The 202,871-nt window shown below is 59.7% G+C and carries 166 protein-coding genes, 1 tRNA gene and 16 pseudogenes; 66 read left to right on the forward strand and 117 right to left on the reverse strand.

Annotation, left to right across the window (positions count from 1 at the left end; all coding sequences use genetic code 11):
* Together XH87_RS10570 and XH87_RS10575 are read right to left on the reverse strand one after the other, a co-directional pair.
* Nucleotides 1–512 (reverse strand): annotated as a pseudogene (locus XH87_RS10570) (transposase); the annotation flags it as partial.
* Nucleotides 513–810: 298 nt separating this feature from the next.
* Nucleotides 811–1,431 carry an ATP-binding protein gene (locus XH87_RS10575; RefSeq protein ID WP_333909180.1) on the reverse strand — a complete coding sequence of 207 codons (621 nt, stop codon included), beginning with the start codon at nt 1,429–1,431 and terminating at the stop codon, nt 811–813.
* 94 nt (nt 1,432–1,525) lie between these two features.
* Between XH87_RS10575 and XH87_RS10580 the strand changes: the two are divergent.
* Nucleotides 1,526–2,072, forward strand: a pseudogene (locus XH87_RS10580) (DDE-type integrase/transposase/recombinase); the annotation flags it as partial.
* A 2,031-nt stretch (nt 2,073–4,103) separates the two neighbouring features.
* On the opposite strand, the pseudogene XH87_RS10585 reads toward XH87_RS10580, so the two are convergent.
* The 16 genes and pseudogenes from XH87_RS10585 to XH87_RS10660 all read right to left on the reverse strand — a co-directional run.
* Nucleotides 4,104–4,468: pseudogene (locus XH87_RS10585) on the reverse strand (IS5/IS1182 family transposase); the annotation flags it as partial.
* A gap of 2,348 nt (nt 4,469–6,816) precedes the next feature.
* Complete coding sequence (locus tag XH87_RS10590) at nt 6,817–7,041, reverse strand: alpha/beta hydrolase (protein ID WP_271587220.1); 225 nt, start codon at nt 7,039–7,041, stop codon at nt 6,817–6,819.
* A 1,021-nt stretch (nt 7,042–8,062) separates the two neighbouring features.
* The gene (locus XH87_RS10595) at nt 8,063–8,650 is read right to left on the reverse strand and encodes a GNAT family N-acetyltransferase (RefSeq protein ID WP_271587221.1); all 588 of its coding nucleotides are present in this window, start codon (nt 8,648–8,650) and stop codon (nt 8,063–8,065) included.
* A 1,783-nt stretch (nt 8,651–10,433) separates the two neighbouring features.
* Nucleotides 10,434–11,966, reverse strand: a complete 1,533-nt coding sequence (locus XH87_RS10600) for a S10 family peptidase (RefSeq protein WP_271587222.1) — start codon at nt 11,964–11,966, stop codon at nt 10,434–10,436.
* 460 nt (nt 11,967–12,426) lie between these two features.
* On the reverse strand, nt 12,427–12,735 hold the full coding sequence (locus tag XH87_RS10605; protein WP_271587223.1) for a thioesterase domain-containing protein: 309 nt from the start codon (nt 12,733–12,735) through the stop codon (nt 12,427–12,429).
* A gap of 40 nt (nt 12,736–12,775) precedes the next feature.
* A complete protein-coding gene (locus XH87_RS10610; RefSeq protein ID WP_271587224.1) occupies nt 12,776–13,813 on the reverse strand; it encodes an EscU/YscU/HrcU family type III secretion system export apparatus switch protein in 1,038 nt (345 codons plus the stop codon).
* Nucleotides 13,810–14,631: a type III secretion system export apparatus subunit SctT gene (sctT, locus tag XH87_RS10615; protein ID WP_271587225.1), complete on the reverse strand. Its 822-nt coding sequence runs from the start codon at nt 14,629–14,631 to the stop codon at nt 13,810–13,812. The genes XH87_RS10610 and sctT overlap by 4 nt, the downstream gene beginning before the upstream one ends.
* Before the next feature lie 10 nt (nt 14,632–14,641).
* Nucleotides 14,642–14,917 (reverse strand): EscS/YscS/HrcS family type III secretion system export apparatus protein, encoded by a 276-nt coding sequence (locus XH87_RS10620; RefSeq protein ID WP_271587226.1) that lies wholly within the window; start codon nt 14,915–14,917, stop codon nt 14,642–14,644.
* A gap of 2 nt (nt 14,918–14,919) precedes the next feature.
* A complete protein-coding gene (gene sctR / locus XH87_RS10625) occupies nt 14,920–15,585 on the reverse strand; it encodes a type III secretion system export apparatus subunit SctR (protein WP_271587227.1) in 666 nt (221 codons plus the stop codon).
* Nucleotides 15,578–16,606 carry a type III secretion system cytoplasmic ring protein SctQ gene (gene sctQ / locus XH87_RS10630; RefSeq protein ID WP_271587228.1) on the reverse strand — a complete coding sequence of 343 codons (1,029 nt, stop codon included), beginning with the start codon at nt 16,604–16,606 and terminating at the stop codon, nt 15,578–15,580. Before sctQ ends, sctR begins: the two co-directional genes overlap by 8 nt.
* Nucleotides 16,607–16,692: 86 nt before the next feature.
* On the reverse strand, nt 16,693–17,229 hold the full coding sequence (locus XH87_RS10635; protein ID WP_271587229.1) for a hypothetical protein: 537 nt from the start codon (nt 17,227–17,229) through the stop codon (nt 16,693–16,695).
* A complete protein-coding gene (sctN, locus tag XH87_RS10640; protein ID WP_271587230.1) occupies nt 17,205–18,560 on the reverse strand; it encodes a type III secretion system ATPase SctN in 1,356 nt (451 codons plus the stop codon). Before sctN ends, XH87_RS10635 begins: the two co-directional genes overlap by 25 nt.
* On the reverse strand, nt 18,557–19,177 hold the full coding sequence (gene sctL, locus XH87_RS10645) for a type III secretion system stator protein SctL (RefSeq protein ID WP_271587231.1): 621 nt from the start codon (nt 19,175–19,177) through the stop codon (nt 18,557–18,559). The genes sctN and sctL overlap by 4 nt, the downstream gene beginning before the upstream one ends.
* Nucleotides 19,174–19,806 carry a nodulation protein NolU gene (locus XH87_RS10650; RefSeq protein ID WP_271587232.1) on the reverse strand — a complete coding sequence of 211 codons (633 nt, stop codon included), beginning with the start codon at nt 19,804–19,806 and terminating at the stop codon, nt 19,174–19,176. Before XH87_RS10650 ends, sctL begins: the two co-directional genes overlap by 4 nt.
* An 11-nt stretch (nt 19,807–19,817) precedes the next feature.
* On the reverse strand, nt 19,818–20,684 hold the full coding sequence (sctJ, locus tag XH87_RS10655) for a type III secretion system inner membrane ring lipoprotein SctJ (RefSeq protein WP_271587233.1): 867 nt from the start codon (nt 20,682–20,684) through the stop codon (nt 19,818–19,820).
* 8 nt (nt 20,685–20,692) lie between these two features.
* A complete protein-coding gene (locus XH87_RS10660; protein ID WP_271587234.1) occupies nt 20,693–21,205 on the reverse strand; it encodes a nodulation protein NolB in 513 nt (170 codons plus the stop codon).
* Nucleotides 21,206–21,379: 174 nt separating this feature from the next.
* On the opposite strand from XH87_RS10660, the gene XH87_RS10665 reads away from it, so the two are divergent.
* The 10 genes from XH87_RS10665 to XH87_RS10710 all read left to right on the forward strand — a co-directional run bounded on the left by XH87_RS10665 (nt 21,380) and on the right by XH87_RS10710 (nt 33,087).
* Nucleotides 21,380–22,075 (forward strand): secretin N-terminal domain-containing protein, encoded by a 696-nt coding sequence (locus XH87_RS10665; protein ID WP_271587235.1) that lies wholly within the window; start codon nt 21,380–21,382, stop codon nt 22,073–22,075.
* Nucleotides 22,076–22,377: 302 nt separating this feature from the next.
* Complete coding sequence (locus tag XH87_RS10670; protein WP_271587236.1) at nt 22,378–23,247, forward strand: hypothetical protein; 870 nt, start codon at nt 22,378–22,380, stop codon at nt 23,245–23,247.
* A gap of 1,099 nt (nt 23,248–24,346) precedes the next feature.
* Complete coding sequence (locus XH87_RS10675; RefSeq protein WP_442868254.1) at nt 24,347–26,134, forward strand: HrpF/NolX family T3SS translocon protein; 1,788 nt, start codon at nt 24,347–24,349, stop codon at nt 26,132–26,134.
* A 1,249-nt stretch (nt 26,135–27,383) separates the two neighbouring features.
* Complete coding sequence (locus XH87_RS10680) at nt 27,384–27,614, forward strand: hypothetical protein (protein WP_271587237.1); 231 nt, start codon at nt 27,384–27,386, stop codon at nt 27,612–27,614.
* Between the two features lie 116 nt (nt 27,615–27,730).
* Nucleotides 27,731–28,621 (forward strand): SctD/MshK family protein, encoded by an 891-nt coding sequence (locus XH87_RS10685; RefSeq protein ID WP_271587238.1) that lies wholly within the window; start codon nt 27,731–27,733, stop codon nt 28,619–28,621.
* Between the two features lie 32 nt (nt 28,622–28,653).
* A complete protein-coding gene (locus XH87_RS10690; RefSeq protein WP_271587239.1) occupies nt 28,654–29,190 on the forward strand; it encodes a hypothetical protein in 537 nt (178 codons plus the stop codon).
* A gap of 2 nt (nt 29,191–29,192) precedes the next feature.
* Nucleotides 29,193–29,618: a histidine kinase gene (locus XH87_RS10695; RefSeq protein WP_271587240.1), complete on the forward strand. Its 426-nt coding sequence runs from the start codon at nt 29,193–29,195 to the stop codon at nt 29,616–29,618.
* A gap of 8 nt (nt 29,619–29,626) precedes the next feature.
* Nucleotides 29,627–31,738, forward strand: coding sequence for a type III secretion system export apparatus subunit SctV (gene sctV / locus XH87_RS10700; protein WP_271587241.1), 2,112 nt, complete (start codon nt 29,627–29,629; stop codon nt 31,736–31,738).
* Between the two features lie 208 nt (nt 31,739–31,946).
* Nucleotides 31,947–32,351 carry a tetratricopeptide repeat protein gene (locus XH87_RS10705; protein ID WP_271587242.1) on the forward strand — a complete coding sequence of 135 codons (405 nt, stop codon included), beginning with the start codon at nt 31,947–31,949 and terminating at the stop codon, nt 32,349–32,351.
* 214 nt (nt 32,352–32,565) lie between these two features.
* The gene (locus tag XH87_RS10710) at nt 32,566–33,087 is read left to right on the forward strand and encodes a hypothetical protein (protein WP_271587243.1); all 522 of its coding nucleotides are present in this window, start codon (nt 32,566–32,568) and stop codon (nt 33,085–33,087) included.
* A 595-nt stretch (nt 33,088–33,682) separates the two neighbouring features.
* Here the strand turns inward: XH87_RS10710 and XH87_RS10715 are convergent.
* On the reverse strand, nt 33,683–33,868 hold the full coding sequence (locus XH87_RS10715; protein ID WP_271587244.1) for a hypothetical protein: 186 nt from the start codon (nt 33,866–33,868) through the stop codon (nt 33,683–33,685).
* 798 nt (nt 33,869–34,666) lie between these two features.
* On the opposite strand from XH87_RS10715, the gene XH87_RS10720 reads away from it, so the two are divergent.
* The 3 genes and pseudogenes from XH87_RS10720 to XH87_RS10730 form a co-directional block, all read left to right on the forward strand.
* Nucleotides 34,667–35,377, forward strand: coding sequence for a hypothetical protein (locus XH87_RS10720; protein ID WP_271587245.1), 711 nt, complete (start codon nt 34,667–34,669; stop codon nt 35,375–35,377).
* A 430-nt stretch (nt 35,378–35,807) separates the two neighbouring features.
* Complete coding sequence (locus XH87_RS10725; RefSeq protein ID WP_271587354.1) at nt 35,808–37,268, forward strand: M16 family metallopeptidase; 1,461 nt, start codon at nt 35,808–35,810, stop codon at nt 37,266–37,268.
* Nucleotides 37,184–37,671: pseudogene (locus XH87_RS10730) on the forward strand (M16 family metallopeptidase); the annotation flags it as partial. The gene XH87_RS10725 and the pseudogene XH87_RS10730, both read left to right, overlap by 85 nt.
* Before the next feature lies 1 nt (nt 37,672).
* Here XH87_RS10730 and XH87_RS10735 read toward each other — a convergent pair.
* A pseudogene (locus XH87_RS10735) lies at nt 37,673–37,858 on the reverse strand (transposase); the annotation flags it as partial.
* Between the two features lie 424 nt (nt 37,859–38,282).
* A pseudogene (locus XH87_RS10740) lies at nt 38,283–38,564 on the reverse strand (IS5/IS1182 family transposase); the annotation flags it as partial.
* 898 nt (nt 38,565–39,462) lie between these two features.
* Here XH87_RS10740 and XH87_RS10745 point away from each other — a divergent pair.
* A complete protein-coding gene (locus XH87_RS10745; RefSeq protein WP_271587246.1) occupies nt 39,463–40,212 on the forward strand; it encodes a hypothetical protein in 750 nt (249 codons plus the stop codon).
* 59 nt (nt 40,213–40,271) lie between these two features.
* Entirely contained in the window at nt 40,272–40,991 is a 720-nt protein-coding gene (locus XH87_RS10750) for a hypothetical protein (RefSeq protein WP_271587247.1), read from the forward strand.
* Nucleotides 40,992–41,266: 275 nt separating this feature from the next.
* Here the strand turns inward: XH87_RS10750 and XH87_RS36735 are convergent.
* Both XH87_RS36735 and XH87_RS10765 read right to left on the reverse strand, forming a co-directional pair.
* Nucleotides 41,267–43,015: pseudogene (locus XH87_RS36735) on the reverse strand (NEL-type E3 ubiquitin ligase domain-containing protein).
* Between the two features lie 824 nt (nt 43,016–43,839).
* The gene (locus XH87_RS10765) at nt 43,840–44,085 is read right to left on the reverse strand and encodes a hypothetical protein (RefSeq protein ID WP_271587250.1); all 246 of its coding nucleotides are present in this window, start codon (nt 44,083–44,085) and stop codon (nt 43,840–43,842) included.
* An 893-nt stretch (nt 44,086–44,978) separates the two neighbouring features.
* Between XH87_RS10765 and XH87_RS10770 the strand changes: the two genes are divergently transcribed.
* The 6 genes and pseudogenes from XH87_RS10770 to XH87_RS36605 all read left to right on the forward strand — a co-directional run bounded on the left by XH87_RS10770 (nt 44,979) and on the right by XH87_RS36605 (nt 52,437).
* The gene (locus tag XH87_RS10770) at nt 44,979–45,155 is read left to right on the forward strand and encodes a hypothetical protein (protein WP_271587251.1); all 177 of its coding nucleotides are present in this window, start codon (nt 44,979–44,981) and stop codon (nt 45,153–45,155) included.
* Between the two features lie 2,817 nt (nt 45,156–47,972).
* Nucleotides 47,973–49,044, forward strand: a pseudogene (locus XH87_RS10775) (cytochrome-c peroxidase).
* 654 nt (nt 49,045–49,698) lie between these two features.
* Entirely contained in the window at nt 49,699–50,058 is a 360-nt protein-coding gene (locus XH87_RS10780; protein ID WP_271587252.1) for a hypothetical protein, read from the forward strand.
* A gap of 131 nt (nt 50,059–50,189) precedes the next feature.
* A complete protein-coding gene (gene modC, locus XH87_RS10785; protein WP_271587253.1) occupies nt 50,190–51,314 on the forward strand; it encodes a molybdenum ABC transporter ATP-binding protein in 1,125 nt (374 codons plus the stop codon).
* 54 nt (nt 51,315–51,368) lie between these two features.
* A complete protein-coding gene (locus tag XH87_RS10790) occupies nt 51,369–51,812 on the forward strand; it encodes a DUF2478 domain-containing protein (protein ID WP_333909176.1) in 444 nt (147 codons plus the stop codon).
* Nucleotides 51,751–52,437, forward strand: a complete 687-nt coding sequence (locus tag XH87_RS36605; protein WP_333909177.1) for a DUF2478 domain-containing protein — start codon at nt 51,751–51,753, stop codon at nt 52,435–52,437. Before XH87_RS10790 ends, XH87_RS36605 begins: the two co-directional genes overlap by 62 nt.
* A gap of 110 nt (nt 52,438–52,547) precedes the next feature.
* Here the strand turns inward: XH87_RS36605 and XH87_RS10795 are convergent, their stop codons facing one another.
* Both XH87_RS10795 and XH87_RS10800 read right to left on the reverse strand, forming a co-directional pair.
* Nucleotides 52,548–52,970, reverse strand: a complete 423-nt coding sequence (locus tag XH87_RS10795; protein WP_271587254.1) for a hypothetical protein — start codon at nt 52,968–52,970, stop codon at nt 52,548–52,550.
* 404 nt (nt 52,971–53,374) lie between these two features.
* Nucleotides 53,375–54,535, reverse strand: a complete 1,161-nt coding sequence (locus XH87_RS10800; RefSeq protein WP_271587255.1) for a DUF418 domain-containing protein — start codon at nt 54,533–54,535, stop codon at nt 53,375–53,377.
* A 1,652-nt stretch (nt 54,536–56,187) separates the two neighbouring features.
* On the opposite strand from XH87_RS10800, the gene XH87_RS10805 reads away from it, so the two are divergent.
* Nucleotides 56,188–56,742, forward strand: coding sequence for a peroxiredoxin (locus XH87_RS10805; RefSeq protein WP_271587355.1), 555 nt, complete (start codon nt 56,188–56,190; stop codon nt 56,740–56,742).
* Nucleotides 56,743–56,748: 6 nt separating this feature from the next.
* Nucleotides 56,749–57,297: a carboxymuconolactone decarboxylase family protein gene (locus tag XH87_RS10810; RefSeq protein WP_271587256.1), complete on the forward strand. Its 549-nt coding sequence runs from the start codon at nt 56,749–56,751 to the stop codon at nt 57,295–57,297.
* A 229-nt stretch (nt 57,298–57,526) separates the two neighbouring features.
* On the opposite strand, the gene XH87_RS10815 is transcribed toward XH87_RS10810, so the two are convergent.
* The 8 genes from XH87_RS10815 to XH87_RS10850 all read right to left on the reverse strand — a co-directional run bounded on the left by XH87_RS10815 (nt 57,527) and on the right by XH87_RS10850 (nt 65,990).
* Nucleotides 57,527–57,823: a ferredoxin family protein gene (locus XH87_RS10815; protein ID WP_018319592.1), complete on the reverse strand. Its 297-nt coding sequence runs from the start codon at nt 57,821–57,823 to the stop codon at nt 57,527–57,529.
* A 38-nt stretch (nt 57,824–57,861) separates the two neighbouring features.
* The gene (locus tag XH87_RS10820; protein ID WP_271587257.1) at nt 57,862–59,169 is read right to left on the reverse strand and encodes an FAD-dependent oxidoreductase; all 1,308 of its coding nucleotides are present in this window, start codon (nt 59,167–59,169) and stop codon (nt 57,862–57,864) included.
* A gap of 11 nt (nt 59,170–59,180) precedes the next feature.
* Nucleotides 59,181–60,290 carry an electron transfer flavoprotein subunit alpha/FixB family protein gene (locus XH87_RS10825; RefSeq protein WP_271587258.1) on the reverse strand — a complete coding sequence of 370 codons (1,110 nt, stop codon included), beginning with the start codon at nt 60,288–60,290 and terminating at the stop codon, nt 59,181–59,183.
* 991 nt (nt 60,291–61,281) lie between these two features.
* A complete protein-coding gene (nifW, locus tag XH87_RS10830; protein WP_271587259.1) occupies nt 61,282–61,623 on the reverse strand; it encodes a nitrogenase stabilizing/protective protein NifW in 342 nt (113 codons plus the stop codon).
* A gap of 476 nt (nt 61,624–62,099) precedes the next feature.
* The gene (nifV, locus tag XH87_RS10835) at nt 62,100–63,290 is read right to left on the reverse strand and encodes a homocitrate synthase (protein WP_442868255.1); all 1,191 of its coding nucleotides are present in this window, start codon (nt 63,288–63,290) and stop codon (nt 62,100–62,102) included.
* 294 nt (nt 63,291–63,584) lie between these two features.
* Entirely contained in the window at nt 63,585–64,376 is a 792-nt protein-coding gene (locus XH87_RS10840) for a nitrogen fixation protein NifQ (RefSeq protein WP_271587260.1), read from the reverse strand.
* 147 nt (nt 64,377–64,523) lie between these two features.
* Nucleotides 64,524–65,408, reverse strand: coding sequence for a nitrogenase iron protein (nifH, locus tag XH87_RS10845; protein ID WP_027571409.1), 885 nt, complete (start codon nt 65,406–65,408; stop codon nt 64,524–64,526).
* 135 nt (nt 65,409–65,543) lie between these two features.
* The gene (locus XH87_RS10850) at nt 65,544–65,990 is read right to left on the reverse strand and encodes a hypothetical protein (RefSeq protein ID WP_271587261.1); all 447 of its coding nucleotides are present in this window, start codon (nt 65,988–65,990) and stop codon (nt 65,544–65,546) included.
* Between XH87_RS10850 and XH87_RS10855 the strand changes: the two genes are divergently transcribed.
* The gene (locus tag XH87_RS10855; protein WP_271587262.1) at nt 65,977–66,390 is read left to right on the forward strand and encodes an ArsC/Spx/MgsR family protein; all 414 of its coding nucleotides are present in this window, start codon (nt 65,977–65,979) and stop codon (nt 66,388–66,390) included. The two genes, XH87_RS10850 and XH87_RS10855, sit on opposite strands and share 14 nt — an antisense overlap.
* Before the next feature lie 440 nt (nt 66,391–66,830).
* Nucleotides 66,831–67,574, forward strand: coding sequence for an OmpW/AlkL family protein (locus XH87_RS10860; protein ID WP_442868256.1), 744 nt, complete (start codon nt 66,831–66,833; stop codon nt 67,572–67,574).
* Between the two features lie 404 nt (nt 67,575–67,978).
* Here the strand turns inward: XH87_RS10860 and XH87_RS10865 are convergent, their stop codons facing one another.
* The 16 genes and pseudogenes from XH87_RS10865 to XH87_RS10945 form a co-directional block, all read right to left on the reverse strand.
* Nucleotides 67,979–68,326, reverse strand: coding sequence for a (2Fe-2S) ferredoxin domain-containing protein (locus XH87_RS10865; protein WP_271587264.1), 348 nt, complete (start codon nt 68,324–68,326; stop codon nt 67,979–67,981).
* Nucleotides 68,327–69,073: 747 nt separating this feature from the next.
* Nucleotides 69,074–69,421 carry a Rieske (2Fe-2S) protein gene (locus tag XH87_RS10870; protein WP_271587265.1) on the reverse strand — a complete coding sequence of 116 codons (348 nt, stop codon included), beginning with the start codon at nt 69,419–69,421 and terminating at the stop codon, nt 69,074–69,076.
* 148 nt (nt 69,422–69,569) lie between these two features.
* Nucleotides 69,570–69,872, reverse strand: coding sequence for a hypothetical protein (locus XH87_RS10875; RefSeq protein ID WP_333909178.1), 303 nt, complete (start codon nt 69,870–69,872; stop codon nt 69,570–69,572).
* Nucleotides 69,873–70,155: 283 nt separating this feature from the next.
* On the reverse strand, nt 70,156–71,310 hold the full coding sequence (locus XH87_RS10880) for a DegT/DnrJ/EryC1/StrS family aminotransferase (protein ID WP_271587358.1): 1,155 nt from the start codon (nt 71,308–71,310) through the stop codon (nt 70,156–70,158).
* A 41-nt stretch (nt 71,311–71,351) separates the two neighbouring features.
* On the reverse strand, nt 71,352–71,621 hold the full coding sequence (locus XH87_RS10885) for a hypothetical protein (RefSeq protein WP_271587266.1): 270 nt from the start codon (nt 71,619–71,621) through the stop codon (nt 71,352–71,354).
* A 34-nt stretch (nt 71,622–71,655) separates the two neighbouring features.
* The gene (locus XH87_RS10890; RefSeq protein WP_271587267.1) at nt 71,656–72,015 is read right to left on the reverse strand and encodes a DUF3024 domain-containing protein; all 360 of its coding nucleotides are present in this window, start codon (nt 72,013–72,015) and stop codon (nt 71,656–71,658) included.
* Between the two features lie 14 nt (nt 72,016–72,029).
* Nucleotides 72,030–72,269: a nitrogen fixation protein NifZ gene (locus XH87_RS10895; protein WP_128943600.1), complete on the reverse strand. Its 240-nt coding sequence runs from the start codon at nt 72,267–72,269 to the stop codon at nt 72,030–72,032.
* Nucleotides 72,266–72,580: a nitrogen fixation protein NifZ gene (locus XH87_RS10900; RefSeq protein ID WP_271587268.1), complete on the reverse strand. Its 315-nt coding sequence runs from the start codon at nt 72,578–72,580 to the stop codon at nt 72,266–72,268. Before XH87_RS10900 ends, XH87_RS10895 begins: the two co-directional genes overlap by 4 nt.
* Before the next feature lie 79 nt (nt 72,581–72,659).
* Complete coding sequence (locus tag XH87_RS10905; RefSeq protein ID WP_271587269.1) at nt 72,660–72,800, reverse strand: hypothetical protein; 141 nt, start codon at nt 72,798–72,800, stop codon at nt 72,660–72,662.
* A 140-nt stretch (nt 72,801–72,940) separates the two neighbouring features.
* Nucleotides 72,941–73,165 (reverse strand): 4Fe-4S binding protein, encoded by a 225-nt coding sequence (locus XH87_RS10910; protein WP_271587270.1) that lies wholly within the window; start codon nt 73,163–73,165, stop codon nt 72,941–72,943.
* A 10-nt stretch (nt 73,166–73,175) separates the two neighbouring features.
* Complete coding sequence (gene nifB / locus XH87_RS10915) at nt 73,176–74,675, reverse strand: nitrogenase cofactor biosynthesis protein NifB (protein WP_442868258.1); 1,500 nt, start codon at nt 74,673–74,675, stop codon at nt 73,176–73,178.
* A 401-nt stretch (nt 74,676–75,076) separates the two neighbouring features.
* A pseudogene (locus XH87_RS36740) lies at nt 75,077–75,938 on the reverse strand (SIR2 family NAD-dependent protein deacylase).
* Nucleotides 75,935–76,159: a putative nitrogen fixation protein NifT gene (gene nifT, locus XH87_RS10930; protein WP_018319613.1), complete on the reverse strand. Its 225-nt coding sequence runs from the start codon at nt 76,157–76,159 to the stop codon at nt 75,935–75,937. Before nifT ends, XH87_RS36740 begins: the two are co-directional and overlap by 4 nt.
* A 4-nt stretch (nt 76,160–76,163) precedes the next feature.
* Nucleotides 76,164–77,339, reverse strand: coding sequence for an aminotransferase class V-fold PLP-dependent enzyme (locus XH87_RS10935; RefSeq protein ID WP_271587274.1), 1,176 nt, complete (start codon nt 77,337–77,339; stop codon nt 76,164–76,166).
* The gene (locus tag XH87_RS10940) at nt 77,336–77,623 is read right to left on the reverse strand and encodes a NifU family protein (protein WP_271587275.1); all 288 of its coding nucleotides are present in this window, start codon (nt 77,621–77,623) and stop codon (nt 77,336–77,338) included. Before XH87_RS10940 ends, XH87_RS10935 begins: the two co-directional genes overlap by 4 nt.
* 36 nt (nt 77,624–77,659) lie before the next feature.
* Nucleotides 77,660–77,980, reverse strand: a complete 321-nt coding sequence (locus XH87_RS10945; protein ID WP_271587276.1) for a HesB/IscA family protein — start codon at nt 77,978–77,980, stop codon at nt 77,660–77,662.
* A gap of 275 nt (nt 77,981–78,255) precedes the next feature.
* On the opposite strand from XH87_RS10945, the gene XH87_RS10950 reads away from it, so the two are divergent.
* On the forward strand, nt 78,256–78,846 hold the full coding sequence (locus XH87_RS10950) for a hypothetical protein (protein WP_271587277.1): 591 nt from the start codon (nt 78,256–78,258) through the stop codon (nt 78,844–78,846).
* 7 nt (nt 78,847–78,853) lie between these two features.
* Here XH87_RS10950 and XH87_RS10955 read toward each other — a convergent pair whose 3' ends face one another.
* The 32 genes and pseudogenes from XH87_RS10955 to XH87_RS11110 form a co-directional block, all read right to left on the reverse strand.
* Entirely contained in the window at nt 78,854–79,249 is a 396-nt protein-coding gene (locus XH87_RS10955) for a Rieske (2Fe-2S) protein (protein WP_271587278.1), read from the reverse strand.
* A gap of 495 nt (nt 79,250–79,744) precedes the next feature.
* A complete protein-coding gene (locus tag XH87_RS10960) occupies nt 79,745–80,614 on the reverse strand; it encodes a host specificity protein (protein WP_271587279.1) in 870 nt (289 codons plus the stop codon).
* A 972-nt stretch (nt 80,615–81,586) separates the two neighbouring features.
* Nucleotides 81,587–81,865: pseudogene (fdxB, locus tag XH87_RS10965) on the reverse strand (ferredoxin III, nif-specific); the annotation flags it as partial.
* A gap of 14 nt (nt 81,866–81,879) precedes the next feature.
* Nucleotides 81,880–82,080, reverse strand: a complete 201-nt coding sequence (locus XH87_RS10970; RefSeq protein ID WP_271587280.1) for a CCE_0567 family metalloprotein — start codon at nt 82,078–82,080, stop codon at nt 81,880–81,882.
* Complete coding sequence (locus XH87_RS10975) at nt 82,077–82,553, reverse strand: NifX-associated nitrogen fixation protein (protein WP_271587281.1); 477 nt, start codon at nt 82,551–82,553, stop codon at nt 82,077–82,079. Before XH87_RS10975 ends, XH87_RS10970 begins: the two co-directional genes overlap by 4 nt.
* Nucleotides 82,554–82,559: 6 nt before the next feature.
* The gene (gene nifX / locus XH87_RS10980) at nt 82,560–82,955 is read right to left on the reverse strand and encodes a nitrogen fixation protein NifX (protein ID WP_097669291.1); all 396 of its coding nucleotides are present in this window, start codon (nt 82,953–82,955) and stop codon (nt 82,560–82,562) included.
* A complete protein-coding gene (nifN, locus tag XH87_RS10985; RefSeq protein WP_271587282.1) occupies nt 82,952–84,361 on the reverse strand; it encodes a nitrogenase iron-molybdenum cofactor biosynthesis protein NifN in 1,410 nt (469 codons plus the stop codon). The genes nifX and nifN overlap by 4 nt, the downstream gene beginning before the upstream one ends.
* A gap of 9 nt (nt 84,362–84,370) precedes the next feature.
* Nucleotides 84,371–86,017: a nitrogenase iron-molybdenum cofactor biosynthesis protein NifE gene (nifE, locus tag XH87_RS10990; protein WP_271587283.1), complete on the reverse strand. Its 1,647-nt coding sequence runs from the start codon at nt 86,015–86,017 to the stop codon at nt 84,371–84,373.
* Nucleotides 86,018–86,116: 99 nt separating this feature from the next.
* Nucleotides 86,117–87,673, reverse strand: coding sequence for a nitrogenase molybdenum-iron protein subunit beta (nifK, locus tag XH87_RS10995; RefSeq protein ID WP_271587284.1), 1,557 nt, complete (start codon nt 87,671–87,673; stop codon nt 86,117–86,119).
* Between the two features lie 66 nt (nt 87,674–87,739).
* Entirely contained in the window at nt 87,740–89,242 is a 1,503-nt protein-coding gene (gene nifD / locus XH87_RS11000) for a nitrogenase molybdenum-iron protein alpha chain (RefSeq protein WP_271587359.1), read from the reverse strand.
* A gap of 462 nt (nt 89,243–89,704) precedes the next feature.
* Complete coding sequence (locus XH87_RS11005; RefSeq protein ID WP_271587285.1) at nt 89,705–90,952, reverse strand: cysteine desulfurase; 1,248 nt, start codon at nt 90,950–90,952, stop codon at nt 89,705–89,707.
* Complete coding sequence (gene sufD, locus XH87_RS11010) at nt 90,949–92,271, reverse strand: Fe-S cluster assembly protein SufD (protein ID WP_271587286.1); 1,323 nt, start codon at nt 92,269–92,271, stop codon at nt 90,949–90,951. The genes XH87_RS11005 and sufD overlap by 4 nt, the downstream gene beginning before the upstream one ends.
* Before the next feature lie 19 nt (nt 92,272–92,290).
* Nucleotides 92,291–93,043: a Fe-S cluster assembly ATPase SufC gene (gene sufC / locus XH87_RS11015; protein WP_271587287.1), complete on the reverse strand. Its 753-nt coding sequence runs from the start codon at nt 93,041–93,043 to the stop codon at nt 92,291–92,293.
* A 66-nt stretch (nt 93,044–93,109) separates the two neighbouring features.
* A complete protein-coding gene (gene sufB / locus XH87_RS11020; protein ID WP_271587288.1) occupies nt 93,110–94,606 on the reverse strand; it encodes a Fe-S cluster assembly protein SufB in 1,497 nt (498 codons plus the stop codon).
* Nucleotides 94,607–94,799: 193 nt separating this feature from the next.
* Nucleotides 94,800–94,994 (reverse strand): 4Fe-4S binding protein, encoded by a 195-nt coding sequence (locus tag XH87_RS11025; RefSeq protein ID WP_035730311.1) that lies wholly within the window; start codon nt 94,992–94,994, stop codon nt 94,800–94,802.
* Between the two features lie 756 nt (nt 94,995–95,750).
* On the reverse strand, nt 95,751–96,863 hold the full coding sequence (ald, locus tag XH87_RS11030; RefSeq protein WP_271587289.1) for an alanine dehydrogenase: 1,113 nt from the start codon (nt 96,861–96,863) through the stop codon (nt 95,751–95,753).
* 377 nt (nt 96,864–97,240) lie between these two features.
* A complete protein-coding gene (gene hypE, locus XH87_RS11035; RefSeq protein ID WP_271587290.1) occupies nt 97,241–98,287 on the reverse strand; it encodes a hydrogenase expression/formation protein HypE in 1,047 nt (348 codons plus the stop codon).
* Nucleotides 98,284–99,426, reverse strand: a complete 1,143-nt coding sequence (gene hypD, locus XH87_RS11040; protein ID WP_271587291.1) for a hydrogenase formation protein HypD — start codon at nt 99,424–99,426, stop codon at nt 98,284–98,286. Before hypD ends, hypE begins: the two co-directional genes overlap by 4 nt.
* A complete protein-coding gene (locus XH87_RS11045; RefSeq protein ID WP_333909179.1) occupies nt 99,423–99,602 on the reverse strand; it encodes a HypC/HybG/HupF family hydrogenase formation chaperone in 180 nt (59 codons plus the stop codon). The genes hypD and XH87_RS11045 overlap by 4 nt, the downstream gene beginning before the upstream one ends.
* Nucleotides 99,603–99,657: 55 nt before the next feature.
* The gene (hypF, locus tag XH87_RS11050) at nt 99,658–101,913 is read right to left on the reverse strand and encodes a carbamoyltransferase HypF (RefSeq protein ID WP_271587292.1); all 2,256 of its coding nucleotides are present in this window, start codon (nt 101,911–101,913) and stop codon (nt 99,658–99,660) included.
* Nucleotides 101,910–102,869: a hydrogenase nickel incorporation protein HypB gene (gene hypB, locus XH87_RS11055; RefSeq protein WP_271587293.1), complete on the reverse strand. Its 960-nt coding sequence runs from the start codon at nt 102,867–102,869 to the stop codon at nt 101,910–101,912. The genes hypF and hypB overlap by 4 nt, the downstream gene beginning before the upstream one ends.
* The gene (hypA, locus tag XH87_RS11060; protein ID WP_271587294.1) at nt 102,869–103,210 is read right to left on the reverse strand and encodes a hydrogenase maturation nickel metallochaperone HypA; all 342 of its coding nucleotides are present in this window, start codon (nt 103,208–103,210) and stop codon (nt 102,869–102,871) included. Before hypA ends, hypB begins: the two co-directional genes overlap by 1 nt.
* Nucleotides 103,203–104,297 carry a hypothetical protein gene (locus tag XH87_RS11065; RefSeq protein ID WP_271587295.1) on the reverse strand — a complete coding sequence of 365 codons (1,095 nt, stop codon included), beginning with the start codon at nt 104,295–104,297 and terminating at the stop codon, nt 103,203–103,205. Before XH87_RS11065 ends, hypA begins: the two co-directional genes overlap by 8 nt.
* A 100-nt stretch (nt 104,298–104,397) precedes the next feature.
* Complete coding sequence (locus tag XH87_RS11070) at nt 104,398–105,255, reverse strand: hydrogenase expression/formation protein (protein WP_271587296.1); 858 nt, start codon at nt 105,253–105,255, stop codon at nt 104,398–104,400.
* On the reverse strand, nt 105,252–105,698 hold the full coding sequence (locus tag XH87_RS11075; protein ID WP_271587297.1) for a hypothetical protein: 447 nt from the start codon (nt 105,696–105,698) through the stop codon (nt 105,252–105,254). The genes XH87_RS11070 and XH87_RS11075 overlap by 4 nt, the downstream gene beginning before the upstream one ends.
* A 185-nt stretch (nt 105,699–105,883) precedes the next feature.
* A complete protein-coding gene (locus XH87_RS11080; protein ID WP_271587298.1) occupies nt 105,884–106,174 on the reverse strand; it encodes a HypC/HybG/HupF family hydrogenase formation chaperone in 291 nt (96 codons plus the stop codon).
* Nucleotides 106,175–106,190: 16 nt separating this feature from the next.
* Nucleotides 106,191–106,775, reverse strand: coding sequence for a HyaD/HybD family hydrogenase maturation endopeptidase (locus tag XH87_RS11085; protein ID WP_271587361.1), 585 nt, complete (start codon nt 106,773–106,775; stop codon nt 106,191–106,193).
* Between the two features lie 24 nt (nt 106,776–106,799).
* Nucleotides 106,800–107,497, reverse strand: a pseudogene (gene cybH / locus XH87_RS11090) (Ni/Fe-hydrogenase, b-type cytochrome subunit); the annotation flags it as partial.
* A gap of 4 nt (nt 107,498–107,501) precedes the next feature.
* Complete coding sequence (locus tag XH87_RS11095) at nt 107,502–109,292, reverse strand: nickel-dependent hydrogenase large subunit (RefSeq protein ID WP_271587299.1); 1,791 nt, start codon at nt 109,290–109,292, stop codon at nt 107,502–107,504.
* 13 nt (nt 109,293–109,305) lie between these two features.
* Entirely contained in the window at nt 109,306–110,406 is a 1,101-nt protein-coding gene (locus XH87_RS11100) for a hydrogenase small subunit (RefSeq protein ID WP_271587362.1), read from the reverse strand.
* 822 nt (nt 110,407–111,228) lie between these two features.
* Nucleotides 111,229–112,482: pseudogene (locus XH87_RS11105) on the reverse strand (serine hydrolase domain-containing protein).
* Between the two features lie 78 nt (nt 112,483–112,560).
* The gene (locus XH87_RS11110; RefSeq protein WP_271587363.1) at nt 112,561–113,277 is read right to left on the reverse strand and encodes a molybdate ABC transporter permease subunit; all 717 of its coding nucleotides are present in this window, start codon (nt 113,275–113,277) and stop codon (nt 112,561–112,563) included.
* Between the two features lie 1,152 nt (nt 113,278–114,429).
* Here XH87_RS11110 and dctA point away from each other — a divergent pair.
* The 4 genes from dctA (at nt 114,430) to XH87_RS11130 (ending at nt 120,635) form a co-directional block, all read left to right on the forward strand.
* Entirely contained in the window at nt 114,430–115,728 is a 1,299-nt protein-coding gene (gene dctA / locus XH87_RS11115) for a C4-dicarboxylate transporter DctA (protein ID WP_271587300.1), read from the forward strand.
* A 1,079-nt stretch (nt 115,729–116,807) separates the two neighbouring features.
* Entirely contained in the window at nt 116,808–119,483 is a 2,676-nt protein-coding gene (locus tag XH87_RS11120) for a PAS domain S-box protein (RefSeq protein WP_271587301.1), read from the forward strand.
* A complete protein-coding gene (locus tag XH87_RS11125) occupies nt 119,480–120,163 on the forward strand; it encodes a response regulator transcription factor (protein ID WP_271587302.1) in 684 nt (227 codons plus the stop codon). Before XH87_RS11120 ends, XH87_RS11125 begins: the two co-directional genes overlap by 4 nt.
* A gap of 46 nt (nt 120,164–120,209) precedes the next feature.
* Nucleotides 120,210–120,635, forward strand: a complete 426-nt coding sequence (locus tag XH87_RS11130; RefSeq protein WP_442868257.1) for a response regulator transcription factor — start codon at nt 120,210–120,212, stop codon at nt 120,633–120,635.
* 909 nt (nt 120,636–121,544) lie between these two features.
* Here XH87_RS11130 and XH87_RS11135 read toward each other — a convergent pair.
* From XH87_RS11135 to glmS, 8 genes and pseudogenes are all read right to left on the reverse strand, one after another.
* The gene (locus XH87_RS11135; RefSeq protein WP_271587304.1) at nt 121,545–122,372 is read right to left on the reverse strand and encodes an Effector protein NopP; all 828 of its coding nucleotides are present in this window, start codon (nt 122,370–122,372) and stop codon (nt 121,545–121,547) included.
* An 848-nt stretch (nt 122,373–123,220) separates the two neighbouring features.
* A pseudogene (locus XH87_RS36745) lies at nt 123,221–123,461 on the reverse strand (hypothetical protein); the annotation flags it as partial.
* A gap of 625 nt (nt 123,462–124,086) precedes the next feature.
* Nucleotides 124,087–124,296 carry a transposase gene (locus XH87_RS36750; protein WP_442868259.1) on the reverse strand — a complete coding sequence of 70 codons (210 nt, stop codon included), beginning with the start codon at nt 124,294–124,296 and terminating at the stop codon, nt 124,087–124,089.
* A gap of 298 nt (nt 124,297–124,594) precedes the next feature.
* Nucleotides 124,595–126,970, reverse strand: a complete 2,376-nt coding sequence (locus XH87_RS11155) for a S9 family peptidase (RefSeq protein ID WP_271587305.1) — start codon at nt 126,968–126,970, stop codon at nt 124,595–124,597.
* 758 nt (nt 126,971–127,728) lie between these two features.
* Nucleotides 127,729–128,307 carry a TlpA disulfide reductase family protein gene (locus tag XH87_RS11160; protein ID WP_271587306.1) on the reverse strand — a complete coding sequence of 193 codons (579 nt, stop codon included), beginning with the start codon at nt 128,305–128,307 and terminating at the stop codon, nt 127,729–127,731.
* Between the two features lie 522 nt (nt 128,308–128,829).
* Nucleotides 128,830–129,222, reverse strand: coding sequence for a hypothetical protein (locus XH87_RS11165; RefSeq protein ID WP_271587307.1), 393 nt, complete (start codon nt 129,220–129,222; stop codon nt 128,830–128,832).
* On the reverse strand, nt 129,212–131,176 hold the full coding sequence (locus XH87_RS11170) for a glycoside hydrolase family 127 protein (RefSeq protein WP_271587308.1): 1,965 nt from the start codon (nt 131,174–131,176) through the stop codon (nt 129,212–129,214). Before XH87_RS11170 ends, XH87_RS11165 begins: the two co-directional genes overlap by 11 nt.
* A 917-nt stretch (nt 131,177–132,093) precedes the next feature.
* The gene (gene glmS / locus XH87_RS11175; protein ID WP_271587309.1) at nt 132,094–133,920 is read right to left on the reverse strand and encodes a glutamine--fructose-6-phosphate transaminase (isomerizing); all 1,827 of its coding nucleotides are present in this window, start codon (nt 133,918–133,920) and stop codon (nt 132,094–132,096) included.
* Between the two features lie 1,491 nt (nt 133,921–135,411).
* On the opposite strand from glmS, the gene gmd reads away from it, so the two are divergent.
* Together gmd and XH87_RS11185 are read left to right on the forward strand one after the other, a co-directional pair.
* Nucleotides 135,412–136,497, forward strand: coding sequence for a GDP-mannose 4,6-dehydratase (gmd, locus tag XH87_RS11180; RefSeq protein WP_271587310.1), 1,086 nt, complete (start codon nt 135,412–135,414; stop codon nt 136,495–136,497).
* The gene (locus tag XH87_RS11185; protein ID WP_271587311.1) at nt 136,478–137,485 is read left to right on the forward strand and encodes a GDP-L-fucose synthase family protein; all 1,008 of its coding nucleotides are present in this window, start codon (nt 136,478–136,480) and stop codon (nt 137,483–137,485) included. The genes gmd and XH87_RS11185 overlap by 20 nt, the downstream gene beginning before the upstream one ends.
* A 1,066-nt stretch (nt 137,486–138,551) precedes the next feature.
* On the opposite strand, the gene XH87_RS11190 is transcribed toward XH87_RS11185, so the two are convergent.
* Nucleotides 138,552–138,875, reverse strand: coding sequence for a hypothetical protein (locus tag XH87_RS11190; RefSeq protein WP_271587369.1), 324 nt, complete (start codon nt 138,873–138,875; stop codon nt 138,552–138,554).
* Here XH87_RS11190 and XH87_RS11195 point away from each other — a divergent pair.
* The 4 genes and pseudogenes from XH87_RS11195 to XH87_RS11215 form a co-directional block, all read left to right on the forward strand.
* Nucleotides 138,870–139,581: pseudogene (locus XH87_RS11195) on the forward strand (site-specific integrase); the annotation flags it as partial. The gene XH87_RS11190 and the pseudogene XH87_RS11195 overlap by 6 nt on opposite strands.
* A 1,363-nt stretch (nt 139,582–140,944) precedes the next feature.
* Nucleotides 140,945–143,674, forward strand: a complete 2,730-nt coding sequence (locus tag XH87_RS11205) for a DUF5695 domain-containing protein (protein ID WP_271587312.1) — start codon at nt 140,945–140,947, stop codon at nt 143,672–143,674.
* Between the two features lie 20 nt (nt 143,675–143,694).
* A pseudogene (locus tag XH87_RS11210) lies at nt 143,695–144,080 on the forward strand (hypothetical protein); the annotation flags it as partial.
* Nucleotides 144,081–144,834: 754 nt separating this feature from the next.
* A complete protein-coding gene (locus XH87_RS11215; RefSeq protein ID WP_271587313.1) occupies nt 144,835–145,185 on the forward strand; it encodes a hypothetical protein in 351 nt (116 codons plus the stop codon).
* Between the two features lie 336 nt (nt 145,186–145,521).
* Here XH87_RS11215 and XH87_RS11220 read toward each other — a convergent pair whose 3' ends face one another.
* From XH87_RS11220 to bioB, 9 genes are all read right to left on the reverse strand, one after another.
* Entirely contained in the window at nt 145,522–146,412 is an 891-nt protein-coding gene (locus tag XH87_RS11220; protein WP_271587314.1) for a sulfite exporter TauE/SafE family protein, read from the reverse strand.
* Nucleotides 146,413–147,112: 700 nt separating this feature from the next.
* Complete coding sequence (locus XH87_RS11225) at nt 147,113–150,217, reverse strand: efflux RND transporter permease subunit (RefSeq protein ID WP_271587364.1); 3,105 nt, start codon at nt 150,215–150,217, stop codon at nt 147,113–147,115.
* Nucleotides 150,218–150,924: 707 nt separating this feature from the next.
* The gene (gene panC / locus XH87_RS11230) at nt 150,925–151,776 is read right to left on the reverse strand and encodes a pantoate--beta-alanine ligase (RefSeq protein ID WP_271587315.1); all 852 of its coding nucleotides are present in this window, start codon (nt 151,774–151,776) and stop codon (nt 150,925–150,927) included.
* Between the two features lie 13 nt (nt 151,777–151,789).
* Nucleotides 151,790–152,662 carry a 3-methyl-2-oxobutanoate hydroxymethyltransferase gene (panB, locus tag XH87_RS11235; RefSeq protein ID WP_271587316.1) on the reverse strand — a complete coding sequence of 291 codons (873 nt, stop codon included), beginning with the start codon at nt 152,660–152,662 and terminating at the stop codon, nt 151,790–151,792.
* Nucleotides 152,663–152,686: 24 nt separating this feature from the next.
* On the reverse strand, nt 152,687–153,127 hold the full coding sequence (locus XH87_RS11240) for an aspartate 1-decarboxylase (protein WP_271587317.1): 441 nt from the start codon (nt 153,125–153,127) through the stop codon (nt 152,687–152,689).
* A 246-nt stretch (nt 153,128–153,373) separates the two neighbouring features.
* Complete coding sequence (locus XH87_RS11245) at nt 153,374–154,636, reverse strand: adenosylmethionine--8-amino-7-oxononanoate transaminase (RefSeq protein WP_271587318.1); 1,263 nt, start codon at nt 154,634–154,636, stop codon at nt 153,374–153,376.
* Entirely contained in the window at nt 154,636–155,268 is a 633-nt protein-coding gene (bioD, locus tag XH87_RS11250; RefSeq protein WP_271587319.1) for a dethiobiotin synthase, read from the reverse strand. The genes XH87_RS11245 and bioD overlap by 1 nt, the downstream gene beginning before the upstream one ends.
* The gene (locus tag XH87_RS11255; RefSeq protein ID WP_271587320.1) at nt 155,250–156,419 is read right to left on the reverse strand and encodes an 8-amino-7-oxononanoate synthase; all 1,170 of its coding nucleotides are present in this window, start codon (nt 156,417–156,419) and stop codon (nt 155,250–155,252) included. The genes bioD and XH87_RS11255 overlap by 19 nt, the downstream gene beginning before the upstream one ends.
* Before the next feature lie 38 nt (nt 156,420–156,457).
* On the reverse strand, nt 156,458–157,597 hold the full coding sequence (gene bioB / locus XH87_RS11260; RefSeq protein WP_271587365.1) for a biotin synthase BioB: 1,140 nt from the start codon (nt 157,595–157,597) through the stop codon (nt 156,458–156,460).
* Between the two features lie 121 nt (nt 157,598–157,718).
* Here bioB and XH87_RS11265 point away from each other — a divergent pair, with 121 nt between their 5' ends.
* From XH87_RS11265 to XH87_RS11275, 3 genes are all read left to right on the forward strand, one after another.
* Nucleotides 157,719–158,360 (forward strand): GntR family transcriptional regulator, encoded by a 642-nt coding sequence (locus XH87_RS11265; protein WP_271587321.1) that lies wholly within the window; start codon nt 157,719–157,721, stop codon nt 158,358–158,360.
* A 101-nt stretch (nt 158,361–158,461) separates the two neighbouring features.
* The gene (locus XH87_RS11270; protein ID WP_271587322.1) at nt 158,462–158,635 is read left to right on the forward strand and encodes a hypothetical protein; all 174 of its coding nucleotides are present in this window, start codon (nt 158,462–158,464) and stop codon (nt 158,633–158,635) included.
* Nucleotides 158,636–158,750: 115 nt separating this feature from the next.
* Nucleotides 158,751–158,936, forward strand: coding sequence for a hypothetical protein (locus XH87_RS11275; RefSeq protein WP_271587323.1), 186 nt, complete (start codon nt 158,751–158,753; stop codon nt 158,934–158,936).
* Nucleotides 158,937–161,295: 2,359 nt separating this feature from the next.
* On the opposite strand, the gene XH87_RS11285 is transcribed toward XH87_RS11275, so the two are convergent.
* Together XH87_RS11285 and XH87_RS11290 are read right to left on the reverse strand one after the other, a co-directional pair.
* Nucleotides 161,296–161,538: a DNA -binding domain-containing protein gene (locus tag XH87_RS11285; RefSeq protein ID WP_271587366.1), complete on the reverse strand. Its 243-nt coding sequence runs from the start codon at nt 161,536–161,538 to the stop codon at nt 161,296–161,298.
* A gap of 262 nt (nt 161,539–161,800) precedes the next feature.
* Complete coding sequence (locus XH87_RS11290) at nt 161,801–163,489, reverse strand: outer membrane protein (protein WP_271587325.1); 1,689 nt, start codon at nt 163,487–163,489, stop codon at nt 161,801–161,803.
* A 791-nt stretch (nt 163,490–164,280) separates the two neighbouring features.
* On the opposite strand from XH87_RS11290, the gene XH87_RS11295 reads away from it, so the two are divergent.
* Entirely contained in the window at nt 164,281–165,939 is a 1,659-nt protein-coding gene (locus XH87_RS11295; protein ID WP_271587367.1) for a recombinase family protein, read from the forward strand.
* Here XH87_RS11295 and XH87_RS11300 read toward each other — a convergent pair.
* The 4 genes from XH87_RS11300 to mnmA form a co-directional block, all read right to left on the reverse strand.
* Nucleotides 165,896–165,972, reverse strand: a tRNA-Met gene (locus XH87_RS11300). The genes XH87_RS11295 and XH87_RS11300 overlap by 44 nt on opposite strands.
* 307 nt (nt 165,973–166,279) lie before the next feature.
* Nucleotides 166,280–166,636, reverse strand: coding sequence for a hypothetical protein (locus XH87_RS11305; RefSeq protein ID WP_271587326.1), 357 nt, complete (start codon nt 166,634–166,636; stop codon nt 166,280–166,282).
* 44 nt (nt 166,637–166,680) lie between these two features.
* Nucleotides 166,681–167,319, reverse strand: coding sequence for a class I SAM-dependent methyltransferase (locus XH87_RS11310; RefSeq protein WP_271587327.1), 639 nt, complete (start codon nt 167,317–167,319; stop codon nt 166,681–166,683).
* 146 nt (nt 167,320–167,465) lie between these two features.
* Nucleotides 167,466–168,647 (reverse strand): tRNA 2-thiouridine(34) synthase MnmA, encoded by a 1,182-nt coding sequence (mnmA, locus tag XH87_RS11315; protein WP_271587328.1) that lies wholly within the window; start codon nt 168,645–168,647, stop codon nt 167,466–167,468.
* 349 nt (nt 168,648–168,996) lie between these two features.
* Between mnmA and XH87_RS11320 the strand changes: the two genes are divergently transcribed.
* The 9 genes from XH87_RS11320 to XH87_RS11360 all read left to right on the forward strand — a co-directional run bounded on the left by XH87_RS11320 (nt 168,997) and on the right by XH87_RS11360 (nt 178,528).
* Nucleotides 168,997–170,619, forward strand: a complete 1,623-nt coding sequence (locus XH87_RS11320; RefSeq protein ID WP_271587329.1) for a flagellar hook-length control protein FliK — start codon at nt 168,997–168,999, stop codon at nt 170,617–170,619.
* Nucleotides 170,620–170,632: 13 nt separating this feature from the next.
* On the forward strand, nt 170,633–171,340 hold the full coding sequence (locus XH87_RS11325; RefSeq protein WP_271587330.1) for a flagellar hook assembly protein FlgD: 708 nt from the start codon (nt 170,633–170,635) through the stop codon (nt 171,338–171,340).
* Nucleotides 171,341–171,618: 278 nt separating this feature from the next.
* Nucleotides 171,619–171,894, forward strand: coding sequence for a CtrA inhibitor SciP (gene sciP, locus XH87_RS11330; RefSeq protein WP_002714638.1), 276 nt, complete (start codon nt 171,619–171,621; stop codon nt 171,892–171,894).
* Between the two features lie 181 nt (nt 171,895–172,075).
* The gene (gene fliF, locus XH87_RS11335) at nt 172,076–173,689 is read left to right on the forward strand and encodes a flagellar basal-body MS-ring/collar protein FliF (RefSeq protein ID WP_271587331.1); all 1,614 of its coding nucleotides are present in this window, start codon (nt 172,076–172,078) and stop codon (nt 173,687–173,689) included.
* A gap of 36 nt (nt 173,690–173,725) precedes the next feature.
* Nucleotides 173,726–174,820, forward strand: a complete 1,095-nt coding sequence (fliG, locus tag XH87_RS11340; protein WP_035704881.1) for a flagellar motor switch protein FliG — start codon at nt 173,726–173,728, stop codon at nt 174,818–174,820.
* A complete protein-coding gene (locus tag XH87_RS11345) occupies nt 174,820–175,443 on the forward strand; it encodes a FliH/SctL family protein (protein WP_271587332.1) in 624 nt (207 codons plus the stop codon). The genes fliG and XH87_RS11345 overlap by 1 nt, the downstream gene beginning before the upstream one ends.
* A 3-nt stretch (nt 175,444–175,446) precedes the next feature.
* Entirely contained in the window at nt 175,447–175,797 is a 351-nt protein-coding gene (fliN, locus tag XH87_RS11350; protein ID WP_057027996.1) for a flagellar motor switch protein FliN, read from the forward strand.
* Between the two features lie 49 nt (nt 175,798–175,846).
* A complete protein-coding gene (gene flbD / locus XH87_RS11355; protein WP_035704872.1) occupies nt 175,847–177,232 on the forward strand; it encodes a sigma-54-dependent transcriptional regulator FlbD in 1,386 nt (461 codons plus the stop codon).
* 147 nt (nt 177,233–177,379) lie between these two features.
* Nucleotides 177,380–178,528 carry a M20 family metallopeptidase gene (locus XH87_RS11360; RefSeq protein ID WP_271587333.1) on the forward strand — a complete coding sequence of 383 codons (1,149 nt, stop codon included), beginning with the start codon at nt 177,380–177,382 and terminating at the stop codon, nt 178,526–178,528.
* A 115-nt stretch (nt 178,529–178,643) separates the two neighbouring features.
* On the opposite strand, the gene XH87_RS11365 is transcribed toward XH87_RS11360, so the two are convergent.
* The 4 genes from XH87_RS11365 to XH87_RS11380 form a co-directional block, all read right to left on the reverse strand.
* Nucleotides 178,644–178,802 carry a hypothetical protein gene (locus XH87_RS11365; protein ID WP_035704866.1) on the reverse strand — a complete coding sequence of 53 codons (159 nt, stop codon included), beginning with the start codon at nt 178,800–178,802 and terminating at the stop codon, nt 178,644–178,646.
* 95 nt (nt 178,803–178,897) lie between these two features.
* The gene (locus tag XH87_RS11370; RefSeq protein WP_271587334.1) at nt 178,898–179,479 is read right to left on the reverse strand and encodes a flavin reductase family protein; all 582 of its coding nucleotides are present in this window, start codon (nt 179,477–179,479) and stop codon (nt 178,898–178,900) included.
* Between the two features lie 399 nt (nt 179,480–179,878).
* Nucleotides 179,879–181,045: a cytochrome P450 gene (locus tag XH87_RS11375; protein WP_271587335.1), complete on the reverse strand. Its 1,167-nt coding sequence runs from the start codon at nt 181,043–181,045 to the stop codon at nt 179,879–179,881.
* Nucleotides 181,046–181,379: 334 nt separating this feature from the next.
* On the reverse strand, nt 181,380–183,695 hold the full coding sequence (locus tag XH87_RS11380; protein ID WP_271587336.1) for an autotransporter family protein: 2,316 nt from the start codon (nt 183,693–183,695) through the stop codon (nt 181,380–181,382).
* Between XH87_RS11380 and XH87_RS11385 the strand changes: the two genes are divergently transcribed.
* Nucleotides 183,694–183,978 (forward strand): hypothetical protein, encoded by a 285-nt coding sequence (locus tag XH87_RS11385; RefSeq protein WP_271587337.1) that lies wholly within the window; start codon nt 183,694–183,696, stop codon nt 183,976–183,978. The two genes, XH87_RS11380 and XH87_RS11385, sit on opposite strands and share 2 nt — an antisense overlap.
* 479 nt (nt 183,979–184,457) lie before the next feature.
* Here XH87_RS11385 and XH87_RS11390 read toward each other — a convergent pair whose 3' ends face one another.
* Nucleotides 184,458–185,318: a L,D-transpeptidase gene (locus XH87_RS11390; RefSeq protein WP_271587338.1), complete on the reverse strand. Its 861-nt coding sequence runs from the start codon at nt 185,316–185,318 to the stop codon at nt 184,458–184,460.
* Nucleotides 185,319–185,711: 393 nt separating this feature from the next.
* Entirely contained in the window at nt 185,712–185,978 is a 267-nt protein-coding gene (locus XH87_RS11395; RefSeq protein WP_271587339.1) for a hypothetical protein, read from the reverse strand.
* A gap of 214 nt (nt 185,979–186,192) precedes the next feature.
* On the opposite strand from XH87_RS11395, the gene XH87_RS11400 reads away from it, so the two are divergent.
* A complete protein-coding gene (locus tag XH87_RS11400) occupies nt 186,193–187,143 on the forward strand; it encodes a DUF4118 domain-containing protein (RefSeq protein ID WP_271587340.1) in 951 nt (316 codons plus the stop codon).
* Nucleotides 187,144–187,193: 50 nt separating this feature from the next.
* On the opposite strand, the pseudogene XH87_RS11405 reads toward XH87_RS11400, so the two are convergent.
* From XH87_RS11405 to XH87_RS11415, 3 genes and pseudogenes are all read right to left on the reverse strand, one after another.
* A pseudogene (locus XH87_RS11405) lies at nt 187,194–187,975 on the reverse strand (helix-turn-helix transcriptional regulator).
* A gap of 135 nt (nt 187,976–188,110) precedes the next feature.
* The gene (locus XH87_RS11410; RefSeq protein ID WP_199763077.1) at nt 188,111–188,605 is read right to left on the reverse strand and encodes a septal ring lytic transglycosylase RlpA family protein; all 495 of its coding nucleotides are present in this window, start codon (nt 188,603–188,605) and stop codon (nt 188,111–188,113) included.
* A gap of 216 nt (nt 188,606–188,821) precedes the next feature.
* On the reverse strand, nt 188,822–190,027 hold the full coding sequence (locus XH87_RS11415) for an LLM class flavin-dependent oxidoreductase (protein ID WP_271587341.1): 1,206 nt from the start codon (nt 190,025–190,027) through the stop codon (nt 188,822–188,824).
* A gap of 266 nt (nt 190,028–190,293) precedes the next feature.
* On the opposite strand from XH87_RS11415, the gene napE reads away from it, so the two are divergent.
* From napE to XH87_RS11470, 11 genes are all read left to right on the forward strand, one after another.
* A complete protein-coding gene (gene napE / locus XH87_RS11420) occupies nt 190,294–190,479 on the forward strand; it encodes a periplasmic nitrate reductase, NapE protein (protein ID WP_094893482.1) in 186 nt (61 codons plus the stop codon).
* Nucleotides 190,480–190,505: 26 nt separating this feature from the next.
* Nucleotides 190,506–190,820, forward strand: coding sequence for a chaperone NapD (locus XH87_RS11425; RefSeq protein WP_271587342.1), 315 nt, complete (start codon nt 190,506–190,508; stop codon nt 190,818–190,820).
* 16 nt (nt 190,821–190,836) lie between these two features.
* Complete coding sequence (gene napA / locus XH87_RS11430) at nt 190,837–193,350, forward strand: nitrate reductase catalytic subunit NapA (protein ID WP_271587343.1); 2,514 nt, start codon at nt 190,837–190,839, stop codon at nt 193,348–193,350.
* Nucleotides 193,347–193,817 (forward strand): nitrate reductase cytochrome c-type subunit, encoded by a 471-nt coding sequence (locus XH87_RS11435; RefSeq protein ID WP_035704848.1) that lies wholly within the window; start codon nt 193,347–193,349, stop codon nt 193,815–193,817. The genes napA and XH87_RS11435 overlap by 4 nt, the downstream gene beginning before the upstream one ends.
* A complete protein-coding gene (locus XH87_RS11440) occupies nt 193,814–194,467 on the forward strand; it encodes a NapC/NirT family cytochrome c (RefSeq protein WP_271587344.1) in 654 nt (217 codons plus the stop codon). The genes XH87_RS11435 and XH87_RS11440 overlap by 4 nt, the downstream gene beginning before the upstream one ends.
* An 88-nt stretch (nt 194,468–194,555) precedes the next feature.
* Nucleotides 194,556–195,671, forward strand: coding sequence for an ATP-dependent DNA helicase (locus XH87_RS11445; protein WP_035704898.1), 1,116 nt, complete (start codon nt 194,556–194,558; stop codon nt 195,669–195,671).
* 109 nt (nt 195,672–195,780) lie between these two features.
* Nucleotides 195,781–197,163: a twin-arginine translocation signal domain-containing protein gene (locus XH87_RS11450; protein WP_271587345.1), complete on the forward strand. Its 1,383-nt coding sequence runs from the start codon at nt 195,781–195,783 to the stop codon at nt 197,161–197,163.
* 152 nt (nt 197,164–197,315) lie between these two features.
* Nucleotides 197,316–198,020: a peptide-methionine (S)-S-oxide reductase MsrA gene (gene msrA / locus XH87_RS11455; protein ID WP_271587346.1), complete on the forward strand. Its 705-nt coding sequence runs from the start codon at nt 197,316–197,318 to the stop codon at nt 198,018–198,020.
* 30 nt (nt 198,021–198,050) lie between these two features.
* Complete coding sequence (gene msrB, locus XH87_RS11460; RefSeq protein ID WP_271587347.1) at nt 198,051–198,470, forward strand: peptide-methionine (R)-S-oxide reductase MsrB; 420 nt, start codon at nt 198,051–198,053, stop codon at nt 198,468–198,470.
* A 108-nt stretch (nt 198,471–198,578) separates the two neighbouring features.
* On the forward strand, nt 198,579–198,743 hold the full coding sequence (locus tag XH87_RS11465; RefSeq protein ID WP_035704895.1) for a DUF3309 family protein: 165 nt from the start codon (nt 198,579–198,581) through the stop codon (nt 198,741–198,743).
* A 212-nt stretch (nt 198,744–198,955) separates the two neighbouring features.
* Nucleotides 198,956–199,249 carry a hypothetical protein gene (locus tag XH87_RS11470; protein ID WP_014492502.1) on the forward strand — a complete coding sequence of 98 codons (294 nt, stop codon included), beginning with the start codon at nt 198,956–198,958 and terminating at the stop codon, nt 199,247–199,249.
* Between the two features lie 245 nt (nt 199,250–199,494).
* Here XH87_RS11470 and XH87_RS11475 read toward each other — a convergent pair whose 3' ends face one another.
* Both XH87_RS11475 and XH87_RS11480 read right to left on the reverse strand, forming a co-directional pair.
* Entirely contained in the window at nt 199,495–200,037 is a 543-nt protein-coding gene (locus XH87_RS11475) for a DUF4112 domain-containing protein (RefSeq protein WP_271587368.1), read from the reverse strand.
* A 58-nt stretch (nt 200,038–200,095) separates the two neighbouring features.
* A complete protein-coding gene (locus XH87_RS11480; RefSeq protein WP_035704836.1) occupies nt 200,096–200,521 on the reverse strand; it encodes a DUF5413 family protein in 426 nt (141 codons plus the stop codon).
* A gap of 144 nt (nt 200,522–200,665) precedes the next feature.
* On the opposite strand from XH87_RS11480, the gene XH87_RS11485 reads away from it, so the two are divergent.
* The 3 genes from XH87_RS11485 to XH87_RS11495 all read left to right on the forward strand — a co-directional run bounded on the left by XH87_RS11485 (nt 200,666) and on the right by XH87_RS11495 (nt 201,701).
* A complete protein-coding gene (locus XH87_RS11485) occupies nt 200,666–200,908 on the forward strand; it encodes a hypothetical protein (RefSeq protein WP_271587348.1) in 243 nt (80 codons plus the stop codon).
* Between the two features lie 38 nt (nt 200,909–200,946).
* The gene (locus XH87_RS11490; RefSeq protein WP_271587349.1) at nt 200,947–201,177 is read left to right on the forward strand and encodes a hypothetical protein; all 231 of its coding nucleotides are present in this window, start codon (nt 200,947–200,949) and stop codon (nt 201,175–201,177) included.
* 248 nt (nt 201,178–201,425) lie between these two features.
* Nucleotides 201,426–201,701: a hypothetical protein gene (locus XH87_RS11495; RefSeq protein ID WP_271587350.1), complete on the forward strand. Its 276-nt coding sequence runs from the start codon at nt 201,426–201,428 to the stop codon at nt 201,699–201,701.
* A gap of 118 nt (nt 201,702–201,819) precedes the next feature.
* Here XH87_RS11495 and XH87_RS11500 read toward each other — a convergent pair.
* Nucleotides 201,820–202,871: hypothetical protein (locus XH87_RS11500; RefSeq protein WP_271587351.1), on the reverse strand; the 1,052-nt coding region annotated here is incomplete at its 5' end.

Consider the following 202,871-nt stretch of genomic DNA (forward strand, 5'->3'; position numbering starts at 1 on the left):
GTAGATCCGGTTGATCCCCGAGGGCTCGCCCTCCCGCCGCAGCAGGACGAACAACCGGCGATAGCCGAAACGCCGCCGCTCGTTGGCGAGATCGCGCAATCGGCCACGCAGAACTGCGTCCGGCGGGCGGCTGGAGCGATAGCGGATCATCTTCCGATCCGCCTCCACGATCGAGCAGGCCCGCCGTTCCGACAGGCTCATGACGGCCTGCAGATGCGCGACCGCAGCGCGCTTGGCGGCGGGCCCTACCATTTTTTTGAAAGGAGCTCGCGAAGTGCGGCCGCATCGAGCATCTGCTCGGCCAGAAGCTTCTTCAGCTTCGCGTTCTCCTCTTCCAAGGCCCTCAGCCGCTTCGCTTCGGAAACGTCCATGCCGCCGAATTTGGCCTTCCAATTGTAGATCGTCGCCTCGGAAACACCGTGCTTGCGAGCCAGGTCGGCTGTCTTCGCCCCAGCCTCATGCTCCTTCAATACCGCGATAATCTGCTCTTCCGTGAACCTTGCTCGCTTCATCCGTCCGTCCTTCTTCGGGCCGGACTCTAACTCCTTCTGGAGGAAATTCGCAGTGGCAGGTCATACCGATATGAAGTCGCCCGGGGATTCCGAGACGATGTCGCCCACCTTTCCGATTTGATCTCGCCCGGGGGCGAGGCGTTCTGGCTGCCTAGGTTCTCTGGCACTGGGCGATCCGCGCGGTCAACTGGAATCGCGGCTTGAACCTGTTGTGTTTTCTGTTGCGGTTGCTGTGGGCATGTGGGCAACGCCTTGGCGTTGTCCAAGCGAAGCGGCATGTCCACACAGCGTCACGGGCTCAGGCCTTTCGGGCGGATTGCCGGGTTCGGCGCAGGCTCTCGCCGGTGAGGTCGAGCCGATGGGCATTGTGGACGAGGCGATCGAGCACGGCGTTTGGCATAGGTGGGATCTCCAATGAGCACATGCGACTGGTCCAGGGGGAGCTGGCTGGTGACGATCGTGGAACGATGACGTAGCGATCTTCGAGGATTTCCAGGAGATCGTGACGGGCACCGGCGTCGAGCGGCTCAAGCCGCCAGTCATCGAGGATCAGCAGATCGACACGGCCGAGCCCGCGCAATAGGCGCGGATGGCGGCCGTCGCCGCGCGCGAGAGCGAGGTCATCGAACAGCCGCGGAACACGTTGATAGAGCACGGAGCGATTGTCACGGCAGGCCTTGTGGCCGAGCGCCGAGGCGAGCCAGCTCTTGCCGACGCCGACCGGGTCGCAGATCAGAAGGTTGGCATGGTCGTCAATCCAGCGGCCCTCGACAAGCTTGGCGAACAGCGGGCGATCGGGTCCGCGCGGGGTGCGGTAGTCGATGTCCTCGACGCACGCTTGCTGGCGCAGCTTGGCGTAGCGCAGGCGGGTGGCGAGCCGCTTGTCGTGGCGCAGCGAGGCTTCACGTTCGAGCAGCAGCGCGAGCCATTCGGCGTGACCGAGGCCAGGCTTGCCCCCACTCCCGCGTAGCGGGTTCGTTCAATCCTGGGCGACATCGAGCGGAATCCGCAGTCCTGGCGGTGGCAACAGACCGAGCGAGCCCGGGGTGGATGTGAAAACGCTGCACGCCAAGATCGGGGAGCTCAGGCTGGAGAACGCGAAGGCGCGCTCAGCAAAGCCGGCCTGCTGAGCGCAAAGCGATGATCGACCGTAAGCACGACCTGCCGATCACGAAACAGGCGAAAGTTTTGAAGATCAGCCGTGGCAGTGTCTATTATCTGCCACGTCCTGTGCCTTCCGCCGACCTCGCGATCATGCGATCGGCTCGACCGGCTGAACCTGGACACAAGATCCATCCGTATCTGCTGCGCGGGATGGAGTTCACACGCCCGAACCAGGTCTTGGCGATGGACATCACCTACATCCCGATGGCGCGCGGCTTCGTGTACCTGGCTGTTGTCCTCGACTGGGCGACCCTCCGGGTGCTGTCGTGGCGCGTCTCGATCACGATGGAAGCTGCATTGTGCGTCGAGAAACTGGAAGACGCTCTCGCTCGCCACGGCAAGCCGGACATCTTCAACACCGACCAGGGCTCGCAGTTCACCGGCGCGGTGTTCTCGCGCGCATTTCTGTGCGAGCGCAGCCAGCACCTTATCCGTGTTGGGCGTCCGCGGTCCGTCATCGAACGAGAGGACGACTTCATGGTCCGCCAGAGGAAGCGTCTCGGGAAAGTTCTTCAGCCCCACCCGCGGGAAGAGTGCGGCATTTACAGCGAGCACCCGCGCCGTGCCGAGCGCATCGCGCCGATTGCAGCTAAAAGCGTTTGTCACGGCAATACCTGCGAGCAACGCCAGCCCAGCGCAGCCGAGGCGAAAAGCCAATCTATGCAGGCGCAACTCTGTCATTGCGCGTTAGTGCGACCTTGATTGTTGGTGAGCCCCGTGGTGCTCAGCAGACTATCTGATCGGTCGCGGGATTTCGGCGCATCGAGCGTGTGTCTCGCGCAAAACGGTCGTCGAACGTCCGTTATCCGCTCGAACCGCTCCAGCTGCCTGACTTGCTTGAGCTGGGGGTAGGCGGCTTAGCTCGGACGATCGCTGCTGTTCGTCTTTCGCAAGATCAGTGTCTTGGCGCGCATCCGGCACGAGTGCGCAGGATGCGAAAGGCACATCGCGGACGTCCGCAGCGTCCGTTGGAGGTTCGAGGGTCAATTTTCAGGGCGGCTCCGCCGATCCTGCGCCGCGACGCGCGTGAGGAGCTTGCTTGCGAGCGGATCGCGACGGACCTGTGGCGCGCCGCCGGTTCAAGACAACGGTCGCTTCAGACTGGCGAGATATGCTTGAAGTTCTCCGTGCACGAAGATGGAGCCATTCCCGACCCTCATCATGAAATTGAGTGCTTCCGCACTCCCTCAACAGCGGTCGTAGCCGGAGAGGCAGTATTCCGGCGAATTTCAGAAGCAACCTCAAAATCAGGCTCTTGTTGCAAGCTTAGTGAATCCCGCAGGTGATGGCTGTGGCTTGAGGTGATCCAATATTTTCGAGGCCGCGCTGAACGACCTCGACCAGAATTTCTCCAGAAAGTCCAGGTGACACCTCAACAGCTCCGCGGGAGTTTTGGAGTCCGCAAGGCGACCATCGCGGCACTGGAGAGTGACACCGTCCGTTACAATGGCAGCCTGTGTTGCCTATCCTATGACGTCAGCATAGAGGCGCGCCGCGCCGGCACCGCCAGCAATCCGAGACTGGTCGCCAAGTCACCGCTACCTGTCCTAGAACAGACGCTGTCACTGCCGAGCCCGCGAAAGTGCTGTCCCTGCCACGCGCGGCTGGCTCCCGCAGAGCCAGCCTCAAATCAGCGGAAGAAGCTGACCCGGAGGTCATAGCTGGCAGAACGGGCATAACTACTAGAACGGGGATCAGCCCGTAACTTGGAAGCAGTGCGGGCGCGGTCCGGACCTTACCGGCCGGGGGGCTGAGTTGAAGGCAAGGTTCTTGCCGCATCCGCACTGCTGATGAGGGGCTGGCGAGGAACATGACTCGGCGCCGACCGTTCTGGTAAGATAGCACTGTCCCTGCCACATCCCGCCAACCTCAACGGCTCTGTATCCGGGCGAGCTTACTGAAAGCTGACAGACCTGCGCGGCAATTCACAAATGGAAGCGGCCCCAGGGCAGCTTGCCACTAGGCGTTCAGGCCCAGACAAAAGCCGTTCGGCGCGCTTACGATCAGCGGCAGCTACAGCGCACGACGGACCGGAGGGCGGTCAGCTAGTCCACTGCACGCTTTATGACTGATCGTCGTTACGACATCCGGCTTCGTGCGAGTCTTCGAGGAGGAGAGTTTACCATCTGGATGCATCAGACCGCTTACACAGTAGCGGTTTAGGTGGCAGGCATTCCTCGTGAACATAATCATATTGCCGAGCCGTCTCTCGATCCAAGAGCGTGTTATTATCCGCAAAATATTAGACAGAGCAGTTCTCTTGCAAAGTGGCCGGACAGTATTTGCTTGTGTATGGCGGTGAGTATTGCTGCTCCCGCCGTGCGTTTCCTCCCCGCAGGCTGATGAGATATCTCATATCGCTTTGAGGTTGGCCTCTTCGCCATGGCGACATTGCGAACTTGACTCGGGACATTTAAGTCGAGACACCCCCCTAACAGCAGAGCTGTGGCCGCTGGTATTCTGCGCAATATGCGGCGTCACGTTCATCGAGCGAAGTTCGCTCACTAACCTTTTTGGGGGGCGTAGCCATTGTCGGCGCCAAGCGTGATCGCTGTCGGTCGGCACGCGACGCGATCATGTGCAGCGCGACCACCGGTTCGTCATGCCCACCGGCCAACGTCAGGCAGGCGTCGACCATTAGGCATTAGCGGTTTCTCCATCAGACCGTGCCCGATGAAGCACCCTTTCGTCGCCTTGCCTTTTCCCTTGCAGTACAGCCTCGCGTTTGGATCGGCGGTCAGCGCCGGTCTTGACTTGATCCATTTGCGCGACTCGGCTGCGCTGTTCTCGCCCTGGCTTCTGCTTGTCGCCGCAAAATGCGAATGCCCGATTCTTCAATATGCTCTCTAAGTATCAGCATATCATGCTAACGAATTGATGTAGCCCCTCGAGCTGCGCGCCAGAGTGTTTGTGAGTGAGGCTGAGACATGAACCGCGTCAAGACCTGATGGCCTTCGTGCGCCCACCGGAGACTTCGCCTCCCTGACGTGGGAGGGCGAATCTTCAAGAGCGATGATGTAACCAAGCCGCTCGATTTGCCGGGTTCGCCTCCGTTCAAGATCGCGGGATACGTGCAAAAGGTTTTGACGTCAGAACACGTGCAGCGCTTCCAGCGATCAGAGTCTCGACGGCCCCAAGGACATTGGCAGTGGTAGCTAGGCATGGTCCAGCGGCTCGGAATCGGGACATGATCAGGCGGTGGTCGCGCCACGAACGCATTCTCATCAGTGCGCGCAACATTGCCTACCCACCCGAGACCTACATAAAGCTGTGCTCTACATGATGGGACGGAAGGCAATGATACCCCGCAAACCTCGGGGTGATCGAGCGCGCTTTACCAAACCGCGAGCGGGGCAAGCCATGAGGCGTTCCACGTCGCTTCATGGGCCAATTCCTACAGTAAACCCCTCTTCAATGTCTTTGCCAGATCAAAAGCAAGAGCGGCTGCCGAGGATATGGTCGTCAGCTTCTCGTCAGCTAGCCCAGCTATGCCATTGCTGCCCGAAGTGCACAGACATCCTGCGGGTAGCGGATGTCGTTCCAAGTGAGCACTTTGCGGAACGCACACGGCGCGTGTACCCAATATCCTGGCGAGAGCCACGCGCCGTGTGCCTCTGTCTTCAGCTCACCTTCGCCCCGAATTACGGCCCCCCTCTTGACCCCTCCTGTGCGTGCGTTCGAACGGATCACTTGCAGGTAGCTGTCCCGCAATCAGCTCGTAAGCGCCGGCCCGGGCAGCTGGAGGCGCTAGCTAGCCTTGGCGCTCAATCCGATCAGCGGCCGCTCGGGCCACACTAATAGGCTGGGCGACTCCCGGTCTCGTGATCGGCAGGGCAGTCTGCCTCCTTTGCTGGTACTACTATGCTGCTTGTTAGTTTCGCTGAATGGGTATCAGCGAATCCCGAATCATTGCTAGCATCGATGGCGCTTGCCGCAGCGCCTTCGTTTTCACGGTTCTGCTGGCAATAACAGCATCCGCAGGGCGGCAGCATCGGTTGCGCGATGGCGTTGGGAATCGCCATAGCATTCCAATGGCGCGGTGCACGATTTTTCGGATTTCAGATCACCAGATGCAGGATACACCAGCCAGAGCGCGGCCAAGGGGCTCGTCGCGTAAGCAACCAGCCCGGCTCCAAAAGAGGTAGCGGGGTCAGCTGATAGCAAGAGGCCCGCCGTTTGCAAAATCGTCAAGCCTGAATTGACGAAGGTCGGAGTCGCGGGCCAAGCATGCAAACAAGCCAAGGTGGGCAAAGAATTCAGTTAGAAATCGGCTACAGAGATTCGATCGAAGCGGCGAGAAGGTCGTGTGGTCACCTGCCGAGTGTCAAGTCCCTCCTTCCTGCAGTTGAACAAGTGGGCGGCATCATCTTAAACCGACTGCACAAGATCAATCTCAGGTTGTGCTCGAATGATAAGGGTCTCTTGTCCGGATCATTTCGCTGCTCTGCGGCCGGCTCAACTTGTCGCCGTCCATGGTCGTTCGTTCGAGTGGCTGGACATCCGCACGAACAAGATCGCCCAGTTACGCGATCCGGTAACGCACGAACGAGTGTGGGTCCCACTGGCTGCCATTACTGTTCCAATGAGGCCGCAATGGGCTCCGACGCATCCTGCGGTCAGAGATGCTGCTCGCCCACTTTGCACTTATTTCCGGCGCTTTGTTAGTCGAAAGAATGTTCGTGCCAAAGTGGACCATGGCGAATCAGCATGATTGCGGTCTGGTGACGGAGGACGCCTTCGGCCTGAAGGCTCCTCCTTGCAAAGAGGTTTTGAAGAAACGGTCAACATGGACCCTCCATGGGAAACCGGCCAAGCTCTAAAAGTAGCCTTCGATCGGTAAACGCGGTGAGAGAGCAAAGCGGTGTTGTGCGCCAGCCGATCCGAACGACATCGTCGCGCGGCAGGCCAGTCGCTGGCGCTTTGCAGAGCCTCCCACGAGCAGCAACGGCGTGCAATTTCGCGATGGCCAGCGCTGTAGCTCGTCGGCTAGCACCCTCATCAAGCTTCTACGTCATCGGCTTGATGGGCTCGGCCAAGTCAGTTCTTGATGCTTGTTCATTCCTCCAAGCATCTACTGATACGAAGCACGAACGGACGCTTCAAACGGCACCACTCGTTTGCGGACTTCGAAGACCAGCACTCACGCCTTCAGATGGATCTTCGTGAACGACGCCGCTTCGCTAATAGAGGCCATGCCTTCCTCGAGCATCGGCGCGAACAATTGCCAAGAATGGCACATCCCTTCCCAGACCTTGAGCGCAGCGATAGATCCGGCTCGGCGCAGCTTCTGGGCAATTTGTATGCTGTCATCCCGGGGCAGCTCCCACGAGCCGACATGAACGAAAGTCGGCGGCAATCCGGACAAGTCGCTTTCGAACGGGTCACCGGCGGTGATGCCGGATCCCCATTGCCGATATAGGCGTCGATGAACAACGCCATCATTTGCGGCGTCAGCAAGGGCGCATCAGCGATGCGTGCGCATACGATTCGCCTTGTCCGATGAAGTCAAGCGCCGGCGACATCGCGGTGGCAATGGCCCCACTTAGTGGATTTGACTCCACACAGCTCTCAGCATCAGACGTGCCAACTTTGGCGAAGAAACGGTTCCGTATGCTTTGCGCAGATCGGGCGAGCCGCCTCAATGTCTGCCCGCGGACATAAGCCGTCCTCATCGAACGCAGTCATGTCAGGTTATTGCCAACTAGACCTAACCGGAGGAGGCGAAGGTATGAGCGCTACAACCAACTCGTCGTGTGAGCTCAACGCCGAAACCAGTCGAGCCAGATGGTGCTGCGGGTCACTGTTGGCACCATGCCCAATCGACCGCACCTCTTCGATCTCAGCTCCTGATGGCGGTTCCGATGAATATCGACCAGGTCGTTTGAGCAGGCGCAGGTGGCGCCGAGCAATACATTCCTGGACCGTTACTGCTTTTTTGCTGGCGAGTTCGAAAACGGCTACTCACTCCGCCTATCGGACGTGCCGGTCTGCTTTTGGAGGTATGCACTCGTTGTGTGGATGGCGGCCACGTTCACTCACATCGATCTCGTGGCGCGCTAAGATCGGCTGCTTGCGAAAGGCCTGGCCACCAGCTCACCAACTGCCGATTGAGCCTGCGGAGCCATGAGCCAACAAGCGGAACGAGTTCTCCCAGATCAGGGCTTGCTTATGGTGATTACGGTCTGAATAGAGCAAACGCCGTGCCGATTGAGGACTGGAGCTCCCTCACGCTGGAATGCCTTAGAGGGCATAATAGAAAACAGCCGCAAAGCTGGCAGGCCGGCCTTTGTTTGCGGAATCTGCGCTTAATTAGACATCAGTTCCGGGTCCGTGCAAGAATAGCTCCGGCAAACTTTAAAGCGTGCGAAGCATCCCCATCTTGCCGGTCAACAAGCCGTACGGAACATTGGCGTGAGCGGCGGCGAGGAACCGTGTTGTATCTCACCAACGACCTTGAAGCCATGACGTTGGTAAAAGGGAATATTTTCAGGGTTCGAGCTTTCGAGGTAGGCAGCTATGCCCTGCTCATCGCATTGTTGAAGGGCGTATCTCATCAACAATGTGCCAACCCCTTTTCCGACCCAGTTCGGATCTACAGCAATGAATGGCAGATACCAATGTGGCTCGCGAGGATGATGCTCGGCCATTCTCCTCCGCAAGTGTGCCATATCTTCAGTGATCTCCGGGCGCAAGGATAGCGCCATAATTCCATCCAAAGCCTCCTCATCTTGCTGCACGTCGGGAGGCAGCCACAGGGCCGCGCCAAGAACCTCTCCCGCGACGTAGGCTGTGCCATGTGCAAATGCTCGTCCGGCACAGGCATCAATGAACTGAGGCATGCTCCTAAGGTATTGCCTTGGGTCAGGCCAACTCCAACGCATCAACGGATCGGCGGCAAAGCCGAGCACAATTGTGCAGATAGTGCTTGCACGAACGTTTGCGTTCGCAAAACTGATATCCAATTCTTCTGTCATGATGTCGTTTCGGGTCTCTGTTTGGCCTCGGCATTGCAAGGGCGAGCACGGCATCGACGGCCTCTGATGGGAGCAGGATCGTCGGCCCGAGCTCTCTGCCTGTCTCAAACGGCTGATCTTGACGGTCACTTCGGACCAAGGCTCCTTGGTAGGCTATGCTTGGATCTAGATCTTCCTGGCCGGCTTCTGCCGTTGCAGGCCAGAAGAGGCATCTGCAAGCCGCCCCGCCTGTCCTAGAGGAAGCTTCGACGTTCTTACCGTCGACAAGCTTCGTCAGCCTGCAACCACTCAGAGAAATGACACGAGGACGCTTGTGAAATTGCACGCCCGAAGAAGTCACCGCATGCGCTCGACACGAACATCGGGCGATGGCTGCCTTTGAACCGGGTTCCGGCACGACGAGCAGCTTAGCGAGGGTCGCGCGTCGAGCTCAGACCAGGCAGCGACTCATCACCTCGTCTCCCATTGAGCGGTCCTGCATAGGCTTCCTTCAAAACACGTGTTGGGTGAGAAACCACCATTCCAGTTATCGCATGTTCTTAGCGCTCATTGATGTTCTTGTGTCCTCACGGCTCTCGGCGCACCACTGCAGCAATTGGCCATTGTCGGGATAGGGCAACGCGACTGGACGCCGCGATGCTGCGCCCCGTCGACCTACGGAAAATCGAAGCTTGGGGATCGCGCGAGAGCTTTCGTGCATCGTCATGCGCGTCGATGGGTCGAAGCTCCAGTCAATCGAGCGAGAACGTTCCTATCGAGCCGTCGTCAAACTTAAACGCCCAGGTCAAGTGTATCCGCCGCCGCTCTTGCCATTGTGGGAAGGAATGCAGGTCCGAGTCGCTTAGTTGCACGAGTAATTCTCGTAAGGATTTCTTTAGCCGCTGGCGTTGAGAAGCCCCTGATCGGAACGGTTTGTAAGTTTCTTGGCGCTGTTAATGCTTGCCATGCCAGGTCCGAGATCCACGCGTTGAGTCATGTTTGTTTCGCTCTGTCTTGGAAAACTATGGTCACCGGAGCAGCATATCCGAAGAAACTGTAGCGAAGACCTCCCCAAAATGGGTGGGGATCTATCCGCGGTTGATGCTGTAAGTTGGCCGGGTTTAACCTTGAGCATGGTCGCGAGAAGCCCAAATTGAGCATTGCCTAAAGTGGAACTCTTTCCTCAAAGTGGAAAGTGGCGGCCTTTAGCTCCATTTGGAACGGGCGATCCGAAGGCGGAATGGAGCCGGGTGAAAGGGGAGGAGATCGCGCTTAGCCTCGGGGTCTCGGTAGGCGCAAGCTGGCCGCGACCTGGACGTTCATGACGATGTTCTGTGGAGTTGATGAAGGAGTTCGGCACCGACGCGGCAAAAGCCTTTTCTGGCCACGATGGATGCAGCCAAGGCTGCAGGAGATCTAGCGGTTGTGCCGCCGTGAGCTCCCTAAGTTGAAGGCACCGAGATACTCAAAAAGCTGCCCAGGCGCGTGGCGCGCCTGGGTTGTATCATGTATAGCCGGAAGCTAAATGGACTGCGCACTGCAGCGCACATCCGGCAACGAAGCTGCCGCTACAGTATCAGCTCGCCACAGGTGGCTCATTGCGGATTGCTGGTGTTTTCCACGAGGCGGCCATGTTGCGCAACTGCCGCCGCGCGCCTGCATCTCCCCAGAAGCAGACGATTTCGGTGTCATAGCACGAGCTGCGCCGGCGCTCGGCGCATCGAACCCATTATCGGACACAAGGCCGAAAGGCGCATTGGCCGGTTCTCACCTAGCACCGGACCTTACGCGCAATCCATCGCCGTTACTTCATCATCGCTTCGACCTCTGCACGAAAAGCTTGGCGCGAGGTGTCTCGTGAATAGAACATGTGGCCGCCCGGATAGACTATAAGTTTGACGCGGGGTGCCGAGGCAAATGGCGGCAATTGATCGAGCACGATCTGTGATCCGAGATAAGGCGTGACGAGGTCAAACAGGCCGTGCCCGACCAACAGCTTCAACTTTCGGTCCGTTGCAAAGATCTGGCGCAGCTGCGAAACCGACTCCGGAGGGCTGCGGCCGAAATCCCAAGCCTGCCCGACCGAACGGTTGACCAGCTCATAGGAGCCGTCCGGCCGCCAGTTAAGCTTGCGCGTAAGGAGATCGACAGTGGCGCTAGTCAGAGGCGCTAGCAGCGTATCGCTCGAGGCATCGCCGGAAAGGTGGAAACCGGAGTCCGGATACGGATCGAGGCCACGCACCGAGGCATCATAATTGCCGATTAGCTTGCCGTTCTTACGATCGAACTCACGGCGGAACTCGGCGAGTTCGACGCGGCCCGCAAGCCTACGACTGACCGCTTGGTCGATGCCGGTCAGCGCCGCGACCTTGTCGGCCAGACGCGTGGTCGCTTCCTTGTCCTGCTGGCCTTTCATAAGATCGACCAGAAACTCGCCGCGTGCATAAGCCTCCACGTCAGCGAGATCGGCTCGCTTGACCGGCCCCTTAGCTTCACGGAAGGTCGCGGCATAGCTTGGCAGCGCCGCGACGTATCGCAACAGACCCGCGCGGACGCTGGAGTCGAACGCTGGCGAGATCATGATGAGACCCTTAACGCCTATGCCCTGCCGCATCTGCAACTGATGGACAATCTTTGGGCCGCGAATGCCACCATAGCTTTCGCCCGCGATGTACTTGGGCGACAATAGTCGGTCATGCTTTTCGAGCCAGCGGCGGATCACCAGTGCGAGCGCATTGGCGTCGCCGTCAACGGAATAGAGCCGCTTGCGTACATCATCGCCGTTACCCACGAATCGGCTATAGCCGGTACCTACGGGGTCGAGAAACACTAGATCAGTGAAATCGAGCCAAGTTTCCGCGTTTGGACTCGCCTCCGGAAAGGTCGATGGCGTGACCTCGTCCGCATTGATCGGTAACCGCCACGGTCCGGCATTGCCGAGCTGCAGCCAGGCCGATGATGAGCCCGGTCCGCCGTTGAAGAAGAATGTTACCGGGCGGGTGCCGCGATCGGTGCCGTCAAGCTGATAGGACGTATAGACGATGTCAGCCTGCGGTTCGCCCTTGTCGTCGAACAGACGGATCGAGCCGGCCGTCGCGAGGAAAGAGAGCGTCCTGCCAGGAAGCTCAAGCGTTTGTCTGGTGCTGGAGTCCGGCGGCAGCCGATGCTGCTCGGCGGCCGACGGCATATTAGGAGTTTGGCCGGCGCCGGCCTTCTGGCCGGCCGGCGTCATGACTTGGATGGGCAGCGGCGAATCGTCGGCCCCCGCGCTGCCAACTCCCCCACAGGCAAACAGGATCGCTGCAATAAAGGTACGGCGCAGCGCGGTCAAGCGCATGAGCTTCTCCTGTCGCGGCGCGCACCCTGTGCGCGAGGCCCATCTGTCAAAGCCACTAGCTCAGGGCGGGGAGACAACAAACCCACCAACTCCAGTAGCCGTTACCATCGCCGGATGCCCTGCGGACGGTTGCGCGAAGGCGTCATCCAGCCAATGACAGGGTGCCTCGATAGCTACAGCAAACGCTCCTACTGAGGCCGCAATGCTATTAAGTCTAAATCGTAGCCGCTTCCCAACTTGGAAACCGAGCCGCTTGCTGTGTTGTGGCATATTTGGGGTTCGAGACTAACCTTCGAACCCTGAGGCTGCGGAGAAAGGTTGGGTCTACTCAAGAGTCCCGATTAAGGCCATTGAAATGGCTCGAGCCAGTACTCGGCGGTTTTCTGGATGGCTCACCATTGCGCGGCCCTTTGATACATCGAAACGTCACTGTAAAGATCGTGATCTGGAGCTAACGCTTCTATTTGCTGCGCCTTTTCAAGCAACTCAGAGACGGACCATTGTTCGGTGTCGCTTCCACAACCTCGCGACATTCATACCGCAAGATTCCACAACGATCCAAAACAATTTTTCGCGCCAAACTCTTCAGTGATGCATTTGAAGAAGCCGCAAGTAGACTAACATCGATGAACGCCATGAATGACACAAGTTCATCAATACTCAGTAACGGCTCGGCAATTGCATAAGCCAGGATTGCACCTGATGAGTATCTAGCAAAGCGGTATGGGCCACGCGGCTGGATCTGTTTAATCGCAAGAATCACCTCCATCGAGCGCACGTTGCGGATCGCAGCGTCAGGACAGGATGATCTAGACCAGCCCAGCGGCATAGAGTGCCTTTGCGACCGACTCGAAATATTGCGAGGGAACCGGGTTGCCGAGCCTCGCTTTCCCGAGCAGCTGACGTGCCAGGACATCGTCATCCACAATGCTGAGGCGCAGCGCGCGCGCCTCACCAAGCAGCTGTGAAGCAGCTTCGCCCTCGCCGCGGCAGACCACGACCGGCACGCCGGTCTCGCCGCGAACATAGCGCAGCCCAATCAACGTTGTCGATCCCCGCAAGATCAAGGTGGCCCGACTGATGCCGAGCGGAGCCTCGTTGGCCGACTCTTGCCGCAGACGCCGGTGTTCACGCTTCACCTGCGGATTGCCTTGCTGTTCCTTGTTCTCCCGCTTGGCCTCCGTTTCCGTCATGCGCATGTCCTGCATAAATAACCAGCGCTGGATTAGTAAGTCAGCCAATCCGGCGACCAGAAAAGCTCCAGCGGCAATCCCGGTCAGCAGTTCAACCTCGGTGAAGACGAAGCCAAAACAGCCCATGCCGCAGACCGGCAGGTACACGAGCGCTTTCCAGCTAGCGGCCACGATGAGAAAGAAGGTCGCACCAAGCAAAACCACTTTAGCCAGCGTCTTGCCAAGCTCGATGGCCGAACGTTTAGAGGCGATGCGTTTCAAGCCGTTGATGGGATCCAGTTTCTCAAGCTTCGGCTTGAGTGGATCCGAAGCAAACATGAAACCGCCATTGACCAGGATATTGGCCAGAAGGGCTGCCACCACGGCGGCGGCGAGCAAGGGCGCGACAGTTGCAATCGAAAGTTCCAGTAAGCCGCTGAGCGCTTGTGGCACCGCGCTCGTGAACGGCTGTTCCTGCAATTTGTCGACCAGTCGGACCGTTTCCTGCCACTTGTCTTCAATCGCACCTGCTCGCCACCAAAGGCAGCCGAAACCCGCACAGGCGCTGACGCCGCTCACTAGATCGGAGCTGCGCGCGCTTTGTCCCTTCTTGCGCGCATCGCGCAGCTTCTTGGGCGTCGGAGGAAGCTTTTTCTCCTCACTCGTGCCGCTCATTTTAACAGCTTCTTCAGATACTCGAGCATGTTGTTCGAGGTCAGGATTTCAGCTCCGGCGTACTCAAGCAGATAGACGGCGTAGCTCACCATGATGACCCCGAATGCAACATTCTTGATCATTGGGGAGAGATCGTTCAGCTTGAGCTGAGATGCAAAACGGCCGAGCATCATGACCGAGATATCGACCAGCAGCAGCAGGGCCAGCACCGGGCCGGCGACTAACAAGGTCGTCATCATGATACGATCGAGAAGGGCCAGACATTCCATTGCCCCTTGCGCTGTCACGGCAGGCAGAAACTGATAGACAGGCCACACTATGTAGCTGCGATAAAGGCCGCTCACCATGGTCTGCAGCCCGCCGACCAAAACGAAGATCGTAACTGCTGTAACACCGAGAAAAAGCCCGGTTCCGGACGCTTGGCTGTGCGTCGCGGGATCCTCCCCCGCAACTTGGCTAGAAATTCCTCGTTGGGTATCGATGATGTCGCCGACTGCCTGTATGCTCCATAACGGAATACTGAGCAGGATGCCGAGCACAAGACCGACGAACACCTCCTTCAGGCCAATCATGGTCACGCTGACCAGGCGCGTGTTCGGGTCTAGGGCCTGCAGGCCGAGCTTGATGTGAGCGAGGCACGGCAGGCCGATCGCAATCGTCAGGCTTCCCCGAACTAGGCCGCTGATACGCGGTCGGGTGAAGACGGGAAGCACCAGCATGATGCCGAGGGCGCGGGCCGCACTCAGGCCGGTTGCGACGACGAGCTCGATCGTGCCCTGAACAACAGCTTGCGCCTCTGCGGGTGACAGGCCAGCCATCCAAGCTCTGCTAATATCTTGCGGTGAGTGCAGGAAATTCGCTGAAGATGCGCTCGGCTTGTTCGATGAGTGGAGCGCTTAGCACGGGAGAAAACCCGGCGAGCACGGCGACGACGACCAGAAGCTTGACCGTTAGTGGCAGGGTTTGATCCTGGAGCTGAGTTGCCGCCTGGATGAGGCCAATGATCAGTCCGGAGATGAGAGCTGCGAGCAGCGGCGGCAGAACCCAGATCATGAAGAGCACGAGCGATTGACTCAGGTGCGTAAGGACGCTGGCTTCGTTCATGGTCAACCTCCTGGCGTCGTGTAGCTTAATACCAGCCCGTGCATGAGACGTGACCAGCCGTCGATAGTGACGAACAAAAAGAGCTTGAAGGGGACGGATATCACCGTCGGGGACACCATCGACATGCCCATGGCCATCAAAATCGTCGTGACGATCAGATCGATCGTGATAAAGGGAAGGTAGAGAAGAAAGCCGATTTCGAAGCCGCGCTTGAGCTCTGAAATCAGGAACGACGGCACAAGAATCGCGAAATCATCTGCCGTTGCGCTGCCGCGCATCTCCTCCGACCAGACATGTTCGGTCGATGATAGGAAGAAGCGGCGCTGCTCTTCATTGGTGAACTTCTTCAGATGGGCGCGCAGCGGCTCCTGTCCCTCCTTGGCGGCTGTCACCCAGTCATCGAAACTTTGGTAGCTGAGTTGCGGATCGGTAAGTCGGTTATAGGTCTGCTCGAAGACCGGAGCGCTGATGAAGACGGTCAGGATCAGTGCCGCTCCGTAAAGGACGATGTTCGGCGGTATCGATTGAGTCCCCAACGCGTTACGCACTAGGAAGAGAACAACCGAGACCTTGATAAAGGCGGTCATTGTGACGACGGCGAAGGCCAGCAGGCCAAGGCCGACGGTGATCGCAAGAAGCGCGAGGATGCTCGGTTGAATCTCAGTCATTGACCGCCAACCTGCCGCGTAATCTAACGGCCAGTTCCTCGCCGATCCGTACGATGTCGCCGCGGCCGATACGTTTACCGTTGGCAAGGATATCGACCGTCCCCTCCAGCGGCCGGCCAAGCTCGAACACATGGCCTTCGTTGATGGTTCGCAAGGTTCCCAGCGGCATGGGCCAGCGGCCGCATTCGAAGACAAGCGTGATCTCGAGACTGTCGATATCGGCCTCAGAGGGGAGCTGCTGCGCTTGGGGTTGTGTCGTCATATGTTCACTTTTCAGGGGGTTGGCTTGCAGTCGGAACGGCCCGCGCAGGACCAGTCGGTCGCCGGCAATCTCTGCAGGGGCCCACAATCGGTCCGCAGCGAGGATGACCTGGCCGCGAGCCAAGGGAATCGAGTCCGGCAGCAGTGCGTCGCCTTCTCGTGCCTGACGAACAAGGCCGATCGTGACCCGAAGCGAACCGATCTGGCCCGCAACGATGACCGGAAGCTCGGGAAACTGCCTGAGCGCCTGTCGCGGCGATCGGCCAAGAAGCTCGCCGAGGGCGCGGAAGGCCGGCGGAACCAGACCGTCAAGAGACGAGAACAGAAGCAAGCGAGCCTTGCTGGTAAGCGGACCATAGGCGACGTCGAATTCAAGATAAGGTCCCGCACCCAGCGCTTCACCGGAGCGAACGAGCTTCAGATTGCGCTGCATCAGTTGCTCAATTGGAGCAAGCAGGGGTTCAAGCGCAAGTTCCAGGATCAGCGAACGCGTCGGCTCGGAAGGTATGGTCAGGCCATTCTGCACGGTCTCAATCAGTGCTTCCGCAAGCGGACCGGGCAAGGACAGGATGAAGGTTTCACCCGCCGTTTCAAAGATGCAGTCAAGCATCGACGTCGTAGCCGGCTCCGCCTGCCAGACGGTTCGGCTCACGCGCACAGATAGCGGCTTCTCGCCGAGGCGGCCTTGCAGAGGCGCACGCAACGCTGCGATCTCGTTGAGCCACGAGGCCACGGTGTGCGAGAGGGTCAGCGTCGGCATAAAGACTGCGGGCTCAGCCGGCCCATATGTCACCGGTGCGGCTTCCGCGTCGCAGGCCCCTGGCTCGCGCGAAAGAGGATCTGCAATCACGTCGGCTCACCTCCCGTCCGCCCTGATGGGCCTCTCCGGTAGCGGAGCAAGACATCATCATCGGCTTCGATTTCGCCGGCGGCATCGAAATGAGCATTCGTGATGCGTTGAACGTCGCCGTCGATCTCACGCCACTTCTGGCTCGCCGCTGAACGCTTGGTCCAAACGGCCCGCGCATCAAGAACCGCAGCCTCAGCTTGCTCTTGGGCAGCACGGGCCTTGTCAAGAACTCGCTGCGCCGCTGCGATCTCGTCTGTGAGCCGAACGATGATGAGATGATAGCGTCGCTGCAGTTCGCAGACCGATATCGCATCGGCCGCTAGCATCTCCCGATAGAGCTCCGCCTCGACCTTTGCGCGGCGCCCCTCGGCATTTGCAAGATGCTCGCAAGCTTGTTGGACAGCTTGAATCGCGAGGTGGCGCTTGGCTTCCATGTTGGACAATTCACGAAGGGCGCTTCGCTCCCGCATGTCCTTGACGAGCCGCAGCTTCGAGGCGTGAACGGGATTTAAGCGGTCAGACGCGATATCCATGCGACCGTCTCCTCAAAGCTGCACGCCTCGCCCTGCCCCTGCCGCAAAAAGGCCCGCAGCTCCTCTATCGAGGCGATCGCCCGATCGGTCAGCGGATCAGAGCCTTGCTTGTATTCACCGACCTTGATCAAGAACTCGGCCTCAGCGTAGCGCGAGAGCAGATCACGGAAGAAGGATGCCGCCTTGCGATGCGGCACGGACACGATCGCATCCATGACGCGGCTGCGGCTCGACAGCACATCGATAGCCGGAAAATGCTCTCGCGAGGCCAACGCGCGCGAGAGAATAATGTGGCCGTCAAGGATGCCGCGTGATTCTTCCGCTATTGGATCACCCGTGCCATCACCTTCGACAAGCACGGTGTAGAAGGCCGTGATGGAGCCATGCTCGCCCATGCCGGCGCGCTCTAACAAGCCCGGCAACAGCGCAAAAACGGAGGGCGGAAAACCGCGCCGGGTCGGCGGCTCTCCTGCGGCAAGGCCGATTTCACGCATGGCGCGGCTAAAGCGCGTCAAAGAATCCATCATCAGAACGACGCGAAGGCCCTGATCACGAAAATATTCGGCCAGCGCCGTCGCCATGTGGGCGCATTGGGCCCGCTCCATCGCCGAACGGTCGGAGGTCTCCACCACAACGACGGAACGGCGAAGGGCCTCGCCAAGATGACGTTCGATGAATTCACGTACCTCTCGACCACGTTCGCCGATCAGCGCAACGATGGTGACGTCGGCCGCAGCGCCTCTTACGATTTGCGACATCAGCGTCGACTTGCCGCAACCCGCATCACCATAGATTCCGATCCGCTGACCTTCTCCACACGTCAGAAGACCATCCAGGACACGGACGCCGAGCGGAAAGGGCTGTTCAATCCCGCGCCGTTTCATTGGATTGGGTGCCCTGCCGCGCAGCGGGCGGGTTTCGCCGGCTTTTATCGGGCCCTTGCCATCGAGCGGACGGCCAAAACTGTCGATGACGCGGCCGAGCAAATCGGGGCCGACAGCCACTTCCTGCATTCGCCCGGTCGTCACCACCTCCGCACGATTGGATAAGCCCACCATGTCCCCAATCGGCGTGAGTAACACCCCGTCCGGCAACAGACCGATCACCTCGGCCTCGAGCGACCATCCACTGCGAGGATCCTGCAATAGGCATAGTTCTCCGACCCGCGCCTCCGGCAAGACGGCGTGCAGCAGCGTGCCGACTGCCCGCGTGATCCGGCCGCGGACGGCGCGTGTATCGATGTGCTTGGCGGAAGATCTCAAGGATGAGAGTGCGGCCTTGACAGTTCCTTCTGCGGCCGCGGCATCATGGGTTGGTCGTTGCACGGTCACGATTCACCCTCCTGCGACAAACCGAACCCGAGACGCAGCGCGCGCAGCTGCGCGGCAAGCCCGAGATCGACATTGCCAAACTCGCTCCACAAGACACATTGGTCCGCGCTCAGCGCCGGATCCGCCTCAATCCTGACCTTCGGCCGGCCCTCCAGTCCGTCATAGTCCTTGAACTCACTGGCCAGCAGGTCGGCTTTCAGTGGGGATACGTGAAGGCAAACTTCCGTGTTCTTATATCTTTGCTCGATGGCATGACGAACGCCGCGCACCAGTATCTCGCCCGGATCAAACGCGCCAAGCAGATCGCTAAGGATCTCAAAGACCAGCTGCGGCAATTCCCGCTCCAGAACCGCCTTCCGCTGCGCCAGTTCACAAGTAGCCTGCGCAATCAGCCGCGCCATTTCCTCTGCGCCCGCCTTTGCACCCTCGGCGCGGCCCCGCGCCCGTTCCCGCTCATAAGCCTGGCGTGCCCAACCGCGTACCCGCTGCAGATGCCGCTCGGCAGCGGCCCGCGCCCGTACGGCATCGTGCCAGATCTCGAGCTGCGCAGATGGGATCAGCGGTCCAAGAGGCCGAATCTGCGGGGCCGCGGGCGATGCTGGGGCATCGGCCGTCATGCCCTGGCAGCCTCTGTGCTCAAATGGGCCATGACTTGGGAAAGTACCGGGCCTGCTGCGCTACGGTGTTCAGCAGCTGGATTCTCCGCGGCCGTCCCAATGGGCAAGCGTAAAAGCACGCGGATACGATCAAGCGATGAAGCCTCTTCGAGCCAGGCGCCGAGACAAGCATGCCCGTCATATTCGATCTGTCGCGACAATTGCTCTGGATCGACGATCGGGGTCGTTGCGACGGCACTGGATAAATGTCGGACTGCAAAAGCATGCGCTTCGGCCCCGATCATTTCGACAAATACTGACAGATCGTGCCTGGAAATCAGCTTGAGGATGGAGCGGGCATGCCAGATGCTGCCCGCGAGCAGCGCAACCCGGCGCGGATCATGCCCGAGGAGAGGATCCTCGTTCCAGTCGGCGCTGCCCACCTTCACCTCGCTGCCCAGCAGCAGTTCCGCCAGTCTTGGCTGGAGCCTTGCACTCTGCTGTAGCCGAGCCAATGTGGCAGGCGAAAGCAGCGGGTCAAGACGCCCAGCAAAACGACTGGGATGGACCGACGCAGCAACCTCGCGCAGCCGATCGGCGGCGAGCGTGAACGAACGATTGAGTTCGGTGGATGACATCGATGCCGACATGAGCGTCCCGACTATGTCGCATCAGCAATCATCTTTTTGCCAGCCGCTTGCTCAGCAGGCACACTCGAGCGTCTACCGAACATGCTCAGCTTGCGCGATGATTGTCCAACCTGACGCATGCGCGGGCCCAGCAATACGTAAGATACGATGCCGAATACCGCTCCGGCGCCTCCCACAGCAAGCGCAAGTAACGGCATTGAACCGGTTCTGGCTGACTGAGGCGCAGCGGCTGCCGGCGCGGCCGACTGCTCGAGCGGAGCGCGCTCGACCGGCACGAAGACGACCGCGACCTTGTCGTAAGACAGCCCTTCAATGCTGTTTGCGACGAGCATCTTGATCTGCGGCAACAGGGCCGAGAGTTTCGCGTTAGAGCCATGGCGAATGAAAACCGAGGCCGAGGACGGGGTCGTATCTTGCCGCAACAAGTCGTTCTTCGGCAGAACGACGTGGACACGTGCTGAAAGGACGCCATCTATATCGCTGATCGTGCGCGACAATTCTTCGCTTAGAGCATAAACGTAACGTGCCCGCTCCTCGATCGGCGAGGCAACGAGGCCCGATCCTTTGAACACCTCGCCGAGATTCTTGAAGGATTGGCGCGGCAGCCCCTCAACATTTAGCAGGTCGATCGAATAGGCGAGCTGCTTTTCCTCGACCTGGATTGTGCTGGTTCCGTCCTTGGCGACAACACGGACAGCATCAACGCCCTTGCCAAGGAGAAGCGCGAGCATCTCATTGGCCTCGCGCTCCTGAATTTTGGTGTAGAGATCAGCCTTACAGCCGATCAGCGGGAGGAGAAGGGGCAGAGCAAGACACATGCGAAACCGCCGCCACGATTGACGGCCGCCGCAGCTACTCCTTTTCATCACGCCAGTCATCGACTCACTCAGCCTGCCGACAGCAGCTTATTTAGCGACGAGCTGACGGCGCTGGTGCCCTTGGAGACGAGGGAAACCTGAATGACGTCTCTGTATACGTCTCGCAGATTCGTCATCATCGAATCGAAGTCGGCTCCAACCGGTTTAACAGTCGCATGTGCACCGATGTTGTCCGTCTGCAAAAGCGGCTGCGTAGCCGGTCCAGGCTGCACGCTAGTCACGGTAGCTGGCGCAATCGCCGGAGGAATGGCACGGCCGTGGTACATGCTCGAAAGGGTTTGGAGGATTCGGTCACCCGGCGGATTTGCCAGCACATTCGTGCGCTGAACCTCCAATATCGGCGGAGCCGCTGCGGGCCGATCCGCGAGCGGGGAAGCAGATGCCTGATTGGAAGCTACTTGCACCAGGGACTGCTCAAAGCGCGCCTGCTCGCCAAGAGCTGCCGGCGAGCAGGCATTGGAAAGACAGTCGGCTGAATTGGGAGAGATCGGCGTTGCGCCTAACAACATGGAATGAGTCATTGTGCTCGTGCGATGGGACCTAGGCGTTTTGACCGATGAACCGACGAAATTCATAAGCTGGCGAGCTGACGAAAACCTGACGAAGATCGGGCTGACTGCGTCATCTAAAGATCACGTTTGGCTTCCAAGCTGGAATGAAATTCCAACTTCATGATGAGCGAAAGGCGTCCGGGAATGCTCGCGCGATCCACAATCGTACAAATTTTGAAAAAGATTCTTTGTGTCGGCGTTTTCGTCTATCTCGGAATGATGCGCTCGTTTGGCGCATCCCTTTCACTGCCGTCCGCCCCATATAGCTACACCGTTCTCGATCAGGATCTTTCTGCGGCGCTACAGGAGTTCGGAAACAATCTCAATATCAGGGTCAACGTCAGCGCCGAGGTGCGGGGCCGGATTCGCGGACGAATGCCGGACCTGCCGCCACGAGAATTCCTTGACCGTTTGACCGCCCTCTACAATCTTCAGTGGTATTACGACGGGCTGGTCCTTTACATCTCCGCTGCCCACGAGGCGCAAAGCCGGTTGATTGTGTTGAACCCGATCAGCTTCGATGCGTTCAAGTCCGCGCTCGACGCGCTCAACATCTCGGATGAGCGCTATATCGTGAAACCGGCTCCGGGAGAGGGCCTCATCCTTGCTTCTGGCCCACCCCGATTTGTTGCGCTGGTGGACCAGACCCTTAAGGGCCTTGTGGCGGAGGTGCAGGCCCGGCACAATCCCGTCGCGGCCGAAAAGCCGCAGCGTGAGTCGGTTTTGATGTTGTTTCGCGGCTCCTCGAGCACGGTCTTTCGGGACGGGCGGTTGGGGGGTTCTTCCGATACGCCGCACCAGGAGGGCATTTTGCGCGAAGCCGGTCCAGACCAGAAGTGATACTTGAAGATGCGAGACCGCTCCGAGCGAAGTCGGTCGATCGGCATCAGCCTAAATCCATCCGATCGTCAGCTTCTCGAAAGCTAAGGTCCGCAAGCATGAGCCTGCGAGGTCGGGACGGCTGCCTTGTCGTGGTAGCCCCGGATATATGGATCAGGTACTGGATGCTCGACGGAAAGGTGGTTAACGCCATCTTTGAACGTGGCGCGAGGCATTAAAGATCAATGCGAGCGAACGCGTGCTTCTGAGCTAGCTGAGGCTTCGCACAGCTCGATGCGCTCCATCAGTTGAAAGGAGGAAGGGTGGATTTCAATGCAGTCGCCCCGGCGAATACGAGCCCGGAGCCCGACACACCGCGGACGGCTACAGGTACAACCGAGTTCGAGCGGCAGCTCAGCGGTACACAGGCTGGCGCTTCGCCGCATGGTGTCGCCCCTCCAGTGCTGCAGGGCGAAGCTTATTCACCATACCGGGACGCTGGCCATTCCTACTCTCCATACTTGGGTGGTGGGCACCTCTATCCGCCATACCTGGATTTAGCGCATCCCTATTCGCCCGATTTGGGTTGGCAGGATGATCTGTATGCGCTCGGTTCGGTCGACGCCGAGCCAGCGCCGGAACACTCCCCGCAACACCTCTCACAGCAGACCATCGCTCAGGCGATCGAGGAACATCCTTTCTTCGATCAAGATTTGATATGGCAGAATCTGGATGTCGGCCCGTCGCATGCCGAGCCACCATACGCTGGGCCATCACAAGCGGGGCCGTCGCATGCTGGACCGTCGCGCACCGCCCCTTTGCAGGCTGAGCCGTCGCACGCCGGCCCCTCCCATGCCCGGCCATTGCAAGCGGGATCGCCTCAAGCTGGGTCTTCCGCAGCTGGACCTCCGGAGCTTTCCGAGTTCCGTATGCTGGGCGGAGATCTCGCCAAGGATTACTGGGTCTTCACTGGTCAAACAGCCACAGGCGCTCAGATCGACATGCTGGAGCGCAGCGGAGTGAAGCCGAGCAAGGACCACCCGACAGTTTTCACGATTCTCGGGGTGCCTCATACGGCCGAATGGAGAGAAGAGGACTTCATTCGTCTCACACCGTCGCTAGACCCGACCTTTTGGCCTGAGGACTCGGAGGAAGACCAACCTGCAGACCCGGAAGATTCGCCCATCCGCTAACGGCTGCAAATAAGCAGACATGCGCGGTCAATCCAAGGAACTTTGAGCAGGAACTGACGGGACCGCATGAAGCGGACGAATCTAACTAACTAGCATCTGATTTGGCCGAAGCCGGGAGCCGCGCCGTCACGTGCCGAGGCATCATTGGATGGCGGCGAGCGGTCCAGTTCCCGGACGTGCCGCCAAGGACCACTGGTCTTTACTCGCCAAAGCCGCCACATTCCTTAGATCGACATGCTGAGAAATTGCAGTGTGATGTCAGGCAGGCACCTCCGGACAACAACTTTCGCCATCGCGGGTGTGCCTCGCACGGCCGAATGGCGAGGAGAAGACTTATTCGTCTCACAAGTCGCTAAACCTGCTCTTGGGGCCAGTTTGCGTCCGCCCTTCGTAACCGCGTGATCCAACTGTTATCTCGTACCGATCCCGCGACGTGGAATCGATGCAGGGTCGAAGAGCGCGGCGGCCAAGGACGAATAGAAGGACAAAGGCCGGGGCGTCCGAGCTTTGATGTTTGTCAGTGCAACCTGGGTCCGCTCAACGCGTCTGACGATGGAGTTTTTCGAGGACTAGTCGACGACCGGTATCTGAGCCGACCATGCTGGATGCGCAGCGGGCGCCAGCATTTTTTTGGCGCAGGCGCGGGGGTGGCTACTGCGAAATCAGCGCCCATCTCAAGATGTTCCGGAGCTCTTGCGAGATTGTTGGACCAAATCAACGAATGCTCCGGATAGGCAGACGTAAAGCTTTAACTCGCTGACATGGCACCACGCCAGGCGAACGCAAACCAAACGAAGCTGGCACCGGCATTAAAATACGTGCAGGCCCCTTGCTGGCAAGACTATTTCATCAATCACCTTGAAATCGTCTGAGCGCCGTCAGCTTCTCGAAAGCTTGTCCGTCTTACCATACGGCGTGAATATCTAGACGGCGGTGTTCCCATGGATAGTCGCGGAACTGAGCGCTGAAGGCGCACTGAGCAACAGGATGCAAGTGGTAGGACCTGTTGAACTCTGCCGATCAACACTCCTTGTTCGTCACGATCTCGGGCCGCGCCAGTGACCGTCTTGTGGTGCACTCTTATATCGGAGGACGTGTAATGTCAGTCGACCTATCGCCAACCGCCAACTCAACTGTGGCTTTCTCCGGAATGCCCGCCCCGCCCTCTTCGGCGCAGGACTTTTCCAGCTTTCAGGCGATGCTGGCCAGCCTCTCGTCGAAAGACACGACCAGCGATCATTCAGCACCGCAGGAGCCGGCCCCCACAGAATCAACCAAGCAACTGACGGAGGAACTCACGCAGGAGGCGCGGAATATCCTGCCACCAGAGATAAGGGCAGCATTAGATGCATATCAGGATGACCCACAGCCGTCCGGTGCTGCGAGCAGCCCAATCATTGCGGAAGCACCCGTACAAAGCTCAAGGATCACCTGGAACGGTGGCACGCTGACTAATGCGGAACTGCAGATTGTCTCTGTGCTGAACCGCCACAAGGACAAATGCCCGCTTGATTGGAAGTCTCTGGGAGATTTGGTCGACGATTCCTCGACACCGCCGGATCTAAAGGCGGCGATCGAGGCACTGCAACAGGACCCGGAGCTCTTCTATGCGATCGGTTCGCAAGGCGACGGCCGCTGTGGCGGCAGGATCAAAGCGGGCGATCTCTGCGGCTTTTCCGACCATCACCCTCAAGTTGCCGCGTTCCAGGAGCAGCGGGCGCGGACCTACGAGCAGAACTACATGCCATCCGACGGTACCGGGAACGGTGAGCCATCGGTCATGACCCTGACCGATGCCTTGCGCGAACTCTACCGCTATTCCGATAACCTGCCCAAGAACTTGAGCCTTGCGGATTTCAGGCACATCGTGGACGGCAACGCCGACATTGGCAAATGCCCCCCACAGGTTCTCGCGGCGGCTCAATATTTTATCGACCACCCGAATCAATGGAAGCAGTTGTACGGCGGCTCAATAGATCGGGTCCACAAAGAGGACTTCCTGCAAGTTGCTTCGTCATCGATGAGTCTCACTCGACCCGAGCTTGGCACACTAAACACGATCAACAAGAACCAGGACGCTTTCTTTGGAAATGGCGTTCTGACCCGGGAAAAGCTCGTGAGTATGGTGGACGACAAGAGCCTTTCCCCCGAGGTGCGAAGCGCGGCTTCCCAGTTGCTCTCAGATCCTGTGCTGTTCGGGTTGATGAACAACGCGATTACTGGCTACAAAACCCACCACAAGTTTTTCGACTTCGGCGGCGGCCATACGGTTGATTCCGGAAACATCAGCAGAAACGATTTCAACCAGTTCTTCAACAACATGTCTGGTGCGAACCGCGCCGCACCGCAATTGAAGACGCATGCCGCTCAAACGCCGGCCGAACAGGAGGCCACCGCGGACATGATGATTGGCGTGGCAGACCAGCCCGACATCAAGTCTCCCAAGAAGAACGGTGGCGCCCTCATGCACGCACTTAATGACGTGCTTAAGGTAGGCTCGAAGGTGCTCGACTGGACAGCGACGGCCGTTGGTGTACTCGGCTTCATTCCAGGGCTGGGCGAACTGGCCGATCTTGCTTCAATGGTGATCGAGGCCGAGGCGCAAGCTGCAAATCTTCTGCACACCGCGATCAGCGGCGGCGACATAAAGAAGGCGCTGGAGGAAGCCGGGCTCAGTCTTGCGGCGCAGGCCGTGGGCTGCATCGCCGGCCCCGAGATCAAGATAGCGATTCGAGAAGGCTTGGTGAAGCAGGCAATTCAAGAAGCGGCGACGGCCGGCATCAACCTGCCGGTGTCGATGGCCCAGTCCTACGCGGAGGATTATCTGAATAACCTCAAGACACGGATTGAAGCCGAGCGCACGCAAGCTGCAGGTGCCTACGCCTAGTCGTGGCGGCGGTATCGACACAGGATAAAGCTGGACGAAAGGCTAACTTGCGAGGCCACCACGCGGTAGGGTCGCCCCCCGCCGCGCAGGTTGCGCAAGCATATTCGATGCTTACACCAACGAGCGTGTTTGCCGCTAGCTAAGCCAGCGCATTTGTCGGCTGCACGCGAGCGCCCGACCGACGTTCTCACATCGCGTGGGCCACCGCGAAGATTTCGCCGGGCCGATTGCGCCACCCGTCGCGGACGGTGAACTTGTCGATGCCTTCACCCCGCGACGGAACCGGACGGAGCGGCAAACCTGACCGGTTTACGTCGTCGAATCGAGAGCACATTATTGGACGTGACGCTCAAGGTCCTTGTCTCCAGCGCCTCCTGATCGCTGTCCACGAAAGTGGTCCATTTTTATGGGTCTGCTACGAGCGGGAATGGAGGATCGCTCTTCGTTGCTGACTCGCATGAGCAACTTTAACCTGCAGCCCCGCCCGGGCAGGATCGAGACAAATCGCTGCCTGGTTCGAGGCAACTAAATTGCCGAACGAGCTGCGAAGGCTCCCGGCCGGGCGGGCCCCGAGATTGGGCCACGTCAAAGCTTAAGCCCATTTTATCCGTCCGGCGCTTACATTCCGCTTATCAAGGCTCCGCTTTGATGAACAACGGCTTGCCTGATCAAGTGCCACATAGGCGAGGTCTTGTACCAACGCTCTGATCTGCAGCTTTCGCCGGAACACAGCCGAAATATGAGGCGGCCTGTGCAGAGGCAACATCAAAGAGATCGGCTCATTGTATTTCTGGGGTTCGTCAGCTTGTCGAAAGCTAATGCTTCCATAATGGACGTAATGGAGACTGCCTCCTCCGCACGAACGAAGTTTTGAAGTAGGAGAACCCGATGCGCATTTCCGGCTCTAGCGCCGCTGGGCACCTTGATTCTGACCTCCACGCGACCGGCGGCGGCAAAAAGGGATCTCGGGCGCCTGGCGAGCACGATGATCATGGCCAATCGCATGGTGCAGGAGCTCCCGTAAATGGCGGCGCGTCTGGTCCAGACGCTGACTCGCAAGCCGCTGCTATGCAGCAAGCGTTCAACGTCGCTCTCGGCGCCGTCGCTATCCAGTTTGTAAGTAGTGCAATGGGTCGTTTCGACGAGGCCATGGCCGAGACAGAGGAGGATTCCTGACCTCGCATGTTGCGGCGTCGGGAAAATCGGAGCCGCAAGGCGCGGCATTCTTCAAATAAACAGGAGAAACAATATGGCTAAGGTTGGTGCTTCTCATACCTCGACGGCGGGTGGCGCAGCTGGTACTGCCACTGCAGCCGCGGGTTCCGCCGCTGCTGAAGCTGCGGGAGAAGCGGCATTCAACAGGCAGCTCGCCGCCCTGACTGCCAGCAGCACGAAGGCTGCTGAAAGGGATGTAGAACTTCGAGTCGTCTCGACAGAGCTCTCGACCGTCAAGAAGGTGGCCGATGAGCGGGTGCAGTAACGGATGAAGCGGGACGAAATTATATCCTCCCGCTTTTGCCGGCCGCATGATCTATGAAGTAGCAACAGACCGTACGGCTTTGCCGTACGGTCTCGTTCTTCATTCAGGAGACGATCGTGAATGAACCAGCTTCCCCGCTATTCGAAGTGTTGTCGGGGTGTTATTCCGGGCTGACCGGCAAAGCGGGGAGCGGCTCCTGCTTGATTGGCAGCAGCCTCGATGCTGATTTGGTCTTCATCGAGCAAGGCCTCGAACCGCACCATCTTCGCGTCAGCTGGCATGTCAGCTCGATCGAGATCGAGGCCCTTGCCGCGGACGTCGCGATCGAGGGCCGCGGCCCTATTTCGCCAAATGAGACCGTTGTTGTCCCTCTTCCTGCCGTCATCCATATGGGCGCGATGTCTATTCGCTGCTCGATCGAAGGCACTCAGCAAGGCGGCTCTACCGGGCGCTGGCATGTACCGATTATCCCGCTCGCCTTGGTCCTCATCAGCTCTGCCGCAGTTGGCACCCTTTCAACGAGACTTGTTCAGTTCGACAGCGTCGCAGCGCTGAGCACCTCGTCCCCCGCCACGGACATTGGCCCCAAAATCGCGCTCGCGGCCCCTGATGTTCCGGCCACCGACGCAGCGGCTCAACGGCTGCAAGGGGAAGTTGACGCAGCGGGCCTACTCGGTATCAAAGTCGGTTCTGGGCCGGGCGTTGTGACCGCCGATGGCACCATTACGCCTGCCTCGCTCGCTAAATGGCGGGAAGTCCAGCAGCGGTTCGATGTCCAAAGCAATGGTGCTTATACGCTCGTCAGCGCGGTCGCCATCAAGGAGGAGAAGGCGCCCCCCGCAATTGCCGTCCAGGCAGTTTGGCGCGGAAACGACCCTTATCTGGTCATTGCTGGTCAAAAGTACTTCGCGGGTGCACTCTTGAGCAATGGATGGACCGTAAAGGAGATCGAGGACGGACGTGTGTTGCTGACACGCAATGGCCAGCTTGCGGCTTTGTCTTATTAGAGTTTTAGCCCGCGCCAACGAAGGAACGTTTCATGACTAGGCTGCCGCAGCGGTCCGTAGAGCCTGGCATCGCCTTTCAGGGAATTAACAACGAGCATCATGCACCTGTCATCGCCCCGGCCACACCTGAGGCCAGCAGCATCGGCATCGACAAGGTCCATGGAAACGGCAAGGGTCACACGTCAGTTGTCCAACAGCGCGAAGCGCAGGAGCGGTTGGCTGCCAGCACGATCGATAACGCGCTCGAACTCAAGTCAATCGATCCAATCTCGCGGATCAATCCCACTGATGCCACCGAGCACGCAGGTAAGATCGAAACGAGTTCGGCACTTGCCTGGCTGAAGGGCCCCAATCTCGCGCATAGCCTGCTCTCCTTCGTCACGCCCCGCCTGCGTCATTCGCATGTTGTACGTCCAGAGCAACACGGCCTTCTCCTCGAGAGTCTGGTCGATGCGCTGTCAGCCGCGCCAGAGGGCTCGGTGGCAGGCGAAGGGGCCGCGCTTCTGCGGCTGGAGCTGCAGCGGTTAATCCTGCTCCGGCAGAATCACAACAGCTTGATCCAAGGCTAGCAATGCCAGATCCGCACGAAGTGCAGCACTTCACACCTACCCAGTCGTCGAATGTTTCCGAAACCGATCGGGTAGTTCCGATCTCTGGGCCCGAGCGCGATTTGCTCTGCGCGCTTTCCTATGTCCACCTCGCGTGCGGGCAGAGCGCACACGGTCTGGCTCTCTTGCGGCTCGTCGTTCACGAACATTCTCAAGACGTCGAGCTGCTTCGCATCCTCACCTATGCTCTCATCTCAGAGCGCCTCGGCGAGGAAGCGCTATCGGTATTGGACAGGCTGGACATGCTTGATGATCAGCCATCGTCGCGTCTGCCATTGCTGCTGCTGCGCAGCCATGCTCTGCGTCAGGCTGGCCGCATGGCCGAGGCGCAGGCCACCTTCAAGCGCTATGTTTCCTTGCGGGGCAGCCTGGCTCCGGTCAAACAATAAGGCTTTGCATGGCCAGGCACCTACGAAATCTCGTCGCCCGCGCACCGGCCCATCCGGATATCATGGTCGCACTGATGCTGCTTCTCGCGATCGGCATGATGATCATGCCGATCCCGATCATCGTGATTGACATGCTTATCAGCTTCAACCTTGGCTTTGCCATATTGCTGCTGATGGTTGCCCTCTATCTCAGCACGCCGCTTGATTTTTCGTCGCTGCCGGGCGTCATTCTGATTTCGACGGTTTTTCGTCTGGCGCTGACCATCGCAACAACGCGCCTGATTCTTGCGGAGGGCGACGCCGGCAGCATCATCCACACCTTTGGCGACTTCGTCATTTCGGGGAATATCGCTGTCGGAATCGTCATATTCCTGATCGTGACCATGGTGCAGTTCATGGTCCTTGCCAAAGGCGCCGAGCGCGTCGCAGAGGTGTCAGCGCGCTTCACGCTCGATGCACTTCCGGGCAAGCAGATGGCAATCGATGCGGAGCTGCGCAACAACCATATCGATCAACACGAAGCACGTCGCCGGCGCGCGGCACTTGAGCAAGAAAGCCAACTTCATGGTGCAATGGATGGCGCCATGAAATTCGTGAAAGGCGACGCGCTCGCCGGGTTGATCGTCATCTGCATCAATATGCTGGGCGGAATCAGCATCGGCCTGCTCTCCAAGGGTATGTCGCTCGATGCCGCGATGCATCACTATACGCTGCTGACGATAGGTGATGCGCTCATTTCACAGATTCCGGCACTGTTGCTGTCGATTACGGCCGCGACCATCGTCACACGGGTCAACGGGCCTTCCAAGCTCAAGCTTGGGGCCGATATTGTCAGCCAACTTACGGCGAGCACACAAGCGCTTCGGCTGGCGGCCTGCGTCTTGTTGTTAATGGGACTCGTTCCTGGCTTCCCCTTGCCCCCGTTCGTCATCTTGGCCGTGCTTTTCGCTGCCGCAAGCTATGTCAAGGTCGGCGCGAAAGGCGACAAGCCTGCCGCGAAGACAGGCGCAAATGTCACCGCGTCGGCACCGGCTCCAGCACAGGCACAGAAGCAAGCCGCTCATGCGGAAGCACTTCCGATTGCGTTATTCCTTGCGCCGAACCTGACACATTCAATCGACAAAGACGAGTTGGAACAAAGCATCGCGCGCGTTTCAACGTCGGTGTCGGCAGACCTTGGAATCACGGTTCCGCGTATCCCGGCCCAGATTGACCAGAACCTGTCCAAGTCGCAGTTCAGGATAGATGTCGATAGCGTGCCGGTTGAACGGGATGTGATCGATCCGACGCAACTCGCGCTCAACGATGATATTGCGAACATTGAACTAAGCGGCATCCCATTTAGGCAAGATCCGGAGACGGCTAGCGTATGGATCGAAGAACGCCATGCAGCTGCGCTCAAAGCCGCCGGGATCGGACACCACCGTCCGGTCGAAATTCTTGCTTTACGTCTCCATTCCACATTGACACGCTACGCACAGCGCCTGGTAGGCATTCAAGAGACCCGTCAACTGCTTGCCCGAATGGAGCAGGAGTACGCCGATCTGGTGAAGGAAGTGCTTCGTACGGCCACCATTCCTCGGATCGCAGAGGTCCTGCGCCGCCTGCTCGATGAGGGGATACCCATTCGCAACACTCGCCTCCTCCTGGAGGCCCTTGCAGAATGGAGTGAACGCGAGCAAAACGCCGTCCTGCTCACTGAATATGTTCGTGCCACGCTGAAGCGGCAGATCAGCTTTCGCTATGCCAATGCCCACCGCGTTGTGGCCGCCTTTATCATTGAGCGTGAGACTGAAGAGATAGTGCGCGGTTCGGTGCGCGAAACCGCTGTCGGACCATATCTCGTTCTGGACGATTGGCAGAGCGAGAAGCTGCTTTCACAATTCCGTCAGATCCATTCGACCATCGCACAGAGCCAAAGCCAGCCCGTCATTCTCGGCTCGATGGATGTCCGGCGCTTCGTACGCGGCTTTCTCACCCGCAACGGGCTCGACCTGCCCGTTCTGTCTTATCAGGATCTCGCCTCGGATTTCACGGTCCAACCGATTGGATCCATCAGGCTTCCAGCTTCCAAGGACAAGGCGCCTTCCCCGGGCGGGCTCCTAACCGCCTCGAGTTAAGGCTGCGCAGCAGCTCGTCGTGAGTAGCCCTATGAATCCAAATGATATCCGGTTCCGGCGGTACTTGCGGTTCGTTAGTCCCGGTTCCTGGCCAGCTCTGCTAGCGATGCTCGCTATCGTGCCACTCGCCGGTTGTGCGACCACGGACATGTCTGGTGTTTCGCCGCGGCAATCCTCCACATTAGAGGCAGCAGCCGTTGATCCCGCCATGCGCGAGCGCATCTCGCACGCCCTCGGCCGGGATGCTGATGAGCAGCAACTGCGCGATGCGTTGAAGCAACAACCGGACAACGTCGGTGCGGCGATTCCTCTTGCGCGGACCTTGTTGGCCCGCAGATCTCCGGATGAGGCTCTTGAGGTACTCGATAGCGTCTTGCTGGCAGCCCCCGGCAACCTGCGTGCATTGAATGCCAAGGGCGTTGTGCTCGATCAACAGGGCCACCATCGGGAAGCGCAAGCGCTATACCGCCAAGGTCTCGCGATCGAACCCGCAAATCCGATGTTGCGCAACAATCTCAAACTGTCGCTCGTCCTCGAAGGCAAGACGCAGACTGAGAACGCCAACCCACCAGCAGTGGTTGACCGCCGGAACGCCTTGGTCCGATCGAGATAGCCTAGCGAGAAGAGCGAATCGCAAATGCTCGAGGCACAGCCACCAGCTTGCCCATGGCCGATAATCACTATGAGCGCGGGATCTGGAAGGGCGTCCACCGAAGTGACGCCCTCTATAGGGAACAACGATCTGACACGTTTCAGCTAATCATTGATCTATCCATGCGCCAACGCGCGTCCGAGCTCGATGAAATGGGACAGCGGGCGAGCAATGGGTGAATTCGGCGCCTTCGAATTCCACCCCTGGCCGATCGTCGACGGCAACCCGGCCGTACTCCCTCATTTCCGAGCCGCCGGTTGTTGAGATCACAAGGTCTTTATTCGAGAACAAGCTCGCGGAGTATTATGGCGACGACATAGAGCATATTGCGGCGAATCCGCAGAAGTACTCGCATCCGGTGTCCCAAAAGGCTCAACCCACAGATATCCTGCTGGAATATCAGCTCAGGCTCGACGGCGATGAACCGCTCGTCCTCTCTCACTCATTCAATCCTGAAGCGAAGGCTCGCGCAGCAGCGTTGGGTTTTGTTGAGGTCAGTGGCTCGATGATGGTGCTTGATCGCTTGATCCCGCCAAGCACGAAGACAAATGGAAGAAGAACAAAGACGGAAGATGGCAGCGAGCAGGCAAACCTCCCTTATATCTTGCCGCAGTCGATAGCAGTAGCGACAACGCCAAGCATCCGCAGTGTGCGGCGGACCTCGGGAAGGATTCGCACGAGGACGAATACCATGTAGCGCGCACGGGACCACACGAAGACGACCGAAGTGACTGGCCAGATCGACCTTAGCGATGGCTGCGACAGCGACTCATACTCTTGGACATGCACGACCTTGATTGAGGACGTACGAGAGGGATTGCGCTGTACAAATAGGGGATCCGCGCTTTACTTCCGTGCGCGACGTCGCAGCCGTTGGCTGGCAAGCGCGCCCTCGAAGTCCATCACGCTTTATCGGACGCGATCCGAGCCACCTCAGCTTGGTACATCTGCTCGAGGCGGCTCTTCGCCGGTCGACTGGAGGGTTGAATATTGCGCTTCTCTGATTGTGAGGCAGTGGTCCTTGCTGACGGATACGCGCTGCGAGCGATGCAACTGCGACCCTGGCATGGCCGGCCGCTGGTCCTGGTCACTATCGACGGCGCTGGAGGCATTGCGCAGAACTGATCACCATCTTGCGGTCGGGCGAGAGCCCAGGCCGCTCGATCGTCGGGCTGGTGTACACGACCGCTACGCTGCCCATGATTTCATGCGAGAGTTGGATCGAGCAACCGGGTCATCCTCTTGAACTTCACCTATTGTTAGACGGTGGATCTGTGGATCGTCCGGTATTATCAAGGAAGACATGCAGGCGAACAGTTAAAATATCTTTCGAGCTCCGCAACCGCGCGCTCCTCCCACTCTACAGCTTGCGCCAGCAATGAGCTGCCTTGACTTGGCCGAAATGCGGCAGCCTGCCGGCACAGAGACGCTATCGCGCGATAGCGGCGCACGTTTTCCATAACGGCCAGTCCGGTCATGTGCGGATACGTCCCCTGCTGTCCCAGGCGAGAACTTGCTGCATAACAGTTTTCTATCCGTTAGCAGCACGAGCGAACGGCTTGAATGGTTGGCAGACTCTTGCCGGCCTGACAGCCGATGAACTTTTTCGCAAGTGGAGGCCTTCCATCATACGCGGTCATGCCAGTTAAAAGGCGCTGCTGCTCCGCGTTTGCTGAGGTCTACGAATTCAGCCAGGAAAGCGCATCGATGAAGAACAGGAGCGAGGGCACACCTCGGCTTGCACATCAATCATGTGACCTGTGATGCTGCTTGGCTTCCAAGTGTGATGTGACAAGCGGAGGCCAGCCCTTGTCAACCTTTCCGCGAAGCCGAGGTTTGGGATCTACTCGGACGCAGATCAACATCCCTTGGAGCCTAGCTTACGCCCGAACCTCGGTCCCCTGCCACATGACACGGCCAATTCTGCGCGGTCCAGACTGACCGATCGGTAGGCCGAACCAACGGCGTCGCTGGATCCTGCTGACACTAAGCGCTCCTCACAGTTGACAGCCCTGCCGTGGCGGCACTCTCGGAGTCAGGCGCGTCATCTTCGGCCACCGGTTGAGAGTAGTGCTTTGGACTTGCGGCGCTCGGCCACAAGGACTTTCTGCCCCATTCCAGGTGACACTTCAGTTCAGGTCGAACGTCTCTGGCTTAGAATCGACCTCCCAAAGCGAATAGGCGACGGCGCGGCTTTGTCTGTCGTAATTTGCCTTCAGATCGTTTGGTTAATAATGCCGCGCCAGAGCGCTCGCACCACGATTAGGGGCACTCAGATGATCACGCCGGTCCGGCGGAAGTGGAATGCAAGAGAGCTATTCAATGCTCTTACGCCAGCGATGTTCGCCGCCGAGCCGCCGATTGTACGCGCGCGTTGGGACAAATTGTGGCCTGATCTGTACACGGAATATGACGCGCGGTACTTGAAACAAGAATTAGTGGCGAGAAATCTTATTGCTTCCGATGAAGCTGCGGCATTCTTCAACGCCTGGGCGATCGACGAAGAGCGACACACCGACGGATTCATCCGGATCATTGAACTTGTCGCTAATGGATCCGAAAGGAATCTTCGGGAGAGTTTGGACGCTCGATCGCATGATTTTGGTCCGATCGTTGAACACGTGAATGACGAATTCTCCTTAATGGTTCTGATTGCATTTGATGAAATGTGCACTTGCCGCGCCTATGCAGCAGAAAAGCCATTTTATGACGCCCTCGGGAACAACACGTTCCATCATTGGCTGCGGGAGGTAATTGCCGATGAGGCGGTCCACTCGATGAACGCCGTTAACGTTATCCGCGCGCGCTATCGCGACCGCATTGGCCAAGTCGGCACAATCCTCGATAACCTGATCCGCGCGTCCGATAATCTACGCTATTCAGGCACCTTCGTCCTCGACTACTTCGGCGCAGTGTATTCCAAGGAGCTGCTCGCCGACTCTCGCCTCGCGACCATGAGAAATATTACCAAGCCATTCATCGTGTAGAGTGAGATGTGTAACAGCGAGCCTGCCGAAAGTTGCGCCAGCGTCATATCGCCGCTCAATCCACCTTTTCTGCAAGTTTTCTATTCTGTCAGTTGATGCCAAGTTGTCCTGACGCGTTGTGCGCAATGTCGTGTTCACGACATGTCGACGGTTCACCTTTGGCCAGAGAATAGTACGCGCCGGTTCTGTTTTGCGTCCAGTTGGCGTGCGCGCGGCCGTGAGTACGCCACTGGTCCGGCATTTGCTCTGCTGTTTGGCAAATAACGTGCGGCTCCCCGCTTTGTCGGATTTGTCCGCCATAAACGTGGATCAGTATGAAACGAAAGGCGATGCCATGCAGAACCGGATTTCGGTCACCGCCAAGGCGGGAGGTACCGCCGCTAGTACCTCCGACTCGACGACGCCCACCGCGCTGGCGGTCGAGCATAGTATGGATGATAGCACTGACTTATATCTTCCTGAAGAGGGTGGCGTCTTTTCCGACACGTTCAGATCAGCTCGACCAGCTAGCTTCACGCTTCAGAACGGCCTGCAGGTGGTCGTGATCCCGGATCATCGCACACCCGTCGTGACTCAGATGATATGGTATAAGGTGGGTTCCGCCGACGAGCCGCCTGGCAAATCGGGGCTTGCGCATTTCCTCGAACACCTGATGTTCAAGGGCACCTCCAAACATCCGCCGAATGAATTCTCCAAGGCCGTGCTGCGCGCCGGCGGCAATCACAACGCCTTCACCGGATTCGACTACACCAGCTACTTCCAGCACGTGCCGCGCGAGCACCTCGGCATGATGATGGAATTTGAAGCCGACCGCATGACCGATCTCATTCTCAAGGATGAGAACGTGCTGTCCGAGCGCGACGTCGTGCTGGAGGAGTTCAATAAGCGCGTCGCCAACCATCCAGGTGAACGGCTTGCTGAGCAGATGATGGCGGCGCTTTACCTCAACCACCCCTACGGTCGCCCCATTATCGGGTGGCGCCACGAAATCGAAAAGCTTACCCGAGAGGACGCGCTTACCCTCTACAAACGCTTCTATGCACCGAACAACGCGATCTTGATTGTCGCCGGCGACGTCGCCCCCAAAGAAATCCGCTCGATGGTGAAGGAGAGGTTTGGCGGCATCCCCGCGCAACCATCGATTCCCCTGGAGCGCCTGCGGCCGCAGGAGCCGACGCCGGCCGCGCCGCGCACAGTGACGTTGGCCGATTCCCGCGTCGAACAGCCAGCCCTGCACCGCTATTACCTCGTACCGTCGGCTCGCACCGCGGCCGCCGGCGAGGGTCCGGTGCTTGACGTGCTAGAGCAGTTGATGGGCGGCGGCGTCAACTCATATCTCTATCGCTCGCTGGTGCTCGAGAAGCAGCTCGCGGTCACTGCCGGAGCGAGCTACCACTCTGCCGCACTCGATCCCTCGCTATTCCAGATTTCGGCCATACCAAAACCCGGCGTCAAACTCAGCCAGATTGAGCGCTTCATCGACGCGGTAATTGCCGACATTGGGCGTAATCCTGCGAGCACCGAAGACCTCGAGCGGGTCAAAACGCGGCTGATCGCGCAAGTAACCTACGTCCAGGACAATCATGAAATGCTCGCGCGCTGGTATGGCCGCGGCCTGACAACGGGACTGTGCATCGACGATATTCGAGGCTGGCCGGACGGCATCCGCGCGGTCGATGCACAGCAGGTGCACGAGGCCGTACGGAAATGGCTCGACAAGAAGCGATCGGTGACCGGCTATCTCATCAAAGAGTCTACGCCACACGACGTGGGATCCTCCTCGGGGGAGCCTCGCTCTCAATCGCGATGCTCGCTTCGCCAAATTCGCTTGCCGCCACGAGGACGCTTGCGCGGACCAGGATCAAGCACTTGGTTTCGTCTTGCGGTATAGAAGCCTGGTCCGTGCAGGATTCCACTGTCCCGTTGATCGCGATGGAATTTGCATTCACCGGCGGCGCGACTCAGGACCCCTCTCAAAAACCTGGCGTAGGCCACATGGTTGCTGGCCTGCTCAAGGAACGTTCCGGCGACCTTGACTTCAAGACCTTCCATGAGCGGCTCGAATGCGATTGAGCTGCGTTTTCGCTCGACCCATGATCACTTCCGCGGTTCCTTGCGCACGCTCGAGGACAACGCGGACGAGGCCTTCGATCTTTTGCGCATGGCGCTAACCTCGCCGCGTTTCGACGCGGCCGATGTCGAACGGATCCGCGCCAGCGTGCTTGCGCGCCTTCAGCACGACTCGTGCCGATCCTTCGTCTGTGGCCCATCGCAAGTTCATCGAAGTCGCCTTTAGATCGTCGTGTAGGGACCATAGTCGGGCGGGCAATCGCGCCAGCGTGCGCCGCACTGAAGCATGTGAACGATACCGCTGATAATACGTCGATCGTCTTCCCGCGACGGGCCGGTCAGATTCGTTGGCAGATGCGGCTCGATCTGAGCCAACTGCTTGTCGTTGAGCCCGAACAATCCTTTGCGCATCGAAGTCCCTACGCCGAATCAACTCGGGTCAGGGATTCAGCATAGCAGTCCCGATTCCTTTGTACCTGGATCGCCCGTGACTCTCTATGGTGAGAATTCGCAACGTGTGGCCCTTGGCGCCAAGCTCATACTTCCCACCTTATTGCGTCCGTCGGCATCCGGAAACAAAGAAACACACTGGACGTTGCCGCTACTGCTGATCGCTCTGTACAGCCTCACTTGCTCACCTCTCCTCTCGATAGCGAAAGAGGCTGGTGCCTGGGCCGCCAAAGCGGCCGTAAACTTGGTCGTATCCGCGCGAGCGGCGCCGGCCGGCGCATCGCGCTGCTGGTCCAGACTCTGCTCGTCAGAGGGGGCGGTGTAGTAGTTGATTCTCATTGCTGTGGATTGCTAATAGAAGCTGTCGGCAAGCTGACGTCGTGTAAGGTTTGCAATCAGGGTCGCTTAGCGGGCGGATTATCGTCGTCCGCCCACGGCGCGAACGGCCGACAGCATCTCTATGCTCCCCTTTCCGCCGCTAACGGACCGATGCGCTTCGATCGAGGCGGAGCCGATGGACAAAGTCAGGCTGTCGCTCCCGCAGCGGGCGAGCGCTTCAAGAACAGTTGCCAATGGCGGCGCTTGACCCAGCGATTGATCCGATTGTAGATCGTCGTGTGGGCGGGCAGTCGCGCCAGCGTGCGCCCGCCGCACTGAAGCTTATGAGCACGGTCCTTTGCGCATCGAAGTCCCCACGTCGAATCAACTCGGGCGAGGAAACAGGTCCGCCGCACCCAAGGAAGCGGCCCAGCGAGAGCGCACACGCGCCAGCCCATCGTCATTCCTTGCAGATTCTTCTCGACCCGCACCATGTAGCGTCATCGGCGAACTCTGTGCCCAAGACAAAGATCGTCAGTCTCATTCGCTCGACGCCGGCTTTTTTTGACGGAGCGTCCTCGAGATCGCTTCGCCTCGATGTTGCGCCGTCGGGCGGCGCCCCGCTCACCCTTCGATCTCGCTCTCAATGACACGATAATCTTGCCTCGGCGCGAACAGATGCATGGTTGCTATTTGCGTCAGCAACCGTTTCAGCGCTCGCATATCTCGATATTCTTCAGCAGAGTGAGAGCTCGATCGCTCAGGATCATCTCTCAGCACTTGTCTGCCGAAAAGACGACAATCTGATCCCAGCAGACCTTTGATGATTTGCCAAACCATGGTCGGACCGCGTAGCCCCACCTCGTTTGTGCTTCCCCGCGCTCGCAATCTGACGCTACGTAACATTCGGTCCCTTCATGCCAATTTAAATAGCGGCGGCGATAGATAGCCTATAGCAATCGCAACGATCACCACAGGCAGACCGTTGGTTCTTGGCGGCGCGAATTCCGGCCGCTTACAAACCTCACGCAGATCACCAGTACAAGTGATTTACTCCCCATTCTCGGCCTGCATTGTCGTTGCGATCCAAAGACGTCACTCGCTTGATGTTGAAAATGTTCATCGGTTGCAGAGCTCTCGCTTCGAAAGTTCATTGCCCCTTCTTTCTGCCATGTTCGCACCCAAAGCAGAGACGCGCCGATTGCGCAGTTTGCGCGCGGCAATAGCGAGTGTCTCAGGAGATTTCCATGGTGAAGCCAGTTGTAATTGTGGTAGGTGCGGACAAGGGAGGAGTCGGAAAAACGACCGTATCACGAACGCTACTGGACTACTTCAGCGTCAATAACGTGCAAACACGCGCATTCGACACCGAGTCGCCGCGGGGAACGCTGAAGCGCTTTTATCCCGAGATCACCGAGATCGTTGACATGACGACGACGGCGGACCAGATGAAGATCTTCGATACCCTGAACTCAGGGCTGTCCGTCACTGTCATTGATGCTCGCGCAGGCTTACTGTCCTCTGCGCTGGCTTCCTTGCGCGATATCGGATTTCTGGAGTCGGCGCGGTCTGGCCAGATAACATTCGCCGTGTTCCATATCCTGGGATCATCCATCGCTTCGCTAGACGAGATCGCTGAAACCGCGACCTTCATGAGCGGCGCGAAGTACTATCTCGTCAAGAACTTCATCAACGACACTCAATTCTTCCAGTGGGATCAAGCGACATATAATTCCTATTTTCACCGCATCAAACATGCGACCGAGTTGGTTATACCGAAGCTTAACGAGATGGCCTATGAGCAGGTGGAAGTCGCATCCGTCCCATTCATAGACTTCGTCGCAAACAAGGGGCGGAACGATGAACCCGCTAACAACTCCTTCGTACTGCGCGGCTATGTCCGGCACTGGCTGGCAAATGTCTGGAGCGAATTTGATCGCATCAACTTGACGGAATTGGCCGGCGCCAAGTCCGCCACGCGGGCCGGCGAGAAGTAGTCGCATATTCGGCGAGCTCAAGTCGGGCCCACGTACGAAACGAAATTGATCTGCTGGCTATGTTAGCGACCCCCGTCTACATCATCTGCTCTCCTAGCCCGCAGGTCGGTAAAACCCTCATCGCTCGGGCCATGAGCGAGTTCTTGCTGCTGAAAAACGGCACAGCGCTGTCGTTTGATGTCAACCTGAAAGAGCCGTCATTGCTCGACTACCTCCCCAACATCACGGAAACCGCGGATGTGATCGACACTTACGGCAAGATGCAGCTGATGGACCCCCTTATCGTCCACGATCGGGTAGCCAAGGTGATTGATCTCGGCTTTCACGCCTTCGATGAATTCTTCAAGATGTGCGAGGAGATTGGCTTCATGAAGGAGACGGCGCGCTGCTATGTCGCCCCTATCATTCTCTACGTCGCGGGCGCAGACCGTATCTCCTTTCGCGGTTATGAAATGCTGCGGCGGCGAATTCCGCCGGCGTCGCTGGTCACCGTCCACAATGAATTCGTTCTGCGCGGCGGATTACCTGAAGCGATGGATGGCGAGCGGGTGATTCGGATTCCCGCACTTCCGCTGTTCCTCAAGAGATATATAGACCGGCTTAGCTTTTCCTTCACTGGATATCTGCGCAACGAGAAGGACTGGTCCACCGAGCTGCATCAATGGATCCGGCGAAATTACAACATGTTTCGCGATCTGGATTCGAGTGTGATGCTGCGAGGGTCCTATCGATCGCGGGGGACGGATATCGATAGCCTACGTTGCACAAGGGCCACTTGAGAGTTCGGTCTGCTCGCCATCTATTCCTCCTATGAGTGATCGTTGACCAATGACTTAATGGCGTTCGCAGCGCGAACGCATGAGTTGCGGTATACGAATTTTCGCTTGGATCGCGCATCTCCACCGTGATCGTGCGCACGAACCGCGCGACTGGCAATTGATGGCAGCTGATTCGCCGAATGGCTCATGCAGACATCCCGTCCCCGGAAGGATCGATGGTTGTCTTGACTTGTGAGCGGCTGGGCGGATCGACGGGCCCTTCCGTCGGAGGACGCTCATAGCTCAAGGCCGAGTTTCGCGAGCACCTGGTGCATGACCGCGCTTTTGATCTCGCGGGCGATCTCGTTGCGTATCTGGGCGCCGAGCACCCGCTCGGCATCAGCATCGCCTCTCAGACCATGCTCGGCCAGTCGCCCATCCAAGCGGGTTTGAAACTGTATGCCCATCGCGTCGACGAGCCGCTCCTGCATTTCAGCATAGTCTTCGGGTGCGATGGGCCGCATCACACTTTCCCATGGTTGCCAGCGCGCTGCCAAATAGTCCGGAAATTCCGTCGCTTCCTGGTTCAGCACTGATGCCTCGGCCCTGGCCACATCGTCCTCGGTCACGTGAGAGACGTTCATGAAGCGCATGTCGGGAGCGATGTGCCGCAGCTCCAGCGCATCCCGCAGCTGGGTCTGGTAGGCAAGGTAGACCTCGATCTCATCGACTTCCGCGTTGGGGTTGGCACGACGAAGCGAGTTGACCCTCTCGCGCGCGATTCCGTCCAGAGCTTCCAAGCGAAACATGACGCGGCCGTGCTCGAGCAGTTCGCCCAGTCGCCCGTCATAGACGCCCTCCTCGACATCAGCGTTCAGGCGTGCAGTCTGCATGCCGTTCCACGCCAAGGTAATGCGATCTTCGCAGCTCGCGTTCGCTCCTGAAGCCAACTCGAAATACTGCTCGCGCAAACGCGGCCTGACGGCTGCCTGCCGCAAATCTTCGGCGACCGCCTGGCGGAACGCCTCGTTGCCATAGTTCACGGTGCCCCCGGAGCCTGTCGAGGAAGCGTGCATAGTCCGCGGCCCCCGCTTCATGGGCGAAGTGCTGCCAAGTGGCCATTGCCGTGGGCTCGCCCTCGAGCCAGTCCGCGACAACCTCTTGCAGGGACCGCGGCTGAACTTCCATCGCTCCATCCGCGGTTGAGAAGAAAACCTAAGGGCCGGCATAGTGTCCGGCACGCATCGCTGTTGCCAGGCCGGCCTGCACCCAATCGGCGAGCGGATTATTCTCCAGATTAACGCTCGAGTCGCGGCTTAGCTGCGTCAGCAGGGTCTCGGGCACGCTGGTCAGCTGATTGTTGCTGGCGCCGAGCCATAGCAGCTGGGGCTGGTCAGCCGGTTGTGGCTGGCGCTGAGCCATTCGAGCTCGGCCGGAAGAGGCTCGGGCAGGTCCGTCAGCGGATTGTGCTCGACGTTCAGACGCTGGAGCCCGGCTGGAAGCCCGGGCAGGTGGGTCAGACGGTTACCGCTGGCGTCCAACTCCTGAAGCGTTGCTGGAAGGCGTTCGGGCAGGCTGGCCAGCTGATTGTTGTCGACATTCAGCCGCCGCACTCCCGGCGGCAGCTCTGCGGGCAGGCGCCGTCAGCCCATTGCTGATGGCATAGAGCCGCCGCAGGCCAGGTGGAAGCTCGGGTAGGCTGTTGAGCTGATTGTCATCTACATTCAGGCGGCGCACCCGGCCAGAATGGGCGCAGACAAGGCAGTCAGGGACAGAGACGACAGATCTAGCGGCTCATTGAGATCACCCGTGCGCCGCCAAGCCCTCGTTCGACTTACCGCCTGTTGCCGATCCTCATTTTGCCCCTGCCCTTCGGCAGTCCAGTCAGTCAACACCTCCGCCTGCCAGGCAGTCGCCTCGCCAGCGGACGCCTGCACGTCCGTCAAGGCCTCTCCCCACTGCGATGCGGGCGGAGAGCCCGGTTCGGAGCTTTCCGAATCGGAAGTTGCGGAAGGAATACCAGCGCCGAGCTGTTCTGCATTCATCGATGTCATCTTTTCGGTAGCAAAAATGAAGCGAACTCGCTGGGGCGGCGCATCTTAGAACCGGTAATCCTCCACCATGGATGACGCTCCACCGGCTAACTGCAATGAGGTGCGATCACAGAGCGGGGCCGTCACGCACGACTGGCGCAAATACGCTGCTGCGAGTGCCACCGAGCAACTGCAGACGGTGCAGCGAACCCAGGCGAAGTCTCGTCCGTGCATCGGTTGATATTGGAGTCCATCCCGGTCTCGCCTGCCAGATCTGCGCCCATTGAGCGGCGCCTGCCAGCAAGTGGCGACGTTCATGATACGAGAGCTAGCTGTCGATAAGCTGACAAACCGCGGAGCAACAAAATGGGGGATGGTCCCCATCAATTTCTCAAGCTTAGGCTCAGCGCTCCGCAGGCGGAATGACTTCGAGCTGGGCCGACTGGCGCCGGCACGCCGGCACGCCGGCAGCGGCGCGCTTGCGCCCGCAACTTTGCTATCGCTTGCGGCGAGGCGGCCCCACTTCTCCCTGCGTTGAAACGCTTATGTAATAGCTGAGCTTAAAAGCTTGCAGCCCATCGCGCCTAACGCCGCTCGCCCTTGGCTACGAGACGCGGCGCGCACCCGAATGTTAACAACACGGGCTCGCTAAATTTCTCCGATAACGAGTTCCCCGCGTTTTTGACATCGGCCACGTGAACCGGCCCTCCTCCTCGGCTTACCGTCGCAGACCTCGACAGGCAAGCGCCCATGAGACGGCTCTTGACCCGTACACGTTCGACTGAGTGGCCGGACAGCTGCATCTGCACTGGTGCGACAGAGTTTATATGTCGAGCTCAATGCAGTCGAGCCGCGCCGCGACCAATGAACTCGAGCATCGACTGTGACTTGTTGATCTCGCGTGAAACACGTTTCAGTATGCGTATTGCTATCTCCTCCGTCGCGATCAGCCCCACTCTCTCGCAGGCTAACCCAAAATGATGCATCACCTGCTCGTCGGAGGGCGCGATACGATTCTGCAACACGCTGGTCGTCAATGACGAGAGCATGTGCTCGACGACGTCATTCTCCGCCTGGCTCAAGACCTAGTCCTTCTGATTTTTTTTGTTCAGTTCTGTAATCTTTGGCGACCACATCGCTTAGATGTGTCGCTGCGACCGATAGTCGTCTTTCGACGTCGCAGCTTCATGCCCGTTGAACTCTGCTATCGAGAGATTTATTTGGTCGTTTACCTAACTGCTCGGACCGCTTGTCCTCAGCACAGGCGCACGGCTTCAGATTGCGTGACTTGCACGATTCGGATAGCTCCACAGCGGCATTCCGCTCTTTTGGATTACCGACCGAATGATGGTGCAAATATGGAAAGGGCCCTAATTCCGACCTTCCCAATCAGAACGTCGTCAAGCTGCGACACTCGAGAAGCTATTCTCTGGCAAACGTCCTGGCCGGCCTGACCTCCGGCCTTTCGGCTCAACGCGTTGCATGTCGTGGGTAGCCCCACGATCTTCCGGCGCGGATGCTTTCCTCGAAACTCGGCAGAAGTCAGATTGAAACTCAACACCGCCTTTTGCTGGAACACCGAATAGTCCACGTTGCGCAGTTGCTTGTCGCGCGTGATCCCCACCGTTGAGAATTCAACGATGTCGCTGGCGCGATCGATTTTCGCCTAGCGCCCTCGTGAGGCCGGTTTGAAAGGACATGCTTCCGAGCTGTCACCGCAGCGCTCTGTGCGGCCATCAGTGCTGCCGGTCATCGCCTCTGGCTGGATATGAACCGTCTATTCCGTTGGAGTATTTGCTTGCGAGCGCGGGCTGTTCACCCAGCGCGCTTTCGCCGGACGGCTAAAAACGCGATTACGGCTGGGTTCAGTCATATTCTGCTACCTGTATCATTGCATCATCCATGCCATCTCGCGACTCCAACTTGTCAGCGTACTTGACTATGGCTGGCCCCGCGCCCCGTGCCGATGATGCAAATGGCTTTCCTGGCCATCGCCCGCAAGCGAGAAAACTGGCAATCAGCAGACCGCCCCCCTCAATCTCCATTTGCGATGCGCCATCAACGCCTGCCAAGCGGGCCTTTATCGTTTACGCATCAGCAAGCCTACAACCTATCGCAGCGTGAGATTCAAGCTATTAAATCGGTCTTCTGAGGCCGACTGTGCACAGTGGATGCCGATAGCAATGATTGTCCCTGGAACGCTCATTTGGCTCGACACCGCGTCTAGCCGACATTTGCCTCGGATTGCCAAGATCCCAATCCCGGCTTGATTGGGTGGCGCGTGCCGGGGACCGCAGTCAGGCTGGCTCGCCTTTCTCAAACAATCGCCCCCATGGCTTACCCATGTTGTTGATGAGGTCCACCTCGCCCCTAAATTATTTATCGGGTAAGCGATTGCGAATGTCCGGTAGCAGCGCGGGACTAACCAGCATCAGAGAGGAGGCGATCGCAATGAAGCCGCTACCGCTTTACGCCGCTTCGGCCGCTAGAGCTCGACATCGCTACGTTCCGAGTCGCGAGCTGTTGCCCAAGTCAGGTCGCGCCCAGCGCCTGAACAGGCTTGAGCCGAATGCGTGTCGGACATGGATTTAACTGCTCTCCGCTTCTCGGCTTTTGTTCGCGCACCGATCAATCCTGTGGAGCGCAGGAATTGTGCAAGGCACACGATCGCAGCGCTGTGAAAACGCGAGGATCTACTGCGATTTCTCGTCACACGCGCGGTGTAGGGTGATATTGATTGATAAGAGTTGCGTACATCGAGTGCTCGCCGAAAGAACAGGCGGGAAGTCGCAAGTCCTCGGATGCAATTATTCGGCAGGAATGCGGAGCCAAGGAATGGCCGCTCGATGACGATCGCCATGCTTGATACTCCAGGGACGAAGTGAACTACATCTGTGATGACTTCAACTGATGATACATTAAGTGAGATCAGATGGCTGCGGAGCGAAATCTGGCGCTGCCGTCGATTACTTAAAAGGGACCTACCTGGCGCGGAGCGCAAGGCCGTTGAGAAGCGTCTGCTTGAACAGCTTTCTGCCTTTGAACGGCTCTTGTCGACGGCATTTCCTTTGACCTTGAGCCCTAAGGTGTATTCGGCCAAGAGCACCACGATCGAGCGAAGCGATTCCCCTGAAGCGCCCATCGAGATGGCATCAAGCGGTTCCTTCGGGAAGCCGATGGGCGGCTAACAAAAGAGGTTTCCTAGCTCTATCTGAAGCTTGAGCCCGGCAGTCGAGACCAGCTAATCCCAAGCTGAGAAATCTGAGGAAGACCGCGATGGAACATACCTCCAACGCTAACATTCCAGCGATCATTTGCCAGTTGTAGCCGATTTAGCCACCTGCCGGAAAATACTTGATTGCCGACCACAACGTCATAGATTGATGGGCAGCACGGATTGCTGCAGATGTCCGGCCGTAACCACCACAGTTTACGCAGATTGTCCTTCCGACCAGTTACAGCGAGCCGATGGCAATCTCACGACGGCCTCAAAGTCGGCGAATGGCTGCAGCGCAGAATAAAGCGCAACTGCTGCAGTACAAAAGTTCAGAGCAAACCTCGTAACAATCGTGGGCGCACTATCGATCGCTGATCGAGGCCAATCCATTCACGGAGCTCAGCCCCCCTGACAGATGAACTGCGGCTCGGCAGGCTGATGCTTAAGCCCGATCGACTTTCGGCCACCAACTTGGCCAAACTCCGGCGCCCGTTAGTCTGAACACCTCACTGTCGCTCGATTTCTGCAACTGCCGCTCGGACGCCTCACTCTCGACGGAGGACGACCGGAAGCCTGTTGATACGCCGTCTCGGTCCGTCCTTTCTCTCCGCCGCGATCGGCATCATGCGGCGGCATTCGCCGCGCAAGTTCTTGAAATTGTCCCTAAGACAAAACATGGCCACGTCCACGTCGCTACGCCCTGTAAAGCGGTCACAGAAGCGGATCACGTCTGGTTTGCACGACATCAAGACTTCCTCGGCCCGCCGATCTCGCGCGCGAGCGTGTCCTGTGCACCACGTCGTTGCGATCGCCATCGCGGCGAGGGCGGCTGCACAGCGATGCGCATTGCAAGTCCAGCCTATTCGTCGCTCTTGATTCACCAAACCTCTCTTAAGCCGCATATCCTTCACTATTGTTCTCTGCCCCGCGAGCATAATCTGTTTACCGGATTGGGCCGCCTCGGCAGCCACTGTCTCGCTCTTGCGGGCCCGACGCAATGATTACGGGCTCCCGAATCATCGTCTCGCTTGCGAAGACCGAGATACAACAGAGATCGGCCGTTTAGCGCTTGTGTGGCGATGCAGGCTCCCAATATGGCGTTCTGCTTCGCAAGGCTACAACCTGACGCCACGGTCGATTCAAGCACTTTGAGCGTCAAGTGTGTGAATACGTTCTGAGACGGGCATACCCACATTGGGGGCAGTAGGACGAACTTCCGACAACTGGACGCCTGACCGGCTGCCCCGCCCGGGATGAACGTCCCCGATGTTGGTCGATGGCGCTCAGCCTAGTGTTGGGGTTGCGGGCGTAAAGGGCACGCATCGAGACGATCAGCAACAAGCTGCGTCGACGCAGCTCGTTTTGTTCGCGTTCCGAACAGGCCTTGATCTGCGGAGTCAAAGAGTTCGGTACGATGGTTTTCCGAGAAGCACACAGGTTTGGACCGACAGGCCAGGATACCGTGGCTGGATGGTGATTGTCGCAACTGTCAGGTACCTCGATTCGACAGCCTCAAGCGGCCTGCTGCTATTCACGGTGCGCAATTGCTTGAAACCAGCTCAGCAGCTTCGACCTTGAGCCCCGCTGGCACGCCGGTTGCTACTAACACTGGCAGAGCGTCAGCCTGGGTGCAGCCTAACCGGAACACGGAAGACACGATTCCTCGTTGAAGCGCGAACATAGCGCTCGGTCCGCGTCCGTCCGCAGAAAGACCTGTAGCAGTCACGATCTAGGAGAAAAGCGAGACTTCACATGGGGAAATTAGCGGTGCGCGAGCTTTCCAGGGTCGGCAGGTTAAGTGTTGTGGCCGCAGCCATTCTGGTTTCGCCAGTAGCAGGCGCCAATGAGGATTTGATGAGCGCCGCCAAGCGGATTTTCAAGCCGATTCCCTCAATCGTTCCAGCGGTGAAGGACAATCCTATCACCCATGAAAAGGTCACACTTGGCAAATCCTTGTTTTTCGATCCGAGGCTATCGGCGAGTGGGGTTATTAGCTGCAACAACATGTCATAACCTTGGGACGGGCGGGGTAGATGCCGGCCCGACGTCGATTGGTCATCGCTGGCAGCTGGGGTCACGTCGTGCGCCAACAGTCTATAACGCGGTCTTCAACGTGGCGCAGTTCTGGGATGGGCGCGCGGCGGATCTTAAAGCGCAGGCCGCAGGCCCTGTCCAGGCCAGCGTCGAAATGAATGCGACGCCCGATTCCGTGCTCAGAACATTGAATTCGATGACCGATTATGTCGTTATGTTCAGTAAGGCTTTTCCCAACGATGCGGCTCCCGTTACGTTTGACAATTTTGCCAAGGCCATCGAGGCTTTCGAGGCGACCTTGATTACTCCCGCCGCCCCCTTCGATCAGTACCTTGAGGGCAATGAATATGCTCTCACTGATCAGCAGAAAGCCGGGCTAAAGCTATTCATCGCAAAGGGATGCTCCTCTTGCCACAACGGAATCAACGTCGGTGGACAGGATTACTTCCCGTTCGGCCTGATTGAAAGGCCAGCCGAAAGCCTGCTTCCGAGGGAGGACAAGGGTCGTTTTGCCGTCACCAAGGATCTCGGAGACGAGTATGTTTTCCGCTCGGCGCCGTTGCGCAACGTCGCATTGCGCCCTCCCTACTTCCATTCTGGTCAGGTTTGGAGTCTTAAGCAAGCGGTTGGCGTGATGAGTGAGGTTCAGCTTGGCGCAAAGCTCAGCGATGAAGAAGCTGACGAGATTGTAGCGTTTCTAAATTCGCTCACCGGGCAGCTGCCAAAGATCGATTACCCGATACTGCCAACACGGACCATTGCAACCCCAAAGCCCTCCTTAGACAAATAGGCCTTCACGATAGCGACACGCTACGTCGAGGCAGATAGCGCTGCTGCAGCGAAATCAGGCGATATCGCGGTCCAAGCTGGAGCATTTAGCAGGCCGAAATTGCGCGCCTCGAGCCCCAACCCGTTCGTCGCTAACGCAAGAATTCCTTAGGGGCCTGTCAAATTATCCATCTTGGGCAGCTCAATCCTGGGTCACCTCGCGTTCCAGCAAGGCCCGCGCGCCCTGAAATACGCCCGCAACCGGTGCTGCCAGGAAGACGTTCTCCCGTAGCTCGTGGGCACAGCATATCATCTCACATCAGCTTTTTTCCAAGCGCCCGGCAGCCGACCTTCTCCTCCGCGCACATCGGAAGGTTCGCCAAATCGGAGGGCATGGAGTTGTGCATCATTGACGAGTTTTACGGGCCGCATGTTCGCCAAAGCACCATCTCCAATGCAAGAGGCGATGGATCATCCTCAGCTTCCATCTCGTAGCTCCTGCATGTGCGGTTGGTGACGCGAGCGTCCCAAGCCCTACAATAAGATGCGGCGATTTACGCCGGGTGGAGACCGATACAAAGCCTCCCTTGCCGCTAGACGCGCAGATATTCCTTGAAACGGCACGCGGATTGCTGGTTAGGGATCAACCATTTGCGACGGCGGAGCCGGAGTTCCAATGAGGCTTATCCGATTGATCCTGATCGATCTGGCTTTGATGCTGCTCGCACCCGAGAATGCAGAGGCCATGACTATGGCGACCGGCGCAAACTTCAAATCGGCTACCAACGCTATGGGATCCTTGATGCGGATTTCCGGCCCCGAGCCGGTATTCAGCTCTGGCGTGAGCCGACATCTTTACCGTCAAACCTCTCAAGCCGCGCCATTTGGACCTTCAGCAGAAGCCCTCGGCTCGGCCAAGCAGGCTGAGAACCTCGCGCTGCTAGAAGGCGCTTTGTCTCATTGGCAAGCGCACCGGGCAGCGTCCGATTGTCACGATCTCGCGGCGCGGAGATGCTCAAGAAGCCTCTGGCCTTAACACCGTTCTGCAGTTCGCCGCCGCACCTCATGCCCTCACGCGAGCAGAGCCGCGCTGGAGCGGCACAGACTGGATTGTCGAAGGCATGGTCATGTGACTTGGATGGGAAGATACAGCACAAGCGCAGGTTCATGAGAGAAGCAAAAACGGGCTATATTGAGGTTGCCTTCAACGGCTCTATCGCAAACATTCCGCTAGATGCGCAATTCAGCCTACCAGCCAAAGGCGTCACAGCGATTTTTGGTCCGCCCGGGTGCGGCAAGACCACACTCGCGCGCTGCATCGCTGGTGTGCAGCGTCTGCCGAACGGATTTTGTGCGGTCGATGGAGAGATTTGGCAGGATGACGCGACGTTTCGACCGTCTCATCTGCGTCCCGTCGCGTATGTATTCCAGCTACCAATTCTTTTTTCTCATTGGTCTGTACGGCGCACCCTTCTATACAACGCGTCAAAATCGACACCGACACTGATCGATTTTGATGGTGTGGTCGAATTGCTCGCCTTGGCGCCACTGCTCGAGCGTTCGCCATCACATCTTTCCGCGGCCGAGCGACAGCGACTTGCGCTTGGCAGCGCGCTGTTAGGCCAGCCGCGGCTGCTTTTGCTGGACGATCCACTCATTGTGCTCGACCGCTCCTCCAAATGCGAGATCCTGCCATTTCTCGAGCGCCTGCGCGAAAAGCTCCCATTGCCGATGATCTACATCAGCCATGACATCGCTGATATCGAGCGTTTTGCCGATCATCTTGTCATGATGAAAGATGGCGTCGTGACTGCGGCCGGGCCGCTCAATGTCGTTCAGAGCGATCCGGCGCTTGCCAGGCGCGGCGAAGCGGCAGTCTGTCTTGACACCGTGGTCGGCGGCTATGATGGACGCTATGGGCTGATCATGCTCCGCCTCAAGGGGGCACGCCTTCTGATACCTGGAGCGCCGCTTAGACCGGGCGCGCAGCTGCGGCTCCGCATCGCAGCCGGCGACGTCAGCATTGCGTGTGAGCGCCCGCGTGCAAGCTCTATCCTCAACGTATTTCCGGCACGCATCAAAGCCTCTCTGCCGTTCGACGAGGCTGAGGTCACCTTGGTTCTGGCTCTTGAAACTGGCCGTTCTGGCGTGCCGCTTTTGGCGCGCATCACGCGCCGCTCCTTTGATGCGCTACGGCTCAGCAATGGAGCGGACGTATTCGCCGAGGTCGCGCGCGCCGTTCCGCTCGCGGCTGCCGAGCGGTGCTTGCAACGCCCGCCACGATCCGCATGAGAACGTTCGACAGCTATGCCCCGATACGGGAAACACAGCAACAGGATCCCGGCCGTGATCGACAATCTGGATGAGATAGATCCGAATAGCGTGGGGGCAATTCTCTACAGTCCAAGAGACGATGTCGATAGGCTACTCGCCGATTTCGTTCAGGATATCGCGCAGCAAGGCGTACGCATCGGCGGCATCGTGCAGCGACACTCGAGGCGCACAACAAATGGCACGCACGTCATGCTCGCAATCGACGTTGCGACGGGGCAAGAGATCTTGATTTCTCAGCCACTCGGCAGCGGAGCTATGTTTTGTAATCTCGACACAAATGGGCTTGCCGAGGCCGCAGCTGTCGTTTCCCAGGCACTTCGCATTGCGCACGCATCGAAGATTCCCCGCTTGTCTCACGGCGTTGTGAGCGGGGTTCATCAAGATCGATCTCCTCGTGATAAACAAATTCGCCAAACAAGAAGCAGCTGGCCGGGGCCTGCGCGCCGAATTCGTTGACGCGATCACCCGAGGCGTACCAGTCCTGACAGCCGTTCCGAAGAAATGCCTTGCCGACTGGCGAACCTTCACCGCGGGCGTTGGCACGCTGCTGCCTTGTGATCGTCAATCGTTGGAGCAGTGGTGGTGCGATATCTCAACGCGGGTGGCGCAGCGGGGCCTTCAGCCCCAGCTGCGGTTATTTGGGGACGACGATACCGGACCGCTTGATGATGACAGTGAGACTGTCGAGCACGTCGGCCCCGAAATTGCCCATCAGACTCCTTCGCCGCCTCCGAAAACAGCCTTAGCTGTGGCGTCCGCTCCCAAGCTCTGTGCCACCGTGATGCCTTGCGAACGCGCCGATTGCGGACCTTCAATGGCGAGACGTCGCAGTTCAACCAGCTGCGCGCGCCGCCGACATCAATCTCTCGGTCGGTTCTGCAGTGCCTGCCGGTCGACGACGGGATTGCTAAGGTTCAGGTCTACCTGCCGTCTTCCCGCCAACCGCCTGGCCAGTGCCAGCGTACCGTCGAGCACAAAGACACCGCAATCGTGGCCGTTCCTCTGCTGGCGTATGGCGGCGTTTTGCAGGTTGTCTCCGGCTCCCACGCGCGCTGCGAGCATTGCTGCGGCTCTGTCATAGCGTCCCCGGGGGGGGGAGTCGTAGTGGTGGGCGACCGTTGCGATCGCGGCGGTCCCCAGCAGCAACGAACAATGGGAGGCGCGACAATTGATGTCGTAGGGTCGCATCATTCACCGGCATGAACAGGAAGTCGGCTGTGTCCGGGCGGCGAGATTTGGATGGCTCGCCCACAACTCCTGCGACAGGAGCTCGTAGTCCCGCTGGATATGCTCGTCGCCCAGCCAGTCCGTGGTTCCGAGCACCCGCCCGATGCGGTCGCCGGCAGAGGCACTCGCAGCCGAACCGCCGACCTGGGCATTAGGAACCGAGGATGGACCTGGATGATGGATAAGCTGAGCGTCGCGGCGTCCTCGCGGACCCAATGTGATGGAGTAGGTCTCACCGTTGATGGACACCGGCTGCGGTGCCATTCGCGAACTCGGCAATAGCATTTTATTGTCCAATACATCGAGCAGGAAATCCGGCACCGGCTGTGAGCCATGCTGCCAATCCTCGCCAACGAGATATCCTATATCCTCGAGCTCTTGCGGCATGCCTGAGGGCCCGATGAAGAACGGGGGTCTGCCGGCAGGGCTCAGCACCGGCCCTGACTGGGCATCGTCACGCATGTCCCGCGGTGTGCAACCAAAGAACCGAGACCGCGACAGATGTCTGAGGACCGAGCTGGCTCGCCCTTCGGCGTTGGAAGTCGAAGTAGGACGGCAGTTGGGGGGACCAAGTCGAGCTCGACCCAGCCTGCTCCTGCAAGCCGGCCTGACCGAACGGGCCCAGGCCGTGTACTTCATTAAGCGACTGGCCGCCTGATGTCCGCTCACCCACCCAACAGCGGCGGAAAAGCGGACATCTCCCGAGGTCGCTGAAGGGCCCAGAACCAGCCGTACCCGCTTGGGCGGCTTCCTCTTGAAGCAGAACGCAGCTTGGGTATCTGGGGCCCGCATCAATCTGCTATGGTCGCGCGCATCATGGCTAAATTGAGCGTTGCCCGCATCGGCTGCGGTACCCCATACATGCACGAGCGCCAGAGCCACTCGACAGGACCGAACCGATAGCGGCGCAGCCACCACGCGCTGAACACCACCTGCGCGACATACACGAAAATGCCGATCGCCAGTGTCGCGGCCACGCCGAGGCGCCCAAATTGGCCTAGACCATAGCCGTAGAAAATCCAGCCGCAGATCACAGATTGCGCCAGATAGTTGGTGAACGCCATGCGGCCAAGCGGCGCGGCCCAGCCCAGCATCCTCCGCCCGCCCGAGAGGTTCACAGCGGCCATGACTGCGGCCGCATAACCCAGGGCCAACACGACCGCCCCCAGCTCTTCCAGCGGAGAGAGCGCGCGCCCGAGCGACGGCCAATCGAAGAGCTCTTGTCCTGCTGCCGCGAGACTCGATCCGCCGCCGAGAAGAATGCCAAAGGTTGCGACGACGAACAGCAGGCGCCGGTTCGCCGAAGCCCGACGCAAAACCCCGCTGCGCCACGCGAAGGCGCCGACCAAGAACAGCGCGACAGTGCGCGGAAAGCCCATGACGTGCAATGGAAAAATCGCCGGCACCTCGCGGATCCGGAATGCGAGCACATCGAAAAATCCGCCCGTGCCGTAGGCACGCGTCGCGTCCGCGGCAAGAGCGGCCATCTCGGCGTCATCCGGCGGCGGCACGATCGGCGGTAACAGCGGCATGGTCACGTAGAGCCCCAGGAGCAGCAGGGCTGCACCCGCCATGAGCCACCGCGCGCCGCCCAGGAAGGGCAGCACCACGAAGCCCGCTAGCGCATATTCGACGAGAATGTCGCCGTCCCAGATCAAATAGAGGTGCACCAGGCCAATCGCCAGCAACACCACCAGCCTGCGCACGAGCAAGATCATGCGTCGTGCATCGCCGGCAAGCCGCTCGAATTGGATGGCAAGGCCCACGCCGAACAGCAGCGAGAATAGCGCAAGCGCCTTCGAGACGACGGCGACCGTCAGCACAGCCGCCACCGCCCGGTCGAGCGGCTCCGCGTTCGGCAAGAACGGCGCGAAGATGGAAACCCGAAATATGAACACGATGTTCATGGCGAGCACGCCGAACAGGGCCAAGCCCCGCAGCGCGTCAATCACGTCGAGCCGCTCCGACGGGCTCATAGGCTTTGGAGCCGCGTCACTCGCCGTTGGCGCGCTGTGCGAGCCGATGCTCCCGCCCGTCATTGCAGGACTCTCCCATTTCCGATGGAGAGATTTAGAATCCCGCCTCGTGCCACATCAAACTACCTGAATTGGGGGCTGACTCGAACCGTGACAAATTGATTCACTGCCAATGCGCGAGGAAATAAACATGAGCTTGGATTGGCGGAATTTCTCCAACGGCTCAACTTGAGCTCCCGGTATTGCCGCGGCTGTTATTTCGGTACCGTTCGATAACAGACGAGACCATCAAACGTGAAATCTCTGCTATTACAGAGCAGTATCTATGGTTGTCCGAATTTCGGCGTTTGAACGATCCGATAAGGATTCTTCCAACCAGACGTTCCGAAGTTTATCGACGCCACGGGGTGGACTAAGGGTGTTCTCCGCAGCAAACCAACGATTGGAATTTGTTGCTCTAGCGACACCAACGACAACGAACTAATGTGGGCACATTACGCTGCCAACATTCTGAGATTTGCGTCGCATACTTGGCGGAACGCTTGATCGCCCGGACTCTTGATGTCGTTCATCTTGTGCGACTTGCATATGGCAATGCACCTCCTCCCATATTACGCTCTGAGATGCGTGATGGAAGGTCGGCCGCCATCAAGCTTTTCTCTCACAAAAAATCTAGTTGGGCTTACGAGCGCGAATGGCGGTTGCTGGGTCCGCGCGGCCGTCCTGAAATAGGCGGCGAAAGAATTGTGCCCGAATTATATCTGGGTTTCCCGCATTGCAGCCCTCATAAAAGGAGGATTTTGGCGGCACTTGCACCTATCGGTATCCCCATATTCGAAATGAATATTACTGACCCTTCGCATCAATGGGTCGAGGCACGCATCTAAAGCCCAGCCTGGACTCCCAACGTATGCCCAATGCACCTAAGACCTTGAGACATTGAGGTCCTTGTGATGATGAAGCTTCAGAGTGATCGCCGCATGTATGATCCAGACTGTACAACCTGACGCTACGTAGAGTTCAAGCCTCCATCGCCGCCGACGGCGAGCCTGGTTGGCCTTCAACGCGTTTCAGGATCCGGCAAACCCCCTCGAGCATGGAGATCTACCGCCGCTTCAAGCGCCTCTATGCACGAAGCGCCGTAGCTATGATTACTCGCACCTTGTTTGGCAACGGCGAGCATCTGCGGCCTTATTAGCGCAATCTGTTGCCGCGGCGATACAGCCGCTCTTGTTTGCGCCAGATTCCACAAAAACCTCGCGCCTTCGTTAGGTTCAGTATTTCCATTAGATCTCGGCAGGCCGACAGTCATTCGGCACATTGATGGCGAGATGAAGGACGCAGAACGGGCTTTGACCAGACGCTTGCAGGCGAACATCTCAGGCGGTCGCGCAAAGCAAGGCTGTTTTCATAAGTTCTGTATGCGCTGCTCACGACTGTCAACCAGTTGAAGCTTTGCAGGGAAGCGCTTGGGTACAGATTTTTCAGAACTTAGCGCTGATCGACGCTCTAAGCCCGCGAGCATGCCTGTATCAAAGCCGCTGGAATCCACTCCTGAGAACGGATGGCATATAGCTTGCTTCAACAGTGAAGTCACGATCTACAAAAAGCAAATTTGTGAGGACAGCATGCTCGGAATTGGAAGTCAGTTGCCGCCGTTCGAAATCACAGGCGTGAAGCCCGGTTTTCAAGCGCAGGAAGAAGGAGGACAGAGTGCATTCGAGACGCTGACCGAAGCGAGCTTTCCAGAACAATGGAAGATTATCTTCTTCTATCCCAAGGATTTTACCTTCGTCTGCCCGACAGAGATCGCTGAGTTTGCCCGGCTTTCCAAGGAATTCGCCGACCGCGATGCGGTTGTACTGGGTGGTTCGACTGACAACGAGTTCTGCAAGCTCGCTTGGCGGCGCTCACATGTCGACCTGCACAATCTACCAATCTGGCAGTTTGCCGACACAAAGGGAACGCTCGTCGATGGTCTTGGCGTGCGTTCACCCGAAGGGGTTGCCTATCGTTACACCTTCATTGTCGACCCCCAAAATACGATCCAGCACGTCTATGCGACCAATCTCAGTGTCGGGCGCAGTCCTAAGGACACGCTCCGCGTTTTGGACGCGCTGCAAACCGACGAGCTCTGTCCTTGCAACCGCGAAATCGGCGGCGAAACCTTGAAGGTTGTTTGAGGCAGCATGTCGTCGATCGAACAAATAAGCGACAGGATTCCCGATTTCGCTAAGGATGTCAGGCTTAACTTGACCTCCTTGGTGGCCGATGAGACGCTTTCGCCGCAACGAAAATACGGGCTGCTGCTGGCGAGCGCGATTGCCACCCGCAATGCAGCCCTGATTGCCACGATGGAATCGGCTGCGTCCGCTGTGATGACATCTGTGGCGATCGCCGCAGCGAAAGCCGCAGCCTCCCTGATGGCAATGAACAACGTCTACTACCGCTTCGCTCACCTCGTTTCCAACCCGGAATACAAGACGATGCCGCCACGGCTGCGTATGAACGTGATCGGCAATCCCGGCGTGGACACGTCCGATTTCGAGCTGTGGTCGCTAGCGGTCTCCGCCATAAACGGCTGCGGTGCCTGCATCGATGCCCATGAGAAGACACTGAGAGCCGCGGGCGTCAATTCCGAAGCGATCCAGACCGCCGTGCGCTTTGCCGCGATCATGCAGTCAGTGGCGATCGCAATCGAGGCCGCTGGGCCCAACCCCTCTCAGGCGAGGGGCTGATCCTTCTGCCATCCGATCGACTGCGTTGTGGCGCCACACAGTGACCCCACAACCAGTCCTTCGTGGCTCCCGACGAGCGGGGCATCTGCAAGTCATGTCTTGCGCGGCGTTCCCATGAAGAGTGTCTTGCTCGAATTCCAGGCGCCGTGCAAGTGACGCGGAATGCACCACAGATACGGTGTGATCCTGTCGCCTAAAGTCGGTCGCACCACGGCCCTTCGTCCCACCATCACCCAAACTTGAACAGCACTCCATATCCGCCGCGCGGATGGCTCCATTGGATGTCGCCGGTGGGCTCGGCTATCACGCGGCAGGTACCGCACTCGATGCAGCCGTCAACTGTTATCTCGACCTGGCCGTCGTCGTTGAGCTCGTAGCATCGCGCGGGGCAGGCTTTCAAAAGTGCAAGTAGCTGGGGCGATGGCGTCGTGTGCGCACGAACCTTGACGTGAGGGTGACCGACGTCGACAAGATAGCGGTTGTAATACAGCTTGTCTTCGACCCGCACTGGGGGTTCGACATTCATGCTTTGACCTTCCATTGTTGGACTTCACACTGTTGTGGTCAGCGCCAGGCCCGGGCAAAACGACAAGCATCGCCGAACAGACCTATCCATGACCGCGCCTTGACAAAGGATTTCAAGGTAGCCTTCTCCTTCTCAGCCTTGGGCGTACCATCGACGCGCACAAAGTTTTGCATCGCCTTGGAGATGAGCTGCGGATAGGTGAGAAAGAAGTTTTGTGAATGGGTATGCATCAGGGGCGGCAAATCCTTGTACTTCTTTAGATCTTTGATGACGAAAGAATCGTCCAGCATCTTCTTGTAGATCGAAAGATTTGTTGCATTCATCGGCTCGCCGCGCGATTTCACCAGACCTATCGCTTCGGCCGCGATACGGCCGGAAGTCATCGCGAGATTGGAGCCCTCACGATGAATGGCATTGTTGAGTTGGGCCGCATCGCCCACTACGACCCAGCCTTCCCCATAAAGCTGCGGGATCGATTTGTAACCGCCTTCAGGAATGAGATGCGCCGAATATTCCTTGACTTCGGACGCCGCTATCAGGGGCGCCACAGAGGGATGCCTCTTGAATTGATCGAGCAGGCCGTAGGGTGTCTGACCGGTGCGCTGGAAGTCGGCGACGAGACAACCGATGCCGAGCGAAATGCACTCTTTGTTGGCGTAGATGAAACCCATTCCGGTCATGCCGCGGGAAATGGTACCGGCCGCCTCGATCACGACGCCTTCATCGCCCTTGAGATTGAAGCGCGCCTCGATAGTTTCGCGAGGCAAGAAGTGCATCTCCTTCACCGCGAGCGCAACTTTATCAGGTGTCGGCCGCGCGCGCAGGCCCGCGCGCGTCCCGAGCAGGCCATTAACCCCTTCGGCCAGCACGACGACATCGGCATGTATTTCGCCGTCTCGGCGATCTGTTCGAACACCGACGATCCTTTCACGCTCGTCCCGTGCGAGCTCGGTGACGGTCGTCTCGCACAGCACTGTCGCGCCAGCCTCCCGCACCTTGGAAGAGAACCATTTGTCAAACTGCGCGCGTATAATCGTGTAGCGGTTCGGCCGTTCCTCGTTGAAGTCGTCCGAGCGGTAATGCATGCCGACATGGGAGCGATCGTCCATCATCCAGAACCGCTGCTCGATCAGGTGACGCTCGAGCGGCGCCTCCTCTCGAAACTCGGGGACCAGCTTTTCCATCATGTCGGCATAGAGGATGGCGCCCTGCACATTCTTCGATCCAGGATATTCACCTCGCTCGAGCTGCAGCACCTTCATGCCGCGTTTGGCCATGGTCAATGCCGCCGCGTTGCCGGCCATACCGGCTCCGACCACGATCGCATCGAATCTCTCTTCAATCATCATCATCTCCTCTAGACCGCGATCCGGGCGCGCGAATTCGGCAAAAGCCGGGCGCGAAATGCGCCCGTCAGCGCAGGTAGCAGTTGGATGGCGTCACTGACGATCGCGAGATGTGCAAAGTCGAAGATCGGAGCGTTCTTGTCAGTATTGACGGCGACGATCAGATCCGCGCCCTCCACGCCAACCCGGTGCTGGATCGCGCCGGAAATGCCGGCGGCAATATAGAGCTTTGGTCGGATGGTTTTGCCCGTCTGGCCGATTTGCCGGTCAGATGTAACCCACCCTTTTTGTACCAGAGGACGCGAGCAGCCATATTCAGCGCCAAGCAGAGTTGCGAGTTCGCGCACCAACCGAAAGTTCTCAGGCGATCCCAGTCCCAGGCCGCCCGCAACCACGACATCGGCATAGGCCAGATTGGACGTTTCTGCATCGCGGTCGGGTAGGAATGACAATACTTTTGTGACAATATCGTCTTCGATAAGGCCGAGCGGATGGACGATGATACGAGCGGCATCGCGTACGACGGGCTCAGGCATCGGCATGACCCGCGGGCGGACGGTTGCCATCTGCGGACGATAATTCAAGGTATAGATCGTGCAGAGCAGCGAGCCGCCAAAGGTCGGACGCGTGGCCGCAAGCGAACCATCGGCGTCGACGTCCAGCGCGGTGCAGTCGGCAGTGAGCCCCGTCGACAGGGTCGTCGCCACGGAACCTGCGAGATCGCGACCGAGCGTCGTCGCCCCCAACAGCAGGATCTCGGGCTTGTAGGTGTTGACGAGTTCGGTTAGCGCTTTGGTATAGGATTCGTTGCGGTAATCCGACAAAACATTGTCGCTCACGAGATAGGCCAGATCGGCGCCATAGCAAAAGGCGTCAAGCGCGGCGTTACGTGTGTGCTGCCCCTCCGGACCGATAACGACTGCGGCAAGATTCACCTTTAGCCTGTCGGCAAGCCTGCGCCCCGCACCCATGAGCTCCCACGAAACCGGATGCACCTGGCCGCGCTCCAGCTCGACGAAGACCCAGACGTGCTTGTACGCCTTAAAGTGCTCCGGCAGTTCTTTTTTGGCTGCTGCGCGGCCGGCCGCCGCCGGCATGGCCGTTCTGGTGACATTGCTCATACTCTAAATTCCCCTCAAAGATAGGCACGCCCGCGCCACAGGTTTGCTTTTTAGCTTCGTTAACTGAAGATCACTTTTGGTCAGCAAGGGGCCGGCTGCTCTGCCCCGTCTGCTTGGGCCGACCGGCCGCACAAAGACGCGTCGTCGCGATAGACGTACCGGTGCGGCCGGACTTGGAGAGGTCTTCCACACTGGACCCGTGCGAGCCATGTTCGACGAGCGCCACCGCGGCGGCCAGGGCGCCGCGGTGATTCTGACCGGTCGCTTCCATGCCTGAGTTGGCGTATCGGTTCGCCGCGCAATACCTGCGCCTCATTCTCAGCCCAGCGGCTCCACATTGACGGTGACGACGAGGGCGATCCCGGCAACGCACCTGTCACGCAATCCATGGCGAGCCTCCAGCACCGAAAACCCGTATGGGCCCATGTTGGCCCTCTTCCTGACGCATGTTGCTATCCGCCATGAGATGGATACGAATCTGAGCGGAATCGGGGGCCGATTTGATGCGGACGACGCTGTGCATACCCTCTCCAGGTGTGGCGCGAAGAGGCAACTTATCCATTGACCACCATGTCACCGTCGATACGGAACTTCGATCGCGTCAAAGACCGTTTCGAACGGACCTGGCGCGATCGTAGGCCACGAGATGATAGCGCAGCGCTCGGCGGGCAGTAAAAGCAGCATCATGGGTCTTCCTTCAATCTCATCTCGGACGACGACCATCTGTCGGCATCGATGATCGGATCGGCAGGACAACAGCAAGTGTCGTACCAGTTGCAAAAACCATTGGAAGTCAGTCGAAATTATTGGTTTGGCAGACACTTGAAATAGCCGCTGATACCGTGGACACGACCAGTTCAGACATGGGTCGGGAATACGACACGCGCCGCTCGGGTCACGGCTGCAGAGAGCTGACCAGGATGAAGACGAAGGCCCCACATCGGGTTGCCACGGCGCGTCGGGCAAACCTTGCTTGCAGTGGAGCGCGAGATCACTTGAGCTCGCTCAACGGGACAAAGGCCGCGGCCTTCTTACGGTCTGCGATGGCATCCTTCAAAACCTTGAACACTCGCTGGTCGATCGGTGTCGATGCCACGAAATCGGCATAGGCCTGCTCCAGCATCGCCTTGCACCGAGCTCTGATTTCCGGCTCTGCGGCACCAGTAAATTGCTCTTTGGCAAAATATTGTCCCATGCGCTTTAAGATGTGAAGGCGCGCGACATTCACGATTCTAGGGTCGTAATCGACGCCAAGCAGCGAAAAAAAATCCTCTGCCGACGAGGCCTTGCTGAGCCGATCCAGGATACCGGCTGCCGGGGATGAGTTGATCATCGAAAATTCTCCTTCGGATTAGCTGTGGACGGTCAATGAGATGGGGTGGCGCCTGTTAACTGCTGCCGTCATGCCACGCACAGCTGGTGCGCATCGCCAAAGCCTCACTCCGGAAAGCGGTCCCCTCAACTTCGCTGCCCAGATCGGCAGGTCCGCCGGTGACGACGCCAGTCCCGATGAAGATCCGGGATCAATGGCCAAACCACGATCTAGGTTGACGCTCGTCAGGACGGTCGCCGGACCGGAAATCAGCCGCGCGAGAAGACGCCGATTTGCCGTCCGGAGAGGGTTCGCCATTGGGTAGGAGATCACAGCATGTATGGCGGAACGGGAAGTAAGCTCTGGAGGTGAGATCGCGTCAAGGGATCTGACGTGCGAAAGCTGGACGCCGCTCGCGCCATCAGCGACATCGGACACTGTCCCTGCGGCGCGTCGGTTTGCGAAGGGTCGACGCAAACGCTGCTGGACACGGCTTTTCACGTGGGGTGGCTTGCCAAGCATCCGCACACGTCGCGCCAGATCGCCGCCACGGTTTCGCGCTCGACCGGCAGCTTGTGCTCGATGGCATATTTGCGGACTTGCGACAGGATCTGCCTGGCTTGATCGTCGCTGGCGACGAGCTGCAGTTCATCGAGTAACGCGGTGATCGCCGCAAGTCCGGAATGCTTGCCGAACACAAAGCGGTTGCAGCGGCCAAGCAAAATGGGATCAAGCGATTGATAAGTGCGTTGATCCTTCAAAAGGCCAGCGACATGTATGCCGGATTCGTGCGTAAATACATGCTGTCCGACGATCGCCTTGTTCATAGGAATCGCACGGGCGGCCGCGGCTGCTACCACCGTGGCGACGTTGTCGAGCTCATGGAGTATGATGCCGGTCTCGCGCCCGTAGAGCTGCTTGAGTGCGACCGCGATTTCCTCGAGCGGTGCATTTCCGGCCCGCTCGCCCAGCCCGATGACGGTCACTGAGGCGTGGCTCGCGCCAGCCCTGATGGCGGAGAGCGTGTTCGCGGTTGCGAGTCCTAGATCATCGTGACCGTGAAATTCGAGTTCGAGATCGGTAGTCGCACGCAAATTTCCGACCAGCGCGTAGGTTGCGTCGGGATCGAGCACACTGAGCGTATCTGCAATACGAAAGCGACGAGCGCCCGCGGCTTTTGCAGTCGCCATCAGCCTGATGAGAAAATCAATGTCGGCGCGGGAGGAGTCCTCACCACCGACGGCGACCTCAAGTCCGCGCTCACAGGCATAGCCTACCACTCGCTTCACCCGTTCTAGCGTCAGGTCGCGATGACCACCTAGCTTGGCCGCGATCTGGACATCGGAGGTCGGGATCGACATATTGATCATGGAGACCTTTGCTTCGATCGCCGCGTCGACATCAGATTCCCGCATCCGGCACCAGCCTATGGTGGTCAGCGGAAGATCTGCTTCGACAATGGCGCGGATGGCGGCGATCTCCTCGTTGCCAATCGCCGGCGTTCCCGCCTCGATCTCCGTGACTCCGGCCCGCGCCAGCGCCTGCGCGATCGCCAGCTTTTCCTCTGTGGTGAACGCAACGCCAGGTGCCTGCTCGCCGTCGCGCAATGTCGTGTCGTTGAGCACGGTGGGCTTGGCGCGCACCTGGTCGGACCAAGACGATTTGGCGGCGGTGCTGGCGGCAATCACGCGAGAGCTCCTCATTGTTTGACCTACCTACGCTTCAGCAACCAGCATGCCAGCCTGCCGTCCCGGCCAACCCATTGACGACTCTACCGCTTCCGTCCTCGACCTTCTTCAGCAAATGAATTGTCGCAAATGCGACAGGTCATGAAGCGGACGCCTTGCCTGTTGCTACGCCGAGTTCGAACGTTAGCAATTGCGGCTCGCCAGGATGTGAGAATTGTCGCGGAGCACTTGGGGCCCGCCGCCGCCTTGGACACATGGTCACTCGCTCGCATCGAAACGGCGTCAGCCGCGCGCTCAACCTCCCGCGCGGCTTAACAAATCCGGCGAGGCTTTCTCGGATGACAGGGCGATAGCGGACGCTTGTGGCAGTTCAGATGGCCCGTCGCCGGCAACGACCGGCCGAGCTGCCTGCAACAGAAGATCGCGCCGGCGCTCGGCCATCCGGCTCTCACCGCTTTCTTCGCCGAAGCAGAGGTTGAAGTCGTCACATTGATTGCACACGGGCGTTGTGCACATCACGAGGCCTTCATTCTCGCAAAGCATGCGGTAGAAGAAGCGCTTCCAGCGCATATTATTGACATTGCGCGCGGCGAGCGGCGCGAAATGGCGGCTCAGCAGCCGAGAGAGTTCGCCACGATTGCGCAAGCCGAGCGCTTCCCACAGGTGGTCTGGCTCATTGGCACGGCGCGCGATCATCGCAGCCAGCCAGCGGCCGATATCCCCTTCCGTCGATCGTTGCTTCAGCAAGAGATCGCGGAGCATTGCGATCTCGTCGTCCTCTTCGCACTTGAAAGCCGAGAGCTGCTCCGCGAGCTTGATCTCACGCGAGGGAAAGTACTGTTCCAGCAAGGCCGCCAGTTCAAGGCCGGACAGGCCGGCCTTCTCGGGAAGGGAGCCACCATCCATTGTGGCAGCCGCCAGGATAGACGCCAGGACATGGCGATCGAGATTGCTGTCAATGGCAATATCGGCATCTGCAGGAGGCACACCGGTGAGCAGGCGGTAGGTTGCAATTCCCCTGTGCATCTGGCTGTTGGCATCAACGGCACGAGCAGCCATCAACGGAAGGAAGTGCGCTTCGGACATAATTTTGCGGGTTTCCACAGTGGTCAGGTTTGCCCCGCCGCATCCTGGTTTTGGTCAAGGTCGATCATCAGAATGCCGGCCTCCCGGATGGGCGTGAGGGAGACCGGCATCCGTCGCGCGCCTTCACGAGGCCGCGACTCGCGACCTTTACGAGGCCGCGAGTTCGGCGGCGGTCTTGCCGATGATGGATTCGTCTACGGGCTTCATAATGCCATGCTCCATCAGCATGTCCTCGAGCTCGTCCATGGAGATCGGGGTCGGGATGATGCCTTTGCCGCCGTTGTTGTGAACCTTGGTCGCAAGATTGCGATAGTGATCGGCCTGCTTGGAATCGGGTGCATATTCGAGCACCGTCATGCGGCGTAACTCGGCATGCTGCACCACGTTGTCGCGCGGCACGAAGTAGATGAGCTGAGTGCCTAGCTTCTTGGCTAACGCTTCCGCCAGTTCCAGCTCCTTGTCGGTCTGCCGCTCGTTGCAGATCAAACCGCCCAGCCGCACGCCACCAGAGTTCGCGTATTTCAGGATGCCCTTCGAAATGTTGTTTGCGGCATACATCGCCATCATTTCACCGGACATCACGATATAGATTTCCTGCGCCTTGTTCTCGCGGATTGGCATGGCAAAGCCACCGCAAACGACGTCGCCGAGCACGTCGTATGACACATAGTCAATGTTCTCGTAGGCGCCGTTCTCCTCCAGGAAATTGATCGAGGTGATGACGCCGCGGCCGGCGCAGCCGACACCCGGCTCAGGACCACCGGACTCCACGCAGCGAATGTCCTTGTAGCCGACCTTCATTACGTCCTCAAGCTCGAGGTCCTCCACGCTGCCGGCGCTCGCTGCAAGGCTCAAAATCGTGTCTTGCGCCTTGGCGTGCAGAATCAGGCGGGTTGAGTCCGCTTTCGGGTCGCACCCTACAATCAGAATTTTCTGACCCATCTCGGCCAGCGCCGCCAGCGTGTTCTGCGAAGTGGTCGACTTGCCGATGCCGCCCTTTCCGTAGAACGCGATTTGTCTCAGTGAAGACATGTTGCTCTCCATCAACCGATTTGCCAAAAGTTGCGCTTCTCGCGCGCGAGCTTGTTTCTCTCTCAGAAACGGGGGCACACGGGATCGAGGGAAGGAGCGCATCGCTCGCCGTACGCGTCGGCGTGCACTCAGCCCTCACTCAGTGTTGCTGCCGTCTATTAGCAACCGCCGTGCCAACGCTTGACCGCGCTCCTTAAGCTTCTGATTACGTTTTCTAAAAACCAACCAGCCGGTGAGTGATCCTGGCTGTTTTGGATCTGACAGGATCTGCGCGACTGTCAGAAAACTAACAACGACCACACCCATCAACGCGAAAAGCCGATTTGGCCGGACCTGTTCCAATGCTTTCAGGTGTGGAACGGAACTTGCTGCTCTTCCCGCAAGCCGGGCGATTTGAGCAGAAGTGATTAGGCCGGTCGGTCTCGAAACCTGGCGGACCATCGAGCGAGTGTTGGTACGGCGCTTGGTGCGCTGACATTGGAGATGATCGGCAATAAATTCGAATGGGCTCCCGGAAGCAGCAGCGACGTGCCAATCGTTCAGCTCAGCGCGCCTACATAGGTGTGTCGTGACGACAATCATCTTTTATCAGAAGCCCGGCTGCGCCACTAACGCGCGTCAGATTCAAGCGCTGAAGTCCGCCGGCCACGACGTGATCGCCCAAGACATCTTGAAGGAGACATGGGATGCGGAGGAATTGCGCAGCTTCTTCGGCAACATGCCCGTCGAAGCCTGGTTCAACCGAGCTGCACCCCGTATCAAGTCAGGCGAAGTCAATCCCGATACTATCGACGCGGCAAGCGCACTCGCATTGATGGTGGGCGATCCGCTCCTGATACGACGACCGCTGATCGACGTAGACGGGGCACGATGTGCCGGACTCGATCATGGGCCCGTGCTGTCGCTGCTTGGCCGCAAGACGCAAGATGATCTCGAGGGATGCTTGCACGAAGCAAACTGCACGCGTTGTCCGCAGACGTGAGGAAACGGCCGAGCGAACCCGCAGGCCGTCAAACGAGGCAAAGAATGACGTTTGCCTCTTCCGGCTTCCTTCACTGATAGTAACCGGGGGGACCCTCGAGCGGCTGCTCCGTAGCGGCATCGCCCATATTGCGCTCGAATGCCGCGCTTCTCGCCTACGCAGTGTGTGAGAGGATGCCGCAATTGCGGCCTTTCTCACGCATGACCTCCGCGGCCAGGATCGGATCAGAGCACCAAGCCGAGAGGCAGTTTCTTGAAGAGATTCGGCTCTCTTGAATTGAATCACGATCAGAACAGACCACCACGCTTCGTGGCCGTGATCCTTATGCAACTTAGCGGCATAATTGCGCTACGGCCGCTCTCATTTTGATCGGCATCAAATCCTTCGCCATTCCCAATGTGTGACAGCGATCTCGCGCGGTTCCTCGCGCGAGTTTTGGAATGGAGAATTCGATGAGAACAACGACAGTTTTGACGACGGCATCGCTCCTCGCGCTAGCGACCTCGTTGGCCAGCATCTCGGTACGGGCTGCGGATCTGGGTGCGGCGCCGGTCTACTATAAAGCGCCTCCGATCGAACCCTTCAATCCATGGATGATCCGCCTGCGCGTGCTCGGCGTATTGCCGGATACCGCAGGCAGCTCGGTCAACGTTGCCGGGACGCCCTCGCTGTCCTCACCAAGTTCTGGGCTTTCGATCAGCGATCAACCCATACCCGAGCTCGACATCACCTATTTCTTCACCAAAAACGTCGCCGCCGAACTCATTCTCGGCGTATCCAGCCATCACATCAGCGGCAATGGCGCGCTCACTGGGCTTGATATCGGCAAAACCTGGCTGTTGCCGCCAACACTGACCCTGCAATATCACTTCACCGATTTCGGGCCGCTCAAGCCCTATATCGGCGCGGGCATCAACTACACCGCATTCTTCAACCAATCGGCAGCCAATACGTCGCTCGCTGGACTTGCCGTGACGGATTTGCGCATCAGCAACCAATTCGGCGCGGCGGTCCAATTCGGCTTCGATTACATGCTTGATCGTCACTGGGGCCTCAACTTTGACGTGAAGAAGCTGTGGCTGCGGCCGGAGTACTCCGCAACCGTAAACAATGCGATTGCCGTCACCGGGCGCGCCAATATCGACCCATGGCTCGTCAGCGGCGGCGTCACTTACAAGTTCTGACGCTAGAACCAGTAAGGGAAACTCCGTTTGATAAACCGGACGCGGCGATCTCATCGAGCGCGTCCCCTAACCTCACCGCAGTGCAAGCACGGAGCGAGATGATGCGTCAAGGACGCGTCATCTCGCGAGACGCGGGGAGGCGGCATGGAGTGACTTCACAAGCAGATCGACCCAGCATATGTTGATATTCTTTGTTTAGTCGCGCGTTGCAAAGGCGCCATTTGCCTATTGGGCCGGAGAAAACAGGCGGCACGCCGCGCCAAGGTCGATGACCTGCTGTTCGCAGACCCGGAGCGTGAGGCCTCCGCTCAACTTCAGACGACCCGAGCTCCGAGCGGCCAGCTCATGGACCGACAAGCCGTCCATGCTTGCTAGTGCGGGCAGGTGGCCGCTAAGCGAAGCCTCTAGCTTCGCTTTAGCACCATCACAAGGCGGTCGACACGTTTGCCCTGCCTGAGGTGGGAGTTTACGATTTCGTCAACGTCATCAGGCGTGGTCGCGCGATACCACACTCCATCGGGATAGACGACCATCAAGGGACCAGAGTTACAAAAGCCAAGGCAGCCTGCCATCGTGAAGCCAATATCGTTGAGGCCTTGCGCTTCGATCGCCTTGCCCATTCGATCCCACAGGGCTTGCGCACCGGAGGCGCCACAGCTGCCGTGCGGATGAGTTGGCGGACGCTGCGTGTTGCAGGCAAAGACATGATGCCTATAGAGTTGAGGAAGCTCGAATTCGGTCTCTGAGTTCATGCGCCTATCCTGTGATCAATGGGCTTCATCTGAAAGAGACAAGGTGCGCGCACATCGGCCCCATAATCTCTTACGATTGAACGCCGCATCGACCAATTGATGCTACTGATTCCCACTCGCGCTTGCGAAAGCAGACGAAATGAGCGGGCGCCATAGTGATGGTCGCCGCTAACGATCAGCGATAGATACCGTCGCGTCCGGAGCAGCTCTTTGATCAATTCCACCCTCGCCTCCCGTCATTTCGATCTTTTAACTCCCGCGTCACTTGCTCACTATCCAACTTCTCCAAAGCAAGTTGCACACCAGATGCGCAACGGTCGTTTCTGCAACGATCCCTTGCTTTGCCCGGCGCGACTCACAATTACTGCCGAGGTTGCAACAATGTCGCTCTCTTCTGTTTCGGACCCGACAAACGTCGCGTAGCGTTTAACCTCCCACTTCAATCTTCTGCAGTTCGTACGCAGAATAACCGAGAACCTCGGTTATTTTGCCCAGCTCTTGCGCTATCATATCTTGGAATGAGCAGCGATCTTCATGACCCTCGTGACGCCTATCGAGGAGCCTTTATTCTCGACGATGGCGCGGTGAATCGAGCGCTCTGTTCTGCCATGGCGTGATCGGCTGGCCGCATCGTCCGGCGCGAGCCCATGGCATCTTTTTTGCCCTGAAGCTGGCCGCTGCGTTCCGCCGCCGCCGATCTGTCGTTTGCCTCACGAGTACAACGGCCTCATCCGACGGCAAAGCGCTTCAGGCAGCTTGAGCACAACAAAGCGATAGGCCCGTTAGTCCGGATGGATCGTGATATCCATGGTTCGTCGCTGTCCTCGCGACAAACCGATCGTCCTCCAGCAGCTTGACGCCGCACAGGCAGACGTCACCTTCAATCACGGCGAGCGCTACCGGCTCAAGCGATTGTCCATCGCAGGCGCCGTCGATGCACATGCCAGTGTCGATCTCGAATCTTGCACCGTGCCGGCCGCATCTGAGAAAGGAACGGCCCGCCGAGCAAACCGCACCGGAGTCGATGTTGAGCCAGACGCTCTCACGCGGACAACGATTGAGGTAACCAAAATAGTCGTTGCCGAAGGTGCGCACCACAATAATTGGAAACGGCCGGCTCTGCTCCTATCATCGATCCGCGCCAGGCTAAGGCCCATGGCCCCACTCCGCTCGATGGCATCGGCCGGACAGACGGCAAAAACCTCGATCGGATCGCTCATCAGGTTGCCGATTGTCGGTTCGCTCATCCCAGCCTCGCAGTTTCCTGCTTGAGGGCTTCGATCGCAGTCCGGCTCAGCCGAAAAATCCCACGGCCACGAGCGAGCGGCCGATAAGCCGGGCTGGCACGGGCGTTGAGGACATCAAACCATTGGTTCGGCGTGAGCTTCGCCGGGCGTTCACTGATTTGGATCACCCTCCCGTTCGGACCGAAGCGGACGTGGATGATGACTTGTTGCGAGTTCATACCGATCCCCTGTTTTGGTAACTCTAAAGATCCCGAGCGGACACCGACGATCTCGACTGTGATGTGCTTGGTTTCGGGCACCTTGGCGCGTGAGCCTCAAGCCGCGCCTTGGACGCGGCGCCTTCTCTACTATCGAGCAGGTCTTCTTCGCCGTCGCTTGGAGCATTTATTTTGCGGCCTCCAGAGAGTGCATGCCTCCAGCGGCATCCGGCGTGCTCCCGCATTTGTGTTGAGCGCGATCTGCGCCAGGCAACGCTGCCAAAAACGACGTATGCTCGGTCCGTTTGCTCATCTCTCGCGTTAAAAAAACCTACGATCATCGCCATTCAACCTTCATTCTTCCGTGTCGTGGATGACGAGCATCTCAGTAGATCGCTGCGCCCGCTCCCACGTTGATCGACGCATCTTTCATGGTTTCGACGATAAACTCGATCTGCTGGTTCGTAAGATGGGTATGAAACGGAAGCGCGAGAGCGCGATCGGCTATTTTTTCCGTAACCAGGAAATCGCCACGGCGGTAGCCGAAGTCAAAGTAGTGGCGTTGCAAGTGCAGCGGTTGGCTATAGGCAGCGGATTCGACCCGTGCGCCCCGCAGATCGTCGATAATGGCGTCGCGCCCCGATCGCGTGAAGCGTGTCCCCAGATGAACGAGATAAAGCAACCAGTTCACCTCGGTCACATGGGGGCCAATATAAGGCGGCTTTATGCCCTCAAATGATTGCATATGCGCGTTATAAAGCTGCTCGACCAACCGACGCCGCTCCAGGATTTCATCGAGACGCTTGAGCTGCGCTAGGCCCAAGGCAGCCGTGAGATCGCTCATGCCGGCCTGGTAAGGTGCCGTGCTAGCGACAACAACGGAGGAGCGCTCGTCCAGGCGATGGGCGCGATGGCGACGCAAGCCAACCGCAATGTCGATATCGTCGGTCACCACCATTGCGCCTTCGCCACAGGTTAGGGCAATCGGCTGGGCAAAGTCGAACACCGCGAGGTCGCCAAACCGGCCGACGAGCTCACCCTTGTAGCTCGATCCGATCGCCTCGGTGGAATCCTCCAGAAGCAGCAGCTGATGGCGCTGCGCGATCGCGCGCAGTTCCGACCACGGCGCGGGATGACCGTTGGGATTTCCGGCGACAATTGCCCGCGTGTCGGCCGTGATGCACTCTTCGGCCTTCGCTGGGACTAATGCTCCCGACCAGTAGTCGATATCTGCAAATACCGCTCGTGCGCCTGCGAGACTGATGGCATGCGCGGTTTCACGAAAGGAGTAGGGCGAGGCGATAACTTCCTGCCCCGGGCCGATGCCGAGCGCCTTCAGCGCAAGCAGGAGCCCGATTGTACCACTCGAGACTGCAACAGCATATTTGCGGCCAAGATAGGCGGCGAAAGCGTGCTCAAACGCTTCAGTGATCCGCCCGTTGGAGATTTGCCGCGAACACAGCAGCGTTTCCACGGCAGAGAGCTCGGCGAAGGTGATATCGGGATCGGACAGTGGAATGAACGATGTATTCTCCTCCACAGCGTGCGCGCCATCAAGCCGATACTCTGCTAGTTCAGTGCTCACCGCCCAACATTCCTTTTGGCCAATACGATGCCGGTCGCCCGCGTCGGATCGGCCGTAATCTGCACGCAGTGATCCGATCCATCGATCAGATGAAGATCGAAACGCGGAAACTGCCGAAACGGCTGATCCGCCACATCCGGCGCATCACAGCGCACCCAAGCAAGCTGCGGAAAGCGGCGCCGCAGCTCGACAAACGGACCCATTTCGGAGCTATCGGCTGCAAGAAGCCGCTCGATTTCGATCAATTCCTTCGCGGTGAGCGCCATCGCGGCTCCTCTATGACTCGTCAAAGGCGGGACGTCATTGCCAGAACAGACGCTCCGGATCCGCATTCAATTCGTCGATTGCAGAAGTCAACCGATGGTAAAGGCTGTAAAATTCCCAGCTTCCTCGCGCGTGGTTCTTGCGAAACATCTTCCAGATCCCGCTCACGGCATCATAAAGAATCAGTGCGACATCGATGAGAGCGCCATCCTTGTCGATGTTGCGCGAGCAACAGGGGCTCGCGACGAGGTAGCCGCCCCTCACCGGCGTCACGTTCGGCGAGACGTAGAGGTAGCGCTTGCGCGAGCTCAAGCCGCGCTCGATCCGCTTGCGATCGAGCTCGTTGGGGTGAGGCACCAGCCCGGCCTTTACCTTTCTCATCAGCGCGGCATTCATGGCGACGCCTCCATTCAAAGCACTGTGATTTCTTCTTCAAGACAGCCGATGAGCAGCTGCTCACCAAAATCGACAATATAGATCGGCACGTTCGCTTCGGTATGGATCGCGACGTTGATGATCTCGCCGGTCGCTCCGGCGGCGAGCAAGACTCCTTCGGGCTCCGTATCGGGAAATGAGTGGTCGTTGATGAGGTCGACTGCGGTTTTGACCCGCTGGCCCCGCCGATATTTCGGAAAGCCGGGCTGAGTCATGACCCCTCCGGTAATGGCAGATCATCAATCTCCTCGCAGGCGTCCACCGGCTCTAGTTCCTTGCGCTTCATGCCAACGCGGTAGCCGCTTTCCAGAAACTCGACGCCGTAGATGTAGAATTGCTGCAGGAACGTGCCGATCGAGACAACGTAACCCACCTCCCCCTTCTTGACTAAGACGTCGCCAATCTCCTTGCCGCGATAGGTGCCATCATTGCGGATGGTGCGATTGGCTCGCAGCTTTTGGCCAAAGCTGAAGACAGGCGGGTCGCTGAGCTCGACTACGTCGCTGTCGCGAACAATGCTGTTCATGTACAGCTCCTCATGCTTCGCTCCCTCGTAGAGATGCAGGGAGCTGCCTCGCCCACCGCAGGCGACATCCTGCATCACTTCATGCCCACGCGGCGTGATCAGTCACATCGACGATGGCAGCGCTGGTAGGAAGGCCGCTCTCGGAATCGAGAATCGCCTTTTGAACCGCCGCGCAGAATGAAATGTCCGCCAGGGCCGTGCTGCCGACCAGTAACAGCACGATCGCAAGCCAATCCAGCGCAGTCGTCGTCCGTGATGGAGGACCGAACGTCGGCGCACGCTCCGCCGCCAACGCGCAGCACGAACCTTGCGTACGTTTTCAGCACCAGCTCTTGGCATGCCGTTCATGGGGTTCACGCTTTAGACTGGCGCCTGGTAGCGAGGCAAGGAGGTGTCAACCACGCAGGTATTGTCGACCGGACAGGCGGCGACACATTGCGGCTCGTCGAAATAGCCAACACATTCGGTGCATTTCGCCGCTTCAATGACAAAGCTCCCCCCCTTCTCCGAGATAGCAACGTTTGGGCATAAGGGTTCGCAGGCTGAGCAGCTCGTACACTGCGAGGCGATGATCTTGAATGGCACATATTCCCCCTTACGCTGCAGAGATCAGAGATCCTTGCCGGATCGCGGCGTCGGCGCGCTGCACGTGCTGAATCTCCCCGCGTTTCACCTTGTCCAGATAGGATTTGAACCATGCGATCGCCGACTTCTGAATGAACTCATGGGCGTATTGATCGACCGGCTCGATCCCCGCCTTGATCAGATTGCTTTTCGGGCAGCCGCCGATCCTGGAGACGAAGACCGCATGGCAGTCATGGATGCTACGCATGATGGCGGAAAGCCTGTCCTCCTCGCCATAACCGCCCTGGCAGTAAACGTCCATGCGGCGGTGGCCGACGAATTTGGCGCCGGATGTAGAAAGTTCGTAGACCTGGAATTCCTTTGCATGCCCAAAGTGCTCGTTGATCAACCCCGAGCCCTTGGTTGCGATGGCCACTAGAAGAGTGATCGCGCTCATCTCTCCGGCAAATTCCGCAAGCTCCTTTTGGGCGGCCACGACTTTGGCGGCACGCTCATGCTCTACCCTGCCCTGATATGCCTTGCGCATCTCTAGGTCATATTCGACGTCCATTTTCATGACCTGATCGGTGGTGAACTCTGCCCTGCGGTCCTCCCCGAGTAGACCGACCGCATCGGCGCGGCACTGGCGACAATGCCGCATCATTTTTATCTCCCCTTCACAAGCATCTTGTAGCGCCTTCAATTCTTGCGCCGTCGGTCCGCGCTGACCGTTGAGGCCAAATACCGTGCCGTGCTCGGGCGCGGAGATCAGCGGCATGATATTGTGAAGGAAGGCACCGCGCGACTTCACCGCCTTGTTGACCTCGACCAGGTGGTCGTCGTTGATGTTTGGGATCATCACCGAGTTGACCTTGCACAGGATACCCTGTTCGCTAAGCATCTCGAGACCTTGCAGCTGGCGATCGGCGAGTATCCTTGCCGCGTCAATGCCGGTGTAGCGCTTGTGGTTGAAGAAGATCCACGGATAGATCTTGGCGCCGATTTCGGGGTTCACCATGTTGATGGTGATGGTGACGTGGTCGATTTTGGATCTGACGATAGTGTCAATATAGTCAGGCAGAGCCAGCCCGTTGGTCGACAGACACAGCTTGATGTCGGGCGCTGCGTTAGCGATCAGTTCGAATGTCTTGAACGTCTTTTCTGGATTGGCCAGGGGATCGCCGGGACCAGCGATGCCAAGCACCGTCATCTGCGGAATGGTGGTCGCGACCGCGAGCACTTTTGTGACCGCCTGCTCAGGGGTGAGCTTCTCGCTCACCACCCCCGGACGCGATTCGTTGGCGCAGTCGTATTTTCGGTTGCAGTAATTGCACTGGATGTTGCAGGCAGGCGCGACCGCGACATGCATGCGGGCGTAATGATGATGTGCTTCTTCACTGTAGCAGGGATGGTTCTTCACCTTTTCCCAGATTTCGGCTGGCAGATCGCCATGGCCCGCCCCTGACCCGCAGCCCGCTTGGCCCGCCTTGGCCACAGTGCGACAGCCTCTATGCTCGGCCGCAGGCCGCATTGTCGTGCCGTCATCCAGCGCAACTTTGGCGTATTTTCCGCGCTCCATGACCGCGTTCATTCTGGTTCTTCCCTGCAGGCATCATCGGCTTCCCAGGACCATCCGTGAGCGAGCCTCGATAAGAGCAATAGCAACTCACATGCCATGGCAGAGACAATTGGATTGCAGGCCTATGTCAAAGGGTTAGCGAGACGCATCGGTGCGGACGCATGTAAGAACGGCAATGATGCGCTTGTTAAAAATGCGACAGGTACGTCGTCTTCCTCACCCAGAGCTCCGTGGCAGGGCTAATTTTCGGCTAAAGCTAGCGCAGAACCCGGTTCCATCTGAGCGGGCTTTTCCCCCGTTGCGCCCTTTCACTACAGGCCGATACCACCTCGGCTATCCTGCTTCAGACGCCGCTAATGGGTGAGCAATATCTCAACCGCGGAAGGGAGCCCAATCGCAAGCGGTGTCAGACCTTGCTCGAGTAGAATGCGGAGCTCGTTGCGCGACAGCACGTCCGGGTCGACGATCGCATAATGAGTGGCGCCCGAGCGCTTGATGATCTGCCGCGCACAGCTACGCAACAGCTGGTCGTTGAAGCGACAGCCGATGAAGCGAAAAGTCTGCCCGGTTCGCCTTTCCTTGATGATGTCTGGAATTGGCGTCTGAACGTCGATTTCGGTCAACGCCTCGACATAGTCGGCGTCGGAGACAAGGAAGTTGTTGGCCGGCTGCACGCTGCCATGCGGCTTGTACAGCACCGTCGCCCAGCTGCCGGCCACGGCACCGTCGACCTCTTGGCCAACGGAATCGTAAAATCGATACCAGCGATTCTCGCCAATGCCGACGCGGGTGGTACCCTGCACTTCGCCCCATCCATCGCGCTTACCCAGCGCCGCGCGCAAGGCGGCATCTATTAGGCGTCGACTATGACGGGCAGCGACGGGGACACAAGATGATGGTGCAACCGCGTCGGCTCAACTGGCCGAGCGAAGGCCTGCGTCATCAATGCCGTCACGGCGGACTGCTGTTTGCTGATCTCGATATGCTGCGCCGACGCCCAAGCATTCCCCTTGCCCGCCGCGGCAGCGCAACCTTGCTGGCGAAGAAGCCGGCCAACGCCTCTGGTGTGGTCGGCACATCGGATCTGCACAATTCGGCGAGACCAGGACTGAGATAGGGAACAATGCTCCCGGCCCTCAGGCCGGCAGCGATGTCCACGAGAGTGGCCTTTGCATCGGCCGCATCGACAAAGTCGATCTGCCGGGGCGCCTTCACGGATCGTCCCCGTTCTCGCCGCGTTTCTTTGCGTTGATTGTGATCGGTAACCGTGTGTCGCTCGCCATCTCGGGCAAATCGAGCACCCAGCCATTAGCTACTTTGATCCAGCCGCCCCATAGGGTCTCGTACTCGGATTCCACGATTGGCTCTTCGAGATCCTTTTTTGGCACATAGATCGATAGGCCTGCGTCCGGAGACCGGCGGATCATGATTTTCACGAGGTCACTCCCTGACGGTGACGCGGGAGGTGGCGCGCAGGCGAGCCACGATGTCGGACACTGCGCACACGACCTCATCGACCTCCGCGAAGGAGGTTTCACGCGACAGAGAAAAGCGCACCGCGCCGCGCATCCGCCACGCCGGCACGTGCATGGCACGCAGAACATGCGATGGCTGCATTGAGCCGGCGTTGCAGGCTGATCCGAGCGACACAGCGATGCCCGCACGATTGAGATGGTGAGCGATGGCTTCGCCTTCGAGATGATCGAAGGCAATATTGGCCGTGTTCGCTAAGCGATTGCTGATATCGCCGAGCGCAACGCACTCGCCATTGTGCAAAATTCCCTGCTCAAGGCGGTCGCGCAACGCGCCAATGCGAACGCGCTCCGGTTCGAGCCGCCCCGCCGCAAGCTCGGCAGCCTTTCCCAGGCCGACAATGCCGGGAATATTCGCAGTCCCGCCGCGGCGCCCTCGTTCCTGTGACCACCCGCCGCAGATCAGCGGCCGGAATTTTGTCCCTTTGCGCAAATATAGCGCGCCGATCCCCTTGGGGCCGTGCAGTTTGTGCGCGGATAGCGACAGCATGTCGATCGCACTGTCCTTTAGGTTCACGCGCTCCTTACCGATGGCCTGGACCGCATCGGTGTGAAACAGCGCGCCCGCCTCACGGGTCAACCCGGCCAGAAACTCCACAGGAAACATCGTTCCGGTCTCGTTGTTGGCCCACATAACGGAGGCAATCGCTGTGCGTGACCCGAGCGCGCAGCGAAACGCCTCGACGTCGAGCCGGCCGCGGGCATCTACGGGTACGATGTGCGTCTTGACTCCTCTTGTCGCCAATTGCTCGGTTAGCGCAAGAACGGAGGAGTGCTCAACGGAGGTGGTGACAATCTCGTCGCGGTCTTCCTGCGTTGCAAGCGCAGAGAGGATCGCGGCATTATTGGCCTCGGTCCCTCCCGAGGTGAAAACGATTTCATGGTCGTATGCGTTCCCTAGCAGGCCCCGCAAGCTACGCCGGGCCTGCCTCAGAGCGACTGCGACCTCGTCGCCAAAGACATGCGTCGACGAGGCATTGCCGAATTGCTCGGTGAAGAACGGCAACATGGCTTGCACGACGGATGGATCGGTCCGGGTCGTTGCATTGTTATCGAGGTAAATCGGCACTCGATTCTCGCTCAATCCATTGCCCTGCCTGCAGCAGCAACGGGCAGGCGGACCAATTCGCCGAGTTTATCGACGAGCCGCGCCTGAATGCCTTCCAGCCTCACCCGCGAAAGCCTACACAGCGTGCAGCCACCGGTCAGCCTGACCATGATCCTGCTGCCATCGATACCTATCAGCTGACGGTCGCCATGAACGCGTTGCAGATTGGGTCGGACCTCTTCGAGCGCGCCGCGAATGCGACGATCTCGGTCTGTCGTAGTGGACGACGATTGCCTCAGTTGTTCTGGTTCGGCCGGCATGCTTCGATCCTCTTCATCAGCTGAACGATTTCTTCTTCAGCCGAACGATTTTCCGCAGGAGCAGTTCGTGGTGGCGTTCGGGTTATGAAAGGTAAAGCCAGAGCTCTCCAGTGCCATCACGAAATCAATGGTCGTGCCGACCAGATGCTCACGGCTCTTGTTATCGACGAACACCTTCAGCCCGTCGCATTCGATCACGGTATCGTCAGCCTTCGATTCCTCGGCCACACTCATCTTGTATTTGAATCCATTGCAGCCGCCTGCTTCGATCATAACGCGCAGACCGCCAGTCGGGTGCGTTGACGATGAAATCGCGCTCTTGATTGCATTCACTGCGCGATCCGTCAGGTTGATCACGGCTTACCCCTCATTAGCTTGGATGTAGCTGCCAAGGGCAAGTCACGTGCCAGCGTGCAAATGCTTGATGAATGCTCACTTTTTCGGATCGCGCCTGTTGGCTTTGGAACCGGTGTCGGGTTCCTGACAAGGCTACTTGAGGCGGTCGCAGCCCAATGACGCGTTTTCTTTCTAGGCTACGCCGAAGGCCGCTACGCATGCGACGGCAAGCAATTTGCATCACATCTGGCACCGGACAAAGCGTCGGTAAAGAGCTTAGATCGAGGACGAATTTAATGACTGCAATCGAGAACACCGCACTCGGCAGACTTGAGAAGGAGGGCCGCCTGCTCAATGCCGTACTCAAAGCCGGGACCACCAAGCCGGGCCGGTTCGGCTTTCGCGGCGACGTCGCACTAAAATTCCAGACTCAAGTCGCGGACGAGAAACGGCCGCCGGACTATTCGATCGAGCAGGTTTTGACGATCGCGCAGGACGGAGAACGCACTATTCCGGTGCTGGCCGGCTACCTGCATTCTTTCGCGTATCTTGCTGACGTCGCCACCGTCCTTGACGGTGCCTTAAGCCCAGACGGCAGCTACTTCATGTTCTGCAACAACATAGATTTGCTGGCGAAATACCGAATCAAGCTCGGTGATATTAACTTCCACGTCTTGCCGTGCGATGAATCCACAGTTTGGAAGGAGATGATGGACTTGGTCGGGATTAATAAGGATGACATCAAGAAGCTGGATGCGGGCGGCAAGCTCGATTACCTGCTCGATGCGGCAAAGAAACTCGATCTGGTCTACGACGAGATCTCCTACGAGGACGGCCTGAAGAGGATGGATCCGGTGAGAAACCGTAACGAGAACCGGCCAGTCTAAGCGCGGTTCATTCTTTCTGGGCCGCATCATCTTCAACAAGGCGCGCGCCGACGACACAGATATCTCCATCCAAAACTGTCAACGCGATCGGCGTGAGCGCTCTACCCTTACACGGACCTTCGACGCACCGCCCAGTGCCGAGTTCGAAGGTAGAGCCGTGTTTGCCGCACATCAGTCGGATGCCGTATGGATCGAGGAATTGGTTCCGCTCCCAGTCCAAATTGACGCTGTTGTGCGGGCATTTATTGACATAGCCAAGCACCTTTTTGCCCCAGCGCACCACAATGATGGACCACGGGCGGCGATTGCCGTCATCATCGACGACCATGAGATGGAATCCCACGGCCTGGCGGCTCGCAATGTCGTTAAAGCCGCAAACCGCATAGATCGCATCTGGCTGCATTCATCGCTCGTACATTGCAAGACGTTCTTCATTGTCGCCGTGCAATCAACCGTGCAAGAACCGTACAAGTGCCGGAACGGCTCGTGTTTCCGGCAATACAACGCAAGCTTCACTGTTGCAGCACACCTCATTGGCGGGGGTGCACAGTTAGACCAATTCGCACGAGCATTGAGCCTTGCTGCCCTTTCGATGCTTGGCTGTGCAGCTATAGCTTTCGCGCTCCAGCCTTTCTGAACCATTTTCCGGAGGGCTAAACTGGGTGGCTGGTCTTTGCTGCTCGCTCATCGCACGCTGCGGAAGGCCCGGTACATGCCCTGCGATGGGCGTATCCCATCGCGACATCGCAGGTGCCTTCGCCGAAAGTTGAGCGATCGCTTTCAGTAAGCGAGGGGGCGCACGCGGCAAGCGTGCGCCCCTTTTGGCGAAGACCTTTACGCCCGCGTGGAACGGCGAAATGTCCGTTATTTCTGGCCCGCTGCTTCTGTTACAGCCACCCTAGTCCATGCGCAGCCCCTTACGCAGTTCGCGCTCCAAGTAATATGAAGCGTTATCGTCTGAGGAATCCGTCTCGAACGTTCCCTCGGGATCACTGCCCTCACTATCGATACCGCTGCCCTCAGCTTTCGAAAGATACTTCGTAGGCTTGCCGACCCGCTGCCACTCGTTGTTCTCGTTCTTCTCCCACACTTCGGGGTGCTGGTTAGGATCAAGCACCCAGTGGTTACGACCCATGTGAACAAAACCCATTTCCGCTAGACGGGGCTCTACCTCTTCTACGGCAGGACGTGACAAGACCAACGGATGATCGCGGTCCTGTCGCAGCTGATGTTCCAGCAAGATATCGCCCGCGTTCTCGACCAGCGGATGAGTAACCCGAAGATCTACCACGGACGTGATATCGTTGCGCCCAAACTGTTCCTTGAAACGGCCGCTGTCGTCTTTAATCCGCGCGGGACCTCCGACTCGTAAAAGCCCGACAGTTTCGTCGCCCAACTTATACCCGTAAAATTTCGCCGGCTTATCTGGATCATCGTAGGTGTGGGCGTAACTTCCAGCAACCGTTGCCGCGCGCCCAGCTTTCTCGGACACGAAATCCGAGTACTCTTCTGGGTGCTCGGCAATGTGCCTGATGTCATCGGCCAAGAATCTCTTTACTTCTTTCATGAAGCCATCTCGGGTCTTGATCTCTTTAATGGGCGGTTCGGAGACCAGAGAGTATCGCGCTGTCGTTTCAGATGACGAACCACCGGGCTCCATACCTGCAATTGTTTCCGCAAAGCGGGGGCTATCTCCCGCTTCTCCCCATTCATCAGCTTGGCTAGCGCTTGTGGACTGGCTGGATGAGCCAACGATTCTGTTGTACATCAGATCGCTCTCCTATCGGCAAAATTGCACGCGATCGAGCTCGTGCCGCGCAAGCTCGCGGCGAGAATATACAACCTAGCTGACCACAACCTGACCGTAGCATCCGCCGGCACTCCGACGCGACGGCTGCAATCCGCACGCGAGTCACACATAGCCGCTGGTCACCAATCGTGGGCTGACGGCGGGTGATCACGTGCTTGATCCACCGAGAATGTGACGTCGAACGGCGCAGATCTACACCACGGCCCTCTCCTCGGACTGCCGCCGCCATTGAGCCACCCTACTAGACCAGCACATTGACCAATGCAGCCGTCTATCGAGGATCGGCGGCTTGCGAGGAGAATTGCCGCTCGGTGCTTTTCGAGCGCGTCGTCCACGAACTCGCGTACGCTATGGCACTGGCAGCGCCATCCAGTCCCCATCGGAGAATTGCGGAGGACACAGGTGCCCCATCAAATGCGCTTCAACGCGATCGGCAGTCATCGGGCGGACAATTGTCCACGCCCGCCGCACCGCGGCGGCCTTACGCGATCCCACGACCGTGAACGCTCCAGGAAAGATGGCCACCATTGGCTCCGCAGGCATCGGGAACCAGCAATCCGCAGTCTATGACGACTACGAAGGCAACTCGATCACTCGCCCGGCGTGACGGCGAGGACGCCTTGGCGAGAACGTGCACCCGGCGATAGGGGAGCGATTCGCAATCGGGGCGCCACTCAGTCGGTATCGCTTGCCCAGCGACTAATCAGCCTATGCGGCTATGCGCGAGTATCCTCGCTAGTTCTGTCTTGCTGTTCCGTGAAAGATCGGGGCCATTCGACCCCGCCGGGCGAGCTTCCGTTGGGGGTTTGCCTGATCACCATCTGGTCCCTCGATATTCCGCCTGCTGCTGGCCGCAACAAAGAGAGAGAGAGAGAGAGAGAGAGAGAGAGAGAGAGGGGGGGGGGGGGGGGGGGGGGGGGGGGGGGGGGGGGGGGGGGGGGGGGGACAGTCCGCCGGGCAAACCCTGGCGCACGCACCGCAGCCGATGCAGGCGCCCTGATCGTTCAGAACCATGATCTTCTTTTCGATCTCGTCGTCCTCGTCATTGTCGAGGTCGACAAGTTCGCCTTCCTCGTTGATTCCTTTCAAAGTCATGACATCTCGACCGCACACCTTGAAACAGCGGCCGCAGCCGATGCACTTCTTGCTATTGATCGAGATCAGATATTCTGGCGTCCATTCGCGTCCATCGCGCGTTGTAAATGACATGGCTCGGGCCTCCTTTAGGTATTTTCCATCGCCTCCAGATCACGGCTCTTGCGCTCGAGTTCGGCATAGGCATTGTGCGCCTTCCGCGCCACCGCCATGATCGAGGTCCAGTTGATGGGTAATTCTTCCGAAAGGTCGTGCAGATCCATCTTGGCCTGTATCGCCTTGACGGACAGTTTCTTTAGTTCTGCCTTCAGTGTTTCACGATCGCTCATGAGTATCCCCAATAGTTCGCCACGTCCGGAAATTTCCGAATCAGCTCGATACCGTCGCTGACATATTTGTCGCCCTCCTGCGCGAGCTTTACCAAATTATCGAATCCAAAGCGATGCACATCGCGCAGCTGCTTGTTCACGGCGATCAGCCGGCCTGAGATGAGCACCATGCGGCCGAAGCCTTCATGATGCAGATCCAGAATCGGTTGGGTCATCGCGCCGGTCTCCCTCTCGATCGAGAGCGCGACCGCATCGAAGAACAGCTTGAGCCGCCACAGCGTATCGGGATCAGGATCACCGATGATCGGCAATGCGCGCCGCTTCTTCTTATCCAGGATATAGGGTTCGAGCAGGTCAAGATCGCTCTTCGCCTCCCAGGCTCCGTTGGTGTCCTGAGCACGCCAAACCTTGATCAACTCCATGAGGAACGGCGCGTCGACGGCGCTGCCCTGCTGCTCTATTTTCGCGGTCATATCACCTCATTCGTCGAACTCGAACGTTCGCCGTCGGTCCTTTGCCATGGCCTTGCGTAGCCAGGGAGGTGGCGTGCCCTTCAGTACGCGCTCGAGTTTTTCGAGCAACACCAGAATGCTTTCTGGCTTGTTCACCTTAATAGGATGGATCTTGTTGGCCACCACTCGGGCAGCCCCGGCACCGCCAATGGCGGCGACGTAAAGAATTGCGCAATCCTTGATCGCCTCGATCTTCGGCGCCAACTTGTCGTCGTTGCCGTCCTCCTTCAGATCGCCCTCAAACTCAATCGCCTTGAGAAACACGTGCCCGCCAGGCGTGACATCGTAGATTGCGATATTCTTTGCCCAACCAAAATGGGCATCGACGCGTCTCAGGTCTTGAGTGGCAAACGCGACCTTCATGCACTCGACCTCTCAGCTGCGCCGGTGGAGCTGCGATACCCCCAGCATCGTGGTGATCCGGTCGCAGTCCGCCATTTATCGGGCGTAGGCCGATCGTTCTCCTCGCGGTGCGCGATCACGAGATTGGCGAGATCGAAGATCAAATTGCGGGTACCACGATAGCCCACGGATAGTTGGTGCCCCGCGCCAAGTCGATCGAACATCGGAAAACCCGTACGATAGAACGGCACTTTCAGCCGAGCCGCCGCTTGCCTGCCATGCGAATGCGTGATCAGCAGGTCGCAATGGTTTGTTTTAGCAAGCCATTCCAGATCCTCGAGATCGCCAATGAGTACCTCCTTGGTCTTGATCCGCTCGATCACCTCCGACTGAGTGCTCGTCACGGCCGCGGTCACCTGCGCGCCCATGTCGTGCAGCATGCCGGATAGATCGAACAGGAGGTCTGGCTCAGCTCCGATTGCAACTTTGCGACCGCCAATATGGAAGTGCGCGTCCAGCATTGCATCGGCGAGCTGACCGCGCTGGCGTCGATATTTCAAGGGTATGGGGCGGCCGCTGATCTCGCTCAAGAACGTCATGAATTCGTCGTTCGGACAGAGACCACACAGCCGCTCGAAGACACGAAAAGGCACGCCGGTCTTGACTTGCATGACCTCTGCCGCTCGCTGCATCTGCGCGCCGATTGCAATCGTCCACCCGGCTCGGCCCATGCTCGCAATTTCGTCGACGCCGATGCCGCCGATGGTCGTTGGCGTAAACTCATCGGGGATATGCCCATCGAGCGATCCCGCCAGGTCAGGGAGGAAGGACGGGCACAACCCGAAATCCTCGAGTATGACACGGAGTTCATCAAGGTCGCCGGGCGTGAGGTGACATCCCGGCAGAACATTCACCTTCGATGGGTCCCGCAGGCCATTGGCATTGGGCCCTTCCACCAGGACCTCTACAATGCGCGCCACAGCCTTCTCCCAGCCGTCCTGGAACGCGCCCTTGAAATCAGGCGTCGAGACATACACCAGTGGCAACTTTGCGAGCTGCGGATGCTTGCTCCGGATTAGCTTGAGGTAGGCATCCACATCGTCGCCATTGGTCTCGGTGACACCGGTCGAGCAGATTCCGATGATCTTTGGCTTGGTACGGTTGTAGATGTTCAGTATCGCCTGCTCGAGATTCTCATAGCCGCCGAGTACGGTCGCGACCTCGCTCATCGCGGTGGTCTGCAGCGGTACTGCCTCTTTGAAATGCCGGACAAAGAGCGTGAGCCCGAAGGATGTGCACCCCTGGGAGCCGTGCAGAAGCGGCATCGCCCCGCGCAGCCCCATGAAGGCGAATGCGCCGCCGATCGGCTGACTCATCTTCAGCGGGTTGACAGCGCAGGCTTTCGTCGGCGCCGTGACGATGGCCATGACGCCTCCCTATTCTGCGGCCTGTCGCATGGCAGATGGCTCGGACATCAAGATACGTTCGATGCGTCTTTGGCAGCAGCCACCGACCGCGTTGGTATGCTCTCTGACCGCTGCGACGCTCCTCAGGCCGTGCGCGTAGATTGCATCCTCAATCGTGCCAAGATCGACCGTGTTACACACGCAGATCTTCCTCGCGCGGCGCGCGGTTTCGGCGAGCGCCGGATCGCAGGCGATCGCGGCTACCGGCGATTGCATCTGCTCCATCGCCTTGGCCAATGCCTCCCATGGCGCCGGTCGATGTAGCTGCTCCCACATCGGACTGGAGAGCGACTTATCGATCTCCTCCACCAGCTTGACCATTCCGACATAGCCCATATAGGCATGGCAACGCTCCTGGTTGATATCGAGCCAGGGCATCGCCGCTTTCAGCGCGACGAACTGCGACTTGCCGCCCGATAGCATGATGTCCGCTTTTGCGTCCTTCAACATCTTGTACATTTCGCGCGGCGTCATGTCCTCGATCATGTGGGCATCCTGCCCCATGAGCTCCTTGATGCGCTCCTTGTCTTTCCTGGTTGATTTCTTCACACTGGTTCCGACTACCTCAAGCCCGGCTTCCTGGAGTGCCGCAACGACCGACCATGACTTGACGCCGCCGGTAATCAACAAGGCCTTTTTGCCTTCGAATCGTGGCTTGTACGGCTCGATCGCAGCCCAGGCCCGCGCTTCCTCGCGCGCGATCACCGCTTCGGTGCGCCCGAGCAGATCTGTCGGCGCGCCGCGTTCAACCAATAAGCGGGCAAGCTGCCGCAGCGATTCGCTCGAGTCTTGAATACCGTAGAACGACCCCTCGAAGAATGGGATCCCGTAGCGTTGCCCCATCTTGCGTGCGACGTTGATCATGGACTTTGAGCACACCAACATCGCCGCCCGCGCGCGATGAGATGAGGCGACTTCGCGATATTTGCCATCGCCGGAGATGCACGAGAGAATCCGTACTCCAAGCTCGTCCAGCAATGGCTTCACTTGCCAGAGCTCTCCGGAAAGGTTGTATTCCCCGATCAGGTTGATATCGTACGGCGTGGTGTAGTCCGGTTCTTGCGTCCCGATCACATAGTCGAGCAAGGCCTCGCCGGCGAGCTTGTTACCGAGGTTCTTCGAGCCGACGAAGCCAGGGGAATTGATTGGGATCACCGGCTTTGCGAACCTATGAGATGCTGCCTTACAAACTGCGTTGATGTCGTCGCCGATCATCGCCGGGATGCAGGTTTGATAGACGAAGATGGCGGGCGGGTCGCACTTGTCGATGATCTCCTTGATCGCTTTGCAGAGCCGCTTCTCGCCTCCGAATACAATATCGGTTTCGCTCAAATCGGTTGTGAATGCGGTGCGCCACAGATTCGAGCCGGACGACGCCGCGCCGCGATTGTCCCAGGAATTACCTTCGCAGGCGATCGGACCATGCACTAAGTGAGCGACGTCGGTGAACGGCTGCAGCGCAACCTTGGCGCCATCGAAAGCACAGCCGCCGGCAGCGCTACCCGGCTGCAGCTGTTTGGTGCAGCCCTTCTTGCGTTCAGCCTCCGACTTACTGCTGTTCTTGGCGCAGCCCGGCTCGTCGAAAATATTCTGGACCGTGGCCGCAAGTGAACTCATCCCTTTTTTCCTCTCAGCGCAAACTAATTGCATGGTCAACCGTCGTGTGCTTGTGCCATCGTCGAGTGCTTGGGCGATGGCACGCGCCACGGTCGCTCATCAACGAATGATGTCGAAGCTGTAGTCAGTTTTGCCAAGAACGTTTGTCTTCTTGTCGATCTCGTCGAAGATCTTGTCCAGCATCTTCACCAGCACATTCAGGCCCCCCTGATAGCCCCATAGCGGGGAGCGGTGATGGTGATGCCGATCAAAAACCGGAAAGCCGATGCGGATCAGTGGCGTTCCAGTATCACGCTCCAGATACTTGCCATAGGTGTTGCCAATCAGAAAATCGACCGGCTCGGTGAACAGGAGTGAGCGCATGTGCCAGAGGTCTCGGCCTGGATAGGCTTGGCAGCCCTGCCCAAATGGCGAGCTTGCAAGCAGTGCCTGCATTTTTTCGTGCCACGCCTTGTTGCCGTTGGTGGACAGCACATGGGTCGGTTCGGCGCCGAGTTCGAGCAGAAACGCAGCCAAACCATAGCAAAGATCCGGATCGCCATAGATCGCGAACTTCTTGCCATGGATATGCGCGCTGGAGTCAGCGATGGCGTCGACCAGACGGCCACGTTCTCGCGCGAGTTGCTCGGGAATCTCCTTGCCGCTGATGCGTGACAGCGCGATGATAAAGTCATCCGTTGCGGATAAGCCCACCGGGTAGTTGAAGGATACGACGTCCTGGCCATGCTCAGCCACGAATGGCAGCGTTTTTTCGGTGCACCACTGCTGCATGGAGATTGTCGCCTTGGCGTGAACCGCGTTGGCGGCATCTTCCAGCGTCGTGCCACCGTCATACATCCGGAATTCGCCGTCTGTCGGAGTATCGAAGACTTCAGAATTATCGGCGAGAATCGTGTGCTGGATACCCATCAACGCCAAGATGCGCTTGATCTCGCGAAGGTTTCCGACGGTATAGCCATCGAACCCACCAATGATGTTGATCGCCCCGTTCGGCTTGCGCTCCAGCTTCGGCGCTGTTCCGGCCTTGCCGTCCCAAAAATGCTCCAGAATGCCCTTGAGTGCATTGTCATAACCGGTGACGTGGCTACCGACGAACGCCGGCGTGTGCGCGAACGGCACGTCGAAGTCCGCCGGAACCGAGCCTTTTTCTTTCGACGTCTTGATGAAAGCGTTGAGGTCATCGCCGATCACCTCGGCCATGCAGGTCGTGGAGACCGCAATCATCTTGGGTTTGTACATGTTGTAGCTGTTCGCGAGCCCGTCGATCATGTTGTTCAGGCCGCCGAATACGGCAGCGTCTTCCGTCATCGACGAAGAAACGCAGGAAGAAGGTTCCTTGAAGTGCCGCGACAGATGACTGCGGTAATAGGCCACGCAGCCTTGCGAGCCGTGGACGAAGGGTAGCGTGCGCTCAAAGCCAACGGACGCGAATACGGCGCCAAGCGGTTGGCAGGCCTTGGCCGGATTTACCGCTAGCGCCTCCCGCGCAAAGTTCTTTTCGCGATATTCGGCCGTTTTCGTCCATTCCTTGATACGTTCGACCTCGGCGGGATCGCGCGGATTCTCGAAACTCTTCTTCTTGGCCAGCATCTGCTGGTATTCTGGACCGCGGAACAGTTCGAGATGATCGAGCACGTGTTCGGCACTCTGCGCCATTGTTGAAGTCCTTCACTATCGAGATTGGTATCGCCCCGGCTTTCCCAGTGAGCGAGACGAGTTGCTTTATTCTGCAGCCAGGAGCTTGGCCCTCGAAGCTTCCTTCCAGGGGGCCTTCGTTTTCTTCCAGACCGGCGAGTTGATCGCCATGTCCATGTCGCGCGCGAAGATCGCAAAGCCGTCATAGCCGTGATATGGGCCCGAATAGTCCCAGGAGTGCATCTGCCGGAACGGCACACCCATCTTTTGGAAAACGTATTTTTCCTTGATGCCCGAGCCGACGAGGTCAGGCTGGAGCTTTTCGACGAAGCGCTCGAACTCATAGCCATTGACGTCATCGTAGATGAGCGTGCTGTCCTTTACGTAATGCTGAGCTGTGCGCTGATAGTCGTCGTTGTGACCGAACTCGTATCCGGTGCCAATGACTTCCATCCCGAGGTCCTCGTATGCGCCAATCACATGACGCGGACGTAGCCCGCCGACGTACAGCATCACCGTCTTGCCCTCCAGGCGCGGGCGATATTTTGCGATCACGGCGTTCACCAGCGGCTGGTACTTTTCAATCACCCGCTCGGCGCCTTCCTTAATCTTGTCGTCGAAATAGCCCGCAATCTTGCGCAGCGACTCTGCGATCTTTGAAGGTCCGAAGAAGTTGTACTCGCACCAAGGAATACCGAACTTCTCTTCCATGTGACGTGAGATGTAGTTCATGGAACGGTAGCAATGCAGAATGTTGAGCTTTGCCTTCGGCGTTGCCTCGAGCTCAGCCAGTGAACCGTCGCCGGACCACTGCGCGATCACTCGCAGGCCCATCTCCTCCAGCAGAATTCGGGATGACCAGGCGTCGCCGCCGATATTGTAGTCTCCGATGATCGCAACATCGTACGGCGTCGGCTCGAACTTTGGTTTGCCGTCGGACTCGAGCTGGTCGAAAATCCAATCGCGCACCGCGTCGTTGGCAATGTGGTGGCCAAGTGACTGCGACACGCCCCGAAAGCCCTCACAACGGACCGGCACGATGGTCTTTCCGCCATATTCCTTGGATTTCGCTCTCGACACGGCCTCGATGTCGTCACCGATCAGTCCGATCGGGCATTCCGATTGTATGGTGATGCCGTTGTTAAGTGGAAACAGCTCCTGGATTTCGTCAAGAATTTTGACCAGCTTTTTGTCGCCGCCGAATACGATATCCTTTTCCTGGAAGTCGGAGGTGAACTGCAAGGTCACGAAGCTATCGATGCCCGTCGTGCCAACGTAATAGTTGCGTCGCGAGCCCCACGAATACTGACCGCAGCCGACCGGGCCATGGCTGATATGGACCATGTCCTTGATCGGTCCCCAGACCACCCCCTTTGACCCTGCATAGGCGCAGCCCCTGATCGTCATCACGCCAGGTATGGATTTGACGTTGGACTTCACCCCGCAGTCTGACTTGCCGGCTTGGTGAACGTTGAGGTGCTTGGCACGCCGTTTCGCGGTTTTCTCCGGATAGACCTTCAGCACCTCCTCGATCAGCTCTTTGTTGCGAGCCCTGATTTCTGCGATGCTCTGGGTCGTGGCGAGACTCATCTGATGTCCTTCAAAGGTTAGCTGTTGCGAGGGCGGCTTCTTGACCAAGACTTTTGCAACCAGCATGCCAGCGTCTCGTGAGCACAAAAAACAAAGCAATCAAAATCGCTTAGCGCGCCTCGTGCGGTGACGATGGGTGTTGTTGCGAACCCGACATCACGCTTTGGGCAGAGAACTCTTGGTTTGGCCCTGTTCGAAATGGAACAAGGGCTGGTTATGGGTGAAATTGCCCGCCCATTCTCGAGCGTGTCCGCGATCGCAGTACTGTGCGATCGCGTTCGCCGAAGGCGGCCGTACAGGAAGACCGGCTGCAAGGCCGGCTAGCCGACACAGGCTTGCGATATCTATGCTTGCTGAGACCTACAGGTGCTTACCTGCTGCGATGACAATGAGGTGCATGACCTCATCCTCCAGACAGCAATGCGAGCTGCCTCGCTACCTGGACGTCGTGGGCTCGCCGAATCACGAGAACAGCTGCCGCGCCTTGATAAGCGCACGCACGAGCACATCAATCTCTTCACGTGTATTGTAAAGTCCGAGGGACGCACGGCACGTCGCCAGTACGCCGAAGCGCTTGAGCAGGGGCATCGCACAGTGGGCCCCCGCCCGCATGGCTACACCGGCGCGGTCGACCACGGTGGCAATATCATGGGCATGCGCACCCTTCATATCAAAGGAAATGATCGGCCCCTTCTCGGCCGGGGTCCCGATCATGCGCACGAAGTTGATGTCCGCCAGTCTCTGCTGCGCGTAAGCGAGCAGTACGCTCTCGTGCCTGCGGATCTGCACCTTGCCTATTGAATTGATGTAATCGATAGCCGCGCCTAAACCGATGGCTTCGACGATCGGCGGCGTACCCGCTTCGAACCGGTGTGGCGGATCACCATAAATGACGCCGGAACACGAGACCTCGCGGATCATCTCCCCGCCGCCATTGAAAGGCGGCATTGAGGCCAGATGCTCAGACTTGCCGTAAAGCACACCGATCCCAGTCGGACCATAGAGTTTGTGGCCCGTCATGACGTAGAAATCGCAATCAATGTCGCAGACGTCGGCGCTCAGATGGACGCATCCTTGCGAGCCGTCGACCAGCACCGGGATACCACGAGCATGCGCGATCCTCACCACGTCTTTCACCGGCAACACCGTGCCGAGCACGTTCGACATTTGTGTGATTGCAACCAGCTTGGTGCGCGGGGTCAGCAGTCGCTCAAAATCATCGAGCAAAAAGTTTCCGTCATCATCCACTGGCGCCCATTTGATCACTGCACCGAGTCGTTCCCTGAGAAGGTGCCATGGCACAATGTTGGAGTGGTGTTCCATAATCGAGAGAACGATCTCATCACCCGGGGTAATGCGTTCACGGCCAAAAGTCTGGGCCACCAGATTGATTGCCTCCGTGGCGCTCCGGGTGAAGATGATCTCTTCGCTTAAATGCGCGTTCACAAACCGCGCCACCTTGGTACGGGCGCCTTCATACGCCTCGGTCGCCGCGTTAGCGAGGCAGTGCAAGCCGCGATGAACGTTGGCGTATTCGCTGGAGTACACCTGCATCATACGGTCAAGCACCGCGTTGGGCTTTTGCGCGGATGCAGCGTTATCGAGGTAAACAAGCGGCTTGCCGTACACCGTCATGGCGAGTGCAGGAAAGTCCGTACGCAGACGGTTGACCTCGTAACTACCATTGCTCACGGCGGGATGTGCGCTCATCGCCCCGCCTGCAGCCAGTGTTCAACTTGCGCTGTCACAAAATCGCGCAGATTCTTGGAAGTGATCTCCTCAATCGACTCGCCAAGGAACGCTTTAATCAGCAACATCTGCGCATCCTTCTCGGACAGCCCCCGAGCGCGCAGATAGAATAGGAGAGTGTCGTCCAGCGCACCCGATGTCGCTCCGTGGCCGCAGGTCACGTCATCAGCCAATATTTCAAGTTCGGGCTTATTGCCGGCCTCGGCCTGGTCCGATAGGAGCAACGCTCGCATCGTCAGGGTGGCGTCCGTCTTCCGGGCGGCGGGACGAACGACGATTCGGCCCTGAAACACCGAGCGGCCGCAATCGTCGACGACCGCGCGGAACTTCTCCCGACTGGTGCAATGTGGCACCGCGTGGTCGACCACGATCGTTGTGTCGGCGTGCAGCTTGTCCCTGATGAGATTAACCCCATTCGCCGAGAGCTTGGTTCCCTCGCCGGCCAGCGTGATGAATCCCTGATAGCGGCTGATGGAGCCGCTGCAGGTCATGCCGAAGAGGTCGAGCTCAGCCCTGGTGCCGACTGCGATGATCGCCGACGAGATGTTCACGGCGTCAGAGGCATCGGCTGCCACGCGGATATGCGAAAGGCTCGCCTCGTCACCAACCAGGGCGATTATCGCATCGTTGGTTTGATAGCCGCTCGCCCCTTCAGCCGGGACGAAACTTTCCACGATGGCCGCATGCGCTCCTTTACCGAGCTGCAGATAGGAGCGTGTAAAGGTGGACACCGACAGTCCGGTTGCGACGTGAACGATTTGAATTGGACGCTTCACCGCATTGCCATCGGCGACCGTAATCACCAGGCCATCTGTCGCCATTGCGGCATTGAGCGAGATTGCCGAATCGCTCGTCGTCGACAGCACCAGACCGGCCATGGCCTCAGTGGCCGAATTCTCCAGAACCTCTCGCAGCGACCGAACAACGACTTCATTTTCCAGCCTGCCGAGATCGGATAGCTCCGGCGCGAATATGCCATCCACTAACACCAGTTTGACCGTCTGATCGGCAGCCACTTGCTTGGCCGACACCTTTGCGCGCAACAGCGCCTCCGCATCCGGTCGCGGAGCGAGTGGCAGCACCTCGCCGATCAGGGCGCGCAGATCAGTGTATTTGCAATCCTCGATGCGCCGATGCGGGAGGCCGGCACGCTTGTAGACCTCGAATGCCCTCGCCCGGATTTGGGGGACAGTGCCTGCACCAGGCAGCCGTCCACGCGCCGCAGCGAAGACATTGCCCATTGCGCGTTCGGCGTCGGCTTTGGCCGAAACCTGCTTCATCGGGGAATCCCTAGAGCCGTCAGGCCGCGTCTTCGAATTGGGCGTAGCCACAAGCCTCAAGCTCCAGCGCGAGTTCCTTGCCGCCGCTCTTCATGACCCGCCCTTTCGACATCACGTGCACTATGTCCGGCACGATATGGTCGAGAAGCCGCCGATAGTGGGTGATCACGATCATCGCTCGTTCCGGCGAACGCAAGGCGTTGATGCCGCCGGCGACGATACGCAGCGCGTCGATATCGAGGCCAGAATCGATCTCGTCCAGGATGCACAGACTCGGCTCGAACAACGCCATTTGCAAAATTTCGTTGCGCTTCTTCTCGCCGCCGGAAAAGCCGACATTGACGCCACGTTTGATCATGTCCTTGGGAATGTTGAGCGAACCGGCCACCTCGCGGACTCTTTTCAGAAATTCGGGGGTGGAGAATTCCTGTTGGTCGCGCGCCTTGCGCTGGGCATTCAGTGCCGCCCGCAGGAAGTTCATGGTGGTCACGCCGGGGATCTCGACCGGATACTGAAATGCCAAGAACACGCCTTTGGCGGCGCGTTCATTTGGCTCCATCCGCAACAGGTGCTCGCCCCTGAACAGGATTTGTCCGCCGGTGATCTGATAGCCGGGCTTGCCGGCAATGACGTGAGAGAGCGTCGATTTGCCTGAGCCGTTCGGCCCCATGATCGCGTGCACCTCACCCGCATTGACGGTAAGATCGAGGCCGCGAATAATTTCGCGGTCTTCGACACCAGCCTGCAAATCTCGGATTTCGAGTAGCGCCATTCTGATCTGATCCCTGAAATGCGTCATCTGGCGAGCCGCATTCGAGAGGGCTCGCGGGAGGTTTGGTTATCCGACAGATCCATCGAGTGAGATCGAGATTAGCTTCTGCGCCTCCACTGCGAACTCCATCGGCAGTTTTTGCAGAACGTCCTTGACGTAGCCGCTGACGACGAGGCCCACGGCCTCTTCTTGCGACAGGCCGCGCTGGATGCAGTAGAACAGCACGTCCTCGGAGATCTTCGAGGTCGTCGCCTCATGCTCGAACGTCGCCGACGAGTTCTTCGCCTCGATATACGGCACGGTGTGCGCGCCGCACTTGTCGCCGATCAACAGGGAATCGCAGGCGGTGAAGTTGCGCGCGCCGGTTGCCTTCCGGTGCGCGGTGACGAGACCGCGATAGGTGTTCTGCGACTTGCCGGCGGCGATGCCCTTGGAGATGATCCGGCTCGACGTGTTCTTGCCGAGATGGATCATCTTGGTGCCGCTATCGACCTGCTGGAAGCCGTTCGAAATCGCGATCGAATAGAACTCGCCGCGGGAGTTGTCGCCGCGGAGAATGCAGCTCGGATATTTCCAGGTGATGGCGGAGCCGGTCTCGACCTGGGTCCAGGAGATCTTGGAGTGATTGCCGCGGCAGTCGCCACGCTTGGTGACGAAATTGTAGATGCCGCCCTTGCCTTCCGAGTTGCCGGGATACCAGTTCTGCACCGTCGAATACTTGATCTCGGCGTCATCGAGCGCAACGAGCTCGACCACGGCGGCATGAAGCTGGTTCTCCTCGCGCTGCGGTGCGGTGCAGCCTTCGAGATAGGAGACGTAGGAGCCCTTGTCGGCGATGATCAGCGTGCGCTCGAACTGGCCGGTATTGCGCTCGTTGATGCGGAAATAGGTCGACAGCTCCATCGGGCAGCGCACGCCCGGCGGCACGTAGACGAACGAGCCGTCGGAGAACACCGCCGAGTTCAGCGTCGCATAGAAATTGTCCGAGGTCGGCACCACGGAGCCGAGATACTTCTGCACCAGCTCGGGATGCTCGCGGATGGCTTCCGAGATCGGCATGAAGATCACGCCGGCCTTTTTCAGCTCGGCCTTGAAGGTGGTCGCGACCGAGACCGAGTCGAACACAGCATCGACGGCGATCTTGCGCTGCGCCGGATCCTGCTCGCCGACCTTCGGCTCGATGCCTTCGAGCATCGCGACTTCCCGCAAGGGAATGCCGAGCTTCTCGTAGGTCTTGAGAATCTCCGGATCGATCTCGTCGAGCGAGGTGACCGTCTTCTTCGGCTTTGGCGCCGCGTAATAGTAGATGTCCTGGAAGTCGATCTTGGGATATTCGACGCGCGCCCAGGTCGGCTCGGTCATGGTCAGCCAGCGGCGATAGGCCTCCAGGCGCCATTCCAGCATCCAGGCCGGCTCACTCTTCTTCGCGGAGATGAAGCGGACGGTGTCTTCCGACAGCCCCTTCGGGGCCTTGTCGGACTCGATCAGGGTTTCAAACCCATAACGATACTGGTCGACGTCGATGCGCTTCACGCGCTCGACCGTCTCTTCTACAGCTACCATTGCCCGCTCCGCTCGCGCAACGACAACTCCCGCCGCCGAGGATTGCGCCGCAGTCTCTCTGAGCAGACCGCGCAAGTCACGGCCAACTCGGGGCCAGGGAGTGAGAGAAACAGCAGACGGATGCAAAAGGCGACGGCTGTCGATAGCGTCTTCATCATGTTTTGCGCTGTAGCTCCTCTCATCGCTACTCCACCTATGCCGGCACGCAGGTATCGGGCACCGGGCAAACGACGGCGCATTGCGGCGCGTCAAAATGCCCCTCACATTGGGTACACTGGGTCGGATTGATCACATATATGTCGTTCTTCAGGCTGATCGCGGCATTGGGACATTCGAACTCACACGCACCGCAGACAGTGCACTGGGATGCGATTATCTTGTAGGCCATCACTGCGATTCCATGAGCAAAAGGTGCGAGACAGTTTCTTGCCTTCAAGTCTTGTGCCAGACAGTTTAAGCTTGATTTGTCTGGGCTATTTTCGATAGCGCAACTTGCCGCCTCGACACGGTGTCGCAAATCTTACAACGGGCATGACAGCAGCTTGATCTCGATGCCGTGGTTTACGCATGGTGGATCTCACGGCAGTCAGCCGATCAGGTGAACCGCGTTCGCCAGCCTCGGGGAACGATCTGCGATCCTTCCCGAGGCCGCCGTACCGCGGCTACGATCGAAGCGCCGCGCGACTTCACAAAGTTCTCCGCCGGTGTGTCAGGTCGACCCCGAGCCGCATCTTGTTGGTTCCACTCACCGGGACAGCGGCGGATTCGGCGACATCACCACGATGAACAACCGGCGCAGTGATCACCGGTCCGGTCCGCGTCTCCACAGCCAGTCAGAAAAGGTCGCGTCGATCGCGCCGGATAAAGTTGCTGCGGTGATCACGGGTCCCCTGGAGCCCGTGGGACGCATTCTCAATTTGCTTGGATTACCAAAACCGGCATTCATATGCGCTGTATGGGGCGAAAGCACATTGTCTCGCATCGTGCGGGCGACTGAAGCCAGGCGTTCGTCTGGTGATCCTCCGCTTCGCTCCGCGTTCCAAATAAATGCCGGCGGCGGTCAGCAGATCGATGGAGCCGAAAAAAAAGCCACCCCGAAGGGTGGCCTAAGTCACGGAGGAAACGCCCATAGGGGCCTCTGGGATCAGGCCGCAGCCTGTTCGATCGGTGAGAAGGGCAGTCCGAGGCTTTCGGCCACCGCTTTGTAAGTTAGCCGGCCCCGATGGACGTTGAGGCCTGCGCGCAAATGCGGATTTTCGAGCACGGCGGAAAAACCCTTGTTGGCCAGAGCCAAACCAAACGGCAGCGTGGCGTTATTCAGTGCCTGGCTCGAGGTCAACGGCACGGCGCCGGGCATATTGGCCACGCAATAATGAATGACGCCATCCACTTCGTAAGTTGGATCAGCGTGAGTGGTTGGGTGCGACGTCTCAAAGCAGCCGCCCTGATCGATAGCGACGTCAACGAGCACCGCCCTCTTGCGCATCGAGCTCAGCATGCTCCGGCGGACCAGCTTCGGCGCGCTCGCACCTGGAACGAGCACCGCACCAATCACCACATCCGCCGCAAATACCTCTTCCTCCACGGAGTCTATGGTCGAAAACCTGGTGCGAACGCGCCCTTCGAATAGCTCGTCCAACTCGCGGAGCCGGAGTATCGAACGGTCGATGATGGTCACCTCTGCGCCCAGACCGACCGCCATGCGTGCCGCGTGCGTACCAACGACGCCACCTCCGACCACCACGAATCGGGCCGGCTGAACACCGGGCACCCCACCGATCAACAGCCCTCGTCCGCCTGCACTCCGCTTCAGGGCGCTACCCGCCGCTTCGATCGCAAGCCTACCCGCGACCTCGCTCATCGGCGCCAGCAGTGGAAGACCACCATGCGCATCAGTTACGGTCTCATAGGCGATCGCGGTGCATCCAGATTTCAGGAGGCCCTTGGCCTGATCCGGGTCGGGGGCCAGATGCAGATAAGTGAACAGGATCTGATTTTCCCGCAGCTGACACCATTCAGACGGCTGAGGCTCCTTAACCTTTACGATCATCTCGCTCGATGCGAATACCTCAACTGCGGAAGTTAGAATCGTTGCGCCAGCATTGCGATAATCGTCATCGGTTGCGCCAATGCCAGCGCCGGCATTGGTCTCGATCATCACGCGGTGGCCCGCTGCCACGTATTCGCGGACAGCTCCCGGGGTAAGGCCCACGCGATATTCGTGCGCTTTGATTTCCTTGGGGACTCCGACCTTCATTTGAAAACTCCCTGCCTGGAGCGCCTTTCTAATCGGAAGCGAGCAGCGATATTGCGACGCAGCCGTCAAAATGGCGCAGAAATTCAACGATATTTGACAGGCTTCGCAGGATTTCAAACCCACGGGTGCCGAGCGGATCGTGTGACCATGCTCGCTGAGCTTAACCGTCGAAACTGCGCGATGGCGATGAATGGTTTCGAATTGCGTTCTCGGCTCGTGGAAAAGCTAACAACCGAAATCCAGCCTCGCCGAAGCTTCTTAAAGAGCGAAGTCGCAGTCTGCCGGTTGGGCAGGATTGCCCATAGAAAGGAGCTGATGGCTGATAGCCCATTGATCATAAATTTGGTTTCCAAAAAACTGGACGATGCGCTGCGTGTTCAACAGATCCGAGGCAATTGTTCGCCCCACAACCAATCGACGATTCGTCGGCCGCCGAAACCGGTCGCCATCTGCACAAATTTCCGATTGTCAGCCACCGCCTCGCCAATATCAGCTGCATCGGACCCGAGCGGGTGCGCCTTCATGGCTGCAAGCACGGCATCGGCCAAATCAGGCGCGACGATCGCAACGAGCTTGCCCTCATTGGCGACATGGATCGGATCGAGTCCAAGGAGTTCGCAGGTAGCCGCAACCGCGGGCTTCACCGGAATGGAGGCTTCCTGCAGACGGAACCCGAGGTTGGATTGATGCGCAATCTCGTTGAGGGTCGCGGCAAGCCCACCGCGCGTAGGGTCGCGCATCACCCGGATGCCGCTACCGCCGGCGGCAACCATGACCGCTACGAGATTATGCAACGCTGCGGAATCCGAGACGACCTCGGTTTGAAAAGAGACGTTCTGACGTTTTGACATGATCGCCACCCCATGATCGCCGAGGCTACCGGACACCAGCACACGGTCCCCGACCCTTGCCTTGTCGGCGGAGAGATCGAGCCCATCGGCCACAATCCCGATCCCGGTCGTAGAGATGAACAGACCATCCGCCTTGCCGCGCTCGACGACCTTGGTGTCTCCGGCAATGATGTGAACGCCGGCCCCGCGCGCTGCCGCGCCCATCGAATCCGCGATCGCCTTCAGATCCGAAAACCGGAAGCCCTCCTCGATGATAAAACTGGCCGACAGATAGAGGGGACGCCCGCCGGACATCGCGACATCATTGATCGTGCCGTGCACAGCCAGTGACCCGATATTGCCGCCGGGAAAGAACAGCGGCGAGACCACATAGCCGTCGGTCGTCATCACCATCCTGCCTGCCGCAACGTCAAACGCCGACTGATCATTGCAGCGGGCGAGCCATTCATTACCAAAGGCTTGGTGAAAAAGGCCGGAGATCAGCTGTGCCATGGCACGGCCCCCGGATCCGTGGGAAAGATCAACGCGTCCGTTCTCGACGTCGAGCTTGCGTTGATAGGCCTTTATGCTCATGACGTGCGCCTCAACTGTTCATCGCGAACTCGGCCATAGGTCCAATACGCCGCACAAGCGCCTTCCGATGACACCATGCAGGCCCCTATGGGAGTTTCCGGCGTGCAGACGGTTCCAAACAGCTTACAGTCGACCGGCCGCTTGGCCCCACGCAGGATCGCGCAGCACTCGCACGCCGGATTGTCTGCGACACGCAGGTCGTGGATCGCAAAACGCGTCTCGGCGTCGAATTGCGCGTAAGCCCGCTTCAGCTTCAGTCCGCTGTTGGGTACGAGTCCGAGCCCACGCCATTCAAACTGCTCACGCACTTCGAATATCTGCGATACCTCGTCCTTGGCGCGCCGATTGCCTTCGCGCGTCACCGCACGGCTGTATTGGTTCGCCACCTCGTTGCGGTCTTCGTTCACCTGCCGCACCAGCATCAGGATCGCCAACATCACGTCGAGTGGTTCAAATCCCGCGATCACGATCGGCTTGCCGAATTGTTCCGCCAGGGGCTCGTAAGGCTGCGTACCGATAATGGTGCTGACATGTGCAGGCCCGATGAAGCCGTCAATTGCGACCCCGCCGGTGTTGCGGATCTTCGGGTTATCGAGAATGCTGTGCATCGCAGAAGGTGTAAGCACGTGGTTGCAGAACACGCTGAGGCTCTTCAGCCGCTTCTTCTCCGCAATCCGGATCATCACCGCCGTCGGGGGCGTCGTGGTTTCAAATCCGATGGCAAAGAAGACCACCTCGCGGCTCGGCGCCTGTTCGGCGAGCCGGATAGCGTCGAACGTCGAGTAGACCATCCGAATGTCGGCGCCGAGCGCTTTGGCTCGCAACAGGGACTGTCCTTGCGACCCAGGCGCGCGCATCAGGTCGCCGTAGACGCACAGAGTGACCTCTGGTCGCTCGACGAGGCGGATCGCCATATCGATTCGGCTGGCGGGCAGAACGCAGACGGGACAACCGGGCCCGTGGATCATGCGGACGTTCGGCGGCAGCAGATCCTCCAGGCCGTAGCGGGAGATCGCATGAGTGTGTCCGCCGCAAAATTCCATGAACCGATAGGCTCTTTGCGAACTGACCTCGGCGCCAATCGCACGCGCAATTCCCTGCGCGATGGCCTTGTCGCGAAATTCGTCGGCATATATCATGATCGGCGCTCCCCTGCGCTGCCTAGCTCCTGCAGGAGCTCCAGCGTGCGCTTGGCTTCCGTCGGATCGATCTTGGCCAGCGCATAGCCGACATGGACAAGGACGCAATCGCCGACCTCGAGCTCGTCGATGAGAGCAATCGATATCTCCAAGCTGATGCCATCGATGGACACCATGGCCATGTCGTTGGGAAGAATTTTCGCAATCTTTGCCGGAATCGAAAGACACATATCAGGCTGTTCCTCCCCTGGCTGACGACTGTTGAGCAATCTGCAGAGCGGCAATCCAGGCCTGGCCAAGGCTCAAACCGCCATCATTGGGCGGCACCCGCCGCGGCAGCAGCGGGGTAAGGCCGGCAGCGCTGCAACCGCGCGGGATTTCATCCGCCAACACCCCGTTCAGGAAGCAGCCGCCGCTCAGAACGACGGTATTAACGCCGGTTGACCGCGCAGAGCGCGTGACCCAGTCAACGCAGGCGGCGGCGAAGGTGCCATGAAACAGCCCGGCTCCGCCCACGGCGTCAATGTCATCTGCAATCAACCGCGTAAACAGCGGACGAAGCGACAGCACGCCGGCGTCGATCGTCCAACCGGCTTCGAGAATCGCAGTCCGCCGCACCAGCGCCTCGAGCTTCATCGCCGCTTCGCCCTCATAGCTCTGTAAACTCGCAATCCCCAGCAGCGCCGCTGCCGCGTCGAACATCCGGCCCGCACTGGTCGTGGTGGCCCCGCCCGGCTGATCGAGCAAGGCCGACAAACATCCAGCCTGGCGTTGCGCCGCAAAGCGCGGCCCGATTTCATTACCCCGGCCGAGCCCGTGTAATACTGCGCTCGCCATGCGCCACGGCTCGCGAGCTGCACGATCTCCACCAGGCATTTGCAGGGGCGCTAAGTGCCCGATGCGTCGGCACCTCGGCCCTTCGCACAACAATAGTTCGCCACCCCAGTTACCGCCCTCGGAGCCAAAGCCATGGCCATCGAGCACCAGGGCAAGCGCAGGTTCCGCATGGCCATGCTCGGCGATCACTGCGGCAGCGTGTGCGTGGTGATGCTGGACGGCGACCAGCGCGCAGCCATTTGCTTCCGCAAACCGGGTAGAAGCCATATCGGGATGCAGATCATGGGCGACGACGACAGGCTCCACGTCAAGGCTCGATGTGAGGTGTCGGATCGTCTCCTCGAACGCACGAATGCCTTCGGCCGTATCCAGATCGCCAATATGCTGGGAGACGAACGCTTGGTTGTCCCGCGTGATAGTGACGGTCGATTTCAGTGCGCCGCCGACCGCGAGCACGGGGGGCACAGACTTTGCAAGCCTGATCGGTTCGGGAACATAGCCACGGGCACGACGAATGAATTGTGGCCGGCCAGCCACCACCGACACCACGGAGTCATCAGCACGCGTCAGGATATCGCGATCATGGGTCACGACAAGGTCGGCGATCCCCTTGAGCCGCCGCAGCGCCTGCGCGTTGTCGATCAGGAGCGGTTCGCCGCAAAGATTGGCACTGGTGGCCACGATGACCGGGCCGGCCCCCGCACATGCTCCTGCCGAGCAAAGCGCATGAAAGATGAGGTGATGCAGCGGCACTACAGGCAGCATGACACCCACACGTGATAAGCCAGGAGCTATGGCGGGCGCCAGATTGTTGCGCGAAGGTAGAAGGACGATGGGACGTGCTACGGATTCGAGCAGCGCAAGCTCGGGCGCGTTCGCCTCCGCGATCTCACTGACGCGCTCTATGGAATCGACCATAACCGCGAACGGCTTCTGAAGGCGCTGCTTTCTCCTGCGCAAACGCTGCACCGCGTCCTGGTTACGCGCATCGCAAAGAAGCTGGTATCCGCCCAGCCCCTTTATCGCCACGATTTGTCCCCCCGCGATTGCCGCGACAATGGTGCTGATCTCATGGCTGAGCTGCGGACCGCATGTCGGACACGCGATCGCCTCCGCATGAAACCTGCGGCTCGCAGGATCGGCATATTCGGCCGCGCAGGCGGCGCACAGCCTAAAAACCCTCATCACCGTGTTGCGGCGATCGTACGGAAGCCGTTCGGCGATGGTGTAGCGTGGGCCGCAATGGCAGCAACTGATGAAGGGGTAAAGGTAATGCCGATTTTCTGGATCGAACAGCTCACTCAGGCATTGCTGGCAGGTCGCGGCATCAGCGACGATCTGCGTTGACAATTTGCCGCCTTCGCTCGCGCCGATCGAGAAGTCTTTCGCCGCGAGCGCCGCAGTCTCCCGAACGCAGATGTGGTCGATGCGTGCCAATGGCGGCGCCTCGAGCGGCAACGTGGCGACAAACTCCGAGGCCCGGTGGCCCTCGACCTCGATCGTAACGCCCTCGGGGCCATTGATGACAAATCCCGCCAATCCGTACCGCATAGCGAGTCCATAGACATAAGGACGAAAGCCGACCCCTTGCACGGCTCCACTCACGCGCACGCGCAGCCGTGTGCGGTCGCAGGTGATTGCGGCGCTCATCGCCTTGTGTCCTCTACTGCGCGCCTTTGATGCCCCGCCTGTCTATCGATCCAGGCGTAGAGCGCGCCAAAACCCTCGCCAGTACGAGCCGAAACTACAAGCACGTCGATCTTTGGATTGACGCGTCTGGCGTATTCGATGGTCTTGCTCAAATCGAACTCAAGCAGCGGGGCCAGATCAATCTTGTTGATCACCATGAGCGAAGAAGCGGCAAACATATCAGGATATTTGAGCGGCTTGTCTTCACCTTCGGTAATCGACAAAACTACGATCTTGCAGGCCTCACCAAGATCGAAGGCTGCGGGACAGATCAGATTACCGACATTCTCGATGAAGAGAATACCGCCAGTGAGCAGCGGCAAGCGCCGATGAGCCTCGCCAATCATTGCAGCATCGAGATGGCAACCCTTACCGGTGTTGACTTGAATGGCTGGCACGCCAGCGGCCCGAATGCATTCGGCATCGTTCGAGGTCTGCTGGTCGCCTTCGATGACTCCGACCGGGCGGCTGCGCTTGAGCTCGGACACGGCGCGGACAAGCAGCGTCGTTTTACCTGCACCAGGACTCGACACGAGATTAAATACAAGCAGGTCATCGGCTACGAAGAGCGCGCGGTTGTCCGCCGCAATCCCGTTATTCTTGCCAAGAATGTCGCGCTCGATCTGAATGACCCGCTCTCTGCTCATGCCCGCGACCTTCAAGCCGGCCGGCCCGGCGCCGCCGCTCAGAAGCGCCTGCCCGCCATGAGCCTGGTGATGGGTAAAGCGATGATCGTGACTATGACTATCGCGAGCATGGTATGAACGCTGCAGGCCTTGGCCGCCATGCGGATGGGCGTAATGGCGATCGAAATCGTCCTGCACATCGGCATCGTATCGCTCATGGCTCTCCGCATCATGCGCCTTGGCGCGTTTGGTCGACGGCGTCCCTTCGGTGCAGCCGCAAACGGTACACATCAATCGATCTCCAGCTCTTTCACGCGCATCTGTTCGCCCGCGGTTACCTGCAACTGATAGCTGCCGCAGCGAGGACAGCACTCACCGCGCCGTGCAATTTCGACGCTCTTCGAACAGCTCATGCACCAGGCAACGCCTGGCAGTTCGACGATATTAAGGATCGCGCCCTCGGCAACGGTCCGCGTTGCAACGACAGCAAAGCAGAACCTGATCGCTTCAGGCGCGGCATGACTCAGCGCTCCCATCTCTAGACAGACGCTCCGCACCCGCGAAAACGATCGGTGGCGTGCCTCCTCCTCGATGATTTGAACGATGCCAAGACAAATCGCCATTTCATGCATCGCCAATTTCGCGAAAATTAAGGGCGAACCCGACGCACGGATCGAGCGATGCAATCACCGCATGGACTGCATCCCGACGTCGTCTAGCCGTCAGCACCGCGCCCTGCAGGCTGCGGACAAGCGGTCCGCGCCGGTGGAAATTCCACTCCGTCGGCGCAAGAAATTCGAAGCGGGATATCCGGCCCTGAGGATCAAGCTCAACCGCGTGGTAGAGACGCCCCCTGGCGCATTCGACCGCGGCCGCTGCACGGCCGGGCCCTAGCTTATATCTTTCGATAATCCCATTCTCCGCCGAGTCAATCTGAGCACCGGCCTTGAGCCAAGCGCATAGCCGGAGGATTTCAGCAATTCTGGCCTTCAGCCGCTCGGCCGCGCCGGATGGGCTCGGCGAGAGCCGATCACGCGTCATTTGGCGCGCCCATGGACCCGTCTCGGGTGCATGTCCGTCAAGATCGGGACAACAGCAAAATGTCGCGTCATCCACCAGCAGCCGTTTAATGACGTTGCGGTCGTCGGCAACGGACAGGAACGAGTGCTCCGCCGGAATTGGCTTCAGGTCGATCTCATCAAGCGCTGCAATGCGAAGCGCCAATGGGCTACCGGACCTCAGCGCGCCCCCCTCATTCGGCATGCCGAGCGCGGCCAGCGCAGCCACAATCCGCGCTGTTGCTTCGCGTTGAGCGGAGCCCCACGCTGGCTGTGCGCTGCCGACAAGCTCTGACATTCCCCGCATCAGGGAGCGGATTGCCCGCGCGCTGGCGATGTCTTGCGTAGGATATCCGACAAAGAGGCCCCGTAGCAATTCCGCTATGCGCTCGGTAACGATAAGCGCAATACGATGCTGTTTTGTTGTGCGCGTGATCGCTTCGTCGCGCGCCGTCTCGATCGCGGACAGCAGTGCGGTTTGCTGCGCAGCGGCACACAACGAGAAGAGCCGCGGCAGTACGTTGAGCAGTGACGAGGCCTGTTTGCCGGCGAACAGCCGCGCCAGCGGCGGCCGGACTCGCGGCAGGATCTCAACTGCGGCGACTACGTCGGCAGCAAACGATACGGTGACATCGATTTTGTTGCTGGCAGCGAGGCTCATGCGCACCGCACCGCCATCATCCCGCGCAAGATATGCCGGCGGTCGCTGTGCGCGCGCCGTCTGCGGGATCCCACTCGATGCCGAATGTTCTCCAAGCTCTTCATGTGAAGTACGCCTTGATAATTTCCTTCATGCGTTCGGCAGAGTCCTGGAAATCCTCGTCGGCAGCCAACGCAATAATCGGCACGCCGCCGACCTCAAGCGTATCAAGGATGATGTTGTCCGTAGAATTGAAGAACTGCACCGACCAGACGTTCCTGATCCTGGTCGCCTGCACTCGGCACGTGCCGTAGCCGCGGACGACGAGTTGGAGCGGGCCGTTGCCCACGCTTTGCTGCAGGAACGCCAGGTCGATAACGCTCATCGGCAGCAATGTGAGATTGATGACATGCGCGCGCATGCCAAAGCGCCAGACACGCGCACGCTCGCGTATTTCCGCCAGCACCGGTTGCACGTTCATCGCGCCGTCCGGCGCCGCGCCGATCACAAGGTCGGCGGACGTCAGGTCAGTTGCGGCGCGCCCTACAATCTGCGGAATCGCCCCGACCTCAACATATTCGTGCGCCGGATCGCTCCCGATGCGCACGCGCCAGATTCCGGCAAGCACGGACTCCCGGATTTGCGCCAAAGAGCCATCTGGCAGCGCAACCACGCCGGCGACCTCACCTTCTCCGAGCACTTCGCCAATCAGCTTGCGCTCGGGATCGTTGAGATGCGCGAGTCCGTACAGTTGCGTCCGAGCGCCGCTTCTCTGGCAGCCAACGGCAGCGGCGGCATTCGATAACAGCGCGGTGGCATTTGGATAGTTTCGGGCAAGCTCGTCGCCATCGTGCCAGGCGCGCTTGGCGAGCGCACTCGTCAATCCGCTATGGAATACATCGAGACTTTCCGAGGCCGTGGGAAGCTCGCTCGCGGCCCGCTCGGCGCCGTCGAATACAACGCGGATCGCTGTTTTCATGATGCGATGTTCCGTTTGGTGTATCGAGAGGCAATGCACTTGCCAACCCAAGTGCTGCCGGCGTGTGGCCGAACGACCGGTACCAAGATGCGGTCGATCGTGACCAGACGGACCGGTCTCTTGCCGATCAGTCGGAGTGTATCGTGCCGCTGGCAAAGGATCGGCGTCGAGAAGCCATGCAGGCCGAGCCGGCCCACCAGTTCGCCACCAATGCCGCACGCAGGCACTGCGCCTAGCATGCGCTGCCGAAACGCCTTGACCATTTCAGGAAGGACGAATGCGAGCTGAATGATCCGGAGCAAATATAGGGGATCGGCCGCCGACAGCGGCATCACGGCCGCCCTCACGGGAGCGTGCGCGGCCGGGTGCGCATCGATGCTGACGCTCTTCACCTCGGACGGACCGGGCCGCGCCAGATCATGCTGCGCCGGCTGCAACTTCATCACACGCCTTTCTGATTATCTTCGGTCTGATAGCAGGGTATTAGCAAGGCACATGCCAATCAGCGTCTGGCCGCGACTCCCGCTCTAAACAACGGCCCGAGCGCCTTGCATCTTCCATGCAAAGGTTACGAGCGATGGAATTCATTCGTGAGCAAGCGTAGTCGGGCAACCGGCGAGCGGAACTACTAGCGTAGGTGCTCCGGCAACTGCGGCTCATGACCGATCAAGTCCGCAAAGAAGCGATCGCAGCCCTGGCCGTTGAGGCTGGCCTCAAGCCCGTCAAGTGCTTCCGAGATCAGCCTTGCTTCATCCTCGTCCAAAAGCCGCACCGCGCTGTCGATATGAACGAGCACCTTGGCGCCTACCGAGGCGTCGGAGAGCAGCATGACCGAGACGCGCCGCTGTTCATTGCCATACTCGCACAGCGCCGTGATGCCGTCGGTCTCGACAATCGTCATTGGCAAGCCAAGGCACATGGTCAGTCGCGGGTCGCTAGATCGGCTGCGCCCTCATCTCATAATTTGCATGGTCGATATTGTTCGCCAACAGCCGTTCTGATGCAGGCAGCGGCGCGGTCCGCGGTTTTACCGGCGAGTCCCACTGCGCCAGGAGTTTGCAAGCCAGTTCAATCGCAGGCGCAATCTGAAAGCGTACTGGCGCGGTCAGCGGACCGCCCCAATGCTCTAGGTCCAGCGGCTGACAGCCGATGAGAGCGAGCTCGCGCGGCCGGCGGCCAAGCAGGTCGGCCGCACTCAAGACCTCCTGAAACCCAGTCTGATGCAGGCTCACCTTCTTGGCCGCGGTAAATTTTGGCACTTCGTCATCTCGCACAAGCTTCAACTGCCCGGGTAACAATCCATAGTCGATGGCATCGAACACGATTAGGCAATCGGCCTGCACAAGAAAACTGACGAGGTAGAGCCCCTGCGTGCCGCCATCGAGGACGGTGACGTTGTCATCGATGGCGTAGCGGCGATGAAACTCCTCGACCACCCGCACGCCGAATCCCTCATCGGCCCACAGGATATTGCCGATGCCGAGCACCAGGATCCTTTTCTTGTTTTCTGGATTGCGCATCCCCTTCCCAGTCAATCGCGAAACCTCGCGCTCACCCGATATCATAGAAGAGATGCTCCGGCGCGAGGTGTGTTTTCCCGGATCACCGCGTAGATGTGGACCAGCGCAAAGGTCGCAATCACCCACAGGCCGAGATGATGCCAGGTATGAACGTCCTGACTGTTCGGCCAAATTGAAAATACCCAGCCGAACAGCTTGTACTGCCAGCTGTCAGTACCGGCACCCTGCCCATAAAGGGCAAAGCCTGTGACGACCACAAACGTGATCGTCTGCGTAAACATGAAGAACATTGCGAGCTGCGCAAGGCGTTTGTGCCCGACGCGCCTCTCGGGCTCAACTGTAAGGAACGCATACCAGCGAATCTCGTGGTACACCTCGCGCCAAAAGCACCTGCGCCAGAGCGGCACCCAAAAGATCTGCATGGCATGCGCGTTTCCCATTAACGCCCAGTAGATGCGCAGAAGAAAGCCGACGCTGAGCACATATCCCGCCGAGAAATGAGCAAAGCGGATGTAGCCGAACAGGAAATTGCCGCTTGCCTCTCCCCACATCGCCGGTGTCCCAGTTCCAATGAGATAGCCGGTTAAACTCAGCATCAGAATGGCCGCCGCATTGACCCAATGCCACAGTCGCACGGGCGCGTAGGCGACGCGATCGCGGATGCTGCGTCCAGTCGGTGCCGCATCGACGGCGGCAAGGAGCTTCCGAGCCTTGTCCAGCATGTCCCTAACGAACTCTGACTGAAGCCATTTCTTGGCCGTCAGGACTCATCAGGTGGGTCGAGCAAGCCAAGCACGGATCAAAGGAATGGATGGTGCGCAAGATCTCCAGGGGACGCTGCGGATCGGCCATCGGGGTACCGATCAGGGAGGCTTCAAAAGCGCCAATATTGCCCTTGGGATCGCGAGGAGATCCGTTCCACGTCGTCGGCACGACACATTGATAATTGTCGATCTTGGCGTCCTTGATCTTGATCCAGTGCCCGAGTGCACCGCGCGGCGCCTCAGTGAACCCGTAGCCCTTGGCCTCCTTGCGCCAGCTTTCCGGCTTCCATCTGCTGACATTGGCAGTTGCCGTATTGCCTGCCTTGATGTGGATTACCAGCTTATCCTGGAAATAACGCATCTGATGCGCCGCCCACTGGCATTCGAGCGCCCGCGCGGCAGTACGGCCGAGCGTCGAGAACAGCGCGGTCAGGGGAAGATTGAGCCCCTTGAGCAGTCTCTCGGCCGGCTCCTTGAACTCGGCTTTGCCTTGCGCATAACCGATAATGTATCGCGCCAACGGCCCGACCTCCACGGCGTGGCCGCGCCAGCGCGGCGCTTTGATCCAGGAATACTTGCCGCCTTCGTCGAGTTCCTTGATATCTGTCTTGCTGCCTTTGAGTTTTGGCCCAAGTTCAAAACTCGGCTCGGTGATGCCGTCCCAGGGATGCAGTCCACAGCAATCGTTGGGGTATTTATACCATGAATGCACGACGAATTCCTGGATCTGCTCGGGATCACCATGGTCGATCGGCAGTATCTCTTTGAGATTGCCACCAAGAATGACCCCGCGCGGCAGCTTGAAGCTTTTGGCGGAACAGTCATTTGCGTTTTCGGGGATGTCGCCATAGGACATCACGCTTTTGCTCGAAAGTCCGCCGCCATGGAGCCAGTCCTTATAGAACGAGCAGATCGCGGCAATGTCGGGCAGGTAGACCTGTTCGATAAACTCGATCGAACGGTCGACGATCGAGGACACGATGTTCAGTCGCTCCATATTGATCGCACCCACCGCACCAGTTCCGTCGATGTTGATCGCGCAGGGCACGCCGCCGACCAGCCAGTTCGGATGCGGGTTCTTGCCACCATAGATAGCTTGGATTTTGACGATCTCCTTCTGGAAGTCGAGCGCTTCCAGATAGTGTGCTACAGCCATCAGGTTGGCTTCCGGTGGCAGCTTGTAGGCCGGATGCCCCCAATAGCCATTCTTGAACGGACCGTGTTGCCCTGATCCGAAGAATTTGGTGAGCCGGATCTGCACATCCTTAAAATAGCCAGGGGACGACAGCGGCCAGGGCGAGATAGACTGCGCCAGCGCGGAGGTCGACTTGGGATCGGCCTTGAGCGCGGAAACCACGTCGACCCAATCAAGCGCGTGCAGGTGATAGAAATGTACGAGGTGATCATGCACGAGCAGGCACAGCTGCATGATGTTGCGGATCGAATTGGCATTCTCCGGAATCGCAATTCCTAGCGCATTTTCAACCGCGCGCACGGAGGTGAGCGCATGGGTGCCGGTGCAGACCCCGCAAATCCGCTCGGTGAATGCCCAGGCGTCGCGCGGATCGCGCCCGCGCAGGATGACTTCGATGCCACGCCACATCGTTCCGCTTGAGACCGCATTGCGGATCACATTGTCGGAATCGAGATTGGCTTCGATGCGCAGGTGGCCTTCGATCCGCGTCAGCGGATCGATGACGATTCGCCTGCCGGAACGATCGAGATTGAACCCATTCGGCGTCTGGACGGCCACCGTCGCCCCCTCCTCAACTCGGTTTACTTTCGTGGGCTGCGCGATCCGGCTTGTGAATGAACCGCTTCACGGCGGTGACCGCCGCATGGGCAGCGACGGCTAGCCCAACCACGCCGGCAGCGGCCATGCCAATCTGGTCGGCGTTCTCCTCGATGCCGAACTGCTTGATGGTTGTGAGTCGGTCGTAAAATGACCCTTTATCCCAGAAGCCGTCTTCGGAGCAGCCGAAGCAGCCGTGGCCGGATTGAATCGGAAAGGAAACGCCACCGTTCCACCGAAGGGCCGAACAGGCATTGTAGGTGGTTGGTCCCTTGCAGCCCATCTTGTACAGGCAATAGCCCTTGCGTGCATACTTATCGTCCCACTCTTCGACAAATTGGCCAGCGTCGAAGTGGGAACGCCGATAGCACTTGTCGTGAATGCGCTCGGAATAAAACATACTTGGACGCCCTTGGCGATCGAGCTCCGGAAGCTTTCCGAACGTGGTGATGAAAGTCACGAGGCCACTCATGACCTCTGCGATCGGCGGGCACCCGGGCACCTTGATGATCGGCTTGTTGGTGATCACCTTATCGATCGGCGCCGCGCCAGTCGGATTGGGCTTGGCCACTTGCACGCATCCCCAGGACGCACACGTGCCCCAAGCGATGATCGCCATGGACTCTTCCGCCATGGACCTGAGCTTTTCAACGAACGGCTTGCCGCCGTCAATGCAGAACATGCCACCCTCGTTCAGCGGCGGATTGCCTTCGACGGCGAGCACATACCTGCCTTTGTGCTTGGCACGTGTTTCCTCCAGGATGGCTTCGGCCTGGTGTCCTGCCGCCGCCATGATCGTATCGTCATAGTCGAGCGAAATCATCGACAGCAGCGCGTCCTTGATCAAGGGATGGGCCGAGCGGATAAAGCTTTCCGAGCAGCAGGTACACTCGAGCCCGTGCAGCCAGATGACGGGCACACGCGGCTTGGTTTCCAGGGCGCTGGCAATACTGCTTGCGGCGAGCGGACTAAGTCCCAAGCTCGCGGCCGTCAAACTGCAGAATTTGTGGAAACTACGACGCGTGATACCCTGACGTCTGATCACGCTGTAGAACGTTTCCGTTGCACCAGCCATGAAGCCTTCCATGTGAGTGTCGTCGGCCGTAACGAATTGCTGACGTTCAGCAAGAAACAGGCCACCGAAGCGAAACACTTGACAGATACCAAGCCACCGCTTCGGGATTTGCGGATTGTCGCACTCAGCCGGCGAGCCACAAGCTGCGCCATTGATCTGTCATGCTAATGGTGTCCGGTTTTGGACATCGATGTGAGAACTTCAACAGAGTAGCACGATGGTTCACCACTGCACGGCGACTACGTCATAACGCTCTTGCACGACCACAACACTTAGGCGTCATGCCGATTGTTCAATAGAATTGGTGCAGTTGACGGGCAACGCACTGCCGCCGGTTTCAATCAGACTTGCCGATTGCCGACCAACGGGGCGTTAAAGCCGCTCATAGTTGCAACTGCGCAAACGGCCCGCACCAAAGCGGCTGTCGAGCGACGAAGAAAAGCTGCAATGGATTGAGCCGCGATGCGCACGCTACCTTCAATTTTTAGGTCTGATCAATCCGATCTGCCTTATTGAAAGCGGCTCGCCGCACGGCATCGCTACAGGATCGTGGACAAGGACGTTCAGCTATCATCTACGAGCGTAGTCGCGCTAGCCAATCGGTTGCAAGCGCGATCGTTTTGGCGCATCGCGACACCAGACTCGCCTGCGAGAGTTTCTGCGCGATAGCGGAGGCGATCTCGTTTTTGAAGCACCGGCGCGATCCGGCCGACGCGGATAGCAGGCGACGGCACCGACTTTCTGTCGACATCGATCCGTACTAGCAACACTGTCCGCCTGCTATCCAAACCGATTTCATCGAGCCTTTCGACGGAAGGCGAATTATCGGATTATTGCAGCATAGGCGATATACTGGACTTGTTCGCGGTAGTACTTCCGGATTTCTCCGGGTGCCGCCGTTCCAACCACCACGACCAGACGCTCCTTTGGATCGCAGAAAAATTGTGTCCCGTAGGCGCCGGTCCAGCTGAACTCACCTGGATTGCCCGGAACCGCCGAGAGACCCTCGGTTGTGCGTACAGCCACTCCGAGCCCGAAGCCGAAGCCGGCACGGTGCGCCTCCACATCGGCGACCTTATTTTTGATCTCTGGCCCGAGGTGGTTGGAGATCATGTGGCGCACCGTCTTCGGACCGAGAATGCGCTGCCCCTCGAGCTCCCCGCCGTTGAGCAGCATTTGTCCAAAGCGTACGTAGTCACCGACTGTCGCAAATGCGCAGGCTCCCGCGCAGTCAAACTTCGTTGGACTTTCGAGGAGCTCGATGTCTTGAGGCTTTCCCGTCAGCGGATCGTCTGGAAATGGATGCGCCAGGCGCTCGCGTTGGGATCCCGACAAATGGAAAGTGGTATTCCGATGGGCTTCCACACGTTGCCGGCAAGATAGTCGCCCAATCGCTGTTCGCTGACCTGTTCCACGACAGCTCCCAGCACATCGGTCGAGAAGCCGTATTCGAATTCCGTCCCCGGTTGGTGCGCTAGCGGCAGCTTGGTAATGGCTTCGATGAACGCCTGCTTATCGCCCCTTAGTGGCGGAGCGGCGAAATCGGGATAGAGACGCGCCACTTGGTTTGAGCTGTCGGGGGCGCGCCATAGGTGAGCCCGGATGTGTGGCGATATAGATCGTGGATATAGATCGGAGAACTCTGCGTTTGAAATTCTAATGAGCCGTCATGCTGTGGCACTCCCACCTTCATGTTTGCGAATTCGGGGTAGTAATCCGTAAGCTTGGCCTGTAGAGGCAGGCGACCTTGCTCCATGAGGATAAGCCCCGCAACAGCCACCATCGGTTTGGTCATAGACGCAAGCGCGAACATCGCATCGAGCCGCATCGACCTTCCTTTTGCAGGATCGAGTTGCCCCTACGCCTTTAGTGAGTCAGCTTGCCGTCTCTGGCGATTGCAACCACCGCGCCCGGCACGCGTTTACTCGCGACCTCGCGAGCGAAGAACTCGTCTAGCATGGCGAGGCGCTGCTGAGAAACGCCGACATCATCGGCCGTCGCTTCGGGCAGAGGCGCGGGGTGCACTGAATTGAAGCCGATTCCAGCAGCCGCCGCGGCCATAACAAGCTTATTCATTCTAGCCTCGCAAGGATGGATAGACCCGGCTTGCAATACTGCTGCTCGGTCCTGATCGGATATGTCCGGCCGGCAAGCCTAAGACGGTTCTATTCGGCTTGGTGCGCTTGCGCTCATGTGGCCCTTCCTGGCGCAGTGTCTGTCGATGAGGGCTAAGGTGAAGATTGCCGCAAAGGCGAATATCACCATACCGCCGGCAACCACACTCGCCTCGCGCCAGCGCGATGCTTGGACGTAGTCTACGACATACGCTGACAACACCTTAGTGCGCCCAGGAATGTTGCCGCCGATCATCATCACGACGCCGAATGTGCCGATCGTATGAGAAAAGCCAACCACGGCGGCTTTAACAAACTCCAGTCGCGCCAGCGGCCCGCTGATGGTAATGAAGGCATACAACGACGAAACGCACCCCGTAGTTTCCAACGGGCGATCGCCTATCGCAACAAAGGCGTTACGGATCGGCTGCACCACCAACGGCAGCGCCGAGAGGACCGATCCGACCACGATTCCTGCGAAGGTAAAAGCGAGCGTGCTCTCGCCCCAGAAAGAGGCGAGTACGCCACCCGGTCCGTTGGGGCCGAGCAACACGAGTACGCAAAAACCGAGAGCCGTCGGCGGTAGCACCAGCGGCAGGATCATCATCGTCGCCACCATCTCGCTCAAAAGAGTCTTTGAGCGCGCTAGCCACCAAGCGAGGGGCACACCAATCACGAGGAGGATCACGGTCGTCACGCTGGCGAGCTCGATCGTGAGCGCAACGGATTGCGCAATCTCTGGCGAAAAGGCATCCATGTGCGTCAGGCCAACAGTGCGGGCAGGTCGCCGTGTCGGCACAGTGATCGCCTGCACCTCCGCCTCGTCACGGGATGTGGGGCGGATCGCCCTTTCGTCGCGCGGCACTTCGTGGCGGCCGCCACATTCACGCGCATCGTTTCTGCGATCAAGGGCAGCATCGCAAGCCTCATCGGCAACTCCTGTGACCGAGCCACTTCCGTCCATCTGACGGCGGAAGCTCCTCGTTCGTCATCAGCAATTCCTGTGCCGCGTGCGAGCTGTGGCGCGCTCTATGCTGAACGTGCGAGATTCGCATTGACGCCAACGTCACTGTGGCGTGAACTAACGCTCTGTCAGATTTCTGGCATCTTTGTTCCCGAGCAGACAGCGACACGCCGCGCAACGAAACGGCAGATTTTGACGCCCCGAGAGATGCCTGTTCGATTCGTCGATGGCTCAAACGCCGCACTCGCCGCGCTGGCAATGGAACGGATCGCAAGAAACTACCGCTTGGCAGCAACGCGAAGATCTAGCTGAGAAATCATCGCACGATGCCTCTGCGAGGCGGAAAAAGGCGAGAGGGGCCGAGAGCGAAGGCCGCCTCTCGACCAACCTGCCCAATGCGCATCGTTAGCACAGGCCTGGAGAGCAATGCCCCGTGCACGAAGGAGCTTTGCCGCTAACGACAACGCAGTGCATCCATCAAAGATTTTTTCCGCGCAATCGAGTTCCTAAAGCAGGCTTCCATCGCGCGGATGGCTACAATCCACACTATCAATTTTACTAATGTCACATGCTGTTGCATCCATCTCAGCAATCGGCGCATATCGATCGCGCTAGGGTTCCGGGCCGAGACGTGACTCCGCTCATGCGCCCAGCCGATCAAGCTGTCACGCTGCAACTTCTTGTTCGACCTTGCAAAGGCAGCACTCAAACCGATGCCGCGGGAGACAGGCGGTTTGTCCGTGACTGCTCAATCGGGCGCACTGGGCATCTGGTGCATATCTTGCTTAACGAGAAAGGACAACTGAACGCCTGCCTTTGGAACGACGCACCGGCTCTCGGAACCGTCTTCAATCGGACACGGCTAAAATGATGAGTCTCGTATGACGCTGTCGCCTCTCGACGACGCGGCGGCTCACATTCGAGTATATTCGGGAAGGAAGCGTCATGACCACCATGGCAACTGCGGCGCCCGCGCGCGCGTCGCAAGCTTGGTATAAGATTCTCTACGTCCAGGTGCTGATCGCAATCTTGATTGGCGCCATAGTCGGCTGCCTATGGCCGTCCGTCGCGACCAACGACTGGGTCAAGGCGCTCGGTGACGGGTTTATCAAGCTCATCAAGATGGTGATCGCGCCGATTATTTTCTGCACCGTCACATCTGGTATTGCGCATATTCAGGATGCGAAGAAAGTCGGGCGTGTCGGCGTCAAGGCGCTGGTCTATTTCGAGATCGTTTCCAGCTTTGCCTTGCTGTTGGGCCTTGTTATGGGTAATGTGGTCCAAATCGGCCATGGCCTTGCGGTCAAGCCGGATACTGCGGCGGTCGCCAATTACGTCAAGCAGGCGGAAGCCTCGAAGACCGTCGATTTCTTTCTCAACATCATTCCCGATACCGTGGTCGGCGCCTTCGCTCGCGGCGATGTCCTACAGGTTCTCCTATTTGCGATCCTATTCGGCTTTTCGCTGATGGCGCTGGGAGAGCGTGGGGAGCGCCTGCGCGCCATGATTGACGACGTTGCGCACGCTGTGTTCGGCGTAATCGCTATCATAATGAAAGCGGCCCCGATCGGCGCCTTCGGCGCCATGGCCTTCACGATCGGCAAGTTTGGGCCGGCAGCACTCGGCAATCTGATCGGTCTGATTGCGCTGTTTTACGCGACAGCGGCGCTATTTGTGGTGGTGGTGCTCGGTCTGATCGCGCGCCTCGTCGGCTTTTCAATATTCAAGTTCATTGTCTATATCAAGGACGAGATTCTGATCGTGCTCGGCACTTCGTCCTCTGAAAGCGCCCTGCCGCAGTTGATGGAGAAGCTCGAACGGCTGGGCTGCTCCAAGCCCGTGGTCGGCCTGGTGGTGCCAACTGGCTACTCCTTCAACCTCGACGGCACCAATATCTATATGACACTTGCGACATTGTTCATTGCCCAGGCACTCGGGGTCGATCTCACCTTTGGCCAGCAGCTCACGATCCTGCTCGTGGCAATGCTAACGTCGAAGGGAGCAAGCGGCGTCACCGGCGCGGGCTTTATCACGCTCGCTGCGACGCTGTCGGTGGTCAACCCGGCGCTGGTGCCGGGCATGGCAATCGTATTTTCGATCGACAAGTTCATGAGCGAGGTGCGCGCCCTTACTAACATCACCGGCAATGGTATCGCCGCCGTGTTCGTATCCTGGTGGGAAGACGAGCTCGAGCACAAGACGCTGCAGGCTCGTCTCAACCAGCCCACCGTTTCCACCACTTAGACAGTAAAAGCACGATGAGGTAGGTCCCGGATCTTAACCGCCGCCGTTCGAACACGCGTCGAATGCAAGCGCAGCCACGTTTCTCGCAGTTCGAAACCGCACAGCCGACTTGACACGAGCAGGAACTTTCTCGCGCGATCTCCAGTGCCCAGCGCTTGCTCCGCGTCGCGCCCGGCGGCCGCGCCTGAAAAGATGCCGCACGCGGGCAAAAGAGTAGGAGCTTTTTTAACAGTCATTTTCAAGCGCGTCTTTCGCCGTCAAGCTCCCGGCCATCTGAACGCTTCTGCGAAATTTTGCCGTGCCAGATAACAGGACTGCGACAGAACGTGTCGAGCCTAACGGACCTAGGTGTTGCTCCGCCCATAATCGCATGTGCGCGGTCACTGCGCTTGCCTCGCCCGACCGACGCAACTCATCATCCCTTCTTACGGTCTGCGCTGCGGCATCAGATCGTGATGGGTGTGATCAGCATGGATTAGATGGCACTTCGACGGAGCCGTGGCGGCTCGCAGACGGCCAGTGTCGGTTCGGCGTCGCTATGCGCGCTCGATTCCGGCTAACCACTCGGAGACAAGTCCTCCTCACCTAGGCGTAATGGGCATAGGGCATACAAAGGAGTCGTGTAACTTCGCCTTCGTGTCTTGGCACATGACCATTGCGCTTTCTTCCGCATGACCGATCGTGCCGGCGAGATGAGTGGTCCGGCAGCCTGTCCCTGTTCTTTCCGGGTTCGGCGAGGCGCGCCGGATTGTTCCGCCTCAAGGTCTTGGGTGAACTGAGCCGCCGTCCTCTTGCCGCTGGGATGGGGTTGCCATCGGCTGCAGCCTCGAGCGCTTGCCCGGAGGTTATCGGCAGCAGATATCTCAGCTTCGATTGCTGGCGCGTGGGCGCGCCATATTGAAAGGTTTAGGACAACTATACGTATGTCTGTAATGCGTTTTTTCTCGGCGCGTGCTGAGTTCAGCAGCAAGCAATCGATCTCGAAACCGCTCACCAGCGGGCCTGGTGCCGAGGATTGCCCTATTTTTGCCTAAAATGTTATAGCTCCCCCGCCGGAGAACAGGCCGGACGGTATCAAAATGCGTAGCCAAATCAGAAGTTTAGAACGTTCGGCCCCTCAGTTTACCTTCGGCGGCATAGCGCTGGCCGTGGTAACACTGGCTTGCTTGTACCTTCAGGCGCATTTCGCCGCGACGGCGTTCGCCTATTTGTTAGTGATATTGCTGTTTTCGTTGATGGGCAGCTTCATCGCGTCGTCCGCGCTTTGCATCCTAGCCATCGCTGCTCTCGCTTACTACTTTGCGCCGCCGGCGTTCAGCCTGCGAATCGATGACCCCCAAGATCTGCCGGTGGTTGTTGCATTTTTTATTGCCTCGATTGTGGGAGCGCACCTGATCGGAAAGCTCCGCCAGGAAAGAGAGGCTGCGCGTGTGGTTGCGGCCAAGCTTCAGCGGAGTGCGGCCGATTTGGAGGATCGCGAAAAACGCTGGCGCGCAATCTTCGAGCACAATCCGGCCATGTACTTCATGGTGGATGAAGCCGGCACTGTCCTCAACGTCAATACGCTCGGCGCGACACAACTCGGCTATGCTCGTGCTGAACTGATCGGTCGATCCGTGCTGGACGTATTTCTCGAGGAGGATCGCGCGTTCGTTCGCGAATGCGTTCGGACATGCCTTGAGGATGTCGGACAAACGCGCACGTGGGACGTCCAGAAAGTCAGGAAGGACGGCTCGGTGTTGTGGGTACGTGAAAACGCCAAAGCCATGCTCTGGGCGGATGAGCAGCCCATTGTCCTTATCGCCTGCGAAGATATCACGGAGCGAAGGCGGACCGAACTTGCCCTGCAGCGGAGCGAAGCACATTTGGCCCAGGCGCAGGAGTTGAGTCACACAGGGAGCTTCAGCTGGAACCCCACTACGGGCGAGGCCTTCTGGTCAAAGGAAACATTTCGGATTTTCCAATTAGATCCTCAAACAGTGCCGCCGGGGCCGCAGCTCGTCGTTGAGCGCACTCATCCAGATGATAGGGCTTCGGTTAGAGAAATTATCGATCGCACGATGCGAGACCCGAGCGATTTCGAGCACGAATACCGGCTTCTGCTACCGGACGGCTCGGTGAAGCACATCCATGCGCAGGCACGAGCGACGAGGACAGCCTCTGGTGACATCGAGTTTGTTGGGGCAGCTACGGATATTACGGCGGCGAGGCGAGCAGAACAGCAGCTGCGCCGCAGCGAGGCCTATCTGGCCGAAGCCCAGCATCTCAGTCACACGGGCAGCTGGTCCTGGGACGTCTACGGTCTAGATTTCGTGTATCGCTCCGCCGAGGTCGATCGTCTGTTTGGCTTTAGCCCACAAGAGCCGGTATCGATCGAGACCATTCGATCGCGCATCCATCCGGACGACTTGCCGCGGCTACAGGAGGTGCAGCGCCAGGCGATTGAACACGAGGAGGAGCGGTTCGAATATGATTTCCGTATCCTTCTACCAGATGGCGGGATAAGGCGCATACACTCCGTTGCGCACGTGGTGGTCGGCAGCGATGGTAACGTCAGCGAGCTGATCGGAACACATATGGACGTCACCGAACAACACGCAGCTAGGGAACGCCTGGAGAACACACTTGCCGCGCTGCGCGAAAGCGAACAGCGCTTTCGCGACTACGCCGAAACAGCTTCCGACTGGCTCTGGGAGACCGGGCCGGATCATCAGGTCACTCACTTATCCGAGCACACCAGCGCTGCGGGAATTTTGGCGACAGGATTGATGGGCTTGCTTCGCTGGGACATTGCGTGCGACGTCGAAGAGGAACCCGAGAAGTGGCGTCAGCATCGGGCGACCTTGGAGGCCCATCTTCCGTTTCGGGATCTCGTCTACCGTACCGTGAATCGGACAGGATCTCCGATCTACGTCCGCACGAGTGGCAAGCCTTTCTTCGATGGAAAGGGCAATTTCCTCGGCTACCGTGGCGTCAGCACTGACATCACCGCTACCATTCGCGCCGATCAAGCCGAACAAGAACTACGAAAGGCACAGGCGGAGCTTGCGCATGTGACGCGTGTAACGACGTTAGGAGAGCTGACGACTTCCATCGCCCACGAAATAAACCAGCCACTCGCCGCTATTATCAGCAACGCCGATGCGTGCCTAGGTTGGATGGGTCGCGAAGCTCCTAATATTTCCGCCGCGCGCTCTTCGGTGGAGTGGATCATCGAAGACGCAATCCGGGCAAGCGAGGTGATCCGTCGTATTCGCGCACTCGCGAAGAAAGGCGAGATTGAGATGGTGCCGCTCGATATCAATGAGGTCGTTAAAGACGTCATTGCGCTGGTAACACGAGAGCTGGTGAGCCACCGAGTGACGTTACGAACCGAGTTGACGGCAGCGTTGCCTACGATCCTCGGCGATCGGATTCAGCTACAACAGGTGATCATCAATCTGGTGATGAACGGAATCGAAGCCATGGACTCAGTTACAGACCGGGCGCGCGAACTGCTGATTCAATCATCAAAGGACGGTCTGGGGCACGTCCAGCTTGCCGTGACCGATTGCGGCATCGGCATCGCCGAGAACGACGCGGACCGCGTCTTGGATCCCTTCTTCACCACCAAATCGAGTGGCCTTGGAATGGGTCTTGCGATCTGCCGGTCGATCGTGGAAGCTCACGGCGGGCGGCTGTCAATGGTCCACAAAAATGGACCGGGCGCGACCTTCCAGTTTGCCCTGCCGCTGCATAAGGAGGCCGTCTCGTGACAGGACGATTTGACTCGCTAGGTGAAGGCAGCAATGCCGAGGCCTCGACAAAGGCGATCGTCTTCGTCGTCGAGGATGACATCTCCATGCGTCGCTCGCTTATGAACCTTTTTCAATCGGTAGGGTTAGACGTCATTGCATTCGGATCGGCCCGCGAAATGCTGCAGAGCACAATTCCGGACGTTATTAGCTGTCTCGTTCTTGATGTCCGGCTGCCAGGCTTGAGCGGCCTTGACTACCAGACCGAGCTAGCGAGGTTGAACATACATATTCCGATCATTTTCATTACCGGCCATGGCGACATTCCCATGACCGTGAGGGCCATGAAGGAAGGAGCGGTCGATTTTCTCAGCAAACCGTTTCGCGATCAGGAACTGCTTGATGCCGTGGTTGCGGCGACCGAACGCGATCGCAAAAGACGGGAGGCTCAGCAGACCGTCGCGAACCTGCAGTCTCTATTTGAGACCTTAAGCCCGCGCGAGCAGGCGGTGATGAAACTGGTCGCTGCCGGCCTGATGAACAAGCAGGTAGCCGCCGAGCTTGGGCTCGCCGAGATTACGGTCAAGATCTACCGGGGACACGTCATGAAAAAGATGCGTGCACGGTCGCTGGCCGACTTGATCAGAATGACTGAGACGCTGGGAATTCGCGCCAATCGTCCTGAACAAACCCAAGTATGATTTTACAATTTCATCACTCGAGCCCACTTTTCGCCGAAGGTGGCTAATGCTTGCAGCCGCTATTCCCGCGTCAGGAGGGCTCGTCTTGTCCACGCCTTTGATTTCCGTCGTTGACGACGACGCCTCAGTTCGTGCGGCGACAGAGAATCTTTTGAAATCGCGTGGCTACATCGCCCAAATATTTGCGTCGGCCGAGGAGCTCCTGAGGTCCCCGCAATTGAACGAGACATCCTGTGTCATTACCGATGTGCAGATGTCGGCTATGAGCGGCCTGGAGCTGTTGGCAGAGATGCGGACACGTGGTTACGACGCACCATTCATTTTCATAACTGCTTTCCCCAACGACCGCGTGCGCGCGTCAGCGCTGGGGGCCGGAGCGATTGGCTTCCTCGCCAAACCCTTTGCCGGACAAGCACTAATGGAGTGCCTCGACACCGCACTGAACGCGTATGACGGCCGAGGCGGCATCTGATGCAATCAACCTGCGGCTTGAGTTGATGTCCGATCCAAACGCTTCACGCGTAGATCTCGCCACCGATCAACCTCTTCGCAGCCAAACACGCTACTCGCTCTAAAATCAAGCGAGTGAGAGGCCAATTGTTGCCTTGTCGATGCTTTACCGACTATCGCCGGGCGGATACACTGGTGCAGAAAACCTTATCGCTGCGAGTGCCGGAATGGCACGCCAGCTCGACTCATTCTGCAGGTCGACGTTCAACGTAATGCTCACCCGAAGCAATCGACGACCCTAAGCACTTCTTAACTCGTCTGGATCGAGGTTATATATTCCATTGCAGAGCGGAGCTGGCTGAGAGCACTCGACAAAGCAAGAGGTTGGCTGTTCGCAGCCCGATTGTAGTGACGATGATGACGGAGCTTCGCCCAGGACAACCGCCTCGCGTCTTGTGTTGAGGCTTTTCTGGTGAAAGAGCTCTGCACGATGCTCGTGCTCACGGCGTCGTTATGTCCGTTGACGCATGCCGGCCGTCTTTGGCGCCGCTTCGCTGTGCATTTCCTTGCCCACCGGCTCACGGCGGGCGCCCACGCCCTTACTACTTCGTAGGCGTCATCTGTAGAAGACTTCTGGCTCCAAGCCGTCCAACGTGCTCGGCGCAGCACGCCCGGCCCTCGGCCACCGGGCGCACTTTGGCGGCACCCCATGCAGGTCCTCGCCGCAGCGAGCATTGTCGCAATTGCCTTGCGCAGTGAGCCCCTACTTCCAAGGCGCAAATCAGCAACCGCTAGGCCAAGGAGCACTCTGGGGGCAGTATTCTGAGCCAACTCAGAGGAACTCTCAGCTGAAAAGGCGATAAACACAGGGAAGCCCGGAGCAGGCTAGATTGGTCTACTCCATCGGGCCAAATCACCGGTGATCCCATGGTCACATAAAATCATCCTCATAGTCGTATGTTGAGGGGCTCGCTGAAATCTCGGTATCACTACCTTCACTGTCGTCAGCTTTGGAAAGATACAGCGCAGCAGTACCTTTGCGCTGCCATTCGCCGTCGCTATTCCTTACCCACTTGTCTGACTTCTCTGGGTCGAGAACCATGTTGTCGGCGTCAACCTCGACGAATCCCATCTTTGCCGCACGGGCTCTTGCTTCCGAATTAGCCGGACGCAAATTAAGCAGCGGCTGTTTTCCGTCTAGTCGAAGCTGGTGCTCGAGCAGGATATCGCCAGCGTTCTCGACAAGCGGATGAACGACTTGAAGATCCACAGTAGAGGTAGTCCCGTCGCGTCCAGGAAATAGCTTCTTCCACCTTTTGACGTCGAACTCGGTCATGCTGTCGCCGCCTTCCGTTCTTAGAAGTCCGACACTCTTGTTACCCAATTGGTAGCTGAAGTATCGCGCATTCTCGGAATCTCGGGTTCGCCCGTAGTCTTTGGCAACTTCTGCAGTTCGCCTTGCCTTGCCGGACACGAAATCGGAGTACTCTTGGGGGTTGTCGGCGATGTACATGATTTCGTCGCCATGATAGGCGTCCGCCGCTTTTCGGAATGACTGACGATCCTTGAACTCTATTATGGGAGGGGTTGAAACGAGCGAATACGGTCTTGTTGCCGAAGATGAACTGCCACTGGAACCAGATTCGGCTAAGCGCATATTTGCGAACGCATCCGCAAAGATGTCTGCGTCCATTTGCTCATCAGTTTCGGCAAAGTCAGAGGATTGGAAGTAGGACGAGCCATTGATCCGATTATACATGGCGATTGGTGCTCCCGTCGGACATACATTTCCGCATCTAGTTTAGGCTTGTTAGGCCCAGCGGCCCTAATAGGGAGCCTGGCTTACCAAAACCTGACGTGGCCGCCCTCACGTTGGCTTGCCATAGGGCTTCCTTTCGAACGACACGGCGGCACGCTCGTGCCATGGCATTCATCAGGTTTGATGAGAGGCCGCGAGCACGTCCGAGAATGCTCCTCCATTAGAAATCGGGTCGATCGATGATTGACCTGCTGACGCCGGAGTTCCGCCGCGCCGCCTCATATCTCAGGAGCTCGGCCAGATCGAGCGGGATCCTACGGTGCTGGATCGTCTCGTCGCAATCTGCCCCGACTGGGGAGACATCGACGAAACCGTATTGGAGACCAACCAAAGATGGCCCATCAAGGCGGGCCAGGCTCGCGCTCGCTGATCGGGATCGATCCGGCATGCGCACCCGCTCGCGAAGGTCTGCGCGGCCAGCTGTTGAGTTTGGCGATGCCCCGCCGCGGGCCAGCCGGGCGAGGCGAGGAGGGCCGCAAAACTTGGCCGGCCAATCGATATTCCGTCGAGGGTGAACGTCGACCGATGGTTCGCCAAGGGTGTTCTGAAATACCACAGGACGCTTCGCACTATCCTAAATACGCTGATCAGCGCGGGCTTTCAGATTCGGCGCGTCGAGGAGTTTGCCCCGCGACGCGAGCAGATTAAGCAGATATCGCAATTGGCCGAAGAATGGAGCGTTCCATGATTCTGATTGTATCTGCGTCCACAGCGAGCGCCGATAAAGCTTCGAAGCCGTCGTGATATCCGGTCTGGTTAGTTTCAGCCGGGCCGCCCCAGTGCTCACGTCAGCCGCGCTGCGATGCGTTTGTCTGGTTGGCTACGGCCATTCCGGTCAAGCGGACGAAGGCCGCAATGCTGACGGCAACAACGACCCGATCACCGCAAAAACAGTCTGCCACGTGGGGTGAAGGCATCGCCATCTGGGCGATTCCGTGCGTCGCGCTGTAACCGGCGACTGTAGCAGGCGCAACGTAGAGGAGGATGATCGAGTCGAAGCCAAGTCCATGGTACGAACACGAATGCGAGTTCCGAGCTTGCGCTGCTGTCGGATCCCGTGGGCATTTCGATCGTTGCCACGGCCGGAGTCAAGCCGGCCGTTCTGACCTGGCATCCAATTTTCTGCGGCATCGTCGCTTGTCGCCAAGGGTATCGACGTGGAGGTCGTTTATCTCTTCCGCTGGACTGCAGACTCGCGACTGACGACCCGGAACACCTGCGGCAAGACGATGTGGCGATACTTGTCTTGCGACATACAGCGACGGGTGTCCGATTCCAACGGGCAACCTGTTCTCCCAGGCTTTCACAAACGCGAGGATCTCGTCCGCGGCGCTCCTGCGCGAATGAATGAGAAACGCGTCAACTCCCGCGTCTGCCTAAGCGTCAGCGTGCGAGATGGCTTCCTCCATGCTCTGCCCGGCGACCAACGCCTCAATCCCGGCCACAAGGACCAATTCGTCGTCGACCGGATCCTTCACGGCGCGCAAGCGGAGAATTCGTCTACATCGGCGAGCACATGTCCTTCGCCAATAAACGAGTTTGCTGGAGGAATACTCAGTGGCAGATCAGATCACTGCGAGCTTACGTGCCAAGGCGACTTTTGCGCGCTTAGAGCCTCGCCGCTCGGCGACGTCCTTCCCCCAGCGCTACGCTTTCAGAATCGCGTGATGTGCGATAGTAGAACGTTGGCGGCTTCAAACAATTCTGTACGCACTATCTCGTCGCTGCCCAGCGTGATCCCGCCCATGATGTCCTTTTCTCCCGATCGGTATATCTTTGGCGTGAGCCCAAACAGCGCGCCTGCCTCTTTGCCATCTTGTAGGCCATGGCACTCGCGCCCGGATAACTCAGTCGCTGCGCCCAGAGGAGAGGCGAAATTTTAGCATCGGCCTGGCTGTCAACGAGCGTGAAGCTTCACGTCCCGCTCTCTGGTGGCCATGCGCGCGAGATCGACTCGTTCGTACGGGGCGTTAGATGCCATCATCAACCTGACCATGGAAACGTGACGAGGAGAGACAGGCAGCATCAGTTTGTCACTGACGGCCCCTTCCGAACGGCTGTCAAGTCGCTGGAAGAGCAGCTACTTCGACAAACGATACTATTTCCCATTGGCAACCGCCGCCTACATGCGATGCTTATGGCACAGCCGCCTCTATCTCCAGTCAGTTTGGCCGGTCTCGGCAGCCTTCAGCTGTTGACCCTTCGCACGATGACAGAGCCTCTTGGCTCTTTGGCTGGCGAATAGATGGGTCATTCCAATTAGGCGGCGTCTGTCTGAGGATATTCAAAACGAAAAAATCGAGGAGCTTGAGCAGACTGTAAGACCCGGGCGTTCCGTGATCCGCACCTGGCACCACAAGCATGTCAAAGTATTTTCCTGCTCGAATAAGCCGGTCAGCTAGTTGAAATGTAGAGGATGGATCGACATTGCGGTCCAATTCGGCCACGATGAGCAGCAACTTACCTTGCAGTCTATGAGCGTTGTCGACCGAGGAAGATTGCGAATATTCAATACCGACCGGCCATCCCATCCACTGTTCGTTCCACCAGATCTTGTCCATACGATTATCGTAGCAACCGCTATTGGCGACGGCCACCTTATAAAAATCGGGATGAAAGAGCAGTGCGCTCACAGCGTTTTGACCGCCGGCCGAACCACCAAAAATGCCGACATTTGAGATATCGTACCACGAAAACTTCGCGCTCGCCGCCTTGTGCCAAAGGATTCGATCGGGAAAGCCAGCATCTCTCAGGTTTTTCCAGGCAACGTCGTGAAACGCACGCGACCGATTGTTCGTGCCCATTCCATCTATCTGAACGACGACAAATCCAAGCTGTGTGAGCGGCTCCACGAAAGGCGAGAAAGACTTCGGAACGAAAGAGCCGGTCGGACCGGCGTAAATCTTTTCAATGACCGGATATCGGCGGCTTCGGTCGAAGTTGATCGGGAGATGAATAATCCCCCATATTTCGGTCTCGCCGTCCCGGCCCTTTGTATGGAACGTCAGTGGCGGCTGCCAGCCAGCGGCTACGAGCGCGGAAATATCGGCGCTCTCGACTTCCGCGAGCTCCGAGTTGTCAATGGTTCGGTACAACACTAGGCGCGGCGGGAGATCGCTGCGTGAGCAGAAGTCTAGATAGTAGCGGCCGTCTGGCGAGAACTCGACGTGATGATTCGCCGTTTCGGGCGTGAGCGACGTCAGTCCCGTGCCATCGAAGTTGATGCGGTAGGCGTGGACGAAATAGGGATCTTCCCCTTTATTCATCCCGCTTGCACTGAACCAAATCCGGCGCTTGATAGGATCTACGTAGTGAACGGAACGGACTACCCAAGCTCCACGCGTGATCTGGTTTTTAAGCTGGCCAGTGTGTCCATCGAACAGGTACAGATGCTCGTATCCATCGCGTTCGGAGGCCCAGATGATCTCCCGCCCGTCCTCAACGTCGTAGCGGAAGGTCTTGCCAGTATTCGACTGGTCCATTCTTAGGGGCTGGTAATCGATGAACGTCTTGCTGCGCTCGTCGATCAGAGTTCGAACGGTCCCTGTGGCTGCCTCGACCTCGGCGAGCCGGTAAAGCTGATGGCCTCGCTCATTGTACTCGAAAGTGAATCCGCGGCTGTCCTTCCACCATCGGATGGGAGAGAGGTCATAGGGATTTGGGAACAACGCATTGTCGATTGCGATCTCGCGACGATCGCCGACGTCGAAAAGCACCGGCCGCGGCAATGCCAGAGCATCGCCGGGCTTCGGGTAGGTAATCGTCCAGTGCCTCGGTTGGCGCTGGTCGCTTGGGGATGATTCGATGTAATGAACCTCCCGTTTATGGCCCGGACGGAAGCGGTAAGCTGCGAGGCGACGCGAGTCTGGAGACCAACTCAGCGTCGAAAACGCGTAGTAGTTGCCTTCAGATCCGTCCCAAGTCAAAGGAATGTCCTTCGAGCCCTCCTTGCTGCGCAGGAACAGATTGTAATCCTTGGTATAGGCGAGCCATTTCCCGTCAGGCGACACGCTCGCTCTCTTAGGATCATTTTCCGCAGTTGGCGTATCATCGTACGGGCTCTGCTGGTCGATTGCGGAAAGCTTTGTCTCGCTCGAGCAAGCGTAGTTTATAAGTTCGCAGCTCCAAGCTGTATCCTCAATCTCAAAAGTTATTCTGCCACCATCGTCAGCGAGCTCAAAACGGTCGAATGGCAGATTATCGGCAATAAAATCTTTGTGGCCCAAGCGATTCAGCGCAGCAGCTAGCTTCTTATGATCGAAAGCTGCCTGTTTTCTGCCGTTGGCAACATTCACGAGTATGAATTGGCGCTTGCCGTTGCTCGTCAATCGATAGGCGAACGACGCACCATCTGCGAGCCAGAACGGTACCTCCGGAGCATTGATCATCAGTCTGGCATGCTGATCGTTTATCGTGAGCGCTCGATTGTAATCGGAAGGACGCAGGACCTCGTTTTCTGTGTTGCCTTTGGGCCCGTTCACGGCAGCCGCCTCCCGCTGAGCTAAGAGAGCGATCATAAAAGCACCGATCTTATACATGACGCAGAGCTTATGCATGACTTGGTTAGCTGTCCTCATTGTGAGGACACCGCACGCATGTCGAACTTAACAGAAGCAGAAATCATGCCAGCGAGGCGCAATGTGCGTCGGTTTGGTCTTTAGATGTAGATGTCGTCTAAATGACATTGCAGTGAACGCCAATGCGCCCCGCGTGTTTGAACTCGGACACGGTGAACCAGCGAGACATCACTGCCAGTATACGATCGGTCAGGTCGGTCAGGGCACAGATGACGCACCCTCAATCGCTATGATTGCCGGCATCTAGAGATTGGTTGAAAGCAACGAGGAAGATGCATTTGTCGAGCACGCACCTGCATCAACAGCCGAAACACGCAGTGTCTAGGCAAGAGAGCGGCATGCTGTTTGCCTCACCTGGGCGGAAGCTTTCATCAACATGCTCATTCCTACCTTCTCTAAGGACAGCGTCCGGAGGATTCAGCGCCAGAATGTGTTCGGAGAACTCTTTTGCTATCGCAAGGCGCTCGGCAGACGGGAAGTGGGAGTTGTCATTCGCCGGATTAGAGAGTTGGCGCAGCGCCCCCGTCCATCCACAGCTCGCACTGTTTGTCGATCGCGTCCCGAACAAATTGACTCGTAACCGGCAAACCGGTCTGCAAAACGCGCATCTTTTCGGAGCAACGGATCCGCATGGAGCACGCGGAAGCTAAGCTCATCCGGCATTAGAGCGACGCCTCTTCGAGGGCCGGAAGCGCCTTCGCCCAATCTCCCATCCATCGCTAGCGTAAGTTTGGCGAAAGCGGCTCAGTCCGCGCTTCTTGCGCGCGCCATTCGCACATTACGCGCTCGTTTTCGGCGATCCGCTCTGTTTCGGCGGCTTTTGCTTCATCGCTGGTCCGCCAGCTGCCGATCAGAATTTTCGGTAAAACGTTATCGAGTTCTGTCGGGAAACCGACAAAGGCAATGCGGCCGTCACGGTCGACGACGAACGAGGTAGGAATCCCGACAGAAAAGCTGGGATCGAGCCAGAGCTTTTCCATTTCGCCTGTGGAGTCGAACCCCATCCGGTAATTGAGATTCGGCACCTTTTCGGTCAACCAGGCGTCCAACTTGTTTCGGGCCTCCTCCGCGGTTTGAGCGCGTTCATGAGCTGCGACTCCGAGCACCTCAATTCCGCTGTTTTTGTATTTCTCTTGCAACTGCACCAGATCGGGCAGCGCCGCCACACATGGTCCGCACCAAGTTGCCCAGAATTCGACGACGTACACGGTTCCGGGCTGAAGGCTCGCGAGGGGCTGGCCACGCAGCCAATTCTCCACTTTGATCGGAGGAGCCGGGGATTCTAAGCCGAGCAGCATATTACTCTCCAACACTTAGTGCCCGACCTTGGGCGATTTTTTTGCTAGCTGATCTCTGATCGCGGGCGCGACCGGCTTGTCGCATAGGGACTTCCCAGCGAGATCCGCGGCGAACGTCGGTGCCGCCGCGCTAGGCGCGACGACGCTCCAAGTCACAAGCAGGAAGTGTTTCATCTCCTGAGCGGGGTACATCGGTTCAAGGAAGGAGAGCATCGGTGGTCTCGCATCTGTGTGCACTCAGCACTCGTTCGCTGTTGCTGCACTCTAATAGCAAGGTCTGTGCCACGTCGTCTGCGTGCATTAAGGGTCTGATCACGATATGCAAAGCTCGACGGTACTACGCGGGTGTGCTCCGCCGCAGGACTGGCACATTGGAATCAGTTACGCATTGCCTCACGCATAAGTTGATAGGAAACTTTACTTGAACCTAGTCTGTCTCAAGAGACGCATACCTATTATCCAGGGAAGGAAGGGCATGCTGAGCAAGATGGACTTGGCTTTATGACACTATACGGCCACTTGTCAGCCGACATCCGCGAAGTCGTGGTCGTTTACGTCGGGGACCTCAGGCCCCGACCTTTCCAAATTCGCTTCCTCTTGCTGATTGATCTCCCTCAAGAGAAATTGGAGACTGGGACCGCCGCTGAACACTGGCGTCTGCTTCAGCAACGGATCGGTATAGTGACGGCGATCTTGGAGCAATCGCCGCCTGACAGTTCGGTCGTCGAATGTTTGGGGTTGATGAGCATCAGCTTCAACGACCAGTGGCGCCTTCCAGTGGAGCTCCCGGACGAGCCGCCGCCCATAGTTTTGGCCGATTTCCAGACTCTGACCAACGATATCGCCTGCGCCGGAAACGCAATCTAAGTTCGACTCGATGGAAGCGCGATCCGCGCGTTCGGCGTCAACGCTCATTTATCCAAATTCGCATTTCGCCTTCGCCGCGGTTAGCCCAACTGAACCACGGAATGAATGTCAGCCGCTGCGGTTCTAGCTGTCCAGGCACTTTGTCGTATTGATAAAGCGCCGCTGCTTCAGAATGCGTGTGTTGCAACCGCGACCCATCGGCCTGCAGCAAAATCTTTCCGTTAAAGAGACCAGTTCCTTCGATAAGGGAAAACGGGGTGTCTGCATGAAGCCAAACGTTGTGTAACTCGGTCCCGTTGTCGGCTTCCTCTAGACAATAAATTAACGGGCCACGCTGGATGGCCACCTTGCCGGCCAAATTGCGAAGTTGTGGATGACCGTATACGCGACGCACTGGCATCGGCAGCGATACTTTGACGCGATCTCCCTGCCGCCATGTTCGGCGAATGTGCAAATAGCCCTTGCGCGGCTCGCAATTGACAGGCTCGCCGTTCAGGCTCGCCTGCGGCGCGCTACACCATTCCGGCAGGCGTAGGGCGAGCGTGTGGGCAATTGGCGGCGCAGATTCGACGGCAATTTCCACCTCGTCTCTCCAGGGATAGCTCCCGCTCATGAGTAAGCGCAACGCATATCCGCCGACGGATATTGTCACCCTATTACCAACGTAGAGGTTTACATAGAGCGCGTCGGTGCAGGGCGTGTAGATGTAATGACCAATCGATGTGAAAAGGCGTGCGATGTTCGGTGGACAGCATGCGCAGCCAAACCAGCGTCGTCGTACCGGCGAGACGTGATTGTAGATGCCATTAGACCTCAGCGTTTTGGGATACACTTCGAGCGGATTAACATAGAAATAGTGACGCCCGTCGAACGCGATACTGCCGAGAACGGTATTGTAGAGCGCGCGCTCCATCACGTCGGCATATCGACCGTCCAGTTCCATCTCCAGCATACGGCGCGCGAACATCATCAGGCCAATCGACGCGCAACTTTCCGCGTACGCGGTATCATTTGGCAAATCGTAATCGCTGCTGAACGCTTCGCCGGCGCTTTGCGAGCCGATGGCTCCGGTAATATAGATCTGGCGCTGGACTATGTTGTGCCATAGCCCTAAGCAAGTTTGGCGTTGCTGCTCGTTCTGGCGAAGACGCGCGAGATGAGCTACTGCCGTCATGAGGTATACAAAACGAACCGCATGACCGGTTGCAATCCGCTGCTCCGAAAGCGGCAAGTGCGCTTGGCTATACGCTTTGTTTTTTATCATCCAAGGCGTGCCGTCGGATTTGGGGACGCAGGATTGCTGGCGCTTCTCGTACTCAATGTCGTAGAAGTGTGGCTCCGTGCCACGTTGCTCCACGAAATAATTGGCTAGCGTAAGATATCGCTGCTCTTTTATCGCTTCGTAGAGGCGTGCCAACGCAAGTTCGATTTCTGGATGGCCATCGTAGCCGTGTAACTGATCGCGCTCCGGACCAAAAACTGTGCCGATGTGGTCAGCAAGCCTGCTAACGACCTCCAGCAATCGCCGTTTTCCTGTCGCCTGAAAGAACGCGACACCCGCTTCAATCAAGTGGCCCGCACAATAAAGTTCGTGGCACTCCGCTAGGTTGGTCCAGCGCTCCTGAGGCGCGTTCAGTATGAAATAAGTGTTGAGATAGCCGTCGCTGCATTGGGCCGCCGCAATCAATTCAATCAACTCATCGGCGGCTTTCTCCAGGTCTGGATTTGGTGCTTGGCATAGCGACCATGCAGCCGCCTCAAGCCATTTTGCGACGTCACTGTCCTGGAAAACCGTGCCATGGAAATCGCCCCTCGCACGTCCGGCGGCAAGGCGGAAATTCTCGACCGCGTGGCTCGGTATCGCCTCGGGATCGCGATCGTTCAGCACCTCCCATTGGTAGGGAATTGCCACTTCCCTGACCAGCTGCTGGCATTTCCCAATCAGCGGATCCGAGACCTGTAGGTTGTGAAGATCGACTTCGGCCACATTCCGATCATTCATCGCGTGCCTCCTTGGAGTGTGGCGAACGGACGCCAAGCCAGGCAAGCCACCTCACCACGGTTGCCTTGCTGGGTTGCGGCCCTGAGATTTGCGGCCGCACAATCGTATTCTCGTTTCGAGCATTCAAACGATAGAAATGGAGAGGTTGCCTTAAGGCGCCGCACTCCCAGACATGCATTGACGCAGTTGCGTTCGAGGAGCAGGACAGCAATTCCCGTGCCGAGAATGAGCAGCGGTTCTTCTGTCAACCAGATCTGCGGCTCCGCGGTAGGAGGCCGATGCGATCGCTGGCCCACCACCGGATTTGCCAGTCGTGCTAAATCCCGCGTCGCCGCAACGCTGGTTGATCCTGCTATACGAGCGGGTCGGCTGTCGCTGGGCCAGATAATGGCCAAGAGTACTCGCCTGTCGCATACACAGCCGGAGGCGCCGCGTCCTTCCGGTGCGGCGAACCATCTGCTATTGATTCTAAGCCCTCGACCTTGCGCGGGAATGTCCGGTTTCCGACAATTCTTTTGATGACACGCAGCAGGTGTCACGGCGCGTGTGGCCCAACCGGATTCAATGAGCCGTTGCTACGCGCGATCTAAGGGAGAAACTGGACTGCTGATCCTAGGCAATCGTCCCGGGGGCGAAGCGTATGCTCAACTTGCCCGACAGGGCGCGCATGCTGGCAATTTGGCAAAGTAAGTTGTCGCGCGTATGCGCTACCAGTGAATATGCGGCGACGGAGCGGCCCGAAGCTGTCTGCACCGACTTGCTCGTCGGCTTCGGCATCATACGGCAGCTACGAGCAACTTCGGAGACAGCAAGATTGAGAACTTGTCCGGTTCCGTCTCCACGAACTCGACCCGACCAAACGCAAGCCCAACACCTCGACGCGGAGGGCTCAATGCTCAGATACTACCACTGCGGCCTCATTCGACAGTCACCGATTTTGCGAGATTGCGCGGCTGATCCACGTCCGTGCCCCTTACGAGGGCGGTATGGTAAGCCAAGAGCTGAACCGGAATGGCATAGACCATCGGCGCAAAGCTTGCGACCATCTCCGGCAGCACAAGGGTCATGAGTGTGTCCACCGTCGCTTCCAAAGCACCCTTCGCATCCGTGATCAGGATGATCTTGCCGCCCCGAGCGGCAACTTCTTGCATGTTCGAGACGGTCTTCTCGAAGACCTCGTCGTAAGGCGCGATCACCACCACAGGCACGGTATCATCTATCAGTGCAATCGGTCCGTGCTTGAGCTCGCCGGCGGCATAACCTTCTGCGAGGATATAAGAAATTTCCTTCAGCTTGAGTGCGCCCTCCAACGCCAGAGGGGCCGATGTGCCCCGACCGAGATAGAGCACGCCCCTCGAGTCGGCGATATAACGCGCGAGCTTCTCGATCTGCGGCTCGATCAACAGCGCCGCAGCAATCAACCGCGGTACTTCGATAAGCTCACACACGAGCTTCGATTCATCGATCTCAGACAGCCTACCGCGCTCTTTGCCTGCTGCGACGGCCAGCGCCGCCAATACCATCAGCTGGCACATGAATGCCTTTGTGGAGGCGACGCCGATTTCTGGCCCCGCCAGTGTCGGCAGAACGGATTCACTCTCGCGCGCAATCGTCGAGGTCGGGACGTTGACCACAGATATCGTGTGCACGCCCTGGCTCTTGGCGTATCGCAACGCAGCCAGTGTGTCAGCGGTTTCGCCCGACTGCGAGATGACGATGGCGAGATCATCCCGGCGCAGAGGCGCCTCCCGATAGCGGAACTCGGACGCTACATCGATCTCGACAGGCAAGCGCGCCAGCCGCTCGAACCAGTATTTGGCGATGTGCCCGGCATAGCTCGCCGTGCCGCACGCAGTAATTGAGATGCGCTGAATGGATTTAAAGTCGAACGGCAATGTGAGCGGCAGGGCGACGCGCTTGGCCGCCATGTCGAGATAATGCGCCAATGTCTTGCCGGCTACTAACGGCTGCTCGTAGATTTCCTTGACCATGAAGTGGCGATAATTCGCTTTGTCGACAAGGAGTGACGATACGCCAGATTTCGATGTTTCCCGCTGCACGACGGAGCCGTCCGCGCTATAAATCACACACGTCGTGCGCGTAAGCACGGCCCAGTCGCCGTCTTCAAGATAGGTAATGGTGTCGGTCAAAGGTGCGAGCGCGATCGCATCCGATCCTAGATACATTTCACCGTTACCATGTCCGATCGCAAGGGGCGACCCCTTGCGCGCACCGATCAAAAGATCGTCGTGGGCCTTGAAAAGGAATGCCAGCGCGAAAGCACCGCGCAGCCGCGGCAGCGACGCTTGTACCGCATCCTGCGGCGAGTAGCCATTCTTGAGATAAGATTCGACGAGATGTGCCACCACCTCGGTGTCCGTCTCTGAGTCAAAAAGGGCTCCATTCCGCTCCAGCTCGGCCCGCAGCTCGCTGAAATTCTCAATGATCCCGTTATGAACGACCGCTACATTTTCCGTCGCATGCGGATGAGCGTTTCGCTCGGTCGGCTTTCCATGAGTAGCCCAGCGGGTGTGACCAATACCGGTACGACCCGACGGCGGATAATAGCGCAGCCGCTCCTCAAGGTTTCTCAGCTTACCTTCAGCGCGTCGCCGCTCGATACGGGGACCTTCGAGAGTCGCGAGGCCTGCGGAGTCGTAGCCACGATATTCCAATCGCTTGAGCGATGCGACCAACTGCCCAACGACCGGACCACGCCCCAAGATGCCGACAATTCCACACATATCGATCAATGCTGCCCAAGTTCAAGAAGCCCGACGTTCCCCTCGCGGGAACCCCGTTATTAAATTCGCTTGCCCGATGATAACAGTGTCAAGTTCGGGATTTGTCGCGGCCGCCTGTATCGCCGCCGCGTTCACAAGCGTGAGTTAGATCTCTTTTCAGCCATCATCGCTTCGCCAGGCTACATTTCCCCTTTGGCTGCCCATCGAGTCCAAACTGGGATGCGGCTGCAAATAGCCTGACCGGTTTGAGGAGAGCCAGAATGCAGGCGCGCTTAAACGGTGGTGCGACATCCAATTCCGACACAAACAGACTTGCTCGGTTGCGACGATAGCTGTCGTCGTCGCATAACGCCGCTGCGAGGACATATCCGCAAGTCGTCTAGCTCCATAGATTAAGGACATTCCAACCAGATCGGCGGCCAATTATCCAACGATAGACATCTTGTTTGGCTCATCATCACTGTGAGCCATTTCACGATTGCCACTCAACTTCCCAAGGAAGTGACAGCGGAGCCAGCGAACCGCGCGACGCTTGAGTGGCAGTAACTGAGCCCTTGCGTGTCACTCATTGACTCTTCGAGAGGCTCACGTTCCGTGTCAGCTGCGCTCCATTGGGCAGATAGGAAACCTGCCCAGGCTTCTACATGGTCTTGTGCCGATATATTTGCGCAGCCGCTCTAGCGTGAATTGTCCTGCATTACTGCAAATATTTTGCTGGCGCGGGTTTAAGAGGCTCATCATACTCGGACCGAGGCAAGTTACGCTCGTCGAAACTAAACAATTGGCAGCGAAGCTCTACTGTACGAACGTAAACTTTCGATATCGAAACGTTCGAGCATCTATACCAATGTTTGCTATTCTTTCTCATTTTGCCTTGCGTCGACCGTCTGCTGCCTGCCGCGAGCTGGATATTGACGACGGCGCTGATCACGGTCGATGAGCCGACCGCCAAGACCGGGTGTTCTGTCCGGAAGTTAATAGTACGGGCGCTTTGTAGACTGCGAATTGACGCGCAGGCTTGACTGTGTGCTGGCTTGCATCCGTCATCCGGCAAGTGCATTGACGACTGCGGATCAGCTCGCCGCTCTCCCAAGCCATGACGAGACCACGCGAATGCCTACGTATGCCTGAGGATAGATAGGGAACACAGACCCTCTGCTTATATCCCATTGGAGATGACGCCATGGACAAGCGCCCCCGCGCTAGCGACAGCGATTGCATCCATCTCGCCTACTTAGGATCATCGCGGATATCAACCAGGATGCGAGCGTTAGTCGGCTTTCATGTTTTGAACATCAATGTGTTGGCACCCTCCAGTCCAATTTAAATCAATGTATATAGTGTGCATTCCTACATAATGTGTATGACTGACGCTAACGATCGCTTTCCTCCAATTGCCGGTGGAGCGGGCTTGCGCATCTAGATTTCTCGAGAAACGGCTTCGCGATAGCGTTTTACAGAGCGTTCTTTCCGGCGCAACTAAGAGAGACCATGGCGGCTCAGGACTCAAATCGGCGCGTTGCGCTGATCACCGGCGTCACCGGACAGGACGGCGCTTATCTCGCCGAGTATTTGCTCGGTCTCGGCTACACGGTGCACGGGATCAAGCGCCGGTCGTCCTCGTTCAACACCGCGCGCGTCGATCATCTCTACCAGGATCCGCATGCCGGCAACGTGCCGTTCCTGATGCACTATGGCGACATGACGGATTCGACCAATCTGATTCGGCTGGTGCAGGAGATTCGGCCGACCGAGATCTATAACCTGGCCGCCCAGAGCCACGTCCAGGTCAGTTTCGAGAGCCCGGAATACACCGCCAACGCCGACGCAATCGGCGTGCTGCGCCTTTTGGAAGCGATCCGCATCCTCGGCAGGGAAAAGGAGACGCGGTTCTACCAGGCCTCGACCTCGGAGCTTTACGGGCTCGTGCAAGAGGTGCCGCAGAAGGAAACCACGCCATTCTATCCGCGCTCGCCCTATGGCGTCGCCAAGCTTTATGGCTACTGGATCACCGTGAACTACCGTGAGGCCTATGGCATGTTCGCCAGCAACGGCATCCTGTTCAACCATGAGAGCCCGACCCGCGGCGAGACCTTCGTGACGCGCAAGATCACCCGTGCCGTCGCCCGCATAGAGGTCGGCCTCGAGAACACACTCTATCTCGGCAATCTCGACGCCAAGCGCGACTGGGGCCATGCCCGCGACTATGTCGAGGGCATGCACAGGATCCTGCAGGTCGACGAGCCCGGCGACTTCGTACTCGCGACCGGCGAGACGCGGTCGGTCCGCGAGTTCGTCGAGCTGGCATTCGCCGAGGTCGGGCGCAGCGTCGAATGGCGCGGCAAGGGCGTCGAGGAGATCGGCGTGGACAAGGCGTCCGGCAAGACCCTGGTGCAGATCGACCCGACCTATTTCCGTCCGACCGAGGTTGATCTCCTGATCGGCGACGCCAGCAAGGCGCGCGTGAAGCTCGGCTGGGCTCCGAAGACGCCATTCTCGCAACTGGTGAAGGAAATGGTCGCCAGCGATCTCGTCGAAGCCAGGCAGGGCGCGGCCAATGGCAAGCACGGCGTTTGAACTGAAGGGCAAGACGGTTTTCGTTGCGGGCCATCGCGGCATGGTCGGCGCGGCGCTGCTGCGCCGGCTGGCACGCGAACAGGCCGATCTCTTGACGGTGTCGCGCAGCGAGCTCGACCTGCGTGACCAGGCAGCGGTGAATGCCTGGTTTGCCGCGAAGCGGCCGCAAGCCGTGTTCCTCGCCGCCGCCAAGGTTGGCGGCATTGTCGCTAACAACACGCTGCGCGCCGAATTTCTCCACGACAATCTGGCGATATCGAGCAACGTGATCCAGTCGGCGCATGCCAATGGATGCGAGAAGCTGATGTTTTTCGGCTCCTCCTGCATCTATCCGCGCCTGGCGCCGCAGCCGCTGCGAGAGGATTCGATCTTGACCGGCCCGCTGGAGCCGACCAACGAACCCTATGCCATCGCCAAGATCGCCGGCATCAAGATGGCCCAGGCCTATCGCAGCCAGTACGGCGCCGATTTCATCAGCGTGATGCCGACCAATCTCTACGGCCCCGGCGACAATTATCACCCCGAATACAGCCACGTCATCGCCGCGCTGATCCGCCGCTTCCACGAGGCCAAGATTTCGGGCGGCGGCAACGTCGTGGTGTGGGGCACCGGCACGCCGCGGCGCGAATTTCTCTACGTCGACGATCTCGCCGACGCCTGCATCCATCTGATGAAGACCTATTCCTCGCCGGAATTGGTCAATATTGGTACCGGCGAGGACATCAGCATCGCCGAGTTAGCACTCATGGTGGCGGCCGCCGTCGGTTTTCGCGGTGAGATCAGCTTCGACGCGTCGCGCCCGGACGGCACGCCGCGCAAGCTGCTCGACGTCGGGCGGCTGGCCGGGCTCGGCTGGCGCGCCACGACCTCGCTCGAGGACGGGATTCAGCTGGCATACCGGGCGTATCGCGCCGACAGCGATGGACGGCACTCGAGTGATCTGCCTGTTTCCGATAACGGGCCGATCCTATGTATCAATCGGCGGTGAACGTCCAGCCTAGCTGACCTCACGTAACAATCAATTTTGCTTCCCAGTTGACAAGCGTTCGTTGTCAACAACCGCGCTCAGTTTGACGCCAAGGACCCGAGTGACGCGGTGTATCCTACTACGACACGGCCAACGGAGTTTCAGGAAAAAGAGAATGGCCATGATCGAGACCTGCTGCCATCAAGTTCAGAGCTCATCGATTCTAAGTCGCTAAACGCCGACCGGTGGACTATCATTAGCCGGAAGCGTGCTGGTGTCCCTTTCCTCTCGACCAACGGCTTAGTGATGATCTGTCATCGTCCTCGCCAGCAGCGTAACGATGCACGTGAGCTCACCTAGACTAATATCCCGAACGACAAGGGAAAGCCAAACATGTGTGCGACGAGCCCGATGCCGGTGAGCCGACGAGTATACCCGCGTAGCCGGCTGTCGTGGATGACCGCGATCGCAACGCCTGCTGGCATCACTTTCTGTTGCCGGCGCGGCGACGCAGTACGGGTGCAACATTTGAAATACCCAATCCAATAAGCAGTAACCCCGCCATAGCAATCAACGCAACGGGACGACCACGACAGCCGAGAAGCCTGTCACGATGGGCAGAGTCACGAGCATCAATGTGGCACGGTCGCCGATTCGCAGCCACCACGGCATCCAGCCGAGACGCCCTGCGCTCGTTACGATTAAGAAGAGCATACAGATCAATGCCCCGTGTGTCTCCGCGAGAAGTCTCTTTCAACGAGAAGCAAAGCGCTCCAGTCGAGCATTGCACCTTCAACAAGAAAGGTGCTGGACGCGAGCACAGCTATTAGCAACACACTGCGATGGGGCAAAAACAAACAATGGTCCCTGCCGTCTCGAGCCCGTCGCGAGCAACCCCGGCCCGCTCGACACAATCGCGATCGTCATTAAACCGAACAGGCCAACGTCGAAAAACGCAAGCCAAGCTGTACCGAGAGGAACGAGGTCACGGCGGCAGATCCGGTGAATTCCCCAATGCTGTACTGGGCGTGGAAGCGGGACATCAATGGACTGCCGGTGGCGCGCTCCAATTCGATCGAATGAATGTTCATGGCAGCGCGGGCGTCAGATAGTGGCGTCGATAATATTCGACAAGCGAGATTTGGACGCCTTCCCAGCGGACATGCCAATCCTGCATCGCCCGCAGCAACTCTACGGGCGCCGGCGGCTGGCGAATCATGGATTCGCCATACGCAAAGAGATCCGGGCGGCTCAATGCGCGACGCCTACCGACCGTTTTCGCCATCAGCCAAAGATTTTTGGCCAATCCCCGTCCCCGAAGAATAGCGGATATTTCAGTCGAGGAAAGCAACCCCTTGCGCCAGACAGCAAACAAAGCAGCTAGCAGCTTCAAGGAGCTTTGGGTATCCATGCTGCCTTTAGCTGGGGGACGAAATCGGACAACGACTATCGGAACACATCTTACCGGCGCTTCCGGATTCCCTTCAATCCGGCTTCAGACATCCCGACCGAACCGAAGGTCCAGGGCAGACGCTGGCTCAGCGAGCATGAATTCGTTCAGCTTTATAGCTGGCTCGCATGCCCGGCAGTCCTGTCCATCCTTCCTATCCGCGCGCCGTGCAGCTCATCATGCTGACCGGCCAGCGCGTCGAGGAGATCGCGCGCCTGCACATCGATCAGTGGGACGCGGCCGAGCGGATCATCGACTGCAGCCGCACGCAGTCCCGGTCCCATTGCTCGCAGCCGAGCCCATCGAGTCGATCAGGCCGAATGAATTCGGCTGGTACTTTCCTTCGGCGAAAGATCCGTCCAAGCCGGTCAGCCACGGCACACTCTACAGTTTCGCCTAGCGGCAGCGCCACCGCGGCGTCATCCCCTACGCGACCAACCGCGACTTGCGGCGGACATTCAAGATGCTCGCGGGCAAGGCGGACGTGTCGAAAGAAATTCGAGACCGCCTCCAGAACCACGCGCTGCAGGACGTCAGCTCCAAGAATTATGATCGCTGGAACCACATGCCAGAGAAGCGCGCCGGGATGGTGTGCTGGGATAAGTGCGTTCGTACGCTTCTGAAAAAGAAGAAGACCACCGCCAGTGCGATGAAAGAAGCTGCATGAAGCCGGGGGCTGTCTTCGCTGCCGCCGTCGCGCTTGACCGATGCGCGAATAAAGCGCATGGCCGAAGCATACTAGCTGCCAGATTGGCGAATGACGAGGAGGAGCGCCGCGAGGGCACTGGCTCTGAGCCGTTGTTTCAAAGCATCGCGGAGCAGCTCAATGCAGCAGGTATCGAATAACTGGATCGATCTGTCGAAGATTGAGGCTGAGCGAGCGCTGTTCGTCCGATATAACCGGTCGCTGACGAACTACTCTGCGCGCGCTGAAGAAGGAGCGCGGCCGCGACCATCTACTGAAACAAGAGTTAGGAATGGACAAGGTCGTCTGTATTGAGGTCGGCGTTCCAGGACGGCGGGCTGCCGAGCTTTTGGAGTGAGCCCAGCGAGCGTAAGCCGCTGACGAACGCGCGAGCGGGAGCAAGGTGCCAAAGGCCCAAGGCGGCGATCGTAAATCGCATCGGATCAATGCCCATCGGGCGACGATCATGACTGTGCTCGAGACCTCGCCCCGATATCACCATTGAGGAACTGCGGGACAGCTTGAGCAAACAAGGCCTATTGCTCGGCAATGGCACGATCCGCCGCTTCTTCGAGCGTCACAAGATCACGCGTAAAAAAAGACTCCCATGCCGCAGAGCAAGACCGTCCGGACGTTTTGAAGGGCCACGAGGCTTGGCGCGCGAGTCAGGACAAGGTCGACCGGGATCGTCTGTCTTCATTTATGAGACCTGGGCATCGACCAACATGGCGCGAGCACATGTTCGCTGCAGGCGCGGCGAACGCCTGCGGGTCAGCATCTCTCTCGGCCACTGGAAAACGACAACCTGTAGCCGCTCTCGCCACACATGGCATCATCGGTCCTTGGGTGCTCGATGGCCCCATCAACCGCGACGCCTTTGAGTGTCAATCGACACGGGAATGGGACCCCCATCGGCGTCCAAAAGGGCCCCTTGATCCGCGTGCTCTGCTGGTAGCGCTCGCGTCGTCGGAACTGGTCGGGGTTGCGGAGACGGCGCGAGCGCGGATGGCAAGACGATCGCCTAGGGGGATTGGATAATCGACGTCGTTGGTGGCTTCAGCGTGATTGGGTTGAAGTTGGGATCATGGTCCTTATATAGACGCCGCAGGCGCGCCGTGACTTTGTCGTCGAGCGGGTCTTTGCCATTGGCAACCAGGCCCAGAGCAGCTTGGCCTCCATGCGTGCAAGGTCTGGTGTCCAAGGGCACGGTCAGGACCGATGGTGACGAAGCGGTGCCGACCGAACGCTGGGTACTTGAGAACGTATGTCGCTTTGTCGCGTTGACGTTTACGGAGGGAAACGGCACGCCTTGATCATCCGTATGTAGCGATACCGGATACGGTTGATGACGAAGACCAAAGGCATGTCTAAAGCCTGGACGTATACGCGTCGTACGATGCTGTTGGGCAGTAGCTTCTTGGGTAGCGCGTTGTTCGGGGGAGTTACGGTGTCTACACCCAATCGGCCGCAGCGCAAGGTTGCCATGGTGTTGAAGGCGGCCAACTCTCCCTTCGTCGTTGGATGCACACAAGAGGGCATTACCTCGTTGCGTTATCGTAACGATGCGTATGACACGGATTATGTCCTGCCTGGAGCCGTGCTGGGGACGGCTCACGCTAGAGTTCGGCGTGCCGGATCCGAGTGGCATACGCTTCGAACCGGCGTTGATGCAACGAAGCCGATGCATAGCGCGGCCCTTGAACTAACAGCCCGCGATGCCGGCGTCCTTCTCACGACCCGCCTCGCAGTCGACGAGGCTGGATTGACGTGGGAGATCATGCTGCGGAACGACGGCATGGCGAGCGTGGAGGTTGGCGACCTCTATTTGCCCATGCCGATGAACACCGAATTTCCGGCAGGGCAACCGGCATCGGTGGCTGTTTTGAAGCACAGCTTCGTCTCGGGGCATGGATCGCACATCTTCTGGATTCGCGGCAACAGCACCGGTCCCTTCCTCATGCTCTTACCGGAAGCGGACACGTCACTGGAATATTGGGATGTCCACAAGGAATCGGCCGAAGCCAGTGGGACGTGGTGCGCATACATCTTGGGCGGGGCGGCCGCCGGCGAGGCAGTGGCGGGCGGGACTCGCTGGCGACAGCCGACCCATTCCCTGTCCCTGTCGCCGGCCGAGCAACGGCGTTACCGTCTCCGCTTCCAGTGGGTCGCCGATTACGAGGCGGCGCGCAGGGCTATCGCGGACGCCGGTCTGGTGGACGTGGAAGTAATGCCGGGCATGACGGTTCCCAACGACCTGCATGTCGACATCGCGCTCGCGTCCTCCATTCCGGTGGAGCGAATCGAAGCGGAATTTACCGGCGACACGGTGGTGCAACGCTTGCCGGATCGGGCTGGCAGGCGACTGTGGCGGGTTCGCTTTTCGCGATTGGGCGAGAACCGGCTGACCCTGCACCAGCCGGGTGCGCGCCAGACCTTTCTTGAATTCTTCGCTACCGAGCCCGTCGAGACGATGATGAAGAAGCGCGCCACCTTCATCGTGAAGCGGCAGCATCGTGACCCGTCCAAATGGTACGACGGTTTGTTTGGCGAGTGGAATATGGAGACGCAGGTCCTGCTTGGCCCGGACAATTATGACCGGATCAAGGGCTGGCGCATCTACGAGGTGACGTGCGACGATCCCGGGCTGAGCAAGCCCGCTTACCTCGCGACCAAGAATGCAGAGCATCCTGATGTGGCGGAAGTAGCGGCGCTGGATCGGTACATAGATACGTTCGTCTGGGGCGGGCTGCAACGTACCACACAGGAGGCATACGCCTACGGCCTCTACGGCATACCCGATTGGAAGCAGAACAGGGAAAGCAGCGATCCCGGCCCAAAGGGCAGCCTGCATATCTGGCGGCCTTATGACTATCCGCACATCTTTGCGATGTATTTGGCCATGCACCGCATCGCGCGTGACCATCCCGCGATACCCACCCGCCAGAGCGCACGGGATTATTTGGTACGCGCCTACGGTACGGCGCTGGCCATGTTCACGGTGCCGATGCGCGTGGTGATGTGGTCTGCCTACCGCACCGGCTTCTACAACGAATGTGTGATCCCCGAACTGGTTTCGGCGCTTACGACTGCGGGCTTGACGCGCGAGGCAGCGACCTTAGAGGCGCACTGGGCGCGTAAGGTGCGCGCCTTCGTCGATCCAAAGGCGGACCTGTTCAAGTCGGAATATCCGTTCGATTCCACAGCCTTCGAATCAACGCAGGCACTGGCGCGCTCGGCCCTTGACGACCCTGTCGCCATGGGGGTTTCGAAGGCGGCAGCGCGTGCCTTCGCGGAGCGTCAGATCGCTGCAAATCTGTTCTGCCGTGGCTGGCTGGAACCTGCCTATTACTACCTGGGCAGCGATTATCGCCGCACTGCGGGCGACGCCTATACGCTGACTTACATGGCGCAGATGGGTGGCTGGGCGCTGCTTGATCATGCGCTGAACGATGCAGACGACCCGCATCCGCTCCTTCGTCTCGGCTATGCGTCACAACTCAGCGCGTGGGCTTTGCTGAACAGCGGCCCTGCGTCGGCCGGTCATGGCTATTGGTATCCGGGCGAGGAGAATGACGGCGCGGCCGGTGGCGGCTTCGAGCCAGCGCCGAGCGGGACCACATGGCTAGGTCAGCCGCATCACCGTGGAACGTGGTATTACTCGTGCGAGATCGACCTGGGATTTTGTGGAGCGGTCCGCGCTGCTGCGACGATCGTTGCCGACGATCCCATCTTTGGGCAGGTTTGTCACGGTGGCATCATGGAGACGTTCGCTCACACCCTGCGTATCTGGCCACGTGATGGCGTGCGGCGACGGCTCAACGTGCGGCTCCAGTCTCTCCGATTGGACTTGGTGCTGCTCGACGCCCGATTCCGGGCGGATCGACCGATCATTCTGAATTTGGGGGAGGGGTGGATCAGCCTTACGCCTGAGCCCTTTGCCCCATCTGCATCGGGAGTGACGTTCGAATTGCGGTACGATGACGTGAGAAAGCGCAAGGAAGTCTTCGACATCACGGACAGCCAGATCGTCGTCCGCTTGCCTGCATCGCGCCTACCGCGGGTTCAGGTTCGCTAGATGTTTAGTCCTGGGCTTTGATGGTGCATCCTTATCGCACGATTCGAAGGAAGCGCAATGGGACAATTTTACACGGCTGCGCCACCACGACGGAGGCGGTCCGTCGAGCAATACAAAACAGTCAAGAGAGCTTAAGAGCGCTGGCTAAGCGCCACGGGATCAATCCCATAAGCGCTACGGGATCAATCCCAAGACGGTCGCCAAGTGGAAAAGGCGCGGCTCCGTCAGTGATCTGAAGACAGGACCCAAGGAGCCTAAGTCCACCTCTCCATCAGTGGAGGACGAAGCCATCATCGTGGCCTTTCGCAAGCATACGCTGTTGCCGCTCGACGACTGTCTCTACGCTCTTCAGGCCACGATCCCGCATTTGACCCGCTCATCGCTTCATCGATGTCTTCAGCGCCACAGAGCGCCGCTGGCGGCTCGTCAGCTTTTGGACAGCTGGTCCCCGTAAAACCTCGCTGAGGTTAGCGGAGCGTGGCAGGGACAGCGCTTCCCCCAGGGTCGAGCTGGGGGCTTTGAGCGCCGAGTCTAGTTTCTGCTGACTTCGATTGGTAGTGCGGGCGTGGCAGCGACAGTGGTCTGATCCAACGCAACCGAACAGCGCCGAGTCGCGCCCGCGTTGCTTGAGGATGACCGTTCGGAAGTTAGCGGCGCGTGGCAGGTGCAGCGCTTCGCACTTCTGACGCCGAGTCACCTTGCCGGATAACGGCAGCCGCAAGGCTGTTGGCGGGCGGGTGCAGGCTCCACCAGCCGTAAGGCGTTGTACTTCCTCCGTACAGCATGGAATGAGTATGCGTAAAACACTCGCGGTCACTGTCATGGCCGCAGCCTTCACAGCAGGGGCTTATGCCTCTCACCGAAACGGCAACTCCGCAGTTGCTCCGTCTTACGTCCCTTACGGCGATACCCTGGCCGGGCCTATTCCTGAGCAACCTGCGCCGCGGCTTTCCGCGCGGCGGGTGAATGGCCTTGCGGGGGTCGCGGCAGGATATGCCAGTCGGACATCCGTTCGGTGGCCAACCAGCGTGTACACCGCCTACTACGGTGCGCCAGCCGCGCTTGGCGCAGGCGGCGGCCCGCTCGACGTGGAATTCGCTGTCTACAGACCACTAGTCGGGTGCGACGCTAAGCGCTTCTTGCAGGCTACTAGGCGCATTGTGATCGAAGCGCTGAAGTTGCCTGGCTGGCAAGTGATCAACGTCAACGGTGGTTGCCCAAGGGTCGATACCGCTGGTCACAACCAGTATGAGAATACTTGGTTCACGCTCCAGTTCGAACGGGCCGACCTCGTCAAGACCGTCGATCCGGGCCGCGCAGATTGGATTCGCCTCGCCTGTGCTATTGGAGGCTTTGAGACCGTTCTCGAAGAGGACAACGTCTGCCAGGCGAGACAGTCGCAGCCGCTGGGCGCGGGACTCGGGGACGATCCGCAGCGTAAAAGGCATCCACCCCACGGTGGAGTAAAGCCGGTCGCATTGCAGGGAAATCTTTGCCGATCTTGCACCTGAGCGTCTCGAAGTCCGAAAATCTCGAAAGAGGCTGCTCAGAAAGCGCGTCCATTTTTGAACAGATCGCTTCGACATCAGACCGCCAAACTGAAGATGTCTTCTGCCGGTATGTGGCTTGGCCTGCGGACATAGTCCGTGAATGCCCGGATTCCTGTTGCTACTTCGCTCCTAGGCACGGCTTTCTCGCTGAGTGATGCCAGCTTAGACTAGAATGCGGACCTGTGGAAATGCGTGCGCGTACAGTCGGTCAACAATTCGGTGGCCGACACGACTGCTGCATCAGCGCTCAGGTCCAGGGCGCGCGCGCATTCGATGCCAGGTGCCCGCCGGCATCGTTCAACCGCTTATATCCGCAGTTCGCCGAGACCGTCGCTCTGACCAAATCGGACTGTGCGTGGTAAGGAACAAGTACAGCAGGCAGAGATCGATCAGTATTGCCGCCGCCATCACGCTATAAGCCCAGGCGCTCTGCACTAGATCGAGCTCGATCAGCACCCGTGACAAACCGAAGCCCACGATCCACGCATCAAAGCTCATACAGATGCGTCGGAATATCTCCGGATCAAGCCGGCGAATGACGTGGGACCCAAGCGGGATGCCAAGCATGACACTGGGTACAAAAACATAGAGCAAGCTGCCGCTTTCGGAAATGAACAAGCCGAGCTGATAATAGACGAAGGCGGTCACGCTTGATTCCGCCACGCGAACCAGCGCTAGGCCGGCGCGAAATTCGTGTTTGACCAAGCCCTGGTTGTTAAACAGCATCGCTAAGGGAGGGCCGGAGATAGTCGTCACTGAATAGAGGATGCCCAGCATCCACCCGAATGGCAGGCCGATCAGCCAGCTTGCTTCGATAGGGCGGCGCCAACCCGCAGCTTGCAGCAGGATCAGGGGCAGAATGATCGTGTAGGTGGCAAATTTGATCCAGCCCGGCTGGAGCGAGGTCAACGCATAGCCGCCGAGCGCAATGCCCGGCAAGAGTCCAAGCAAAATAGGAAGCACTCGTCTCCAAACCACCCGCACGCCCTTCAGATTGATGAGGAGGACGTAAACGTTGACGAAGACCTCGATGATGACAATGGCGGGGTTGAGAATGCGATTGGTGTAGAAAACCAGCGCAAGGGGTACAGTGAGCGACGAAAAGCCGTAGCCGATGGCTCCATTTACAAAGGCCGCAAAACACGTCGTTGCGGCCAGAAACCACATAGCAGCATCAAACTCAGGCATTTCCTTAACTTTCCCACTCCGGAGGGCATCGGGTCACGCGTCGGGGAAACAGCGCGGCCATTGGTCATCAGGATTGCGCCAGATGCTGATCATTCGCTTAGCAGCTCCGCCCGCCTTCACAATGGCATTAGCCTTCGTGGGCGTTCAGCAGTTTCTCTTGTTCTCGACTTCGGTCGTACAACAGAAGCTGTGCTGCACTTCCCAGCACCCGACTACGATCACTCAGCCAATACGTGTCAGTCTGTTTTTCGGTTTGTCGATCAATGGTCCTCGTGTCGAAAGCCGTAATTGCGTCGGTCATGGATTCTTGGTCTCCTGACGACCCGTTCGCACGGAATTGAACTCGCGTCGAATCCGAAGCGGTCCAGCGCCATCTTTTTCAGCTAGCATTGCAACGCGGTCAGACGGAAGCAAACAATTCTCCTTCAAGAGCCCTTGGGATAAATGGCAACGCACCTTTTATCCGGCGAGCACCAATTCTCTTCCCCGGCAAGGTCGCGCTTGGGCGTTCCGCTGCCGTGAAGGTGCGGTGCAATTCACCTTAGCGGAGCAGCCGCGGATCACCGACGTGTTCTTCCGAGCACCTGATGGTCGCCAAACTCGGCACCACGAGCGTGAAGATCTCGATGCGTAACGGAGCGTGAAGCGGTCGCAGGCTCCTTCGCTCACCACACTGAGCGAACCTGGATTGAATTTATCGTCATTGCTTGGCGAGCTGGGCATCAGCAGCGCCGGTGAGGTCGAGCTCGGTGGCGATCTTCGCGCGGCCGGAGCTCGCATCGGCACGGTGATCGGACGCGATCGCGACATAGACCGCCGGCAGCACGAAGAGCGTGAACAGCGTGCCGACAGACATGCCAGCGACGAGCACGAGCCCGATCGAGAAGCGGCTCGCGGCCCCCGCTCCCGTTGCAGTCAACAAGGGTATGAAGCCCGTGACCATTGCCGCCGTAGTCATCAAGATTGGACGCAGTCGGACGCGCGCCGCCATCTCTATAGCCGAGCGACGGTCAAGTCTCTCCTTGAGCTGCAGCTCATTGGCGAACTCAACCATCAGGATGCCGTGCTTGGAAATCAACCCGACCAGCGTCAACAGTCCGACCTGGGTGTAGATGTTCATAGTCGCCCAGCCAAAGAATGGCGGGATCAAGGCGCCGACGATTGCCATCGGCACGCTGATCATGATGATGAGGGGATCGCGCAGACTTTCGAACTGCGCCGCAAGCACCAAGAAGATGATGATGATTGCAAATGCAAAGGTAATCGCCAGTTGGTTACCCTCGTGCACATATTGGCGGGCGTCGGCGAGAAAGTCGTGGCTGAAACCTGCGGGCAGTTTGTTTGCCTCGGCTTCGAGGAAGTCCACAGCCTGACCGATCGTGACGCCGGGCATCGGCACGGCCTGAAAGGTCGCGCAGTTGAGCTGATTGTAGTGGGTGAGCGCGTTCGGATCGGTCGCAGTCTCGATGGAGACTACAGTAGACAGCGGGAGCATCGAGCCCGCCGCAGTCTTCACATAATAGCTCCCGATTGCTTGCGGCGCCAAGCGTTGCTCACGTGGCACCTGCGGGATCACCTGGTAGGAGCGGCCCTGCAAATTGAAGCGATTGACGTAGTTTCCGCCAAGTAAGGTGGCGAGGGCGTTACCGATGGTCTGCATCGTGATGCCAAGCTCATTGGCCTTAGATCGATCAACCTTAATTCGTACCACCGGCTGGTTGAACTCAAGGTCGGAGTCGCTCACCATGAACAGACCGCTCTTGCGCGCGGCATCCTTCAGCTTCGACATCTGCTCGTAGACGGATTGGAAGCCGAGCGTCGAATTGATCACCATCTGTACTGGTAGGCCGCCAGAGCCGCCCGGAAGCGGCGGCAAGCTAAAGGCAAACGCGTTAATGCCTTCGATCTTCGACAGCTCGGCTTGGACAAGGGACTTTAGCGCGGTCGATGATCGCTTGCGCTCGTTCCATGGCTTGAGCAACATGCCGGCCATGCCACTCTGCTGGCCGCTAACGCCATTGAGCACGAAACTCAAATCCGTCTCGGAAAACTTCTGGAAGGCTTTCTCAAGCTTGGTACCGTAATAGTCGAGGTAGTCGATATTGGCGTATTTCGGCGCCTTGATTAGAGCGAATACGATACCTTGATCCTCCTCGGGTGCGAGTTCCTTGGAAGTATGCATATAGAGAAAGCCGACGAGGCCCAACATGGTCAGCGCAAACAGCCCGGTAGTCGGACGATAGTCGAGCGAGCGGTCGAGCTTGCGGCCGTACCATCGTGTCATGGCGCCGAACCCGCGGTTCACAAATCTTGCGACCCGCCCCTCCTCAGCGCGCTTCAGGAAGAGCGAGCACATCATAGGCGACAACGTCAAAGCGATCACGCCCGACACGATCACCGCTCCCGCTAGCGTAAACGCGAACTCGCGGAACAGCGCGCCGGTGAGGCCGCCGAGAAATCCGATTGGGGCATATACCGCAGCCAAGGTAATCGTCATGGAGACAACGGGGCCGACGATCTCTCTCGCGCCCCTCGTAGCAGCTTGTAGAGGCGACGCACCTTCTTCTAAATGACGATGAATATTCTCCACCACCACGATCGCGTCGTCGACCACGAGACCGATCGCGAGAACCATGGCAAGAAGGGTCAGGAGATTGAATGAAAACCCCAGCGCCAGCATCATGCTGCAGACACCAACGAGCGACAACGGAATAGTGACTACAGGAATGATGACCGACCGCAGCGAGGCCAGAAATAGGAAGATCACCACCACCACGACAACCACGGCCTCAATGAGCGTCTTCTCCACCTCATCGATCGATGATTGGATGAATTTGGTGGAATCGTAGGCCACTTTCATCTTCAGTGATGGCGGCAGGTTACGCTCCATGCCTGGAAACAGCGCCCGAACGCCTCGCACTATGTTTAGCGGATTGCCTTGCGGGCTCGCCTGAACGCCGATAAAGACCGCGTGCTCGCCGTTCATGGCGACGCTGACGTCCGTGGTCTGCGCGGCAAGCTCGACTACGGCAATGTCCTCCATGCGCACAAAGCCGCCGTCATTGGCTTTGACGATCATGCGCTTGAAGTCATCAACACTCCGCAGATCCGTGTTTGCGGTGACATCGGAGATAGTGAAATTGCCCTTGGTCTGGCCAGCCGCGGCCTGGAAGTTGTTAGCGGCGATTGCAGCCGAAACTTCAGCCGGCGACACGCCGTGCCCTGCCATTTTCGCAGGATCGAGCCATAGCCGCATCGCAAAACTCTGGCCGCCCAGGATGTCTGCCGCTGCTACTCCATCGACGGTTGACATAACGGGTTGCACGACGCGCGAGAGGTAGTCGGAGATCGCGCTGGCCGTCAACTCCTCGCTGGAGAAGGCGATATACATGACAGCGGTGGTCTGACCGGTCGACTTAGTGACGACCGGATCGTTTGATTCCTTTGGGATTAAATATTTGACCGAGTTGACCCTGGAGAGCACCTCGGTGAGCGCCTCGTTGGGATCGAAATTCAGCTTGATGTAGACTTGGATCGTCGAGGTACCGAGCACCGATGAGGAACTGATGTAGTCGACGCCCTCGGCGGAAGCGACTGCCTGCTCCAGGGGAGTGGTGATGAACCCCTGGATCATGTCGGCGGAGGCGCCAGGATAGGAAGTCGTGATATTGACGACCGTATTAGATAGCTTGGGATATTGCCGGATCGGCAGTACGGTGGCCGCGCGAAAGCCGATCAGCAAGATCAGGAGACTGACGACGATAGACAATACCGGACGTTTGATGAAAAGCTCGGTAAATGCCATCTCGACTCGCATTTCCAGAGGGGGATGCAAATACGCCAGCAACTTGCGCTGCAGCAACGATCATCAATGCGGCGACTGCACTAAAGGCCGTAGCATGAGGGAAGCGTTATCGGCTACTCTAAGGGCTCACACGTTGCTGAGGATAGTTGCCAAATCCTCCCCTTCTGCATCTTCGTCGCTTGAATGAAGCTTTGTTGCGCTGTTCTGATCACTCATCCCGATCTGGAATAGCGGGTACCTTCTTAAAACAAAGCCCTCTAGTCTTTTTGCATGCAACCGGTCAAAGGTCAGACTCAAGATGTTCGTCCTCACACCTGATTGGAACGCAACGACTTCTAGCAAGGTGTCACTTCATGCTTCGCGACGACCCGTCGCTCGAATGATCCAGGTTCGACATCGAAAGTACAAACGACCTAACGCGTGCTCAACTCTACAAAGGTAAGTGAGCAATATAGAATGGGCTGCAAAACACTATACCAAGGTTTGTCGAAACCGTTGCTGGCCGCAGCCCCGCGAAACTTGTAACGTTGCCAGACGCAAAGTTCTTGGTCCCACAATAATCCGCAAGCTCCCCTAGCACCGCTAACTCGCTGAACAACGTCGGCTCGGAGTTCGCCCTTGCTACAGGTCGACACGTCCGTCGGAAAAGTTGGCTTGAGCACTTCTTGCAGCTCAATATGCTGCGTACAGTGAGGCTACGCAGTGCGCTACGGAATTGGCAATGCTAGTATTACGTTGTCGATCAGACGGGTCGAGCCAACGTAGGCTGCTGCACAAAGCGCTGCGGGGCGTCGCAGCGGACTGTCGGCGGTGTTGAGCGTGTCACCGTCCACCAGTTCAAGATACTGCAGTCGGTCAACTGCCTCCAAATGCCCCTTGGCGATCGCAATTAGCTTTTCTACGTTGCGCTCTCCTGAGTGAAATTCATCGAGCGCGGCGGATAGTCCACGATTGATCGCAAGGGCCCGCTGACGTTCTTCCTTGCTGAGATACCGGTTGCGACTGCTCATCGCGAGCCCATCTTGTTCGCGAACGGTCGGTACGGTGACGATCTCGATCGGGAGATTGAGATCAACCGCCATGCGACGCACGACAGCGCATTGCTGAAAATCCTTCTGGCCAAAAAACACCACGTCGGGCTGCACCATGTTCAACAACTTGCATACGACAGTCGCGACACCGCGAAAATGTCCAGGCCTGAAGGCTCCGCACAGAGATTTGGCGAGGTCGCCCGGTTCAATGAAGGTCTCGAAATGGCTCGGATAGACTTCCTGTGCATCCGGCGCAAAGAGGATCGCAACACCGGCGTCGCGGCACAGTCCCTCATCGCGCGAGAAGTCGCGCGGGTAGGTGCTGAGATCCTCGTTTGGTCCGAACTGAGTGGGGTTGACGAAGATGCTGACGACGGTGACGTCGCATTGCGCCTGGCTCGCCGTGATCAGCGCCAGGTGGCCGTCGTGGAGATAGCCCATTGTCGGCACGAATCCGACCCGTTGATCGGCACTGCGGGCTTTTGCGAGACTGCGGCGAAGCTCAGCGACCGTCGTGATTGTTTGCATGTCGAGCTCTACATCAGGTTGGCTTGGACGGCGCCCAGTTGGTAATTGCCTCGCCGACGCCCTCAGGAAGTCGATAGGACTCTTGCGGGCCCGGGAATGCGCCACTGCGGACATCCGCGGCCCAGCGCGAAAGCGCATCATGCAACTGCTGGAAGCCTTCTGCATAGACGCGAACGAATTTGGGGCGGCGACTTTCGGTCAGGCCCAGCACGTCGTGAAACACGAGCACCTGCCCTGAACAGTCCGCGCCGGCGCCGATTCCGATCGTCGGTATTGTCAATGAATCGGTTGCTCGAGCAGCAAGCTCGGCCGGAATGCCTTCCAACACCAAAGCGAAACAGCCGGCCTCCTGCAGACGATGAGCATCATCGAGCAACCGCAGCGCTTCATCCGCTTTCCGGCCCTGCACCTTGAAGCCGCCCATGACATTGACGCTCTGGGGCATAAGACCCAGATGACCCATCACGGGAATCTCGCAATCGACAAGGGCACGTACCATCTCGATACGCTTGCCGCCGCCCTCGAGTTTCACCGCGGCTGCGCCTCGCTGCAGGAATCCGCCGGCATTGCGTATGGTTTCCTCGGCGCTGAGGTGGAAGCTAAGAAACGGCATATCGGCAATGAGCAAAGCACGAGGCTTGCTGCGTGCAACGGCCTCCAGATGATGGTTCATCATCGCCACGCTCACAGGCAGCGTGTTTTCAAATCCAAGGCAAACGTTACCGACACTGTCACCGACGAGAATGATATCGACGGAACGATCCGCGATACGCGCCGCAACCGCGTCGTAGGCAGTGGTCATGACGAGACGCCGGCCGTCCTCCTTCCACCGCTGCAGCATGGGAATGGTGATGCGCTCGACCGGCTGCTCCGAAACGTGGCTCATTTGGATCCCATCGCGTCGACGACCTCAGTTCGATTCTGCTGAGCGAAGTGGCAAGGCTTTGATGTCACCCAACTCGCCCACTATTTCGAAGCCATAGCGACCCGCAGCGTCCGAAGTGACCGAGTATGTCAGGCGATCAGTAATCAGGTTGCTGCGATCGAAAGTGAGACTCTTCGGCCTCAACTCAACAATTCGCTGCTCGTCCAAGAGGGACGAACTGCAAACAATGAGTTGGTCACCGACTTGGCAGGTCCGCGCAGCGGCGCCATTGAGGACACAGCAACGTGAACCGCGTTCGCCGAGAATGACACGAGTCGAGATTCGTGCCCCGGAGTTCTTGTTCCAGATCTTCACGAATTCCATCGGTAGAATGCCCGCCTCGTCACAGTGATCTGGATCGAGATAATGAAAATTGGCCTCCGTGACATGGATGCCGTGCAGCTTAGCAGCGAGTACTTTTCTCATTTAAATACCGTTGTGCCTTTGCGCACCCAGTACGTCCTAGGGAGCGTGGAAGAAAATTGTCAACCGGGGAAGAAAAAAAGAAATCGACGCCTCGAAAGCGGCCCGCCGACGGACGAAATTCCTTTTGGTTGCGCAATCACCAGACGAAGACTTTCGCGGCTGCTGGGTTGGGCCATGCGGACGTGGCCAATGGCTTCGGCAGGTTCGCCGACAGGCTGTGGCGATCGGCGGCCATCCGGCCTGCTTCTAAACCAGCTCATCGGCTGCATCGTTAATTGCGGCGTAGATTTCCTCGAGGTCCGCCGACGTGACACAATACGGCGGCATGACATAGATCGTATTGCCAAGCGGGCGCAGCAGCAGATCTCGATCGCTAAAGAACGCCTGCAGCCTCGGCCCGATATTGGCGAGGTAGCCCTCGTCGCACACCTTCAGCTCGAGTGCTGTGATAGTACCAGTCTGACGGACATTCCCGAAGCGCGCGTTCGCGCGAAATGGCTCGATTTTCTGTTTCTGCATTGCTGCGACGGAGGCCACACGCTCGTAAGTCTCATGGTTGCACCAGAGGTCCAGGTTCGCCTTGGCAGCGGCACACGCCACCGGATTTGCCGTGTAAGAACTGGAGTGGAAGAAGGTGCGGGTTCGGTCTTTCGAATAGTGTGCGTCGAAAATCTCGGCGCGACAGAGCGTCACCGCAAGAGGAAGAGAGCCACCCGTGAGGCCCTTGGAATAGCAGGCAATGTCGGGCGTGACACTAGCCTGCTCGCAAGCGAACAATGTTCCAGTGCGCCCCCAGCCGGTCATGACCTCGTCGGCAATGAATAGGACGCCTGCGGCCTCACAGATCCGTTTCATTTCATTTAGGACCCAAGCAGGATACATAAGCATCCCGCCAGCACCCAGGATCAGGGGTTCGACGATGAAGGCAGCCGGATTTTCGTTGCGACACGCGGCCTCGAGCGCGTCGAGCGTAGCCTGTTCAAGACCCGGCGCCGGGAACGGCACTGAGGTAACGTCGAACAGCAGAGGTTCGTAGGCCGCATTGAACACACCACGCGCGCCGACCGACATCGTGCCCACCGTGTCACCATGATAGGAATGCTGCATCACGACGATACGTGAGCGCGGCTCGCCGATGTTGCGCCAATAGCCGAGCGCCAATTTCAGCGCGACCTCCACGCTGGTCGAGCCGCTGTCGGAGAAGAAGACGTAATCGAGGCCATGGGGCGCGAGTTTCAAAAGCAGGGAGGCAACCTCTTCGGCGGGTTCATGAGTGTGGCCCGCGAAGATGATCTGGTTGAGCTTTTCCGCCTGCTTCTGAATGGCACTCACGATGTAAGGATGGCAATGGCCATGGGTCACAACCCACCAAGACGCAATCGCGTCGATGATGCGACGGTCATCCGCGGTGTAAAGATATGCACCCTCGCCGCGCAAAACTTTTATCATCTCGCCTTGCAGCGCATGTTGGGTAAACGGATGCCAGATCCGCGACTTTGCTTTGCACATTATGATTCGAAATCGCCACCATGGAACGAAACCTTGAAGGCCGCGCGAAGCTCGTTAGCGGTGAGTGGAACGAGGCACGGGAGCCGGCCCAGCTTCCGCACTTGTCCGATCCTGCAAATGGTGCTCTCGGTGTCGACGTTCTCTTCGCCGATGAACACGATACCGCGAATCTCAATGTTGCGATTGTGCAAGGCCTCGAGCGAAAGCAGCGAATGATTGATGGTACCGAGGGCAGTGCGCGCGCAGAGAATGACTGGCAGCCGCCATCGTGCAAAGACGTCGATATAGAGTTCGTTGCGATTGAGCGGTACCATTAGCCCGCCTGCCCCTTCGATCACGAGCGGGCGATCCCCGGTGTCCGGCACATTGAGTGAGGTGGCGTCGATGTGAAGCCGATCGACTTCTGCTGCGAGATGTGGTGACGCTGGCATTTCAAGACGATACCGCTCTGGCACAATCCGATCGTCGGGAAGTTCGGCCAGTCGTTTAACGACCACAGAATCGGTCTCCCCTCGAAGACCAGCCTGGATCGGTTTCCAATAATAGGCATCAAGAAAACCGACGACCCCTGCGCAAAAGATCGTCTTGCCGACCTCAGTGTCGGTGCCGGTGACTACGAATCGCCGAGCCATCTTGCCTCGCTTCCGGTTTCTTCCATCAAGGCATCGAGCAAGGAACGCACATCATTCTCTCCGACATTCAGTGTCAGGGAGATTCGCAGCCGAGCTGTGCCCGCCGGCACGGTAGGTGGTCGGATTCCGCGAACGTCGAATCCGCGAGCCTGCAGCATCGATGCCAATTTCATGGCGCGCGCGTTGTCGCCGACAATGTAAGGGACAATCTGGGAAGCGGACGGACTCCGGCCCCCGCGCAAGCGGATCTCCCGATGCGTAAAGGCGACCAAGCTGGCCAGGCGTTGTTGCCGTTCCGGTTCCTCCTTCAAGATTGATAGCGCCTCCTGCACGGCAACAGCCAGCAAGGGCGACGGCGCCGTTGCAAAAATGAATGGACGGCAACGGTTGACCATGAAGTCGCGCAGCACCCGGCTCGCGGTGACGAGGGCGCCGGCGGCGCCCAAGGCCTTGCCGCATGTATGAACGACCACCAGGTTCTCGCGCCCTTCATAGGGGGCGGTCAGCCCCTTTCCCCGCTCACCGTACACGCCAGTGGCATGAGCTTCATCCACCAAAAGGAACGCATCATGCCTGTCGGCGATTGCGACAAGCTCCCTGAGCGGCGCGAAATCGCCGTCCATACTGTACAGACTTTCAGCCACCATCCAGACACGGCCCGTCCCGCCTTTCGCGCGCCAGTCGCGGATTGTGCCTTCGACCGACATCGGATCGTTGTGAGCGCTTTCGCGATACTCGGCTCGTCCGGACCGTGCGCCTTCGCGAATGCTCGCGTGCACGAGCGAATCGAGTACCAGCAGATCGCCCCGTTGAGGCAGCGTCGTCAGGATGGCAAAATTCGCCACATATCCGGCGCTGAAAAACAGCACCGTCTCGGCTCCGAAAAGGTGCGCGGCCTCCGCTTCGAGACGTTCGTGCTCGTCGCAATTTCCGCGCAGGAGTCGTGACCCGCCGGCCCCGATTGGAGTGCCGGCTTCCAGCGCCGCCGCCACAGCCTTCTTCATACGCGGCGCACTCGCCAGCGCGAGATAGTCGTTCGATCCAAAATCAATGCCCGAACGCGGTGCTAGGCGCCGCAGACGGTCCTGCTCGTTTAGGGCCCGCAAGGCGGCGCGATAAGTGGCCACCTTGTCTGCGCGTGTTGAAGTCATCAATCAGTCCCGTGTGTAGAAGGGAGTGCTTGCGCAAATCACTCAGGCGGCCGCCAATCACGAAGCCGCGCTTCTTCCTGACATTCTTCAAGAGTCTCTCGAGGGCGGCAGACGCGGCTTTGGGCGTCAGTCACTGTGAACGCATCATTAGCCGGCGCAGATTGCCGGTTGTCCGACTGCGCCTGGTCGAGGCTGGATTTGATGCCGAGCCGCCCAAGCAACTCCACGTCTCGCTCGCGCTGCGGGTTGCGCGTGGTCAGAAGCGCGTCGCCGATAAATATCGAATTAGCGCCAGCGAGAAGGCACAGCGTCTGCAATTCATCGGTCATGTATTGCCGCCCGGCGGACAGCCGCACCACGCTTTGCGGCATCAGGATGCGTGCGACCGCGACGACACGCGCGAGGGAGATTGGATCGGGCCGTTCCGCGGTTTCCGTGACCGGCACGCCCTTCACCTCGTTCCAAAGGTTGATCGGCACGCTATCCGGATGGCTCGGAAGATTGGCGAGCAGCACCAGCATGCCGAGGCGGTCCACGACGCGCTCCCCCATGCCGATGATGCCGCCGCTGCAGACCTTGATGCCCGCCGCGCGCACCTCAGTGAGCGTGTCGACCCGATCCTGCAGTATCCGCGTGGTGATGATCTGGCCATAGAATTCGGGCGAGGTATCGACGTTGTGGTTGTAGAAGTCGAGGCCGGCCTCACGCAAACGCTGCGCCTGAGGAGCGGTCAGCATTCCGAGTGTCACGCAGGTTTCCATTCCGAGACCCTTCACCGCGCTGACCATCTCGCAGACCTGGTCTAGGTCGCGGTCCTTTGGACTGCGCCACGCCGCCGCCATGCAGAACCGCGCCGCGCCGGCCGCTTTCGCGCGCTCGGCGGTTGCGATCACATCCGCCTTGTCCATCAGCCGCGTCGCTTTCAGCCCCGTGTCATAGTGCGCGCTCTGCGAGCAATAACCGCAATCCTCTGGGCAGCCGCCAGTCTTGATGCTGAGAAGACTCGCGGTCTCCAGATGATTGGGATCAAAGCGGCGGCGGTGAACGGCCTGGGCGCGGAACATCAGGTCGGAGAATGGCGCGTTATAGAGCGCCTCCGCCTCCCCAAGGGTCCAGTCGTGGCGAACGGGTTCAATGTCGCAGCCGTCGTCCGGTTTTGTTTTCGCGCTTGGGACCATCCGAGCCACGAGCCTCCTCTGCCAACTATAGATAATCTTGAGGATTATCTATGATCTTTCATGTTGATGTATGCTAACTGACGTCTGGCTGCCATGCACGGTGTTTTCCGATAGATAATCTATGATGAGTGAGAGCGAGAACGCGACAACTTCGCAACGCATTGCGCATTCGATCGGGCACCGCATTATCAGCGGCGCCCTAGAACCAGACGCACCGCTGCGGCAGGACCATATCGCGCGCGAATTCAACTCGAGCCACGTCCCCGTGCGGGAAGCTTTTCGGCAACTGGAGGCACAACATCTCGTTGTTGCCGCCCCCCGCCGCGGCGTACGCGTTGCATCGCTCGACGCGAAGTCGGTGAAGGAGATCGCCGAGATGCGTGCCGCGCTGGAAGTGGTCGCGCTGCGGAATGCCGCGCCGAAACTCACGGCGGCTCATCTGGCGCGGATTGAGCTGGCCCTGATCGAAGCAGACAACGCGGAGACAATTCAGGAATTCGAGATCGCGAATCGCACATTTCACCACGCACTGGTGGCGCCCTGCGCAATGCCTCGATTGCTCGCCTGCCTCGATGGACTGCAACTCGCAAACTCGCGACTGGTGTTCGCGATGGCGCGCAGTGCCGGATGGCGTCCGCGATCCAATCAGGATCACCGGTTGATTCTGCAAGCACTACGATCACGTAATATCGATCACGCCTGCGATCTGCTTGCGCGTCACATTCAAAGTATTGAGCGGCTCGCCTTTCCCGCCTCATTATGAGGGACACAATGCAATCGCAGAGCACCATGCGGCGTCGTCACTGGCACGACACCAAGATAGCCCTGCGATCAGCCTTCATCTCGCACGAGCCATAGCCAGCCATGATTCGCCACATCGTCCTATTCACAGCCAAGAACAAGACCGACATCGATCGAAATCTGTCGACCTACTCTCGGTTCTTTCCGCCATCCCGCATGCACGCCGGCATCGCGTGCAACCGCAAGACCGATCAGCTCGGTAATGACGTCGACGTCGTTGTGAAAATGATGCTGTAGCTCGCGACCTATAAGGCGCACGATCCCTAGAAAGAACCGTCGAACGGGTACGACTACTGCGAGAGCTTCAGTTCGGGGCCGATTACAATTTGACGGATGTCGTCTCGGAAGCCTGATGCACGTCCGCGAATTGCCATGGATCGAGCCGGTCACGGCGATGCGACGTCTCGCACATCAACCGCACCTCACTTTTCTCGACGGCGGAGCAAAACACGAATTACTCGGACGCTACTCATATCTGGCCTGCGATCCGTTCAGCAGCTACGAGGGCAAGACGATTGTACTGTACCGACCGGTATAAGCCATCCGGAGGATCTCCGTCAGTTTCTCTACCTTTTGGTCGTGAGACAAGGGTCCGCGCACCGACGAAAGGCATCGATCTCCTGCAAGATCACCAGCCACGGCGCGCTGCGCTTTGCTTGTTCGAACGCCTGTCTCATCGAAACAGTCGCCTGATGGCGCAGGGGCTTCCGAGTTTGTTCAGGTTAAACCTGAAAGTTGCTCTCCGGAGGGCGGCGGCGGGTGTGTCGCCCGCGTGGGTCTTGCCGAATCCTGGCGCCCATAGAGAAAGATGTCCAAAGACTGAATTTGCAACGAAGCGAGCAAGGTCTGCGCGGCTAGCTGCTTCGCGTCCTCCGGTCACGCCGGCTTTACGCAATGTCCAGGCGCATTGGTGGGAGCCATACCGACTAGGCGGCTAAAAGCCCAGGCTATTGGCCCGTCTGGTCGTGGCCTGATCGCCGAGACCATGTTCCGCTCGCCTCGATGGAGCACGTGTCTAAGCACATTTGAGCCCTCCAACACCTCCTCGATCATACGGTCGAGCTACAGGTTTCATTCGCTCCAGGTATTCGCCACGTTGCAGAGGGTGTGCCGCTTCTCAGCAGCACCACTTCGAGCGGCGTTAAGTCGCTCAGTCTTGCCTACCAGTTCGGGTAGGCCACTCAAGACCGTTTCATCGCTAAAACCCACCTGTATCCGTGACCGAACCTCGCGGGAAGGCCGGCTGTGGTTAGCCTTCGGTCATCCCTAAAGGGTCGCCACAGAAGTTAGCGGCGCGTGAAACGCACCACCGTTCTTTTCCTTGCTCCAGAGGGAGGGCTCACGCCGCCACTAACTTCCCCGGAAGCGCGGATGCGGCAGAGATAGCGTCTTTATCCCAGATCCCCCGGTCGATAAAGGGACGCCGCGTCGCATCCGCGCTACTTTCCAAGGCAGTCAGCTTATCACTGAGCGCGGTGTTTACGCCTTACCGGCTGACGGCAGAGTGCTTCTTACATCGATAGAATCGGCGCGGCTGTGCAGTGTATGAGGGTGAGCCGACTAGGGAAAAGAGCATATGTTCAGACGACAAGTCGCGCCACTAAAGGCTAACCCCTTAGCGCATCTGCGCGTAGCGAAACGGAAACCGACAGCGCAGCAACTCGCCGAAGCGTTTTGTTTTGCGACGCGTGTGTTTGATGACATCAACCCGACAACGCGCGAATGGCACGAAATACAAGACCGCATGGTCAGAACAGATGATGGGTGCTTTTATCTTATCGAAGGTCCAGGCTCTAACTCCGGTGAGCGTGAAGCCGTAACGCCTTACAGTCTAGGCGCTGTCTTCGCTTGGCTGCGAGATTGCCCAGAACAGATTGAGCGCACTGTCGTCGTCGGCGGGGTTGGAAACGCCCCACACGGGCCGCTTTTCGTCTTGTGAGTAGCCGCGCAGTATCGACAGCTTACAGTAACCTAGCCCCGATACATAATTATTGTGAACGGGGGTGGCAGGGCCAGTGCTGTGGCTCCAGAGCAGCCAGCGTCGAGTCACGTCGCTAAACTCAAACGGCAAGCGCGGGCGCGGCCAGATACCGGGCCAATCTTGCCCCCTGGCTAGCCCGGAACCGAGCGCGCGCCCAGACTGCTTCCAACTCACGCGTGAACTCCCGTTCTAGTGGTTGAGCGAGCGTACAGCTGGTTGGGAAATCGAACTCGTTCAACCTCAACTGTCTAGCCAAGCTAGTTGCCGATGCTGGATCGGAGACTCTGCCTAAGCGAAAATCAGCACGTTTGATCGAAGCTGACGATGGTCTGGCAAGTCGACGGCGCCTGAGCGTTTCCGATGGTCGCTCGGCAAATCGTGCGCGGTAAGCGCGCGCGAACTCGCCTAGGTTTATGTAGCCCCAGGCATAGGCCACACCCGACACGCTCTGTCGCGGAGCCGCACCGTACAGATCGCGCCTACGCCTTGCAGTCGCTGCTCGCGAAGAATGCACTCGGCGCATAACCGCGAAATCTCTTTGAACGCCGTCGTCAAGGTTCTCAGGCTCGTTCCGGCTGCGCGTGCCACTTCTGTCATCGGGGGCAGCTCTATAGCATGATCGGCCATATATTGTTCAGCAAGCCTGACCGCGCGAGGGGCAAGCCGGTTGCCGGGGTTCTCTAAATCCAGATCGGCGCGGTTGGCCATTCGTTCAACAAGTGGATACAGATCGTCTGCTCGAGGTGCCGCCCTGGTCGGGAGCAAGACGGCCGGGCGCCTCGGCGATGCAGCGCACGATGTATTCCATCAAAGCCAACCAGTGACGTACGTTTGTTTCGCCCATCGCCGCGACCGGGCGCTACCAGCGGCCGCGGGTTAACTCATCGGGACGATGGCTTTGCGGGATTGGGGCCGATCACAGGCAGCCTAGAAGTTTCAGATAGCCGCGCTCGATCAGGGCGATCGGATCGTGAATGAGCCGGTTGGCCTTACGGCGGGCATGCGAATCCTTCCACTCGACCGAACAGCGCTGTGCGTGTTCGGAGGCGAGCACCTTCTTGCCACGTCTCTCGGACCACCGCCGAGGTCGTGGACGTCGAAGGCGTGAAGGAGCTGTATCAGTCGACGTTTCTGAAGCGACGTCAATCGCCGCCTTCATCAGGCGCACGGCTATCGCACGCCGATGGCGGTCTGGCGCGAACGGATGCAGGCCGCGAAGACTGTCGACATAGTGGACAACGCTGACGCGTTGACCACATGCCACAGCAACTGCAGCAGACAGAGTCTCTGGCAGTGATAGACAGGGATCAGGAGCGGTCAGTTTCGAACTAACAAACCGGTTCAAGCGGTGGCGCTTCGCGGATCCATTTCAATTTCTTCGTGTCGAAGACGCCTGGAGCTTGGCTGGAGGGGTGATCTTTTCAATCAAACCTATAGGACGCCTCAAAGAACGTACCCCAGCGCTCCATGCTGTACTTCGCGAACGCGGGCGGGTCATCGACACAGCCGCTGCTGCTGCACGTAGAGTCGCCCCGCCTTTTAACCCACATAGCCCAATAGCGCCCACCGATTCCGACGCTGAAGTTCCTTGTAAAGAAGTAGGACAGCACGCCTTCGACCTGGACGCCGCCACCACCATTGCCCCCTTGTTCATCAAACAAGGTCTGATCGCGCAAGAGATGGTTGTCACGCCCTTTGAAATCGGTCCAGGGCAGGTAGGCGACATCTGTGTTTAAGCGCCAGCGCTCGGTCAGCATGGTTTCGGCGCTTAGGCCGACACGAGGTGCATTCCACTGGGCATTCTGGCTGCCAACGACCCTGTCGTCGCCCCGCGGCAAGCATGTAGCCGTCGGGTTGGTGATCTGTACACACCCTCTCGAGTCGGAGCTCTGTTCGTAATAGGTCCAGCCGAGAAATCCCCCAACCTTGTAGTTGATGCCGCGCAGGAAGTCGTATCCGACGTCGGCTGTGTAATAGGTGAACCTGCCGTTTGCCTGGCGTGATATCATGTTGACATAGGGCGGGTCGCCCCAATCTTCATCGTTGTCTTTTCCCTTATTGAAGCGCCCTGTGCCAACGTTGCTCTTGAGGAACACTCCCTCCGGGCTGTCGACACGGCCAAATAGCTCTCCGGACAGTCCGTCTAGTTCGTGATAGGTGAGCCTCGATATAAGGATGCTGGGATCTTCAAGGCCGCCATAGGGCGCCGCGCTGCGGTCCCATTGGAATCGTCCCCGGCTGAGCCAGAGCCGCGATCCGCCCTCGAACGACCAACCGGCCGTGTAAGGAACCGGCGGCGCGCCGGGTGCTTTCGCGTACAGCGGCGCATCGGACCATTGCACCATCCATGAGTCGGCGCCAAAATGGTAGTTCAACCCGATCTTTCCGACGTGATAGTTGCTGGACAGGCTCGTTGTGTTCGCCGGAATGATTGCGAACGGCGGATTCTGCACCGTCGGAGGGGTTGCGACACTCGGCCCGCCGAAATGCAGATAGTCATACTCAGCTTTGAGCGACCATGCAGGTGTAAGCGCTTGCTCGACGCCCAGCCCGATGGTGCCACCGACGCGACCATAGTCGAAATGGGTTTTCTCCTGTGGGGATTCAAACTTTTTGTTATTGACGACGTCGCTCCGGCTGTTTTGCCAAGCCACGCCTCCCTTGAGATAGGCCAGCGTGCGGCCCAGCGGGCCAAACGCGTAGCCGATGCGGCCGGTCCCAGTGGCAAAGACGTTGGGACCCACCTTGCAGTTTGCGCTCACGACAGACCCGGACGGGGCGAGGCAAGTATTTGTGCCGTCTGAGGCAGCACCACTGGCATCGAGCTCGACACCAAACACCCAGCCGTTTTTCTGCCAATTGTAGCCGATCTGGCCACCTCCGAAGACAACTGGGGTATCGACAACATCGCCATAGATCGACGGACCGTAGGGATTGCTGAAGGAGGTTCGGCCGTACCCGCCGCCGACGTGCCCACCAATATAACCTCCCCACCAGTTCCACACCGCCGAGGGCAGTTTCAGTTCTGGCTCAAGGTCTGCCGCATTCGCTGCACCACTTGCGACGAGCGCAATTGTCGTGGCTCCCAAAAGAAGAACTCCAGATCGCATCCAACACGTTCCTGCATTTTCTCCGCCCACAACCGAGCGTCCTTGAGTTATCGCAGCAGCAAACCATCGGGATGGACCAGACGCTACCAGCGACGCGCGCCGTGTCCGTCCCGAAGACCATCGCACTTCGATTGGTGATGATGCCGCAAAGAGAGCAAGTCGCGTGCCGAAGTGAATTCCCAGGATCTGCAGGCACTTCGTCGTCGCGGCGTGTGGCGTCAAGTTGCAGACATTGTCTCAATACCGACAGTCGCGCAGCCACTGCCCGAGCCATCCTTGGCTAGCCCGGTCCTGCGTCTAGACCCACAATGCGCTTCCCTCCCCTGACCACCGAGAGCATGCGCTAAAGGCCGAACGGGTCGAATTTGGACAAGGCTGGCGCCGCCATGATGATCGCTTTACGGGAGTTCGAGTTCTTTAATCGCAAGAGCCGCGATCTCCGCCGGCTTACGGACATCGTTTTGCGCAATCTTGATGATCTTATTTGCGATCAGTTCTGCTACCTTTTCCGGGCTTCATCCTTTTTCTTCGCCGCGGCATCCAATCGCACGACGAGCTCATAGCCGGCGTTCCATTTAGGCACCGCCGAAGCATGATGCTCTGGATGATCACCAACGCCGACATTTTGTCGAATGGCGCCAGCGCAGGTGCGTGCACCTCGTTGAGTGGCACGATGACCTAGGGTTCGATCGTGCGGGACGCGCATCGCAAATTGTCCTTGCAGACGAATCCAGACAAAGCGATCTTACGCCTTGCGCGAGTGCTTGCTCGTCTGGCTGCGAGGGAAGATCATGAAACAGAGTTGGCCGATCGAAGAGACAAGGAAGAGAGCGACGATCTATGCTCGATTCTCAACCGATCTTCAGAACGAGCGTTCGATTGAAGATCAGCTTTCACTTTGTCAAAGCTATGCAGAGCGCGAAGGCTTAACGGTTATCAGCACCCACGAAGATCGGGCTCGTTCAGGTGGCTCGGTCATGGGACGCGAAGGCCTTCTGCGGATGTTGGACCAAGCGCGGGAGAGATCCTTTGACGTAGTGATCGTCGAAGCGCTCGATCGCCTCTCTCGCGACATGGAAGATCTCGCAGGTATCCATAAGCGACTATCTTTTCTCGGCATTGAGATCCGGGCGGTCCACGAAGGCGTCGTCAACACCGTCCTGGTCGGTCTTCGCGGCCTTGTCGGACAACTCTATCGTGAGGACAACGCGCACAAGGTGCGGCGTGGCCAAGCAGGCCGGGTCAAGCGAGGTTTGGCTGGAGGTGGCCTAACATACGGATATGCCGCGGTCCCCGGAAAGAGCGGTGAACGAGTCATCGTCGAGGCCGAGGCACAAGTGATCCGGCGCATCTTCCAGGAATACGTGGACGGTCGGACGCCTCGCGAAATCGCGCACGATCTCAACAAGGAGAGGATATCACCTCCGCGGGGGCGCGCATGGAATGCATCAACTATCAATGGCAATCTCGAGAGGGGCGCCGGCATTCTGCAGAACGAGCTTTATGTAGGGCGCCTCGTCTGGAACAAAGTCAGGATGGTGAAAGATCCCGACTCGGGAAAGCGCCTGTCACGACCAAATCCTAAGAGTGACTGGCAGGTGGCCGAAGTGCCGCATCTTACAATTGTCAATCCAGAGCTATTCACAGCTGCTCAGCAACGCAAAGAGGAGCGCAGTCACACCCACCCCAGCCATCAACGCCGGCCTCGTCGGATGCTATCTGGCCTGCTCCGTTGCGGCTCATGCGGATCGGGCATGGCAACCAATGGGCGGGACAAATCAGGGCGTGTTCGCATTCGCTGCTCGGCGGCAACGGAGAGCGGCACGTGTCCGGACGCCAAAACTTTTTATTTAGACACTGTCGAGAGCGCGGTCCTCAATGGTCTAAAGGCCGAATTGCGCGCGCCGAAAGTTATCTCAGAATACGTACGCACGTATCTTGACGAGCGGAAGCGCCTCGCAGCCACATCACATGCAAAACGGCAGCGGCTTGAGCAGCGGCTTGGGCAATTAAACCGGGAAATCGAACGACTGGTGGATGCGATCGCGAAAGGACATGGCGATCCAGCCATTCTCGGACCGCAATCGACTGCCTTGGATGCCGAACGAAAGCGGATATCTGAGGAGTTGCAGAGTGAACCACCCGCCCCGAAAGAAGTCGCGCTGCATCCGGCCATCCTCAAACGCTATGAGGAGCAACTTAGTCGGCTTGAAGAAGCACTGGCTAAAGGTGTCAGTGCGGGCGACGGAGAGGCCGTAGAAGCCATCAGAGACTTGGTCGAAACGGTCACTGTGTTCCGCGATCCAGGACGCCCAGGTGGTGTAGCCGTGGAGATAGCAGGCCGGCTAAACGCCCTCCTCGGGGAAAAGGCCTATCCAAACCAGGTCAAAGGAGTGTGGGGAAAGGTGGTAGCGGGGGAGGGACTCGAACCCCCGACCCCAGGATTATGATTCCCGTGCTCTAACCAGCTGAGCTACCCCGCCACAGGGATCGCGGCGGCGAATAAGGCCGATCTCGCGAACGCGCGGCATATAAGGAAGGGGGCGGCGGGAAGTCAATCCGCCTTCGCTTCCGCTCTCGCGAAAGCTTCCGCCTTCGCCAAGCGGCTTCGGCGGACAAGCCGGCGCGACACGTCCGCCGGCAGGACGAAATGGCTGTTTTGAGTGGAACTTCCCGCTGATTCCGTCATGGCCGGGCCTGTCCCGGCCATCCACGCCTTGATTCGCTGGCCAAAGAACGTGGATACCCGGGACAGGCCCGGGCATGACGACGTTTGGGCGAAGAGCGCGCCTATTTCGGCCTCACGCTGGGGTCGCCGCCGGGGCTGCCGGGAGGCGGGATGACGGGCATGGTGCCGCCGGTGCTCGGCGCCGGGGCGTGCATGTCGGGGTCCACGCCCGAGGGTGGGCAGAGCACGCCGTCCGATTTGGCCAATTTGTCGCCGAGCGGTTCCCGGGACTGACCGGTGGTGGTGCCGTCCGGTAAGCGGCCCGGCCGGTCCTGCGGCGTGCAGTTGGTGGCGTGTTGCGGGGATGGCGGCGCGGTCGCTTGCGGCGGCGTCGCCGGGGCGGGCGGGGCCTGCGCGATCGCGCTGCCGGAGGCGGCGATCAGGAGGCTGGTCAGGATGATGGTCGATGTCGTGCGCATGGAAGGGAAACGCGCCGATCACCGCGCGCGTTCCCAGCTAGCGATCACGATTTGACGTAGCGGATCAGCGAGAAATGGCCCATCGGCGGCATGGGGCGGCGCTCGGTGAGCGTGACGCCGCCGTGTTTTAGGGCCCAGTTCACCAGGCGGGCCCAGGGGAATTCCGGGCGCCAGCCGAGGCGGCGGGCGATGGGCGCGAAGGCGAGCTCGAACAGCTTTCGGGGGCCACTCTCGGCGCCGATGTGGTTGACGAGGATCAGCTCGCCGCCGGGCTTGAGCACGCGCACGAACTCGTCGAGCGTGCCTTCGGGATCAGGCACGGCGGTGATGACATATTGCGCCACCACCGCGTCGAAGAACTTGTCGGGGAAAGCGAGGTTCTTCGCATCCATCACCGAGAGCACTTCGACGTTGGAGAGGCGCAAGCTCCGCACGCGCGCCTGCGCCTTGCGCAGCATCGGCTCCGAGATGTCGACGCCGCAGATCTTCGTGGTGCGTGAATAGTCCGACAGCGAAAGCCCGGTGCCGACGCCGACGTCGAGGATCCGCCCGCCGATGCGGTCGGCCTCGGCGATGGTCGACTGCCTTCCGGCGTCGAACACCTTGCCGAACACGAGATCGTAGACCGGCGCCCAGCGGCCATAGGCCTTCTCGACCCCGGCCCGCGAGATGTCTGCTGCCATGCCCCCTGCCCTTACGCGAAACTCTAGAGAGTAATGATCATTGGTGAGATCGAAGCCAGCCCCGAAATTGGTCTAGCGCCTCTTCCGCAAGCGGAAGAGGCGGCGCACCGTCGTTGCGGCGACAGCCGGGCTGGATCTCGTCATCCTCAGCCGCGCACGGCTTCCGCGAGCGGGCGCGATGCGGCCGCACCAACCTTCGCCGCTGCGCTCTGGATGAAGCCGCCGCCGAGCACGCGGGCCTGGCCGCTGGCTGCGTCGTAGAACACGCAGGCCTGGCCGGGCGAGACACCCTCTTCGCCGGCGACGAGCTCGACCTCGTAATGGCCATTGCCGCCGCGCAGCCAGGCCGGCTGGGGGCTGCGGGTCGAGCGCACGCGCACGAACATCTCGAGGCCGCCGCCGATGGCGCGGTCGATGTCGCCGCCGCCGATCCAGTTGACGTCGCGCAAGGAGATGCGGTGCATCTTCAGCGCATCGCGCGGGCCGACGACGACGCGGCGGTGCGCTGCATCCAGCCGCACCACGAACAGCGGCGAGCCCGAGGCGATGCCGAGGCCGCGGCGCTGGCCCACGGTGAAATTGGCGATGCCGTTGTGCCGGCCGAGCACACGTCCGTCGAGATCGACGATGTCGCCGGGGTCCATCGCGTTCGGCCGCAGGCGTGTGATGATGTCGGTGTAGCGTCCCGTCGGCACGAAGCAGATGTCCTGGCTGTCGTGCTTGTCGGCGACCGCAAGACCGAAGCGGCGCGCCAGCTCGCGCGTCTCGGGCTTGGTCATGTCGCCGAGCGGAAAGCGCAGGAAGTCGAGCTGCTCGCGCGTGGTCGCGAACAGGAAATAGCTCTGGTCGCGGTCGGCGTCGGCCGCGCAGACCAGCGCGCGCGAGCCGTCGTCGAGACGGCGCGAGGCGACGTAATGGCCGGTGGCGAGCGCCTGGGCGCCAAGCTCGCGGGCGGTCTTCAGGAGGTCGCGAAACTTGACCGAACGGTTGCACTCGATGCACGGCACCGGCGTCTCGCCAAGCGCATAGGAGTCGGCGAAATTGTCGATGACGGACTCGCGAAAGCGGTCCTCGTAGTCGAGCACATAGTGGGGAATGCCGAGCTTGGCCGCGACGTCGCGCGCGTCGTGGATGTCCTGGCCGGCACAGCAGGCGCCCTTGCGGTGGGTGGCCGCGCCATGGTCGTAGAGCTGCAGCGTGATGCCGACCACGTCGTAGCCTTCAGCCTTCAAGAGCGCAGCCGTCGTCGAGGAATCGACGCCGCCCGACATGGCGACGACGACCCTGGTGTCCTCGGGACGGCCTTCGAGATCCAGACTGTTGAGCATGGGCCTTAAAGCGTTGTGACGGCGGCGTAGCGCGATCCGCGATTGCTGTGCCTTCTCGCGGGACATCGGCGATCCCCGGAACTCTGGTTCCCGAAGAGCACGACTGCCCAAGTCGAAAGCGGCTGAGAGTAACCTCTTTAATATAGGCGGCATTCCGGTGAAGCAATCACGCGGGCAGCCAGCTTGGGGCAATTCTTGCCGGGGCGGCAGAAATGGCGGGGCCGCGGCGGGCCGCCCGGCGGCGGCCTCGGAACATCAAGGCATTGATTATATTGGATAAATTTACAAAGAGGGGCGCTGGCCCGCTCCTTGCTACCCCTTGTCCGAAGTTGCTTCCAAGGGGTCGCCTGTGGTTGGTCGTACGTCAGATGTCGTGGCAAGCGTGCAAGTCCAGAGCGCGCAGCAGAAGCCTGCCCGGTCGCAAGCCCCGAAGGACACGCCCGCGAACGAGGCTTTCGGCTCGCTGGTCGACAGCAACACCCAGGCGATCAACAACAATGCGCAGGCCCAGGACACGGCGCCGCGCCGGAGCGATTCCGCATCATCGTCCCCGGCGTCCGACCGGCGTCGGCGCGACACCTCTTCCACGGACCAGCCCTCGCAGAGCAAGGCAAGCGACGCCACCGATACCTCTGCGCCGGCGAAGAATGACGACAGCGAGGCGACAAGCGATCCGTCCAAGGACGCCGGCAAGATCAAGGACAAGTCCGAGACATCGGACGCCAAATCGGCGGACAAGTCCGACGACACCAAGGGCGACAAGTCCGACGGGACCGACGCCCTCAGCGCCGCAGACGATCCGGCTGCCGCCGCGCCGGCCGATGCGGCGCAGACCGCCGTGCCCGATCCCGGCGTCATCGTCGGCGCGCCCGTCGTGGCGGCCGATCCGAATGCGGCTGCGAGCCAGGCCGGCGATGCCGCCGCCTCGCCGCTGACGATCGCCGCGGCAGGTCTCGCCGCCAGTGCCTCCACTGCGGCGCAGATCGCCGGCACCAGGACCGATACCGCCACGGCCGGCGACAAGAGCGCCAAGGCCGCCGGCGCCGAGGTCGATGCCGACACCACGACGACGCTCGGCGAGACCGCGACCGGCACGAGCGAGGCGACCGCGACCGGTGCGAAGGCCAATGGCGGACTGATCGCCGCCGCCAGTCAGGGCACGCCGAAGACCTCGTTCAAGGATGCCGCCACGACGCAGACCCAGACCGACATCTCGAATATCGGCCAGGACACCGGCAAGGCGAACGCGGCCGCGACGCAAGCCCCGGGTGCAGCGACCCTCGACGCCGCCGCGCATCCGCAGGCCGCCAAGCCGCAAGGAGATGGCGGAGCAGCCGACGCCAAGGCCGTCGCCACCGAGCGCACCGCGGATGCGGCCTCTGGCGCGCCGGCAACGCAGGTTCATGCGGGGACGCAGGCGAACGCCGCCTCGACCGACACCAGCGCGCAAGCCGCCTCCGCCGTGCAGGCGCCGCTGACCAACACCACCTCGGCCGCGACGGCATCGACCGCGACGCTGACCGCGACCGCGGCAACTCATGCGGCCGTGCCGATCAGCGGCATCCCGATCGAGATCGCGGCCGCGATACGCGCCGGCAAGTCCCGGTTCGACATCAGCCTCGATCCGGCCGAGCTCGGCCGCATCGACGTGCGCATCAACGTCGACCGCAACGGCCAGGTCACCTCGCATCTCACGGTGGAGAAGCCGGAGACGCTGCAAATGCTGCGTCAGGACGCGCCGCAATTGCAGCGCGCGCTCGATGATGCCGGCTTCAAGACCGGCAGCAACGGGCTGTCCTTCAGCCTGCGCGACCAGAATTCATCGGGCCAGAACTCCGGCCAGAACAACGACAATGGCGGCAATGCCCGCCGGCTGATCATCAGCGAGGACGACACCGTTGCTGCCGCGCCCGTCGGGCGCGGCTACGGCCGCATGCTCGGATCGAGCAGCGGCGTCGACATCAGAGTGTGAGGAGTATTCGACGATGACCACCACGAATGCCGCCACCGCCCCGACGCCCGTCTCCGGAACGACCGACATCCCGAAATCCTCCTCGTCGAACTCGATGAGCTCGACCACGGGGTCGACGCTCGCCGGCAACTTCCAGACCTTCCTGACGCTGCTGACGACGCAGCTGCAGAACCAGAACCCGCTGGATCCGCTCGACACCAACCAGTTCACCCAGCAGCTGGTGCAGTTCGCCGGCGTCGAGCAGCAGCTCAAGACCAACGATTCGCTGGCCCAGCTCGTCACGCTCCAGCAGACCACGCAGGCGACCCAGGCGCTGGGCTTCGTCGGCAAGACCGCTCTGGTGGACGGCTCGACGACGAGCATGACGAACTCGGCGGCGATCTGGCATCTCAACGTGCCGACCGACTCCACCGTCGAGATCTCCATCGCCAATTCCAGCGGCCAGACCGTGTTTAACGGCAAATACACCGCCTCCGCCGGCACCGACATTCCCTTCACCTGGAACGGCATGGGCAATGACGGCACGCAATGGCCCGACGGCAAATACACGATCTCGGCCACGGGCAAGGACGTCGCGAACAACAATGTCGGCATCGCCGCGCAGGTGCAGGGCGTGGTGTCGTCGGTCGACCTGACCCAGTCGCCGCCGCTGCTCACCATCGACGGCGCCAGCTACACGCTGAGCCAGGTCAAGAGCATCATCGCGACAAGCGCCTATTGAGGGCGGAGCGCCTCTCCCCAGCGGGGTGTTCAGACCGGGGAGAGGTGGATCAGAGTTCGGGGCTCGCGTCGAGCCCGCAAGAGTCGTTCTGCGTTAGTAAAGTATTTACCTTCTGCCCGCTTGGCCCGCCGGAATCGCGTCTCCCGCCGGCCGAAGCGGCCGCGTTCCCGCAAGTTTCAACGAGAATTGTATTGAAGCCTTAGGCTTAGCGGATTTTTAAGTCGCGGAGCGTACGGTTACGGACGTGAGTTCAGTGGTTGAGAGTTTGTGAGTACGCCATGACAGAACCCCATCGCCCGAGGGTAAAATACGTCATCGGGCCGGACGGCAGTCCGCTGACGATCGCGGATCTGCCTGCACCCGGCACCAAACGCTGGGTCATCCGCCGCAAGGCCGAAGTCGTCGCCGCTGTCCGTGGCGGACTTCTCTCCCTTGAGGAGGCCTGCAGCCGTTATACCCTGACGGTCGACGAATTCCTCTCCTGGCAGTTTTCCATCGACCAGCACGGTCTGGCGGGTCTTCGCACCACCCGCATCCAGCAATATCGCCAGTAGGCGATCCGGAAATCTGCGGCTTTTGACGAAAATCGGCCTCGCCCAGCGAGGCCGATTTTTTTCATGATGCACTTTTGTCCGACCTCTTAACTTCCGTTAACCATATCGAAACCATCCCCTAGGCAATAATTGCCCAGTCGGCCTTTCCGGTGAAAGCAGCCGAATCTGTTGGGGCGGTTGCTTGCAAGGGCTTGCGGACTTTCTGAAGAGCATCGGAGCCGCCCGGTTCGGGGCCATGATCGCGGTCACCGCCGCGCTCATCGGCTTCTTCGCCTTCGTCATCATGCGCGTCACCACGCCGCAGATGACGACGCTGTTCACCGATCTCAGCGTCGAGGATTCCTCGAGCATCATCAAGGACCTGGAGCGCCAGGGCATCCAGTTCGAAATCCGCAACGAGGGCTCCATCATCATGGTGCCCAAGGACAAGGTCACGCGCCTGCGGATGAAGCTCGCCGAAGGCGGCCTGCCCAAGGGCGGCGGCGTCGGCTATGAAGTGTTCGACAAGTCGGACGCGCTCGGCACCACCTCCTTCGTCCAGAACATCAATCATCTCCGCGCGCTGGAAGGCGAGCTCGCCCGCACCATCCGCGCCATCGACCGCATCCAGGCCGCCCGCGTCCATCTGGTGCTGCCCGAGCGCCCGCTGTTTGCGCGCGAGGCGCCGGAGCCGTCGGCCTCGATCGTGGTGCGCGTCCGCGGCACGCTGGAAGCCCAGCAGATCCGCGCCATCCGCCACCTCGTCGCCTCCGCCGTCAACGGGCTGAAGCCGCAGCGGGTCTCGATCGTCGACGAGGCCGGCCAGCTGCTCGCCGACGGCGCTGCGACCGATCCCGAGCAGGCGGTCGGCGACGAGCGCCGCATCGCCTTCGAAAAGCGGCTGCGCAAGCAGGTCGAGGACATCGTCTCCTCCGTGGTCGGTTCAGGTCGCGCCCGCGTCCAGCTCTCCGCCGATTTCGACTTCAACAAGGTCACCCAGACCTCGGACAAGTTCGACCCCGAAGGCCGCGTGCTGCGCTCGAGCCAGACCCGCGAAGAGCAGAGCATGACCGCGGACAACAACGGCCAGGTCACCGTCAACAACGAGCTGCCCGGCAACCAGCAGAACAACGCCGCCGTCCCGAAGGATCAGAGCAAGAAGACCGAAGAGACCAACAATTACGAGATCTCCCGCACCACCAAGACCGAGGTGACCGAAGCCGGCCGGGTCAACCGCATCTCGGTCGCGGTGCTGGTCGACGGCATCTACACCAAGAACGACAAGGGCGAGCTGGCCTATCAGGACCGTACCAAGGAGCAGCTCGAAAGCATCGCCACCCTGGTGCGCTCGGCGATCGGCTTCGACCAGAAGCGCGGCGACCAGGTCGAGGTCGTGAATCTGCGCTTTGCCGACGCGCCTTCCACCGCGCCGATCGGCGAGCCCTCGGGCTTCCTCGGCATGCTCCAGTTCACCAAGGACGACGTCATGTACTTCGTCGAGCTCGGCGTGATGATGCTGCTCGGCCTGGTCGTGCTGTTCCTGGTGATCCGCCCGCTGGTCAAGCGGATTCTCGCCTCCGACGAGGTCGCCGCCGCCATCTCCGGCGTGCTGACGGGCCCCGCCGCTTCGGAAGAGGCCGCGCCGGCCGCCGGCCAGCCGCTGCTGCCGAGCGGCGCAGCCAGCGCAATCGACGTCGCCACCATTCAGGGCCAGGTCCACGCCCAGTCCGTTCATCGCGTCGGCGAACTGGCCGAGCGCAACCCCAACGAAACCGTCGCGATCATCCGCCAGTGGCTGACCGAACCCGCGAAATGACCAAGCCAAGTAAAGTGAATCAAGAAGTGATCTGACATGGCCGCCTCCCTGCAAAACGCCAACTCCAACGACATCACCAGCGTGATCTCCACGCTCGGCCAGCGCGCCGGCAGCCGGGCCGGCGGCGCCAAGACCGACGGTCTGGCCGGGCCGAAGCGTGCCGCGATCCTGATGCTGGCGCTCGGCGAGCAATATGGCGGCAAGATCTGGGGCCTGCTCGACGACGACGAAGTGCGCCAGCTCTCGCTCGAGATGTCGACGCTCGGCACCGTCGAGGTCGATACGGTCGAGGACATGCTGCTCGAATTCGTCTCGCGCATGTCGGCCTCGGGCGCGCTGATGGGCAATTTCGACGCCACCGAGCGCCTGCTCCAGCAATACCTGCCGCCGGAGCGCGTCAACGGCATCATGGACGAGATCCGCGGTCCGGCGGGGCGCAACATGTGGGAGAAGCTCTCCAACGTGCAGGAAGAGGTTCTCGCCAACTATCTCAAGAACGAATACCCGCAGACCATCGCCGTGGTGCTGTCGAAGCTGAAGTCGGAGCACGCCGCCCGCGTGCTCGGCATCCTGCCCGAGGAGCTCGCGCTCGACGTCGTCAACCGCATGCTGAAGATGGAGGCGGTGCAGAAGGAGGTGATCGAGAGCGTGGAGAAGACGCTGCGCACCGAATTCATGTCCAACCTGTCGCAGACCCGCCGTCGCGACGCTCACGAGGTGATGGCGGAAATCTTCAACAATTTCGACCGCCAGACCGAAACCCGCTTCATCACTTCGCTGGAAGAGGACAACCGTGAATCGGCCGAGCGCATCAAGGCGCTGATGTTCACCTTCGACGACCTCGTGAAGCTCGATTCCGGCTCCGCCCAGACCCTGATGCGCAACGTCGACAAGGACAAGCTCGGCGTCGCGCTCAAGAGCGCCAACGAGGACGTCCGCAACTTCTTCTTCGGCAACATGTCCTCGCGCGCAGCCAAGATGCTCCAGGACGACATGGCGGCGATGGGCCCGGTACGCCTGCGCGACGTCGACGAAGCGCAAGCGCTTCTGGTCAATCTCGCCAAGGACCTCGCCGCCAAGGGCGAGATCATGCTGACCAAGAACCGCGCCGACGACGAACTGGTGTACTGATGGCCGCTCCGGCAAAATTCCTGTTCGATACCGACTTCGCGGCGCCCGAGCGGACGACGCGCGAGAAGGCCGCGACGGCGGCCGAGATCGCCCAGAAGGTCGCGGAAGCCGAGGCGCGCGCCTACCAGGAGGGCTTTGCCGCCGGCCAGCGCGAGGCCAAGGCCGAGAGCGACCGCCGCGTCGCGCTCGCCATGGAGGAGATCAACATCGCAATTCGGGGCGTCGCTTCCGGCATCGGCAACATCGAGACAAAGATGGAGACCGAGGCGGTCGAGGTCGCGGTCGCGGTGGCGCGCAAGCTGTGCGCCGACCTGGTCGCCGCCGAGCCGCTCGGCGAGGTCGTCGCCCTGGTCAAGGACTGCTTCTCGCATCTGGTCGCGACGCCGCATCTCGTCGTCCGCATCAACGACGCTCTCTACGATGCCGCGCGCGAAAAGATCGAGCGGCTCGCAAAGCAGAGCGGCTTCGAGGGCCGGCTGGTGATCCTGGCCGAGCCCGAAATCGCCACCGGCGACTGCCGGATCGAATGGGCCGATGGCGGCGTCGTGCTGGAGCGCGGCGCCATCATGGCCAGGATCGACGACATGGTCGGACGCTATATCGCGTCCCGCAGGGGGAGCTAAGCCATGAGCGACACTGACGGACAGGTCCCGCTGCCCGATCTCAACGGCCCGATGCCGCCCACCGGCACCGACGTCGGCTACAACGAGGACGAATATGCGGCGCGTGCCGCCGCCGACCTCGAAGCGGTCTTCGACGTGCCGGTGCAGGTCTCGGCCGTGCTCGGCCGCTCGAAGATGGACGTCGGCGAGCTCCTGAAGCTCGGACCGGGCACCGTGCTCGAACTCGACCGGCGCGTCGGCGAAGCCATCGACATCTACGTCAACAACAAGCTGGTCGCCCGCGGCGAAGTCGTCCTGGTCGAGGACAAGCTCGGCGTGACCATGACGGAAATCATCAAAGCCGAACGCGGCTAGAACGAGGACATGACGCGCGGCAGCGCGAGCAGACGGACAGGAGACTGACATGCGGCTTCTCATCGTTGGCACATTGAAGGGCCAGCTCACCACCGCCACCAAGATCGCGATGGAGAACGGCGCCACCGTGACCCATGCCGAGGATCACGAGCAGGCGATGCGCGTGCTGCGCGGCGGCAAGGGCGCCGACCTCCTGCTGGTCGACGTCGCCCTCGACATCCGCAACCTCGTGCTGCGGCTCGAGGCCGAGCACATCCATGCCCCGATCGTCGCCTGCGGCATCACCAACGACGCCCGCGCCGCGGTCGCCGCGATCCATGCGGGGGCGAAGGAATACATCCCGCTGCCGCCGGATCCGGAACTGATCGCCGCAGTGCTCGCCGCGGTCGCCAACGATTCCCGCGAACTGGTCTATCGCGACGAAGCGATGGCAAAGGTGATCAAGCTGGCCCAGCAGATCGCCGGCTCGGACGCCTCGGTGATGATCACCGGGGAATCCGGCACGGGCAAGGAAGTGCTGGCCCGCTACGTCCATACCCGCTCGGCGCGCGCCAAGCGTCCCTTCATCTCCATCAACTGCGCCGCGATCCCCGAGCACCTCCTGGAGTCCGAGCTGTTCGGCCACGAGAAGGGTGCCTTCACCGGCGCGGTCGCGCGCCGCATCGGCAAGTTCGAGGAGGCGACCGGCGGCACGCTGCTGCTCGACGAGATCTCCGAGATGGATGTCCGCCTGCAGTCGAAACTGCTGCGCGCGATCCAGGAGCGCGTGATCGATCGCGTCGGCGGTACCAGGCCGGTGCCGGTCGACATCCGCATCATCGCGACCTCGAACCGCAACCTGGCCGAGGCCGTGCGCGAAGGCACGTTCCGCGAAGACCTCCTGTTCCGCCTCAACGTCGTCAATCTGAAGATTCCGCCGCTGCGCGAGCGCCCCGCCGACATCCTGGAGCTCGCCCAGCACTTCGTGAAGAAATATGCCGAGGCCAACGGCGTGCCGCTGCGCCCGATCTCGGCGGAAGCCCGCCGCGTGCTCTCCGCCAATCGCTGGCAGGGCAACGTCCGCGAGCTCGAAAACACCATCCACCGCGCAGTGTTGATGGCCCAGGGCGACGAGATCGGTCCCGATGCGATCATCACGCCGGACGGCGACCGCCTCGATCTCGCCAAGACCGCGCCGGTCGTGGCGCATGCCACCATGGCCGCCGAGCAGGTGACGCGTGCGCTTGTGGGGCGCACCGTCGCCGATGTAGAGCGCGACCTCATCCTGGAGACGCTGAAGCACTGCCTCGGCAACCGAACCCATGCCGCCAATATCCTGGGGATTTCGATCCGCACGCTGCGCAACAAGCTCAACGAATATTCCGACGGCGGCATCCCGATCCCCCCGGCGGGCACGCCGGGCGAATATCCGCGGATGCCGATGATGGGGGCGTAAGGCTCAGCCTGGTCGAGAATGCGAATGCCCGGGCTGGTCCCGGGCATTTTGTTTTGGAGGGCGGACATGGCCGCACCGCATCCGGCGACTAGGTCCCGCCGGCACAACGCCCTATAACCCCGCGTGAGAACCAACGCGAGGGACCACATGTCTGAAGCTCAAATCACGGATTGGCTGGCGTCGCAGCGGCAGGCGATGATTGATCTGCTCCGCGACGTCGTGAACATCGATTCCGGGTCCTATGACAAGGAAGGCGTCGATGCGGTCGGTGCGCGGTTCGAGCGGCACTTTGCCGAGCACGGCATTCCGTGCCGGCGCGAGGCCAACGCCACCTTCGGCGATGCGATCCATGCCGAGGTGGCAAAACCGGGCAGCAACGAGAAGCCGGTGCTGTTGATGGGGCATCGCGACACCGTGTTCGGCAAGGGCGAGACCGAGCGGCGTCCATTCACGATTCGAGATGGCCGCGCCTATGGACCGGGTGTCGCCGACATGAAGTCCGGCCTCGTCATGAACGTGTTCGTCGCAACCGCCTTCCACAAGTTCGGCGGCTCACCGCATCCGATCAAGGTGCTGATCACCTCGGACGAGGAGATCGGCTCGCCCTCTTCCCGCCCGGTGATCGAGCGCGAGGGACGCGCCGCGCGCGCGGTGTTCAATTCCGAGCCGGGCCGTCCCACCGGCAATGTCGTCACCGGGCGCAAGGGCGGCATCTTCATGCATCTCGCCATCACCGGCAAGGCCGCGCATTCCGGCGCGAACTTCGCTGCGGGCGCCAGCGCGATCGGCGAGCTCGCGCACAAGATCGTGCAGATCCATGCGCTGACCAATCTGGACAAGGGCATCACGCTCAATGTCGGCCTCGTCTCGGGTGGCCAGTCCGTCAACACCACGGCGCCCTACGCCGAGGGCCAGATCGACCTGCGTTACGTCGATCCGGCGGATCGTGAGAGGGTGATGGCCGCGATCGAAAAGATCGTCGCGACGTCCTGCGTGCCGGGCACGAGCGCGACGCTGACGATCAAGGGCGAGTTCGTGCCGGTGGTGCAGAGCGCGGAGTCGAAGGCGTTGTTCGAAGGCTATCAGGCCGCCGCGCGCCAGGTCGGCCTCACCACGCTGCAGGGCGAATTCTCCGGCGGCTGCGCCGATTCCGGCTTCACCGCCGCGGTCGGCACGCCGACCATCTGCGGCCTCGGGCCGGTCGGAGGGCTCGCGCACACGCCGGAGGAATATCTCGATATCGACAGCATCGTGCCGCGCGCGCAGGCGCTGGCGCTGGCGATTTTAAGGGGGTGATCACGCATTCCGGAGCGATGCGAAGCATCGAACTATGGTGCACAATTGCGCATCTGAGAATCTCGAGATTCCGGGTTCGCGCTTGCGCGCGCCCCGGAATGACGGCCGTTTAGTCTCACGAATAACTCGGTGCATCCGGCTTGCGGAAGATGTGGATGGGATCGCCGGGGATGATCACCGGCCGGCCTGAGAACATCGCATAGGCGTAGAGCGCGAGATAGGCGATCGCCAGCGCACCCACGGCGTAGAAGGCGAAGGTCGCGATGCGCTTCATCGATCCACTCCATTGCCGACCCGAAACGAGAGGTCCTTGGCGCTTCTAGAGCGATGAGACGAAAAAGGCCACCCTCCCCGCCCTGCCGGCGACGATCAAACGCCGCGCCGGCCGCGCGCGGGAAGACTGGCATCGGCGAGCCCTACGGCGTCTTCGTCGTGGTCGACCGCCAAATACTGCCCGTGCCAGTAGGCCAATGCAGCGGTACGGGACGAGCTCTTGATGTCCCTGACGCGGCCGATGACGATGCCGTGCGAGTGACGCTCGACGATCTCCTCGACCTCGCAGTCGAAGGCGGACAATGCGCCGACCAGCAGCGGAACGCCCGACACCGCCGTCACCCATTTGGCGCCTTTGAAACGATCGGCGCCCTTCAGCCCGCCCTTGCCGGAAAACCGCTCGGCGATATCGAGCTGGTCGGCATTGAGGATGTTCACGCCGAGAGCGCCGTGGCGGCGGATCAGCGGAAAGGACGAGGCATCGCGGTTGATGCTGACCAGAAGTGTCGGCGGCTCGACCGACAGCGAGGTGACCGAGGTGACCGTCATGCCGGTGATGTCCTTGCCCCGTCCGGCGGTGATGACGCTGACGCCGCCGGTGAGATGGCGCATGGCGCCGCGAAAATCGGCGGACGAGACGGGGATTTCAGTCATGAGATCGCGGGGCACTATATTCATGGCATTGCTCCCCGAGGCGGGGGTTCCCTGTATTTAGGTACGATCATCCGCCGACAACAGGTGGCCCAGGGACCGAAGCATCGGACGGCCCCGGTACTGCCGGACGATGGTGCGGCTGACCGGAAGTGTCGAGACGGCCGGGAAAATAGCGATGCGCGCACTGCCGCGCGTGCTGCGCGCATGACTAATCTTTCAACAGATGGAGCGAATGCAGGGGGAATCTTTCCGCGCGCGAATGTGAGGGCCGCGCTGGTTCGGTCCGACCGGAGCGTGAAATGTCGAAAACAACCCCATGCACAGTAGCCGACGATAGTCCAATCAATGGCTTACGCGGGAGGCCGAGGCGTTTGACTCCTCGCATCATGGCGGCAAAGAGGAATGGTCGACATCCTCGCGGGATCAATGCTGCCACTTCACCGGCAGATTGAGCAGCCCGCGGAAGGCCCAGCCGCCGATCCGCACCGGCTCGTCATTGGCGATCTCGATGCGCCCCGCGCGGGCGAACAATGTCGGCAGCGCGACGTCGGCAATCATGGCGCGGGAGGCGAAGGCGCCGGCGCAGAAATGCGGACCGGCGCCGAAGGCGACGCTCCTGGACGTATCTCGTCTGACGTCGAACTCATCGGCGCGCTCGAAGTGCTTCTCGTCGCGATTGGCGGAGCCGAACATCAGAAACACGCGTTCGTCGGTTTCGAAGGCGACGTCGCGGATCGACCACGGCTTTGCGATGCGCCGCGGCGACATGCCGATCGGCGAGATCCAGCGGGCATATTCCTCGAAGGCCTGCAGCCAGGACACCTCACCGCGCAGGACCAGATCGAGCTGGTCGGGATGGGTGAGCAGCGCCCAGACCGTGCCGGCGATCGCCTTGCGCGGCTCGTTCTGGCCGCCCGAGATCGCGAGCTTGACGTTGGCGCGCACGCTTTCCATCGGCATGCCGGAGGCGAGGAGCACGCCGAGGATGCTCTGGTCGGGATGCTTGCGCATCACCGGCAGGATGTCGTCGATCGCGGCATCGATGCCCGATGTCGCAGCGTGACAGCGCGCCTCGACCTCAGGATCGCCGGCGTAGTTGGCGATGCCCTCGATCATGCCTTGCGACCACGCGTCCATGTCCTCAAAGCCGATATTGGTGAGGCCGGTGATCGACTTCAGGCATTCGCCGGAGAACGGCAGCGCGAAGTCGCGCATCAAGTCGATCCGCCCCGGTTCGATGCGATCTATGATGCGGTCGGCATGGGCCTGGAAAAGCGCGGTCCAGTGCGCCTTCACGGTCTTCGGAGAGACCGTCGGAAACATGGCGCGGCGCTCGACCTGATGCGCCTCGCCGTCCTTGCGCATCATGTTGTGGCCCATCAGCCGGTTCATCAGGCCGGCCGGCTGGTGCGAGGAGAACACGTCGATCTGCTTCTCGGAGATCGAGATGTCGTCGCGGCTCGTCAGCAGCGTCGAGCCGAGCTGCGGCACGAAGGCGATCGGCGCTTCTTTCCGCATCTTCGCCAGCATCGGATAGGGATCGGCCCAGAACGCAGCAGGATCGACGTCGACGCGCGGCGCGGTGCTCAAGGCGGTCTCCCCTGATTCTCGTGTGCTTCAGGGCAGACTAGCGCACTGCGGCGCCGGCGTCTGTCCCCAGCGATAGGGACGGACGACATGGAGGCGTGTCTTCACAAGCCGGGGGCGCGAGCGCGATAGCGAGGTCGGCACGGCCCACAACAGCGGACATCGACAAACGCACGCGAGAACGTTCGCTAAGCTTCACACAGGCTGGAGTGAAGATCGGCCGCGGCTCTGGTCCGGTCCGCCCCTGAAAAGCAACGGCGGTTAGAGGGTCGGCTAAGCCAGCTATGGGCCAATCCCGGATTTACGAGTCACGGCTAAAGGCGAAGAGGGTCAATTATCACCAGACGACGCGGAAGCCGGCGGTGCCTTTGTAGCTGTGGTTCTCGTCGGGATTGTCGAGGCTCGCGCGATAGGTGATCTCGCCGAAAACGGCGTAGCGGCCATTGGCCCAGCTATAGGTGCCACCGCCACCGATGCTGCCCCACAGACGGTCGTTGCCATTGGCGAAGCCTGTGCCGGCGACATCGATCCTGGTGCCGTTAAGGAACTCGTAATGCAGATTGCCGATCGCGTAGACGTCGGACCGCACGATGCCCGAGCCGTCGTTCCAGACCCTTTGATGATTGAGCGACAGCCCGACGCGGCCGAGCAGGCTGTCGGCATTGCCGAGCGAGACCAGCGCACCGAAGCGATCGGCGAAGGCATCGAAGTCGACCTTCGCATAGGAAAGCTGCGCCTGCGGCGTCAGCCAGAAGCCGTTGCCGACCGCAATCCGCTTGCCCCCTTCGACGCTGAACGCATAGCCAAAGCCTTCATTGCCATGCGTCATGCTACCCACTAGCGCCGAAGACAGGTCGCTGCGGTAGAACATCGTCTGCGCCTGGCCATCGACATAGAAGCCGTCATGGCCATACCAGGTCGCGGTTGCTCCCACGCCCGTTCCCTCGGCACGGATGCGGCCGTTACCGAAGAACGAATTGATATAGGCCGTCGTCAGGCCATATTGCGCCGTGAGACCGACGATCAACCGGCCGCGGTCGTTGTCGAGCGCAATGCCGTCGAGACCGGTCTGCGCCTTGAACTCGTCTGTGTTGTAGGTCGAGCCCGTGGTGTTCGAGGGCTGCAACTCGGCCTGCCCGCCTTCGATGCGGCCCCAGAACGCCGATTGCGTCCACGAACCATCCGCCGTCGCGGCCGTGTTGATGCCGGCGCGCGCCATCGCCTCGCTGCCGCCCCAGTAGCGGTTGCCGACGCGCTGCTGCAGGCTCGGCGCCTGGTTCATGCCGAGCAGCACCTGCGCATAGTTCTCGTAGAGGGGAACGCCGGGCTGGTACAGCGGCCCGGCTGGCGCCGACGCCGGCGGATTGATGAGACTCGAGCGCAGATACCAGTCGCCATCGGTCGGCGTGCCCATGCCGTTCTTCTGCAGCGTGTAGGCATAGGCGCCGCCGACGACGGCCTGCTGGCCGTTGAGCACATAGTCGCCCTGCAGAGTGAAGCTGCCATTCGAGGCGCCGGCAACGTCGATCACCTTGATGCCCTCGACGGTCTCCGCCCCGGCGCCGCCGACATTGGTGATCCGCAGGGTCGATGTGCCAGAGGTAGCTCCCTGCACCACCATGCGGTCGGTGGCCGAGCTGTCGCCGCCGAGCACGGCGTTGAGGACAAGCGTGCCGCCATTGCCGATGTAGTTGCCGGCGACCGTCAGCGTGGTCGCTCCCGCGCCCCCGGTTCGCACGATGCCGGCATTGCTGAGCGAGGCCATGGTCTGATTGAAGCCGTTCAGGTCGAACGTTCCGCCGGCGCTGGCGACATAGGCGGACGCGGCGCTGAACGCGCCCGCGCTGCCTGCGCGCAACGTGCCGCCGGCCACCGTGGTCGCGCCATTGTAGGTGTTGACTCCCGACAGCGTCTGCGTGCCGCCGGTGACAGCCAGTCCGCCCGTGCCGTTGATCGCGCCTGCGAAGGCGTCGTTCGCATTCGTGATCGTCAAGGTCTCGGCGCCGAGGTTGACGGTGCCGGTGCCGGCCAGGCTTTGAATGCTGGTCCCGGCGCCCGTCACGCCGGAAATATCGAAGGTCGCGTTCGCCACCACGCGGCTGGAGCTGGCGATCGAGCCTGTGCCCGTCAGCGCCAGCGTGCCGGCCTGGACCACCGTTGCGCCAGTATAGGTGCTGTTATCCGTCAGCGTGAACGTCCCGGCGCCGGTCTTGGTCAAGCCACCGACGCCGCTGAATCCGAGTGCGCCGTCGTTGAACCCGTTGCTGTCGAATATCAGTCCGCCCGCGGCGATGTTGTTCTGGGCGATCGTTCCGCCAAAGAAGCTGGTATTAGCGGCCCGGGCGCGGACAACGGCACTGTCATAATTCGCCTGATCGCTCGCATTGAGAAACCTGATGACGCTCGCCTCCAGCGTGCCGCCGCTGATGTTGAGCGTGCCGCTGCTACCGGGGGTGAATACGAACTGGCCTGTAACGACGACGGTTCCGCCGTTCTCGATATTGAGCGTCTCGCCAGCGCCGGCGAGGCTGAGTGTGCTGCTGACAATCCACTGCGATCCGACTCCCGTCACAGTAGCAGTGGCGCCATTGCGGATGCTGCCGATTCCCGTGCTTGTCAGCGTGGCGCCATTTTGAATGATGAGACTGGTCATGGGACTCGGACCAACGGCGCCTACCGTGATGGAACCCGATGTGCCCGTCGCCCCACTCGTGACGCCGAGGACGACGTTTGCAGGCGTGCCGATAGTGACCGCACCGCCGGCCGGAACCGTCGCGGGGTTCCAGTTCGAGCCGACCGTCCAGTCGTTGCTGGTGGCTCCGGTCCATGCCTGGGCCGCCGCCGATCCCGTGAACAACGCCGATAGCGCTGCCACCGAGACGCTCGTCACCAGCAAGCGGTGGAATGCAGTTCGTTTGCGCGAGGAAGATGGCTGAGTCTCGTGCGGACTGATCCTCTCCGTGCGGCCCGATTGCGGTCGAACCAGCACAGCCCCAATGCATTCGCGCATCACGTCTCAGCCCTTCGCGATTCGCCGCACCGCGAATGGCGGGTTGCGAATGCAGCAATTGTTACGATAGTTGACTCACGTCGGTCCGGTCAACGACCGTGCAGATTGTGCCAAGCGGAACAAGGCGCAGTGTGCTCTCGATGCAACGTGAGCGCGACGGAATTAACAATGAGCTAACCCTAGCTGCAACGGACATGCGTCTACCCCGTGTGCCAGATTGTTAATTTCCGCGTTGGGTCAAAGGCTGCCTTGGCCCGCTCGCATCGCCCTGTTCGGGTCACCTTCAGGAAGCGGACCTCGCGGCGCTCTGAGCTAAGGTCAGCCACGAGTCAACAGCAGACCAAGCGCCTGCCAGCGAGCGACGATTCGTCAGCCAGTTGCAGACCTAGTGCAGAGGAATAGAGGTTACTGAACCTCGGCGATCCTCGGCCCGGATGACGGCATCTGCGCGTTGGCCGCCGAGGGCCGGTTCGACGGCGATGCCGGGTCCGGCGATCGGGAAGCGGCTTCGGGCGGCGCTCCCTGGGATGGCCTGCGGGCGGCGGTGGCCGGAAGCACGATCACTTTCGCCCCGACTTTCACCCGCTCATAGAGGTCCACGACGTCTTCATTGGTCAGCCGGATACAGCCGGACGACACCCGCTTGCCGATCGTGTCGGGCTTGTTGGTGCCGTGAATTCTATATTCGGTCTCACCGAGATACATCGCCCGGGCGCCGAGCGGGTTGCCGGGACCGCCGGCCATGAACCGCGGCAGATAGGGCTGACGCGAGACCATCTCCGCAGGCGGATGCCAATCCGGCCATTCTGCCTTACGGGCCACGGTCTGCTCACCGGACCATGTGAAACCTTCGCGGCCGACACCGATGCCGTAGCGCATCGCCTGCCTGTCGTTCAGGACGAAATAAAGGAACGTGTTTCCGGTATCGATGATCACGGTGCCCGGCGTCTGATGACTGGCGTAGTCAACCACCTGCCGGACAAATGCTCCGGGACCGTCAGCGGCTTTTGGTGGTTCGACCAGAGGCGCCGGGGCTGGAATCGGAGCCGGCGCCGGCGCGGATGCATGAACCGGAGGTGCCACGTAAACCGGAGTTGACGATGCCTGGGCCTGGACTGCGGACGGCTTCCGGATCGGTTGCACGCTCGCCGGGCGAGACAGCAAGCTGTACCCCGCGACGGCGACGGCCACGGCGCCAACTGCAACTCTCGCCGCCATGGGTAGTGCGAGCGTCTCTGCCTTCCTACGCTTGGCCCGCTTGCTCATATCCTTCCCCAGGTCGCCATGCCCAAGAGAGGTACCCAGCAAGATTTAAGAAACTTCGAAGCGATGTCGCTCAGACTGGAACCGTTCGGCGTGGTTAACGCCGAACTCCTGTTCAGCAACATGAAGATTGGGACTAGGGCTCGAAATCGAGCTGGCGACCGCGGTTTCCTCCCTTGAAGGAGACGCCGACCCCCAGTGTGCGCCGCGCCACCATCATGGGGCCGTCATCCGCGAACCTTCACAAATTCGGAAGTCCGGGTGCGCCATTGGGCAGTCCGCTTTACCCTCAAGAACAGACTTCATCAGCCGGGCCCGTCAGGTCCGAAAAGGGCCTAGAAGCTGACCTTCAGCCCTATCCACCCTTCCGCAGGTCTATTCTTTGCCGCGAGATGTTTACGACCCCTTCGGGCTCTCCTCCATGGCGTGAATGGCCACGGTGTCGCTGCCGTCGTGTCCAGGCTTCGCTGCACAGCTAGAGGTTTGAGCCGCAGAGACCGTCAGATGCCCCGCCGAGTTAACATCCCAATGGGCTGCCGGGCTTGATATCCGGCGCTCTGAAGCGGTTTGCGCATCAGATAGATGGGCCTCGGACAGATAAAGGTGAGTCTTCGGCAGCAGAAGAATAAATACAAGAGCGATGAGCTTTAATCCCAGTCGCATGCTCGCCTCCACTCCTTGATAACGGATAGCAGGAGATGAAGCGTCAAAGAATTCAGGTCGATGCCCTAAGGGGATGTACGCAGGAGGCGGCCCAATTGTGCGTCCCGCGCCGGCAGCCGCCGAGGTCGCCTTTGGGTCACAAGCGGCGGTCGACGGCGGCGGCAAGTGGCACGATGCTGTCTCGGCACGGGTCCGAAAGTCCGCGTGAGCAGCAATGCCCGCCATCGACCTTTATGACATTCCTATTTCATCGGCCGCCTTGCACTATCGATTTTATATGCCAGCGGACCAAATCTCCCCTCAAGTGCCCAGTGGAGTCGAAGCAGTGGTTGATTTTGGATCGAAGCTGCGGTCGGACATCATTCAGGAGACAGATACCGATCCGCTAGCATCGGATTGGGTGCGCTACCTTGCTTCGATTGCGATGACTGCCCTCGCGGCGGTGGTGGCAATCGGTGTCGACAGCCAAGTGTCCATACCGAACCTGTCCTTGGTATTTGTGATCCCTGTGATAATCGCGGGAGTTGGGCTCGGCTTGGGTCCTTCACTCTGCTCGGCGATACTTGGTGCTCTGGCCTACAATTTCTTTCTCACTGAACCTCGCTACTCACTGACGGTCGATGACCCGGCGAATATCTGGGCAATTGGACTGCTGTTTGTGGTGGGTCTCATAACGAGTGGTGTTGCGTTCACTTCCGGCCGGAGAGCGACCGAAGCGGCGCTGTTACGGAAGCAGGCGGCTGTCCTCCAAGGCTACAGCCGGGACGTCGCGGCGGCCGATAATGTGGACGCGATCCTCTCAATCACGTCCCAGGCTCTAGCAACGCTCTTCCGGGTTCCCGCGGTCGTGATGCTTGTCAGGCGAGGCAGCGTGGTTTCCATCAAGCAAGTTGGGGGCCTAGAGCCTCAACAGGCCGAATTGGAAGCAGCACTCTCGTCGCTGGAGACTGGTTCCGTTATGCCTAGCGGCGTCTATCCAAATCTGGCTTCGCGATTTGATTTTTGGCCCGTGCGGACGGCCGAAGACCAAACTGCCGTTATCGGACTCGCGTTCGATCCGGACGAACGTCCTCAGACGCCGGACACGCCGGTCAAGACCGCAGCGAGTGTTTTGGCCTTGGGGCTTGATCGTCTACATGGGCGGGATAGAGCCGCCCGACCTTAGCTTCGGCATTGGCATCAGCAGCCTCGGCGCGACCGTTACTTGGTGTCCCCTCAGTTCAGGCCACGGGGCCCCCAGAGCAACCGCAGCACGATCGCGAACAATTCATTCTGCGAGGAGATGCCCAGTCGTTCATAGGCGCGCTTGCGGTAGGTCAGGGTCGAATGCAGGCTGATGCCGAGTCCTTGCGAGATCGCCTCGGAGCTGAAGCCGGAGAGGATGTGGCGGCAGACCTCCTGCTCGCGTGCGTCAGCGCGGAGAGCGGCGCGCGTGTTGCGAACAATGCAGCGAGGGACTGATCTGGCGTTGCGCCCTCTTGGAAGTGCCGCGCGACGCTCGCCGCGATCGCCGGTGCGATTGCCTCGAGCCGCTCACGCTGCGCGGCGCCGAAGCGGCCTTGCGCGGCGATGCGATAGAAGTTGACGTAGAAGCAGGTGTCGTCCACCCAGATCGCGGTCGCGCATTTGTCGACGATGCCGGAATCCTGGAAGAAGATCTTGCGGTAGCGCGCGCCGTACATGCGCGGCGCGAACGCCGGCAGCATGATCGGCGCATCGCCCTCGGTCTCGAACAGCGCATCGCGGTTCGGATCGGACTCGTGGAACTGGCCGGCGTAGGCGGCGCCGAGATCGCCGCCGATCGGGATGTTGCCGGCATCGAGCAGGCAGTGTGCGGCACCGGCCCGGCTCAGCGCGAACACCATGCAATGGCCGACACCCGCCTGCCGACGCAGCAGGTCGATCAGGACTTCCGGGAAGTCGGAGCGGCCGATGGCGAGCACAGCCAGCGTGACATCACCCGCCGACGGATTTGTGGGCATCGTCTGAGACCGCATCGCTTCCTCCGCAAGCCTGTTTTGCGGGAAGATAGCAGCCGGGTGATTTCCGCGGAAGGCCGAGATCTCACAGCCCTCCGATCATCCGAGCAGTTCAAGCGACGAGTGCGGCTGTCATTCATCCGCGCGGGATGTTCAGCCCACCGGCCCCAGTGTCCAATCGTCCCCCGAAAGCGGGCTGACTCTCACATCATGGATGACTCCGCGCTCGAGGCTTGGATCGAAATGGCGCATCGTGCGCTCGTTGAAGTCGATGATGCGGCCGGGCCTGAGTGGCCCGACGTCATTGATCTTGACGATGACCTTCTTGCCGACGGCCTCGACGAGGGCATATTTCGGCCTCTCACCAAATTGAACCCCACCGAATTTCCCACGCAGACTCGTCTTGATGGCAGCCGTCCAGGCGGAGGGATCGTAGCGCTCGCCGGAGGCCGTACGCGGACCACCCTCTTCCTTGCCGGGCTTGAACGGATTGTACATGGATGCAGCGCCGACGACCGCATCCCCGGAGGCGGCATCGACGACGGCGTTTGAGTGAACTCCACGCGTTTCACCTCGCGCAACGGTAACGGACACGGCAAGCGCAACCAGGGCGCCGCAAAGTGCGGCGCTCGAGCGGAACGGCATCATAACTCCTGTGATTTTTTCGATCGTCGGTTCCCGTCACCGCAAACATGCGCAAGCGAACGCGGAAGCGTTCATGAAGCTTGCACCGGTCTTTTGCGGATTCGAGCCAACCCCTTGGCTATGGAACCGTTGTGCGAACCAGAGCGGTTCCCACGCAGTGTTTTAGGTTGTCACCGACTAAGACAGAGAATGCGTCAGCAACATGACCTGACGAACGATCTATTCCGCGGCCGCCTTCACCGGGGCGACGTTGATCGCGAGCTTGCCATAGCGATCCGTAAAGGCCTCGGTATCGATCTCTTCCAGCTTGATCTCGCCGCTCATCACGCCTCGTTTCCATTCGGCCTGTGCCGGGTCGTTCTGGAACTCCGGCATCACCTCGCGGGCGAACAGCTCCAGCGATTCGCAGATGTGCTCGTGGCTGTTCTTGCCGGCCTGGTTGAGCAGGATGACCTGGTCGATGTGTGAAGACTGGAAGCGCTTCAGCTTCTTTCGGATCGTCTCGGGCGAGCCGATCAGGCCGCCGCGCAAGGCCGCCTCCTGTGCTTCCGGATTGTCGCGCTTCCACTTGTTGTACTCGTCCCACATGTTGACGGTGTAGGGCGCGGGACGCTGGCGGTTCTGCGAGGCGCCGTAGAAGCGCAGCGCGAACTGGAAGAAGGTGGCGCCGTCGGCGCGCTCACGCGCCTCCTCGTCCGTCTTCGCGCACATGAAGAACGAGACCAGCGCCATGTTCGGGTTGATCTCGTAGTCGGCGAGCTTGTGCAGCCGCTTGGTCATCGCGTTGTAATAGGCGTGCACCCAGGCGTGTGCGGCATCGGCGCTGACGAACTGGAAACCGAGCGCACCGAAACCATGACGGCCGGCGCGTTCGATGGTCGGCAGCTGCGAGCAGGCCATCCACAGCGGCGGATGCGGTTTCTGCACCGGCTTCGGCACGACATTGCGCAGGGGGATGTCGAAATACCTGCCGTGATGTTCGCTGCCCGCGTCCCTGAACATCGGGAAGATCGCAGCGACCGCCTCCTCGAACACCTCCTTCTTGGTCTCCATGTCGCGGCCGAACGGGGTGAGCTCGGTGATCGACGCGCTCTCGCCCATGCCGAACTCGCAGCGGCCGTTCGAGAGCAGGTCCAGCACCGCGACACGCTCGGCGACGCGCGCCGGGTGATTGGTGGTGAGCTGGAGAATGCCGTGGCCGAGCCTGATCTTCTGCGTGCGCTGGCTGGCCGCGGCGAGGAAGGATTCCGGCGAGGGCGAATGCGAATATTCCTCGAGGAAGTGATGCTCGACCACCCAGGCATGGTCGTAGCCGAGCTTGTCGGCGAGCTCCATCTGCGAGAGCGCGTTCTGGTAGAGCCTGAGCTCGTCGCCGGCGACCCAGGGCCGCGGCAATTGCAGCTCGTAGAAGATGCCGAACTTCATGGCGTCGCTCTCCCGCCTTATTATCGTTAAGGCCATCCTAATGTGCGAGGCGCCGCTGTCTACGGAGCAGAAATTCCACGGCGCGGGAGAATGATCCACTCTCGTGCGTGGCGACACACATCCGCCTCGACGCAGCGCTGCGACATCTGTGCAGGCCGGCAGCTTGATCCAGATCAACGCCGCACCGGCCCGATTGCACCAGAAGTGCAGCAAGGCAACGGCCCGGATGCCGTCCCGATTCCCCATACCATTCAAAGAGACCGAATATGTCGGCCCCTGACGACGCAATGTCGCGCGTGCGCCGTAAGCGCATGGAGATCTTCGCATTCCTGTTCCTGACCGCGGTCGTGATGCCCGTCCTCGCGGTCGGAACGGTCGGCTCCTACGGTCTCGGCGTCTGGATCTACCAGATGTTCGCCGGCCCTCCCGGCCCGCCGCCCTCCCCACATTGATCCGCAACCAGCGAAAGACAGGCATCATGGCACACGCCACACTCAACCGTCGCGCCTTGATCACCGGCCGGGTGCTCAGTGCCGACCGCGTCATCGCGCCGCCTGGCGCCGAGATCGCCAGTATCATCGTGCAGGCGCGCCCCGAGCGCCTCGCCGAGGTCGAAGCCGGGATCACGTCGCTGCCCGGCTGCGAGATCCACGGCCGCGACCCACGCGGAAAACTCGTCGTCGTCACCGAAGCGCCCGACGCCGGCAGCCTCGGCACCCTGCTCAACACCATCCAGTCGCTGCAGCACGTCTATTCCGCGGCGCTGGTCTTCCACGCCATCGAAACCGCCTGAGTCAGGAAGAGCCATCATGACATCGCCAAAGCTCGACCGCCGCCAGATGCTGAAGCTCGAGGCCGCTGCGATCGCAGCGGCTGCCGCCGGCCTCCCGGCGCCGGCGCTCGCCGCCAACCTCGCCACCGAGCGCGAGGTAAGCGAATTGAAATGGGACAAGGCCGCCTGCCGCTTCTGCGGCACCGGCTGCTCGGTGATGGTCGCGACCAAGGACAACCGCGTCGTCGCCACGCACGGCGACATCAAGGCCGAGGTCAATCGCGGCCTGAACTGCGTCAAGGGCTACTTCCTCTCCAAGATCATGTACGGCCACGACCGCCTGACGCAGCCGATGCTGCGCAAGGCGAACGGCAAGTACGACAAGAACGGCGACTTCACGCCCGTGTCGTGGACCGAAGCCTTCGACATCATGGAGCTGAAGTGGAAGGAGGCGATCAAGAAGCGCGGGCCGAACGGCGTCGCCATGTTCGGCTCGGGCCAGTGGACGATCTGGGAAGGTTATGCCGCCTCGAAACTGTTCAAGGCCGGCTTCCGCACAAACAACATCGACCCCAATGCGCGGCACTGCATGGCGTCTGCCGTTGCCGGCATGATGCGCACCTTCGGCATCGACGAGCCGCCGGGCTGCTATGACGACATCGAGGCCACCGATGCCTTCGTGCTGTGGGGCTCCAACATGGCGGAGATGCACCCCATCCTCTGGACGCGCCTGACCGATCGCCGGCTGTCCGCGCCGCATGTCCGCGTTGCCGTGCTCTCCACCTTCGAGCACCGCTCGTTCGACCTCGCCGACATCGGCATGGTGTTCAAGCCGCAGACCGATCTCTACATCCTCAACGCCATCGCCAACCACATCATCAAGACCGGCCGCGTCAACAAGGACTTCGTTGCCGCGCACACCATCTTCCGGCGCGGCCAGACCGACATTGGTTATGGTTTGAGGCCCGAACATCCGCTGCAGAAGAAGGCGACGGGCGCGGCGAAAGCCAACGACTCCACCGACATGAGCTACGACGAATTCGTCAAGTTCGTCTCGGAGTACACGCTGGAGAAGGCCGCCGAAATGTCCGGCGTGCCGCTGAACCGGCTGGAGGCGCTCGCCGAGCTCTACGCCGATCCCAAGACCAAGGTGGTCTCGTTCTGGACCATGGGCTTCAACCAGCACACCCGCGGCGTCTGGTGCAACAATCTCGTCTACAACATCCATCTCCTGACCGGAAAGATCTCCTCGCCCGGCAACAGCCCGTTCTCGCTGACCGGCCAACCCTCGGCCTGCGGCACCGCGCGCGAGGTCGGCACCTTCTCGCACCGCCTGCCCGCCGACATGGTGGTGACCAACAAGGCGCATCGCGACCACGCCGAGCACATCTGGCAGCTGCCCGAAGGCACGATTCCCGACAAGCCCGGCGCCCACGCGGTGCTGCAGAGCCGGATGCTGAAGGACGGCCTGATCAACGCCTATTGGGTGCAGGTCAACAACAACCTCCAGGCCGGTCCCAACGCCAACGAGGAGACCTATCCGGGCTTCCGCAACCCCGACAATTTCATCGTGGTCTCGGATGCCTATCCCTCGGTGACAGCCCTCGCCGCCGATCTGATCCTGCCGACCGCGATGTGGGTGGAGAAGGAAGGCGCCTATGGCAATGCCGAGCGGCGCACCCAGTTCTGGCACCAACTCGTCTCCGCGCCGGGCGAGTCGAAGTCGGATCTCTGGCAGCTCATGGAATTCTCCAAGCGCTTCAAGGTCGAGGAGGTCTGGCCCGCGGAGCTGATCGCCAAGAAGCCGGAAGTTCGCGGCAAGACGCTGTTCGACGTGCTCTACAGGAACGGCCAGGTCGACAAATTTCCCGTTACCGACATCGAGCAGGGCTATCTCAACGACGAGTCGAAGGCGTTCGGCTTCTACGTTCACAAGGGCCTATTCGAGGAATATGCCCAGTTCGGTCGCGGCCATGGCCACGACCTCGCGCCGTTCGACACCTATCACCGCGAGCGCGGCCTGCGCTGGCCCGTCGTCAACGGCCAGGAAACCAGATGGCGTTTCCGCGAGGGCAGCGACCCCTACGTCAAGCAGGGGACCGAGGTGCAGTTCTACGGCTACCCGGACGGCAAGGCGCGCATCTTCGCTCTGCCCTACGAGCCGCCCGCCGAATCGCCCGACAACGAGTATCCCTACTGGCTGTCGACCGGCCGCGTGCTGGAGCATTGGCATTCCGGCACCATGACGCGCCGCGTGCCCGAGCTTTACAAGGCGTTCCCCGAAGCCGTCTGCTTCATGCATCCCGATGACGCGCAGGACATGAAGCTGCGTCGCGGCGACGAGGTGAAAGTGGTCTCCCGCCGCGGTTTCATCCGCGCCCGCGTCGAGACGCGCGGCCGCGACCGGCCGCCGCGCGGCCTCGTGTTCGTGCCGTGGTTCGACGAATCCAAATTGATCAACAAGGTGACGCTGGACGCCACCGATCCGATCTCGCTGCAAACCGACTTCAAGAAATGCGCAGTGCGTATCGAGCGGGTGAACATGTCATGATGAAACGATCTGGAATCATCCTGCTCGCCTTCGCGATCGCGGCGGGCACGAGTTCGCTGACGGCCCAGACCGTGACGTCCGGCCTGCGCGGCGCGACCCCGCTCAACGACGAGGGCCCGGCACCGCCGATGCTGCCGAACCGCAACACCTCCGAGAAGGAGGTGCGCAACTATCCCGAGCAGCCGCCCGTCATCCCGCATACGATCGACGGCTACCAGATCGACCTCAACGGCAACAAGTGCCTGTCCTGCCACGCGCGGGCGCGCACGGCTGAATCGCAGGCGCCGATGGTGTCGATCACGCATTTCATGGATCGTGACGGGCAGTTCCTGGCCTCGATCTCACCGCGACGCTTCTTCTGCACGGAATGCCACGTGCCGCAGAACACCGCCAATCCGCCTGTCAGCAACGACTTCACGGACATCGACACGCTGCTGTCGCGCGCCAGCCCCGGTGGCCGGCGATGACCACGACCGCCGATGACCCAAACGCCGAGATGAAGGCCAAGCGCGGCTTCATCGCGCGAAGCCGGGACTTTGCGCTGGAGCTTTGGCGGGTGCTGACCCGACCGAGCTCGGTGTTCGCCCTCGGCACGCTGGTACTGGCCGGCTTCGTTGCCGGCGTGATCTTCTGGGGCGGTTTCAACACCGCGCTGGAACTGACCAACACCGAGAAGTTCTGCACCGGCTGCCACGAGATGAAGGACAACGTCTACGCCGAGCTGAAATCGACCATCCACTTCACCAACCGCTCCGGCGTGCGCGCGACCTGCCCGGACTGCCACGTGCCGCACAACTGGACCGACAAGATCGCGCGCAAGATGCAGGCCTCCAAGGAGGTCTGGGGCAAGATCTTCGGCACGATCGACACGAGGGAGAAATTCCTCGATCACCGGCTCGAATTGGCAGCGCATGAATGGGCGCGCTTCAAGGCCAACGATTCGCTGGAATGCCGCAACTGCCACAGCGCCGATTCCATGGACATCACCAAGCAGTCGCCGCGGGCCTCGGTCGCGCACCAGCGCTTCCTGTTCACCAAGGAAAAGACCTGCATCGACTGCCACAAGGGCATCGCCCACCAATTGCCCGACATGCGCGGCGTTCCCGGCTGGCAATAGGGCGGTCTACGCCGCTTGAACCGGCGGGGCGAATGGTTAGTTTTGGGGGATGGCGAATCGCCTCGTTTCGCCCTTCCTCAAGACAGATATGGCCACTTTCACCCCGCATCAGGATGCCGCTCTGAAGGCCGTCGGCGACTGGCTCAAGGCCAAGCCGGGCCGCAACGGCACGCCGCCGGTGTTCCGCCTGTTCGGCTTTGCCGGCACCGGCAAGACCACACTGGCGCGGCATATCGCAGATGGCGTCGACGGCGAGGTCAAGTTCGCCGCCTTCACCGGCAAGGCTGCGCTGGTCATGCGCAACAAGGGCTGCGACGGCGCCTCCACTATCCATTCGCTGATCTACCGCGCCCGCGAATCCGGCGAGGAGCAGCCGAGCTTCGAGCTGTGGGACGACGCGCCCGCCTCCAAGGCCAAGCTGATCGTGATCGACGAATGCTCGATGGTCGACGCCGAATTGGGGCGCGACCTGATGTCGTTCGATTGCCCGCTTCTCGTGCTGGGCGATCCCGCGCAGCTGCCGCCGATCCAGGGCGGCGGCTTCTTCACCAATACCGAGCCCGACGCAATGCTGACCGAGGTGCACCGCCAGGCCCAGGACGATCCGATCGTGCGGATGTCGATGGACGTCCGCGAGGGCCGCGAGCTCGAGATCGGCCGCCATGGCGAGAGCGAGGTGGTGTCGCGGAAGGAGCTCGACCCTGACCGCGTCATGGGCGCCGACCAGGTCCTGGTCGGCCGCAACAACACCCGCCGCGCCTACAACATGCGGGTGCGGCAGCGGCAGAACATCGAGGACGCCTTTCCCGTCGCCGGCGACAAGCTGGTGTGCCTGCGCAACAACCGCAAGAAGGGCCTGTTCAACGGCGGCCTGTGGCGCGTGAAGTCGCGCAACACCTCGCGCTCGAAATCGCGCATCTTGTCCATGCGGCTGTCGCCGGACGAGGATTTCGGCCACAAGGTGACGAAGGTTTCGGTGCGCGCCGATTGCTTCGAGGGCGGCATCGAGCAGATCGCGTGGGAGCAGCGCAAGCCCTATGACGAGTTCGACTACGGCTACGTGCTGACCGTGCACAAGTCGCAGGGCTCGCAATGGGACGATGTCGTGCTGTTCGACGAGAGCTTTGCGTTTCAGGACTCCAGGGCACGGTGGCTGTACACCGGGATCACGCGCGCGGCGAAACGACTGAGCGTGGTGGTGTGAAACTGCAGTGCCCGGATGCGCTTTCCGGGATCGACAACATCGATCAGCATTCATCGTTCGCTAGGCTTTGCTGTGTATCAGCGTGCGATCTGCATCGGAGCGGAACGTAATGACTGCGCGCGCAACAGAACCTGATGGCGTCGACACCCAGCTCGATGATCCTGCAGTGAGCCGTCGAGGCTTCCTGAAATCCGCGTGCGCGGCGTCCGGTTCACTCGCGCTGTCGGCCACGGCTCCAGGAATGGCCTTTGCGGCACCGGCGCAGGCATTGCGCGCGAATTCAAGCGGGCCCCTGCGCGTTTCGAAGGCGCGGCTCAATGCGCTGGCCGCGAAATTCTATACCGTCTTCAACGAAGGCAATATCTTGCCGGCGAGCTTTGCCGACAAGCATGTGGCGCGCTACGACGTGGAGCTGAGGCGCATCGTCACCTTCACCCGGATTCCGGAAACGGGAGAGCGCGTCAAGGTCAGCGGCCTGCTTGCCGTCCCGGCGGGCGCGCGCGGTGCTCTTCCGATCTTGTCGTGGCAGCACGGGACGATCCTGTCATTCGATCAGGTTCCATCGAACCTGCTGCGGCTGAGTGATGAGAATTACGAGCTGCGCGACAATGTCGATTCGATTGAGACCCTGTTCAACATCCAGCGTTTTGCCGGGAACGGATACGCCGTCATCGCGGCCGATTACGTCGGCAAAGGCCCCTATCGCAATGGCCGCGGCGAGGCCTATGCGGTGAAGGGCGCGACCGTGCAATGCTGCCTCGACATCCTGAAGGCGGGACTGCTCGAACTGCGCAAGCTCGGTCTGCGCCAATCATCGCTGTTCCTGAACGGGTGGTCGCAAGGCGCCCTGAACACGCAATGGCTGAAGCAGGAAATGCAGCGCCGCGGAATCAAGGTGCGGGCGACCGCGAAACAGAGTCCGTTCAACAATCTCTCCGACAGCTTTCACTACTGGGCGAACCCGAGAGCCTATCTTCCCGCCTCGGAAAGCTCATACCCGATGCCGCCAGCCTGGATCACGCCTTGCATGATCGTCCTGCTCGGCAGTTATCGGCGCTATTACGGGCTCAATGATCTGTTCAAGACCGCGATCAAGCCGCAATATCAGGCCTTTGCAGAAAAGTACTGGGCCGATTACAGCCTCGATGGAGAGATCGCGAAGAGGATTCCTCCGGCCGGCGATTTCCTGACCGACGGCTTCTTCGAGCGCTTCACCAGCGACACGAACAGCAAGCTCATGCGCCAGCTGGGCGACAATGGCACGACGTTCTGGCACTACGATTCCCCGATCAAGTTCTACTACGGACTGGCCGACGAGGCCTTGCCGCCGCGCCTGGTGCAGCCAGCCGTCGTCGCCGGCGGGCACTTCGCCGACGGCGTTCCGGTCAAGGGCGCGAGCCACCGCGGCACCTTCCTGGCGAGCCTCTATGGCGACAGCACCGTTCTGAACGGATCTCCGACGGCGTTCGACTGGTTCAATACGCTGGTGTGAGCGCGCCGGCTGCCGGCGCCCTCACGAACTCGTGTCTGGCCGCCTGTAACGGCGAGGCGGGGCAGTCGTATCTTCGGAAGCGACAATGCCGGCGAGGCTATTCGCCCGGGCCGGCCTGCCTTAGACTGCCCACCCTTGCCAGAGGATCCACCATGCGCCGAACCGCCATCGCCTCCCTGCTCGCCGCAACCACCGCCCTGACGCTGGCATTCACGATGCCGTCCCGGGCCGCGGAGGATGCGGTCGTGATCCCCGCCCCCGCATTGGACGCGGCGCCCGCAAGCGGCATCCAGACCGCGGTGGTCGCCGGTGGCTGCTTCTGGGGCGTGCAGGGCGTCTTCCAGCACACCGCAGGCGTCGTCAACGCGGTCTCCGGCTATGCCGGCGGCACCAAGGCGACCGCCGACTACCAGACGGTCTCGAGCGGCCGGACCGGCCATGCCGAGTCGGTCGAGATCAAGTACGACCCGAAGAAGATCTCCTACGGCAAGATCCTCCAGATCTACTTCTCGGTGGTGCACGACCCGACCCAGCTCAACCGCCAGGGCCCGGACACCGGCACGCAATATCGCTCGGCCATCTTCACCACCTCGGACGAGCAGAAGAAGGTGGCGGAGGCCTATATCGCCCAGCTCAACGGCGCCAAGGTGTTCTCTAGGCCGATCGTGACCAAGGTCGGCGCGCTGGAAGCGTTCTATCCGGCGGAAGCCTATCACCAGGATTATCTGACGCTGCACCCGAACCAGCCCTACATCGCCTATAACGACATCCCGAAGGTCGAGAACCTGAAAAAGCTGTTCGCGGATAACTACATTGAGAAGCCGACGCTGGTGAGTGCCGGCAAGGCCACCAACTGATCGCGAGATCACCAAGCAAACGGGAGACCCATGCCCGACACCAAAACGAAGATCACGGACGACAAGGTCATCAAGAGCGAAGAGCAGTGGCGGCGCGAGCTGACGCCGATGCAGTACGCCGTGCTGCGCGAGAAGGCGACCGAGCGCCCCTTCTCGGGCGAATACGAGCACGACGAGCGCGCCGGCACCTATGTCTGCGCCGGCTGCGGCAATGTGCTGTTCGAGTCCGACGCCAAGTTCGATTCCGGTTGCGGCTGGCCGAGCTTCACCCAGCCCGCGGTCGAGAGCCATGTCGACGAGGAGCGGGATACGAGTCACGGCATGATCCGCACCGAGGTGCTCTGCTCCAAATGCAGCGGTCATCTCGGTCATGTCTTCCCCGACGGCCCCGGGCCGACCGGCCTGCGCTACTGCATCAACTCGGCGGCGCTGAAGCTGGAGCCGAAATAAACAGCGCACGCTGCCGGGTTCCCTCGTGGAACCCGGGGGCGCGATGTGCTTTTCTCCTCTGGCGGTGCGGCCGATCATCGCATTTCGGCGGCCGCCAGGGAGGACGCCATGACGCTTGGGACCATCCTGATCATCCTGGTGATCATCTATCTGCTCGGCGGCCTGTCCGGCCGGTTCGGCGGCTACGGCTATGGGCTGGGCCATTCCGGCATGGGCATCGGCGGGGTCGTGCTGGTGGTGCTGATCGTGCTGCTGCTTCTTGGCAAAGTATAAACCATTTAAGTTATTGTAATTACTCAGATTATGATGCCTGCGGAACTGCCATGCGCGGATTCATTATCTCGCATCGCAGGGGTCGCAATTCTGTCAAATCGGCCTATATTAGAGGGCGAGAATGACATGCGGCGGGCCCGCCTGATGGCGGCTCCTGCCCTCCCCAACCCCACGCGCTTAAAGCCCCAGAGAAGATCACGAGGTCTTTGACCATGCGTCCACTGCGTCCGTTCAACTTCAACACCTCCGCCGAACTCTTCCCCGCCGCGATCCGCAAGAAGAAGCGTGCGGGCTTCACCTATCGCCGGTTCGGCACCGCAGCCGAGGCCGTGCAGTTCGCGATGGAGCAGTTGCCGACGGATTCGCTGAACGGCGCCTATCTCCAGGTCGAGGAAGCCCGCTTCGATCAGAACGGCATCCGCTCGCTGTACGAGAGCGAAGCGTTCCCGCTGCCCCGTCGGCCCAGGCCCGCGCCGGCGGCCGAAACCGACGCCGACGCGGCGTAAGATTTTCGCAAGACCGTTCGATGTGCGCAGAAGGCGCGATGGCCGAAAGGTCGTCGCGCCTTTTGTGTTTGCGACTCTCGTGCCCCGGACGCGGCGCAGCGCTCCTTCAGCGGTGCGCTGCAGAGCCGGGGCCCACGGATCGACATCCCCCGCGGTTCCTGGGGGTCCCGGCTCTGCGGCGCCGCGCTTACGCGCCGCACCTTGTCCGGGACATGCGAGAGCAAGGCGGAGAAATTAAAGAGACACTACATCCGCGGCTGCTTGTCGAGCCAGCGGCGCAAGAGACGCACGTTGCGCATGTTGGCACGAAACATCACGTCGAAGGCGTCGCCCGCGAACGGGACGATGCCGACCACGCCGTCGAGCGCGACATTGCCGAGCATGCGCGCGGTGATGTACCAGGGCGCGCCCAGCACGCGGGCCTCGCGCACCAGCCATAACGAGATCGCCGTGGTGATGATGTCGCCGATGACGGGGATCAGGCCGATCAGCCCGTCGATGCCATAGCGGATGTTGGTGCCGGGCAGGATGAAGGCGACGTCGAGCAGCTTTGCGATCGCTTCGAGACGCGCGATCCGCTGCTCGCGCGTCAGATTGCCGAACGGGCTCGCTTGCCCGAATTCGAAGCCAAATTCGCGAAATCCCTGCTCCAGGCTTTCCGGCCTGATCTCGCGGCCGTCCTGGTCGATGATCGGCCCGCGGGCTTCCGTCGCGGAGAAGCTCGCGCGCGAGCGGCCCCCGGAACGAGATTTGCGCGGAGCAATGATGTCGTCCTCGGACATGATCATGGCCTTCAGTGAACGCGCCAGCGTGGCGGAGGTTGCTGCCGCGATCGAACGCCGCGCGTCAGGTTGGCGCCGCCGCTGCTTGCGGCTCCTCGACATATCGGTGCACGAGCCAGGATGAGATCACCGCCGGGACGAATCCGACGAGGCCATACAGGATGAACTGCACCGCGCCCGAATCCGGCCCACGCGAGCTGTAGGTGAGCGACGCCAGAACGAAGGCGAACAGGCCGACCAGGAGCATCCGCAAGCCCGGGCCGATCCGGCGGATGTGGATCAGGATGTCGTCGACCGCGCCGAGCATCAGCGAGGGCAGGAAGCCGAACAGGTAGCTGTATTGCAGGGTCTTGAAGAACACCGCGAACAGCTTGCCGACCTCGCCGAGATTGGTCTGGGCCCAATAGCCGGACTGGTAGGTCGTCGTCAGCAGCAGCAGGAACCCGCCGACGAACGGGCCAACCAGCGCAAACACCAGATAGCGTTTCATCAAATGCCCTCACACTTCGCCAGTGTTATAGCAGCGCAACGGGAACCTTGAACAGCGGGGCCCTGGCGCTGCCCTGGGGGGAACAAGTGGCAAGGCGACGAGTTCAGACAGGACCGGAATTTACCGGCTGGATTGGAGCGGCCGATGGCCCGCAGATTTCTCCTGGCGACGATCGCGCTGGCAACCCTGAGCGACCTGTCCGACTCGCCCGCTCTTGCGCAAGGCCATATGGGCACGCCACAGGAGCAGAGGGCCTGCTCGCGGGACGCCTCGCGCTTCTGCCGCAAGGAACTCGGCAATGACATGGCCGTGCAGAGCTGTCTGCAAGCCAACCGGGCCAGGCTGTCGCGCGCTTGCAGCAAGGTCTTTCGGAGCCACGGCATGTGAGGATCGGAACCCGTCCCCCGCGAATGGAGAGTGATGCCATGTTGCGCGACGAACAACTCTCGATCCTGCGGGACATCAGCCAATCCGTTGCGTTTGCCGACGACCGGCAGGGCAAGGTTGGGCAGCTGATCGCCGAGGGCTACGTGATGAAGGACGGCGATCTGTTCGAGCTCACGGCCAAGGGCGTCACCGCCGTCGAGGAGCACGCCGCCGCTCTCGGCGCGGACGATGCGGAACAAGCGAACGCGTCCTCCGATCGGCTGATCTGATCGCGCCCGACGTGACTCGCGTGCAACAATTGCGAATTCCTTTGCACTGACCATTGCAGCCGCGTGCCGATGGCGCATACTTCGCTCGGGCGGCGCAGCACTTTCGATTCGAGCATCAGGAAATCGAGCGACCACATGCGGGACCAAAGTTCCCGGCGTGAAGGCTGTGACGTGCGGCAGATCAAGCCGCGTGCGGCGCCCCAAAAACCAAGTGGCTCAAGCCCACGGGAAATCGGGGACCCATTCGCATGATACGCCATCAGACGATCGCTTCGCTCTTCGCTTTCGCAATCACCAGCCTCGCACTCCAGACCTCACCCGGGCTCGCCTTCTCGTCCGAAGCGCAGCAGATGTGCTCGGGCGACGCCATGCGGCTGTGCTCCAGTGAAATCCCCGATATCCCGCGGATCACTGCCTGCATGGTGCGGAACAAGTCGCAGGTCAGCCCCGGCTGCCGCGCCGTGATGGACCGCGAGCATGCAGCCGCGGCGGCATCGCGCAAGCGGGAAGCGGCGGCGAAGTAGGCTGGGGTCATTCCGGGGCGACGCGTAGCGTCGAGCCCGGAAATCCATTTCTCTACGTCACGTGCTGCTCAATGGGTTTCGGGTTCGCGCTCCGCGCGCCCCGGAATGACAGAAGCGCTCAATCGCCCCACTGGGCGAACGCGTCGTTGAAGGCACGCTCGCCGGGGGCGCCCTTCTCGATGGCGATGATGGCGCGGCGCTGGTTGGCGTAGACCAGCGGCACGTCGAACCAGGAGCGCTCCTTCAGGAGTTGCACGTTGCGGGAGCGATCGGCATCGACGTTGGAGAGGCCGACCAGGAAGAAGCCGTCGGTGACCTTGACCGCGAGGCCTGCGAGCGGCGTGCCGCGCGCCTGCTCGTTCGACTTCATCAGGATGCCCGGCACGTTGGAGACGCTGCCGCCCGGAAAATCCGGCGGCAGGATGAAGGTCAGCTCCGCCGTGTGGCTCGCCGGCAGCGAGGAATCGGTGTTACGACGGAACGACATCGTCATCTTGAACTTGCGCTCGGGGATTTCGATGTCCGCGCGCACGGCAACGTCGGCCTTCTGGTTGCCCGAGGCCTTGATGGGCTCGAGCCGCCATACCACCGAGCCGACATATTGCTTGCCCTTCGGATCGGACGGATCCTCGTCATAGAGCACGACCTTCTGCGCCACCGGCGCCACCGGCTGGTCGGTGGCCGAGGGCTGGCCGACGCGATCGGGGATCTTCGGCTTGGTCTGCGGCTGTGACGTATCCTTCGGCGCCTCCACCACCTGGGTCGGCGAGGATTTGAACAGGTTGGTCGCGATCTGGAGCAGAGGTTTGCTCCAGAGGATGCCGGCACCGGCCAGAATCAGCACGATGCCGATCGCGATCGCGCTCTTGAACGGAAAGGCAGAGCCGGTGCGGACACGCTTCTTGGCATCGCGGTCGGCGGCGACGCGCGGACGCGACGACGGCTGCGGTGTGTAGCGCTCGGCCTCCTCGACCGACTCGTCGTAGGAGTAGGGCGTCTCGCCTTCGCCGGCGCGGTTTTCCAGGCTCGGCTCCAGCCGGTCGAATTCCGGCGAGGGCGAGGGCACGTTGGCATAGGTGCGGCGCGCGGCGCGGCTGGCCTGCGCGGCAGCGCCGCCGAGATCGTTGACATCGGCCGTGATGTCGCGGAAGCCGCGCACGCCCGGTGCCG

The organism is Bradyrhizobium sp. CCBAU 53415, from assembly GCF_028128735.1.
Lineage (GTDB): Bacteria > Pseudomonadota > Alphaproteobacteria > Rhizobiales > Xanthobacteraceae > Bradyrhizobium.

Coding starts and splice junctions, on each gene's coding strand:
- XH87_RS10595 (WP_271587221.1), bottom strand. CDS start 8,650: ATGACAGAAGAATTGGATATCAGTTTTGCGAACGCAAACGTTCGTGCA.
- XH87_RS10600 (WP_271587222.1), bottom strand. CDS start 11,966: ATGCGCTTGACCGCGCTGCGCCGTACCTTTATTGCAGCGATCCTGTTT.
- XH87_RS10605 (WP_271587223.1), bottom strand. CDS start 12,735: ATGGAGGTGATTCTTGCGATTAAACAGATCCAGCCGCGTGGCCCATAC.
- XH87_RS10610 (WP_271587224.1), bottom strand. CDS start 13,813: ATGAGCGGCACGAGTGAGGAGAAAAAGCTTCCTCCGACGCCCAAGAAG.
- sctT (WP_271587225.1), bottom strand. CDS start 14,631: ATGGCTGGCCTGTCACCCGCAGAGGCGCAAGCTGTTGTTCAGGGCACG.
- XH87_RS10620 (WP_271587226.1), bottom strand. CDS start 14,917: ATGAACGAAGCCAGCGTCCTTACGCACCTGAGTCAATCGCTCGTGCTC.
- sctR (WP_271587227.1), bottom strand. CDS start 15,585: ATGACTGAGATTCAACCGAGCATCCTCGCGCTTCTTGCGATCACCGTC.
- sctQ (WP_271587228.1), bottom strand. CDS start 16,606: ATGCCGACGCTGACCCTCTCGCACACCGTGGCCTCGTGGCTCAACGAG.
- XH87_RS10635 (WP_271587229.1), bottom strand. CDS start 17,229: ATGGATATCGCGTCTGACCGCTTAAATCCCGTTCACGCCTCGAAGCTG.
- sctL (WP_271587231.1), bottom strand. CDS start 19,177: ATGACGGCCGATGCCCCAGCATCGCCCGCGGCCCCGCAGATTCGGCCT.
- XH87_RS10650 (WP_271587232.1), bottom strand. CDS start 19,806: ATGTCGGCATCGATGTCATCCACCGAACTCAATCGTTCGTTCACGCTC.
- sctJ (WP_271587233.1), bottom strand. CDS start 20,684: ATGACTGGCGTGATGAAAAGGAGTAGCTGCGGCGGCCGTCAATCGTGG.
- XH87_RS10660 (WP_271587234.1), bottom strand. CDS start 21,205: ATGACTCATTCCATGTTGTTAGGCGCAACGCCGATCTCTCCCAATTCA.
- XH87_RS10665 (WP_271587235.1), top strand. CDS start 21,380: ATGCTCGCGCGATCCACAATCGTACAAATTTTGAAAAAGATTCTTTGT.
- XH87_RS10675 (WP_442868254.1), top strand. CDS start 24,347: ATGTCAGTCGACCTATCGCCAACCGCCAACTCAACTGTGGCTTTCTCC.
- XH87_RS10680 (WP_271587237.1), top strand. CDS start 27,384: ATGGCTAAGGTTGGTGCTTCTCATACCTCGACGGCGGGTGGCGCAGCT.
- XH87_RS10690 (WP_271587239.1), top strand. CDS start 28,654: ATGACTAGGCTGCCGCAGCGGTCCGTAGAGCCTGGCATCGCCTTTCAG.
- XH87_RS10695 (WP_271587240.1), top strand. CDS start 29,193: ATGCCAGATCCGCACGAAGTGCAGCACTTCACACCTACCCAGTCGTCG.
- sctV (WP_271587241.1), top strand. CDS start 29,627: ATGGCCAGGCACCTACGAAATCTCGTCGCCCGCGCACCGGCCCATCCG.
- XH87_RS10705 (WP_271587242.1), top strand. CDS start 31,947: ATGCGCGAGCGCATCTCGCACGCCCTCGGCCGGGATGCTGATGAGCAG.
- XH87_RS10715 (WP_271587244.1), bottom strand. CDS start 33,868: ATGACCGGACTGGCCGTTATGGAAAACGTGCGCCGCTATCGCGCGATA.
- XH87_RS10720 (WP_271587245.1), top strand. CDS start 34,667: ATGATCACGCCGGTCCGGCGGAAGTGGAATGCAAGAGAGCTATTCAAT.
- XH87_RS10725 (WP_271587354.1), top strand. CDS start 35,808: ATGGATGATAGCACTGACTTATATCTTCCTGAAGAGGGTGGCGTCTTT.
- XH87_RS10745 (WP_271587246.1), top strand. CDS start 39,463: ATGGTGAAGCCAGTTGTAATTGTGGTAGGTGCGGACAAGGGAGGAGTC.
- XH87_RS10750 (WP_271587247.1), top strand. CDS start 40,272: ATGTTAGCGACCCCCGTCTACATCATCTGCTCTCCTAGCCCGCAGGTC.
- XH87_RS10770 (WP_271587251.1), top strand. CDS start 44,979: ATGGCTTTCCTGGCCATCGCCCGCAAGCGAGAAAACTGGCAATCAGCA.
- XH87_RS10780 (WP_271587252.1), top strand. CDS start 49,699: ATGAGGCTTATCCGATTGATCCTGATCGATCTGGCTTTGATGCTGCTC.
- modC (WP_271587253.1), top strand. CDS start 50,190: ATGAGAGAAGCAAAAACGGGCTATATTGAGGTTGCCTTCAACGGCTCT.
- XH87_RS10795 (WP_271587254.1), bottom strand. CDS start 52,970: ATGCCGCAAGAGCTCGAGGATATAGGATATCTCGTTGGCGAGGATTGG.
- XH87_RS10805 (WP_271587355.1), top strand. CDS start 56,188: ATGCTCGGAATTGGAAGTCAGTTGCCGCCGTTCGAAATCACAGGCGTG.
- XH87_RS10810 (WP_271587256.1), top strand. CDS start 56,749: ATGTCGTCGATCGAACAAATAAGCGACAGGATTCCCGATTTCGCTAAG.
- XH87_RS10815 (WP_018319592.1), bottom strand. CDS start 57,823: ATGAATGTCGAACCCCCAGTGCGGGTCGAAGACAAGCTGTATTACAAC.
- XH87_RS10820 (WP_271587257.1), bottom strand. CDS start 59,169: ATGATTGAAGAGAGATTCGATGCGATCGTGGTCGGAGCCGGTATGGCC.
- XH87_RS10825 (WP_271587258.1), bottom strand. CDS start 60,290: ATGAGCAATGTCACCAGAACGGCCATGCCGGCGGCGGCCGGCCGCGCA.
- nifW (WP_271587259.1), bottom strand. CDS start 61,623: ATGATCAACTCATCCCCGGCAGCCGGTATCCTGGATCGGCTCAGCAAG.
- XH87_RS10840 (WP_271587260.1), bottom strand. CDS start 64,376: ATGTCCGAAGCGCACTTCCTTCCGTTGATGGCTGCTCGTGCCGTTGAT.
- nifH (WP_027571409.1), bottom strand. CDS start 65,408: ATGTCTTCACTGAGACAAATCGCGTTCTACGGAAAGGGCGGCATCGGC.
- XH87_RS10850 (WP_271587261.1), bottom strand. CDS start 65,990: ATGATTGTCGTCACGACACACCTATGTAGGCGCGCTGAGCTGAACGAT.
- XH87_RS10860 (WP_442868256.1), top strand. CDS start 66,831: ATGGAGAATTCGATGAGAACAACGACAGTTTTGACGACGGCATCGCTC.
- XH87_RS10865 (WP_271587264.1), bottom strand. CDS start 68,326: ATGAACTCAGAGACCGAATTCGAGCTTCCTCAACTCTATAGGCATCAT.
- XH87_RS10885 (WP_271587266.1), bottom strand. CDS start 71,621: ATGGCGCTCACCGCGAAGGAATTGATCGAAATCGAGCGGCTTCTTGCA.
- XH87_RS10890 (WP_271587267.1), bottom strand. CDS start 72,015: ATGAATGCCGCGCTGATGAGAAAGGTAAAGGCCGGGCTGGTGCCTCAC.
- XH87_RS10895 (WP_128943600.1), bottom strand. CDS start 72,269: ATGACTCAGCCCGGCTTTCCGAAATATCGGCGGGGCCAGCGGGTCAAA.
- XH87_RS10900 (WP_271587268.1), bottom strand. CDS start 72,580: ATGAACAGCATTGTTCGCGACAGCGACGTAGTCGAGCTCAGCGACCCG.
- nifB (WP_442868258.1), bottom strand. CDS start 74,675: ATGCGGCCTGCGGCCGAGCATAGAGGCTGTCGCACTGTGGCCAAGGCG.
- XH87_RS10940 (WP_271587275.1), bottom strand. CDS start 77,623: ATGCCGGCCGAACCAGAACAACTGAGGCAATCGTCGTCCACTACGACA.
- XH87_RS10950 (WP_271587277.1), top strand. CDS start 78,256: ATGACTGCAATCGAGAACACCGCACTCGGCAGACTTGAGAAGGAGGGC.
- XH87_RS10955 (WP_271587278.1), bottom strand. CDS start 79,249: ATGCAGCCAGATGCGATCTATGCGGTTTGCGGCTTTAACGACATTGCG.
- XH87_RS10960 (WP_271587279.1), bottom strand. CDS start 80,614: ATGTACAACAGAATCGTTGGCTCATCCAGCCAGTCCACAAGCGCTAGC.
- XH87_RS10970 (WP_271587280.1), bottom strand. CDS start 82,080: ATGAGCGATCGTGAAACACTGAAGGCAGAACTAAAGAAACTGTCCGTC.
- XH87_RS10975 (WP_271587281.1), bottom strand. CDS start 82,553: ATGACCGCGAAAATAGAGCAGCAGGGCAGCGCCGTCGACGCGCCGTTC.
- nifX (WP_097669291.1), bottom strand. CDS start 82,955: ATGAAGGTCGCGTTTGCCACTCAAGACCTGAGACGCGTCGATGCCCAT.
- nifN (WP_271587282.1), bottom strand. CDS start 84,361: ATGGCCATCGTCACGGCGCCGACGAAAGCCTGCGCTGTCAACCCGCTG.
- nifE (WP_271587283.1), bottom strand. CDS start 86,017: ATGAGTTCACTTGCGGCCACGGTCCAGAATATTTTCGACGAGCCGGGC.
- nifK (WP_271587284.1), bottom strand. CDS start 87,673: ATGGCGCAGAGTGCCGAACACGTGCTCGATCATCTCGAACTGTTCCGC.
- nifD (WP_271587359.1), bottom strand. CDS start 89,242: ATGAGTCTCGCCACGACCCAGAGCATCGCAGAAATCAGGGCTCGCAAC.
- XH87_RS11005 (WP_271587285.1), bottom strand. CDS start 90,952: ATGAGCGCACATCCCGCCGTGAGCAATGGTAGTTACGAGGTCAACCGT.
- sufD (WP_271587286.1), bottom strand. CDS start 92,271: ATGAAGCAGGTTTCGGCCAAAGCCGACGCCGAACGCGCAATGGGCAAT.
- sufC (WP_271587287.1), bottom strand. CDS start 93,043: ATGGCGCTACTCGAAATCCGAGATTTGCAGGCTGGTGTCGAAGACCGC.
- sufB (WP_271587288.1), bottom strand. CDS start 94,606: ATGGTAGCTGTAGAAGAGACGGTCGAGCGCGTGAAGCGCATCGACGTC.
- XH87_RS11025 (WP_035730311.1), bottom strand. CDS start 94,994: ATGGCCTACAAGATAATCGCATCCCAGTGCACTGTCTGCGGTGCGTGT.
- ald (WP_271587289.1), bottom strand. CDS start 96,863: ATGAAGGTCGGAGTCCCCAAGGAAATCAAAGCGCACGAATATCGCGTG.
- hypE (WP_271587290.1), bottom strand. CDS start 98,287: ATGAGCATAAAGGCCTATCAACGCAAGCTCGACGTCGAGAACGGACGC.
- hypD (WP_271587291.1), bottom strand. CDS start 99,426: ATGATATATGCCGACGAATTTCGCGACAAGGCCATCGCGCAGGGAATT.
- XH87_RS11045 (WP_333909179.1), bottom strand. CDS start 99,602: ATGGTGTCCATCGATGGCATCAGCTTGGAGATATCGATTGCTCTCATC.
- hypF (WP_271587292.1), bottom strand. CDS start 101,913: ATGAGCGCCGCAATCACCTGCGACCGCACACGGCTGCGCGTGCGCGTG.
- hypB (WP_271587293.1), bottom strand. CDS start 102,869: ATGTGTACCGTTTGCGGCTGCACCGAAGGGACGCCGTCGACCAAACGC.
- hypA (WP_271587294.1), bottom strand. CDS start 103,210: ATGCATGAAATGGCGATTTGTCTTGGCATCGTTCAAATCATCGAGGAG.
- XH87_RS11065 (WP_271587295.1), bottom strand. CDS start 104,297: ATGAGCCTCGCTGCCAGCAACAAAATCGATGTCACCGTATCGTTTGCT.
- XH87_RS11070 (WP_271587296.1), bottom strand. CDS start 105,255: ATGAAAACAGCGATCCGCGTTGTATTCGACGGCGCCGAGCGGGCCGCG.
- XH87_RS11075 (WP_271587297.1), bottom strand. CDS start 105,698: ATGAAGTTGCAGCCGGCGCAGCATGATCTGGCGCGGCCCGGTCCGTCC.
- XH87_RS11080 (WP_271587298.1), bottom strand. CDS start 106,174: ATGTGCCTTGGCTTGCCAATGACGATTGTCGAGACCGACGGCATCACG.
- XH87_RS11085 (WP_271587361.1), bottom strand. CDS start 106,775: ATGCGCAATCCAGAAAACAAGAAAAGGATCCTGGTGCTCGGCATCGGC.
- XH87_RS11100 (WP_271587362.1), bottom strand. CDS start 110,406: ATGGCTGGTGCAACGGAAACGTTCTACAGCGTGATCAGACGTCAGGGT.
- XH87_RS11110 (WP_271587363.1), bottom strand. CDS start 113,277: ATGGATGCCTTTTCGCCAGAGATTGCGCAATCCGTTGCGCTCACGATC.
- dctA (WP_271587300.1), top strand. CDS start 114,430: ATGACCACCATGGCAACTGCGGCGCCCGCGCGCGCGTCGCAAGCTTGG.
- XH87_RS11120 (WP_271587301.1), top strand. CDS start 116,808: ATGCGTAGCCAAATCAGAAGTTTAGAACGTTCGGCCCCTCAGTTTACC.
- XH87_RS11130 (WP_442868257.1), top strand. CDS start 120,210: ATGCTTGCAGCCGCTATTCCCGCGTCAGGAGGGCTCGTCTTGTCCACG.
- XH87_RS11135 (WP_271587304.1), bottom strand. CDS start 122,372: ATGTATAATCGGATCAATGGCTCGTCCTACTTCCAATCCTCTGACTTT.
- XH87_RS11155 (WP_271587305.1), bottom strand. CDS start 126,970: ATGTATAAGATCGGTGCTTTTATGATCGCTCTCTTAGCTCAGCGGGAG.
- XH87_RS11160 (WP_271587306.1), bottom strand. CDS start 128,307: ATGCTGCTCGGCTTAGAATCCCCGGCTCCTCCGATCAAAGTGGAGAAT.
- XH87_RS11165 (WP_271587307.1), bottom strand. CDS start 129,222: ATGAGCGTTGACGCCGAACGCGCGGATCGCGCTTCCATCGAGTCGAAC.
- XH87_RS11170 (WP_271587308.1), bottom strand. CDS start 131,176: ATGAATGATCGGAATGTGGCCGAAGTCGATCTTCACAACCTACAGGTC.
- glmS (WP_271587309.1), bottom strand. CDS start 133,920: ATGTGTGGAATTGTCGGCATCTTGGGGCGTGGTCCGGTCGTTGGGCAG.
- gmd (WP_271587310.1), top strand. CDS start 135,412: ATGGCGGCTCAGGACTCAAATCGGCGCGTTGCGCTGATCACCGGCGTC.
- XH87_RS11185 (WP_271587311.1), top strand. CDS start 136,478: ATGGCAAGCACGGCGTTTGAACTGAAGGGCAAGACGGTTTTCGTTGCG.
- XH87_RS11190 (WP_271587369.1), bottom strand. CDS start 138,875: ATGGATACCCAAAGCTCCTTGAAGCTGCTAGCTGCTTTGTTTGCTGTC.
- XH87_RS11205 (WP_271587312.1), top strand. CDS start 140,945: ATGACGAAGACCAAAGGCATGTCTAAAGCCTGGACGTATACGCGTCGT.
- XH87_RS11220 (WP_271587314.1), bottom strand. CDS start 146,412: ATGCCTGAGTTTGATGCTGCTATGTGGTTTCTGGCCGCAACGACGTGT.
- XH87_RS11225 (WP_271587364.1), bottom strand. CDS start 150,217: ATGGCATTTACCGAGCTTTTCATCAAACGTCCGGTATTGTCTATCGTC.
- panC (WP_271587315.1), bottom strand. CDS start 151,776: ATGCAAACAATCACGACGGTCGCTGAGCTTCGCCGCAGTCTCGCAAAA.
- panB (WP_271587316.1), bottom strand. CDS start 152,662: ATGAGCCACGTTTCGGAGCAGCCGGTCGAGCGCATCACCATTCCCATG.
- XH87_RS11240 (WP_271587317.1), bottom strand. CDS start 153,127: ATGAGAAAAGTACTCGCTGCTAAGCTGCACGGCATCCATGTCACGGAG.
- XH87_RS11245 (WP_271587318.1), bottom strand. CDS start 154,636: ATGTGCAAAGCAAAGTCGCGGATCTGGCATCCGTTTACCCAACATGCG.
- bioD (WP_271587319.1), bottom strand. CDS start 155,268: ATGGCTCGGCGATTCGTAGTCACCGGCACCGACACTGAGGTCGGCAAG.
- XH87_RS11255 (WP_271587320.1), bottom strand. CDS start 156,419: ATGACTTCAACACGCGCAGACAAGGTGGCCACTTATCGCGCCGCCTTG.
- bioB (WP_271587365.1), bottom strand. CDS start 157,597: ATGGTCCCAAGCGCGAAAACAAAACCGGACGACGGCTGCGACATTGAA.
- XH87_RS11265 (WP_271587321.1), top strand. CDS start 157,719: ATGATGAGTGAGAGCGAGAACGCGACAACTTCGCAACGCATTGCGCAT.
- XH87_RS11270 (WP_271587322.1), top strand. CDS start 158,462: ATGATTCGCCACATCGTCCTATTCACAGCCAAGAACAAGACCGACATC.
- XH87_RS11275 (WP_271587323.1), top strand. CDS start 158,751: ATGCACGTCCGCGAATTGCCATGGATCGAGCCGGTCACGGCGATGCGA.
- XH87_RS11285 (WP_271587366.1), bottom strand. CDS start 161,538: ATGAAGGCGGCGATTGACGTCGCTTCAGAAACGTCGACTGATACAGCT.
- XH87_RS11290 (WP_271587325.1), bottom strand. CDS start 163,489: ATGCGATCTGGAGTTCTTCTTTTGGGAGCCACGACAATTGCGCTCGTC.
- XH87_RS11295 (WP_271587367.1), top strand. CDS start 164,281: ATGAAACAGAGTTGGCCGATCGAAGAGACAAGGAAGAGAGCGACGATC.
- XH87_RS11305 (WP_271587326.1), bottom strand. CDS start 166,636: ATGCGCACGACATCGACCATCATCCTGACCAGCCTCCTGATCGCCGCC.
- XH87_RS11310 (WP_271587327.1), bottom strand. CDS start 167,319: ATGGCAGCAGACATCTCGCGGGCCGGGGTCGAGAAGGCCTATGGCCGC.
- mnmA (WP_271587328.1), bottom strand. CDS start 168,647: ATGCTCAACAGTCTGGATCTCGAAGGCCGTCCCGAGGACACCAGGGTC.
- XH87_RS11325 (WP_271587330.1), top strand. CDS start 170,633: ATGACCACCACGAATGCCGCCACCGCCCCGACGCCCGTCTCCGGAACG.
- sciP (WP_002714638.1), top strand. CDS start 171,619: ATGACAGAACCCCATCGCCCGAGGGTAAAATACGTCATCGGGCCGGAC.
- fliG (WP_035704881.1), top strand. CDS start 173,726: ATGGCCGCCTCCCTGCAAAACGCCAACTCCAACGACATCACCAGCGTG.
- XH87_RS11345 (WP_271587332.1), top strand. CDS start 174,820: ATGGCCGCTCCGGCAAAATTCCTGTTCGATACCGACTTCGCGGCGCCC.
- fliN (WP_057027996.1), top strand. CDS start 175,447: ATGAGCGACACTGACGGACAGGTCCCGCTGCCCGATCTCAACGGCCCG.
- flbD (WP_035704872.1), top strand. CDS start 175,847: ATGCGGCTTCTCATCGTTGGCACATTGAAGGGCCAGCTCACCACCGCC.
- XH87_RS11360 (WP_271587333.1), top strand. CDS start 177,380: ATGTCTGAAGCTCAAATCACGGATTGGCTGGCGTCGCAGCGGCAGGCG.
- XH87_RS11365 (WP_035704866.1), bottom strand. CDS start 178,802: ATGAAGCGCATCGCGACCTTCGCCTTCTACGCCGTGGGTGCGCTGGCG.
- XH87_RS11370 (WP_271587334.1), bottom strand. CDS start 179,479: ATGAATATAGTGCCCCGCGATCTCATGACTGAAATCCCCGTCTCGTCC.
- XH87_RS11385 (WP_271587337.1), top strand. CDS start 183,694: ATGGGACTCGGACCAACGGCGCCTACCGTGATGGAACCCGATGTGCCC.
- XH87_RS11380 (WP_271587336.1), bottom strand. CDS start 183,695: ATGACCAGTCTCATCATTCAAAATGGCGCCACGCTGACAAGCACGGGA.
- XH87_RS11390 (WP_271587338.1), bottom strand. CDS start 185,318: ATGAGCAAGCGGGCCAAGCGTAGGAAGGCAGAGACGCTCGCACTACCC.
- XH87_RS11395 (WP_271587339.1), bottom strand. CDS start 185,978: ATGCGACTGGGATTAAAGCTCATCGCTCTTGTATTTATTCTTCTGCTG.
- XH87_RS11400 (WP_271587340.1), top strand. CDS start 186,193: ATGCCCGCCATCGACCTTTATGACATTCCTATTTCATCGGCCGCCTTG.
- XH87_RS11410 (WP_199763077.1), bottom strand. CDS start 188,605: ATGATGCCGTTCCGCTCGAGCGCCGCACTTTGCGGCGCCCTGGTTGCG.
- XH87_RS11415 (WP_271587341.1), bottom strand. CDS start 190,027: ATGAAGTTCGGCATCTTCTACGAGCTGCAATTGCCGCGGCCCTGGGTC.
- napE (WP_094893482.1), top strand. CDS start 190,294: ATGTCGGCCCCTGACGACGCAATGTCGCGCGTGCGCCGTAAGCGCATG.
- XH87_RS11425 (WP_271587342.1), top strand. CDS start 190,506: ATGGCACACGCCACACTCAACCGTCGCGCCTTGATCACCGGCCGGGTG.
- napA (WP_271587343.1), top strand. CDS start 190,837: ATGACATCGCCAAAGCTCGACCGCCGCCAGATGCTGAAGCTCGAGGCC.
- XH87_RS11435 (WP_035704848.1), top strand. CDS start 193,347: ATGATGAAACGATCTGGAATCATCCTGCTCGCCTTCGCGATCGCGGCG.
- XH87_RS11440 (WP_271587344.1), top strand. CDS start 193,814: ATGACCACGACCGCCGATGACCCAAACGCCGAGATGAAGGCCAAGCGC.
- XH87_RS11445 (WP_035704898.1), top strand. CDS start 194,556: ATGGCCACTTTCACCCCGCATCAGGATGCCGCTCTGAAGGCCGTCGGC.
- XH87_RS11450 (WP_271587345.1), top strand. CDS start 195,781: ATGACTGCGCGCGCAACAGAACCTGATGGCGTCGACACCCAGCTCGAT.
- msrA (WP_271587346.1), top strand. CDS start 197,316: ATGCGCCGAACCGCCATCGCCTCCCTGCTCGCCGCAACCACCGCCCTG.
- msrB (WP_271587347.1), top strand. CDS start 198,051: ATGCCCGACACCAAAACGAAGATCACGGACGACAAGGTCATCAAGAGC.
- XH87_RS11465 (WP_035704895.1), top strand. CDS start 198,579: ATGACGCTTGGGACCATCCTGATCATCCTGGTGATCATCTATCTGCTC.
- XH87_RS11470 (WP_014492502.1), top strand. CDS start 198,956: ATGCGTCCACTGCGTCCGTTCAACTTCAACACCTCCGCCGAACTCTTC.
- XH87_RS11475 (WP_271587368.1), bottom strand. CDS start 200,037: ATGATCATGTCCGAGGACGACATCATTGCTCCGCGCAAATCTCGTTCC.
- XH87_RS11480 (WP_035704836.1), bottom strand. CDS start 200,521: ATGAAACGCTATCTGGTGTTTGCGCTGGTTGGCCCGTTCGTCGGCGGG.
- XH87_RS11485 (WP_271587348.1), top strand. CDS start 200,666: ATGGCCCGCAGATTTCTCCTGGCGACGATCGCGCTGGCAACCCTGAGC.
- XH87_RS11490 (WP_271587349.1), top strand. CDS start 200,947: ATGTTGCGCGACGAACAACTCTCGATCCTGCGGGACATCAGCCAATCC.
- XH87_RS11495 (WP_271587350.1), top strand. CDS start 201,426: ATGATACGCCATCAGACGATCGCTTCGCTCTTCGCTTTCGCAATCACC.